This window comes from Sorangium sp. So ce394 (assembly GCF_051474665.1).
Lineage (GTDB): Bacteria > Myxococcota_A > Polyangia > Polyangiales > Polyangiaceae > Sorangium > Sorangium cellulosum_D.
In genome coordinates this window covers 230,686-461,371 of sequence record NZ_CP150339.1, presented here as the reverse complement: position 1 = coordinate 461,371, position 230,686 = coordinate 230,686, and the positions used below count along the sequence as shown (strand labels likewise).

General features: G+C 71.3%; 177 protein-coding genes and 2 pseudogenes (2 of these 179 running past the window's edge). 81 read left to right on the top strand and 98 right to left on the bottom strand.

Annotated elements, in window-relative coordinates:
- A protein-coding gene (locus WMF33_RS01740; protein ID WP_437335512.1) for a hypothetical protein crosses the window boundary here: on the bottom strand, positions 1–56 show its 5' end (the start). 1,510 nt of this gene lie to the left of the window's left edge; 56 of the gene's 1,566 nt are visible here — the first part of the coding sequence; it begins with the start codon at positions 54–56; its stop codon lies beyond the left edge, outside the window.
- A 645-nt stretch (positions 57–701) separates the two neighbouring features.
- Here WMF33_RS01740 and WMF33_RS01735 point away from each other — a divergent pair.
- Positions 702–1,613, top strand: coding sequence for a LysR family transcriptional regulator (locus WMF33_RS01735; RefSeq protein WP_437335511.1), 912 nt, complete (start codon positions 702–704; stop codon positions 1,611–1,613).
- A gap of 130 nt (positions 1,614–1,743) precedes the next feature.
- On the opposite strand, the gene ilvE is transcribed toward WMF33_RS01735, so the two are convergent.
- Both ilvE and WMF33_RS01725 read right to left on the bottom strand, forming a co-directional pair.
- A complete protein-coding gene (gene ilvE, locus WMF33_RS01730; RefSeq protein ID WP_437335510.1) occupies positions 1,744–2,634 on the bottom strand; it encodes a branched-chain-amino-acid transaminase in 891 nt (296 codons plus the stop codon).
- 5 nt (positions 2,635–2,639) lie between these two features.
- Entirely contained in the window at positions 2,640–3,353 is a 714-nt protein-coding gene (locus tag WMF33_RS01725; RefSeq protein ID WP_437335509.1) for an IclR family transcriptional regulator, read from the bottom strand.
- A 291-nt stretch (positions 3,354–3,644) separates the two neighbouring features.
- On the opposite strand from WMF33_RS01725, the gene WMF33_RS01720 reads away from it, so the two are divergent.
- From WMF33_RS01720 to WMF33_RS01710, 3 genes are all read left to right on the top strand, one after another.
- Complete coding sequence (locus WMF33_RS01720; protein WP_437335508.1) at positions 3,645–4,340, top strand: alpha/beta fold hydrolase; 696 nt, start codon at positions 3,645–3,647, stop codon at positions 4,338–4,340.
- A gap of 332 nt (positions 4,341–4,672) precedes the next feature.
- A complete protein-coding gene (locus WMF33_RS01715; RefSeq protein WP_437335507.1) occupies positions 4,673–5,482 on the top strand; it encodes a class I SAM-dependent methyltransferase in 810 nt (269 codons plus the stop codon).
- An 81-nt stretch (positions 5,483–5,563) separates the two neighbouring features.
- Positions 5,564–6,868 (top strand): hypothetical protein, encoded by a 1,305-nt coding sequence (locus WMF33_RS01710; RefSeq protein WP_437335506.1) that lies wholly within the window; start codon positions 5,564–5,566, stop codon positions 6,866–6,868.
- Positions 6,869–7,260: 392 nt separating this feature from the next.
- Here the strand turns inward: WMF33_RS01710 and WMF33_RS01705 are convergent, their stop codons facing one another.
- Positions 7,261–8,058 (bottom strand): AAC(3) family N-acetyltransferase, encoded by a 798-nt coding sequence (locus WMF33_RS01705; protein WP_437335505.1) that lies wholly within the window; start codon positions 8,056–8,058, stop codon positions 7,261–7,263.
- A gap of 614 nt (positions 8,059–8,672) precedes the next feature.
- Here WMF33_RS01705 and WMF33_RS01700 point away from each other — a divergent pair.
- Positions 8,673–9,995: a glycosyltransferase family 4 protein gene (locus WMF33_RS01700; protein ID WP_061626127.1), complete on the top strand. Its 1,323-nt coding sequence runs from the start codon at positions 8,673–8,675 to the stop codon at positions 9,993–9,995.
- A 56-nt stretch (positions 9,996–10,051) separates the two neighbouring features.
- Here WMF33_RS01700 and WMF33_RS01695 read toward each other — a convergent pair whose 3' ends face one another.
- Positions 10,052–11,188: a glycosyltransferase gene (locus WMF33_RS01695; RefSeq protein ID WP_437335504.1), complete on the bottom strand. Its 1,137-nt coding sequence runs from the start codon at positions 11,186–11,188 to the stop codon at positions 10,052–10,054.
- Between the two features lie 115 nt (positions 11,189–11,303).
- On the opposite strand from WMF33_RS01695, the gene WMF33_RS01690 reads away from it, so the two are divergent.
- Both WMF33_RS01690 and WMF33_RS01685 read left to right on the top strand, forming a co-directional pair.
- Positions 11,304–12,437: a glycosyltransferase gene (locus WMF33_RS01690; protein WP_061626125.1), complete on the top strand. Its 1,134-nt coding sequence runs from the start codon at positions 11,304–11,306 to the stop codon at positions 12,435–12,437.
- Positions 12,438–12,693: 256 nt separating this feature from the next.
- Positions 12,694–13,410 (top strand): DJ-1/PfpI family protein, encoded by a 717-nt coding sequence (locus tag WMF33_RS01685; protein ID WP_437335503.1) that lies wholly within the window; start codon positions 12,694–12,696, stop codon positions 13,408–13,410.
- A gap of 8 nt (positions 13,411–13,418) precedes the next feature.
- Here the strand turns inward: WMF33_RS01685 and WMF33_RS01680 are convergent, their stop codons facing one another.
- Positions 13,419–14,888: a glycosyl hydrolase family 8 gene (locus WMF33_RS01680; RefSeq protein WP_437335502.1), complete on the bottom strand. Its 1,470-nt coding sequence runs from the start codon at positions 14,886–14,888 to the stop codon at positions 13,419–13,421.
- Positions 14,889–15,360: 472 nt separating this feature from the next.
- Here WMF33_RS01680 and WMF33_RS01675 point away from each other — a divergent pair, with 472 nt between their 5' ends.
- Positions 15,361–16,245 (top strand): LysR family transcriptional regulator, encoded by an 885-nt coding sequence (locus WMF33_RS01675; protein WP_437335501.1) that lies wholly within the window; start codon positions 15,361–15,363, stop codon positions 16,243–16,245.
- Positions 16,246–16,589: 344 nt separating this feature from the next.
- Here the strand turns inward: WMF33_RS01675 and WMF33_RS01670 are convergent, their stop codons facing one another.
- The 4 genes from WMF33_RS01670 to WMF33_RS01655 form a co-directional block, all read right to left on the bottom strand.
- On the bottom strand, positions 16,590–17,894 hold the full coding sequence (locus tag WMF33_RS01670) for a hypothetical protein (RefSeq protein WP_437335500.1): 1,305 nt from the start codon (positions 17,892–17,894) through the stop codon (positions 16,590–16,592).
- Between the two features lie 32 nt (positions 17,895–17,926).
- Entirely contained in the window at positions 17,927–18,565 is a 639-nt protein-coding gene (locus WMF33_RS01665) for a peroxiredoxin (RefSeq protein WP_061626120.1), read from the bottom strand.
- Between the two features lie 194 nt (positions 18,566–18,759).
- Entirely contained in the window at positions 18,760–20,082 is a 1,323-nt protein-coding gene (locus WMF33_RS01660; RefSeq protein WP_437335499.1) for a S41 family peptidase, read from the bottom strand.
- A 162-nt stretch (positions 20,083–20,244) separates the two neighbouring features.
- Positions 20,245–20,919, bottom strand: a complete 675-nt coding sequence (locus WMF33_RS01655; protein ID WP_437335498.1) for a glutathione S-transferase family protein — start codon at positions 20,917–20,919, stop codon at positions 20,245–20,247.
- 65 nt (positions 20,920–20,984) lie between these two features.
- On the opposite strand from WMF33_RS01655, the gene WMF33_RS01650 reads away from it, so the two are divergent.
- Entirely contained in the window at positions 20,985–21,809 is an 825-nt protein-coding gene (locus WMF33_RS01650; protein WP_437335497.1) for an AraC family transcriptional regulator, read from the top strand.
- Positions 21,810–21,862: 53 nt separating this feature from the next.
- Here WMF33_RS01650 and WMF33_RS01645 read toward each other — a convergent pair whose 3' ends face one another.
- From WMF33_RS01645 to WMF33_RS01615, 7 genes are all read right to left on the bottom strand, one after another.
- Positions 21,863–23,386: a S28 family serine protease gene (locus WMF33_RS01645; RefSeq protein ID WP_437335496.1), complete on the bottom strand. Its 1,524-nt coding sequence runs from the start codon at positions 23,384–23,386 to the stop codon at positions 21,863–21,865.
- Between the two features lie 665 nt (positions 23,387–24,051).
- Positions 24,052–25,404, bottom strand: coding sequence for an LLM class flavin-dependent oxidoreductase (locus tag WMF33_RS01640; protein ID WP_437335495.1), 1,353 nt, complete (start codon positions 25,402–25,404; stop codon positions 24,052–24,054).
- Positions 25,401–26,189 carry an ABC transporter ATP-binding protein gene (locus tag WMF33_RS01635; RefSeq protein ID WP_437335494.1) on the bottom strand — a complete coding sequence of 263 codons (789 nt, stop codon included), beginning with the start codon at positions 26,187–26,189 and terminating at the stop codon, positions 25,401–25,403. Before WMF33_RS01635 ends, WMF33_RS01640 begins: the two co-directional genes overlap by 4 nt.
- Positions 26,165–27,082 carry an ABC transporter permease subunit gene (locus WMF33_RS01630; protein ID WP_437335493.1) on the bottom strand — a complete coding sequence of 306 codons (918 nt, stop codon included), beginning with the start codon at positions 27,080–27,082 and terminating at the stop codon, positions 26,165–26,167. Before WMF33_RS01630 ends, WMF33_RS01635 begins: the two co-directional genes overlap by 25 nt.
- Complete coding sequence (locus tag WMF33_RS01625; protein WP_437335492.1) at positions 27,079–28,125, bottom strand: ABC transporter substrate-binding protein; 1,047 nt, start codon at positions 28,123–28,125, stop codon at positions 27,079–27,081. The genes WMF33_RS01630 and WMF33_RS01625 overlap by 4 nt, the downstream gene beginning before the upstream one ends.
- A 435-nt stretch (positions 28,126–28,560) precedes the next feature.
- Complete coding sequence (locus WMF33_RS01620) at positions 28,561–29,520, bottom strand: LysR family transcriptional regulator (RefSeq protein ID WP_437335491.1); 960 nt, start codon at positions 29,518–29,520, stop codon at positions 28,561–28,563.
- 32 nt (positions 29,521–29,552) lie between these two features.
- Positions 29,553–29,711: a hypothetical protein gene (locus WMF33_RS01615; protein WP_437335490.1), complete on the bottom strand. Its 159-nt coding sequence runs from the start codon at positions 29,709–29,711 to the stop codon at positions 29,553–29,555.
- Here WMF33_RS01615 and WMF33_RS01610 point away from each other — a divergent pair.
- Positions 29,710–30,510, top strand: a complete 801-nt coding sequence (locus WMF33_RS01610) for a dioxygenase family protein (protein WP_437335489.1) — start codon at positions 29,710–29,712, stop codon at positions 30,508–30,510. The genes WMF33_RS01615 and WMF33_RS01610 overlap by 2 nt on opposite strands.
- Before the next feature lie 21 nt (positions 30,511–30,531).
- Positions 30,532–31,188: a YceI family protein gene (locus tag WMF33_RS01605; protein ID WP_061626113.1), complete on the top strand. Its 657-nt coding sequence runs from the start codon at positions 30,532–30,534 to the stop codon at positions 31,186–31,188.
- 52 nt (positions 31,189–31,240) lie between these two features.
- On the opposite strand, the gene WMF33_RS01600 is transcribed toward WMF33_RS01605, so the two are convergent.
- Complete coding sequence (locus WMF33_RS01600) at positions 31,241–32,647, bottom strand: serine hydrolase domain-containing protein (protein ID WP_437335488.1); 1,407 nt, start codon at positions 32,645–32,647, stop codon at positions 31,241–31,243.
- Between the two features lie 229 nt (positions 32,648–32,876).
- Positions 32,877–34,214 carry a serine hydrolase domain-containing protein gene (locus WMF33_RS01595; protein ID WP_437335487.1) on the bottom strand — a complete coding sequence of 446 codons (1,338 nt, stop codon included), beginning with the start codon at positions 34,212–34,214 and terminating at the stop codon, positions 32,877–32,879.
- A gap of 1,155 nt (positions 34,215–35,369) precedes the next feature.
- Between WMF33_RS01595 and WMF33_RS01590 the strand changes: the two genes are divergently transcribed.
- The 8 genes from WMF33_RS01590 (at position 35,370) to WMF33_RS01555 (ending at position 45,712) form a co-directional block, all read left to right on the top strand.
- Positions 35,370–36,428 carry a polyprenyl synthetase family protein gene (locus tag WMF33_RS01590; protein WP_437335486.1) on the top strand — a complete coding sequence of 353 codons (1,059 nt, stop codon included), beginning with the start codon at positions 35,370–35,372 and terminating at the stop codon, positions 36,426–36,428.
- 7 nt (positions 36,429–36,435) lie between these two features.
- Entirely contained in the window at positions 36,436–37,005 is a 570-nt protein-coding gene (locus tag WMF33_RS01585) for a hypothetical protein (RefSeq protein ID WP_437335485.1), read from the top strand.
- Between the two features lie 538 nt (positions 37,006–37,543).
- Positions 37,544–37,801: a hypothetical protein gene (locus WMF33_RS01580; RefSeq protein WP_437335484.1), complete on the top strand. Its 258-nt coding sequence runs from the start codon at positions 37,544–37,546 to the stop codon at positions 37,799–37,801.
- Positions 37,798–38,868: a hypothetical protein gene (locus tag WMF33_RS01575; RefSeq protein WP_437335483.1), complete on the top strand. Its 1,071-nt coding sequence runs from the start codon at positions 37,798–37,800 to the stop codon at positions 38,866–38,868. The genes WMF33_RS01580 and WMF33_RS01575 overlap by 4 nt, the downstream gene beginning before the upstream one ends.
- A gap of 10 nt (positions 38,869–38,878) precedes the next feature.
- A complete protein-coding gene (locus WMF33_RS01570; protein WP_437335482.1) occupies positions 38,879–39,280 on the top strand; it encodes an SCP-2 sterol transfer family protein in 402 nt (133 codons plus the stop codon).
- Positions 39,277–43,197 (top strand): nSTAND1 domain-containing NTPase, encoded by a 3,921-nt coding sequence (locus WMF33_RS01565; protein ID WP_437335481.1) that lies wholly within the window; start codon positions 39,277–39,279, stop codon positions 43,195–43,197. The genes WMF33_RS01570 and WMF33_RS01565 overlap by 4 nt, the downstream gene beginning before the upstream one ends.
- Positions 43,198–43,201: 4 nt before the next feature.
- A complete protein-coding gene (locus WMF33_RS01560; protein ID WP_437335480.1) occupies positions 43,202–44,923 on the top strand; it encodes a hypothetical protein in 1,722 nt (573 codons plus the stop codon).
- A 234-nt stretch (positions 44,924–45,157) separates the two neighbouring features.
- A complete protein-coding gene (locus tag WMF33_RS01555) occupies positions 45,158–45,712 on the top strand; it encodes a hypothetical protein (protein ID WP_437335479.1) in 555 nt (184 codons plus the stop codon).
- A gap of 851 nt (positions 45,713–46,563) precedes the next feature.
- Here the strand turns inward: WMF33_RS01555 and WMF33_RS01550 are convergent.
- The 3 genes from WMF33_RS01550 to WMF33_RS01540 form a co-directional block, all read right to left on the bottom strand.
- Positions 46,564–47,373: a transposase gene (locus tag WMF33_RS01550; RefSeq protein WP_437335478.1), complete on the bottom strand. Its 810-nt coding sequence runs from the start codon at positions 47,371–47,373 to the stop codon at positions 46,564–46,566.
- A gap of 564 nt (positions 47,374–47,937) precedes the next feature.
- On the bottom strand, positions 47,938–49,527 hold the full coding sequence (locus tag WMF33_RS01545; protein ID WP_437335477.1) for a hypothetical protein: 1,590 nt from the start codon (positions 49,525–49,527) through the stop codon (positions 47,938–47,940).
- Between the two features lie 300 nt (positions 49,528–49,827).
- On the bottom strand, positions 49,828–50,127 hold the full coding sequence (locus WMF33_RS01540) for a hypothetical protein (protein WP_437335476.1): 300 nt from the start codon (positions 50,125–50,127) through the stop codon (positions 49,828–49,830).
- Between the two features lie 237 nt (positions 50,128–50,364).
- On the opposite strand from WMF33_RS01540, the gene WMF33_RS01535 reads away from it, so the two are divergent.
- Positions 50,365–51,315 carry an AraC family transcriptional regulator ligand-binding domain-containing protein gene (locus WMF33_RS01535; RefSeq protein WP_437335475.1) on the top strand — a complete coding sequence of 317 codons (951 nt, stop codon included), beginning with the start codon at positions 50,365–50,367 and terminating at the stop codon, positions 51,313–51,315.
- A 152-nt stretch (positions 51,316–51,467) separates the two neighbouring features.
- On the opposite strand, the gene WMF33_RS01530 is transcribed toward WMF33_RS01535, so the two are convergent.
- Positions 51,468–53,168, bottom strand: a complete 1,701-nt coding sequence (locus WMF33_RS01530) for a VWA domain-containing protein (protein ID WP_437335474.1) — start codon at positions 53,166–53,168, stop codon at positions 51,468–51,470.
- Between the two features lie 194 nt (positions 53,169–53,362).
- Positions 53,363–58,843, bottom strand: coding sequence for a DNRLRE domain-containing protein (locus tag WMF33_RS01525; protein WP_437335473.1), 5,481 nt, complete (start codon positions 58,841–58,843; stop codon positions 53,363–53,365).
- A gap of 449 nt (positions 58,844–59,292) precedes the next feature.
- On the opposite strand from WMF33_RS01525, the gene WMF33_RS01520 reads away from it, so the two are divergent.
- Entirely contained in the window at positions 59,293–60,192 is a 900-nt protein-coding gene (locus WMF33_RS01520; RefSeq protein WP_437335472.1) for a hypothetical protein, read from the top strand.
- Between the two features lie 21 nt (positions 60,193–60,213).
- On the opposite strand, the gene WMF33_RS01515 is transcribed toward WMF33_RS01520, so the two are convergent.
- Positions 60,214–60,882, bottom strand: coding sequence for a TetR/AcrR family transcriptional regulator (locus WMF33_RS01515; RefSeq protein WP_437335471.1), 669 nt, complete (start codon positions 60,880–60,882; stop codon positions 60,214–60,216).
- Positions 60,883–61,083: 201 nt separating this feature from the next.
- On the opposite strand from WMF33_RS01515, the gene WMF33_RS01510 reads away from it, so the two are divergent.
- The 3 genes from WMF33_RS01510 to WMF33_RS01500 all read left to right on the top strand — a co-directional run bounded on the left by WMF33_RS01510 (position 61,084) and on the right by WMF33_RS01500 (position 64,954).
- Positions 61,084–62,670, top strand: coding sequence for an FAD-dependent monooxygenase (locus tag WMF33_RS01510; protein ID WP_437335470.1), 1,587 nt, complete (start codon positions 61,084–61,086; stop codon positions 62,668–62,670).
- Between the two features lie 526 nt (positions 62,671–63,196).
- Complete coding sequence (locus tag WMF33_RS01505) at positions 63,197–63,751, top strand: RICIN domain-containing protein (RefSeq protein ID WP_437335469.1); 555 nt, start codon at positions 63,197–63,199, stop codon at positions 63,749–63,751.
- A 222-nt stretch (positions 63,752–63,973) separates the two neighbouring features.
- Positions 63,974–64,954, top strand: coding sequence for a 2-dehydropantoate 2-reductase (locus WMF33_RS01500; protein WP_437335468.1), 981 nt, complete (start codon positions 63,974–63,976; stop codon positions 64,952–64,954).
- 29 nt (positions 64,955–64,983) lie between these two features.
- Here the strand turns inward: WMF33_RS01500 and WMF33_RS01495 are convergent, their stop codons facing one another.
- The 6 genes from WMF33_RS01495 to WMF33_RS01470 form a co-directional block, all read right to left on the bottom strand.
- On the bottom strand, positions 64,984–66,465 hold the full coding sequence (locus WMF33_RS01495; RefSeq protein WP_437335467.1) for a ferritin-like domain-containing protein: 1,482 nt from the start codon (positions 66,463–66,465) through the stop codon (positions 64,984–64,986).
- Between the two features lie 180 nt (positions 66,466–66,645).
- A complete protein-coding gene (locus tag WMF33_RS01490; protein ID WP_437335466.1) occupies positions 66,646–67,287 on the bottom strand; it encodes a peptidoglycan-binding protein in 642 nt (213 codons plus the stop codon).
- Positions 67,287–70,370, bottom strand: a complete 3,084-nt coding sequence (locus WMF33_RS01485) for a hypothetical protein (RefSeq protein ID WP_437335465.1) — start codon at positions 70,368–70,370, stop codon at positions 67,287–67,289. The genes WMF33_RS01490 and WMF33_RS01485 overlap by 1 nt, the downstream gene beginning before the upstream one ends.
- Before the next feature lie 155 nt (positions 70,371–70,525).
- Complete coding sequence (locus WMF33_RS01480; RefSeq protein WP_437335464.1) at positions 70,526–73,363, bottom strand: NAD(P)-binding protein; 2,838 nt, start codon at positions 73,361–73,363, stop codon at positions 70,526–70,528.
- Positions 73,363–74,682 carry a hypothetical protein gene (locus tag WMF33_RS01475; protein ID WP_437335463.1) on the bottom strand — a complete coding sequence of 440 codons (1,320 nt, stop codon included), beginning with the start codon at positions 74,680–74,682 and terminating at the stop codon, positions 73,363–73,365. The genes WMF33_RS01480 and WMF33_RS01475 overlap by 1 nt, the downstream gene beginning before the upstream one ends.
- Positions 74,651–78,637: a serine/threonine-protein kinase gene (locus WMF33_RS01470; protein ID WP_437335462.1), complete on the bottom strand. Its 3,987-nt coding sequence runs from the start codon at positions 78,635–78,637 to the stop codon at positions 74,651–74,653. Before WMF33_RS01470 ends, WMF33_RS01475 begins: the two co-directional genes overlap by 32 nt.
- Before the next feature lie 71 nt (positions 78,638–78,708).
- Here WMF33_RS01470 and WMF33_RS01465 point away from each other — a divergent pair, with 71 nt between their 5' ends.
- A complete protein-coding gene (locus WMF33_RS01465; RefSeq protein WP_437335461.1) occupies positions 78,709–79,548 on the top strand; it encodes a class I SAM-dependent methyltransferase in 840 nt (279 codons plus the stop codon).
- 125 nt (positions 79,549–79,673) lie between these two features.
- Here WMF33_RS01465 and WMF33_RS01460 read toward each other — a convergent pair whose 3' ends face one another.
- Both WMF33_RS01460 and WMF33_RS01455 read right to left on the bottom strand, forming a co-directional pair.
- On the bottom strand, positions 79,674–80,726 hold the full coding sequence (locus tag WMF33_RS01460) for a protein-glutamine glutaminase family protein (protein WP_437335460.1): 1,053 nt from the start codon (positions 80,724–80,726) through the stop codon (positions 79,674–79,676).
- Positions 80,727–81,005: 279 nt separating this feature from the next.
- On the bottom strand, positions 81,006–81,920 hold the full coding sequence (locus tag WMF33_RS01455) for a LysR substrate-binding domain-containing protein (RefSeq protein ID WP_437335459.1): 915 nt from the start codon (positions 81,918–81,920) through the stop codon (positions 81,006–81,008).
- 118 nt (positions 81,921–82,038) lie between these two features.
- Between WMF33_RS01455 and WMF33_RS01450 the strand changes: the two genes are divergently transcribed.
- Complete coding sequence (locus tag WMF33_RS01450; RefSeq protein WP_437335458.1) at positions 82,039–82,809, top strand: SDR family NAD(P)-dependent oxidoreductase; 771 nt, start codon at positions 82,039–82,041, stop codon at positions 82,807–82,809.
- A 37-nt stretch (positions 82,810–82,846) separates the two neighbouring features.
- On the opposite strand, the gene WMF33_RS01445 is transcribed toward WMF33_RS01450, so the two are convergent.
- Positions 82,847–83,446, bottom strand: coding sequence for a MarR family winged helix-turn-helix transcriptional regulator (locus tag WMF33_RS01445; protein ID WP_437335457.1), 600 nt, complete (start codon positions 83,444–83,446; stop codon positions 82,847–82,849).
- Between the two features lie 107 nt (positions 83,447–83,553).
- On the opposite strand from WMF33_RS01445, the gene WMF33_RS01440 reads away from it, so the two are divergent.
- Positions 83,554–84,054, top strand: coding sequence for an SgcJ/EcaC family oxidoreductase (locus WMF33_RS01440; protein ID WP_437335456.1), 501 nt, complete (start codon positions 83,554–83,556; stop codon positions 84,052–84,054).
- An 83-nt stretch (positions 84,055–84,137) separates the two neighbouring features.
- Here WMF33_RS01440 and WMF33_RS01435 read toward each other — a convergent pair whose 3' ends face one another.
- Both WMF33_RS01435 and WMF33_RS01430 read right to left on the bottom strand, forming a co-directional pair.
- Positions 84,138–85,202: an LLM class flavin-dependent oxidoreductase gene (locus WMF33_RS01435; RefSeq protein ID WP_437335455.1), complete on the bottom strand. Its 1,065-nt coding sequence runs from the start codon at positions 85,200–85,202 to the stop codon at positions 84,138–84,140.
- 63 nt (positions 85,203–85,265) lie between these two features.
- Positions 85,266–85,649 carry a hypothetical protein gene (locus tag WMF33_RS01430; RefSeq protein WP_437335454.1) on the bottom strand — a complete coding sequence of 128 codons (384 nt, stop codon included), beginning with the start codon at positions 85,647–85,649 and terminating at the stop codon, positions 85,266–85,268.
- Between the two features lie 547 nt (positions 85,650–86,196).
- Here WMF33_RS01430 and WMF33_RS01425 point away from each other — a divergent pair.
- Positions 86,197–88,722 carry a penicillin acylase family protein gene (locus tag WMF33_RS01425; protein WP_437335453.1) on the top strand — a complete coding sequence of 842 codons (2,526 nt, stop codon included), beginning with the start codon at positions 86,197–86,199 and terminating at the stop codon, positions 88,720–88,722.
- Between the two features lie 22 nt (positions 88,723–88,744).
- Here the strand turns inward: WMF33_RS01425 and WMF33_RS01420 are convergent, their stop codons facing one another.
- The 3 genes from WMF33_RS01420 to WMF33_RS01410 all read right to left on the bottom strand — a co-directional run bounded on the left by WMF33_RS01420 (position 88,745) and on the right by WMF33_RS01410 (position 91,406).
- Positions 88,745–89,587 (bottom strand): dienelactone hydrolase family protein, encoded by an 843-nt coding sequence (locus tag WMF33_RS01420; RefSeq protein ID WP_437335452.1) that lies wholly within the window; start codon positions 89,585–89,587, stop codon positions 88,745–88,747.
- A 163-nt stretch (positions 89,588–89,750) separates the two neighbouring features.
- Positions 89,751–90,428: a hypothetical protein gene (locus WMF33_RS01415; RefSeq protein ID WP_437335451.1), complete on the bottom strand. Its 678-nt coding sequence runs from the start codon at positions 90,426–90,428 to the stop codon at positions 89,751–89,753.
- Positions 90,429–90,443: 15 nt separating this feature from the next.
- Positions 90,444–91,406: an NAD(P)-dependent alcohol dehydrogenase gene (locus WMF33_RS01410; RefSeq protein WP_437335450.1), complete on the bottom strand. Its 963-nt coding sequence runs from the start codon at positions 91,404–91,406 to the stop codon at positions 90,444–90,446.
- 293 nt (positions 91,407–91,699) lie between these two features.
- On the opposite strand from WMF33_RS01410, the gene WMF33_RS01405 reads away from it, so the two are divergent.
- Positions 91,700–95,143 carry an AgmX/PglI C-terminal domain-containing protein gene (locus WMF33_RS01405; RefSeq protein ID WP_437335449.1) on the top strand — a complete coding sequence of 1,148 codons (3,444 nt, stop codon included), beginning with the start codon at positions 91,700–91,702 and terminating at the stop codon, positions 95,141–95,143.
- Positions 95,144–95,176: 33 nt separating this feature from the next.
- Here the strand turns inward: WMF33_RS01405 and WMF33_RS01400 are convergent, their stop codons facing one another.
- Positions 95,177–95,932, bottom strand: coding sequence for a class I SAM-dependent methyltransferase (locus WMF33_RS01400; protein ID WP_437335448.1), 756 nt, complete (start codon positions 95,930–95,932; stop codon positions 95,177–95,179).
- Positions 95,933–96,607: 675 nt separating this feature from the next.
- On the opposite strand from WMF33_RS01400, the gene WMF33_RS01395 reads away from it, so the two are divergent.
- Positions 96,608–97,669 carry a hypothetical protein gene (locus tag WMF33_RS01395; protein WP_437335447.1) on the top strand — a complete coding sequence of 354 codons (1,062 nt, stop codon included), beginning with the start codon at positions 96,608–96,610 and terminating at the stop codon, positions 97,667–97,669.
- Here the strand turns inward: WMF33_RS01395 and WMF33_RS01390 are convergent.
- Entirely contained in the window at positions 97,647–99,347 is a 1,701-nt protein-coding gene (locus WMF33_RS01390; RefSeq protein ID WP_437335446.1) for an eCIS core domain-containing protein, read from the bottom strand. The two genes, WMF33_RS01395 and WMF33_RS01390, sit on opposite strands and share 23 nt — an antisense overlap.
- Before the next feature lie 500 nt (positions 99,348–99,847).
- Here WMF33_RS01390 and WMF33_RS01385 point away from each other — a divergent pair, with 500 nt between their 5' ends.
- Complete coding sequence (locus WMF33_RS01385) at positions 99,848–101,371, top strand: arylsulfatase (RefSeq protein WP_437335445.1); 1,524 nt, start codon at positions 99,848–99,850, stop codon at positions 101,369–101,371.
- Between the two features lie 67 nt (positions 101,372–101,438).
- Here WMF33_RS01385 and WMF33_RS01380 read toward each other — a convergent pair whose 3' ends face one another.
- From WMF33_RS01380 to WMF33_RS01355, 6 genes are all read right to left on the bottom strand, one after another.
- Positions 101,439–101,825, bottom strand: coding sequence for a VOC family protein (locus WMF33_RS01380; RefSeq protein WP_437335444.1), 387 nt, complete (start codon positions 101,823–101,825; stop codon positions 101,439–101,441).
- Between the two features lie 110 nt (positions 101,826–101,935).
- Positions 101,936–102,544: a GyrI-like domain-containing protein gene (locus WMF33_RS01375; protein ID WP_437335443.1), complete on the bottom strand. Its 609-nt coding sequence runs from the start codon at positions 102,542–102,544 to the stop codon at positions 101,936–101,938.
- 31 nt (positions 102,545–102,575) lie between these two features.
- Positions 102,576–103,064 (bottom strand): Appr-1-p processing protein, encoded by a 489-nt coding sequence (locus WMF33_RS01370; RefSeq protein WP_437335442.1) that lies wholly within the window; start codon positions 103,062–103,064, stop codon positions 102,576–102,578.
- Positions 103,065–103,402: 338 nt separating this feature from the next.
- Positions 103,403–104,923 (bottom strand): L-fucose/L-arabinose isomerase family protein, encoded by a 1,521-nt coding sequence (locus tag WMF33_RS01365; protein WP_437335441.1) that lies wholly within the window; start codon positions 104,921–104,923, stop codon positions 103,403–103,405.
- Positions 104,924–105,218: 295 nt separating this feature from the next.
- Entirely contained in the window at positions 105,219–106,550 is a 1,332-nt protein-coding gene (gene xylA / locus WMF33_RS01360; RefSeq protein ID WP_437335440.1) for a xylose isomerase, read from the bottom strand.
- A gap of 350 nt (positions 106,551–106,900) precedes the next feature.
- Entirely contained in the window at positions 106,901–107,497 is a 597-nt protein-coding gene (locus WMF33_RS01355; protein ID WP_437335439.1) for a styrene monooxygenase/indole monooxygenase family protein, read from the bottom strand.
- 372 nt (positions 107,498–107,869) lie between these two features.
- On the opposite strand from WMF33_RS01355, the gene WMF33_RS01350 reads away from it, so the two are divergent.
- Entirely contained in the window at positions 107,870–108,529 is a 660-nt protein-coding gene (locus WMF33_RS01350; RefSeq protein ID WP_437335438.1) for a glutathione S-transferase family protein, read from the top strand.
- 58 nt (positions 108,530–108,587) lie between these two features.
- Here WMF33_RS01350 and WMF33_RS01345 read toward each other — a convergent pair whose 3' ends face one another.
- A complete protein-coding gene (locus WMF33_RS01345) occupies positions 108,588–108,983 on the bottom strand; it encodes a GFA family protein (RefSeq protein WP_437335437.1) in 396 nt (131 codons plus the stop codon).
- A gap of 95 nt (positions 108,984–109,078) precedes the next feature.
- Positions 109,079–109,447 (bottom strand): VOC family protein, encoded by a 369-nt coding sequence (locus tag WMF33_RS01340; protein ID WP_437335436.1) that lies wholly within the window; start codon positions 109,445–109,447, stop codon positions 109,079–109,081.
- 311 nt (positions 109,448–109,758) lie between these two features.
- Between WMF33_RS01340 and WMF33_RS01335 the strand changes: the two genes are divergently transcribed.
- From WMF33_RS01335 to pabB, 4 genes are all read left to right on the top strand, one after another.
- Entirely contained in the window at positions 109,759–110,115 is a 357-nt protein-coding gene (locus WMF33_RS01335) for a hypothetical protein (RefSeq protein WP_437335435.1), read from the top strand.
- Between the two features lie 634 nt (positions 110,116–110,749).
- On the top strand, positions 110,750–114,916 hold the full coding sequence (locus WMF33_RS01330) for an amino acid adenylation domain-containing protein (protein WP_437335434.1): 4,167 nt from the start codon (positions 110,750–110,752) through the stop codon (positions 114,914–114,916).
- 58 nt (positions 114,917–114,974) lie between these two features.
- Positions 114,975–115,565: an anthranilate synthase component II gene (locus WMF33_RS01325; protein WP_437335433.1), complete on the top strand. Its 591-nt coding sequence runs from the start codon at positions 114,975–114,977 to the stop codon at positions 115,563–115,565.
- Positions 115,562–117,823 (top strand): aminodeoxychorismate synthase component I, encoded by a 2,262-nt coding sequence (pabB, locus tag WMF33_RS01320; protein WP_437335432.1) that lies wholly within the window; start codon positions 115,562–115,564, stop codon positions 117,821–117,823. The genes WMF33_RS01325 and pabB overlap by 4 nt, the downstream gene beginning before the upstream one ends.
- A 68-nt stretch (positions 117,824–117,891) precedes the next feature.
- Here pabB and WMF33_RS01315 read toward each other — a convergent pair whose 3' ends face one another.
- On the bottom strand, positions 117,892–118,383 hold the full coding sequence (locus tag WMF33_RS01315; RefSeq protein ID WP_437335431.1) for a hypothetical protein: 492 nt from the start codon (positions 118,381–118,383) through the stop codon (positions 117,892–117,894).
- 266 nt (positions 118,384–118,649) lie between these two features.
- Here WMF33_RS01315 and WMF33_RS01310 point away from each other — a divergent pair, with 266 nt between their 5' ends.
- Positions 118,650–119,165: a hypothetical protein gene (locus WMF33_RS01310; RefSeq protein ID WP_437335430.1), complete on the top strand. Its 516-nt coding sequence runs from the start codon at positions 118,650–118,652 to the stop codon at positions 119,163–119,165.
- Positions 119,166–119,209: 44 nt separating this feature from the next.
- Here WMF33_RS01310 and WMF33_RS01305 read toward each other — a convergent pair whose 3' ends face one another.
- Positions 119,210–119,875, bottom strand: a complete 666-nt coding sequence (locus tag WMF33_RS01305) for a dihydrofolate reductase family protein (protein WP_437335429.1) — start codon at positions 119,873–119,875, stop codon at positions 119,210–119,212.
- A gap of 153 nt (positions 119,876–120,028) precedes the next feature.
- Complete coding sequence (locus tag WMF33_RS01300; RefSeq protein WP_437335428.1) at positions 120,029–120,988, bottom strand: protein phosphatase 2C domain-containing protein; 960 nt, start codon at positions 120,986–120,988, stop codon at positions 120,029–120,031.
- Between the two features lie 810 nt (positions 120,989–121,798).
- Here WMF33_RS01300 and WMF33_RS01295 point away from each other — a divergent pair.
- Positions 121,799–122,761, top strand: coding sequence for an ATPase (locus WMF33_RS01295; protein WP_437335427.1), 963 nt, complete (start codon positions 121,799–121,801; stop codon positions 122,759–122,761).
- Positions 122,762–122,935: 174 nt separating this feature from the next.
- Here WMF33_RS01295 and WMF33_RS01290 read toward each other — a convergent pair whose 3' ends face one another.
- From WMF33_RS01290 to WMF33_RS01280, 3 genes are all read right to left on the bottom strand, one after another.
- The gene (locus WMF33_RS01290; protein ID WP_437335426.1) at positions 122,936–123,358 is read right to left on the bottom strand and encodes a hypothetical protein; all 423 of its coding nucleotides are present in this window, start codon (positions 123,356–123,358) and stop codon (positions 122,936–122,938) included.
- A 364-nt stretch (positions 123,359–123,722) separates the two neighbouring features.
- Complete coding sequence (locus WMF33_RS01285) at positions 123,723–124,034, bottom strand: type II toxin-antitoxin system RelE/ParE family toxin (protein ID WP_437335425.1); 312 nt, start codon at positions 124,032–124,034, stop codon at positions 123,723–123,725.
- On the bottom strand, positions 124,012–124,263 hold the full coding sequence (locus tag WMF33_RS01280; protein ID WP_437335424.1) for an addiction module protein: 252 nt from the start codon (positions 124,261–124,263) through the stop codon (positions 124,012–124,014). Before WMF33_RS01280 ends, WMF33_RS01285 begins: the two co-directional genes overlap by 23 nt.
- 460 nt (positions 124,264–124,723) lie before the next feature.
- On the opposite strand from WMF33_RS01280, the gene WMF33_RS01275 reads away from it, so the two are divergent.
- Both WMF33_RS01275 and WMF33_RS01270 read left to right on the top strand, forming a co-directional pair.
- On the top strand, positions 124,724–125,137 hold the full coding sequence (locus WMF33_RS01275) for an LIC_13387 family protein (protein ID WP_437335423.1): 414 nt from the start codon (positions 124,724–124,726) through the stop codon (positions 125,135–125,137).
- 271 nt (positions 125,138–125,408) lie between these two features.
- Positions 125,409–126,437, top strand: a complete 1,029-nt coding sequence (locus WMF33_RS01270) for an NAD-dependent epimerase/dehydratase family protein (protein WP_437335422.1) — start codon at positions 125,409–125,411, stop codon at positions 126,435–126,437.
- A gap of 288 nt (positions 126,438–126,725) precedes the next feature.
- Here the strand turns inward: WMF33_RS01270 and WMF33_RS01265 are convergent, their stop codons facing one another.
- From WMF33_RS01265 to WMF33_RS01250, 4 genes and pseudogenes are all read right to left on the bottom strand, one after another.
- A complete protein-coding gene (locus WMF33_RS01265) occupies positions 126,726–128,072 on the bottom strand; it encodes a DUF1552 domain-containing protein (protein ID WP_437335421.1) in 1,347 nt (448 codons plus the stop codon).
- Positions 128,073–128,922: 850 nt separating this feature from the next.
- Positions 128,923–129,261: pseudogene (locus WMF33_RS01260) on the bottom strand (HNH endonuclease); the annotation flags it as partial.
- Between the two features lie 477 nt (positions 129,262–129,738).
- Positions 129,739–130,806, bottom strand: coding sequence for a hypothetical protein (locus WMF33_RS01255; protein WP_437335420.1), 1,068 nt, complete (start codon positions 130,804–130,806; stop codon positions 129,739–129,741).
- A 263-nt stretch (positions 130,807–131,069) separates the two neighbouring features.
- The gene (locus tag WMF33_RS01250) at positions 131,070–131,915 is read right to left on the bottom strand and encodes an AraC family transcriptional regulator (RefSeq protein ID WP_437335419.1); all 846 of its coding nucleotides are present in this window, start codon (positions 131,913–131,915) and stop codon (positions 131,070–131,072) included.
- Between the two features lie 34 nt (positions 131,916–131,949).
- Between WMF33_RS01250 and WMF33_RS01245 the strand changes: the two genes are divergently transcribed.
- Positions 131,950–132,372, top strand: coding sequence for a YkgJ family cysteine cluster protein (locus WMF33_RS01245; protein WP_437335418.1), 423 nt, complete (start codon positions 131,950–131,952; stop codon positions 132,370–132,372).
- Between the two features lie 115 nt (positions 132,373–132,487).
- Here the strand turns inward: WMF33_RS01245 and WMF33_RS01240 are convergent, their stop codons facing one another.
- From WMF33_RS01240 to WMF33_RS01230, 3 genes are all read right to left on the bottom strand, one after another.
- Positions 132,488–133,534, bottom strand: a complete 1,047-nt coding sequence (locus tag WMF33_RS01240; protein WP_437335417.1) for a TIR domain-containing protein — start codon at positions 133,532–133,534, stop codon at positions 132,488–132,490.
- A gap of 415 nt (positions 133,535–133,949) precedes the next feature.
- Positions 133,950–137,126, bottom strand: coding sequence for an SIR2 family protein (locus tag WMF33_RS01235; protein WP_437335416.1), 3,177 nt, complete (start codon positions 137,124–137,126; stop codon positions 133,950–133,952).
- Between the two features lie 111 nt (positions 137,127–137,237).
- On the bottom strand, positions 137,238–137,522 hold the full coding sequence (locus WMF33_RS01230; RefSeq protein WP_437335415.1) for a hypothetical protein: 285 nt from the start codon (positions 137,520–137,522) through the stop codon (positions 137,238–137,240).
- Positions 137,523–138,061: 539 nt separating this feature from the next.
- Between WMF33_RS01230 and WMF33_RS01225 the strand changes: the two genes are divergently transcribed.
- Positions 138,062–139,012, top strand: coding sequence for an integron integrase (locus tag WMF33_RS01225; RefSeq protein ID WP_437335414.1), 951 nt, complete (start codon positions 138,062–138,064; stop codon positions 139,010–139,012).
- A gap of 365 nt (positions 139,013–139,377) precedes the next feature.
- Here WMF33_RS01225 and WMF33_RS01220 read toward each other — a convergent pair whose 3' ends face one another.
- Positions 139,378–139,656: a helix-turn-helix domain-containing protein gene (locus WMF33_RS01220; RefSeq protein ID WP_437339598.1), complete on the bottom strand. Its 279-nt coding sequence runs from the start codon at positions 139,654–139,656 to the stop codon at positions 139,378–139,380.
- 161 nt (positions 139,657–139,817) lie between these two features.
- Here WMF33_RS01220 and WMF33_RS01215 point away from each other — a divergent pair, with 161 nt between their 5' ends.
- The 4 genes from WMF33_RS01215 to WMF33_RS01200 all read left to right on the top strand — a co-directional run bounded on the left by WMF33_RS01215 (position 139,818) and on the right by WMF33_RS01200 (position 141,907).
- Positions 139,818–140,480 carry an RNA polymerase sigma factor gene (locus WMF33_RS01215; RefSeq protein WP_437335413.1) on the top strand — a complete coding sequence of 221 codons (663 nt, stop codon included), beginning with the start codon at positions 139,818–139,820 and terminating at the stop codon, positions 140,478–140,480.
- A complete protein-coding gene (locus WMF33_RS01210) occupies positions 140,477–141,103 on the top strand; it encodes a JAB domain-containing protein (RefSeq protein ID WP_437339597.1) in 627 nt (208 codons plus the stop codon). Before WMF33_RS01215 ends, WMF33_RS01210 begins: the two co-directional genes overlap by 4 nt.
- Positions 141,104–141,389: 286 nt before the next feature.
- Entirely contained in the window at positions 141,390–141,614 is a 225-nt protein-coding gene (locus WMF33_RS01205; protein WP_437335412.1) for an addiction module protein, read from the top strand.
- Positions 141,611–141,907: a type II toxin-antitoxin system RelE/ParE family toxin gene (locus WMF33_RS01200; RefSeq protein ID WP_437335411.1), complete on the top strand. Its 297-nt coding sequence runs from the start codon at positions 141,611–141,613 to the stop codon at positions 141,905–141,907. The genes WMF33_RS01205 and WMF33_RS01200 overlap by 4 nt, the downstream gene beginning before the upstream one ends.
- A gap of 92 nt (positions 141,908–141,999) precedes the next feature.
- Here the strand turns inward: WMF33_RS01200 and WMF33_RS01195 are convergent, their stop codons facing one another.
- Both WMF33_RS01195 and WMF33_RS01190 read right to left on the bottom strand, forming a co-directional pair.
- A complete protein-coding gene (locus WMF33_RS01195; RefSeq protein WP_437335410.1) occupies positions 142,000–143,607 on the bottom strand; it encodes a hypothetical protein in 1,608 nt (535 codons plus the stop codon).
- Positions 143,608–143,609: 2 nt separating this feature from the next.
- Complete coding sequence (locus WMF33_RS01190; protein WP_437335409.1) at positions 143,610–147,488, bottom strand: RHS repeat-associated core domain-containing protein; 3,879 nt, start codon at positions 147,486–147,488, stop codon at positions 143,610–143,612.
- Between WMF33_RS01190 and WMF33_RS01185 the strand changes: the two genes are divergently transcribed.
- Both WMF33_RS01185 and WMF33_RS01180 read left to right on the top strand, forming a co-directional pair.
- Positions 147,439–147,963: a sigma factor-like helix-turn-helix DNA-binding protein gene (locus tag WMF33_RS01185; RefSeq protein WP_437335408.1), complete on the top strand. Its 525-nt coding sequence runs from the start codon at positions 147,439–147,441 to the stop codon at positions 147,961–147,963. The two genes, WMF33_RS01190 and WMF33_RS01185, sit on opposite strands and share 50 nt — an antisense overlap.
- Positions 147,960–148,586, top strand: a complete 627-nt coding sequence (locus WMF33_RS01180) for a JAB domain-containing protein (RefSeq protein ID WP_437335407.1) — start codon at positions 147,960–147,962, stop codon at positions 148,584–148,586. The genes WMF33_RS01185 and WMF33_RS01180 overlap by 4 nt, the downstream gene beginning before the upstream one ends.
- A 1,198-nt stretch (positions 148,587–149,784) precedes the next feature.
- Here WMF33_RS01180 and WMF33_RS01175 read toward each other — a convergent pair.
- Positions 149,785–150,027 carry an addiction module protein gene (locus WMF33_RS01175; protein ID WP_437335406.1) on the bottom strand — a complete coding sequence of 81 codons (243 nt, stop codon included), beginning with the start codon at positions 150,025–150,027 and terminating at the stop codon, positions 149,785–149,787.
- Positions 150,028–150,258: 231 nt separating this feature from the next.
- Between WMF33_RS01175 and WMF33_RS01170 the strand changes: the two genes are divergently transcribed.
- Positions 150,259–150,483: an addiction module protein gene (locus WMF33_RS01170; RefSeq protein ID WP_437335405.1), complete on the top strand. Its 225-nt coding sequence runs from the start codon at positions 150,259–150,261 to the stop codon at positions 150,481–150,483.
- Positions 150,484–150,783: 300 nt separating this feature from the next.
- Here the strand turns inward: WMF33_RS01170 and WMF33_RS01165 are convergent, their stop codons facing one another.
- Positions 150,784–152,241: a hypothetical protein gene (locus tag WMF33_RS01165; protein ID WP_437335404.1), complete on the bottom strand. Its 1,458-nt coding sequence runs from the start codon at positions 152,239–152,241 to the stop codon at positions 150,784–150,786.
- A gap of 111 nt (positions 152,242–152,352) precedes the next feature.
- Here WMF33_RS01165 and WMF33_RS01160 point away from each other — a divergent pair, with 111 nt between their 5' ends.
- The 4 genes from WMF33_RS01160 to WMF33_RS01145 all read left to right on the top strand — a co-directional run bounded on the left by WMF33_RS01160 (position 152,353) and on the right by WMF33_RS01145 (position 156,830).
- Positions 152,353–153,120: a hypothetical protein gene (locus WMF33_RS01160; RefSeq protein ID WP_437335403.1), complete on the top strand. Its 768-nt coding sequence runs from the start codon at positions 152,353–152,355 to the stop codon at positions 153,118–153,120.
- Positions 153,121–153,595: 475 nt separating this feature from the next.
- Entirely contained in the window at positions 153,596–154,603 is a 1,008-nt protein-coding gene (locus tag WMF33_RS01155; RefSeq protein WP_437335402.1) for a GlxA family transcriptional regulator, read from the top strand.
- Between the two features lie 82 nt (positions 154,604–154,685).
- Complete coding sequence (locus WMF33_RS01150) at positions 154,686–155,321, top strand: HD domain-containing protein (RefSeq protein ID WP_437335401.1); 636 nt, start codon at positions 154,686–154,688, stop codon at positions 155,319–155,321.
- A gap of 285 nt (positions 155,322–155,606) precedes the next feature.
- Positions 155,607–156,830: an MFS transporter gene (locus tag WMF33_RS01145; protein WP_437335400.1), complete on the top strand. Its 1,224-nt coding sequence runs from the start codon at positions 155,607–155,609 to the stop codon at positions 156,828–156,830.
- Positions 156,831–156,858: 28 nt separating this feature from the next.
- On the opposite strand, the gene WMF33_RS01140 is transcribed toward WMF33_RS01145, so the two are convergent.
- Positions 156,859–157,449 (bottom strand): TetR/AcrR family transcriptional regulator, encoded by a 591-nt coding sequence (locus tag WMF33_RS01140; protein ID WP_437335399.1) that lies wholly within the window; start codon positions 157,447–157,449, stop codon positions 156,859–156,861.
- A gap of 53 nt (positions 157,450–157,502) precedes the next feature.
- Between WMF33_RS01140 and WMF33_RS01135 the strand changes: the two genes are divergently transcribed.
- The gene (locus WMF33_RS01135) at positions 157,503–158,483 is read left to right on the top strand and encodes an aldo/keto reductase (RefSeq protein WP_437335398.1); all 981 of its coding nucleotides are present in this window, start codon (positions 157,503–157,505) and stop codon (positions 158,481–158,483) included.
- A gap of 102 nt (positions 158,484–158,585) precedes the next feature.
- On the opposite strand, the pseudogene WMF33_RS01130 reads toward WMF33_RS01135, so the two are convergent.
- A pseudogene (locus tag WMF33_RS01130) lies at positions 158,586–159,332 on the bottom strand (glutathione S-transferase).
- Positions 159,333–159,466: 134 nt separating this feature from the next.
- Between WMF33_RS01130 and WMF33_RS01125 the strand changes: the two are divergent.
- The gene (locus WMF33_RS01125) at positions 159,467–160,906 is read left to right on the top strand and encodes an AAA family ATPase (RefSeq protein WP_437335397.1); all 1,440 of its coding nucleotides are present in this window, start codon (positions 159,467–159,469) and stop codon (positions 160,904–160,906) included.
- Between the two features lie 111 nt (positions 160,907–161,017).
- Here WMF33_RS01125 and WMF33_RS01120 read toward each other — a convergent pair whose 3' ends face one another.
- Positions 161,018–161,254, bottom strand: coding sequence for an HNH endonuclease (locus WMF33_RS01120; protein WP_437335396.1), 237 nt, complete (start codon positions 161,252–161,254; stop codon positions 161,018–161,020).
- A 151-nt stretch (positions 161,255–161,405) separates the two neighbouring features.
- On the opposite strand from WMF33_RS01120, the gene WMF33_RS01115 reads away from it, so the two are divergent.
- Both WMF33_RS01115 and WMF33_RS01110 read left to right on the top strand, forming a co-directional pair.
- Positions 161,406–162,026 carry a glutathione S-transferase family protein gene (locus tag WMF33_RS01115; protein ID WP_061626300.1) on the top strand — a complete coding sequence of 207 codons (621 nt, stop codon included), beginning with the start codon at positions 161,406–161,408 and terminating at the stop codon, positions 162,024–162,026.
- A gap of 239 nt (positions 162,027–162,265) precedes the next feature.
- Positions 162,266–162,640, top strand: coding sequence for a molecular chaperone DnaJ (locus WMF33_RS01110; RefSeq protein ID WP_437335395.1), 375 nt, complete (start codon positions 162,266–162,268; stop codon positions 162,638–162,640).
- Between the two features lie 92 nt (positions 162,641–162,732).
- Here the strand turns inward: WMF33_RS01110 and WMF33_RS01105 are convergent, their stop codons facing one another.
- Positions 162,733–163,647 (bottom strand): NmrA/HSCARG family protein, encoded by a 915-nt coding sequence (locus tag WMF33_RS01105; protein ID WP_437335394.1) that lies wholly within the window; start codon positions 163,645–163,647, stop codon positions 162,733–162,735.
- A gap of 122 nt (positions 163,648–163,769) precedes the next feature.
- Here WMF33_RS01105 and WMF33_RS01100 point away from each other — a divergent pair, with 122 nt between their 5' ends.
- Positions 163,770–164,795, top strand: a complete 1,026-nt coding sequence (locus WMF33_RS01100) for an AraC family transcriptional regulator (RefSeq protein ID WP_437335393.1) — start codon at positions 163,770–163,772, stop codon at positions 164,793–164,795.
- 65 nt (positions 164,796–164,860) lie between these two features.
- Here WMF33_RS01100 and WMF33_RS01095 read toward each other — a convergent pair whose 3' ends face one another.
- The 6 genes from WMF33_RS01095 to WMF33_RS01070 form a co-directional block, all read right to left on the bottom strand.
- Positions 164,861–165,151, bottom strand: coding sequence for a hypothetical protein (locus WMF33_RS01095; RefSeq protein ID WP_437335392.1), 291 nt, complete (start codon positions 165,149–165,151; stop codon positions 164,861–164,863).
- 195 nt (positions 165,152–165,346) lie between these two features.
- On the bottom strand, positions 165,347–166,342 hold the full coding sequence (locus tag WMF33_RS01090; protein ID WP_437335391.1) for a metal-dependent hydrolase: 996 nt from the start codon (positions 166,340–166,342) through the stop codon (positions 165,347–165,349).
- Positions 166,343–166,754: 412 nt separating this feature from the next.
- Positions 166,755–167,549, bottom strand: a complete 795-nt coding sequence (locus tag WMF33_RS01085; protein WP_437335390.1) for an alpha/beta fold hydrolase — start codon at positions 167,547–167,549, stop codon at positions 166,755–166,757.
- Between the two features lie 341 nt (positions 167,550–167,890).
- Positions 167,891–168,457, bottom strand: coding sequence for a hypothetical protein (locus WMF33_RS01080; RefSeq protein WP_437339596.1), 567 nt, complete (start codon positions 168,455–168,457; stop codon positions 167,891–167,893).
- A 187-nt stretch (positions 168,458–168,644) separates the two neighbouring features.
- On the bottom strand, positions 168,645–169,730 hold the full coding sequence (locus tag WMF33_RS01075; RefSeq protein WP_437335389.1) for a Gfo/Idh/MocA family protein: 1,086 nt from the start codon (positions 169,728–169,730) through the stop codon (positions 168,645–168,647).
- 182 nt (positions 169,731–169,912) lie between these two features.
- Positions 169,913–170,320: a hypothetical protein gene (locus tag WMF33_RS01070; RefSeq protein ID WP_044986715.1), complete on the bottom strand. Its 408-nt coding sequence runs from the start codon at positions 170,318–170,320 to the stop codon at positions 169,913–169,915.
- 492 nt (positions 170,321–170,812) lie between these two features.
- Between WMF33_RS01070 and WMF33_RS01065 the strand changes: the two genes are divergently transcribed.
- The 4 genes from WMF33_RS01065 (at position 170,813) to WMF33_RS01050 (ending at position 175,791) form a co-directional block, all read left to right on the top strand.
- On the top strand, positions 170,813–171,826 hold the full coding sequence (locus WMF33_RS01065; RefSeq protein ID WP_437335388.1) for a galactose ABC transporter substrate-binding protein: 1,014 nt from the start codon (positions 170,813–170,815) through the stop codon (positions 171,824–171,826).
- Positions 171,827–171,905: 79 nt separating this feature from the next.
- Complete coding sequence (locus tag WMF33_RS01060; RefSeq protein ID WP_437335387.1) at positions 171,906–173,420, top strand: sugar ABC transporter ATP-binding protein; 1,515 nt, start codon at positions 171,906–171,908, stop codon at positions 173,418–173,420.
- Positions 173,421–173,455: 35 nt separating this feature from the next.
- Positions 173,456–174,499 carry a galactose/methyl galactoside ABC transporter permease MglC gene (gene mglC, locus WMF33_RS01055; RefSeq protein ID WP_437335386.1) on the top strand — a complete coding sequence of 348 codons (1,044 nt, stop codon included), beginning with the start codon at positions 173,456–173,458 and terminating at the stop codon, positions 174,497–174,499.
- A gap of 284 nt (positions 174,500–174,783) precedes the next feature.
- Positions 174,784–175,791, top strand: a complete 1,008-nt coding sequence (locus tag WMF33_RS01050; protein WP_437335385.1) for an aldo/keto reductase — start codon at positions 174,784–174,786, stop codon at positions 175,789–175,791.
- Between the two features lie 12 nt (positions 175,792–175,803).
- Here WMF33_RS01050 and WMF33_RS01045 read toward each other — a convergent pair whose 3' ends face one another.
- From WMF33_RS01045 to WMF33_RS01030, 4 genes are all read right to left on the bottom strand, one after another.
- Positions 175,804–179,127, bottom strand: a complete 3,324-nt coding sequence (locus tag WMF33_RS01045) for an ATP-binding protein (RefSeq protein WP_437335384.1) — start codon at positions 179,125–179,127, stop codon at positions 175,804–175,806.
- A 168-nt stretch (positions 179,128–179,295) separates the two neighbouring features.
- Positions 179,296–179,637, bottom strand: a complete 342-nt coding sequence (locus WMF33_RS01040; protein ID WP_437335383.1) for a hypothetical protein — start codon at positions 179,635–179,637, stop codon at positions 179,296–179,298.
- Positions 179,638–180,161: 524 nt separating this feature from the next.
- Positions 180,162–183,161, bottom strand: a complete 3,000-nt coding sequence (locus WMF33_RS01035; RefSeq protein ID WP_437335382.1) for a PEP/pyruvate-binding domain-containing protein — start codon at positions 183,159–183,161, stop codon at positions 180,162–180,164.
- 527 nt (positions 183,162–183,688) lie between these two features.
- Entirely contained in the window at positions 183,689–184,255 is a 567-nt protein-coding gene (locus tag WMF33_RS01030) for a sugar O-acetyltransferase (protein WP_437335381.1), read from the bottom strand.
- 264 nt (positions 184,256–184,519) lie between these two features.
- Here WMF33_RS01030 and WMF33_RS01025 point away from each other — a divergent pair, with 264 nt between their 5' ends.
- A complete protein-coding gene (locus WMF33_RS01025; RefSeq protein WP_437335380.1) occupies positions 184,520–185,458 on the top strand; it encodes a LysR family transcriptional regulator in 939 nt (312 codons plus the stop codon).
- A gap of 70 nt (positions 185,459–185,528) precedes the next feature.
- Here WMF33_RS01025 and WMF33_RS01020 read toward each other — a convergent pair whose 3' ends face one another.
- Complete coding sequence (locus WMF33_RS01020; protein ID WP_437335379.1) at positions 185,529–186,422, bottom strand: STAS domain-containing protein; 894 nt, start codon at positions 186,420–186,422, stop codon at positions 185,529–185,531.
- Positions 186,423–186,798: 376 nt separating this feature from the next.
- Here WMF33_RS01020 and WMF33_RS01015 point away from each other — a divergent pair, with 376 nt between their 5' ends.
- The 5 genes from WMF33_RS01015 (at position 186,799) to WMF33_RS00995 (ending at position 192,488) form a co-directional block, all read left to right on the top strand.
- Positions 186,799–187,410 carry an RNA polymerase sigma factor gene (locus WMF33_RS01015; protein ID WP_437335378.1) on the top strand — a complete coding sequence of 204 codons (612 nt, stop codon included), beginning with the start codon at positions 186,799–186,801 and terminating at the stop codon, positions 187,408–187,410.
- Positions 187,407–188,690: a hypothetical protein gene (locus WMF33_RS01010; RefSeq protein WP_437335377.1), complete on the top strand. Its 1,284-nt coding sequence runs from the start codon at positions 187,407–187,409 to the stop codon at positions 188,688–188,690. Before WMF33_RS01015 ends, WMF33_RS01010 begins: the two co-directional genes overlap by 4 nt.
- 168 nt (positions 188,691–188,858) lie before the next feature.
- On the top strand, positions 188,859–189,464 hold the full coding sequence (locus tag WMF33_RS01005; RefSeq protein ID WP_437335376.1) for a hypothetical protein: 606 nt from the start codon (positions 188,859–188,861) through the stop codon (positions 189,462–189,464).
- A gap of 182 nt (positions 189,465–189,646) precedes the next feature.
- On the top strand, positions 189,647–190,849 hold the full coding sequence (locus tag WMF33_RS01000; protein WP_437335375.1) for a lanthionine synthetase C family protein: 1,203 nt from the start codon (positions 189,647–189,649) through the stop codon (positions 190,847–190,849).
- A 214-nt stretch (positions 190,850–191,063) separates the two neighbouring features.
- Positions 191,064–192,488 (top strand): M20 family metallopeptidase, encoded by a 1,425-nt coding sequence (locus WMF33_RS00995; RefSeq protein WP_061627042.1) that lies wholly within the window; start codon positions 191,064–191,066, stop codon positions 192,486–192,488.
- Between the two features lie 33 nt (positions 192,489–192,521).
- Here the strand turns inward: WMF33_RS00995 and WMF33_RS00990 are convergent, their stop codons facing one another.
- Both WMF33_RS00990 and WMF33_RS00985 read right to left on the bottom strand, forming a co-directional pair.
- Positions 192,522–195,158 (bottom strand): ATP-binding protein, encoded by a 2,637-nt coding sequence (locus WMF33_RS00990; RefSeq protein WP_437335374.1) that lies wholly within the window; start codon positions 195,156–195,158, stop codon positions 192,522–192,524.
- A gap of 212 nt (positions 195,159–195,370) precedes the next feature.
- On the bottom strand, positions 195,371–197,212 hold the full coding sequence (locus WMF33_RS00985; protein ID WP_437335373.1) for a vanadium-dependent haloperoxidase: 1,842 nt from the start codon (positions 197,210–197,212) through the stop codon (positions 195,371–195,373).
- A 320-nt stretch (positions 197,213–197,532) separates the two neighbouring features.
- Here WMF33_RS00985 and WMF33_RS00980 point away from each other — a divergent pair, with 320 nt between their 5' ends.
- Positions 197,533–197,706, top strand: a complete 174-nt coding sequence (locus WMF33_RS00980) for a hypothetical protein (protein WP_437335372.1) — start codon at positions 197,533–197,535, stop codon at positions 197,704–197,706.
- A 94-nt stretch (positions 197,707–197,800) separates the two neighbouring features.
- Here the strand turns inward: WMF33_RS00980 and WMF33_RS00975 are convergent, their stop codons facing one another.
- Positions 197,801–199,051, bottom strand: coding sequence for a glycosyltransferase family 4 protein (locus WMF33_RS00975; protein ID WP_437335371.1), 1,251 nt, complete (start codon positions 199,049–199,051; stop codon positions 197,801–197,803).
- A gap of 405 nt (positions 199,052–199,456) precedes the next feature.
- Between WMF33_RS00975 and WMF33_RS00970 the strand changes: the two genes are divergently transcribed.
- The gene (locus WMF33_RS00970; RefSeq protein ID WP_437335370.1) at positions 199,457–201,565 is read left to right on the top strand and encodes a radical SAM protein; all 2,109 of its coding nucleotides are present in this window, start codon (positions 199,457–199,459) and stop codon (positions 201,563–201,565) included.
- A gap of 504 nt (positions 201,566–202,069) precedes the next feature.
- Entirely contained in the window at positions 202,070–205,447 is a 3,378-nt protein-coding gene (locus WMF33_RS00965; protein WP_437335369.1) for a carbamoyltransferase N-terminal domain-containing protein, read from the top strand.
- Positions 205,448–205,504: 57 nt separating this feature from the next.
- On the opposite strand, the gene WMF33_RS00960 is transcribed toward WMF33_RS00965, so the two are convergent.
- Positions 205,505–205,945 carry a hypothetical protein gene (locus WMF33_RS00960; RefSeq protein ID WP_437335368.1) on the bottom strand — a complete coding sequence of 147 codons (441 nt, stop codon included), beginning with the start codon at positions 205,943–205,945 and terminating at the stop codon, positions 205,505–205,507.
- Positions 205,946–206,011: 66 nt separating this feature from the next.
- Complete coding sequence (locus WMF33_RS00955) at positions 206,012–207,175, bottom strand: hypothetical protein (protein WP_437335367.1); 1,164 nt, start codon at positions 207,173–207,175, stop codon at positions 206,012–206,014.
- 293 nt (positions 207,176–207,468) lie between these two features.
- Between WMF33_RS00955 and WMF33_RS00950 the strand changes: the two genes are divergently transcribed.
- Positions 207,469–208,131 (top strand): lamin tail domain-containing protein, encoded by a 663-nt coding sequence (locus tag WMF33_RS00950; RefSeq protein WP_437335366.1) that lies wholly within the window; start codon positions 207,469–207,471, stop codon positions 208,129–208,131.
- Positions 208,132–208,318: 187 nt separating this feature from the next.
- On the opposite strand, the gene WMF33_RS00945 is transcribed toward WMF33_RS00950, so the two are convergent.
- On the bottom strand, positions 208,319–210,292 hold the full coding sequence (locus tag WMF33_RS00945; RefSeq protein WP_437335365.1) for an FG-GAP-like repeat-containing protein: 1,974 nt from the start codon (positions 210,290–210,292) through the stop codon (positions 208,319–208,321).
- A gap of 218 nt (positions 210,293–210,510) precedes the next feature.
- On the opposite strand from WMF33_RS00945, the gene WMF33_RS00940 reads away from it, so the two are divergent.
- Positions 210,511–211,521: a hypothetical protein gene (locus tag WMF33_RS00940; RefSeq protein ID WP_437335364.1), complete on the top strand. Its 1,011-nt coding sequence runs from the start codon at positions 210,511–210,513 to the stop codon at positions 211,519–211,521.
- Between the two features lie 60 nt (positions 211,522–211,581).
- On the opposite strand, the gene WMF33_RS00935 is transcribed toward WMF33_RS00940, so the two are convergent.
- Entirely contained in the window at positions 211,582–212,196 is a 615-nt protein-coding gene (locus WMF33_RS00935; RefSeq protein WP_437335363.1) for an NAD(P)H-dependent oxidoreductase, read from the bottom strand.
- A gap of 209 nt (positions 212,197–212,405) precedes the next feature.
- Positions 212,406–213,311 carry a helix-turn-helix domain-containing protein gene (locus WMF33_RS00930; RefSeq protein ID WP_437335362.1) on the bottom strand — a complete coding sequence of 302 codons (906 nt, stop codon included), beginning with the start codon at positions 213,309–213,311 and terminating at the stop codon, positions 212,406–212,408.
- Between the two features lie 665 nt (positions 213,312–213,976).
- Here WMF33_RS00930 and WMF33_RS00925 point away from each other — a divergent pair.
- The gene (locus WMF33_RS00925) at positions 213,977–214,564 is read left to right on the top strand and encodes an SGNH/GDSL hydrolase family protein (protein WP_437335361.1); all 588 of its coding nucleotides are present in this window, start codon (positions 213,977–213,979) and stop codon (positions 214,562–214,564) included.
- Between the two features lie 57 nt (positions 214,565–214,621).
- Here the strand turns inward: WMF33_RS00925 and WMF33_RS00920 are convergent, their stop codons facing one another.
- Complete coding sequence (locus WMF33_RS00920; RefSeq protein ID WP_437335360.1) at positions 214,622–214,765, bottom strand: hypothetical protein; 144 nt, start codon at positions 214,763–214,765, stop codon at positions 214,622–214,624.
- Between the two features lie 946 nt (positions 214,766–215,711).
- Between WMF33_RS00920 and WMF33_RS00915 the strand changes: the two genes are divergently transcribed.
- Positions 215,712–217,493 (top strand): discoidin domain-containing protein, encoded by a 1,782-nt coding sequence (locus WMF33_RS00915; protein ID WP_437335359.1) that lies wholly within the window; start codon positions 215,712–215,714, stop codon positions 217,491–217,493.
- Between the two features lie 156 nt (positions 217,494–217,649).
- Here WMF33_RS00915 and WMF33_RS00910 read toward each other — a convergent pair whose 3' ends face one another.
- Both WMF33_RS00910 and WMF33_RS00905 read right to left on the bottom strand, forming a co-directional pair.
- Positions 217,650–219,164, bottom strand: coding sequence for a glucose/sorbosone family PQQ-dependent dehydrogenase (locus WMF33_RS00910; protein ID WP_437335358.1), 1,515 nt, complete (start codon positions 219,162–219,164; stop codon positions 217,650–217,652).
- Positions 219,165–219,513: 349 nt separating this feature from the next.
- The gene (locus WMF33_RS00905) at positions 219,514–220,989 is read right to left on the bottom strand and encodes an FAD-dependent monooxygenase (RefSeq protein WP_437335357.1); all 1,476 of its coding nucleotides are present in this window, start codon (positions 220,987–220,989) and stop codon (positions 219,514–219,516) included.
- Between the two features lie 29 nt (positions 220,990–221,018).
- On the opposite strand from WMF33_RS00905, the gene WMF33_RS00900 reads away from it, so the two are divergent.
- Complete coding sequence (locus WMF33_RS00900) at positions 221,019–221,645, top strand: TetR/AcrR family transcriptional regulator (protein WP_437335356.1); 627 nt, start codon at positions 221,019–221,021, stop codon at positions 221,643–221,645.
- A gap of 168 nt (positions 221,646–221,813) precedes the next feature.
- Here the strand turns inward: WMF33_RS00900 and WMF33_RS00895 are convergent, their stop codons facing one another.
- The gene (locus WMF33_RS00895; RefSeq protein WP_437335355.1) at positions 221,814–223,805 is read right to left on the bottom strand and encodes a hypothetical protein; all 1,992 of its coding nucleotides are present in this window, start codon (positions 223,803–223,805) and stop codon (positions 221,814–221,816) included.
- A 284-nt stretch (positions 223,806–224,089) separates the two neighbouring features.
- Between WMF33_RS00895 and WMF33_RS00890 the strand changes: the two genes are divergently transcribed.
- Both WMF33_RS00890 and WMF33_RS00885 read left to right on the top strand, forming a co-directional pair.
- On the top strand, positions 224,090–224,623 hold the full coding sequence (locus WMF33_RS00890; RefSeq protein WP_437335354.1) for a hypothetical protein: 534 nt from the start codon (positions 224,090–224,092) through the stop codon (positions 224,621–224,623).
- 665 nt (positions 224,624–225,288) lie between these two features.
- Positions 225,289–225,837, top strand: coding sequence for a hypothetical protein (locus tag WMF33_RS00885; protein WP_437335353.1), 549 nt, complete (start codon positions 225,289–225,291; stop codon positions 225,835–225,837).
- Between the two features lie 71 nt (positions 225,838–225,908).
- Here WMF33_RS00885 and WMF33_RS00880 read toward each other — a convergent pair whose 3' ends face one another.
- The 4 genes from WMF33_RS00880 to WMF33_RS00865 are packed head-to-tail and all read right to left on the bottom strand — an operon-like array spanning position 225,909 to position 229,025.
- Positions 225,909–226,460 (bottom strand): hypothetical protein, encoded by a 552-nt coding sequence (locus WMF33_RS00880; RefSeq protein WP_437335352.1) that lies wholly within the window; start codon positions 226,458–226,460, stop codon positions 225,909–225,911.
- Positions 226,457–227,359: a DUF692 domain-containing protein gene (locus tag WMF33_RS00875; protein WP_437335351.1), complete on the bottom strand. Its 903-nt coding sequence runs from the start codon at positions 227,357–227,359 to the stop codon at positions 226,457–226,459. The genes WMF33_RS00880 and WMF33_RS00875 overlap by 4 nt, the downstream gene beginning before the upstream one ends.
- Positions 227,356–228,132, bottom strand: a complete 777-nt coding sequence (locus WMF33_RS00870; RefSeq protein WP_437335350.1) for a hypothetical protein — start codon at positions 228,130–228,132, stop codon at positions 227,356–227,358. The genes WMF33_RS00875 and WMF33_RS00870 overlap by 4 nt, the downstream gene beginning before the upstream one ends.
- Before the next feature lie 2 nt (positions 228,133–228,134).
- Complete coding sequence (locus WMF33_RS00865; RefSeq protein ID WP_437335349.1) at positions 228,135–229,025, bottom strand: hypothetical protein; 891 nt, start codon at positions 229,023–229,025, stop codon at positions 228,135–228,137.
- 387 nt (positions 229,026–229,412) lie between these two features.
- On the opposite strand from WMF33_RS00865, the gene WMF33_RS00860 reads away from it, so the two are divergent.
- The 3 genes from WMF33_RS00860 to WMF33_RS00850 all read left to right on the top strand — a co-directional run.
- On the top strand, positions 229,413–229,856 hold the full coding sequence (locus tag WMF33_RS00860) for a hypothetical protein (protein ID WP_437335348.1): 444 nt from the start codon (positions 229,413–229,415) through the stop codon (positions 229,854–229,856).
- Positions 229,857–230,098: 242 nt separating this feature from the next.
- Complete coding sequence (locus tag WMF33_RS00855) at positions 230,099–230,353, top strand: YdeI/OmpD-associated family protein (protein ID WP_437335347.1); 255 nt, start codon at positions 230,099–230,101, stop codon at positions 230,351–230,353.
- 1 nt (position 230,354) lies between these two features.
- A protein-coding gene (locus WMF33_RS00850; RefSeq protein WP_437335346.1) for a hypothetical protein crosses the window boundary here: on the top strand, positions 230,355–230,686 show its 5' portion. 256 nt of this gene lie beyond the right edge of the window; 332 of the gene's 588 nt are visible here — the first part of the coding sequence; the start codon lies at positions 230,355–230,357; its stop codon lies off the right edge, out of view.

The following is a 230,686-nucleotide window of genomic DNA, read 5'->3' as shown; positions in this document are numbered from 1 at the left end:
AGGGAGACGGCGACGAGCGGAGCGACGAACAAGGAACCCCAATTCGAACTTGGCATAGCGCTCTCTCTTCCTGTGACCGTTGTTCCGTACAGCTGCCGAAACGCGACGCTCATGGGTGCTGCGCGTCGCTCGGCGTGCAGCAGCGGGGAAACGCGGTGGAAACCGGCTCGGCGAGCGTCGGCCGTCGGCGCGACCCGGGCCGGCCATGCGGGCTCAGCCGTAGACGAGATGGCCTCTCTCGGTCACCCATGCCGCCCTCGCGGCGTACCGGAGACCCCTGATCCGCTCCCGGGCGGCAAGGGCGCTCTAGCCGCCCCGCGGTCAGGTGAGCCGCGCGGGACCGGCGCCAGGGCGATCTTGGGGGGCGACTACTTAGCGGACCGGGCCGGGCACATCAACCCTCACCGGCGCTCGCAGCACGATTCCGACTACATCATGACCTACCACAGAGGACCTCGAGACGGTACGCACCGGCGGCTCGATCTGCAACAGGGTTGCGATCACGGGCGGTTCGGGCGCGAGGAGGGGCCGGAAGCCAGGCTCCGCGGGCGTGCTCGGGGGATCGAAGCGAGACATGGGCGTGACGACCGGCGGCGTCCCTCCGACCGCTCCCTCGGCGGGGTCTGCGACCGTTCCGGTCCAACGGAGAACGTCTAGACCGGCCGGTGGCGCCCCTCCAACTCATTAGTAGCATGGGCCACATGCATCCCGTGCATCTTGCCTCGATCGATCTGAACCTGCTCGTCGTCTTCGACGCCCTCCTGGCGGAGGGGAGCGTCACGCGCGCGGCGGCGCGCGTCGGGCTGAGCCAGTCGGCCATGAGCCACGCCCTCGGGCGCCTTCGCACGTTGATCGACGACCCCATCCTGGTGCGCACGCCGCGGGGGATGATCCCGACGCCGCGCGCGCAGGAGCTCATCGGCCCCATTCGCGAGGCCCTCGCCCAGATCGAGGCGACCGTCGCGCGCCGCCCCCGCTTCGATCCCGCGACGGCGCGCCGCTCGTTCGCGGTCGCCACGGTCGATTACGTGGAGCTCATCCTGCTGCCCCGGCTCGTGCAAAAGCTCTTCACCGACGCGCCGTTCGTCGATCTCATCGCGCGCCCCTACGACAGCGACATGTGGAGCTCCATGGAGACCGGCAAGGTCGACCTGGCCATCGGCCTGCTGCCCACCGTGCCCGCGGGGTTCTACCGGCAACGGCTCATCGAGGAGCACTACATGTGCGTGGTGAGGAAGAATCACCCCGTGGTGGGCAGCAAGCTGAACCTCAAGACCTACACGAGCTTGCCGCACGCGCTCATCAGCCCGCGCGGCGACGGCGGCGGTCGGGTGGACGAGGTCCTGGCCGAGCGGGGGCTCTCGCGCCGCGTGGCGCTGCAGATCCCCCACTTCCTCGTGGCGGCCCACATCGTCGCGCAGACGGATCTCGTGCTGACCGTGCCGGCGCGCATCGCGCGCGTGTTCGCCGAGATGGAGGCGCTGCGCATCATGAAGCCGCCCGTGGAGCTCGGCGGGTTCTCGCTGGATCAGGTGTGGCACGAGCGGCAGGCGAAGGACCCGGCGCACATCTGGCTGCGCGGGATCTTCGCGGAGATCGCCCGCGACAGCTGACGCGCCCTCGTTCGACCTGCCGCGCGCGCCGCGCCCGCCGCGACCGTGTCGCCCGGAGGCGGGGCCGGCGAGGCGGGGAGCGGGCCTATGTACCGGTTAAGTCGCTTTCCTCTTCCATCTGCTCGTCCGTTCAGGTAGGGGCGCCGGGCGCGGCGATGAGCTCGACGCCCTCGCGCTCGGCGAGCTGCCGGTGCAGCGCGGTCAGCCGGGCGGTGACGGGGCCGCGCTCGCCGCGGCCGATCGTGCGCCCGTCGAGGCTGCGCATCGCGATCACGCCGGCGCCGGTGCCGGTCAGGAACGCCTCGTCGGCGGCGAAGAAGTCGAGCCGCCCGAGCGAGCGCTCCACCACGGTGAGGCCGACGCTGCGCGCGAGATCCATCACGGCCGCGCGGTTGATGCCCTCGAGGCACCCGTCGGTGGCGGGCGGTGTCGCGAGCACGTCGCCGCGGAGCGCGAACACGTTGGCCACCGAGGCCTCGGCCACGTGGCCGCGCGCGTTCAGGAGCAGCGCGTCGTCGGCGCCGCGCTGCCTGGCCTCGAGCTTGGCGAGGGCGGAGCCGAGGTAGTTCAGGCTCTTGATCCGCATGTCGAGCGCGTCCGCGTCCGGCCGGCGGTAGCTCGACGTGATGAGCTCGAGGCCGCGCCGCCGCTGCTCGTCGTCGAAGAGGCGGATCGACCCCACGATGCAGAACAGCCCCGGCCGCTCGCAGGTGGTCGGGTCGACGCCGAGCGGGCCCACGCCGCGCGTCACCACGAGGCGGACGTAGGCCTCGCGCTCGGCGTTGGCGCGCGCGGTCTCCTCGACGATCGCGCGGAGCCCCTCGATCGGGCGCGGCAGCGCGATGCCGAGCGCCTTCGCGCCGGCCTCGAGCCGCGCGAGGTGGCGGTCGATCCGGAAGAGCCGCCCCGCCGCGACGCGGATGCCCTCGAAGATGCCGTCGCCGTAGAGCAGCCCGTGATCGGTCACGTTCACGGTCGCGTCCTTCGCGTCGACGATTCGCCCATCGATCCATGTCTTCATGACGTTCACCTCCTGCTGTCCCCCTCGAGAGCGCGCGCGACGCGCTCGGCGGTGTCGCGCGTGTGTTGCACCGCGGCGTCGCGTCGATCGCCGCGCAGGCTCTGGGCGGCGGCGGCGCAGGCGATGCAGCCGTGCAGGCCGCCGCGCGCGAGCACCGGGGCGGCGATGACGGTCAGCCCGTCGATCCACTCGCCCTCGTTGACGTCGTAGCCGCGCTTCGCGGCGCGCTTCGCGGCGCGCTCGGCGGCGGGGCCCGCGCCCTGTGCGCCCACGAGCTCCGGCGCGTGCGCGAGGTAGAGTCGTCCGCTCGCGGTGACGTCGACCGGGACCTCGGCCCCGACGGTCGGCGCCGCGCGCAGGAGCCCCGTGCCCTCGGCCTTGTCGAGCACGACGAGCCGCCCCGCGCGGGCGGCGACGAGGAAGAACGTCTCGCCGAAGGCGCGCGCCGCCCGCTCGAGCTCGGGCTTGGCCACGCGCGCGACGGGGTCGAGCCCCTGCGCCCCGAGCCCGAGGCGGATGAGGCCGACGCCGAGCCGGTAGCGACCCTCCCCGTCCTGCTCGACCAGCGCGTGCGCGGCGAGCGACGCGAGCAGCCGGTGCAGCGTCGCCTTGGGCATGCCGAGGCGCGCCGCGAGCTCCGCCAGCGAGGCGCTGCCGCCGCCCTCGCGCAGCGCCTCGAGGGCGCGCACCGCCTTGTCGACCGTCCTAGATCGTTCCATTATTCGGAATCCAGTTCCGGTATTTGATCTACTCCGTTCCCGGGCCGCCGTCCAGGGCGCGCCTGTCGGGCGCCGTGGGTCGTGGTCGACGTCGCCCAGGGGAGAGTCCTCATGAAGGCGGGAAGGCGAGAAGATCATTCATGTTTTCTTCCCGCCCTCCCGCCTTCATGTTCCAATTCGGCCCCTGCCGGCGCGCGGGCGAAGCGCTCGCTGGTGTCGCTGGGGGGCCTCGGATAGCGTCCGTTCGATCACGGTCGAGACAACGTCGAGAGCCGAGGAGGCGAGGAGCTCATGAGCAAGGTCGATTCGGTCGTACTCGTTCACGGCGCCTGGCACAGCCCGGCGTGCTGGTCGCAGGTCGCGTGCCGGTTGCTCGGGGCCGGGCTCGACGTCCGCGCGCCCGCGCTGCCGAGCGCCGGGCTGGACGCGGCTCGGCTGGGCGGCCTCGCGGCGGACGTCGAGGCGGTGCGCGCGGCGCTGGCCGAGGTTCCGGGCAAGGCCGTCGTGGTCGCGCACTCGTACGGCGGGCTGCCGGTCACCGAGGTGGCGGCCCGCACGGGCAAGGTCGCCCACCTCGTCTACCTGTGCGCGTTCCAGCTCGGCCCGGGGGAGTCGCTGCTCTCGTCGATCGGCGGCAAGGAGCCGCCGTGGTGCATCACCTCCGCCGACGGCCTGACGCTGCAGACCGCGGACGCGCGGAACATCTTCTACAACGACTGCGCGGACGAGGTCGCGGCCGTCGCGGAAGCGGCCCTGCTGCCGCAGGCCAGGGCGTCGTTCGTGCAGCCGCTGAGCGCCGCCGCGTGGCAGGAGCTGCCGTCCACGTACGTGATCTGCGAGCGCGACAACGCCATCCCGGTGTTCGCGCAGGAGGCGATGTCGCAGCGCGCGCGGCAGGTGCGGCGCCTCGACGCGGGCCACTCTCCGTTCCTGTCGCGGCCGGACGACGTGGTCGCGCTCGTGCGCGACATCGTCGCCGCGAGCTGAGCCGGCGCTAAATCGGTTAAGTCATCGGGCGATCCGGGCGCCGCTGCCGAGCGCCTTCGGGGGCGGCCGCCGTGCGCCTCGGACAGCTGCGCTGCTGAGCGGCTGCTCCAGGAGCAGCAGCGTCGCGCCGCCGCGCCCGCCGCTCGCAGCTTTCCGCGCTGGTACGCCGCGTGCCCTATGCCGGCGTCCATGGAGCGCTCCGGCGCCGCCCTCGCTGACCGGCCTCGTGCTCGCAGCGGAGCAGCGCCGGCGGCGCGGCTCGCCGTGTCGGAGCTCCTCTCATCCATCCGGAGGCCATGACCCTGGCCTGAGGCCAGGAGAGGTCCATCACCATGTCAGAACGCAAGCTCTTCTACCCGGAACGCTTCAAGACCGCCTCGCAGTACTACACGACCGGCCGCCCCACCTATCCGAAGCTGCTCAGCCGCCGCGTCGCCGAGCTGGTCGGGCTCACGCGGGACGGCAGCGTGCTCGATCTCGGGACCGGTCCGGGGTTCCTCGCGATCGACTTCGCGCCGCGCGCCCGGACGGTGACCGCGGTGGATCCGTCGCCCGAGATGCTCGCGGCCGCCAAGGCGAACGCCGCTCGAGCCGACGTCTCGATCCAGCTCGTTCAGGGCAGCTCGTACGAGCTCGGGCCGCACCTCGGCCGTTTCCACCTCGTGACCATCGGTCGCGCGTTCCACTGGATGGATCGTGTCGAGACCATCAAGTCGCTGGACGCGCTGATCGAGCGAGGCGGCGCGGTGGCGCTGTTCGGGGAGACCTACCCCGAGGTCCCGGCGAACGCGTGGCACAAGGAGTTCCAGGCGCTCATCGACAAGTACTCGACCGAGGACCCGGCGCGGCCGCAGATCCGCGAGGGCGCGAAGAACGAGGCCGTGTTGCTCGACTCCGCCTTCAGCCATCTCGAGCGGATCTCGGTCCTGGAGCAGCGAGCGACCCCCGTGGAGCGCTTCGTCGACCGCGCCCTGTCGTTCGCGGCGACCTGGCACGGCCGGCCGGGATCGCGCGAGGAGGACCTGGCCGTCGAGGTCCGCAGGGCGATCGCGAAGCACGCCGACGCGGACGGCATCGTGCGCGAGGTCCTGGAGGGGCACGCGCTGGTCGCCCGCCGCCCGCGCGAGGTGGCGTCCGACTGACCCGGCGGAGATCGACGCCGCGGGCCGTCCGCGGCGCGAGCTGGCTTGTCGCAGCGAGCGCCGGGCCGTAGACAGGCTGCGATGCGTTTTGCCGGTCGGCTGGGCCGCCTCCTCCGCGCCTGCGCAGCCGCCGCGGTCTGTCTCGCGCCGGCGGGCTGCGTCTTCTACACGCGGCTGTCGACGTACGCGCCGAGCCCCACGGCCGCCGACATCGCCGGCGGGCTCTCGGACGGCGCGCTGCGGGTCCACGCGATCACGAGCTCCCGGGCGGTCACCTCGGTGATCCGCGACGCGTTCCGCGGCTCGCGCTTCGTTTACAGCGAGGAGGTCGTCGAGGACAACTCGGCGCAGCGCGATCCGGGGCGCGACCTGTGCGCGTTGCTCGAGCGCTCGGGCGCCGAGCTGCTGCTCGTCGCCTCGGACGAGCTGGCGTTCGCCGGCGGCGCCCCGGAGCGGGAGTGCCTCCGGCGCGAGACGGTGCCGAGCGGGAAGCCGTTTCCGGAGGCGGATCCGCTGGTCAGCGTGTGCGTCGAGCACGAGGATTCCTCGACGTACGAGGCGCGCCGGGCCAGGTACGGAGAGCTCACGTCGGTGGTCCAGCTGGTCACGCCGGCGCGCTGCGAGAGGCCGCCCGCGCCGGGGGCGAGCGCGTCCGCGCTGTCCGGCACGCCCGAGCGCATCCGGGAGCAGCTCGCGGACCTGCTCCCGCGCGCGGCGGTCGTCGAGGCGCGCGGCGAGCGCGCCTGGGCGCAGGCGATCCCCGGATCCGCGCCGGGCGTGGGCGCCGAGGCCCGGGTCCCCGCGCGGGAGGGCGACGCCGCCAAGACCGGCGTCGTCACGGAGGTGACCGGGGATCGCGCCGAGGTCCGCAGCCTCTGGCCCGATCGGCCGTTCGCGCCGCAGGACGGCGTCGTCTTCGGCGGCCCGCTCTGGGGCGTCGCGTTCGTCCCGGAAGCGCGCGTATCCGTGGGCAACGCCGTCTCTGCCGGCGTCGCCCTCGAGGCGTATCGCGCGCATCACGGGCCGCTCCTCGGCCTCGGCGTTCACGGGGTCGTCGGGACGTCCGGCCCGGCCGGCGTCGGCGGCTTCGGAGGGCACCTCTACGCGGGCTACGTGCTCTGGCCGGTCCCGACGAGGCTCGGCCTGTACATGCGCGGCCATGGCGGCGTGGGCTCCGTGCGCGCGGGAGGCGACGCGGAGACGTTCGGCTTCGTGGGCCTCGCCGCGGGCGTGAAATGGCGCGTGCCGTCCATCGTCGTTATCGACGCCTCGGGCGGGTACGATCTCGGTCCCTCCGCGACGGTGTCCACCGGGGAGCCGGCGCGGACGATCGCGTTCGCATGGAGAGGGCCTGCCATGCGCCTGACGCTGGCGCTCGATCTCTAGACGAAGTCCCCAGACGAAGTCGCCGCGGCGGACCGGCGCGTTCTTCCGATACGCAGGCCAGCGCCGCGCCCGGGGAGCGTGAGCCGCAGCTTGGCCCGGAGCGCGCGAGCCGCAGCGTGGCGGTCAACGAGCGTCACCGCAATAGTTAGAAAGGCTAACTAAAGCTATCCAGCGGTATCGCGGCGCTGGCGAGGCCCCCCCGGGCGCGCCGGAGCCGGCTAACTAGTTAGTAAGCCTAACTAAATCTCTCCAGCGGAATCACGGTGCTGGCGGGGGCCCCAGCGCCGCGCCGGAGCCGGTCGAATAGTTAGTAAGTCTAACTAAATCTCTCCAGCGGAATCGCAGTGCTGGCGAGGGTCCCAGCGCCGCGCCGCGCCGCGCCGCGCCGGCCATCATGCATGCTCTCTGCGGGCCGCGTCGGCCGGCACGCTGGCGCGCGCCGCGTCGCACTCGTCGCAGCCCTCGTCGGGCGGGCAGAGGAACACGAGCGGGCTTTTCGCGAGGTGCTCGACCGCCACGGCGACGAGATCGCGTGAAGCACACAGGCGCGCGTGGGCGCTGCCCACCCTCCCCTCCTGCTGGAGCCCCCGTCCGCGCAACCAGCCATCGACGAGCCCGAACCGCCGGCAGCAATGATCCGTCTCGTGAATCATCGCGGTCCGGGCCACGCCGTCGACCTCGATCACACACGGGTGCGCGACCGAGTAGGGGACCCGCGCGATGGCCTCCGCGACGTGGAGGGTCGTGTTCTCGGCGTGCGTGACGCCGAGCAGCAGCACCTGGCCTCCGAGCTCGTGGACGCGGCCCGGGGGGCTGTCCGGCCCGTGCGGTGGCGACAGCGGCTGCGGCGCGCAGATACGCTCGGCGAAGCGGCCGGCCGCAGCGAAGGAGCCGCCAGGGTGGCCGCTGCGCAGCACGCCCGGCTGTCTCCAGAACGTCTCGGCGGTGATCCCCATGCCGCTGGTCGGCGTGGACCGGGGATCGAACACGCTCTGTCCGTCGGTCATCGTCGGCATGACGAGCGTGCCGTCGTCCCCGAGCGCGGCGCGCAAGGCGCGGATCAACCCGAGCGGCCCGCCCTCGATCGGACGCACCGCCCTGAACGACGTGTGGACGAGGAGGACGCCGCCCTGCCTCACGCCGAGGGCGAGCAGCTCGGCGACCACCCGGCTCACGCTGGGCCCATGCATCGTCCAGGCATATCATTCTTGTGCGCTATCGCGGTCGCTCCTCCCTGGAAGGGCGGTTGCCTGCCGGCGCCGAAGGCAGGGTAGACTCCGGGGGATGCGCCGCGGACTGGAAATGGACGTCCGGGCGATTCCAGCCCTGGAGGAAAGGCGGGCTCGCCCAGCGATAGCCCGCATCGGCGCGACGAGCGCATCGCGCCGGAAGCGTTCACGAAATCGATAAATTCAGCGCGCTCCGCCCACGCGCGCGCCGCTCGCGCGCATCGCCCCGGAAGCGTTCACGAAATCGATAAAATCAGGTCGCTTCCGCGCGCGCGCCTCCCGTGGTGGGCCGTGACGCGAGGCGCCTGCCGCCTCCGTCCGCCGCAATCGACGCTGACGACGCTGACGACGCTCACGACGCTCACGCGCGCCGCTTCGCACTGATTTCTTTACATTGTGCCAAAGAGCCATGTTACCTTTCCAGGTCATGGTCGCCGCTCTTCGGGCGTCGACCATGCAATCCCATCACCGGGCCGGCGCCGGAGGCTCGGATCGCTCATCACCCTGAACGTGCCGCGCGACGCGTGAGGCCTCGGTGCAACCTGCCTGCACGTCCGCGCGAGCTGGAGGTGTCTATGTCCTCGATGCGACAGATGCGTATTCTCTATTTTGCGCCTCGCGCCTGCTGGCCGCTCGACACCGGGGCCAAGCTACGCAACTGGCATTTTGTCCGGCAGCTCTCGCGGTTCGCGCGGGTGACGTACCTGAGCTTCGCCGACGACGGCGCCGTCCGTAACGGGCGGGCGCGGATGGGCGCGGCCGGCCCCGCCCCGCAGCCGATGAACGATATCGCGCAGATCACCGATCAGGTGCTCACGCTCACGCAGGAGAAGCCGAACTCCCTGGGCAAGATCCTGCGCGGCGCCGTGGGGCCGCTGCCGCTCGTCGTCCTCAATTACACGACGAGCGCCATGCGCCAGGAGCTCGCGCGTGTCCTCGACGAAGGGCAGTTCGACGCCGTGCAGGTCGAGAGCGTCCACCTCGCCGGGTATCTGCCCTTGCTGCGGGCGGCGCGCAATCGGCCGCTGCTCCTCTGCGACTGGCACAACATCGAGTCGGAGGTGCTCTCCCGCTACAGCCAGAACGCGCCCGATCGCCTCCGCGGGCTCGCGGCGTTCGCGCTGGCGTCGCAGCTCGCCGGGTTCGAGCGCAAGGTGCTGGAGCAGTTCGACGCGCACCTCACGGTCAGCGAGCGGGATCGCCAGAAGCTCCTCGCGCTCCGCCCCGGCCTGCGCGCCTTCGCCGTCGACAACGGCGTCCACGTGGACGAATTCGCGGGCGCGGGCGGCGCTGCGTCCGGGCCACGCCGCCGCATCGTCTTCGTCGGCTCGATGGATTATCGCCCGAACGCGCAGGCGATCGTCGCCTTCGCGCGCGATCTCTGGCCCGCCATCCGCGCCGCGCGGCCCGCGTGGCGCCTCACCGTGGTCGGCAGGAACCCAGGGCCGGAGGTGCGCGCGCTCGGCGCGCTGCCCGGCGTGGAGGTGACCGGGACCGTGCCCGACGTGCGGCCCTACTATGCCGACGCGCTCGCGTCCGTGGTGCCGCTGCGCATCGGGGGTGGGTCGCGGCTGAAGATCCTGGAGGCGCTCGCGGCCGGCGTGCCCGTCGTCTCCACCGAGCTCGGCGCGGAGGGGCTCGCGCTGCGCGACCGCGAGCACGCGCTCATCACCCGAAGCCCCGAGGCGATCGGCGGCGCGCTCCTCGAGCTCGACGCCGATCCGGCGCTCAGGGCGCGCCTTTGCGCGGCCGGCCGGGCGCTCGTCCAGAGCAGGTACGACTGGACCGTGGTGGGCGACACGCTCGCCCGCATCTACCAGCAGCTCCACCAGCAGCGCCGCGGCGCCCCGGAAGCGCTCGCGCCCGCGGCCGCGAGCCTCGCCGCGCCTGCCTGCTGACCCGGGCCGCCCGGGAGGTCTGCCGCCCTCCGCGGGAGGCCCGCCGCCCGCGCCGATCAGGCCCCCGCGGCGGCGCCGGTCGCCGCGGCGCCGGTCGCCGCGGCGATGGCCTCGAGCCACGCGTCGGCCTGCCGCTCCGCCGTGAACCGCGACAGGAGCCGCGCCCGGGCGCGCGTCGCCCGCGCCCCCGCCTCCTCCGGCCGCCCCAGCGCGTCGAGCAGCGCCCGCGCCAGCGCGCCCGGCTGCCCGGGCGGGACGAGCCACCCCGTCTCGCCGTCCAGCACGAGCTCCGGCACGCCGCCGACCGCGCTCGCGACGACCGGCGTCCCGTAGGCGAACGCCTCCAGCACCACGTTCGGCAGCCCCTCGGTGCGCGACGGCAGCGCCAGCACGTCGAGCGCCCCGATGAGCTGCGCGCCGTCCCGGCGCAGGCCGAGCAGCCGCGCGCGGTCGCCGAGCCCCCGCGCCGCCACCTCCGCCCGCACCGCGGCCTCGTCCGGCCCGTCCCCGACCAGCACGAGCGCGGCACGCGGGTCCGCGCGCGCCACCGCCGCGAACGCCTCCACGAGCGAGCGCTGCCCCTTCTCGGGGCTGATCCGCCCCACCGCGCCGACGAGCCGGGCCGACGCGTCGAGCCCGAGCTCCGCGAGCAGCCGCGCGCGGGGGACCGGCGGCGGCATCCGATCCAGATCGATCGCGTTCGGCACGTGGAAGATCCGCGCCTCGCTCACCCCGCACGCCCGCACCGCCGCGCGCTGCGCCTCGGACACGACCACGACCCCGTCATGCCAGCGCAGGGTCCGGCGATCGGCCCACTCGAAGAGCCGCACCTTCAGGTCCTCGCCCGTCCACCCGCGCGCCACCGCCAGCACCCGCGGCGCGCCGCGCCCGCGCAGCCCGAGCGCCAGGAGGTCCGCCTTGTACCCCACCGTGCACACCACGTCGGGCCGGAGCCGCGCCGCGATCGCGCGGAGCCGCCGCGCCCCCTCGAGCAGGTCGTAGCCCCGCTCCAGCGCGAGCGGCTCGGCCTCGAACCCCTCCGCGCGCGCCCCCACCACGAGCGGGTTGTCCGCGACCTTCGCCTCCCGGTGCGGGATCACGGCGAACGAGACCTCGCACGCGCCGCGATCGCGCAGGATCCTCGCCGCTTGCACGGTCTGCCGCTCCGGGCCGCCCCAGAAGCGACAAGGCATCAGGTGAAGGAGCCGGAGCCGCCGCAGAGCCTCCGCTCTACACGATCGCCGCGCGCGCCGCACCTGGTTTACCCGTCGCCGGGGCGCCGTGGTACGAGCGCGGGAGGCGGGCCCTATGCGGAAGATCAGCGTGTGCACGGTGGTCATCAACCTCGACGTCGGGGGCCTCGAGAAGGTCGCCGTCAGCCTCCTGAACGGCCTCGATCGCGCCCGCTTCGACCCGTCGCTCATCTGCCTGGACGCCCCCGGCAAGCTCTTCGATCAGGTCGACCTCCCGCCCGAGCGGAGGCTCGTCCTGCGGCGGCGCCCGCGGCTCAACCTCGGCTTCGCCCGCGTCGATCCCGAGCTGCCCCTCGCGATCCGCGGCTTCCTGCGCGACGTGCGGGCGGACGTCCTGCACGTCCACAACTTCGCCCCGCTCATCTTCGGCGGCGTCTCGTCGCGCCTGCTCCTGCCGCGGCCGCGCGTCGTCTACTCGGAGCACAACGAGATCAACAGCGCGAGCCCCCGCTCGCTGCGCAAATTCAGAGTTTACGTGCGGCTCGCCGACGCGATCATCGCGGTCTCCGGCGATCTGGCCACCAAGCTCCGGCGCGATCTCGGCGTCCGGCGGCCCGTCCACGTGATCCGCAACGGCATCGACGGCGCGCGCGTCCGCGCCGGCCGCCGCGACCGCCTCCGCGCCGAGCTGCGGTTGCCCGAGGACGCGCGCGTGCTCGGCACGGTCGCGGTGCTGTCGCGCCAGAAGGGCATCGACGTCCTGCTCGACGCCGCGGGCGAGGTCCTCGGCCGCGACCCGCGCGCGCACGTGGTGATCGCCGGCGACGGGCCGGCCCGGGCCGACCTCGAGGCCCGGCGCGCCGGCATGGCGGCGCGGGAGCGCGTGCACTTCCTCGGGCTGCGCAGCGACGTACCCGACGTGATGGCCGGCCTCGACGCCTATGTCCTCTCGTCCCGCTGGGAGGGGCTCCCGCTCGCGGTCCTCGAGGCCATGGCCGCCGGAAAGCCGATCGTCGCGACCCGCGTCGGCGGCGTGCCGGAGGCGATCGAGGACGGCGCCGGCGGCTACCTCGTCGCCCCCGAGGACCCCCGGGCGCTCGCGGATCGGCTCCTCGCGCTGCTGTCCGATCCGGCGGCCGCAGCCGCGATGGGCGCGCGCAACGCGCAGGCGTTCGACGCGCGCTTCAGCCTCGGGGCGATGCTCGCGGCGCACGAGCGGCTGTTCACCGAGATCGCGCCGGCGCGATAGCGGCGCCGCGCGTCTCTGCCCGGGGCACGCGGCGACTCGGCGACTCGGCGCCTCAAGGCGTTTGGCAGGAAATGCAGGCACGTTGTCGTCATTGCCATGCGCGCGACGGATAGCGTTATCGCGTGCACCGCCCCCCACCGATCGAAGAGCGCTCCCGCGTCGCGCCGGAGGACGATCGGCCGCGCTTCGGTCGATCGTGATCGGACGCGCTCGGGACGGTCAACGGATGAACGAACGAAAGGAAGAGGGACGAGAGATGACCGAAACGCATGAGCTCAAGATGCCCGCTCCGCAGCCGCCGCTCCAGATCGGCATGGTGCTCTATCCGGGTCTCACGACGCTGGATCTGATCGGTCCGCAGAACGTGCTGGCCGTTCACGCGGAGACCCACCTGCTCTGGAAGACGCGCGCCCTGGTCACGTCCGACACCGGGGTCTCCATCCAGCCGACCGCGACCTTCAGCGACTGTCCGGACGACCTCGACATCCTGTTCGTGCCGGGCGGCATCGGCACGACCGAGGCGATGGCGGACCGGGAGATCCTTCAATTTCTGAGGGACCGAGGCCCTCGGTCCAGGTACGTGACCTCCGTGTGCACGGGATCGCTGATCCTGGCCGCAGCAGGGTTGATGCAAGGATACAAGGCCACGACGCATTGGGCCATGCGCCACATCCTCGAGGCGTTCGGCGTGGAGTGCGTCCATGCGCGCGTGGTGGTCGATCGCAACCGGATCTCGGGCGGCGGGGTGACCGCAGGCATCGATTTCGGGCTGACGCTCCTCGCGCTGCTGCGCGGGGAGGACACCGCGAAGATGACGCAGCTGATGCTGGAATACGACCCCGCCCCGCCGTTCCGCGCTGGAACGCCGGAAGCAGCCGGGCCCGAGCTGACCCAGCGTCTCGTGAGCTTTCTCGAGCCGCACGAGCAGGCGATGCGGAAGGTCGCTGCAGAGATGAGCAGCAGGGCGAGCTGACTGCCGAGCTAGCGCTTGCCAGCAGCCGCCGCAGCCGCCGCAGCCGCCGCGGGCTGCGCTTGCGGCATGATGACGCGGAATTTCCCGCTCAAGTGCAGCAGGGACATCGTGTACAGCATGCCGTCGTAGTACCGCCACTTGCCGGTCGGCGGCTCGCGCGAATACACGTCTTTGACGAAGCGCCAGCCCCGCGGCTGGCTCGCAGCCAGCGCCGCGACGCCGTTCATCGCCACGAGCCCGAGCGACCCGTGGTCGACGATGGGCTTGCCGTCGAGGGTGAAGTTGGCCTTGTACTCGGGGCCTTGCGAGTCGAAGAACGCGAGGATGCGATCGCTCAGCTCGGTCTGCCGCGGATCCTTCGCCCACCACGCCGCATCCACGGCCCAGTTCATCGCGGTGCGGAACGCGTCGTAACGGAAGTTGGCGGTCCCCGCGTCCCAGGAGGCAGCCTTGGGGGTGCCGTCGAAGTTGGCGTAATCCGGGGCGAGCCCGGTCTTCGGGTGCGTCGTCTTGACGAAGAAATCGCGGCTCACCTTGGCCGCGTCGGCCCAGAACGCGCGATCCGCCTCGGGGCCCCAGGCCGCCCAGAGCTCGTAGAACGCGGGCAGGTGATACGACGGATCGGTGTGATCGCCGTTCTTCGCGAAGTTGTCCGCATCGGGCGTGAACCGCACCATCTTGTGCTCGGGATTGAAGAGCGCGTGCAGCGTGGTCTTGCGCTTGTTCGCGTTGACCGCGCCCGCGATGGCCTTGCGGTTCTTCATCGCGTCGAGCAGGCCCAGGGCCTCCTTCCGGTAGTCATAAATCCCCTTGCCGTTCCCCCAGCGGTGGGACGCGAAGAAGAGCGCCGTCGCGAAATACTCTTCCGCGTCGGGAGCGGGATTCTCATCGATGGCCGTGCCGTCCGGGCGCATCTGCCACGAGAAATAGCCGAAGCCGGGGTGACGCTGATCCGCGTGGTACATGTGAGACTTGGCCCAGTTCCACAGGGCATCGAAGTCGTCTTTTCGATCGACCTGAACGGCGATCATCATGCCGTACGACATCCCTTCGGAGCGGACGTCGTTATTGCCGATGTCCATGATGTACGCCTTGGGGCCGTTCGCGTTCTTCCCCGCCGCGAACATGACGGCTTCTTCCTTGGGGTCGCCGTGGAACAGCTGGGTGTACGCCTTCGTGATCTTGGCGTCGATCTCGGCCGGCTTGTGGCCCAGCTCCGCGAACAGGTTGCGATACTCGCCCGTGAAGTACGCTCCCTTGGCCGCGGGCCGCAGCGCGGGCCCCTGGGGCGCAGGCTCCGCCGCCGGGGGCGCCTCCGCCGCGCCGGTCTGGCTCGAGGTGCTGGCAGGCGCGGCGCTGCTGGCCTGATCGACCGCGCTCGCCTGAGCGGGCGAGCCGACCTGGCTGCCCTGGTTGCTGGGCGCGCAGGCGAGCACCGTGAACGCAAACCACGACGATGCGACCGGAAACGTTAGCATTCGCAAGTTCATCACTGTCCTCATTGACGAGCTCGCGTCCTAGCGGAGACGTGCTCGGCGTGAACATCGTTGGCGAGTTCACGTGTGTTATGCTCGCGAGGTCGGGTCCCTAGATGGAGCGGCGCAGGACGCCGCGGTCTGGATGACGCCGCGGAGGAGGAAGGAATTCCAACCGCTTCCAGGCGTCAAGCCCCAACTGCGGAGCCCGCCTCGGGCTGGCAGAGCCTCCTTCAAGGCGGTCCGGCCCTTCTGGAAAATTGGCGCTATATCAAGAACTTAGCCGTGTGTCGAAGAGGCGGCCTCGACTCCACGGCCCGCGGGAGCTCGTCCGAACGGCCAGGGTTCACCTCGAACCATGCCGCCGTCGAGCTCTCGGGGGAGCGCTCGGTGGGCGGGGATGCGTTCGGTCGGACGCGTACAATGACCGCGGGTGGCCCGCCGTGGGCCGCGTTCCGGCCGACGAGGGGACCCGATGGATCTCGAGGAGCTGCAAGCCTTCCTGCACGTCGTCAAGCAAGGCTCGTTTCACGCCGCCGCCGAGGTGACCGGCACGCCGCGCACGACGCTCCGGCGCCGCGTGGAGTCCCTGCAAGCGCGCTCCGGCGTTCCCCTCCTGGAGAGCAGCCGGCAGGGCGTCGTGCTCACCGAGGCGGGGCGCGCGCTGGCGGACCGGGGGCAAGCGATGGTCGAGGAGGCGAGCGCGCTGATCTCGTCGATTCGCGAGATGGGGCGCGAGCCCTCGGGGCTCTTGCGCCTGGTCCTGCCCGTGGGCCTGCCGCCGCACCTCATGGCGCCGATCTTCGCCTCGATCCGGAGCACGTACCCGCGATTGCGCCTCTCTTACGAGTTCAGCAACGACCCGCTCTCCGAGTCGCTCGTCGACGTCGACGTCGCCGTGCATTTCGGCGAGGGCGCGCCGCGAGGGCCCTGGCTCTCGCTCGTGATCCTGCGCGTTCAAGAGCGGCTGTGCGCGAGCAAGGAATACCTCGCGCGGCGGGGGACGCCGGCCTCGATCGACGACCTCGCCCGCCACGAGCTCCTCTCCTGGCGAGCGCCGGGCGAGGACGCGTCCGCGTGGCCCACCCGCAACGGGGGGAAATTCCCGGTGGAGCCGGCCTTGCTCGCGACCGACATCCACCTCGTCCGGCACTGCTGCCTGGCCGGGCTGGGCATCGCGCTCATCCCGGACGCGATGATCGATGAGCCCACCGGCGACGAGCTCGTCACGGTCCTGCCGGCGCTCGTGGGCCGCGAGCTGGCCGTGCGGGTGACGGTGCCGGAGGCGCTGGCCGAGATACCGAAGGTGAAGATGGTGCTGACGCACGTGCGGAGGTTCCTCCGCGAGGTGACCGGCTGACCGGGGAGACAAGGCGGTACGCAAGCTGGGTGTGGCTGGCGAACCGAGGATCTTTCGCGTACGTCGCGACCGTCGGGTACGCCGGGCCCATGTTCCCGTGGAGCACGGTCGGATCTGCGTCGAGGCGAGTGAACGGCTTCAACCAGAATTCAGCGGTGGCTGATACGGGCCTGACGCGCAGCCTGCCGCACAAGAAAGCACCAGCGAGCGCTGATCTTCGAGAGGCCCGAGCTGGAGCTTCCTTCTCTCGGCGAGGCCAGAGAGAGAGCGCCGAAGTTTCGTCTGCACCGCGTCTTCTCCTCAGGTGTCGAGAATTCGGGTTCCCTGGCCGGGCGCACCGGCCACTACCCCTCGTCCGGCAGGTACAGCTTCACGTCGTCGAACTCGGCGGTGCCCTCGTAATAGTTGATGTGCGGGTCGCCGAAGAAGAAGTGATCCGGGTACGCCGACCCCGCCGGCCAGGTCTCGAACGGCTCGCCGAAGTCGACTGTCTCGTTATGGACCTGGCCCGCGAGCTCGTCGGGGCGCTGGTTGAAATGCCACGTCACCGGCGGCTCGCGAAACCCCCGCCGCGCCGCGTACGTCGTGAGGCCGCCGTGGTGGAACCTGCCCGCCGCGGACATCGCATACCCATCACCGTCGCGCTCGACGGTGAACACATAGGTCTCTTTGTCGAGGTACTTGTCCACGAAGACGGGGCCGTCCTTCCACCCGCCGGCCGTGTACGACGTGAACCCGTTGCCCGTCCAGGGGCTCCCGAACGCGTCGCCGCGGAGCCAGATCATGCTCACATACCGCGAGCCGTCCGGCTCGGCGCGGCCGGTCACCGGGTTCCAGATCTCCGACCAGGGGCCGTCGTCGCCGAAGTTGCTGTCGGTGTCCATCACGACCTTCCGGTGATGATGGATGAAGACGTTGTTGTGAGGCGCCGGCCGCGCGTAATCGGTGATGCAGAGAAAGTAAACGCCGTTTCCGAAGGTGGCGGACAGCGGCTTCGCGCTCCGATCGGTGAACCGCCACGGGTCGGCCACCTCGTCCCCGTCGTAGCCGTTGATCTTGCCGCCGTGCGTCCAGCTGCCCTCGCGCTGGCCGCCGAAGTCGATGTTGGAGACCGTCACCTCGACGCGGTACCGCGCCGGCAGGGGCGCGGTCGAGCGGAGGATCGCGCCGTCGTAATGGCGGGTCGAGACGAGCCTCGCCTTGCCGGAGGCCGCCTCGAAGCGGCCGCCCGTCTCGGGCACGCCGTCGCGGTCGCTGTCCCGGCCGTACAGCTCGACCGTGAGCCAGCCTCCCTCGCCGTACGTGAAGGACTTCCGGAACGAGCGGAACCTCCGCAGGCCCTCGCGGAACGCCTCGCCGCCGCGCGCGGCGAAGAACGCGCCGTCGTCGTCGAAGACGTCGACGTGGTAGGGGCTCGCGTCGCCGTACGGGTCCTCGGTCCACGCCGCCGGCTCCTGGAAGGGGGCATCGAAGGTCTCGTGGTGCACGAGCCGCCATCCGCGGCCGGCGGCCGACGCCGCCGGCTTCGGGGCGTCGCCGGTCGCGCCGAGCGTGTCGCGCGCCGGCGCGCGCGAGCACGCCGCGAGCGTCACGGCGAGCGCCGCGAGCGTCACGGCGAGCGCCGCGAGGGGCCGCGTCGCGGATCGCATGCAGTCCTCAGCGCTCGCCGCGCCGCGCCGCCTCAGCGGTTCGGCTGCGGGGTGAGGCGCAGGTACGGGCGAACGGCGTTGTAGCCCTTGGGGAACTTCTGCTTGAGGACCTCGGGATCCTGGAGCGAGGGGACGATCACCACGTCATCGCCGTCCTTCCAGTTCGCGGGCGTCGCCACGGAGTGGCTGTCCGTGAGCTGCAGCGAGTCGATGAGGCGCAGGATCTCGTCGAAGTTGCGCCCGGTGCTCGCGGGATAGGTGAACGTCGCGCGGATCTTCTTGTTCGGATCGATGACGAACACCGACCGGACCGTGAGCGTGTCGTTCGCCTGCGGGTGGATCATCCCGTACAGGGAGGACACCTTCCGGTCCACGTCGGCGAGGATCGGGTAGTTCAGCTTCGTGCGCTGCGTCTCCTCGATATCGACGGACCAGCGCTTGTGCGAGTCGACGTCGTCGACGCTCAGGGCGATGGGCTTGACGCCGCGCTTGTCGAACTCCGCCTTGAGGTTGGCGACCGCGCCGAGCTCAGTCGTGCAGACCGGGGTGAAGTCCTTCGGGTGCGAGAACAGGATCACCCACGAATTCCCGGCCCACTCGTGGAACCGGATGGTCCCGTGCGTGGACGCTTGCTCGAAGTCGGGCGCGATGCTTCCGAGTTGCAGGCTCATGACAGTCCCTCCTGGCCGCGGGCCAAATGTCCGCTATGGCGGAGGAATGTCCGCCAAGCCGCGCAGCGTGTCAAGCCGGTCGCTGCCGTCTTTTGCGTGGGCGGGCGGCGCCGGCGGGGGCAGCCGTACGGGCCCTGGGTCGGCGCGCGGGAATTCTGGTGAGGGCGCGGGAATCCGGTGAGGGCGAGATCGCCTCAGAGCGCGCCGACCTCGCGCCGGAGGCCGTCCCAGGGGATCTCCGGCGGCGGGGCGGCGCGCCGTTCGCTTGCCTCGGCCGGCTGCGCCGGGGTGGAGCAAGCGCCGTGCTGCAGCAGGTGGAGGGCCTCTGCGAGGCAAGCCTCGTCCTCGTCGCCGAGCTCCGCCTCGAGCGTGTCGGTGACGGGGCAGTCGGGGGCGAAGCCGTCGTAGAAGTCGCCCTCTTGCTTCGCGTTGAGCACCCGGAACGAGATCGGGTGCACGATCTTGTCGCAATAGTCCCACCCGTGCATACCGACGGGCTTGCCGTGCGTCGTCGAGCCGACGATCTTGACGTCGATGTAGGCGCGCAGGCTGTTGATCAGCGTCTCGCTCGCGGAGGCCGTGCCGCCGGTGGTGATGACGACCAGCCGGGACAGGGAGAGCGCCGGCTGGTCGAGGTCCTCGAACGAAGCCCGCTTGTCCCACGTGACGTGCCTGTCGTTGTGCGCGGTGATGTCGAGCAGCGCGCCTTTGTCCGCGGGCCGGTGGATCAGGCTCGCGAGATGCCGCTCGACGGCGAGGCGCCCGCCGCCGTTGTAGCGCAGATCGAGGACGAGCTCGTCGATGTGGTTGGCCCGGAACATCGCGAAGGCGTCGTCGAGCTCTTTCGCGGTGGGCTCGATGAACGTGGTGAGCATGAGGTAACCCACCGTCGCGGACCCCGCCTGCAGGATCCGCGGGCTCATCACCGTGGTGACGCCGTGCACCGCCTTCCGGACGGCGACGGTGAAGACCTCCTTGCCCGCGCGCTCGATCGTCAGCGAGATCTCGTGTCCTTCCTCGTCGGGGCCCGTCACCTCCGACCAGAGGTTGTCGTTCGCCACCTGCTCGACGTCGATCCCGTTGATCGCCAGCACCCTGTCGCCGCGCCGCAGGCCGGCCGCTCCGGCGGGCGAGGCGGGGTGGACCAGCGCGAGCCGGAGGCTGCCCTGCGGGTCGAAGCTCCACCGGTAGCCGAGCCCGAGGGTCTGCCCCTCCCGGAAATAAGCCTCGTAATCGCTCTTGCTCGAGATGTAGCTCCACCGGTCCCGCGACGGGTCGACGAGATCCCGGAGCAGCGCCTCGGGCGAGGGGTAGGACCGGGGATCGAGGTCCGGCACGCGGTCGTACCAGAGGTAGGCGTCCCGCATCAGGTCGAAGAGGAACTGGTTCTGTCCCGGCGTCGAACAGTCGTCCGCGTCGGGCTCCGCGGCGTCTGAAGCGGTGCAGCCTCCGGTCATGGAGGCCGCCAGCGCGAGGGTGCATGTGGAGAGGACCGCAACAAGCTTCGAAGCGACCATGCCGCCCAGCTCATCACGAAGGCAAGGGGCGGGCAATGCCGATGTGGGGACCGGATCGCGCCCAGCGCCGCATGGCTCGCGCTCGTCCCGACGCGGACGAGCTGGGCGGCGAGGCTCGCTCGCGCGCTGTGCGCCGGCGCGCCGGCGCCGACCGCCGGCGGGTCAGCTCGCTTGCGCCGCCGCCGCGACCGCCGCCTCGTGCGCCGCGGCGAGCTGCGCGTCGTCGGCCGTGACCCGCGCGAACGACGGCCGGCTGCAGATCCGGGCGACGTAGGCGGCGATCTCCGGCAGCTCGGGGATGAGCTTGAACTGCGTCATCCACCGGAGCGCCCCACCCCAGAGGATGTCGGCCGCGGAGAACCGCTCGCCGAGCAGGTAGGGGCCCTGTCGGAGCGCCTCCACGAGCGTGCCGAACATCGTGTCGTAGTCGCCATAAGGCGAGATGGCCGGCGGCGCGGGCTCGCGCTTCATCGCGCGATCGGTCATGGCCGGCTCGAAGCAAGACCCGTAGTAGACGAGCCAGCGGAGGTAGGGGCCTCGCTGCGGATCGCGGGGGGCCGGGGCAAGGCCCGCTTCCGGGAAGAGGTCGGCGAGGTAGATGAAGATCGCGACCTGCTCGGTGACGAGCGCGCCGTCGTGCACGATGGCGGGGACCTTCCCGAGCGGGTTCACCGCGAGGTAGGGCGCCTTGCGCTGTTCGCCGGCCTTCATGTTGAGGACGCGCAGCTCGTGCGGCGCGCCGAGCTCGTCGAGGAGGATGCGCGTGCCTGACGCGCGCGTGTGCGGTGAATGATAGAAGACGAGGTTCCCCCGCGTGGGCGTGGTCGAATCAGCCATGTCGTGCCTCCGGGCCGGACCCTACTGCCCGGGATGGGCCCCGTATTGTAAAAGAGCGCCACGCGATGAGCTCGAGCATCCCCCCCGGAGGCCGCACCCTCGGCATCCTGAACCCCGCGGCGGGGTTCAGGCGCTTCGAGCTGCGCCGCCACGCGCCCGCGCCCGATCTGGCCGCGCTCGTCGACTGGCACTGGGTCGTCCGGTGGTCGCTCCCCGCGCCGTTCGAGCAGGAGATCCTGCCGCACCCCTGCGTCAACCTGGCGATCCAGGTGAACGGGTCGATCGTGAACGGGCTCGGGACGCGGCGCGAGGTCTCCCGGCTCGAGGGGACGGGGCGCGTCGTGGCCACGAAGTTCAAGCCGGGGGGCTTCTTCCCGTTCGCGCGCTGTCCGATGCGCCGGCTGGTCGATCGGGCCGTCCCGCTCGCGGAGGTGTTCGGTGACGCGGCGAACGCGCTGGAGCGCGAGGTGCTCGATCAACCGGACGACCTCCTCGGGGTCCGGGCGATCGAGGCGCTCCTCCGGGCGCACAGGGGTCCTTCGGATCCGGGGCTCGACGAGGCCATGACGCTCGCCGCGCGCGCGCAAGGGGATCGCGACGTCCACCGCGCCGAGGATCTCGCGCGGATCGCGGGGGTCTCGGTCCGCACGCTGCACCGCGCGTTCGAGCGGTACATCGGGGTCGGGCCCAAATGGATCATCCGGCGATCCCGGGTCCAGGAGGCCGCGGAGCGCGTGGCGTCGGGGGCGTCGGTGGCGTGGGCGGCGCTCGCGACCGAGCTCGGGTATCACGATCAGGCGCACTTGATCCGCGATTTCAAGGCGCAGGTCGGGTTCACGCCCGCCGCCTACGCGGCGCGGTGCGCGGCGGCGTCGGCGGCGCGTGGATGACGCCGTGGGAGGAGCGATGGGAGAGGTCTTGTCGTTGGGCGACGCAGCGCTCTCTAGTCGCGCGTCATCCAGCGACGGCCTCGGAGCAGGGGCCGCAGCGCCGACGGGTCGCGGTGGGTCGGCGCGACGCCCGTCCAGGATTCGAGCGCGCCGAGGGCGAGCGCCTGGTCGGCCGGCGCGAGCGAGAGGATGACGGCGCCGTGGGTGCCGCCAGGCGCGATGAAACGGTGGGAGTCGCGGGCGGCGCCGATGTCGAAGGCGGCGGCGGTGTACGGATCGTTCTCGCCGTAGATGAACAGCAGCCGTTCGCCCTCGGTGGTGAGCCAGGCGGAGATGTCCTGCATCGCCCTGGGATCGAAGAGCGGGGTCTTGCCGGGCCCGGCCTCGACGAACGAGGTGGGCACGTTCGCGCCGGGGTAGAGGAGCAGATCGGCGATGTGCTCCTCCGCGAAGCTCGGATAGCCCAGCTCTGCTGCGGCTTGCCAGTAGTACGGCTCCATGGCGAAGAGGTAGGGGTCGGACCAGAGGCGGGGGGCGTTCGCCTCGTCGAGGAAGGCCCAGACGGCGGCGTCGTCCGAGGCGGAGGTGGGGACGCGGGCGCAGAAGCTCGAGTCCTTGTATTGCCAGAGGGAGAAGACGGACTCGATGACGGCGATGTCCAGGGCCCTGTCGATGCCGAGGAGGTCATAGGTGACGCCGAGCTCGGCGGCCTCGGCTTCCATGAGGTCGAGCATGGCGGGGCGGCGCAGCAGCACCTCGCGCTGGAAGTGCTGGAGGGCCTGCCGGCATGCGGGGTCGCCGCGCTCTGCCACGAAGTCGAGGTAGCGCGGGTCGGAGACGCCGGCGCTGTGCGGGGCCACGTACGCGACGGTGCCGTCGACGTCGGCGGGGTAGAAGCGGCGATGGTAGATCGCGGTCATGCCGCTTTTGCTGGCGCCGGTGGAGATCCAGCGGCCCTCGTAGAGCGGGCGGAGCGACGCGATGACGCGGTGGAGGTCGGCGGCGGCCTGCTCGATGGTGAGCAGCGACCAGTCCGCGGGCGCGGGGCGAGAGGGGGTGAAGAAGCGGTGCTCGACGCGGATCTGGTTGGCGGCGAGCAGCTCGGCGGGCTCGTCGAGCCACTGCGCGTCGGGGTAGAGGTTGTAACCCTCGGTGACGAGGACGACGGGGGCGGCGGGATCGCGGTGGTGCAGGAGGAGGCGCTGCTGGAACCGCGCGGCGTCGGGGTGGTCGTGGTCGGCGGGCTGGTCGAGCTCCAGGACGAAGTAGCGGTAGCCCGGGAGGGTCGAGTCGTGCTCGACGGCGGTGAGGCCGTCGAGGGCGTGGAGCTGATCGAGGAGGTCGCGCGAGGCGGTGGGGCCGGTGGGGCCGGTGGGGCCGCCGGTGCCGGTGGGGCCGGTGGGGCCGCCGGTGCCGCCGGTGCCGCCGGTGCCGCCGGTGCCGTCGCCGGTGCCGCCCTCCCCCTGAGAGCCCGCGCTGCCGGTGCCACCGCCCGCGCCAGCTGCACCGCCATCACCGCCACTGCCCTCGGACGGCCGGCCGCTGCCGTCGTCGTCTCCACACGCGGCAGCCGCCAAGGCGGACAGGGTGACAGCAAACCATGTAGCAAAAAGAATGCGCATGTCGGACGCAGGCTACATGAACCGGCGCTCGACTCCTCCGGATTTGACAATAAAATCGCGCAGTTGTGGCTGATCTAACGGGGCATACCCGACCGGGGTTGAGCTCCCGGGATGCCGCATTCTTCCGACCCTGCCGCATTCTTCCGACCCAGGTTGCGCTGACCCGCTCGGGATTGGGCATTTTGTATTTTAATTTACTTATGGCTCGCTTGAGCGGCTCGCCGGCAGCTGCTCACCCGACCGGGGTTGCGAGTCCGATCGCCGACCGGGGTTGAGGTTCCGGCCCGACCGGGGTTGAGGTTCCGCCGACCGACCGGGGTTGAGGTTCCGGCCCGACCGGGGTTGAGGTTCCGGCCCGACCGGGGTTGAGGTTCCCCGGCCTGACCGGGGTTGAGCTTCCGCCGACCGGGGTTGAGGTTCCCCGGCCCGACCGGGGTTGAGCTTCCGCCGCCCGACCGGGGTTGAGGTTCCGGGGTTGAGGTTCCGCCGACCGGGGTTGAGGTTCCGCCGCCCGACCGAGGTTGAGGTCCGGCGGAGGTCCGGCGGAGATTCCGCCCGCCCGCCCGACTGGGGTTGACGTTCCGCCCGCCAACCCAGGTTGCGGCCAACCGTAACTCAGCTCACTCCGCCGCCTCGACCAGCTCTTGACCGTGGTTGCGGTTCGCCGGCCGCGGCAGCCCGTAGTTCTCGCGCAGCGTCCTGCCCTCGTACTCCGTCCTGAACAGCCCGCGCCGCTGCAGGATCGGCACCACGTGCTCCACGAACGCCGCGAGCCCCGACGGCAGCACCGGCGGCATCACGTTAAACCCATCGGCCGCCCCCTGCTCCCACCAGTGCTGGATCGCGTCCGCCACCTGCTCCGGCGTCCCGGCAAACGTCCGATGCCCCCGGCCGCCGCCCAGCCGGCCGATGAGCTGGCGCACCGTCAGCCGCTCCCGCCGCGCCAGGCTCACGATCAGCGTGTAGCGGCTCTTGGCCCCCTCGATCTGATCCTCGCTCGGCAGATCCCTCGGCAGCTCGGCGTCCAGATCGAGCTCCTCCGGCTTCACGCGCAGCGTCTGCGCGAGCTGCCGCTTCGCATACTCCGGCTTGATGAGCCGCTCGAGCTCCGCGTCGAGCGCCTGCGCCTCCGCCTCGGTGGCCCCGATCACCGGCACGATCCCCGGCAAGATCTTGATCGACTCCGGATCGCGCCCCAACCCCCGCACGCGCGCCTTCAGATCGGTATAGAACTGCTGCGCGTCGTCCAGCGTCTGCTGCGCCGTGAACACCGCCTCGGCGTACCGCGCCGCCAGCTCCTTGCCGTCCTCCGACGATCCGGCCTGCACCAGCAACGGATATCCTTGCGGCGGCCGTGGCACGTTGAGCGCCCCCTCGACCTTGAAGTACTTGCCCACGTGCCGCGGCGGATGGATCTTCCGGTCGTCGCCCCAGACGCCGTTCTCCTTGTCGCCGAGCGGCGCGTCGTCGTCCCAGCTGTCCCACAGCTTCAACGACACATCGATGAACTCCGCCGCCCGGGCATAACGGTCGCTGTGCGCCGGCAGCTCGTCCAGATTGAAGTTGCGCGCCGCATCCACGCCCGCGGTCGTGACGATGTTCCACCCGGCGCGCCCCCCGCTGATGTGATCCAGCGACGCGAACCTCCGGGCCAGGTTGAACGGCTCGTTGTACGTGGTCGAGGCGGTGGCGATCAGCCCGATGTGCTCGGTCACGCCCGCGAGCGCCGCGAGCAGCACCGTCGGCTCGAGCGTCCCGGCCGGCCTGCGGCCGACGTTGTTCCAGAGGACCGGGCTGTCGGCGAGGAACAGCGAGTCGAGCTTCCCCCGCTCCGCGATGCGGGCCAGGTTCTTGAAATGCTCGATGTTCGTGTTCGCGAACGGATCGCTCTCCGGCAAGCGCCACGAGGCCTCGTGGTGGCCTACGCTCATGAGAAACGCGTTGAGATGCAGTCGTCCGGGCCGATGGGTCACGGGGCACTCCCTTCCAGTTCAGAGCTCGAATCGGTGTCTTCGGTCGAGGCCGCGGCCGGCGCCACACCGAGCGCGGCCAGCAGCGACTCGCGGTACGCGAGGAAGCGGGGATCGCGGAGCGGGCGCGGGGCCGGCAGATCGATGCGCTGCTCCTCGGCGATGCGGCCGCCTTCGAGCACCAGCACCCGGTCGGCGAGCGCGATCGCCTCGTCGACGTCGTGGGTGACCAGCAGCACGGCCGGCCGGTGCCGCGCGCACAGCTCGCGCAGCAGATCGTGCATGCGCATCCGGGTCAGGGCGTCGAGCGCGCCGAACGGCTCGTCGGCCAGCACGAGCTCCGGGTCGCGCACCAGCGACCGCGCCAGCGCCACCCGCTGCTGCTCGCCGCCGGACAGCTCGACAGGCCACGCGCGCTCCCGCCCCGCGAGCCCGACCTCCGCGAGCGCCGCCTCCCCGCGCGCCCGCGCCGACGGCACGTCGAGCCCCAGGATCACGTTGTCGAGCACCCGCGCCCACGGCAAGAGCCGCGTGTCCTGGAACACGACCGCTCGATTCTCCGGCACGTGCAGCTCGCCCGTGCCGGTCACTTCCAAATCGAGCTCGGCGATCGCCCGCAGCAGCGTGCTCTTGCCGGAGCCGCTCCGGCCGAGCAGCGCGACGAACTCGCCCCGCTGGATCTCGAGATCGATGCCGTCGAGGACCGTGCGGGCGCCGAAGCGGCGAACCAGGTTGCGGATCCGCACCGTAGGCGGCGGCGCGGTCAGCCGGCCAGGATGCGACGCCATGACAGGGTCCTTCTCTCGATGAGCCGCACGGCCGAGTCGGAGGCCAGGCCGAACAGCCCATACACGACGAGCCCGAGGAGGATGATCTCCGTCTGGCCGTAAGAGCGGGCCAGCGACATCATGTGACCGATGCCGCTCGTGGCGTTGATCTGCTCGACCACGACGAGCGCCAGCCACGCGCCGGTGACCGCCAGCCGGAGGCCCATGAGGAAGCCCGGCATCGCCCCCGGCAAGGCCACCTTCCGGATGAACTGCCACCGCGTCAGGCGGACCGTCTCGGCCAGCTCCACGTAGCGCGCGTCGATGGTGCGCAGCGCGGCGTGGGTGTGCACGTAGACCGGGATGACCACGCCGAGGGCGATGGTGAGCACCTTCATCTGCTCGCCGATGCCGAACCACAGGATCAGCAGCGGAATCAGCGCGAGCGTCGGTATCGCGCGCTTGATCTGCACCGGCCCGTCCACGAGCGCCTCGCCGACGCGGGTCAGCCCGGAGAGCAACGCCAGGACCGTACCGAGGCCGACCCCGAGGGCGAGCCCCAGGAACGCGCGCTGCGCCGACGTGAGCAGGTTCGACAGGAGCCGCCCGTCGGCGATCAGGTCGCGCGCCGTGCTCACCACGGTCCACGGCGCGGAGAGCACGCGCGCGTCGAGCGCGCCGGTCGCCGACGCGGCGGCCCAGACGGCGATCAGCAGCGCCGGGCCGAGCGCCAGGCCGTACGGGATGCGGCGGCCAGGGCCGAGCCGGCGCGGCGAGCGGCGGACGGCGGACGGGCCGCGGGCCGGCGGCGCGCTCGCGCCGAGCTGCGGCGAGGAGATCTCGGCCGTCGCGGTGAGATCCGGGATGCTGACGAGGCGCGGCGATGAGGCCCTCGTGGGGAGTGCGGTGGTCATGGCGTGCTCCTCCCGGCCGTCGCCGGCCGGTCCGTCGGTCCGGCGCCCTGGGCGGCGCCGGCCACCTCCGCCCCGATCGTCTGGAAGCGAAGGTCGAAGATCGTCCTGGCCTCGAAGCGCTTCTGGCCAGAGGCCTCGGCGAGCAGATCGACGGTCTCCTGGGTCAGCGCGATCGCCTCGGTCCAGTCGGCCGGATAGTGCGGTTTGCCGGCGGACTCGATGAGGAAGCGCCCTTCCCTGGCCGTCAGGCCCTGATCCTTGACGTAATAGGCCTCGATCCACGCCTCCGGGTGCTCGTACGCCCACAGCTGCGCCCGGGTCCGCCACTTGGCGTACTCGGCCAGCGCGGCCGCCTTGTCGGCGTTCTCCAGCACGGCCCTGCGCACGTAGAAGAAGCTGAGGTTGTCGCGGACCCCGTGCGGGATCGACGAGGCGCCCTCGGCGCGGTACTCGTTCAGGTAGCGCAGGAGGATGATGCCGGACAGCGGCGCGACGTCGACCTGGCGGCTGGTGAGCGCCTCCTTGAACTCGCTGCTGCTCAGCTGGACGAGCGTGACGTCCTGCGGCGACAGCCCGGCCTTGTTGAGGACGCGCTGGACGAGCGCGCCCTGCGCCTGCCCCGGCGAATACGCGATCTTCTTGCCGCGGAGATCCTGGATCGACGCGAGCCGCACGCCCGGCGCCGTGGCCAGCTCGTAGATGGGCTTTTCCCGGACCTGCACCGTGATGATCTTCACGTCGAGCCCGGTGAAGGTGGCGTGGATGGGCGGCGTGTCGCCGACCGCGCCCGCGTCGAGGGCGCCGGCGCGGAACGCCTCCACGGTCTGCGGTCCACCGCTGATGTTCTGCCAGTCGACGCGGAACGGAAGCCGGTCGATGTCGCCCGAGAGCTGGAGTTGCTTCTGCACGGTCGGATCACCGATGCTGAGCCGCGTCTCCCGCGGGAACTCGGCCGGGATCGCGGCGTCCAGGGCGAGCCGGGCGCCGGCGCTCGCCTCGCCCTCGCGCTTGCACCCGGGCAGGGCGAGCAGCGCCGCGAGCACCAGAAGAAAGCGTTTCCTGTCGATGAACGTGCGCAGATGGACCTCGGTGCGCGGCTGGAAGCGGGGCCGCTCCTCCGGCGTCCGGGCGCCGCCCCGCCGCCGAGCCGGCGCCGGAGGGGGTTCCGTGAGAGACGCTGAGAGGAGCTGCGGTGAAGGCGGTGGATGCGACCCCTCCGCGGGAGCGCCGCGCGGCGACAGAACAGCAACACCCATGCCGTCCTGCGACTCGCCCCCTGGCGGCGGCGGTCCCTGGGCCCGCGCCCACCGCCGCGCGGCGCCCGGCGGCGGGGCTGCGGGCGCGTTGCTTCCCCAGAAGCAGCCGGTGGTGATCCGCTGCTCGGGCGCGAGCACGGCCGGCGTCCGTCCGATCGGGAGACGCGGCCTGGGTCCGGTCCGACCGGGAAACGCGGCCGGGAGCGGCGACGGACGAGCCCGCTATCGCGCGGCGGAGGCCTCGCGCCGCCCCTGGACGCCGAACGCGTCGAGCAGGTAGTCGCGGAAGGCGCGGATCTTCGACGGCAGGAAGCGCGTCCCCGGGTGCACGAGGTAGAGGGGAGCAGCGCCGTCGATCGCGTGATCCTTGAGCACGGGCACGAGCCGCTTCGCGTCGAGATCGCTCCGCACGTTGACCGCGGGGACGAGCGCGATCCCGGCCCCGGCCAGCGCGACCTCGCGGCAGAAGGAGTAGTCGGACGCCGCGATCGCCGCGCGCACCCGGAGCTCGGCGCGATCGCCGCCGTCGCGCGGCTGCAGCGCGATCGTCGCGTGCCCGCGGGTGGTCTGGGCCAGGAGCAGCCGGTGCCCCGCGAGGTCCTCGGGCCTGCGCACGGGCCCGTGCTTGCGGAGGTAGGCCGGCGCCGCGAACAGCCCCATCTCGATGTGCTGCAGCCTGTAGGCGATGAGCGACGAGTCCGGGAGGCTCGCGGTCGCGCGCAGGGCCACGTCGATCTGGTGGGCGTCGAAGTCGAGGAGCGCCTCGGTGAGGAGCATCTCCACCGAGATCTCCGGGTAGCGCTCCGCGAAGCCCGCGGAGAGCGGCGCCAGCAGGCTCAGCCCGAGGTCGAACGGCGCGGTCACCCGGAGGTGCCCGCTCGGCTTGGCGCGCGCCTGCTGCAGCGCCGCGTTCGCGTCCTCCAGGAGCTCGAGCGCCCGGCCCACCCGCATCCGGTAGGCGAGGCCGTCCTCCGTGGCCTGCACGCGCCGCGGGCTGCGCCGGAGCAGCTCCACGCCGAGCGCGTGCTCCAGGCGGGTGATGCGGCGGCTGACGCTGCCCTTGGTCTCCCCCAGCGTCCTCGCGGCCGCCGTGATCGACCCGAGATCCACGACCAGGCAAAAGGCCCGCAGATCGAGCAAATCTGCGTCGATGGTTTCCTTTTTGACAACCTGGCGTTTCATTGTGGGGGCATTGTACCATTCTCGGAAACGTCCTAGGGTTCGCTCATGGATCGCCGGGCCGCGTTGAAGCTCCTCCTCGCCGCGGGCGGGGCCGCGCCCATGGCGGGCGCCTGCGGGCGCTCGACGCCGACGACCTCGAGTTCGGCTTCGACTACCGGCGCGACGTCGATCGCGACCGAGGGAGGTTCCATGTCCGAGACCCATGACAAGGCCCACGCGGGGCGCATGCCGGCCCTCTTCCTCGCGCACGGCTCTCCGTTCCTGCTCGACGATCGCGCGTGGGTGGCCGAGCTCCGCGCCTGGGCGCAGGCGATGCCGCGCCCCAAGGCGATCTTGATGCTCTCGGCCCACTGGGTCGACGCGCCGGTCACCGTCGGCGCCACCGAGACCGTGCCCCTCGTCTATGACTTCTACAACTTCCCCGAGAAGTATTACCGCGTGACGTACCCCGCGCCTGGCGCCCCCGCGCTCGCCCGGCGCGTCCGGGAGCTGCTCGGCCGCCTCGGGCCGGTCGCCGAGGATCCGCGCCGGGGCCTCGATCACGGGGCCTATGTGCCGCTCGTCTGCATGTACCCGGACGCGGAGATACCCGTGCTCCAGATCTCGTTACCGACGCTTTCTCCAGCCCCTCTCCTCGAGATGGGCCGAGCGCTCGCGCCGCTGCGCGATGAGGGGGTGCTGCTGATCGGCAGCGGTTTCTTGACGCATAACCTGCGCGCGGCAGACTGGCGCGGTGATGCGGTCGCGCAGCCCTGGGCCACGGAGTTCGATGCCTGGTGCGCCGAGGTCCTCGGGCGCCGGGACGTGGACGCGCTGCTCGATTACCGCAGGCGAGCGCCGGGCGTGAAGATGGCGCTCCCGACGCACGAGCATTTCGTACCGGTCGTCGCCGCCCTCGGGGCGTCGATCGACGTGAGCGAGGCGGCGGCGTTCCCCATCACGGGGCTCACCTACGGCTCGTTCACCAAGCGTTCTGTGCAGTTTGGATGACCGATAAGGAGAATGTCTCTCATGATCACGACCCGCATCGTTCGCCTCGCGCTCCCCGCCGCTCTCCTGCTCTCGCTCGCGGGCTGCGAGGATCCGACGAAGGACAAGCCCAAGGCGACCGTCTCGTCCGCCGCGCCGGCGCAGACGCAGGCGGCCGCGCCCACCGGCGCCGCCGAGACGTTCCCCATCGACGCGGCCGCGTCGACCATCGGCTTCGTCGGCTCGAAGGTCACCGGCAAGCACGAGGGCAAGTTCGAGAAGATCTCGGGCTCGATCACGCTCGCCGGCGGCAAGGCCGCGGGCGGCAAGCTCAGCATCGAGGCCGACACCGCGTCGGTGAAGACCGACGCGGAGAAGCTCGACGGCCACCTCAAGTCGGCGGATTTCTTCGACGTCGAGAAGTTCCCGAAGGCGAGCTTCACCTCGACCGAGATCAAGGCCGGCGGGGACAACGGCGCGACGCACACCGTCACCGGCGAGCTCGATCTGCACGGGGTGAAGAAGACCATCACCTTCCCCGCGACCATCACCGAGGGCGCCGACGCCGTGTCGGGGAACGCCGAGTTCGTGATCAACCGGAAGGATTTCGGGATCGTCTATCCGGGCAAGCAGGACGACCTGATCCGCGACGACGTGCTGCTCAAGCTCTCGCTCAAGGCGCCGCGCAAGCAGGGCTGAGCGCCGGCGGAGGACCGGGTGCGCCGCCCGCGCCGGCGGCGCGGGCGCGGGCTCACTCGCACAGGGCGGTGTCGACGAGGTCGAGGATCTCCAGGTAGGCCTCCTCGGCGCCCTCTTCGCCATACAGGAAGTACGGCAGCACCGTGACGGCGACGGTGACGGCGCGGCCGTCGTCGGTGACGCCGCCGCGGGTGTGGTAGCCGGGGATGTCGCCGCCGTGGCCCCAGACGACGCCGCCGCAGCTCAGCGGGGTGCTGACCACGCCGAGCCCGTACTGGGCGCCGGGCCACATGCCGGGGGCGTCGACGGTGGTGCGCAGCGCCTCGAGCTCTGCCGGCTCGAGCAGCTCGCCGCCGAAGAGGGCGGCGAAGAAGCGGTTGAGGTCGCTCGGGGTCCCGATCACCTGTCCGGCGGCCCATCCCCAGGACGTGTCCAGCTCGGTGACGTCCTGCAGCGGCTCACGAGGCACGTCCGTGTGATAGCCCTTCACATGGCATCCCCGGATGTCCTGCTCCCCGACGTCGGGAAGATAGGTGTCGCGCAGCCCGATGCGGTCGATGATCCGGCGCGTGATCTCCTCGTTGAGCGGGCGGCCGGTGACCTTCTCGACGATCAAGCCGGCGAGGACGTAGTTGGTGTTGCTGTACGCCCATTCGGAGCCGGGGGCCTTCCCCGGCTGCGACAGCCCCATGTCGAGCAGGGTGTAGGGGTCGAAGTAGGTGTGCTGGATCTTGAAGACGCCCTCGGCCAGGAGCACATCGTCGTAGTCGGGCAGCCCGCTCGTGTGCTGCAGCAGCTGCCGGACCGTGATCTCGCGGCCGTCGATGCCCTCGCCGCGCACCAGGTCTGGCAGGTACGTCTCGACCGGCGCGTCGAGGTCGACCTTGCCTTCGCCGACGAGCTGCAGGACGACCACGGCGGTGAAGGTCTTGCTGTTGCTTCCGAAGCGCACCAGCCCATCGACGGGCACCTTCGCCTGCGTCTCCAGGTCGGCGACACCGGCGGCGTAGTGATGGGTATTCCCGTCGGGGTCAACGACGGCGGCCAGGACGGCGGGGTACTTGCGGTCGCTCACCATGCTGTCCATGACCTGCTGCACGAGGTCGTCAGGATCGGTGTTGGCGCCGTTCGTGGAGCCGTCGGAGCACTCGCCCGGCGCGGTGTCATCACCGCCATTGCCGCCGTCGCCCCCGTTGCCGCCGTTGCCGCCCTCGCCCCCGTTGCCGCTCTCGCCCTCGTTGCCGCCCTCGCCCTCGTTGCCGCCCTCGCCGCCGCCGCTCACGCTGCTCGTCGCGTCGGTGTTCGCCGGGGCTTCGTCGTCGTCGCAGCCCGCGAGCAGGGCCGAGGAGCCGAGCAGCGCCGAGAGCAGGGCCGCCGAGAAGACATTGCGCAAGCGCCTCTCAGCGGCGCCGGCGACACGAGTCCTCGGAGAGGTCAAACGATGGTGCATGGAATTCATGTTCAGCTCCTGTTCGGTTGCTTGGCGCCCTCGGCTCACCGCTTGCGCGCCTGCGGCTCGCGCCGCCGGGCCTCGCTGCGTCTCATGGGAGAGCGCCGCTCGATTTCGTAACTCTGTTCCCGGACTCGCGAGGATCGTTCACGCCTCGATACGATTTTTACTTCGATGCCCGCTGCGGATCACGCCAGCACGGCTGTCGTGACCACCGGCGCGAGGGCGCGCTCGAGGCTCAATCGCACAGGGCGGTGTCCGTGAGGGCGAGGACGTTCTCGTAGACGGCATAAGCCTGCTCGCGGGTTTGCACGCCGGGCACGGCGGAGGGCAGCGCCGTGACGGCGACGGTGACGGCGCGGCCGTCCTCGGCCACGCCGCCGCTGGTCTCGTAGCCGAAGATGTCGCCGCCATGGCCCCAGACGACGCCGCCGCAGCGCAGCGGGAGGCTGCTCAGGCCGAGCCCGTATCGGTAGCCGGGCCACTGGCTGGATGCGTCGACGGTGGCGCGCATCTCCTCGAGCTCCGCCGGCTCGAGGAGCTCGCCGCCGAGCAGGGCGGTGAAGAAACGGTTCATGTCGCTCGGGGTGGAGATCATGTTTCCGGAGGCCCCGGCGATGGACGGGTCCAGCTCGGTGACGTCGCGCAGCGGCTCGCCGAGGTTCGCGTGATAGCCCCTGGGATGGCACCTCCGAATGCCCTGCTCGCCGACCTCGGGGACGTAGGTGTCGCGCAGCCCGATGCGATCGATGATCCGGCGCGTGACCTCCTCGGCCAGAGGGCGGCCGGTGACCTTCTCGACGAGCAGGCCAGCGATGATGTAGTTGGTGTTGCTGTACGCCCATTCGGCGCCGGGAGCCTTCCCGGGCTGCGTCAGCGCCAGGTCGAGCAGCGCGCGGGGCTGGACGTAGGTGCGAATGGCCTTGAAGAGGTCGTCACCCAGGAGCAGCCCGACGAAATCGGGCAGCCCGCTCTCGTGCCGCAGCAGCTGCCGCACCGTGATCTCGCGGCCGTCGATGCCCTCGCCGCGGATCAGGTCCGGCAGGTACGTCTCGATCGGCGCGTCGAGGTCGACCTTGCCCTCGCCGACGAGCTGCAGGACGACCACGGCGGTGAAGGGCTTGGTGTTGCTCCCGATGCGCACCTGCCCGTCGACAGGCACCTTCGCCTGCGTCTCCAGGTCGCCGACGCCGGCCGTGTAGTGACGGGTCTTCTCGTCGAGATCGCGGACGGCGACGAGCACGGCGGGGAACTTGTCGTCGCGCACCAGGCGGTCCATGGCTCGCTGGACCGGATCGTCCGGATCGGTGTTGGCCTCGATCGTGGAGTCACCGGCGCACTCGACCGGCGGTCTGCCGCCGCCGACGCCGGCGTCATCGCCGCCACCGCCGCCCGTGCCGCTCGCGACGTCCGTGCTCGCCGGGGTCCCGCCAGCGTCGGAGCAGCCCGCGAGCAGGGCCGAGGTGCCGAGCAGCGACGAGGCGAGGATCATCGAGAACACCCCTCGCAAACACCTCGTTGCCGCGCCGGCGCCCTGCGTTGTCGGAGAAGTGAAGTGATGGTCGATGGATTTCATGATCGGCTCCTGGTCGTGTGCGGGCGTCCCCGGATCACCGGCGCTCGTCCGCGGCTCGCGCCGGGCGTCGCCATGTGGATTGAAGGGCGCCGTTCGATTTCGGAGCTCTGTTCCCGGACTCGTGAGGATCGTTCAACTCCGGAGGCGAACTTCTCTTCAGAACACCACCGGCGATTCACCGAGCGCCGCTGTGCGCGCGCGGCAGCGGAGTCCCGCGCGTGAGCTCGCGCCTCGAGGCCGCTGTGCGCTTCGTCGAGCGGCGCCTCGAGCTCTCTCTGGTTCTGGAGGAGGGTAGACCGAGGGGCGCGTGTTCGTCGCGTGTCGCGGGGAGGGCCGATGTGTGAGACCTAGAGCCCTCACTCTCCGGCGCTGCCGGAGAGCGAGGGCTCTGGCGAGTTTGTCGTCGCCCCCGCGCCGCGCGACGAACACGCGCCCCTCGGGCCGGGCGGCTCGTCGAGGCCCCCGCCTCCAGAACGACGCGGAGCTAGTCAGTCAACCGCACACCACCCAGCCCTCTTCCGCGGCGCGGGCCCGCGCTTCGCCCGGAGCATCGCTGTAAGGCGAGCGGCCGCGGCCAGCGTGGTCCCGGCGATGAGCGATGCTGGGGCAACGCCGTGATGTCCAGGTTTCCTCAAGCCAAACTTCATGTGCATATGCAGGCCCTCGTCAGGAGGAGATGGTCGGTCGCTGGCTCGAGGGAAAGAAGCGCCGTCGGCAAGCAGCCAGGGAGACGCGCGTCGGCCCAGAGAGCACACGAGCGACAGCCCTCCGCCCGATTTCGGGCAGCTCACCGGACTGGATGCCGCCACGGCGGACGAGCCTTCACATTATTTTGCTGGGGTTTCCTGGGTCCCTCCGCTCGACCGCATGATGGTAATGTTGCTGCGGAGATAGTTTGGTTACAGTGATGCCCGATGATTACAGCCGGCAGCCGATCGCAGCCGCAGGGTCCTGGGGCCGGACGGCTCCCCTCGAGCGTCGGCCCAGCGGGGATCCCGGGGGACGGGGACGAGGCGCCGCAGCGCCCGCGCGCGCCGGCGCGCGTCGGCCGACGGCGGGGAGCGCAGGCGCGTTGACGCCCGTGCTCGACGCCATCCAGAATGGACGGATCCGGCGGCGTTGCGCGGGCGACGGCGGCGCCGAGCCCGGGACGCGATGACGCCGGCGGAGCTGCACCTTTACCTCGACGAATGCCGCGAGCTCGTGACGGCCGAGATCCGCAGGATCATCCCCGCCGATCCGCGCCGCGGGGCGGCGCTCTACGATCTCATGCTCGACTACCCGCTGCGGGAGGCCAAGGGCCTCCGCCCGGCGCTGTGCATCGCGGCCTGCCGCGCCCTAGGCGGGAAGCTCGAGGCGGTGCTGCGCTCGGCGGCGGTGCTCGAGCTCTACCACAACGCCTTCCTCATCCACGACGACATCGAGGACGAGTCGCTCCTGCGCCGCGGCGGGCCGACGCTGCACCGCGCGTACGGCGTGCCGGTCGCGGTGAACGTGGGCGACGCCATGCTCGCGCTCTCGCTCCAGCCGCTCCTCGACAACATCGAGACGCTCGGCCTCGGCCCAGCGCTGCGCATCCTGCAGGCCGTGGCGCGGATGACGCGCGAGTCCGTGGAGGGGCAGGCCCTGGAGCTCGACTGGGTCCGGCGGGCGGCGTGGGACCTGGCCGACGAGGACTACGTCACCATGGTCGAGCAGAAGACGTGCTGGTACAGCTTCATCACCCCGGTCGCGATCGGGGCGATCGCGGCGCGGCTCGATCCAGGCCGGATCGAGGCGCTCTCGAGCTTCGCGCGGCGGCTCGGCGTGGCGTTCCAGATCCAGGACGACATCCTGAACCTCGCCGGCGACGTGGGCGAGTACGGCAAGGAGATCGGCGGCGACCTCTGGGAAGGGAAGCGAACGCTGATCCTGCTGCACGCGCTGCGCCACGCGGCGGCCGAGGATCGCGCCGAGGCGATCCGGATCCTGGCGCTGCCCCGGCACGGGTCGGCGGCCGAAGCGGGGGCCCGCGTCAAGACGCCGGACGAGGTGCGCTTCTTGCGGGCGCTGATCGAGCGGACCGGCAGCATCGACCACGCCCGGGCCGTGGCGAGCGCCTGGGCGGGCGAGGCCCAGCGCGCCTTCGACGGCTGCGCGGCGTGGCTCCTGCCCGGGGTCCACCGCGATCTGCTCGAGAGCCTGATCCAGTACGTGCTCGAGCGCGTGAGGTGAACGAACGATGATCGACCTGCTCCGGATGCTCCCCGCGCTGTACCCCGCGCCGGCCGCCGAGGACGGCGAAGACCGCGAGCGGCCCGCCCTCTTCGATCTGATCCGGCTGCAGGCGATGATCTACGAGGAGTCGAGGCGCCTTCAGGACCTGCTCTTCGAGCGCCTGCTCGCGCCCGCCGCCCGGCCGGCCGAGGGGGGCGACGGGGCGGGGGCCGGCGCGGGGGCCGGCGCGGGGGCGATCCCCGCGATCCTGCGCCGGGCGCAGCTGCTCGTGCTGAAGCACCCGGTCGCCGCGCAGGCCGCGTTCGCGGCGCTGATCGCGGAGGGGCGGCGGTTCGCGACGACGCCCGAGGGGGCGGAGTGGGCCGCGGCGCTCGCCGGGTCGGACCTGGTCCGCCGGGGCCGGCAGGTCTGGGACGCGGTCGGGATGAACATGCTCGAGGACGATCCGGACGCGATCCTCCCGTCGGCGTACCTCGAGGCGCTGCTGCGGGCGGCGCGGTCGCCAGACCTCGAGGCCGCGCTCCGTGGGCTCTACGATGCGGCGAAAGGAGATCCGCTTGGCGCTGCTCGATAGCGTCCGGGACGCGTCCGCGGAGGGCAACGTGCCGCTCCACCTGCTCCTCGGGCTGGTCTCCTTCGCGCGCCGGCTCGACCGGTTGCTCGGCGCGCCGGGGGCGCCGGCGGCGTCGTCGGCGGCGACACAACCTGGGTTGGGGGCGCCGGCGACGCAACCTGGGTTGGGGGCGCAACCTGGGTTGGGGGCGCCGGCGACGCAACCTGGGTTGGGGGCGCAACCTGGGTTGGGGGCGCCGGCGGGGTTGGGGGCGCCGGGGTTGGGGGCGCCGGCGGGGTTGGGGGCGCCGGCGATGCAACCTGGGTTGGCGCCGGCGATGCAACCTGGGTTGGCGCCGGCGATGCAACCTGGGTTGGGGGCGCAACCTGGGTTGGGGGCGCCGGCGACGCACCCTGGGTTGGGGACGCCGCCGGGGTTGGGGGCGCCGGCGACGCAACCTGGGTTGGGAGCGCTGGGGGCGCTGGCGGGGTTGGGGGCGCCAGCGAAGCAACCTGGGTTGGGGGCGCCGGCGACACCGCCGGCGACGCAACCTGGGTCGGTGGAGCCGGGGTCGGTGGAGCCGCCGCCGACGGGCGCGGCGGCGGCCCCGGGCGGCGCGGCGACTGACGCCCGCAGCGACGCGCTGATCTACCTGCTGCTCGGCGCGATCTCGGTGCGGCGCACGCTCCTCGCGGAGCTCGATCCGCTGCGGCAGGCGCGCCAGGAGCAGGCGCGCCGGGAAGAGGCGCGGCGGGAGGACCGCGGTGCCCCCCATCCCGCGGCGGCCGCTCGCGGGCTCCGGAGCCTGCTCCGGTGACCGCCGCGCTCCCCTTCCCCTCCCCGGTGCCGCGCGTCTCGGCGACGCTCGCCGCCACCGACTACTTCCGACGCTCGCCCGCGCGGCTCCGGGGGCGGGCGGACCACAAGGAGTGGCAGCACTTCCTCGTCCACACCGAGGGCGCCCACCTGCTCGTCAACTTCAACCTGGTCGACGATCGCTGGGCGCCGGACCCGCGGCGCGCCGAGGTCGCGCGCCTCATCGCCCTGGCGCGCACGGACGCGTGGGACGGCGGCGTCGATCGCTTCGCGGACGGCGAGGTCGAGGTGGTCCCGGGCCGCGTCGACGCGCGCTTCGGGGAGAGCTGGCTGCGGTTCGATCGGGGACGCTACCTGCTCTCGATCGCCCTCCGCGACCGCCCCCTCGCCGCCGAGCTCGAGCTCGTGCCGACCACCACCCCGGCGCTCTCGGCGAACCAGCCGCTCTCCCCCGAGCGGAGCCTCTCGTGGCTGTTCGTGCCGCGCCTGGTCGCGCGCGGCACCATCACGGCCGGCGGCGTGACCCGCCGCGTGGAGGCCGCGCCCGCGTACCACGATCACAACTGGGGCCACTTCCTCTGGGGCGACGATTTCTCGTGGGAGTGGGGCTCGGCGCTGCCCTGGGATCCCGCGAACGCGTGGAGCGTCGTGCACGTGCGGATGACCGACCGCGGCCGGTCGGCGGCGCGCTACCAGGGCCTGTTCCTGTGGCGGGGGAGCGAGCCGCTGCGGGTCTTCCGGGACGAGGAGATCCGCGTCGCGTACGACGGCTGCTTCGACGTGGGGCGGCCGCTCCGGGTGCCGCGGGTGATGGCGCTGCTCGCCTCCGGCGCAGCAAGCGACGTGCCGCGCCGGATGGAGGTCGTCGCGCGCGGCGACGGTGACGAGCTCCGCCTGCGCTTCGCGCCCGAAGCCGTAGCCCAGGTTGTGATGCCGAGCGAGCGCGAGCTTGAGGCGGTGACGGTGCTCAACGAGGTGAGCGGGCTGGCGGCGCTCTCCGGGCGCGTCCGCGGGGTGGAGGTGGCCATGGAGGGCCCAGGTGTCTTCGAGTTCCTCCGCGACGGATGATCGGGGCCCGGTGGCGCGCCTGCTCGCCGAGTCGTTCGCGGCGCTCGCCGCCGAGCTGCCGGAGGCCCACGCCCGGGTGAGCGCGCGGCTCGCCGGCCGAGCGGTGGCGATCCGCGTCGACGGCGAGCGCTTCGTGGTCGAGGCGGACGGCGGCGCGCCGCAGGTGCGCGCGGCGGGCGCGGACGAGGAGGCGGCGGCGGTGCGCGTCGCGACGAGCCGGCGCGCGATCCTCGACGTGCTCGACGCGCGGCGCTCGCTCGCGGAGGCGGTGCTCGCGGACGAGGTCGAGGTGGTGGGCGCGCTCGAGCGGCTGGTGGAGGCGCGCGAGGCGCTGCTCGCGTACGTGCACGGCGCGGTGCGGTGCCCCTCGTTCCCGGCGCTGCTCGAGCGGTTCCGGAGGCTCGCGCCGTGAGCGCCGGCGGGGAGCGCGCCGGAAGCGCGGGCGACGCGCGCGCCGCGAGCGCCGCCGGGGATCCCTTGCGCGAACCGCTCGAGATCGAGGTCCACCTCGCGCGCACCGAGGACGCGGGCGATCCCTTCTCGTTCCCTTACGGCCCCGGCCGCCACGGCACCGTCGGGTACCTCCGCACCCGCGCCGACGGCACCTCGGCGGACGCGCATCTCGCGTGGGACGAGGGGGTCTTCGCCGACCTCCTCGACCTCCGCAGCCCGACGCCGGACCCGGGGCGTCTTCCTAACCTGGGAGCTCGCCTCCGCCGCTTCCTGGGGCGCCTCGGGTGGGACGCCGACGAGCGGCTGCTCGAGGACCCGCGCCATCCGGTGCAGGTGACCCTCGAGCTCGGCGCGGCGGAGCTGTTCGCCCTGCCGTGGGAGGCCGTGGAGCTCCCGTCCGGCGCGCGCCTCGGCAAGCTGCCGCATTGCCTGATCCGGTACGCGTGGCCGGGCAGCGCAACAGCGCCGCGGGCGCCGGATCCGCCGCCCGAACACGGGCGCATCCTCGTCGCCTGGTCCGCGGGCGGGATGGGCGTCCCCCACGAGGAGCAGCTCGCCTCCATCCGCGGCGCCTACCGGGACGGCGGCCACCCAGACGCAGGCGGCAGCGTGATCGAGCTCGGCGACGCGTCGCTGCGGGCGCTCGGCGAGGCGCTCGCGGCGCACGCCCCGGTGCACATACTGCACCTCGTATGCCACGGCGCGTCGTTGGCGTCGGAGCGCGCCGCCTACGGGCTGCGCCTCCGCACCACCGACGGCGCCGGCTACGAGGTGGTCGAGGCCGAGCGGCTCGCCGACAAGCTCCGGCCGCACGCGGGCGTGCTGCGGCTCGTCGTGCTCTGCGCCTGCCACGGCGGCGACGCCGGCGAGATCGACAGCCGCCTCGGCAGCGTCGCCCTCGCGCTCCACCGCGCCGGCATCCCCGCGGTGGTCGCGTCGCGCTACCCGCTGTCGTGGGACGGCGCCGGCGCGCTCACGGAGGCGCTCTACCGGGAGCTCCTCGTCGCGCACGGCTCGCTCGAGGGCGCGTTCGTCGCGGCGCGCGAGCGCCTCGCCGCGCTGGCGGCCGACGCGGGCGGCGTCGACTGGGCCTCCCTGCAGCTCTACGCCCGCGCCGCCGACGGGCCGGACCACCGGCCGGTGGTGCTCCGCCCCTACCGGGGCCTGCTCGCCTTCCAGCGCGAGCACGCGCGCTACTTCCACGGCCGGCAGGCGGAGATCGAGGAGGCGGTCTCGGACCTGATGCGGCTCGTCGAGGCGACGGACCGCGGGGCGCGGCGCTTCCTGATCGTCACCGGCGCCTCGGGCACCGGCAAATCCTCGCTGGTGCTGGCCGGCGTCGTCCCGGCGCTCAGGGCGCGCGACCCGCGGTGGGTCGCGCCGCCAGCCCTGCGGCCGACCCCCGACTTCCGCGAGCGCCTCGCGCAAACCCTCGCCGCGCGACAGGATCCGGCGGCGCCGCTCCTGCTCGTCGTCGATCAGTTCGAGGAGATTTTTACCATCTTGCCGGACAAGGCCACGCGCGAGGGTTTCCTCCGCGAGCTCTGGCGGCTCGCGGGGGACGCCGCCTCCGGCGTCAGCGTGATCGCCACGCTGCGCGTCGACTTCCTCGGCCGGTGCGGCGAGCTCCGGCTCGGCGACGGCGAGCCCGACCTGGAGCAGGTGGCCTACGATGAGGCGCACCGGATCTTCGTGCGGCGGATGCGTCGCGACGACCTCGCGGCGATCGTCGAGCGGCCCGCGGCGCAGGTGGGCCTCGCCCTCGACGAGGGGCTCGCGGCGCAGCTCGTCGATGACGCCGGGGACGAGCCGGGCGCGATGCCGCTGCTCGAGTACACGCTCGACGAGCTGTGGAAGCGCAGGAGGGGCCGGCGGCTCGCCCGCGAGGAGTACGAGCGGCTCGGCGGCGTCACGGGCGCGCTCGCCCGGAGGGCCGACGCGATCCTCGACGGGCTCGACGAGGTCCGCCGGCGCGCCGCGCGCCGCCTCCTGGTCCAGCTGGTCGACGCGCGCGACGACGCCGCCCTGAACACCCGGCGGCGGCGCCGGCTGGAGGAGCTGCGCCGCGGGCCCGACGCCGAGGCTGCGGTGTTCGACGAGGTGCTCGCCCTGCTCGCGGCCGAGCGGCTCGTGGTCGTCGGCGGCGACGAGGAGCGGAGCGCCGAGATCGCCCACGAGCAGCTCATCCGGAGCTGGGGCCGGCTGCGCGGCTGGGTGAGCGAGGACCGGAAGATGACCGCGGACCTCGAGCTGCTCGCGGCGTGGACGGCGGAGGCGAGCGCGTACGATCACCTGCTCGAGGGCAAGCGGCTCGCCGCCGCGCAGGAGCTCCTGAGCCGCCACGAGCACGAGATCGAGCCCGGCGCGCTGTCGCTCATCGCGCGGAGCAAGGAGGCCGAGGCGCGGCGGCGGTGGCGGGCGCGGGCGGCGGGGGTCGCGGCCGGCGTCCTCGCGGTGGTGATGGGCGTGCTGGCGTTCGTGGCGTGGTCGAAGAGCACGGCGGCGACCGAGGCCGCGATGGCGGCCGAGCGCGCCGCGGAGGAGGCCAGGCAAAGGACGATCGAGGCGCGGGACGCGGCGCTGATGGCCGGGGTGCGGGAGCTCGCCTCGCGCGATCAGCTGGCGCGGGTGAGCGAGCTGCTGCTCGAGGTCGCGGCGCCGGAGCGGGCGCGCGGCTTCGCCCAGCTCGCGCTCGACGCGCTCTCGGCCACGGCGCCCTGGAGGACGCCGCCGGGGCTCGTGATCCACGCCGCGGCGTTCCGCGCGGACGGCGCGTGCCTGGTCGTCACGGGCCGGCACGACAACGAGGTGCAGGTCCGGGAGCTCGGCGGCGCGGGCAAGATCCTCGCGACCAAGGCGTTCCCCGTGATGGCTCGCCTCGCGACGTTCAGCCCGGATCGCCGGCGCGTCGCGGTGTTGGTCGGGCTGGACGCGGTCCACGTGCTTGAGCTCGATGGCGCGGGCGCGGCGCTGCAGCTCGCGGGGCCCGCGCATGTCGCGGCGTTCAGCCCGGATGGCAGGCGCCTCGTCACCGACCCCCACCCCACGGGGATGATCGCGCGGGTCTGGGAGCTCGACGGCTCGGGGAAATTCTTCGACCTCGAGGGGCTCACGGGCAGCATCTACTCCGCGGCGTTCAGCCCCGACGGCAAGCGCCTCGTCACCACGTCGCGCGACGGGACCGCGCGGGTCTGGGAGCTCGACGGCTCGGGCCGGTCGCGCGAGCTCAAGGGGCACGCGGGCACGGTCACCTCCGCGGCGTTCAGCCCGGATGGCAAGCGCCTCGTCACCACGTCCGAGGATCGCACGGCGCGGGTCTGGGAGCTCGACGACCCGGCGAGGCCCCGCGAGCTCAGGGGGCACACCGCCCCGGTCTACGAAGCGGCGTTCAGCCCGGATGGGAAGCGCGTCGTCACCGTGGCGTCCGAGCCGACGGTGAGGGTCTGGACGCTCGACGGCGCGGGCGAGATCCTCGAGCTGAAGCGGCACACGGGCGTGGTCACCTCCGCGGCGTTTAGCCCGGATGGCGGGCGCCTCGTCACCGCCTCGAGCGACGCGCGGGCGCTGGTCTGGGAGCTCGAGCGCCCGGGCGAGGTCCTCGAGCTCCGAGGGCACGCGGCCCCGCTCCGCGGCGCGAGGTTCAGCCAGGACGGCGAGCGCGTGGTCACGGTCTCCGAGGACGGCAGCGCGCGCCTCTGGCCCGTTACCCTCCGCGGCGTGCGGCGGCGGCTCCAGGAGGCGACCCCTTCGTGCTTGCCGCCCGAGATGCGCGCGCTCTACGCCGGAGAGAGCGAGGCCGAGGCCCGCGCGCAGCACGAGGCCTGCGAGCGATCCCACGGCCGCCCCCCCGGAGCGTCCGCCGCCCCGCGCCCCTGACCCCATGCCCCTCCACCTCTTCCTCGCCCACGCCGACACCCAGGCGCCTGTGCTCTCCGGCGGTCTCCCGCAGGACGCCGTCGACGCGCCGCCGAGGCCGGCGGCGCGGTCGCGCAGGCCCACCCACCTGGCCGAGCGCAGCGGCCTGCCCGACGCGCTGCCCGCCCAGCGCTGGGGCCTGGTCGTCCCCCGCGGCGACGCCGGCAGGCGTCTCGTCGACCGAATCGCCCCGCTCCTGGACAAGCGGCGCGAGGATCAACATGCCCAGGTTAAGATCTACGAGGTCGAACCCGGCATGGATGCCGAGGCGGCGAACCGCTGGATCGGCCAGGATTACCGGGATGAGGTCGGCCGCCAGCTCGCCGACCTGCCCCGCTATCTCCTGATCCTTGGCGGCCCCGACCTGGTCTCGTGGGAGCTCCAGCAGATGCTCGGAGGTGAGGCGTTCGTCGGCCGGCTCGCGTTCACCGACGAGCAGGGCGATGTCGACGAGCAGGCCTACGAGGCGTACGTGGCCAAGCTGCTCCGCTGGGAGCGGCAGGGCGAGGAGGAGCTCGCCCGGGGCGCGCCCGCCATCCTCTACACGGCGCGGGACGGCACGGGCGCGATCGCCGAGGGGCACGAGCACCTGATGAAGCCGCTCCGCTCGGCCGCCGAGGCGCTCCGGAGGAAGGGCAGGTTCCCCGCGGCGGACCTCGTCGAGATCGGCGGCGGCGAGGGCCGCTTCTCGGACGACGATCTCCTGGATCACGCGCACGACCTGCTGGCGCGGGCCGAGCGCGCCGAGGCCGGGCTGCTGTTCTCGATGAGCCACGGCCTGGGCCTGCCCGCGAGCGGGCGCTGGGCCTCGCCCGAAGAGCAGCGCCGGCTGCAGGGGGCGATGAAGATCAGCCGGAGCAACGATCGGATCGCGGCGAAGGATCTCCGGGGCCGGAAGTTCCTGCCCGGCGGCCTGTGGCTGTTCTTCGCGTGCTTCGGCGGAGGCGCGCCCGCGCGGAGCGCCTACCTGCCGTGGCTGGAGCAGCTCGCGGCCCTGGGGCTCCACGACGGCCACGCGCGGACCGTGCTCTCGGCGCTGCCCCGGGAGGGGGAACGGCCGTTCGTGGCGGCGCTGCCCCAGCAGGCGCTCGCCAACCCCGACGGGCCGCTCGGGGTGATCGGCCACGTCGACCTGAGCTGGACGTGGAGCTTCCAGGACGGCATCGCGACGGCCGGCGGCGGGGCCCCGCGACCCCGGCACGAGCGCTTCCAGGAGGCGCTGCGGTCGGCGGTGAACGGCCACCGCTTCGGGGTGGTGCACCACGAGATCGCGAGCTTCTTCGGCGAGATCGACCGGAACCTCACGGCGATGTACGAGAAGGACGCGGCCTCGCCCGGCGGCGCCGACGACGGCGCGCGGAGGGCCAGGCGGGCGGATCTGTGGATGCAGCGGCAGGATCTGTCGGCGTACGTGCTGCTCGGCGATCCGGCGGCGCGGCTGCCCGTCGCGCGCGTCCCGCCGGGGGTCGCCGTCGCCGTCCGCGGGGCCGCGCCGGAGGGGAGCGCGGCCGCCGGAGGCGCGGCGGCGCGGGATCCGCGGGAGATGGAGGCTGCGGTGCTCGCTTACCTGGGCGGCAGCGAGGCGGAGCCGGTCGCCGCGCAGCACGGCGCGTCGCGCGAGGAGCTCTTGGGGTGGGTGGAGACGTACCGGGAATGGGGGCGGCGGGGGCTCGCGACGCGCGGGTAGCATCGCTCCGAGGTGGCGGACCTGGCGGTACGCCTGGCGGCCGCCAGGCCCCGGAGAGCGGGGTAGGCTTCGAAATGCGGCAAAAAGCCTAGGCACGCCGTTCGCAAAGAGCGCCTCCCGAAACGCCGCGAGGTCCGACCTCGCGCTGGCCTCGCCGTCGCGGGGCAGCGCGGAGGGCCCGGAAGCGGCGATAGCTCGAGCCGGCGCCGCGCGTCGCGCTCGATGGAGGCACGCATGTTGGTTCGTCACTCCCTGACCACGCTTCTCCCGGTTCTCGCGCTCGCCTGTTCTGCCGCGCACGGCGCCGTCCCGCAGCAACCGGAGGACACCGCGCCGCAGCCAGGCGGCACCGGGGCTCCGGCCGGCTCGACCGGCGCGCAGAGCTTCATCGACGCGGAGTCGTACTTCGCGAGCTCGGCTGAGATCGACGCATGGTACGCGCTGCGCCGCGATCTGGACGACGATTTCGACGCCGTGTGCGGCGACACCTTCTGCGAAGGCGAGTACAGCAATTACAAGCCGCTTCGATTCCGCTGCTCCGTCGAGGAGCACGCCGGGACGATAGGCCGCTGCGTGTGGGTCCTCGCGGCGAGCAACGAGGAGGTCCTGGCTTCCACGGGCGATGTGGAGGTGGACGCCAGGATCTTCCTCTGCGAGGTGCCCGTCGCCCCGGAGACCGCCGTGGTCGACCTCCTGACGGCGCTCTCGGCGCCGGGAGCTCGGGCGATCGACGCCGCGCTCCCCGGGACGGACAGGTCGATTTACGACGGCCTCGTCGATTGCCTCTGACGGCCCGCCGGCGTCGGCCAGCGTGCTCGTCGGCGCGCGTTAGCTAGGGCGCGCTGCAAATCCGCACGCCGAAATACGTGGAGGCCCCTGCAGCCGCGCCCGGGTCGAGCTCCGGCGGCGCCAGACCGGCGGCGCCAGATCCGAGAAGGCGACGTCTACGCACACGAGCCATATCGACGGCGACATCTCGTCCGTGATCTAGCGTGCGATCGCAGAGGTCTCGATCAGGTTGCGCATCGGGACCGCGCCGGCCGCGCCCGGGGCCTCCTCATTGAACGGCAGCTGCATCAGGTACACGTCCTTGCCCCCCGTGGCACCTCCGAGCGTGCCACCTCCGCGCTGGCCGCGATAATCCTGCCGCGCTCGTCGCTCGCGAGCCGCGCGAGCACGACGTTCTTTCGTGAAGCGCCATCCAGACGTAGCTCCGATCGTGGTGGAATCGGAGCGTCGTGAAGTCTGCCCCCGGTCGCGAGCCCCATCCCTCGACGAGATCGACCAGCGCGACACCCCGACCAGCGCGACACCCTGGTCCGTGGAGGAACGGCGTGAATCGAACCCAGGTTACTAATTCCCTGATAGCGTGAATCGAACCCGGCGTGAATCGAACCCAGGTTACTAATTCCCCGATCGCTTGCACGAGGCGTCCGGAGGCGCCGGAGGCCGCACGGGCGGTCGCGCCGCGCGGCGCTACCGAGCATCTTCACGGCTCGGCTGCGCCGACCTGGAACCGGCGGCGAGCCTTTGACCGCCGCGTCGCACGACATCGCGCCGTTCACTGCCCCGTAGACAGCGCGCCGCGCTCTGGCCGCGATTTGAGGCCGCTTCCTGAGTACTACTCCTGGTGGCCGTCTCTACGACGCGGGGTCGCAGCAGGCACCGTGGAACACACGCATCATGTACGTACCCTCTGGAAAGCGTGCTGTTCGATCGCCGCTCCTCCAGCGACTCAGAGCGATCCGGTACATGCTCCGAAAGGCGCGGAGCCTCGTTAGGGCTACCTTGCGATCGTGGGGATCGCTCACCGCGACAGCTGGCCGGCGACGGCGGAGCGGCTCCGGTGTGGCCGCCCGCTGCCAAGGTGACATCGTCCGCGCCCCGTCCGCGCCGAGGAACGTGCGTCTGCTAGCGCGGACCTTGGATCGTGCCTGCCGAACGTTGCGCGCAACGAGTACGCGAAGGCGTCGATCGATGGTCTCCGCGTCCAGCTCGCGGAGGACAGGCGGCACGGTGCAGTCGATGCGCGCCCGCTCGGGCAGCCTGGCGCCATGCCGGCGGAAGTAGACCTCAGGCATCGTCGCGACGTGGCGCTGGCCGAGCTTTGTGGTGATCGCTCCGGGCCACTCCTCGGGGGACCGCACGAGGCCGGCGGCGGTCGGGTTGGTGATGACGTACGCGATCTTGTCAAGCACGTCCTCGGCGCTCTCGAGCGCGATGATGCTCGCGTGCTCCGCCGACCAGAAGTTCTCGGTTCGGCCCAGGAAGGCATTCATGCAGCTCGCGACGAGCCGATGGAGGAGCTGCAGGAACTGGGGCAAGCGGGCCTCTGGATCGGTCAACACAGCGTGCCAGTGGTTGGACATGACGACGAAGGCGTGGAGTTCGATGCCGGCGCGCTCGGCGGCCACCGCGAGGCAGTACAGGAACACCTGGTTCGTCTCCACGGAGGGCCGCAGCATCATCTGCCGCTGGGTGCAGCGCCTCGTCACGAAGTAGGTGGCGCCGGCGATGAGTCTCCGAGGAGCGGACATGCGGCTCCTGCCAGCACAAACCGTACCGTGACATGCACGCGAAATCGTGCGGAAAGTACGATGATCCATCTGCGTAGGGGGGTGGCGGCGCCATGGCGGACGTAGCCCGCCATCCCCGAGGCCGACCCACCCCGCCATCCCCCGAGGTCGACCCAGGTTATTCATTGCGGACCCAGGTTAGTCCCGCGGGCGGCGGACCCAGGTTAGTCCCGCGGGCGAGTCCCGCGGGCGAGTCCCGCGGGCGGGCGCGGACCCAGGTTAGTCCCGCGGGCGGGCGCGGACCCAGGTTAGCCCCGCGGGCGAGGTTAGCCCCGCGGGCGGAGCTCGACGCGCAGCGGCTGCCCCGCGGGCGCGCGCCAGCTCAGGTTCCTGACGGCCCACCTGACGGCCCACGGCTCCGAGATGCTCTTCTCGTGACCGCCCCCGGCGCCGCTCAGCCGAACACCGTTCGCGCGGCGCTCGGCGAGGCCGCCGCGCTCAGTACATCAGGTTGCCCTGACCGAGCACGAACGTGATGTTCTGCCCGAACTGGGCCCGCGCGGTCGTCACGCGCGCGACGGCGTTCACGATGCGGTTGCGGCGCTCGACCGCCGAGCTAGCCGCGATACCCTGCGCGATCTCGACGCGCGCGAGGTCGAGCTGCTGCGACGCAGCGGGATACAGCGCCATCGGCGCCATCACCTCGATGGCGTCGTCGATCTCGACGCGGGCGAGCTCCATCAGCCTCTGCTGCACGTCGGCGCGCGTGTTCGCGAAGCTGTCGACGAGCACCCGCGCGGCGTCCAGCCGTTGCTTCGCGATGTCGACGTTGAAAGCGGCGTTCAGCGCGCGCAAGAAACGAGCGATGGCGTTCGCGTCGAGCGGCACCAGGTTGAGCGGCGTCCCGAAGCGCTGCTCGAGCTCCTGGGCGGCAGGCGACAAGTTGAAGGGCGTCGAGGCGTAGAACGTGACGGCATCGTTGATGCCCGGATCCGCCCTGTCGTTGATCTGCAGGTTGTTGTGGAAGAAGGGCGGCGTGTCCGCGGCCTCGATCAGCGGCGGCGGGTTGAAGGTGCCGTTGCCGAACGAATTCGGGAAACCGATACCCGTGCCATCGAAATTGGGCGCTGGCAGGTCTCGCCCCCCGAAGCCGCCGTCCGCGAGGAACTCGCCCCCGAAGCTGCCCCCATTGAGCGACGACCCCCTGTTGCGCGTGCCGGTGTCGAAGTTGCGGTTGTTGCCGGTGTCCTGGAAGTTCGCGCCGGCGTTGTGGTGGCACACGTTGCAGCGGCCGCGGTCCGGGTCCATGAACGCTTGCCGGCCGTCCTCCGCCTCCGCGTCGAACATGCGAACGCTCGCCAGATCGAGCTCGTTCAGCCGACCCAGGCTGAGCTGGAAGGCCAGCGTCACGTCCTCTTCTTCCGGCGTCGGCAAGCGGAAATCGACGCCCGGCTCGCGGGCGAGGCGCTTCGGAAAATGCTGGGTGACCGCGTCCTTGAGGAAGCCGCGCAGCGTGCCGTCGCTCGAGCCGTCCCCGCCCCAGCCCGTCCGCTCCGCGGGCGGATTGGTGGTGCCGTCCCCCGAATCCGCCCGGATGCTGGTGCTCAGCGACAGGACGTGGTTCACCCCGCGCGAGACGAACCGGTGCGTCGGATCGATGAACCCGTCCACGTTCTCGAGGATGGCCGCGTCGTCCAGGAGGTCCGAGGTCTCGAGCTCGGCGAGCTCCGGCACCTCCCTGAAGACGAAGAGCGGGTCATCGGGGTTGGTCTGGTCCAGGGCCCTGATGAACTGCACGTCGAGCGTCGTGTTGTTGGCCACGGGGTGGCAGGTACCGCAGGTGCGGCCGTTGCCCTCGAACGTCTCGTGGAAGAAGACCCCCGCGCCCGCGCAGATGTCCTGCGAAACGAGCCCGGCGACCACGCGCGGATCCTGCGCGCATTGATCGAGCCGATCCGCCAGGGTGAGCGATCGCGAAACTTCGTCGAGGCGCTCCGGCATCTCCTCCCCGGCATCCGAGCACCCCCCGGCGAACAGGGCCGCTCCGACCCCGCACGCCCATAGCAGCCCCATCTTCGAGCTTCCCATCCAGGTATTCTCCGTTACAAGCGCGGCCCCCGACCACCGCGAATGGTTGCGAGCAGTCGAGCGGCGCGTTCCATCCATCCTTCAGCAAGGTCGCCGCTCGGCCCGAGCCGCCCAGCGGCGCAGCCCGGGCCTCGTGCCCCACTCCCCCGCAGGAAACCGCCGGGGAGACAGCCTTCGCCGCCCAGCGCGCGATGCCGCGCCCAGGGGGCGACCAAGCATTGCTCGGAGCGACCTCAGGCGAGCGATGATGTAGCGGATGACACCCGACGTTCAATGTCCAGCGCCGTCGGGGCTTCATTTTTAAATATTCTTTACAAAGTCGCCGCGAGGTGACACGCCCGGATCGGGCGATGCGCCGTCATCGAGCGCCGGCAGGTCGCGCGCGATGCCAAGCTCCGTATCGCCCGGCCCGCAAACAGCCGCGCTGCTGCCGGGGGTCACGTCAGCGCAGCCGCCTTCCTCGTTCACGGCCTGGTCCACCTCGAAACACCCCCCACAGCTCCCCGCCTGAGGGATCGGGAGGTCGTCGAGGTCGAGGCTGTCGCCGTCCGAGCCGGGAACGCCGACGACCACGGCCGCCACCCCGACGAGCGTGAGCACGCGGGCTCCCCCCGCGCTCGCGGACGACGCCGCAGGCCGGCCATCAGGTGGCCACGGCGCCCCGACGACCAGCGGGCGTGGCGAGCGCATGGCGAGGGCGCGGCATCCACGGGAACGCACGCTCCCGACGCCCGCCCAGGTTGCAAGGCGGCCCACATCCCTCTATCGTCTAGGTCCTTAGATTTGTGAGGAAATGTGCGCAAAGAGCCGGCTCCGCCTGCATTTTCCGACTTCATCTTGCTCCTCATCTCCGCCGCACCGAAGCTCGGCCTGCCGCTCGACGCGGTCCTGCGGGGCGCGGCGCTTCCGCCGGGGGCCCTCAGCCAGCGCGGCGTGCCGATCCCCTTGAGCGCGGCGCGGTACGTCTGGTCGTCCGCCGAACGGGTGAGCGGCGACCCCTTGCTCGGGCTCCGCATCGCCGAGACGCTCGACGTCGGCACGCTCGACATCCTCGACTACCTGTCGCGGAACAGCGAAAGCTTCGGCGCGGCGCTCTCCCGCTTCATCCGCTTCGCCCCGCTGCTCGCCGACTCCGGCGAGCTGAGCTTGAGCGCGGACGGCGGCCGCGCGCGCTTCCGCCACGTCGCGCCCAACGGCCTCCCCGCCGTGTCGGAGCTCCTCGCCGGCATGACCGTGCTCCGGGCGCGGACGTTCTCCGGCGAGCACGTCCGCCCGCTGGCCGTGCGCTTCCGGCACCACCGCCGGGGCAGCGCAGGCGCCTACGAACAGATCTTCGACGCGCCGGTCGAGTTCGGCGCCCCCTGCGACGAGCTGGTCTTCCGGCGGGAGCACCTGGAGATTCCGTTCCGCTCCCCCGACCTCCGGCTGTGCGAGATCCTCGAGGAGCTCGCGCAGCTGCGGCTCCAGCAGCAACATCGGGTCGACGCGCCGCCGCCCGCCGCGCCGCCGTCCGGCTTCGTCGACGAGGTCCGCCACGCGCTCCGCGAGTGCATCGCCGAGGGCAACCCGAACATCGATCGGGTGGCCGAGCGCATGGGCGTGAGCGCACGCACGCTCCAGCGGCAGCTGCGGGAGCAGGGCACGTCGCACCGCACGCTCCTCGCGGAGACGCGCGCCGCGCTCGTGGATCGGTACCTGGCCATCGCCACCCCCTCGCGGCACGCGCTCGCCGCCGAGCTCGGCTACGCGAGCGCCCGCTCCGCGTCCCGCGCGCTGCGGCGCCGGTAGACCCGCCGCGACGCCGGCAAGGCCCGCCGCGACGCCGGCAAGGCCCGCCGCGGCGCCGGAAGGCCAAGGCCCACCGGCGCTGCGGCCGCGTGGTCACCCGCGACCGCCCGCGCTGGCGCCGCGGCAGGCCCGCGCCGGGGGCGCGGCGGCGATCACGGATGCCACGCCAGCTGGAGCTGCCGGCTCGACGTCGTGCTCACCTGGTAGACGACGGGGCTCGCCGCGCCCGGGAACGGCGTCGAGAGCTGCATCCCCCAGCTGTTCGCCGCGGGGCTCTGGGCCGCCCCGCCGTTGACGGACACGCTGACGCCGTTCAGCGGCAGGCCGTCCATCGCGGTCACCTGCAGCCACAGGTTCGCCGGCGTCCACCCCGTCGGGTAGTTCGCCGGGTCGATCTGGAAGCACGCCGTGCCGTTCACGGTCGCCGTGGTCGCCGGGCCCGCCTGGCCGAGGCTCTGGCAGGTCACGACCGTCGCGGGATCCTTGTAAACCCCGAACTTGTACTGGCGCGTGAACATCGGGACGGCGGAGTTGCCGGCGTGGTCCGCGAAGACCGTGATCTGGTGGCTCCCCCCCTCGGCGAACTGATTGAACTTCGTCGAGTAGACGCCATCGTTGGCCGTGGTGTCGCCGTGCGCGGCGAGCCCGTCATCATAGAACGTGAGCGACGTACCCGCGCCGCTCGGCGCCTCCATCTCGGCGATGACCGCGGCGCCCGTCACGGGGGCGCCCAGGTGGGTCACCGCGGCCTCGACGACCAGCGGCTGCGACCCGACGTTCAGGCCGTTCGTGGTGACCTGGAGCTGGATATCGTCGATCAGCGTCGACACGGCGGAATAGATATAGATGTCCGACGGCGTGTTGTTGGCGGCGCAGAAACTCCAGAAGCCCTCCTCGTACGACTGCGTGAGGTTCAGCGAAAAACGCTTGAAGTTGTCGGCCGAGAAGAAGGTCAGGTCGGAGCTCGACGACCCGTAGCTCGCCTCGGTGATGGGGATAGGGTGCTCCGGGTGCTGCGACGGCGGAATCAGGTACACGTCGGGGGCGGCGCTGCCCTGGAAGATCATCGTGAAATCCACGATCTGAGCGGCCGAGACGTACACATCAACGCACGGCGGAGGATCCTGCGGCGAGGTCCCCGGCGCGAGCCGGTTCAGCCCCTGATCGATCATGCCGCCCTCGCGGCAGTCGTTCGCCATGCGGTTGAACGCGCCGAGCAGCTCGAGCTGGTCGATGTCGGAGCTGACGTCGGCGCGCATGAAGAGCCCGGGCGAGGTTCCGTAGTTCGTCGCGATGTCGGCCATCAGCGGCTCGTCCGCCCCCGCCCCGAGCGCGATCGAGTGGACCTCGTCCACGCGAGTGAAGTAATCCGTGAAGAAGTCGCTCGGCGCCGGCGGCGTGTTGTGCTGCCCGTCGGACAGGAGGACGACGCACTCGCGCGGCCCCTTGGTCGGGTTCTCCGCGGTGAGCATGTCGAGCGCCTGCTCGAGGCCCGCCCCGATCGACGTCGACCCGTCGGCGACGAGCGCGTCCACGGCCGCGTCGTAGCCGGACGCCGGGAGCGGCGTGATCGGGAAGGACTCCGAGGCCGTGTCCGCGTAGCTCGCCAGGCCGATCTGCTCGGTGAACGACTGCGAGGCGGGCACGTTGCTCGAGGCGAGCGTGTTCTTGTAGATCTTCGCCGCCTGCTGCGCGAGGGCGAGGTTGGTCCCATACATGCTGCCGGAGCGGTCGATGATGACCACGTGGTTTGTGTCGAGCGGCGTGACCTGAGCCAGCGCCGTGGACAGCCCCAAGACGCCCGCAAGGACGCCGCCGGTGATGCCTGCGAAAGTTCGAAGTGCGGTTCTCATCGTCTCTATTTCCTCTGCATTCCTCTGCATTCTCGGACACGAACGGAAGCTGAAGCGTGAACGGGAGCGGCGTCACCGGGCCGACGCGTCAACGCCGTAGAGGGCGTCCGCATGGGCGGGGTAGCGGGCGCCGCCTCGCGGACGGCGGCCCGCTACCCTGCGTGCCTATCGGACCGGACCGGTGACGCCGGCTCTCACGGGTTGCGGTACAGGACCTCGAGCTTCGGACGCCGGTGGGCGGTCGCGTAGTCGCTCGACGTGAACGAGACCTCTCGGTAGCTGTTCGCCTCGCTGTCGAGCCGGATCATGAATCCGTTGTTGCTCGACGACGGGCTGAGCATGTCTCGCACGAGCGCGGTCACGTCGATGTTCTCGTAGTCCTGGCTGCTCGACGTGCTCTGCGGCAGGAGCACCTGGTGGACCGTCGACACGGCCGGCTGGTTGTTCCACGTCACCGTGTTCTCCTGCCAGGCCGCGGTGATGCGCTGGACCAGGAAGGCGTTGGAGCCGCCGACCGTCAGGTGCCCCGGGGAATACGGGTTGTAGTTCCCCTGGCCGTAGAGGCGCGCGTCGGGGTCCGCGTACAGGCTCAGGCGCGCCCGCTCGATCGTCGCGCCCGCCGGGATGGGCGAGAGATCGAAGCGGAGCAGGCTCCGGTTCCGGTACCAGACGCTGTTCGCCGTCCAGGACCCCGCGGTCAGGTTGACGGTGTTGCCGTAGTTGTTCCCGCTGGCCCCGGTCATGTTGGTGATGTGCGCGTCGATGCCGGCGCTGCCGGGCTGCAGCGTCAGCGTCTGGACCGGGTTCTCGCAGGCCCCGTTGACGGTGAACACCGCCCCCGGCACCGCCGCGCACTGCGACTGGGTCGTCGGGTCGTGGCAGGTCCCGTCGGCCTCGTGGCAAGCGCCGACAGGCTCGCTGCCGCACGCGTCGACCTCGGCGCAGCTATAGCCGCTGACGAAGTAGCCGCCGGCGCTCGCGCAGCTCTGGCCGGAGCTGATGCCGCCCTGGCCGAGGTCGGTGCAGCCGCCCGACCGGCAGCACGCGCCCTTCGACTCCGGCTTGCAGAGCGCCGAGCAGCCGTCGCCGCTCACGGTGTTGCCGTCGTCGCACTGCTCCGAGGCCTGCTGCACGCCGTCGCCGCAGCACCGCTCGACGGTGACGCCCGTGTTCTCCACGACGGAGCACTCGGCGACCGTGTTCTCCGGCGTCTGGCACGTCCCGCTCACGCAGGTCTGCCCGGGGCCGGTGGTGCAGTCCGCGTCCGTCTGGCACGCGCAGGGGATCGTGTCCTCGTAGTGGTCGTCGAAGCAGGTCTCCACCTCGGCGAGCCACGCCTCGGACGCGGCGGTCCGCTTCACCAGGTTCTCGGCCTCGAGGCCGGCGTCCGGGTCGACGAGGACCTTGGTCAGGTCGAAGTGGGCCGTGCCGGGGTTGACCACCGCGCCGCTGAAGTCGCCGATGGCCAGCTGGAGGGACTGAGCCGTGCGCTGCGTGTCCAGGCACCCCCAGTGCTTGAGCAGGTGGCGATGCGACTCCTGGCACGGGAAGGTGAGGCTCCCGCGCGAGCCGGTCTGCGGGCCGACGTACGAGCAGGTCCCGGTCACGAACGTCTGGGTGAGCGCGTCCTGGTCCTGCAGCCAGTCGGTCATGGGCTGGCCGTTGATGCAGAGGTTCTCGGCCGACGAGACCGTCTCGCCCACGTCGAAGCCGAAGTTCACGACGTCCTCCACGCCGCCGACCACGTCATCGGTGGTGGGGGGCAGCGGGTCCGCCGCGTGCAGCGGCATCTCGTCCTTGCACCACGCGAGGAAGTCGGCCGTCGCCGCGTTCACCTGCGCGTACCGCGTGACCTCGCCGGGCTGGTAGTTGGTGATGTCGCCGAGCGGCGAGGTGTCCCACTGGTAGGTGGCCTCGAGCCCGGGCTGGAACTTGTACTTCGAGACCGAGCCGATATCGAAGGTGCGCCGCCACTTCCACAGCGTGAACTTCTTCCACTTCTTGAACAGCTTCGCCTCGAGGCCCACGTGGATGCCCGCGTTGAGCGCGGCGATGAGCTCGATCTCGGTCAGGCCGTACGTCGCGATCGCGTGGGTCGGGTCATCCCCGTTCTTCATGCCCCAGATCACCTCCTCGGCATAAGGCACGTTCGGGCCGGCCTTCGGCTCGCACGTGCCGCCGGGCGTGCAGACCTCGTTCTGGCCGCAGGCCGTGTTCGCCGTCGAGGGGCTGTAGGTGCAGTGCCGGGCGCACGCCCCGTTCACGCAGGCGCGGCCGGGCTGGTTCGGGCAGGTGCTCTGCGCGGTGCAGACGCAGTCGACGGGCGTCCCGCCGACGGTGCACACCTTCGCCTGGACATCGCACGTCTCGCCGCTCGCGCAATCGGCGTTCGAGGTGCAGCCGCACGCCGACGGGAAGCCCGTCTGGAGCGGGTGGCACCCGGGCCCCTGCCACTCCGTGGCGTCGGCCTTGGTCTCCGACAGGCAGCTGTACGCGTCGAAGTTGCCGGGGCACTCGGCCTCCGTGACGTCGAACACGACGGCGCCGGGGATGCCCGAGTCGCAGTCGCCGCTGATCTTGCGGACCGTCGCAGGGGTCGTGTCGCTCACGTAGATGTCGCCGGTCGGGAGCACGGCCACGCCGGAGGGCAGCTCGAAGATCGCGTCGTCGGCCAGGCCGTCCGTCGCCACGGTGCCGGGAGCACCGGAGACGGTCGTCACGGCGGAGGTCTCCGGGTCGAAGCGCCGCACGCGACCGGGCTTGTTGCCGTCGACGACGAGCACGTGACCCACGCTGTCGACGGTGAGCCCCTTCGGCGCGGTGAACCGCGCGGCCGAGCCGATGCCGTCCGCGGAGCCCGCCGAGCCGCTGGTCCCGGCCACGGTGGTGACCGCCGCCGAAGCGACGTCGAACCGCCGCAGCGTGTTGTTGATCGTGTCGCTGATGTACAGCCTGCCGCGCCCGTCGGCGACGAGGTTGGTCGGCTCCGAGAACCGGGCCGCCGAGCCGATGCCGTCGGTGCCCCCGGTCTGGCCCGACGTGCCGGCCACGGTGGTGGCCGCGCCCGACGGGAGCGGGATGTGGATCAGCGTGCGGGCGCCGCTGTCGGTGACGTAGAGGGCGCCGTTATGCACGGCGACGTCCCGCGGCGTCAGGAACACCGTCCGATCCGCGATCGTGGTCACCTGGTTCGTGCTCAGGTTGAGCTTGCGGACCGAGCGAGCGCCGCGATCGGCGATGTAGAGCGAGCCCGCGTCGTACGTGATCCCCGAGATCGTGTTGAACCGCGCGGCGGTCCCGACCCCGTCGACGTTGCCCGCCGCGGCCGAGCCGGCGATCGTCGTCACCTGGCCGGTCTGCAGGTTGATGCGGCGGATGGCGGTCCGATCCGCGACGAAGAGGCGGTTACCGCTGCGATCGTAGGCGAGGTCGGCGGGCTGGAGGAAGCGGGAGCCGCCGAACGTGCCGTCCGTGATCGACAGCGAGTAGGCCAGACCGTAGGGCGAAGAGACCGCGGGCAGGCAGCACACGCCGTGCTTGGCGCACGCCGAGATCTCGGGCAGCGCGGGGGCGCGCAGGCTGTTCGGGCAGGTGCCGTCGTTCGCGCACTCCTCGCACGACTTGTTCGCGCTCCACTGGGTCGTGAAGCCTTGCTGGAAGATGCTCTTGTACGTCTTCGCGTCCTTGTCCTTCAGGAACGTCGAGAACAGCGCGTACGAGAGCTTCGACGGGCTGCACTGATCCTGCGTGATCCCCGTCCAGTCGTCGAGGCAGGCGCGGCTGCCGTTGATGAAGGTGATGCAGCAGGAGTTCTTCGTGTCGAGCGGGGAGCAGGCGAGATCCAGCGACGACTCGGGGATGTACTTGTTCGAGCAGGACGCCTCATCCTTGTAGGAGAAGACGGGCTTGCACTCGAGGTCCTCGTTCGGGTTGCTGTTCACGAGCGCCTGCTCGAGCGAGGCGTTGAGGTCGACCACGCCGCCGGAGCCCTTCGGCTTGAGATCGACCGAGAAGCCGATGCTGGCCTCCACGCCCACCTTCAGGAGCTTGCCGATCGGCACGCCGAGGAAGAGCTTCGCGCCCACCTCCGGCCTCACCGACACCTGCGTCCCGGCCTCCGCGGTCACGTCCGGCGCCTGGAAGCCGTGCATGTCGCGGTTGAAGTCGAGATCGGAGATCTTGTGCGACGTGTTCTTGTTGAGCGCCTCCTGCAGGCGCTTGCGCATGAAATACGCCTCGTCGTACCACTTCACCCCTGCGCCGAGCTTGAAGTACGGGATGAGGTACGCGCCGGGGACCGGCGGGAGGGGGATCGGCGTCAGCTCCTTCTCGATCGGCTTCAGCCGCAGGTCGAGGTTGAGCGCCGCGGCGAGGAGCGCGGCCGACTTCCCCTCCCAGTCCTCGATCGCGTCCGCGCCCTCGCGGGGCCAGGTGAGCTGGGCCGGGACGCCGTCGGTCGGCGTGTAGTCGAACGGCATGTACGTGCCGATCAGGAACTCCTGCGGGGAGACGCGGCCGTCGCCGTCGCTGTCGAGCGACGTCATCTGGTCCTCGTCCGCGAGGTAGAAGACGCCGAGCTTCTTCGCGGCGTCGAGGCTGACCCCGCCGCCGGCGAGGTGGCCGAGCTCCTCGATGCCGAGGGGAGCTTCACGGTTGAACCACTTGTAACCGTCAAGCTGCATGTTGAACTCCATCCCTGGCAGGATGCTCAGCGTCTCGCCGAACGCGGTCACGGCGAAGCCGCCGGTGCGCATCTGGGCGCGGCGCTCCTTGCTCAGGGTGTGCGACGTATAGCGGCCGCCGATGCCCCACCGGTCGCTGTCCGACAGGTTGGCGTAGGCGCCGTGTCCGGCCCACGGGATGCACATGTGCAGGTCGGGCCGCTGGTCCGAGTAGCTGCCGAGGTGGTATCCCTCGGTGTACTGGTCGATGTAGCACTGGATCTTCGACATCACCTCGCTGATGTTGTCGAGCTCGCCGCCGAACTGGCTCAGGAAATTGGCGAACTGGCCGCCGCCGATCTGGTCGGCGATCTTGTCGAGCCACTTCACCGTGCTGAGCGCCCACTTGGCCTTGCCCGCCTGGGTCTGCTGGATGTCGTTGGAGAGCCACACGAGGACGCCGGTGCTGCACGGGTCCGCGGAGGGCGAGCTCGGGTCGCAGAAGTCGAGGCACTCCTCGTACGTGGTCTTGTCCTGCTGGATGACGTTCAGGCACTGGGAGGACACCTGCTGGCTGCAGACGCACGTGCCCTTGTCCGCGTCCGCGGCCGGCTCCGTCTTGAGGCCGTTGATCGCCTCGGCCGTCTTGTTGACGATCGACGCGAGGAGCTGGATCGACTGGAGGACGTGGAAGTTCGTGGTGATGTTCTGGAGGTCGGCGCCCTTCGGGTTCGGGTTCTCCGGCAGCTTGCCGAGCTGGCTCGGATCGCACGCCTGCACCTGGAACGTGCCTGTGCCGGCGTCCGGGGCCTCTCCCTCGATGACGGGGTCCGGCCGGTCGGGCTGCTGGGACCACGTCGGCCAGTCGTGGATGGTCGTGTCGTTGCAGGCCACGTCGTCCGGCGCGCAGAGCGCCTGTTCCGCCTGACCGACGGGCCCGTCCAGCTCGACCGGATCGTCGGCGCCGGCCGTGCAGGCGGTCGTGAGCGCGCCCAGGCACGCGAGGAGCGGCAAGCGCGCCGCGCGCCATGGGGCGGCGCGCGATTGAGCGACCTGACGTAGCAGTATGGATCTTAGACTCGTCATGAATAAGCCCTCGACGCCGTTGTTGATGGGAGGAGACGAAGCGAATCCGCTCTCGCCCGGCCTGCACGCGCAGACACAGGCGTTCTCCCATTGCGAATGTTTGTGTACTCGGCTGTAAACCGAGCGCGAAGGCGACAAATCGCGCCACGCGGCGACAAACCGCGCCACCAGCGACAAACCGCGCCACCAGCGACAAACCGCGCCAGGCCAGGGGCGGTCGGCACAACCTCCCACGATCTCCGCCTCCCTGAGGCGCTCGCGCATCATCTCGACATCTGGTCCTCCCCCGCTTCGGCGAGGAGGATGATGCCTGTCATGGAGCTCACGCTGGCTTGGCCCCGGCGAATCCATCTAAGATCGGACCGAGGAGGTTCTTCATGCGCACGCATCGACCCGTCTTGCTCGCGACGCTCCTCTCGGCCGTCGCCGTCTTGATGTCCGCCGTGCCCGGATGCGGGGACGACGAGACGCGGGCGAGCAGCGGAGGGCCGGGGCCGACAAGCGGCGACTTCTTCTCCAGGTATGCGAAGGCCCTCTGCGACCGCACCTTCGCGTGCTGCGACGCGGCGACCCGGGCCGCGCATGACCTGGACGCGAGCTCCGCCGACGCGTGCGCGTCGACGCTCGAAGCGATCCTCGTTGCCGTCACCGGCGGAGGCGAGGTGAACGGCACGTTCGTCCCGGAAAAGGCGGAGGCGTGCCTCGCCGAGGTGGACGCGGCCCCCTGCGCCGAGCTTCAGATCCTGGGCGTGCTCTTGGGGGTGAACGACGGGTTCACGCCGTCCTGCCTCGACGCGTGGGACGGCTCCGTGCCCGAGGGCGGGACGTGCGCCACGGACTGGGACTGCGCCCGGGACCGCTGCGTGCGCAGCACCGACGCGAGCGGGCAGACGACGTCGGCGTGCAGGGCGAGGGCGGCGGCCGGAGAGCCATGCTCCTCGGCGTTTTACTGCGACGAGGCGCTCCGATGCGACCAGCCCTCGCCGTCCGACGAGGGGGCGTGCGCGCCACGGCTCGCCGTGGGCGCGTCGTGCAAGGGAACCCTCGACTGCCAGGAGGAGCTTCGCTGCGGCGAGGACGGGACGTGCCAGGCGCGCGAGCCGGCGGGCGGTCCATGCGCGTCGGACGGAGACTGCGCGGCCGGTACGGCGTGCGATGGGGCCACGTGCGCGCCGCTCGGCGCCGCCGGCGCGCCCTGCTCCGCCGATTCGGACTGCGCGTCCTTCGCGTGTGCCGCTGCGACGGGCACCTGCGCCGACGTCTGCAAGGGCAGCTGATCGCGGGGCAAGAGGCCGCGGCTACCGCCGCTCGCGAGCGCCTGCGCCCGCCTTCGTTCCGCGCGAGAGCCGCGCCTCGATGCCGTCGAGCACGCAATCGAGGCCCCCGTCGAACACGACGTCGGCCGGCGGGTGCGAGGCGTCCCGGACCACCTTGGCGAGCGTCGGGAAGCGGCCGGTGGCGATCATCCGGTGGATGTACGCGTCCGACGCTCGCTGCCATTCGGCCTGGCTCATGCCGCTCGCGAGCTCGGCGCGCAGCTCGTTGGCCTCGCCGCGGATGGCGCCGATCACATAGGCGTTGACGGTCCCGACGGCCAGCATGACGGCATCGATGTCCTCGAAGCCCGGAGCCCCGCTCAGCGCGGCGAACGAGGCCTCGAGGTGCGCGAGCGCGTTCGGACCGAGATGCGGGCGGCCGCCCAGCAGATCGATGAACCATGCATGCTCCCTGGCGGCCCGCCGGGTGCGGTGGGCGATCGCCCGGAGCGCCTCGCGAAAGCCGCCGGGGATCGGCCCTGCCGACGCCATCTCCCCGTACACCGCGTCGACCATGAGCTCGAGCAGCTCCTCCTTCGTGTCCAGGTAGCCGTAGAGGCGCATCGGACCGGCGTCGAGCGAGGCCCCGACCTTGCGCAGCGACACTGCGGCGAGGCCTTCCGCGTCGGCGAGCGCGATGGCGGCGCGCACGATCCGGTCTCTGCTCAGCGGTCCGGGCGCGGGACGGGGGACGGGCTCCGGACGCTCCCAGAGGAGGGGGGCGCCGGTCGCGCGCGCTTTCTTCTGCCGTGCGGTCATGCCCCGGTCTTGTTCGCATCGGAGCGCGGTTGACAACAAATCGGGCGCGATACACTGTATCGACGTGATACACTGTATCAAAGGACGGTCATCATGCACGTAGAATCGACGTCGGCGCTCGTGGTCGGGGGCAGCTTGGTCGGCCTTTCGGCCGCGGTATTCCTGGCCTGGCGAGGTGTGCGGGCGGTCGTGGTCGAGCGGCACGCGGGCAGCTCGCCGCATCCGCGCGCGATCGGCTACACGCCGAGGACGCTGGAGCTCTATCGCGCGGTCGGGCTGGGCTCGCGCATCCCGCAGGTGCCGCCCACCTTCCGGCTGCGCCGAGCCCGGGTCGAGAGCCTCGCCGGCGAGTGGTTCGAAGAGCTCCCGTGGACGCCCGGGGAGCAGGGGGCGCCCTCGATCGAGCGCTCGCCGTGCGCGGGCGCCGCGCTCGCTCAGGATCGCCTCGAGCCCATGCTCCGGGACAGGGCGGCCGAGCTCGGCGCCGACATCAGGCTCGAGACCGAGCTGGTCCGCTTCGAGCAGGACGCCGACGGGGTGACCGCGTGGCTGCGCGAGCGCGGCGGGCGAGCGTACGCGATGCGCGCGGACTACCTGGTGGCGGCGGACGGCCACCGCAGCCCGATCCGCGAGGCGCTCGGGATCGGCCGCTCCGGGCGGGGCCACATCCAGACGGTGCGCAGCGTCCTGTTCCGGGCTCCGCTCGAGGAGTACCGCCGGACGGGGGTCACGCAGTTCGCGATCGAGCAGCCGGGGTTCAAGGCATTCCTCACCACCTACGGCGATGGCCGCTGGGTCCTGATGTTCTGGGACGACGAGGAGCGCGACGCGGGCGCGCTGAGGGCGTTGATATCGAGGGCCATCGGCAGGTCGGACCTGGACGTCGAGATCGTCACCACCGGACGATGGGAGATGAGCGGCCTGATCGCGGATCGCTTCGCGTCCGGCAGGGTATTCCTCGCCGGGGACGCCGCGCACACCCTGCCGCCGAGCCGCGGCGGTTACGGCGCGAACACCGGCATCGAGGACGCCCACAACCTCGCGTGGAAGCTGTCTGCGGTCCTGTCGGGCGCGTCGACGCGAGAGCTGCTCGACACCTACGACGCCGAGCGACGCCCGATCGCGTGGCTCCGGCACGACCAGATCTTCGCCCGGGCCGACTACAAGGCATACGCGGGCGGGGCCGCCGCGGGCGTGCCGATCATCGACGACGATGCGATGGAGCTCGGTCAGCTGTACCGATCGACCGCGGTGCTCGGCGCGGGCGACGGGCTCCCGCCGGCGATGCGGCCCGAGCAATGGGCGGGTCAGCCGGGCACGCGCGCGCCGCACGCGTGGGTGGCGAGGGGCGACGAGCGGCTGTCCACGCTCGATCTGTTCCAGCGAACCTGGGTGCTGCTCGCCGAGGACGCGCGGTGGGGCCCCGCCGCGACGCATGCCGTCGAGCGGCTCGGCGTCGCGCTCGAATGCGTTCGGATCGGCGCGGAGGTGCTCCCTGTCGAGGAGGGAGCGTTCCGGAAGACGTTCGGGATCGGGGCCGGGGGCGCGTCGCTGGTGCGCCCGGACGGTTACGTGGCGTGGCGCTCGGTCGACCTGCCGGCGGATCCGCGCGGCGCGCTCGCCGATGCGCTCGCGCAGGTGTCGTCCGCCGCGCGCCGGCCCGATCGCATTGCCCTGTAGGGCCGGCGATCCTTCATGGCCTGACCAAGAGAATCTGGAGTCGCTCCGAGGCGAAGCAGCGGGGCCGCTAACGGCGGAGTTCTACGCGCTGGCTGCTTGGCTCGATCGGCGGTCGACGCAGCAAAAAAAGACGCCGTCCCGCACGGTTTGCGCGAAGGACGACCGAGGGTGCCGGCATTCACCAGGGCAACCGAGCAGCGACGCAGGGCAAAGCCGGACCTCGGGGGTCGAGTCCGCCTGCGGCCGTTCCTGTCGAGGCGCTCCGTGCCTCGCACGCAGGGGGGAATGACTCCGTGAAGCAGTGGTATCCGGCCCTGGCGAAGCTGTCCTGTGTCGCGGCAATGGTCCGTGTCTCCGCCGTCTGCGGCAGCGACGAGGGCTTATAGCCATCCGGAGCTCGACACCGACAGCTCCGCTGTAGAAGCGTCGCGAGAGCCCATGCGCATCGACGCAACGCAGGGGAGAGGGACAGGGATTTTCCCATAGAAGTCGATAAACGCCTACCAAACTTAACAAGGTGAATACCATGAAAATTTCCATCATTATGCTTGCCGCGTGCTCCGTTCTTGCCGGCTGTCTCGGTAACGCGACCGACGCCGATGTTCAGGAGACCGGCAGCGACCAGGCCGCGCTCGTCGATACGGCAGGTCAGCTCAAGTCCGCTGCCGGGGCCTGCCTCGGCGTCGATCCGACGGACTCGAGCGGGGCCGTCAAGGTCGTCAGCTGCACCCCCAGCGCGACGTCCGCGCCCGACTGGATCTTCCACCGGGACGGGGCCGCCGTCATCATCGAGAACGCCGTGACCCACAAGTGCATCGACGCCCTGGATTCGGGCGTGGCCTCTGGCACGCCGCTGGTTCAGGAGGATTGCCGGCTCGACGGCGGCTTCTTCGACAGCCAGAGGTTCCACACGCAGAACCGAGGCGGCGGCAACTACAGGCTGGCGCCCATGCACGCGCGCGACCCCTTCCCCGGCATGTGCATGACCATCCCGGGCGGCATCACCACCGCGGGGGTGGAGGCCGAGCTGCAAGCGTGCGGCAACGTCAGCGCAGCCCAGTATTTCAAGGTCCCGCAGTGACGTCGGCGGCCGCTTGAGAGAGCCGGCGCGCCGCGCCCCGCGAGCGGCAGCATCCCGCGGCGGGCGCGGCGCGCGCGGCTCTCTCTGCCGGTCGCGCCCGGCTGCCGCGGAGAAAGACGAAGGGCGAGCGAGCTCAGCGGCCTGGCAGCGCGAGGATCACCGCCGTCCTCCCGGAGCTCGGAACGAAGGGGCCGAGCGAGGGGTATGCTGCAGGGACACATCATGAAGATCGCCGTTTACGGTCTCGGAGCCATCGGCGGGCTGCTCGGCGCCCGGCTGGCCAAAGCAGGCTGCGACGTCAGCGCCGTCGCGCGTGGAGAGAACCTCGCCGCCTTGCAGCGACGCGGCTTGCTGCTGCAAATCCAGGAAGAGATCACCAGCGTGCCGATCCGCGCTGCGCAGGATCCAGCCGCGCTCGGCGCGCAGGACGTCGTGATCATCGCGGTCAAGGCCACCGCGCTCACCGACGTCGCCGCGCGCATCGCGCCGCTGCTCCGCCCGGACACGCTCGTCGTCCCCGCGATGAACGGCGTGCCGTGGTGGTTCTTCGCGCCCGAGAACGTGCCGTATGCCGGCGCCCGGCTCCGGTCGCTCGACCCGGGCGGCGTCCTGCCGCGCGCCATCCCGCTCCGCCAGGTGATCGGGTGCGTCGTGCATCTGTCGGGCTCCAGCCCGGAACCAGGGCTCGTGCGCGTCGGCCTCGGCAATCGCCTGCTGCTCGGCGAGCCGGCCGGCGGACACTCGGACCGGGTGACCGCGCTGGTCGCGCTGCTGCAGCGCGCCGGCTTCGACGCCGAGGCGAGCGCCGATATCCGGACGGACATCTGGTACAAGCTGTGGGGCAACATGACGATGAACCCGGTGTCGGTGCTCACCGGCGCGACGTGCGACCGGATCCTCGATGATCCGCTGGTGCGCGGCTTCTGCCTCAAGGCGATGGAGGAAGCGGCGGCGATCGGCGCGAGGATCGGTTGCCCGATCGCGCAGAGCGGAGAAGACCGGATGGAGGTCACGCGCAAGCTCGGCGCGTTCAAGACATCGATGCTGCAGGACGCGGAGGCCGGCAAGCCGCTGGAGATCGACGCGCTGGTGACCGTGGTGCATGAAATCGGCAAGCTGACCGGCGTGCCCACGCCGACCATCGACGGCTTGCTCGGGCTGGCGCGGCTGTGCGGCCGCACGCGCGGCCTGGTCGCCGGATGATCCTCGAGCGAAGCCCGCTCGCCCCCGGGCTAGCCAAGCAGCGCGCGGCGGCACGGCTCGACCACCTCGGCGAGCGCCTGCCGCCGCAGCGCGCCCATCATCTCACGCGACAGCAGGCCGTGCTCGGGGGCGACGGCGCCGGGCGCGACGTCCGGATCGGCGCTCATCCGCGCGACGGCGCCCTCGAAGGCGCTCGCCGCCACCGCCCGCAGATCGTCGCCCGCGCCGCGCAGCAGCCAGGCGAGCGCGCGCCACCCCAGCTCCGCGTGCCGCCCCTCGTCCTCCGCGATGCGGTCGTACGTCCCGGCGAGCGCCGGATCGCGCACGAGCCCGGCGAGCGCGCGCGCCTCGGCGGCGCCGACCGTCTCGCCGACGCACGCCTCCTCGACCAGCGCCGCCACGATCGCCGCAGGCGAGGTGGCCGGGGCGACGCCCGTCACGTCGAGCGGCCCCGGGCCGAGCGCGGCGCCGGCGTACGCGCTCGCGAGCGTGTACGCGGCGCGCGCGTGGGCGACCTCGTCCATCGCCGCCTGCTGCGCGCCGGCGAGCAGGGCCGGCGGCGCGCCGAGCGCGAGCAGCTCCAGCGAGAACCGCGCGAAGCTCGCGATCGACGCGTGCTCGAGCGCGGCGACGTCGCGCCAGTGCGCGGCGAGCGCGGCGCGCACGTCGCCGCAGAGCCCCGTGGTCTCCGGGGTGAGCGAGGCAGAGGTCCAGTCGGAGCGCGCCGCGCCGCCGGCGGTGCGCGCCCGGCCGTCGACGGCCAGCGGCCGGCCGATGGCGCAGCTCGACGGCCGGCACGCCCACTCGCCCTCGCCGTCAGGCGCAGCGCACTGCTCGACTCCGGCCCTGCAGTCGGCCTCGGTGCGGCACACATCGCCGGGGGCGCGGCAGGCGAGATCCACTTCAACGCCGCACCCGTCGTTGTACAAGGAGACGCCGCACTCGCCGCTCGCGCAATCGTCGTTGGTGCGGCAGCCCGCGGACACGCACGTCGGAAACGCAAAATTGGTCGGTAAGACGCCGGTGCACACGCAGGCCTCGCCGGGGTTGCAGTCCTGGTCCGTGACGCAGGGGTACACGCAGCCGCAGAACCACACCGTGCCGTCAACGTTGTCGACACGATGCGAGCCGCACATCCCGCCGGGCTTCTCCGTGCAGTCGGCGTCGGTCTTGCACAAGAAATCGTCCTCGAGGCCCTGGCACGCCGGCAACCAGCCCTCACAGGCCACGGCCTCGACGCGGTGAATCGTGCCGTCAGGACACCTGGCGTAGCCGCTGTGCGCCCCGTCCGGCCGGAGCAGCGGCACGGCGCCCTCGCACACGAAGGCGGGGTCCGTCGTGCCAGTCGAGCCGGTCGCGCTCCCGCCTTCGCCGCCGCTGCTCGCGGGATCCATCGTGACGTGACCGCCGCACGCGGACGCCGTGAGGCCCAGGGCGGCCCAGATCGAGGCGCGCAGCGGCGCGAACGCGGGGACGAGAAAGCCGCGATGAATCGAGCTTGCTTTGAGCATGATTGACCTTCGTGTGCGGGTTTGCTGGGGGCCGCGGACGACTCAGGATCGCGCACTTCCCGGCGCTGGTCGGCGCAAATCACGCCCGAAAAGTGCTCCGGGAAGCGCTTTGGGAAGTCCGGCCCCCGATGTGTCGTCATGCGCTGCGGCAGGAGACGACGATCCGCGGGGTCCCCCGGGCTACGAGCCGTGCGCGGAGGCGAGCTTTGCGAGGGTCGCTCCGTCGACCTCCCCCGTCACCGGCAGGCCGTGGTCGCTCTGGAAGTCTTCCAGGGCGATCCGAAGGAGGCCCTCCTCCCGGCCCTGCTCTTCGCTCTCCAGGTAACCGAGGCTCACGAGCCGCACCAGCGGCCCTTCCGCCGCATCGAGGGGCGGAAGATGGCCGAGCGAGAGCGCCAGCTCTTCCTGGTCCTCGCCGGTGCCCAGGAGGAGCCGTCCCCTCGCCGCGGCGGGTGAGATGGGCACGACGATGAAGCCGTCGCCGTCCGTCTCGCCCTCGAACGTCGCGCCGTCGATCTCGAGCACATAGGGGACGCCGGCGCGCGGCTCGGACTTCGCGTCCAGGAACCGGAGTCGCAGTTCTTCAGGCACGCCGCGGCGGCGGAAGGTGTGACGAGCGCCCGTGGGCCGCTCTTCGATCTTCAAACGCTTGTCGGGGATGAAGACGACATCTTCGGTCGGCGAGAGGGCGCTGGGGTTCGAGCGCCTCTCGCGGAGGGCCGCGTTCTCGGGCAGGTTCCAGAGCGTGTCGGGATAGAACCCATAACGAAAAGCGATGCTCGAAAGGCACTCTCCTCGCCTCACGACGTGCTTGAAACCCATCACGAATTCTCCTTGTCGTCCGAGCCCGTCTCCTCCTCGCCTCCCGAGACCACCTTCGACTTGTCGCGCAGTCCGAGGAGCTGCGCCTGGAACTCACCGACCTCGATGTATGGAATCGGCTCGAAGCGGCTCTCCTCGTCCCTCGGCGTGATCGAGCCGTACGTCTCGTCCTCGTCCTCCAGATCGAGATCGCCGAGGACGTAGTTGAGGAGGTGCAGGTAGCGATTGGCCTTATGGACGCGGTTGCAAAGGGCCATGCCGTCGCCGACGAGCTTCTCGAAGCCTTCAGGCTGCCCCGCCACCCAGCAGTCGAGGAGGTACCCGCGGGCTCTTCGATCCCACGAGTCTTTGGACGCCGGACCCCTGTCGATCCACCCCTGGCCCACCTTGCGGAGATCGTCGTCCGACAGCCTCTCTTCTTCGAGCTCCATGCTCGTCGGGCCGACGTTCTTCGCCTTCTTCTTGTTCTTCTTCTCCGCTTTCACGGGAGCGGGGCCGAGCTCGAGCACGGCCCTCAGCCCCGCGTCGATGGGATCGGATTTCAATCGAGCGATCATGAAGTCCCTGAGCCGCTCGTCGGTCGGACGTCGGACGTCGTGACAGTACGAGAGCCACCGCAGCAGGGACTCGCTGGTCAACCCCTGGGACTCCTTGGCGAACGCTTCATAGTCCGCTTCCGGCACCTTGGGCGCGAGATCCGACAGATCGGGATCGTTGAGCACGCACGAGAGGAGGACACAGAAGCTCTTGAGGCATGCGGTCCAGTCGTCGCTCATCGCTTGGCGCTGTTTCGCGAGCTCGCAGAGGTCGGCCAGCGACTCGCTGATCCCTCGAACGGCGTCCCGCCGCATGCACGCCACGTTGTCGCAGGCTTCCTCGATCTTCGACCTGAAGCCCCTCGGCAATTTTTGGATCTCGAACCGGCGCCAGGCTTGGGGTCGCTCCCCTGTGCAGAGGAGGGCGCCAACCGGGCAATGATCGCTGATGTCCGACCACCAGTTCAACGCGCGATGGTCGAAGTCGAGCGGCAAGAGGCCGCCGCCCGGGGCGACGATCCCCGCCTGCCGGAAGACGAACGTCTTCGAGTGCGCGAAGAAGTCCGCGCGCTTGTTGAGGACGACGACCGTCCGCTCTCCCGATTTCCCGTCCTCCTGCTTCGCGACGATCATCCGGGTCGTGCGGTCCTGGATGTTCTGGGCGTTCCCCTTCAAACGCGTTTGATTCGTCGCGGAGACCGAGATCGCGAGGTCGAGGTTCGCGTTGGTCAGATGGGACTCGAAGAGCTGGCTCTTGCAATGATTCAGCTTTGTCGACTTGACCACCGTCGATTCGGGGTCGAGGTAGTAGTCGCCGGCGAGCACCCAGTGCCCGCCTGCCTTGCCGACGTAGGCGAACATCCCTTCGAGCTGCTCGTACTCTCCCTGTCGCTTGAGCCCGTGTCCGGCGGGTGTCGTGTGGACGACGCCGACGGAGACCTTTTCGCCCCGCGGATCGAGGAGCTCCAGGTCGTGGACGACGACGGGCCGGCAGTAGGCCGGCCAGAAGCGCGTTTGCAGATAGGCGACGAGCTGCCCTTCGGGGTGGGCGTCGAGCTGCCGGCACGCCTTCTCATAGTTCTTGAACTGGCGAACGAGCTTCTTGTCCGGCTTGGCCGTGTTGCTCGTCTTCTCATAATCGGCGATCACCTGCTTCAGGTCGTCCGCGGGCTTCATCTGCACGAGCAGCAATTGGACCTCGGGGTGCTGGTCGAGCGTGAAGACCCATTTGCGGACCCAGGGCGCTCCTCTGGAGCGAGCGGTGCTCTTGATGGAGCGGACGTAGGTGCCGGCGTTGGTCCGTACGGGCGATCCTCCGTTCTTGTTGAGCTGCTCGTTCAGCTCCTCCAGCAGCGCCACGGGCAGGTAGACGGAGCCGTCCTTCGACGGTTTTTTCAGCGGGAGCCTCTCCACGATGGGCGGGGCCTTCTCGGCTGGGAGCTCGCACAGCTTGAGGGCGCAGGGTTTCTTTGCCCAGTAGTGGACCCCGGGCGCGAGGCGATTGCCGTCGTAGGACGCCCAGGCGTCGCCCTCGCGAGCCTTCCTGAACATGCGGGATCGCACGACGACGGGGTAGTACTCCGGCTGGCCGAGCCGCACGCTCTTCCAGGTCTTGAACCACCCCATGTCCACTTCCACTTCGCGGAGCTTCACGCCCTCGCCCTCGCCCGTCACTCGGACCTTGAGCGCCGTCCCCCAGATCGACCATGTCTCCTCTCTCACGGAGCCGGGATCGTAGGCCTCGGGGGCGTCCTCTTCGGGGGAGCCGTCGTCGTCTTCGCCCTCGTTGTCCGTCTCGTCGTCCTCGCCCTTCGTGCGTCCCTCGTCCTCCTCCTCGTCGACCTCGATCTCAGGGCCGACCGCGGAGAACGATCGCATGAGCGGGCCGAAGCGGCACTCGAGGCCGCTCTCCTCGAGCGTGGCCACGAACGTGTCTTTCTCGAGCACGTCTCTTCCGGCGAGGTTCACCTCCTGGAGGGCCAGGACGTCGATCCAGAGATGGCGCATGAAGATCCAGGCGATGGTGCTGGTCTTCTCCTCCGCCTGATTGATGTGGTTGAGGTTCCACGTCGCCACGCCGAGGCTGAGGGGAGGGAGCTTTCGCGTGTTGTCGGACAGCTTCTTCGGGTGCCCTTTACCCGCCTTGGCGACCTTGAGCAGTTTGGGATCCGGTTTGAATCTCTTGTTCGGATCGAAGGTCGCCCCCTCTCCCTCCTTGACGCGCGCCCTCTTGGTCTTGCTGGAGGGCGGGTCCCTCTCGGTCGGGATCTCCGTGGTCGTCGAATCGAACTTGACCGACCAGGAGCTCCAATCGAGCCACTGCTCCTGCACGTTCGGCACCTGCGGGTACAGCCACGGAGATCCGAAGTCGAAACCGACGAGGCGTTCACTCTCGTGCATGTGCCGCTCGTGCGCGTTCCGCGCGCAGCCCGGGTTGGTGCAGGCGAAGCAACGACCGCATTGGGTCCGCCCCTGGCAAGAGAAGCATCCGTAGAACGTGGTGAGGGTCTTGCACTTGGGGCACAGCGGCTCGTCGATGACGTTCATGGCAATCCTATCGCTCCGATGTTGCTCACGATGGGTTCACGGGATCACAGAACGCGGACGCGATCGCAGGACCGCGCTTCTCTCGACCGAGGCTGGCCGTTGCGAATCCTCCTGACAGATACTGGCGTTTTGGACGTTGCCCCCTGCTGGCGCGCTCAGGCCTGCTTGCTCCCCTCCTCCACCGCCTTTCGGATCCCCCGCAGCATCTCCAGCACGGCGTCCGCGCCGCCCCACGGGTACGCCATCCGCAGGGTCCCCTCGAGCAGCGCGTCGAGCGACGCGCCGTCGGCCCCGGCCGGTCCGGCGCCCGCCTGCGCCCCGGCCGAATGGGCGAGCTTGGAGACGAGCGACGGGATCCGCTCGATGCCGAGGAGATCCCACGGGTGCGGGAGGCCGCGCTCCAGGCACCAGGCGTCGTACTGCTTGGCCAGCGCGAACTCGGGCAGCTCCCAGTGCTCCATGTCCCAGATCGCGCAGTAATCGCCGGCCGGGGTGGAGCGGTAGAAGACCTCCGATCGCATGTGGCGCGCCGCCTTGGGCGCGGCGCCGGCGTAGCCCCCGCCCGGCGCCGGAGCGGGCGCGCCGGCGGGGACGCCCGAGGCCGCCGGCGCCCCGGCGGGCGCGCCCGGCGTGGCCGGCGCCCCCGTCGCGGGCGCCTTCACGAGCCGCAGGTGGTCGAGGATCGCGTTGACCGCGTGGCGCCCGGACTCGTTCGCCGCCTCCATGGTCGACATGCGGGTGAAGGTCTTCAGGTACACACCGGCGAAGACCAGCTTGCCCCAGTGCACGAGATAGCCGCCGTGAGGAGCCTGCCACAGCGCCGCATCCGGCGCCTTCGCCGGCGGCGGGCTCACCACCCGCGGGGTCGGATCCCACGGCGGCGGGCCGGGGCGGCTCTGGAAATCGGCCTTGATCGGCACGAGGTACGGGACCCGGGCGCGCGTGAACACGCCGCGATCGTCGAACTCGAGGTACTCGTCGAGGTAAAACCAGGTCGGCGCCGGAGGATCGTAGATCGGCGCCTCGGCCGCGCCCGCCGGGCGCATCTCGGCCACGATCTGCGCGAAGACCTGCTCGGCGATCTCCACCGGGCCGCACTCGGCCGCGGTCCTCCCGGCCGCCGCGCCCTCCCGCGCCCGGGTGTTCCAGTCGCAGAGGTCGATGCTGAGCAGCGAGACGAACCCGTCGCGCTCGAGCGTGGGGCGCCGCCGCCAGAACTGCGCGCTGTTGATCGAGGTCAATCCCCAGGGCGCCTGGCTGTAATAGACATATCCATTGTTGATCTTCAGCTCCTGGGTGAAGAAGAACTGGAGACCCGACATCGTCTGGAAGCGATCCCAGGCCGTCACGCCGAACGCATGCCCCGCGCCGGCCGCCGGCCGCGGCGCCCCCTCGCCCTCCTCGGGCGGCGCCGGCCGGACCTTCGTGGTGAAGCCGCCGAGATCCCTCGGGACGCCCGCGGCGACCCCGGCCCGGCGCAGCGGCTCGGTGACCGCCTCCGCCGAGCACGCGTCGGTGGCGACCACGTGGTAATCGGCGCTCCGGAGGGCCTCGGCGAGCTCCCGCTCCCGCGGCGTGAGGTCGTCCCCCGCGGGCCGCTCCCCGGTGGCGAGGCGGATCAGAAAGCCGTGGGGCACGATCTCGCCGCCCTCGAGCTCGAGGCGCTCCAGCCCGCCGAGGATGAACTGCACCCCGAGGCGGCGCTCCAGGTACGCCCTCCAGGGCTCGAGCCACGCCTCGGTGGTCGGGCCGCTCAGCGTGCCGTCGACCTTGGGCAGCGTGCGGACCCAGTTGTAAAAGAGCTGCACATACGTGTTCCCGCACGTCCGCGCGTCGCCCCACACCGCGTCGAACGAGGCGAGGACGCGCGATTGCGTCTTGGCGTCCCGCTCGAACCGCTCGCTGTAATGGTAGAGCCGGGCGCCGGTCGCGGGATCGTACCCCTCGAGGTACTCCCACCACGAGATGCGCTCCATCTCCAGCGCGCGGCGCCCGGCGGAGGTGCACATGTACCGCAGGACGCGCAGCATGAGCTGCGTGAGATCCGCCGCCGTGTAGCCCATGGTGCGGAGCGCCGCGAGGCGCTCGGCGCGCTCGTGATCCGAGCCGGGCGGCGAGCGCGGCATGATGAGCGGGCTGAGCCCGCCGCTGACGATGCCCTGGTTCGGGGTGGGCACCACGTTGTCGTAAACGGTCCTGCCGCTCTCGTTGCCGTCCTCGTCGAGGAGCGGGATCCGGCGCATCGTGTCGAAGACGTGGTTGTAATACGAGGGGAAGAAGCGAAAGCCGTGCTCGCCAGGGAGCACCGTGAAGCAGACCTCGACGACGGCCCAGCGGTTGTGGTCCGGCGCCTCGCCGTCCGAGCGCCGCGGCGCCCGCTCGCCCTGCCTGCCGGCCGCGATCGTGCACGCGGAGTCGCCCGCGGCGGCGGCGATCAGCGCGCGCGCCGCCTCGGCCCGCTCGACGCAGAGCTCGCGGTGCTCCTCGGGGTTGGTCAGCGGCCGCGAGCCGGGGCCGGGCGGCGGCGCGTCGTCGTGGGCGTCGGCGTAGCCGGTGATCTCCAGCCGGAAATCGACGTCCTTGCCGCGGAGGTAGGCGAGCAGCGCGCGCACGCGCGCCTCGACGTCGGCGCGCGTCTCGCCGCCGGGCGCGTCGTGGCTCCCGCGCGCGAACGGGACGTGGATCGGGACGAGGCGCAGATCGCGCGCCTCGGCGACGGCGCTCATCCCGTCGACGTCGCTGCGGCAGAACCGCGCCGACCAGGGCCCCTCGGCCCCGCCCGGCCGCGCCTGCCGGCCGATCGCGTACTGCGTCCGCGCCACGCCGCCCATGGCGATCCGGCGCCGGCCGTGCCGGTCGAGGCAGGTGTCCTGCTCGACGACGCGCACCACGAAGCCGCGCTCCGCGAGCTCGTGCGCGACCGTCAGCCCGGCGATCCCGGCGCCGAAGACGTTCACGGTGGGCCGCCGGCCCGCGTCGCTCCCGCCGCCCATCAGAACGCCGCCTTTCCGCCGCCGTGGAGGTACGCGCCGGGCTCGTCCGCGAGCGCGCCGGCGCCGCGACCCGGCCCGACGCGGAGCTCGACGCGGCCCCGCTTGGTGGACGCGCACTCGAGCAGGAACTGGCTGTCGGGGACGTCGGGCGTGGGCGTCAGGCACAGGGAGTGGACGCGCCAGACGGCCTCGATCTCGGCGGCGGCCGGGCCGCCGCGCAGCGAGCCGAGGAGCCGGGCGATCGAGAGCCCCTCGGCCTCCATCGAGAGCCACGCCGAGCGGTAGAGGAGCTCCCCGTCCGACCTGCGCCGGAGGAGCAGCCGAGCGCGCCCGCGCGGGCGTAGATCGGCGCGCACGCCGCCGAGGTCGGGGAGGAGCCCGACGCCGCAGAAGCGGAGCGACTCGGTCTCGGTCTCGAGCGGGTCGGGGAAGCGCGTCCACAGCGCCCCCTCGACGAGCGCCTCGGGCTCGGCGGGATCGTCCTGCCGCACCTCGTCGAGGCCGGGGGTGCCCCAGAGCTGCAGCGCGCGCTGCTCGCCGTCCTCGTGCTTGCGGAGGACCAGCGCGACGCGCCCCGCGCCGGCCGCCGAGCCCGCCCAGAAGAGGCAGGCGCCCGGCGCGACGCGATCCCAGAGGGCGCGGCCCCACTCCCGGAAGGGACGGAGCAGCTCCGGCGCGTCGGCCGGCGCGATGGCCTCGCCGAGCTCCCGGCAGCGCTCGAGGCCCACGAGGCCACGCCCGATGTCGCCGTGCCTGCCGCCGTCCCAGCCGCCCACGCACAGGGCCGCCGTCACCGCGTCCTCGGACAGCGCCGCGAGCGGCACCCGGCCCTCGATGAACAGCGCCCGGGCGATCGCCGGCCGCCCCTCGGCGTAGACGCGCGCAGGGTCCGCGATCGGGACGCCCGTCAGGTGCTCGGCGACGGCGCGCGCCCACGCCTCGCCCGCGGACGCGTCGAAGCGGCGGTAGGCGCCGTGCTCGAAGGCGCGGGCGAGGCGGCCGCCGTCCCGCGCCCGGTCGAGGAGGAGGCCGGCGATCGCCTGGGGGTCGTCCGGCGCGCCGCCCTCGTCCGGGAAGAGATCCGGGTCGTTGAGCGCGCGGCGGAGCCTGGGCGGCTCGAGGTCGGCCGCGAAGCTGGCCGCCCTCGCCTTCACGCCGTCGCTCCGGAAGGCGCCGAGCGCCCGCTCCAGCGCGGGAGGAGCGGGGGCCTCCGGGCGCGGCGCGGGCGCGGCCTCCGGCGCGCGCCCTTCGCCGCCGTCGAAGAGGTGCACGGGCGCCTGCACGGGCCTACGGCGCGGATCGGTGTGTCGCTGCTGCATGGGTCCTTCCTTCCGGTGAGAGATCGAGCCCCGGCGCCACGGCCGCCGCGAGCGCCCGCGGCCGCGCCACCCCCTGCGCCGCCATCCACGCCTCGACGCGCCGGATCTGCGCGGCCCCCGCGCTGCCCCCCGCGAGCTGCCCCAGCGCGAGCCGCGCCGCCTCGCGGTGCAGCGCCATCTCCAGCCGATCGAACCCCGCGATCGCGGCCTCGAGCGCGCGCGCCGCCTCGCCGGCGCGCCCCTCGACGCGCGCGATGCCGGCGCGGAGCAGCTGCCCGATCGGCGCGCCGGCCGCGAGCGGATCCCGCTCGATGCGGCGGATCTGCGCGCGCGCGTCGTCGAGCAGCGCCCGCTCGGTCCACCCCGCGCGCCGCGCGCGCGGGCGCGTGGCCGCCGCCGCGAGCGCGGCGCGCGCCCGCGTCCAGCGCAGCTCGAGGCCCGTCCCGCGCAGCGGCAGCAGGAACGACGCTTCCAGGCGAGGCCAGTGATCGAGCACCGCCGCCCACGCCGCCCAGGGGTCGCCCCGGTAGAGCGCCGCGTAGCCCGACGCGATCATGGCGGCGTACTCCTGGCGCCGGTAGCCGTGCTCGGGCCAGCGGCGCGACCGCGACGCCTGGCGGCCGAGCGCCGCCGCCGCGCTCGCCTGCGCCTCGTCGCCGCGGTCGGCGGCGAGCCACGCGAGCATCGGCTCGCCCACGTGCGCCTCGCAGAGCGCGTGCACGTCGCCGCGGCGGCGCGCGTCGCCCGCGAGCTCCGACAGGCGCGGGAGCAGCTCGCGCAGCTCGCCGAGCCACGCCAGGGCGAAGTGGTGGAAGATCGCCACGGTGACGCGCTCCCAGGCCGTGCCGGGGCAGCGCTCGCGGAAGAGCGTGTCCGCGCGCCGGCACGCCTCCGCCGTCCTCCGCCACTCCCCGCGGGTGAACGCCACGTTGACGAGGGCCAGCTCGCGCCACGCCGCGTCGTACGGGTCCCCCGTGCGGACCGCGAGCGCGCTCACCTGCTCGAGCAGCGCCTCGACGCTGCGGTCGAGCAGGGCGCCGCCGAGGTGGGTCTCCATCGAGGCCTCGTAGGCGAGCGCGCGGCAGACGGTGGAGGCGTCGCCGACCTTCAGCACCCGCCGGAGGTGCAGCATCCGGAAGGCGTCGGCGAGGTGGGGGCTCAGCATCGACATGCTGGTGGAGGCGGTCCACAGCGCGTCGAGCCGCGGGCGCTCCGCGGCCGGCAGCGCCGCGGGGAAGGCCCGCCGCCGCGCGTCGGAGCGCCCGAGCAAGAAGGCGAGGCGCCGCCACGACGCGGCGGCGAGCGCGCCGGCGAACGATCCGGGGATCGGCACGCGGAGCGCCTCGAGCGTGCTCCTCATCTCGCGCCACCCCGCGTCGATGAACCCCGCCTTGAGGTGCTGCTCGGCCGCGCGCCGCCGCAGCGCCAGCGCCCGCTCCGCGGCGGGCGGGCCGCCGACGTGCGCGGCGGCCTCGAGGTAGCGCTCCGCCGCCTCGGGCGCGCGGCCCAGGTTCACGAGCGCGTCGCCGAGCTTCTCGAGGATGCCCGCGCGCCCGGCCGCGTCGCCCGAGAGCGCGAGCCCCTTCTCGTAGAGGACGGCGGCGTGCTCGAAGGCGAGCGCGGCGGCCGCGCGGTCGGCGGCGCGGAGCGCGTGCTCCCCTGCCCTCCGGGGCTCGCCCGCGCCCTCCCAGTGGTACGCGAGCGCCTCGTGGTCGCGCGCCCCCTGCGCCTCGAGCGCCTCCGCGATGGCGCGGTGCCTGCCGGCGCGCTGCTCGGCCGGCAGGGCCGCGAGCAGGGCCTCGCGGATCCGGTCGTGGTAGATCGCCACGCCGCTCGCGCCGTCGCCCGCGATCTCGCGCAGGAGGTTCGCGTCGCGGAGCCGGGCGACGAGGGGCCGCTGCCGCTCGTCGAGCCCCGCGGCCGCGAGCGCGACGCCGCGCTCGAGCGGCTTGCCCGCGACGGCGGCGATCTCGAGGAGGCGCTGCGGCCCGGGGTCGAGCGCGCGGACGCGCGCCATCACGAGCGCCGCCACGTCGAGGGGCGCGCGCTCGTCCCCGGCGCCGCCCTCGGCGGCGCGCGCGCCGAGGTAGCGCGCCATCTCGGCCGCGATGAACGGGTTGCCCTCGGCCTGCGCGACGACGGCGTCGATCTGCCCCGCGCGCCGGGCGCCGTCCGCGCCGAGCATCGCCCGCGCGAGCGCCGCGACGTCGTCCACGCCGAGCGCGCCGAGCTCGATCGTGCGCGCCGCCCCGCCGCCGCCGTCCGCGCCCTCGAGCAGGTGCCGCAGGAGCGGGCTCCGCTGCCGCTCGTCGCTGCGGTACGTGAGCAGGAGCAGGAGCGGCGGCGCCGGCGCGCGGGTGAGCTCGTCGAGCAGCGGCGCCGAGTCGACGTCGCCCCACTGCACGTCGTCGAGCCACAGCACGACGAGGCGCGTCGCCGCGAGGCGGCCCATGAGGTCGCGCAGGGCCGCGGCGCCCTGCTGCTGGAGGGCGATCGGGTCGGGCTGGGCGGCGGGCTCGGGGCCGGAGAGGAGCGCGGGGAACTGCGCGAGCACGGGGAAGAGCTGGGTCAGCGCGCGGGCCCCTGCGGGCACGAGGGCCGAGAGCGCCTCGGCGGACAGCGTCTCGAGGTGGGCGGCGAGGCCGTCGATCGCCGCGTCGAGCGCCTTGTACGGCAGGCTCTCCGCCGGGTGGCAGCGCCCCTGCAGCACGAGGAGGTCGCCCGCGCGCCGCTGGGCCTCGAGGAGCTCGCGCACCAGCGTCGATTTGCCGATCCCCGAGGGGCCGTGGACGTGCACCGTGATCTGCCGCCGCGCTCCGGCGACCTCGTCGAGCGCCCGCGCGATCGCCGCCATCTCGGCGGCCCGCCCGACGAACGGCGGCCCCGGCGCGGCCTCCGCGGCGCCAGCGGCCGCGGCGCCGCCCTGCCCCGGCGCGAGCACGGCGAGGCACGCCTCCGCGCCCGGGCGCCGATCGGGATCCAGGGCGAGGAGGGCCATCGCGAGCTCGAGGAGGTCCTCGGGCGCGTCGGGCGCGAGGGCGAGCGCGGGCTTCGGCGCGTACTGGACCTTCTGGTAGAGGATCATGTCCATCGTCCCGCGGAACGGGAGCACGCCGGTGAGCGCCTCGTAGAGGATGACCCCGACCGCGTAGAGGTCCGCCGCCCGCGTGATCGCGCCGCGGCGGACCTGCTCGGGCGCCATGTACGCCGGGGTGCCGGCGATCTCGTCCGGCGGACGCTCGCTCGCGCCGCGGAACGCCGTGACCAGCCCGAAGTCGAGCAGCGTGATCCGATCGCCCGCGGAGACGAGGACGTTCGCGGGCTTGACGTCGCGGTGGACGCGGCCGGACGCGTGCAGGGCGTGCAGCCCCCGGACGAGCCCTGCGAGCCCCTGGCGCAGGCGCGCCCAGGCCTGCTCGGGGACGGGCCCCTGCGCGCCGCGCGCTTCGTCCAGCGCGCCGGACGCGGGCGGCGCGCCCGCCGCGCCCGGCGCGCTGGACGAAGCGCGCGGCGCGAGCGGCGGCGTCTTCCCCGCCGCGCTGGCGGTCGTGTCGCCGCCGGGCGCGGGGGTGGCCGGGGTCAGGGTCATGGTGGCCGTCGCGCGCTCGGCGGTCGGCGCCTGGACGGAGGCCCCGGGGATGCCGAGGTCGTCGCGGATCCAGCGGAGCAGGTCCTTCCCCTCGACGAGCTCCATCGTGAAGAAGCAGCGCTCGTCGTCGACGAAGAGCTCGTGCAGCTGGAGGAGGTTCGGGTGCGTCACGCCGGCGAGCGCGCGGAACTCGCTCTTCAGGCGGAGCACCTGCTCCGGCCCCGGCTGGCGCATCATCTTGAGCGCCACGTCCTGGCCGAGCTCGCGATCGTGGACGCGGTAGACGGTCCCCATCCCGCCGTGGCCGAGGTGGGCTCGGAGCTCGAAACGCCCGGTGCCCAGGAACGAGGCGCTCTTGCTCGTCATCCGCGGGTCGGAGAGTATAGAGGAGAAGCGGACGTCCACGCAGTCGCGCGGGCAGGGTGGCAGGAAAATCGATGGTCGCGCCGAGCCCAGAGCGGCACCTCTTGAACCACAGCCTGGCGATGGCGCTCCTCTCGTGGAACCTGCACGTGTTCCAGCCGGCGCTGGCGCTCCGCCGGCTGGGCCTCTACCGGCCGGCGACGCTCGGCGAGCGGCCGGAGGCGGGCGCGCCGCGGGGCGGCGGGCCCGATCTCTCGCTGCGTCACGCGCAGCCGGTGCTGCTGCCCGGCGAGCCGGAGGGCTACGAGAGCGTGCGGGCGTTCGACGACGTGGCCCACCTGTACGAGGCCGTGGTGCGGCCGTTCTCGGATCCCATCGTGGACGAGACGGTGGCGCTGATGCGGCCCTACCTCGCGCCGAGCGCCCGGATCCTCGATCCCTCCGCCGGGACGGGGCAGGCGGCGATCCGGCTGTCGCGGCTCGTGCCGGAGGGGGAGGTCGTCGCGGCCGATCTGTCGCGGGGGATGCTCGAGCAGGCCCACGAGGGCGCGCGGCGCGCGGGCTGCGGCAACATGGCGTTCTTTCAGGCCGACGTGGCGCGGCCGCCGGCGGCGTTCGCGGGGTACTTCGACGCGATCTTCTGCTGCCTGTCGTTCCACCACTACCCGGACGGCGCGGCCGCCGCCCGGGCGTTCCGCGGCGCGCTCGCGCCCGGCGGAAGGGTATTCGTCGCCGACGCCGGCCCGGCGTGGTTCGTCGAGCTGGCGCGCCCGATCTCGATGCTCGCCGATCCCGGCTTCGTCCGGCACCGGACGGGCGAGGAGTTCCAGCGCCTCTTCCTCGAGGCGGGCTTCTCGTCGGTGTTCTGGATCGAGGCGCTGCCGGGGATCGGCGTCACCATCGCGTCCGCGTAGCCGCGACAGCGCCTCGCCCCGGAGCCCGCGTCAGCGCGCCGCCGCGGCGCCTGCGCCCGGCCGGGCGTCGCGCTCGGACGGCGGCACGCGCGCCGGGATCCGGCGCGCGTGCCTGGTCCTCCGGATCACCACGCGATCGTCAGCGACACGGGCTGGCTTGTGTGCGCTCCGTTCGACGCCGTCACCTCATAGACGCCGAACGGATACTCCTCCTCGATCAGGATCCTGCGCTTGTTGATCTGGGAGATGGGGGCCAGCACGTCGATGCCGTTCCCGGTGATGCGCACGGTCGTCAAGCCCGGGACGAAGTTGTCGCCGATCACATAGATGGGATACCAGACGGGCATGTCGGTGCGGTCCGACGCGAACCGCAGGATGCTCGGCGGCAGGTTCGGGTTGGGCGCGGGCTCGGGGGGGCAGGAGGTGACCCACGGCGGGCAGTCGCCGAGGGAGCGGTACGGATCGCGCCCGAGCAGCTCCTGAACGCGCCATTCGGAGACCAGCCGCAGGCGGATCCCGTCGTAATCGGACGCCATGCCGGGGAGCGACGGCGCCGCGGGCACCGCGTCGACGCAGCCGCTGTCTCTGGCGTGGTCCCGGCACACCGCCGTTTGGAATGTGCCGGGGGCGAACCGAGCGATCCACTGCGCGATCGGGAGAGGCCCATCCGGCTCGATGGCGGGGTCGAGGATCATGAGCTGTCCGCCGACCCGGACCACGGGCGCGACGTGGTGGCTCCACGACACCTCTCCGTCCGGCTCGTTCTCGGTCTGCAAGGTCAGATTCCCGGTCACCCTGGCATACCAGGGCGTCGGGTAATTCGCCTCGTGGAGGAAGTAGGTCGCCGCCGGGGCCCGCTCCTCGCAACCGTTCTCGGGGTCGAGCCAGGGGATCCGCCGCGGAAAGCCGGGCTGGGACGGCACGGTGAGCTCCTCGAACCGCGTGTCGCGGATCAGGGCGAACCCGGAGCTCAGCTGCGCCTCGGTCCAGCTGGGCACGCAGTCGACCGGCACGTTCTCGAGCGGACCCTTCAGCTCGTTGTACGAGTGTGGACCGTCCAGCAGCGGGCAGCTCCCGCTGCCCTCGAGCGGCGCCGTCCCGTCGGATCGCTCGATGTCGAGATCCGGCGCGGCATCGTCGCCCTCGTCGCCGCCGCAGGCCACGGGGCCAAGGGCCATTGCCGCGACACAGAACAATTTCGCCAAGGCAAGATATGACGGTCTCATCGATTCACTCTCCCTGCATGCGCGACACGAACCGCCACGAGAGCCTGGCTCCCCTGGGGGACAGGACGGTTATCCGGGTGAATGCGGGCAACCTCGGTCGTCCTTCGCGCGAATCGCCCCGACCGCGTCGTTTTCCTGCTGCGCGCGCCCCTCGGCCGTGACGGTCGACGTCGATCGGGTGAGCTCGCCCGAACACGCAGGGTCGAGCTCGCTCCAGCGCGGCTCCCCGGGTCAGCGGTCGAGCGCGTCGACGTGCGGAGAGAGCACCTCGGCGATCCAGCTCATCACCGCGCGCACGCGGCGCGGCACGCTCCTGCCGTGCGTGTGGAGGAGCGAGACCGGCATGGGTGCGCAGGTGAGGGCGGGCAGGACCTCGACGAGCGCGCCTGCGGCGAGGCTGCTTCCGATCCTCCCTGCCCGCGGCGCCTGGATGATGCCGAGCCCCGCCACGCACGCCGCGAGGTAGGCGTCGGCGCTGTTGACCGTCACCACGCTGCGCATCGGCCGCTCGCGATACGCGCCCTCGTGAGGGTACTCGAACGACGGCGCGTCGGCGCCGAGCGTCGACGCGTAATGGACGACGAGGTGCCGATCGAGATCCTCGAGCCGGCGGGGCGTACCGTGCTCGCGCAAATACGACGGGCTCGCGCAGTTCGCCATCCCCAGGGCGCCGAGCCTGCGGCCGACGAGCCCCGGGTCTCCCGGGGCGCCGATGCGCAGGACGCAGTCGAAGCCCTCGCGGAGCGGCTCGACGCGCCGATCGGTCGTGCTGAGGAGCACCTCGAGCCCCGGGTGGCGCGCGAGCAGCTCGGGCAGGCGCGGGATGATGACGTCGCACGCGAAGCGCACCGGCAGATCGATCCGCACGCGCCCGCGCAGGGCCCTCGCCGCCTGGAACATCGCGCCGACCTCGTCGGCCTCGAGCGCGAGGCGCCGCGCCCGCGGGAGGAGCTCCTCGCCGTCGGGCGTGAGGCGCACGACGCGGGTCGAGCGCTGGAGGAGCCGGGTGCCGAGCTCGGCCTCGAGGGCCGAGATCCGCAGCGACACGCGCGCCTTGGGCATGCCGAGGTGCTCGCCCGCGCGCGTGAAGCTCCCGAGCTCGGCCACCTTCACGAAGATCTTCAGCGATTCGAGGTCGATGCTCATTGTTTCGGCTAGCGAAACAGTGTGTCGGAACCCCGGGCCTTTCTCAACCGGGATCGGCTCGCTATCTATGCCCGCAGACAGCGGCGAGCGGCCGCGTCTCCACCGAAAGGACCCGACCATGAGCACATCGAAGCAGAGCCCCGTCGCCCTCGTCACCGGCGGGAGCCGCGGGCTGGGAAAGAGCATGGCGCTCCACCTCGCCGATCGCGGCGTGGGCGTCATCCTCACCTACCGCGGCGGCGCGGCCGAGGCGGCGGACGTGGTGAAGCAGATCGAGGCCAAGGGGGGCAAGGCGGCGGCCCTCGCGCTCGACGTCGCCGACACGCGCGGCTTCGGCGCGTTCGCCGAGACGGTGAAGGCGGAGCTCGCCGGCCGCTTCGGGCGCGATCGCCTCGATTACCTGGTGAACAACGCCGGCATCGGCGTCCACGCGAGCTTCGCCGAGACGACGGAGGAGCAGTTCGACGCGCTCGTGAACGTCCACCTGAAGGGGACGTTCTTCCTCACGCAGAAGCTCCTGCCGCTCATCGCGGACGGGGGGCGGATCCTCAACGTCTCGTCGGGGCTGGCGCGGTTCACGTTCCCCGGGTACGCCGCTTATGCCGCGATGAAGGGCGGCGTGGAGGTGCTCACCCGCTACATGGCGAAGGAGCTCGGGCCGCGGAAGATCTCGGTCAACGTGCTCGCGCCGGGCGCGATCGAGACCGACTTCGGCGGCGGCGCCGTGCGCGACAACGCCGAGCTGAACAAGATGATCGCCGCCCAGACCGCCCTCGGCCGGGTCGGCCTCCCGGACGACATCGGCGGCGTGGTCGCCGTGCTCCTCTCGCCCGAGAGCCACTGGATCACCGGCCAGCGCATCGAGGCGTCCGGCGGCATGATGCTCTAAGGCGCGCCCTGAAGGGGCGGCGGGAGACGCCGCCGCTTCAGGAAGTCCGGCGCGGGCGCGCCTTCGCGCCCCTCTCGGCGCGGGCGCCCGTCTCGGCGCGCGCGCCGGCGCGAGGCGCGGCGCTCGCCGGGGCGGCCTCGGGCGCGGCCGGGCGCTGCATGCGGGCGATCTCCTCCGCCATCAGCGCGGTCGCCTGCTCGAAGAAATCGCAGATGAGCCGCAGCTCGGCGAGCGAGTAGCGCGAGCAGAGCACCGCCCAGCGCTCGCGGAACGGCGCGAAGAGCGCGCCGATCTCGGCGTAACGATCGACCACCGGCTCGACCACCAGCTGCCGCCTGTCGCTCGGGTGCTTCACGCGGCGCACGAACCCCGCCGCCTCCAGCCGATCGAGCACCCCCGTCACCCCGCCCGAGGTCAGCCCGGTGAGCTGCACGAGGTCGCCCGGCGTGACCGGCCCCGCCTCCGCCGCCCGCCGGAGGACGTCGAGGTACTTGTGGTCGGTGCCCTTCAGCCCGAGGCGCTCGGCGATCGCCTGGTGAAGGAGCACCGACTGCGTGCTCAGCTCGCGGCCCAGCCGGTCGCCCAGGCTGTCGATCAGCTCGCTCACCTCCTTCGCGCTCGCCCGTTTCCCGGCCATCGCCTCTCGCCTCGATCCACCCGCACTCTACCCGAGCCGCCGCGGGCTTGACAATCCGCGCTAACTATCTTACTTACTAAGAGAGTTACATCGCAAGGAGAGTTCCCATGGATCGTTCGACCGACGAGGCGGCAATTCGGCGCCTGTTCGAGGCCCTGTGCGAGGCGTGGGCGCGCGAGGGCGCGAGCGCCGTCGACGCGTTTTACACGCCCGACTCCGACTACGTGACGTTCGACGGCTCGTGGCTGCGCGGCCGCGAGGCGAACCGCAGGACGCACGAGGAGCTCTTCGCCGGCGTGCTCGCCGGCACGCGCCTGGTCGGCGAGATCGAGAGCGTGCGCTTCCTCGGCCCGGACGCGGCCGTGGTCGTCAGCACCGGCGCGGTGCTGTGGCCCTGGCAGAAGACGGCGCCCCCGAGCCGGCGGTCGCGGCAGACGCTGGTGGTGGTGCGGGGCGACGACGGGCGCTTTCGGGTGGCGTCGTTCCAGAACACCCGGGTGCGGCCCCTGCCCCCGTCCGACAGCCTGTCCATGCGCCTCTTCGCGGCCGTGATGCGCTGGCGCCTCGCCCTCTGGCGACGTCGCCACCCCGAGGCCCTCGCGGCCTGAGCGCCCCGCGACGAGCGCCGCGACGCCGCGTGGCGCGCGCGCCGTGGTACGGGCGCGCGCCGTGGTACGGGCGCGCGATCCGTCTACGCGTCCTGCAAGGCCGGCATGACGCGCGCCGCGAACAGCGCCATCGCGCGCGTGACCGCGGCGTGCGGCAGCATCTCGCCGAAGTTGAACCAGGCGATGATGCGCCCCATGCCGAAGCGCGCGGCCAGCGCGCGCAGGCGCTCCACGCACCCCTCCGGCGTGTCGAAGACGCCCATCGACGCGTCGAGGCTCGCGAGCGTGGTGGCGCGCATCCCGGCGAGGAGCGCCAGCAAGCGCTCGCGGTCCGCCGGCACGGAGGCCGACTCCACCTGCGGCGCGAGCGCCGATGACACCATCGCGACGTAGCTCGCGACGCCCGGGGCGAGCTGGCGCTCGATCCCGGCGCGGTCCTCGGCCACGAAGAGCGGCATCACCACGGAGATGTCGTCGGGCGCCGCCGGCGCGTGGCCCGCTTCGCGGCGCGCCTCGCGGTACGCACCCAGGAGCCCGTCCAGCTTGGGGAACGGCGTCACGTGCGAGGCCGTCAAGACGGGCAGCCCCATCCTCCCGGCGAACACCGCCGTTTCCATCGAGTTGGCCGCCACGCGCACCGTCGGGCCCCGCGCCTGCACCGGGCGCGGGACGATCTGCACGCCGGCGACGTCGAAGTGCCGCCCCCGGAACGAGACGCGCTCCTCGCGAAAGGCCTGCAGCAGCAACGCCACGCCCTCCTCGAAGCGCGCGCGGCTCTCGGCGATGGGCACGCCGAAGCCGGCGAAGTGCGCCGGGTGCACGCCGCGGCCCACGCCCGCTTCCACGCGCCCTTCGCTGAGCACGTCCAGCGTCGCCAGCTCCTCGGCCGCGCGCAGCGGATGGGTCAAGGGCAGCTGCACGATGCCCGTGCCCAGCCGCAGGCGGCTCGTGCGCGACGCGACCGCCGCGAGGAACAGCGCCGGGCACGAGAGCACCGACACGCGCGGATCGAAGTGGTGCTCGACCGGCCAGATCGACTCGTATCCCAGCTCGTCGGCGGCGAGCGACGAGGCAAACGTGTCCCGATAGCGCTGGTGCACGTCCTGGCCCTCGGCGCAGGAGACCAGCTGATAGATGCCAAACCTCATGCCCGGCCCTCGTGCAAGGACAGGGCCGCTCCTCGTCGCGTGGATCCCCGCCTTGGTGCTGCCTCATGCGTAGGCGCGTGCACATCGGGCGGAAGAGACGTTTGGCGCGCGACGAGGAGGTCCTCGCCTCCGCTCAGCGGCGCCGCCCGGCGGGCCGCGCTTTCGCTCCGGCGCGATCGTGATCGTGGCCGACCGCGCTGCCGCGAACGGCCGGTAGATGTCTGCGACCTCCTCCGCCACGAGCGCCGCCTCGTCCGCGCCGATGGTCCGCGCGGTGTCGTCCGGCACGCCGTGCGCGCCGCCCACCGGGGCAGAGAGCGCTCGCGCGGCCGGATCTTCGCTGACCCCGGCGAGGAGCGCTTCAGCGTCCTTCGAAGGATCCGCCGGCGCGCAGCTCGAAGCGGCCAGGCCGACGACAAGCATGCTCAAGCTCGTGCTCTTCTTCATCTGACGCTCCGATCCATGGCCCCAACCAACGCGCACCGATGGCGCCAAATCGTGAGCAGCGCTCCCCTTCTGCCGTGGCGTTCGGGGGCTCAGCACGCTGGATCAGCCGACAGCTCGCCTCCAATGCATAGCGTTCATGCGCTCGGCGCAGCGGGCGCATCGTGCCAGACAAAGCTTCCTTGGTGGGTGACCTAACTGGCCGGTGACGCTGCATCGACCCGAGGGGCGCCTTGGGGTTGACCTTGCGGCGACGACCTCCTTGCACCGCGCGCCCGAGCCCCGGACGTACCGTGTGCGAGCTCCGCGAACGGTGTGGTCGGCGTCCTGAAGAGCTCGGTTCGCCATGGGTTCCGCGCATGGCGCGTACACCGTGGAAGTGCTAGTTTGCCAGTTTTGGCAGCCGTCCAGTTCTTCCGAGACGGCATGCTGCAATGTCGACCGCTCTCCGCACGCGCGCGCTGAAGGGGGCTTGGTGGCGCAGGTGAGCGCGGCGCACATCGTCTGTGGAGCGCGGCCTTCGTGAAACGTCCAGGAGGAGATGCGCACGATGAGACGAATGACCGGCGTGGTGTTCCTGTTATCCGCTGCTGCGTGCAGCGTCACCCAGGAGGGTGGGGGTTTGGCGGAGCGAGCGGGGGAAGGGCAGCTCGCCGTCGAGATCAGCGGGCGCGGGGTCGCGTCCATCCGCGTGGATGCTCGGGGGATGTCCCACGTGACCGCAGACGACGAAGCGACGGGCTACGGCGGCCTCTGCTATGCGATGGCGCGCGACCGGCTCTTCCAGATGGACGTGCTGCGCCGGAGCGCCAAGGGGCGCCTCGCGGAGATCTACGGGCCCGGCGACGGCGACAGCATCCTCGATCAGGATCTCCTCGCCCGCGCGCAGAACCTCTCGGCGTTCGCCGCGGCGCGCTACGCGGCGGCGGCCTCGCGGACGAAGCGCGCGCTGCAGGGCTGCGCGGCGGGCGTGAACCAGTACATCTCCGATGCGAGAGCGTCGAAGACCGGCCTGCCGCTCGAGTTCCAAGCCCTCGGCGTTCAGCCGGATCCCTGGACGCCCGAGGACAGCGTCCTCGCCTACATCTACGTGGGGGTCACCTTCGACACGCTGACGTGGTTCACCAAGCTCGAACGCGCCGCGGTGGCATCCGTCGCCGGGACGGAGGTCGCGACGACGCTGATCAAGGAGGCGGGGAACGAAGTATCGATGTTTGATGCGCAGGGCAACCTGAGCCCGATCTCGCAGTTCCTCGTGCCGCCCGGCCCGAGCGGGCCGGCCGCGACCATCATCAATCCGCCCCCGCCGGCGTGCCTCGCGGGCTCGCGCTGGCTCGCGGGGCGGTCCCTGGGCATGACGCCCGCGAGCGGGCGCGCGAGCAACGCCTGGGCGGTCGACGGGCACCTCACCTCGACCGGCAAGCCGCTCCTGGCGACAGACCCGCACTTCCCCCATGCGACCCCGTCCTCCGTCTACGTGGCTCAGCTCAAGGTGAGCGGGCAGTACGACGTTGCAGGCTGGATGGTGCCCGGCTTCCCCGGGTTCATCAGCGGCCACACGGAGAGCATCGCCTGGGTGCCTACTTATGCGCTCTTCGACAGCGTCGACCTGTACGTGGAGACGCTCCGCCCCGCGAACGGAGGCGGCGAGGAGGTGCTCGTCAACGGCCAGTGGAGGCGCGTCACCACGCGCACGGAGACCCTCCGCGTGAAGGGGCAGCCGGACGTGCAGCGGACGTTCCGCACGACGCCCCACGGGCCGATCCTCAACGATGGCCTGGAGGGTCTGGAGGCGTTCGGCACCCTCGCGCTCAAGTCGACCGCGGGTCAACCGGCGTGGAGGGTCGACGGATACTTCGAGATGCCGGCGGCGCAGACCTTTGCGCAGTTCCGGGCGGCGGCGCTGAAGCAGAGCATCGGGTGGAACTTCATCTTCGCGGATTACGCGGGCACCCACGGCCACATCGGCTACCAGCTCTCGGGGCTCGCGCCGCAGCGCGAGAGCCCGCTGAACTCGCTCTATCCGGTGCCGGGGACGGGCGGGCACGAGTGGACCGGATACGCGACCGACGCCGAGCTGCCCTCGGTCTACGATCCGCCGTCGCATCTCCTCGTGACGGCGAACCACCGGATCGTTCCGCGCGGTTACGCGCCGCAGGGCCGGCCGGTCCACCTGGCCAACTACTGGGACATGCCGTGGCGCGCGCAGCGGATCATCACCCGCCTCACCACGGCGACGGCGCCGCTCACGCCGCAGGACATGGCCTCGATCCAGCTCGACACGCAGACCACGATCGGGCTGCCGCTGCGCGACAGCTACCTGGCGGCGCTCGGGCGCGCCGGGCTGCCGGCGGACGATCCGAGCGCGGCGGCGGCCGCGGCGGCGCTGGCGCAGTGGGACGGGAACGCGGCGGCCGGCAGCCAGGGGGCAGCGGTGTACGAGATGCTCACGCTGATCCTGCTGCGCAACACGGTGAGGGACGTGATCGGTCCCGACGAGTACGCGTTCTTCGCGCCGAGCGTGTTCCTCACGAACCAGCTCGGCGGCTTGATGGATGTGCTCGAGGATCCGCGCGCGCCTTATTTCGGCATCAGCGCGGGCGTCGACCCGGGCGCCGCGCGGGACCAGGCCGTCCGCGCAGCCCTCGCCGAGGCGGACGCGATGCTCCGCGCGTCCCTCGGCTCGGACGTGAGCGCGTGGACCTGGGGCGGGATCCACGAGCTGACCTACAACCACCCGCTCGCGGGCGCGGACGCGCGGTTCGACATCGGCACCTTCCCCGCGACCGGCGACGTGGAGACGGTGAATATCGGCGGGTGGTTCGGGAAGGTCGGTATCCTGGCGCTCCCGCCTGGCGAGCTCGAGGAGGCAGGCGGGGTGCGCGCCGCGCTCGATCAGGACTCGCTGAGCGCGACGCGGATCATCTGGAACCTCGCGCCGCTCGACGGGTCGCTCGGGGTGATGAGCACGGGGATGAGCGGTGATCCGCGGACGTGCCGCTACGCGGATCACGCGGAGGCGTGGAGGGCGGGGCAGATCTTTCCGATACCGTTCACGTCCGCGGCGATTCCTTGAATCGAGGGGCGCCGCCGGCGCGCTATGCGGCCAGGAGCTTGTCGCGGAAGAGCTGGAGGACGCGGTCGAGCGCGGCGCGCGTCGGCTCGCCCGGCGCGTCGATCAACGCGCCGGTGAGCACCGAGTGATGCTTCTTGAGAGGGCCCTCGGGGTGACCGTCGGCTTGCTCCAGCTCCTCGGCGACGAAGCCGTCGCCGAGGCGCTCGCGCAGGAACTGGAACCGCTCCTCGGGCACCAGCGGATCGCCCTTGAAGCGGAGCCCGATGACCCGGAGGCCCTCCCGGTCGCAGCGCTGCGCCACCGCGTCGAGGGTCGCAGGCTCGCAATCGACGGATCGCCGCCGGCTCTCGGTGAGCCCGAGCGGGAGCGACGGCTGCGACATGACGGGTGCCAGCACCCGAGCGTCCGCCGCCATGGCGAGCGCGAACCCGCCGGTGAAGCACATCCCCACGACGCCGACGCCCGGCCCGCCGCAGCGCTCGTGCTCCGACGCGGCGAGGGCGCGGAGCCAGTCGACGACCGGCGAGGAGCGCCCCGTCGCGAGGACGGTGAACTCCTTGCTGACGCAGGCCTTGGCCATGGTCGAGAGCGCGTAGAGCGTGCCCGACAGCCTGGACGGCTGCAGAGGGTCGCGGCCGGCGGTCCCGAAGAGGTTCGGCAGCACGGCCGTGCAGCCGAGCGCCACGACCCGGTCGGCGAACCCGAGCACCTGGGGAGAGATGCCCGGCATTTCGGTCAGCACGAGGACCGCGGGGCCCTTCCCCTTCCGATAGACGTCGCGCGTCTCCCCGTGGTGCGTGACGCGCTCGCGTTGGAAGGTGGCGAGATCGCCCTCGGGCGCCTTGGGTTTGCTCGGTGTGGTCACGGCGTGACTGCATCACGGCGCGCGCGCGCGGTAAAGCCCGTCATGGCGGCGTAGCCGCGCGGGCGACACGGCGAAGATCGATTCGCCTCCTCGCCGGCGTCAGGCGCGGCGATGTCCCCTCGAGGCGCCCCGCGACGCCTCGCGACGTGCCCGAGCTCCCCGCCTATCCTCTCGCGCGCGGTGCTCCACCGGCAGGAGTGGAGCGATACCTCGACACGGCAGCCTCCACGCCCGATCTCGGGCTGCTCAGGACAGGGATCCCGAGATGTCGAACGAGCTCGGCAGCGGGAGCCATCGACGCCTGCGCCAACAGCACGAGATCGCTCGGGTGCGCGGTGGTCTCGATGGTCGTGGCGATCTCACCGATATAACCGGGGTGGTCACCCGCCTCGAAGAGCCGCCACGCGCGCTCGCAGAGCATCTGGACAACGTCGATCGAGCGCTCCGCGTCGGACGCTATCTGATGCAGCAACGCCACGGTCGGCTGCAATGTGCTCTGGAGCGCAGCCAGGACGACGATCCGGCGGCCGCTCGCGACGGCTTGCTCCGCCATCGGGCGATCGATCCGCATCACGACGCAGCCGTCGACGGGCACCGCCTCCGCGACGCCGCCGAGGGTCGAGCAGGTGCACACGATCACCCGCGCGCCGCCGCCGGCGAGGGCCTGGACGACCGCGGCCGTGGCCGACCTGACGCCGTCCGTGATCCCGCCGGCCGCCACCGCGTCCGCGAGGAGGCGCTCCTGGACCTCATGCCGAACCGGGATCGCGTCGTCCACCGCCCGGACGAGGCGGCTGAAGGTCTCGACGTGGACGCGGGCCGTGTGGATGAACGCGAGCATGCCTCTCCCTCGGGGTCACAGGGTGATGACGATCTTCCCGCACGCTCTTCCCTCCCCGAAATAGCGAAACGCGTCGGCGACCTCAGCGAGCGGGTAACAGCGATCGATGACGGGCCTCACCTTCCCCGCTTGAAACAGCTCCGCCAGGACAGCCAGCTCGTGATTTGCCTTCGCCGCCAGGATGCGCATCTTCTTTCGCTCGCTCCTCGAGATCCACGGACCGAGCAACAAGAGCTCGAGGATCCGACCGACGGAGCCCCCGAGCATCACGTAGGTTCCCCCCGGGCTCAGCGCGCGCGAATAGTCGAACATCGATCGATGCGCCGCGGCGTCGAGGATCAGATCGTACGTTCTCCCGTTCTCCGCGAAGTCTTCTCTCGCGTAGTCGACGACGTGATCCGCGCCGACCGAGCGCATCGTCTCGAGCTTCTCCGCCCGGTCCACGCCGGTGACCTCGGCGCCGAACGACTTCGCGATCTGGATCGCGAACGTGCCGACCCCTCCCCCCGCGCCGTTGATCAAGATCGTCTGCGCGGGCCGGATCGCCCCCTCATCGCGGAGCCCCTGCAGGGCCATGGCGCCCGCCTGGGGGATGGCCGCGGCCTGCTCGAACGTCATCCCGGCCGGCTTGAGCGCCAGCGCGCCCTCGCGGGCGCGCGCGAACTCCGCGAAGCCGCCCCAGCCACACTGGCAGAGATCTCCGAACACCTCGTCGCCCGGGCGGAACCGGGTCACGTTCTTGCCCACTGCCTCGACCTGCCCCGCGACGTCCGCGCCGGGGACCCTGTGCTTGGGCTTGAACAGGCCCCAGAAGCGGAAGACCACCGGCGTTCCGGTCACGAGATCCCAGTCCCAGGAGTTCACGGACGCCGCGCGAACGCGCACCAGCACCTCGTCGTCCCCGATCTCCGGCACGGCGATGTCCGCGAGCCTCAGCACGTCGGGCGCGCCGTACCGGTCGTAGACGATGGCCCTCATGTCGCCCCGGCCTGCGCGGCGAGGCGCGCCCCTCCGCGCAGCGGCGTCGGACCAGCCTCGATGACGGCCGGCGCGCATCGCGAGCGCGGCGTGGTGGGATGGCTCATGCCGACGATTCTAGTCATCTCCTCGCCACGACCGCCACCCGGCGCGGCGGGCCGGCACCGGCGGCGACCCGGGCTCGAGCGACGCGGCCGGGAACCTCCGGCCCACCCCGATGTCGATCGCCCCATCCCACGCCGGCGGTCCTGCGCGTTCAGGCGCGGCCCGCCGCGCCACGACCGGAGGCCCTCGTGCGAAGCTCCCTCCCCCGCGGCCGCGCTGCGCTCGCCGCGCTCGCCGCCCTCGTCCTCGCGCTCTCGAGCTGCGCCGACAGCGCCTCGCCGCCCGCCGCCCCGGGCGCGCACCGGCGCGGGCCCGACCCCGCCGCGTCGCGCGCCCAGCCCGCCGAGCCGGCCCCCGCCACCGCGGCGCGCCGCCCCGCGGCCGCGCCGATCCGGCTCACCGCCGCCGACGGCACGGGGCTGCGCCTCGTCGCCCTCACCGGCCGCGCCGTGATCGAGGCGCCGCTCGCGTTCACCGAGCTGCACCTCACCTTCGAGAACCCCGAAGATCGCGCGCTCGAAGGCACCTTCCGCGTCACCCTGCCGCCCGGCGCGAGCCTCGGCCGCCTCGCCATGCGGCTCGGCAAGCGCTGGCAAGAGGGCGAGGTCATCGAGCGACAGCGCGCGCGCGAGGCGTACGAGGACTTCCTCCACCGCAAGCAGGATCCGGCGCTGCTCGAGCAGGCGGCGGGCAACGAGGTGACCGCGCGGGTCTTCCCCATCCCGCCGCGCGGCGTGAAGGAGATCGTCCTCGCGTACTCCCAGGAGCTCCGCCCCGACGCCCCCTTCACCGTCCCGCTGCGCGGCCTGCCCGTCGTGAGCTACCTCGATCTCGAGGCCACCGTCGCGGGCGCCGCCGCGCCGATCCACGCGCTCCACCGGACGGACGAGGCGCCCGACGCCGACTTCGTGGTGGCGCCCGCGCGCCTCGCGCCGATGGAGGCGCGGGGCGGCCTGCGCAGCGGCGAGCTCGCGCTCGCCCGCGTGCGCCCCACGGTGGAGTCGCGGCCCGATCCGCTCGCCTCCGCCGTCGTCCTCGTCGACACCAGCGCCTCGCGGGCGCTCGATCTCGAGGAGCAGCTCGGCCTGCTCGCGGCCGTCGCGCAGGCGGTCGCGCGCGCGGGCGGCCCGGACGCGCCGCTCACCGTCGCCTGCTACGACCAGACCGTCGCCCCCGTCTTCGACGGCGCGGCCTCGGCGTTCGGCGCGGCGGAGCTCCGGCGCATCCGCGAGCGGAGGGCGCTCGGCGCCTCGGATCTCGGCCGCGCGCTCCGCTGGGCCGGCGAGCGCGCGCGCGCCCGCGGGCCGCTTCGCGTGGTGCTCCTCTCCGACGGCGTCGCCACCGCGGGCGAGGTCGCGCCGGGCGCCCTGCGCGGCGCCGCGGCGGCGCTGCGCGACGCGGGCGTCGAGCGGCTCGACGCGGTCGCGCTCGGCGGCCTCCGCGACGAGGCCGTCCTCCGGCAGCTCGTCACGGCGGGCCTGCCCCGCGACGGCGCCGTGATCGACGGCGCCCGCGGCGTCGCCGAGCTCGATCGGCGCCTCTCCTCGGCCACCCGCTCGGGGATCGCGGTGAGCGTCGAGGGCGCGCGCTGGGTCTGGCCCCGCACGCTGGACGGCGTGCAGCCCGGCGACGAGGCGCTCGTCTACGCCGAGGTGCCGGCCGAGCTGCCGGTCCGGATCACGGTGGACGGCCGCACCTCCGCGCCCGACCTCCGCGGCGTGGAGCGCCCCCTGCTCGAGCGCGCCTGGGCCCGCGCGAAGATCGACGGCCTCCTCGCCGGCGACGTCGCGCCCGGCGGCCAGGACGCCCTCCGCAAGCAGGTCGTCGACCTCTCGATCGCGCACCGGGTGCTGAGCCCGTACACCGCGCTGCTCGTGCTGGAGACCGAGGGCGACTACGAGCGCTTCGACATCCCCCGGCGCGGCCTCGCCGACATCCTGACCGTGGACGGCGGCCGCATCGCCGTGCAGAAGCGCTCGTGGCCGCCGGCCGAGAAGCCGCAGGCAGCCGCGCCGCCCGCCGGCCCGCGCGCCGACGACGCCGCCGGCGAGGCCGCGGCCCTGCGCCCGCCCCCCGCGCCGCCGGCGCCGCCTCCCGGCGCGCGCGAGGCGTCCTTCGGCGCGGGCGGGCTCGGGCTGTCGGGCATCGGCGAGGGCGGCGGCGGCCGCGGCGAGGGCATCGGCCTCGGCTCGATCGGCACCGTGGGCCACGGTGCCGCCGCGCCCGCGCCGTCCGCGGGCGCCGGCCAGGGCTTCGGCAGCGGGCACGGCCGCCTCGGCGGCCACCACCGCGCCGCGGCGCCCTCGGTCCGCATGGGCGTCACGCAGGTGAGCGGCCGCCTCCCGCCGGAGGTGATCCAGCGCATCGTCCGCCAGAGCTTCGGCCGCTTCCGCCTCTGCTACGAGCGCGGGCTCGAGCGGAGCCCCCGCCTGCAGGGCCGCGTCGCCGTGCGCTTCACCATCGACCCGAGCGGCGCGGTCGTGAACGCGCGCGACGGCGGCTCCGATCTGCCCGACGGGGCCGTGGTCTCCTGCGTGATCCGCGCCTTCTACGGGCTGACGTTCCCTCGGCCCGAGGTCGGCAGCGTCGACGTGGTGTACCCGCTCCAGCTGGCGCCTCCGGACGCCGCCGCCGCGCCGCACGCCGCCGCCGCGCCGCGCGCCGCCGCCGCGCCGCGCGCCGCCGCGCCGCCGCCGGAGCTGCCGGTCCAGCCGTACACCGGCCGCTTCGCGCGGGTCCACGACCTCCTCGCCCACGGCGACGCGCAGGCCGCGGCGCGCGACGCCTCGGCCTGGCACGCCGACGCGCCCGGCGACGTGCTCGCGCTTGTCGCGCTCGGCGAGGCGCTCGAGGCCGCGGGCGACGCGCCGGGCGCCGCCCGCGCGTACGGCTCGCTCATCGACCTGTTCCCGGCGCGCGCGGACCTCCGCCGCTTCGCCGGCGCGCGCCTCGAGCGCCTCCCGGCCGAGGTGGGCCTCGATCTGGCGGTGGACACCTACGAGAAGGCGCGCGAGCAGCGCCCCGATCACCCCTCCAGCCACCGCCTGCTCGCGTTCGCGCGCCTCAAGCGGGGCGAGCACGCCGCCGCCTTCGACGCGCTCGCGGCGGGCCTCGCGCGCCGCTACCCGTCGGGGCGCTTCGCCGGCGTCGAGGGCATCCTGCGCGAGGACCTCGGCCTCGTCGCCGCCGCGTGGCTCAAGGCGGAGCCGGCGCGCCGGCCTACCGTCCTGGCCCGGCTCGCGAAGGCGGGCGCCGCCCTCGACCGGGCGCCGTCGCTCCGATTCGTGCTGACCTGGGAGACCGACGCCAACGACGTCGATTTCCACATCCGGGACGACCGCGGCGGCCACGCCTACTACGAGCGCCCGACGCTGCCGAGCGGCGGCCGTCTCCACGCCGACGTCACCACCGGTTACGGGCCCGAGTGCTTCACCATCCGCGCGCCCCGGGACCGGCGGGCCAGCCGGTACACCCTGCAGGCGCATTACTATGCGCGCGGCCCGATGGGCTACGGCATGGGCAAGCTGCAGATCGTCGATCACGACGGCAAGGGCGGCCTGAGCTTCGACGAGCGGCCCTTCGTGATCATGACCGACCAGGCGTTCGTGGATCTCGGCGCGGTCGCGCGCTGACGCGGAGGACGCCGTCGACGCGCGGCGGGACGGTCACGCCCGGCGGAGGATGATCATGTCGTCGTCCTGGCTCAGCCGGTACGCGCCGTCCTCGGTCCTACACCGCGCGGCGTGCTCGCGGATCTTCTCGTCGAGCGCGCGCGCCTCGCCCTCCGTCATCGCGGCGAGCTGCTCGGCGGAGATGCAGTCCGCGAGCACGAAGAAGCGACAGAGCGTGACCATCTCCTCGAGCGTCTCCGCCGTGTAGGCGTTGTGGCTCCCCACCACGTCGAACGCGAGCTGCTTGTCCCGCAGCGTCTTGATGAGCACGGAGCTGTCGATGACCATCGACGTGAAATCGCGGTGCATCTCGTAGTTCTGCCCCCGATCGGCGCCGAGGACGATGGCGCAGTACCCCGCCGGCTTGGCGAACGAGAGCAGCCTGTCGATGAAGCCGCCCCAGTCCGCGAGGGGCACGTGGTAGAGCATGTGGGAGCAGAGGACGAGATCGTACCGGCGCGGCGACTCGAACCGTTCGAAGGTGTCGCGGAAGATCTCGGCGCCGGCCGGCGCGGACGCGCCGAGCTGCGCCTCGTTCGGCTCGATCAGGGTCATGGCGCCGAACCAGGGCGCGAGCCGCGCCGCGATGGCGCCGGGACCGGCGCCGACGTCGAGCAAGGACGGCCCTTCGGGCAGGTGGGGGACGATGCGTTGCCGGATTCCCTCCGCGATGTTCTCCGGGTGCCTGGAGGTCGCGGAGAGGAGGCGGAATGCGGTGGCGTAGTCCTGGGGCGACAGGGTGATCTGCATGGGGCATCTCCTTGGGCGAGGGGGGTTCGGTCTGGCTCGGGCGCGCTGTGAGGTGAGCGCGCGCGCCTCGGCAACGCGGAGGCTCGCGTGCAGCAGGCCGCGTCGCGGCCGCGGGCCTCGCGGAGAAAGGGTACTTGCGCGAGCCGCGATCGTCCCAGGGATCTGAGCGCAAACGAACAGCGAGCCCTGCCACGGGCCACGGAAGCCGGTCTTGTCCCACTTGCCAGTGTGGGTCGCGATCTCGAGCGTCCAGAGGTGGACCGTGTCACGGCGCAGCTTGACGCGCGCGCGCCGCCGCAGGCGCCCGCGCACCGGGGCGAAGCGCCTGGACACGAACGAGCCCGGCGCCACCGTCCCCAGGCGACGGCGGAGATGCGCCCGCGTCGCCGGAGGGACCGGTGCCGTCGGCACGTGCGGGGATCGGCGGGGACGGGGCAGCGGACGCCACGTTCCGAACATGGCTATTCCGCCCCCGGCAGGGAGACCCGAGAGGCCTTGGCCGGCGCTGCGCTGCCATGACGCGCTCCTCCTCGTCGAGCCCGGTCCGCTGGTCTCTCCGCGCAGCTCCCGTACGTCCGCTCTCGCGCGCCTGTCGACGCAACGATCTTGCCAGCTGCTCGACGGCACAGGGCGTGTTATCGTCGGCGCGCGATCGCTCTCGCTCCCCGTCGGTCCATGAGTCGAATCGACTGCCTCCCGCTCCTCGCCGCGCTCGCCGCGTCGATCCTCGGCGCGGCGGGCTGCCGCGGCCCTGCCCGCGATAGCGCGTCCCTGACACCCGGCCTGAGCGCGCCTCGGTCGAGATCGCCGGCCGTGGTCAAGGCCTTCTCGGGCAAGCTCCCCGCCGATCGAGCGTCCTCTGCGGGCCGGGGCCACCTCGACGGGGGCGGTAACGACGATTGCTGGGAGGGCCGCGAGAGCGGCGGCAGCGGCGCAGGCGGCGTGATCCTGACGATCCAGGCCCCCTGCGGCAGCCAGGCCATCACCATCGATACTACCTCGTCGTTCGGCGACTTCCTCGCGATGACGGCGCTGCCTCCGGCGCTCGCCGCGCGCCCTCGCCTCATCGATGGCGTCGTCGATCTGCTCTACGGTCGAGCGCACCTCAGGCGGCTCGATACGATCGATGGATCGTTCCGCTGGCTGATCGAGCACCACCTCGCGAAGCCAGGCCCGGAGAGTCCGCCCTTCGTGGATACGGCCCGGTACACGCCCGTCTGGTCGCCCGGCCCCCCGGCGCTACCCGAGAGCCAGGTCGTCGTCCTCGCCGAGCCCGGGCTGCGCGCCCTCGCCTCGTCGCTCGCGCCGGCGGAGGAGCTGGCTCCGCCGTCCCCGGCGGGCGCGCCGTTCGCGCTGCTCGCCTACTTCGCCCACAACCATCATCGATTGAAGCAAGCGGCGCGCTGCGGCCCGCTCGAGGTGTTCACGACCGATCACGGCGTCGTCGTGCACGACACAGACAAAGACGCTTCGAGCTGGGTCTACATCTCCACCGGGGTGACGAAGCTCCGCCACCCCAGCCTGGGCCGCGCGGCCTGCACCGACGGTCTTGTGCTCGTCGAGCGCGCGTTCGACGATGTGCGCGAGCTCCTCGTCGCCGCGCCCAGGGTCGGCGCGATCGGGCGGATCCCGCTCGAGGGGCGCTGGTCGCTCGACGAGCGCGCGCTCACCGTCGAGGACGAGGCGATCCCCCTCGGCGATCTCGCGGCGGCGCTCAGAATATCTTCATCGCCGTGATCATGCGATAGCTCTCGAGCACCTTGATGGCGTTCGAATACTCACGGTTGTTGATCCAGTCCGAGAGCTTGCGCTTGCCCTTGTATTTCTTGAGCTGCCCGTTGAACTCACCGACGTTGTAGTAGACGTACGTCCAGTACACGAGCTCGTCCTTGGTGGGGGCCGTATAGCCGTACGTCTTCACGTCCGCGAGGAAGAGCGCCCGGCGCCGCTTCATGTACGCCGAGAGGGCCTGCAGGCCCATCTTGAGGTCGGGGAATTGGGCGGATTCGACGGTGCGACCTTTCTCGTTCACCCGTGGATCGCGCGTGACCTTGGTCAGGTCGTAACCCTTGGGCAGATAGCCGGAGAGCGGCTCCTTCTTGGCGGTATAATCGGCCCAGAAATCGTCGGTGCCAACGTAGTCGAAGCCGGAGATGGTCTTGGTGGTGCTGACGCCCTTGAGCTGGGCCATCGTCGGATCGGCAGTCTTGGAGAGGCCTATCTCGTCCCGCACGTAGTCGACAAGCCCCTCCTTGAACGCGTAGCACCAGAGCTGGTCCGCCGGCATGTCCTGGTCCGCCACGGCGTAGATCACGTCCATCACCTGGGGAGGAGTGTTCTTGAGCCAGTACTTCGTCTGGGCACTGCCATGCTTGGCGCTCAGCGTGCTGAGCGGCGTCGTCAGCTGTGCGAAGAACGCCTTCTCATTGGCCTTGTACTTCGCCGTGCCGGCCGAGGCGCGTTCGTTGACCAGCCAGTCCCACTCCGCCTCGACGGCGGCGGATTTGGATGTGCCGAGCGTCGTGAGCGCGGAGGCGATCTTCTTCTTGGCGGCGTCGCGGTTGTACTCGACGCTCTTGCCTCTCTTGATCTCCCTGAGCGCGACCTTGATCACGTCGACGTCGGCCTTCACGTTCGCGTCGGGATCGAGCCAATCGGTGTGCGCCTTATCGACGGCCACCTCGCCCTTGGTCTTGCGCGCGATGGCCTGCGATCTGCCCGCGCCGAGGACGACATGGCTGAGCTCATGGGCAAGCAGCCGCATCCCTGCCGCGGTACCGGGAGCATACTCGCCGGCTCCAAACACGATATGGCGCCCGACGGTGTATGCTCGCGCCTGCACCGCGCGGGCCGCGTCTGACGCCTCGCCGTCCGTGTGCACCCGCACCTGGCTGAAGTCCTGCCCGAAGCGTGGCTCGAAAAAATCCCGCGCCGCCCGCGGCAGCGGCTCGCCCCCGCGCTCGGCGGCGCGCAGAGCAGCCCCCGTGTCCAGCGCCGCGCCCGTATGCGCCGCCGATACGTGCTCACGCTGAATCGTCTCCCTCTCCTCGCACGCCGAGCAGGTGCGCATGATCGCGCCCGGCGGAGGCCCGGCAGGCCCCGGCTCCGCCATCCGCATCACCTGGTCGGCCACCTCGTCCGCCTCGCGCTCGTACGGATCCCCGGGGACACTGACGGTCGCCTTGCGCTGGATCGGCGGCAGGACCGAGATGCGGGAGAAATCGAACTGAGGACCCGGGGCGACACGAGGAGATGCTTCGGTCTCCCCGTCTGCCTTCGAAGCTGCGCGCTCAATGCGTGACCAGGGGGCGCTCGCGGGCGCGGGCGAGCGCGGCTCAAAGGAGCGCTGCCTCGCAGGCTTCGGGGCAGGAGAAGGTGCCGAAGATGGATGCGGCTTCCGAGCGAACGTGAACATGGAGGAACGCTCCCCGTGGTCACGCCGAGCCTACCAGCTCGTGACGGGCGTGTCTACCGCGATGCTCCTGTCGCGAGCGCTGCCTGCCGCCTGTGCAGCGCTCAGCTCAGCAGGGTGCAGCTATACGTTAGGAAGGCTTCCGCCTGGTGCTACGTCGCGGTAATCGCAGGCGTTTGAGGTGTGGAAGGCCTGCCTGAACGCATCATGAGGAGGCGATTGCGCGACCGCGCGCGGGACGCCGCGGGGACGTGGGACGCGCGTGCGCGGCTGCGGAATCGTCCACTTGGACGGAGCCGCGCTGCGGCAGCTGCGGGGCGGGCTCAGTGGGCTCTAGGACACCGAACGGGTTGAAACCCCGAGAAAATGAACCACAGAGGCACAGAGGGCACAGAGTGAAGAGAATTAAGAATTCCTATTTCTTCTCTCTCCTCTGTGCTCTCAGTAGATGAATCACGCGCCGCCCTGCTCCCGGTCTGGACGCCCGCGCGCATGATCCGGACATGGGACAGCAGGCACGGCGTCCGCGCGGCGGAGCTCGCACCAGGAAGGGAAGCAGGGAGCAGCCGAATATCCTGATCATCATGGGAGACGACATCGGCTGGTTCAACCTGAGCGCGTACAACCGGGGGATGATGGGCTATGAGACGCCCCACATCGACCGCATCGCGCGCGAGGGGATCCTCTTCACCGACTACTACGGACAGCAGAGCTGCACCGCCGGGCGCGCCGCCCTCATGACGGGCCAGACGCCGCTCCGGACCGGCCTCACCAAGGTCGGCATCCCGGGCGCGAAGCGGGGGCTCAGCGACGAGGATCCCACGATCGCCGAGATCCTCCGGCCGCTCGGCTACGCCACCGGGCAGTTCGGCAAAAATCACTTCGGCGACCGCGACGAGCATCTGCCCACGATGCACGGCTTCGACGAGTTCTTCGGCAACCTCTACCACCTGAACGCCGAGGAGGAGCCCGAGCACCCGGACTACCCCAGGGACCCGAAGTTCCGGGAGAAGTTCGGCCCGCGCGGCGTGGTCCACAGCTGGGCCGATGGCCGCGGCGGGCAGCGGATCGAGGACACGGGGCCGCTCACCCGCAAGCGGATGGAGACCATCGACGAGGAGGTCCTCGCCGCCACGCTGGGCTTCATCGAGCGCGCGCACGAGGCGGAGCGGCCCTTCTTCGTCTGGTTCAACAGCACGCGCATGCACGTATGGACACACCTCAAGCCCGAGGCCGCGGGCAAGACCGGGCTCGGCGTCTACGCCGACGGCATGGTCGAGCACGACGGGCACGTCGGGAGGCTGCTCTCGGCGCTCGACGATCTCGGCATCTCCGGGGACACCCTCGTCATCTACACGACCGACAACGGCGCCGAGTCGTTCAGCTGGCCTGACGGCGGGACCACGCCGTTCAGGGGCGAGAAGAACACGCAGTACGAGGGTGCTTATCGCGTGCCTTGTCTCGCGCGCTGGCCCGGCGTCATCGCGCCCGGCCGGATCGACACCTCGATCGTCGCGTCCGAGGACTGGCTCCCCACGCTGGCCGCGGCGGCGGGCGTGCGCGACGTGAAGAAGCGGCTCCTCACGGGCTACCGCGCCGGCGGCAAGACGTTCCGGGTCCATCTCGACGGCTACGATCAGACGGCGCTGCTCTCCGGCGCCGGCCCGAGCGCGCGGCGCGAGTTCTTCTACGTGAATGACGAGGGGCAGGTCGTCGCCCTCCGCTACGATCGCTGGAAGGTCGTCTTCGCCGAGCAGCGCGCCCAGGGGCTCCTCGTCTGGCAGGAGCCTTTCGTGCCGCTCCGCCTGCCCAAGCTCTTCGACCTCCGGACCGATCCCTTCGAGAAGGCCGATCAGGGCAGCATCCTCTACGACAAGTGGCGCATCGACCACGCGTTCGCGATCATCCCGGCCCTCGCCTTCGCCAGGAAGTTCGTGGCCTCGTTCCAGAAGTTCCCGCCCCGGCAGAAGCCGGAGACGTGGAACCTGGACACCATCCTCCAGAGCATGCAGCGCACCTCTGATTGAACGACCGCCAGACATGACGGGGAGCATCTGTCAGGCCGCAGAATCGTGCTGAGGCCGATCGCCCTGGTCATTGGCCGGCAGGCGGCTGCCAAAGCTCTACCTTGTTTCCTTCTGGATCGATGACCCAGGCAAATTTGCCGTACTCGGAGTCGTCGATCTTCTCGAGGACGTTGCAGCCTTCTTCGCGCAAGACTTGAACGAGGGCGTGGAGGTCCTCGACCCGGTAATTGACCATGAACGTCGCAGCGCTGGGCGCAAATTGGTCGCCTTCTGCCGGGGCGATGGACCAGACGGTCGTGCCGGCGACCGGCTTCCCTTCGCCGTCGGTCCAGGTAAAGGCCGTGCCGCCCCACGCTTGGACATCGATCCCGAGGTGCCGCTTGTACCAAGCCTGCAGCGCCGGAGCGTCTTTGGCTTTGAAGAAGATGCCGCCGATGCCAGTAACTCGCTTCATAGAACCTCCGAGGACGGGTCGTGGTGGTGAGGGAGCGCGTGTCTTCTGCGGGCGAAGCCTGAGTCGAGCCGCACCGCGAAGCGGCGTCGGCGCGAACGGTCTGTCAGCCATCACTCCATGGGTTGGCGGATGATGGTCTTCCACTTGGCTGGGTCGGCGCGCCGTATGTCGCTCAGATACACCTCGTGGTGCTTTCCTGCGAGCGCCGAGCGCGCATCGATGAAATCGTGGACTCGCTGGATGGTCGGCCCTTCTTCCGTGAAGGGGCCGATGTGAAGTACCTGAGCGCAGGATCCTTCGGTGAAGCTCTCCAGCCTGAGGGCGTCTACCGCGCGGAGCGCCTTCTTTCGCCTCACCTCTGCCATGGCCGCGTGGATCACCGCATCCTCCACGAAATGAGGCTGCATGATCATCATCGTCCATTTCCACCTCGACCTATCGTTGGCGGTGAAGACGGACATGTCATCCGACCACCATAGGCCTTCGAGAGGCATGACCGCATAGTCGATCCCCTGCGACCCCTTCTTCACCATGAACTTCGCCGTGTAGGAGACGGAGAACAGCGCCTCCACTGCCTCGACGTACGCCTGTGATGTGTTGGGGTCCCCCTCGCCGTCGATCATGAGGAACTTGAATGTCGGCACCTCGACCTGAACCACCTCCTTCGCGGACGCCTGGTACAGATGCTTGAGCTCTCTCTTGAGATCAACCTTCGACACGAATGCACCTGAGGCTAGGCGGGGCGGCGGCTCACCGCTGACCCGGGAGGTCATAGACATTGACGCTAAGCCCCGCCGAGCACAGGTTCCGCTCGATGAGGGGCTCTATCTCGCTCCAGCTGCCTCCGGCCAAGCCTGCCCCGATGCGAGGCATGTGCACGGACGCGTCGCGCTGACGCGCGAAAGCGGCGACCGCCGCGAGCGCAGCGTCGATGGCCTCGTAGCGCACCGGTGGGACCCCGCCGCGCGCTCTCACGTCGTGCTGGCCGATCATGTTCGCGACCCACAACCTGGGCTCGACCTCCACGAGCTGCGCCTGGCCAAGCCCGAACGGCGGATCGGCGAGCTCACCTCGGTGCCAGCGGCGGTATTCTACCTCTGGCGCAGCCCAGCGCGCCGACAGCGCGGTCACGAAGCCCCGCCCCCAGCCGCCGACGTCATTGCACACGTGGGCGACGATCCGCGAGCCCTCGCCGACCGGCCTGGTAGCGTCGCCGACCACGTAGTTGATCGTTGTCATCAGTCCTCTGCTTCACCAGCGGGTTCGACGTCGCTCATGATGGGGGAAGCGTACCGCAAATTCGGCCGGGTCACGAGCGGGACCCACCTCGGCCCGGGTCATGGGCGACGGTCCGTGGCTCGCGAGGGCGGGAGGAGGAGGCCGCGGGGGCGGGCTCGGCGTGCGCGGCGCGGCGTCCACGGGGGGCGCCGGGGGAGGCTCGGGCAGGGCCGGCCGCTGCGGTGGCCGGCCGAGGCGGGGCCCGGACTGCGGCCCTGCCCTCGGCACGAGGCGCTCAGCCTCCGATCGCTCGACGCGGCGCTCGTGCTGCCTCGTCGACGCGCGCCGCCTTCGAGCCGCTAGAGCTCTTCCACCGTGCTGTGCTCGTAGTACTCGATCAACTCGCGGCCTGCCTGGCTCAGGCCCGCCTGGGCGTTGATGTACGGCAGGGCGTCTCGCACGGCCTTCATGGTGGTGGCGATCGCCTGGCCCTCACCCACGACGAGGGCCGTATGGTGCTCCACCGCCCGCTTGGGGTCGGTGACGTGGCGGAAGAGCTTCTGGATACGCGGAATGTGGACGCGACCGCGCGTGCCAAAGGTCTTGATGCGCTCCTCCGTCACGCGCCCCACGCCGCCATACATGAAAATGTTGCCCTCCCGCGCGTTGGTGCACGGACGCAAAAAAGCGCACGTGCCGGGCTTGAGATCGCCGTCGACCGCGCCCCAGCTGTTCTCCTTGCCCACCTCCTTGGCCAGGATCTGATGCTCCGTGATCCTGGCCCCGGGGTGCATGACGCTCTTGGCCCAGACGCCGCAATGAAAGAGGTCAACCTCCTCTCGGTCGTCGTCGAACATGTTGTTCCAGTCCCCCAGGACCGGAACCAGGCCGGACGCGCATTGCAGCATGTACATCCCCATCCAGCCCGCGATGTCCGTTTCACACGCGGCGGGCAAGAGCTTGTCCGAGAGCATGCTCATGCACGTGCACGGCATGACCCCGACCGTCCCGCCGATCTGGTACTTCTGCATCTCCGTCCAGCAGCGCACGGCGATGCCGTCCAGGTCGTTGTCGCGAATGAAGCGGTCGAAGACCACGCCCATCCGCGCGATGGCGTCCAGCGAAGACGGCGGGACATCGACCGCGCCGAAGTGGGCGCGGATCTCGTCGCGCTTGTCCGAGAGCTGCGCTGCATCGACCTGGCGCATCTGCCGATCCAGGGCGATCAGCTCCAGCCCCACCGTGCTCAACCCCATGTGCCCCAGGAGCTCCGTGGAGACGTGGGTGACCGTCTGGAAGGCGTCCGGCCCCGACCCCACCAGCCCCAGGCGAACGCCGCGGCCGCGACGCCGGAACTTGGAGGCCAGCACACACGTGGCATAGAACGCGTGCAGATCCCGCGCGAACTGGGCGGAGCGCACCGACTCGCAGTGCTTCGTCGTCAAGGTGTAGGGGTAGCCGATGTGGCGCAGGGCGTTGGCCGCGGAGAAACGGCCACAAGCGCCGTCGCGACGGCCCCGCTCCCCCATCCTCCCCTGGCCACGGACGTCCGGCTCCGTGTGGATCAAGACCGGGATGTTCAGATCCGCGAGGCGCAGGAAGTCCCGGATGCCGTTCTCATCCGAGAAATTGTACATCGAGCAGATCACGCCGATAGCGCCAGCGCCATCGACTCCCTGCCGATACTCCTGAGCCGCCCCCGCAGCGCGCTTGGCGTCCGCGTAGGACTCCACATTGCCTAGATCGACGTATTTGACGTGCTCTCCGAGCAGCGCCTCTACGACCCCGGCCGTCGCCCGCGCGCCCTCCACCGCGAACTCTGTGGGAAAGAACCCCCGGTTGCCCATGAAACCCAGAATGACCGGCTTGCGCGTCTCCATCGCCAACCTCTTTCCACGTCCGACGCGGTCCGCGGACCGCCCTCGATTTGTCCAACTCCCCTGTACCTGCCGCCACCCGCGACGATGGACGAGCGCGCCCGTCCAGCCCAGGGGCTTGGCGCGCGTCCGCGGCGGACGGGACAAGCAACCGTGTTCCGCAGGGTCAGGGCTCTCGGAGCCGACCTGTAACGGCAGGATGAAGCTCGTCGCCGTGATCTTCTCGAAGAACGGCGGCGAGGGTGGGGGCGAGCTGAAGCGGCGCCTAAGACGCCGTTCGCTCGCGCGCCCTATCGAATTACCGAATCCACCGATTGACGATGTTTTCGTACAGCTCCTGTTGACCGCTCGTGAGCTTGACCTCACCACCAGCGTTGCCGATCTCGGCCAGCTGCTCCAGCGTCAACTTGCCCTGCTCGAACTCTGCGCCCTTGCCGCCGTCGAACGACGCGTAACGAGCCTTGCGCATCGACTCGAGCGGCGACTTGCGGATCAGGTCGTCGGCGATGATGAGCGCGCGGGCGAACACGTCCATGCCGCCGATGTGGCCGTGGAAGGTGTCGATCAGATCCGTCGAGTTGCGGCGGCGCTTCGCGTCGAAGTTGACGCCGCCGCCCTGGAACCCGCCGCTGCGGAGCAGGATGAGCATCATCTCCACCGTCTCGTTGACGTTGTAGGGGAACTGATCGGTGTCCCACGCGTTCTGATAGTCGCCGCGGTTCGCGTCGATGCTGCCGAGCATGCCGGCGTCCGCGGCCACCTGCATCTCGTGCTCCATGGTGTGACCAGCGAGCGTCGCGTGGTTCGTCTCCAGGTTGAGCTTGAAGTCCTTGTCCAGGCCGTGCTGGCGCAGGAACCCGATCACCGTCTCGGCGTCGAAGTCGTACTGGTGCTTCGACGGCTCCATGGGCTTGGGCTCGATGAAGAAGGTCCCCTTGAAGCCCCGGGCGCGCGCGTAGTCGCGCGCCATGGTCAAGAAGCGCGCGAAGTGCTCCTTCTCGCGCTTCATGTCCGTGTTCAGGAGGCTCATGTACCCCTCGCGGCCGCCCCAGAACACGTAGTTCTCACCGTTCAGCGCGATGGTGGCGTCGAGGGCGTCCTTCAGCTGAGCGCCGGCGTAGGCCACCACGGAGAAATCCGGGTTCGTGGAGGCGCCGTTCATGTAGCGCGGGTTCGAGAACAGGTTCGCCGTGCCCCACAGCAGCTTGACGCCCGACTGCGCTTGCTTCTGCTTGGCGTACTCGACGATGCCCTGAAGGCGGCGCGACGTCTCGGCGCGGCTGTCGCCCTCCTCCACCAGGTCGATGTCGTGGAAACAGTAGTGCGTCGCGCCCAGCTTGGTGATGAACTCGAAGTTCGCGTCCATCTTCATGCGAGCGCGGGTCAGCGGGTCCTTCCCCTCGTCCCACGGGAAGTTGATCGTCCCCGGACCGAACGGGTCGTGCCCGCGACCACAGAAGGTGTGCCAGTAACACACGGCGAACTTGAAGTGGTCCTTCATGGGCTTGCCAGCGACGACGCGGCTCTCATCGTACCACTTGAAGGCGAGGGGGTTGTCGGACTCAGGCCCCTCGTAGGGGATCTTGCCGACACCGGGGAAGTACTCTTTGTTTCCAATCACGACGGTCATGGCGGCTCTCCTGCTCGTGGCTTGCGTGCACCTTCGTCAGACCCTGACCAGGCGCACCACGGGGTTGACGGATCATCACGGCGGCCTTCCACGGCCTGCATCACGTGGTCCGAGAGTAAGTTAGCACTATTTACTAAGTCAGTCCAGCCCTTTGATCGGCGCTTCGTCGCGCGCTTCGTTGCGCGCCGCGCAAGCCGCCGCGTCGGCGCGCCATAGCTCGCCCCGACCGGCCAGCGACTGCCATGTCCGGGGGCGCCGGCGCTGCGCGGGCCGCTCCCCGAGCCGCTCCACCAGGCCCCGGTGCACGATGGCGTGCGCCGCGACGGGGTGGAGCGCCGGGGTCCCCCGCGTCAGGCGTGGCTCGCGATGAAGCGGGCGGCCGCGTCGGGCGACGAGAGGATCGCCCACTGGCGATCGACGCGCTCGGCCGTGAGCGGCGCGTGCGCGAGCACCGCGTCGAGCAGCGCCGCGTCGAACCTCGCCGGATCGTCCTCGTAGCGCATCCGCGTGATCGGCTCGAGCGCGCCGCCGGGGCTCGCCTCGATGAGCAGCGCTGGCTCGACCCCGCCGAGCGTGAGGTACTGGTTCTCGAAGATCTCGCCGTGCCCCGGGGAGAGCTGGAACATGAACTCGAGCCGCTCGGGCATGCGGAGCCCGCGGACGAGGCCCGCGAAGAGCCGCCGCTGGGGCCCGGCGTGCGGGCTGCGCTCGGGGACCCTCGGGAAGAGGTCCGAGAGGCCCGCGCGGCCGGTGGCGACGACCACGAGGTCGTGCCCCGCGGCGAGGTCGCGGACGCCGGCCGCGTCGAGCGAGGCCTTCACCACGCGGCCGCCGCGCGCGGCGAAGTCCTCTAGCAGCCGGGGCAGATAGACGCGCATGTCGATGAAGAGCATGTGATCCGGCGGGTTGCTGACGAAGCCGAGCGGCGGATCGGCCGCCACGCGCATCCGGACGACGCGCGTGGCGTGCTCGGCCGCCTCCCAGTGCGCGACGCCGAGCGCCCGCTGGCGCGCCCGGGTCGGCGGGGAGAGCGCGAGTGACGCCCTGAATTCCTCCTCGGCGGCCTCGATCAGGCCGCGTATTGTGGAGGAGCGCAGGTGAGCGGCCCACCGTCGTCGGGAGGAGGATGTGTGGAATCGACGCCGAGGAGCAGCAATCGCTCATGCGTCAATCTGGATCGCTCATGCCTCGACCCGGGTCGGCTCGCTGGGCCGCGTCGGGTTGGGTCAACCGGCCTGGCGCCGGAGCTCGCGCCGCCGTCCGCGGCATGGCACGCTCCGGCGCCGGCCGGGGGATCCGGCCACCGATCGGAGAACGACATGATCACGCTCTATGGCTTCGGTAGAATCTTCCCCGAGGGGATCGGCGAGACGAAAGACCTCCGGGCGCAGTGGGCGCTCGAGGAGACCGGGCTGCCGTATCGCGTCCACGCGCTCGACCACACCGCCGGCGAGCTCGACAGCGACGCCTACCGCCGCATCAGCCCCTTCCGCCAGGCGCCGGTCATCGACGACGACGGCTTCGTGGTGGCCGAATCTGCCGCGGTGGTGCTCTACCTGGCGGAGAAGGCCGGCAAGCTGATCCCGGGCGACGTCCAGGGCCGCACCCGCGTCGTCCAGTGGTGCTTCGCCGCGGTCGGCACCGTCGAGCCGACCCTCGTGTGCCTCGACATGATCGGGATCTTCGACAGCGGCAAGGCCGCGCGCACGCTGCACGCGGAGGTGCCCAAGCTCGCCCGCCGCTGGCTCGGCGACGTCGAGCGCCGCCTCGAGGACCGCGAGTGGATCGCCTGCGACGATTTCACGGCGGCCGACATCATGATGGCCGGCGTCCTGCGCAGCATCCGCAAGACCGACCTGATGGAGCCCTTCCCGAGGCTCAAGGCCTACTTCGAGCGCTGTCAGGCCCGCCCGGCGTGGCAGCGCACCCTCGGCCTCTACGCCGAGCGACTCGGCGTGAGCGTCGACGACATCCGCTAGAGCGCGAGCCCTCGTCACGGCGGGGCAGCGCGGACGGGGCGAGGATGACTTCAGTCGCCTAGCGCATGTGCTCGATGTCTCGCGGCATGACCACCCAGCCGTGCATTCGCTCTTCATAGACCGAAGACGTTGGACCGGGGAAGGCCGGGTCCGCAAAGGCTCCCACCGGTATGGCGATCACGTCCTCGTGCCCGGCCATCGCGTAATAGACGGTGGCGCCGCACTCAGGACAAAACGTGAAGGTGCTCTTCGTCCCTTCGTCTCCGATTCGAACGAAGTCCTTCCCCTGCCCCTTTATCTTCACGTTCGCGCGATCGAACCTGGCCTGAGCGCCAAACACGCTTCCGGTCCGTCGTTGGCAGGCCAGGCAGTGACAGACGGACACGCGAATCGGCTCGCCATCGACCTCGGCCGACAACTTGCCGCAACTGCAGCTCGCGAGGCGATTTCTCATCATGGTGCTCCGGTGGATGGCGTCGCCCGACGATCGACACGGGGGCGGCCGCGGGTGGGTGAAGCCCGCTCGTGGACGTCCCCTCGATGGGAAGGTCAGGCCTCGGGGTCGTGGCAAACCACCTCGATGTTGTGCCCGTCCGGGCCAATGACGAACGCTGCATAGTAGTTCGCGTGGTATTGCGGGCGCAGACCAGGCGCGCCATTGTCTTTGCCGCCCGCCTCCAGCGCCGCGCGATAGAAAGCCTCGACTTGCTGGCGATTCTCGGCCGTGAAGGCCAGGTGAAGACGCGCCGGCTTCTCCTCGGTCTGGCAGATGCACAACGACGACTTACCGTCTGCGCTGAGCTCGAGGCCGAGCGGCCCCTCCACGACGACAGCTACGCCGAGCGGTTCGAGCGCCTTGAGGAAGAACGCTTTGCTCGCTGCGTAGTCGCTGACTCCGAAGACGACGTGGTCAAACATGAGCTCTCCTGCAGTGTGCGAGCCTGCGCCCGCCTCGCGGCATCGTCGACCGCGGCCACTCGGCGTGATCAGCCCTCTCGACCGCTGACCGCCGCTTCCGCGTGGAGCGCCTTGAGCTCCGAACCGACCCCCTCGTGCCGCCGCCGCGCATCGTCGGAAGGTAGCGTATCCGACGGCTGCCCCACCTTGTCAAGGAGACCGGCCCGGGACCGTGCGGCGCTACACCGGACGAAGGCGAGAGCGCGCCCTCGATGCCCTACCGCTCCGCACGCGAAGTGCCCCCGCGGCGGCCCGACCGATCTGCGGCGGGGGTGTTCAGGTCGTCGCACCTCGCCGAGCTCTCCACCGCGCAGGGCGGGCCTGCAGCGGTGAACGCGTGCGAGGGCGGGCTCCCGAGCGTCGTGGGGTGGGAAGCGAACCGGGCCGGCGACGGCGACTGGGGCGCGCCGGGCCGGGCCAGGGCGGCGGCGGAGGCGGCCGCCGCAGGGGCGGGCTCGGCGTGTGCGGCGCCGCGTCCAAGGGGGGCGTCGGGGGCGTCCAAGGGGCGCCGCCGGGGGAGGCTCGGGCGGGGCCGGCGGCCGCGGCGGCCGAGGCGGCAAGGGGGCGAGAACGGCCACCCGACCATCGCCCTCGTCGCGCTGTACGCCAAGGTGACCGTGCGCGACTGAAGGCAAGGCCTGTTCTACTGACCGGGTGACTAGGATCAGATTGCCAATTCCATGTCCATCAGAAACTTCCATGAAACAAACCGCTTGTTTGGACGTTGACAGCGTTTCCGAGCCCAGAGCCACCGTCTGCACCGATGCCTTCCGCACCTCAGCGCGCCGCGCCGTTTTCTCGAGACGGTAAGCTGCTTCCCTCTGGAATCCACGCTCCCGCTGTTTCAAATCCGTTGACACGCTCTGCAGTCATCACTACGTCCACGCGACCAACATGAGCGTGGTCTCGTGTGCGCGAACCTACCAAACCCTCCGACCAAAGCCAGATCGTGGTAAGGTCCTCGTGCTCCCTTGCGGGAATGAACGACGCGGCGCACGCCCGAACGCGCATGATCGACCGTTCTTGGTATACTTGAGAAGGACCTGCGGCGGTTGACCGGCCTCGGCGGCCTGCCGAGCTGTGAGTGCCCCTCTGACCGACCGCGCGCTGAAAGAGGCGGCTCAATTGGGTATCACTGGGATACTGGCGATCGCGCAAGAAGCTTGAGCCAGGGTTTAGCTTTGCACAAATATAGCCCAGTTATCGCCAGGGGTCTGCGAATCGCCGATGCGTTTGGACGTTCCACTCCCTGGAGGAGCAGGTATGGCTGTCGATGAGGGTTCGTATGTTCACGTCACGGGCCGTTCGGGGCTCGTGCACGACGAGGGAGGCATCGTTCGCGAGGAGGCAGCGAGCTTGCAGCCCGTCGTGATGGCGCCCTCGGCCACGGCAGCGTCACCAGCGGCGGCGGCGGATGAACTGCAGGCGCCGCCGGCGACCGGCGACGAGGGCAGCCCGCTGTCCTTGTTCCAAGAGCGGCTGTGGATCCACCACCAGCGCAGTCCAGAGAACACGAGCTACAATCTGCCCCTCCTGCTGCTCGTCCGAGGCAACCTCGATGTCGCGGCGCTGGAGCAGAGCTTGAGCGAGATCGTCGCCCGTCACGAGAGCTTGCGCACCTGCTACGGGCAGACGGACAAGGGAGAGCCCGTGCAGTTCGTCGCGCCGCCGGAGCGCGTGCGCCTGCCGGTCATCGCCGTCGACCGCGCTCGGATGCTGGAGCACCTCGAGCGACACCTCGAGCATCGCTTCGATCTCCTCCGGGGTCCGATCTTCATCGTGAGCTTGCTGCGCCTGGCGGCGGACCGGCACCTGCTCCTGTTCAACGTGCACCACATCGCGGCGGATGCCTGGTCGCTGAAGGCCGTCTTTCTGGGGGAGCTCCAGAGCGCTTACGCGGCGTTCTGCCGCGCGGAGCGGCCAGCTTTGCCGCCGCTGACCGTACAATACAAGGATTACGCACGCTCGCAGCGGGCCTCGGAGTCGTCCGCGCGCCTCGACTACTGGCGTCGAACGCTCGAGGGCTACGAGGACAGCCTCGAGCTCCCCACGACGCATACGCGGCAGGCGAAATCCGGCACGAAGAGCCAGAGCTTCGTGCATCGCTATTCGAGCGAGTTTGCGCGAAACCTCGAACGCCTGTCTCGCCAGCACGGCTGCACGCTCTTCATGTCGTTGCTCGCGGCGCTCGGCGTCACGATCGGCCGGTACACGAACAGGGACGACCTCTGCATCGGCACCACGACGTCCAACCGAACGGACGTCGAGTTCGAGCCCTTGATCGGGTTCTTCATCAATATATTGCCGCTCCGGCTGCAGATCGACGAACAGACCAGCGTCGGCGCGCTGCTCAAGGCGGTGCGCGCGCAGGTGCTGACCGCGTTCGAGCACGCCGTGCCCTTCGAACGGATCCTGCAGGCGACCGACGTCGCGCGTCGCGGCGGCGCGAACCCGCTGGTGCCCATCGTCATGAGGCATCAAAATTTCCCTGAGACCTCGCTGGGCGCTCCGCTGCCGGGTGACGTGAATTTCTACGCTTACCCCGATCCCGACGAGGACGACGACGCGGTCCGGAGGCTGCTCGCGAGAGAGCACGTCCCTGCGCGATGCGAGATCGAGCTGTCGTACTCGGGGGGGGCGGACGAGCTCGAGGTGGAGGTGGTGTACGCCTCCGATCTGTACGACCGCGAGGCCATCGAGCGCTTGCTCGCTCACCATCAGCGGGTACTGGAAGGCATGTTCAGCGACGCGAATCGGCGCGTGCTCGAGCTGCCTCTGCTGCGCGACGCCGACGTTCAGAAGCTGCTCGAGCGGTACAACCGAGCGCCGGCGACCCCAGCGCCCGCCTGGTCCTTCGTCCAGCGCTTCGACGCGCAGGTCGAGCGCTCGCCGGGCGCGGTGGCGTGCTGGGACGCGCGGGGCGCCTGGAGCTACCGCGAGCTCGCGCGGCACGCGAACCAGGTGGCGCACGCGCTCGCGGCGCGGGGCGTCGCGCGAGGGGACCTGGTCGCCGTGTGTCTGGATCGCAGCGGCGAGCTGCTCGCGACCCTGCTCGGTATCTGGAAGGCGGGGGCGGCGTACGTGCCGATCGACCCGGCCTACCCGAAGTCCTACGTGGGGCAAATCCTCGAGGACGCGCGCCCGAGCGCCGTCGTTTGCGGCGCCCGGCACCAGGCCCTGCTCGAGCTCGACGACGCCCGGTGCCTCAGGCTCGAGCAGGTCTGGAACGCCGCGTCGAAGTACCCGGATACGCCGCCGGAGCTGCGCGCGCAGCCCGAGGCGCTCGCCTATGTCATGTATACGTCGGGGTCGACGGGCAAGCCCAAGGGCGTCCGGGTGCCCCATCGCCAGCTCAACAACTGGCTGAGCGCCCTCGAGACCTGGCTGCCGTTCGAGGCGGGTGAGGTCGTCGCCCAGAAGACGACGTTCGTCTTTGCGGTCGCGGTCAAGGAGCTGTTCGCGGGCCTGCTCAACGGGTGCCCGCAGGTGTTCATCGGCAACGACACCGTCCGAGATGCGGCGGCCTTCGTCGCCGCGCTGGCCGAGCACCACGTCAGCCGCCTCAACATCGGGCCCTCGCACCTCGCGAGCGTCATCGAGCACCTGCAGTCGAGCGGGCGGCGCTTGCCGGCGCTGAAGATATGTATCACCGCCGGTGAGCCGCTGCCGAAGGCCCTGGTGCTCGCCTTCCGCGAGGTGTTCCCGAGCGCGCGCCTGCTCAACAACTATGGCTGCACCGAGCTCAACGACATCAGCTACTACGATACGGCGAGCTTCGACGGTGAGCGCGATTTCGTCCCGATCGGCACGCCGATCGCCAACACAAAGGTCTACGTGCTCGATCGCCAGGGCAGGCTGGTGCCCGAAGGCGTCCCCGGGGAGCTGCACGTCGCCTCCGTGAGCTTGCCCGAGGGGTACCACGGCCTCGATGCCCTGACCGCCGAGCGCTTCGTGGCCAACCCGTTCGGCGCTGAGCCGAGCGATCGCCTCTACAACACGGGCGACGTCGTCAGACACCTCCCGGACGGCACGCTCGACTACATCGGTCGCTGGGACTTTCAGGTCAAGGTGCGGGGCTTTCGCGTCGACGTGCGCCAGGTGGAGAAGGTGCTCGGCGACTTCGAAGGCATCCGGGCCCGGGCGGTCGTGGGCCAGGGCGATCGGCTGATCGCGTTCTACACCAGCGCACCCGGCAGCGCCGTGCGCCTCCTGGAGCTGCGCGCGTTCCTGCAAAACAGGCTGCCGGCGTACATGGTGCCGGACGCGTTCGTCCTGCTCGACGCGATGCCGCAGCTGCCGAACGGCAAGATGAATCGCCGCGCGCTCCTCGAGGCGCAGGGCGAGCTGCAACAGAGCGACCCGTACGAGCCCCCGGCGAGCCCGACCGAGCGCACGCTCGCCGACATCTGGTCCCTCGTCGTGAACGTGCCCGCCGCGCGCATCGGCCGCCGAACGCACTTCTTCGGCATCGGTGGGCACTCGCTCTCTGCCATGCGCGTCTTGGCGAGGATCAAGGACGTATTCCAGGTCGAGCTCGTCGTGTCGGAGCTCTTCGATTCGCCCAAGCTCGACGCGATGGCCGCCGCGATCGACCGCGAGATCGCGCGCCGGCCTCCCAGCGAGCGAAAGGCGCAGCCCTCCTCCACGGCTCGACGAGCGCCGAAGACGCGGGCGGGCTCGGGGCTGCTCCACGACAAGGTGGCGCTGGTCACCGGCGGCAGCCGTGGTATCGGGCTCGCCACCGCGCTGCTGCTCGCGGAGCACGGCGCGAGGGTCGCCATCAACTACCGGGACAGCGAGGCGCAGGCTCGGCGCGTCAAGGAGCAGATCGAGGCGGAGGGCGGGATCGCCGAGGTCTTCGGGGCGGACGTGACCGACGCCGCCGACGTGGCCAACCTCGTGAAGGCCGTCCACCAGCGCTTCGAGCGCATCGACGTCCTGGTGGCGAACGCTCATATCAACTTTCGTCATCGCCCCTTCGTCGAGTACGACTGGGCCGATCTCGAGCGGAAGGTCAGCGATGAGCTCAAGGCGGTGTTCCTCCCGTGCCAGGCGGTCGTCCCGGAGATGCTCCGGCGCAAGAGCGGCAGCATCGTGGCGGTCTCGAGCAGCCTCTCCAGGCGCAGCAACGAGGGGTTCCTCGCGCAGAGCACGGCGAAGGCCGCGGTCGACGCCTTCGTGCGCGCGCTCGCCGCCGAGCTGGGTCCTTCTGGCGTTCGCGTCAACACGGTCGCGCCCGGGCTCACGTTGACGGACGCGGCGATGCCGATGGCGCCCGCGGTCAAGGAGGCGATCGCCTCCAAGTCCCCGTTGCGCCGCAACGGCTTGCCCGAGGACATGGCGGGCGCCGTGCTCTTCTTGGCGAGCGACCTGTCGCGGTTCATGACCGGCTCGTACCTGCCGGTCGACGGTGGGCTCACGATGTTGTAGCGGCCGCGCCGGGGAGGAAGGCGGCGCCCTCTCTCACACGAAACCACGAGGCTAGAGCATGCCTGCCAAGCTTCTCGTCATCGACAACTACGACTCCTTCACCTTCAACCTCGTGCAGATGTTCCGCAGCTACGACCTGGACATCTCGGTGTTCCGCGCCGACGCGCTCTCGGTCGAAGACGTCGCGCGCCAGCGGCCCGACTACGTCCTCGTGAGCCCTGGCCCCAAGAGCCCGAGCGCCGCCGGGATCTCGACCGAGCTCATCCGTCGCTGCCAGGGCGAGGTCCCCATCTTGGGCGTGTGCCTCGGCATGCAGTGCATGAACGAAGCGTTCGGCGGCAGCACGGTGCACGCGCCCGTGCCGATGCACGGCAAGACGAGCGCCGTACATCACGACGGGACCGGCCTCTTCGAAGGCGTCCCCCAGCCGTTCACGGTAGCGCGCTATCATTCGCTCGCCATCACGGGCATCAGCGAGGAGCTGAGGGTCAACGCCCGGGCCACGGACGGCGTGCCGATGGCGATCCAACATGTCCGCCATCCGCTCTTCGGCGTCCAGTTCCACCCCGAGAGCTTCCTCACCCAGCACGGGTTCACGCTGGTCGAGAACTTCCTGCGCTCGGGTCCGCTGAAAGGAGCGCTGTCATGAGCACAGCTGCGGTCGACGTCAGCCTGCCCTGGCTCCGGAGGGTGACGGGGGTGCATTCCGAGCCCCTCGACCTGAAGGAGCCGTTCCTGGACGTGGTGCGCCGCTTCGCGCATCTGCCCGGCACCGTGGCGCTGATGAGCGGCGGGGAGCTCGACTCCGCCCGTCACCACATCCTCGGCGTGTATCCCTGGCTGTCGCTGAGCGGTCACCGCGCGCGGACCACGCTCGCCGACGGCGACCATCGCGTCGAGCTCGACGAGGACCCGTTCACCGCGCTGCGCCGCCTGCTGCAGCGCTGCAGCGTGCCGGAGCTGGGAGCGCCGCTGCCGCTGTCCAGCGGGCTCCTCGGCTACTTCGCGTACGATCTGAAGGACTGCCTGGAGCAGCTGCCGAGGACGAGCATCGACGACCTCGAGCTGCCGCTGATGCACCTCGTGGCGCCGGCCATCCTCGTGATCCACGACCGGGTCTCGGGAGCGACGACGCTCCTGGCGATGCGCCTGCAAGGGGACGACGATGCGTTTCGCCGAGACGTGGCGCGCTTCAAGGAGGCGCTCGGCGCGCCGGCGGCGGCGCTCCGCGAGCCGGCGCCGCGGGCGAGCGGCCAATGTGCTTCGATCGTCTCGCGGGAGGAGTACCTCTCGGCGGTCGAGGCGATCCGCAGGTACATCGTCGACGGCGACGTGTACCAGGTGAACATGTCCCAGCGCTTTCAGGCGCCGTTCGCCGGGGACCCCTTCGACTGCTTTGCCAGGATGTATGCGGCCAATCCGGCGCCCTTCTTCGCGTACATCAACGCCGGAGACCACCAGATCGTCTCGACCTCTCCCGAGCGGTTCATCGAGCTCAGGCACGGCAGCGTGGAGACGCGACCCATCAAAGGCACGCGGCCTCGGGGGAGGACTCCGGACGAGGATGACGCCCTGCGGACGGAGCTCCTGGAGAGCGCGAAGGAAGACGCCGAGCTGTCGATGATCGTCGACCTGCTCCGCAACGACATCGGCAAGGTCTGCCGCCCGGGGTCGGTGCGCGTGCTCGAGCACAAGCGCCTCGAGGCCTATCAGAACGTCTATCACCTCGTCTCGATCGTGAAGGGCGAGCTCGATCCCGGCATGGATGCCGTCGATCTGCTCCGCGCGACCTTCCCGGGCGGCTCGATCACGGGGTGCCCGAAGATCCGGGCGATGGAGATCATCGACGAGCTCGAGCCGGTCCGCAGGCACATCTACACGGGCAGCATCGGCTACGTCGGGTTCGACGGTACGATGGATCTATCCATCGCGATCCGGACCGCGACGTTCACGGGCGGCAAGGTCGTGTTCTCCGTCGGCGGCGGCGTCGTCTTCGACTCGGATCCAGCGAGTGAGTTCGAAGAGACGCTCCACAAGGGGCGCACGCTGATGAACGCCCTGGCCGCGACGGGCGGCGACGAGCGGACCGCCAGCACGGTCTGGCAGGACGGGGCCTTCAAACCCAGCGCAGCCGCCTCGGTGCCGCTCGACGCCGAAGGGCTGGCGTATGGCTTCGGCTTCTTCGAGACCTTGCGCGTCCAGGCGGGCCGTCCGATCCTGCTCCAGGCCCATTTGCAGCGCTTCGAGCTCGCCTGGCGGGAGTTCTTCCAGTCCGCGCCGCCGGATGTCACCTGGGCCGACGTCATCGCCCAGCTCATCCGGAGGAACGGGCTGTCGAGCGCGGTCGCCGCGGTGAAGCTCGTGGCGGCCGCGGGCAAGCCGAGCGGCGCGCGGCCGTCCCCCGTGCTCTTCGCGAGCGCCAGGCCCTATTCGCCGCGCCCCGCCCTGAGCTCGAAGCCTGGGCTGGCCCTCCGGGTGTATCCGCACTGCCGGCACACGCACCTCGCCAGCCACAAGACCCTCAATTACATGTACTATAAACTGGCCGGGGACTGGGCCAAGCGCCACGGCGCGGACGAGGCGTTGATCCTCAACGCGGATCGCTCCGTGTCGGAGACGAACACCGCGAGCGTGTGCTGCGTGTTCGGCGATACCGCGTGCTTCCCCGCGTCAGCGCACGCGTTGCCGGGCACCATGGCGGCCGAGGTCCGGCGGCTCCTGCCGCAGTGGGGCTTCGCCGTCGAGGACCGGCGCCTCACGGTGGAGGATCTGATGGCCGCGGACCAGGTGTTCTTGACGAACTCGTTGATGGGCGCGGTCCCCGCGGTGAGCCTCCACGACGCGAAGCTCGGCTACGACGCGGCGCTCTGCGACAAGATCAACGGAGCCGTGTTCGACGGAGCCTGACGGCTGGCGACGCGGGGCCGCCCGGGCACACCGGGCCGGCCCGAGGGCGAGCGGGCGGCGGCGCGCGCTCAGCCCTCGCGCGCCACGCGGAGCGCCTCCGCGAGCTCCTCGGGCGTGATCTCCCGGTCCTGCAGCACCATCGCCGCCCAGGCCGCGACCTCGGCCGGCGTCCGGAAGATGTTCGGCGCGGGCGCCTGCGACCCGCGGGGCTGCAGCCGCATCATGATGGCGCGGACCGACGCGGCGATGAACCCCTCGGCCTCGACGAGCGTGGCCACGCCCTTCATGTACTCCCCTGGAGCGCTCGCCGCCCGCTGCATCGCCGCCCGGCTCTCCTCGTTGGGGGGCCCGGTGTGCTGACGGGGGACCACGATCAGGAACGCTGCCCCTCCCGGCTGACGCTCCGCCCAGGCCCGGAAGTGCGCCCGGGAACGCTCGATGCCGGCGACGCTCTCCTGCCCGCGCCAGATGAGCAGCATGAGCCGCCGCCAGGTCGCCACCACGTACACGTCCGTCCGTTCCAGCAGCTCGACCTGCACCGACGAGGAGGTGGTCACCATCTCACCCGATTGTCCTCCCTGTAGGCTGGCCACCGCAAGAACTCCGGTGTGTCAGGTCAGCAGCCCGGCGTCGCAGCCGCGGCGATGCAGCTCCTCGGTATCCGTGCAGCGACCTGCATCCTGAGGCGGAGCAGGCTGCGGGCATAGGCTTGCCCGGGCGGGCTTGGGACGGTGCGCAAGAAGACCCACACTGGCACAGGCACATCCTCAATCACGCAGAAAACTCGCGATTGAGGCTGGCACGTCACGTGCTTCAGGGGCACGGCATGAAGACCTCGATGCGGTGGTTCCTCCCCGTTGCGCTGCTCCAGGTGCTCGCCTGCTCCGATGCCGTCGAGCAGCCGACTGGAACCGGTTCGGGGGGCGACTCGTCCGGAGGCACCACGTCGTCGAGCGCGTCGAACGGCGCCGGCGGCGCCCCCGAGACGTCGTCGAGCGCGTCGGGCGACACCGGCGGCGGCCCCGTGGCGTGCGACCAGCTGGGAGGCGGCGCCGAGCCGGGCGCGGCCTGCGCGAACGAGGACGAGATATGCGACAGCGCCTGCTCGGGCTGCTGGAGCAGGTGCATCGACGGCGTGTGGGTCGAGGAGTGCGATCCGTGCCCCGATGCGCTGCCCGAGAGCGGGACGAGCTGCGAGGGCCATGACGGCGTGGGGCCGTGCAGCTACAACAACGAATGCGGCACGGCGGTCGCCGAATGCGACGGAGCGACCGGGTTGTGGGTCGTCGAGGGGGACGACTGCGGCGGCGGCGGCGGGGAGGACGAGGGCGGCTGCGGCTGAGCGGCGCGGGGTCGCCGCCCGCGCAGCGCCGTGGGGCTCAGAGGCTACTTCGTCAAGACGACGTGAGTGGCGTCGTCCGAGGAGGCGCGCTCCGTGCACGTGTAGCCGAGGCTCACCGTATCGATGCCGGCGAGGAGGTGCTCGCCCCTGCCCAGGAGCACGGGGGAGATCACGAGGTGGATCTCGTCGATCAGCCCGGCGGTGAGGTACTGGCGAACGGTGGCGACGCCGCCGCCGAGTCGGACGTCCTTGCCCTGAGCCGCTTCCGTCGCGCGCTTCAGCGCGGCATGGATGCCATCGGTCACGAAGTGGAACGTCGTTCCGCCCTCCATCGTGATGGGCGCGCGACCATGGTGCGTGAGCACGAAGACGGGTACGTGGTAGGGCGGGTTGTTGCCCCACCATCCCTTCCAACCGTCGTCGGACCAAGGGCCCCGCATCGGCCCGAACATGTTGCGGCCGAGGATCCAGGCGCCGACGTTCTCGAAGCCGCGAGCGGCGAAGTCGTCGTCGACGCCTTCTCTGCCGCCCTGGTCGCCGATCAGGGATCCGGCGAAGTCGGCGCTCATCCTCTGGAACGTCTTCGTGCCCAAGACCCACTTGTGCAGCGCCATACCTCCGATGCCCATCGGATTGTCCAGATCCTGGTCGGGACCGGCGCCGTAACCATCAATGGAGATTGAAAATGCGTTGACCCGAAGCCTCGACATGAGCGTAACTCCTTGCGGCGCAGGCATCGCCTGCGGCCGTCGTGACCGCCGTCTTCTGAAGTGGCGACGAACGAGCCAGGGGCGGATCGACACGCCGACGAGATTTTCTTTCGCTGGGCGATCGTCACAGGAAAGCACCGTCTATTCAAGGACTTAGGCGACGTGCTCGCCGAGGACCACCGCGACGTCGTCCTGCAGGTTGCCGGACGGGAGGGTCACCGCCTGGATCAGCGCTCCCACCGCCGTCTGCACGCCGCCGGTGCGCGCGAGCGCGCTGATCGTCGCATGCGACGCGTACTTCAGGAGGCCGTCGGTGGCGACCAGGAGGCGCCCCGAGAGCGGACGGCGTCGGATGCCGGCGGGCCTGCACGCGCCGCTGCCGACCAACGGCTTCCGGCTCTGCGCCGCCGTCAGATCGATCACCCTGTCGGGCTCGACGAGGAGCGCTCCCGAGTCCCCCACGCTGGCGCCCCACAGCTCGCCTCGGCGCATCTGGACGACGACGAGCGTCGTCTCGCCGCACGTGGGCGTTGCTTCCAGCTCGCCGTCGAGCCGACGGAGGCGCTCGCACCAGCCGTCGGCATCGAGCTCCATCTCTGCGCCGAGCGCCACCATCGCGCTCACCGCCGCGCGGGCCGCGGCCGCGCCGCCAGCGAGCCCCCCCGCGCCGTCGGCGACGGCCATGGTCCACCGGTCGCCGCGGCACGAGAGCTCGAGACGGTCCTCGTTCGCGCTACCTGCCACGCGGCGTGACCAGAAGCGCATCCAGCCCGAGGGAGGTTCGATCTGCTCGCACGCGTCGCCGCCTTCCGAGCGCGTGATCTCGACGCTGGAGACGATGTTGTCCCGGAAGAGGAGGACCGCGCCGTCGCCCTGGCCGCATCCCGGACAGCCGGCTTCGACGAGCCCGGGGACGGCGACGAGCCCGCCCACGTTCTCTCCGTGATCGTCGAGCGGCGCCGGGCGCCCAGGCGGATCGAACCAGCAGATCGGGTCGCCGATCCTGTACTCGTGCTGCCGGCAATAGCCGTACCGATACTGGATGCGCCATTCCGGGGAATGCCCACAGCCGGGGCAGCGGGCGTGGGCGATGACGACGTCGAACAGTCCCATGGCCAGCCGGTCCTCCTGTGCAGTCCGTCGGCGCTCCCGGACAATACAAGCCTGGGCGCTCCTGTGCAGCGCCGTCGGCCGTCCTGCGCAGCCCCGCCGGCCCTCCTGGGCAAGCCCGGCGCCCTCCTGCGCAGGGCCGCCGGCCCTCCTGCGCAGGGCCGCCGGCCCTCCTGCGCAGCCCCGCCGGCCGTCCTGCGCAGCCCCGCCGGCCGTCCTGCGCAGCCCATTGGCCCTCCTGCGCAGCCCCGCCGGCCCTCTTGCGCAGCGCCGTCGGCCGTCCTGCGCGGCCCATTGGCCCTCCTGGATAAACCCCGGCGCCCTCCTGTGCGGCCCCGGTGCGTCTCCTGCGCAGCCCCGCAGGCTCTCCTGCGCGGCCTGGGCGCCCTCCTGCGCACCCCCAGTTGGTGTCCTGCGCTACACGAACCGCCGTCCTGCGCGGCCCTCGCGACCCTCCTGCGCGCCCCCGTCGGGGTCCTTCGTCATCATCGTCTGGCTCCTGCGCAGGCCCGATGGGTCTCCTGTGCAGCCGCGGCGTCGTCTCGCGCGCCTTTCGTGGTTGCAGCGCAACTCTTTTTCCCTCCTCCCTCGTGCACCGCCTCCGCGGCCCGCTGCCCGCGGCGCCAGGCACGCCGCCCCCCTCGATTCGATGCGCGGCACACCGCCTCTCCCAGCCTCGGCCCGAGCGCTTCTTCGCGGCGCGACCGACTCGTGCTCTCCTCTGGCCAATGCCTTGTTCGCCGATACCCTCGCCGATCTTCCGGCCCCTCATTCCGAGGGGCGCTGGCCCCGACAAGGAGGCGTATTTTTACCATGGCAAAGGCATCCACCACCACGTCGTCCAGGACCGACAAGGCCGCAACGAAGCGCGCGTCGCGCGAGACACGGGGCGCGCCTCGCTCCTCGACGGGCGCAGCAGCGTACACGCTGAGCGCCGCCCGCGAGGCCGAGCTCCTGCGAGAGGCCGAGTCGCTGGGCGACAACACCGTGATTTTCCCCGGCAAGCTCGCCCGGCGCGTCATCTGGTCGAGCCGCATCCAGCTCGCCGCCGAGCGCGACGCGGCCGATCTCGTCCGCACCCCCTTCCCCGACGACGAGCCCGCGCTGACACGCGAGGAGATCCGCGCGCTCCGCGACAGGATCGAGCTCCTGCGCGTCACGCAATCGCGCTGGCAAGCCGTGCAGCAGCGCCAGGAGCAGGCCGTCGCGATGTTCAAGGGGCCGGCCGCCGAGGCCGCCCAGCACCGGCAAACGCTCCTCCGCTTCTTCGATCTCCGCTTCAAGAACAGCCCCGAGGGGCAAAAGCGGCTCATGGCGATCCGCGCGGGCAGCGGCGACGCGGATCTGGTCCAGGACGTCTCCGACCTGCTCTTGCTCTGCTCCGAGCACGCGGAGGCCCTTCGCAAGGCGCCTCGCGGCGAGGGCGACGCGGCGGCCCGCCTCCGCGCGCTCTCGCCCGAGCTCGCGCGCATGCTCGCCGACAAGACGTTCTCTCCCGAGGCGCAGCGCGCGCGCAAGCTCCGCGACGCCGCGTACACGCTCGTCATGCACGCCGAGCGGCGGCTGCGCGCCGCCGCGGAATACTGGTATGCCGGCACCGACAGGATGAGGGATTATGCGCCCTTCCCCGTCTCGCGCGGCGCCGCGTCCACCGGAGATGAAGCGGAAGAGGAGGAAGGCGAGGACACCGCGGAGAACGGCGCGACGGAGGGCGACGCGTCGGAGGAGGGCGCGACGGAGGACGGCGCGCCGGGCGAGGACGAAGACGAGGGGTGATCGCCCCAGGCCGCGGCGGGCGCGTCAAGGAGGGGGGCGCCTGGCTCATGGCGAGGGGTCGAGGCTCCCCGGCCAGCGCGCCGGCCCGGCCGGGCGCCACGCGGGGGAGGCTCGGGCGGGGCCGGCGGCTGCGGGGCGTCGTGACCGTCCGCGCGGCGCCGGTCACCTATCCCATCAGGGGCCTGGCTGCGGCGCGGCCTGGCACGTGCCGGCCACGCACGCGAGCTGCGGCGGTGGCGGGCACGGGGCGCACTGCAGGTTCCTGCACGCGGGGGCACTACGGGCGTTGAGCTCACGGAAGAAGTCTCCGCTGCCGTCGTAGATCACCAGGTTGGACGCACTCGCGACCGCCCTCGACGAGATCGTGCCGCAAAAGCAGCAGCGGTCGGCCGCGGCCACGAACACGCAGTCCGACGCGGCAGCGCAGGTCGCCGGGCCGGGCGGCAGGGGCGCCCCCGTCGGCCCGCCGGCGACGGTCGCCGTCGATGCCGCAGTCGGCGTCACCGCGGCTTCGGGCGGCTGCTCCGCGCCCCGCGGGGGCCCACCCGGACGGTGTGCGTCGCCGCACGCGGCCAGCAGCGCGGCGATCGCGATCACGAGACGACCAGCTTTTCGGCTCAAGCTCGTATGCATTCCGGGCGAACGGTCGAACCTCCTGCCCCCTTACAGTGCTTCACTGCGGCTACGGCGGCCCGGGGCGCGGGGGCGATTCGATCGGCACCGCCTACCTCGGCGAGGACCGGCTCACGGCCCTGGGCGTCACCTTCACGCTGGGGCCGTCGGGCAAGGGCGGCATCGGCTGGGACGAGCAGGGCGAGACGATCACGGGGGAGGATGGCGTCGCCCTGGAGACGCGCCGGTTTGCTGAATCGCTGGAGTGGAGCTCGCCCGCACCCGCACAACGCTGTCAATCACCCGCAGCGCGAAGCGGCGTCGGGCATTGCCGTAGTGGGCGGGCTATTCACAAGGCACGAGTGAGCCAGTACAGCGGAAGTCGCTTTGCGTGCGCGATGGCGAGCACGAGCGTGTGCTCGGGGTGCACCTCGAACGCAATGACATACGGAAAACGGTCGACGATCGCTCTGCGAATGCTCCGTGGTGCAGGAGAAGTCCCTGGCCAAATCTGAAAAGATGTCGGGGCCTCTCCAATCTTATCGAGCATCGACGAGACCTCGGCGATGAACTCGTCGCCCAGCCCGGGCCGCCTCTCGTCGTACCAGATGGCCGCCGCACGAAGCTCAGCGCGCGCTTCAGGATGAAGCTCGACCCGCACGCCGGTCCTCGAGCTCCTTCAGGATCTCCGCTCGCGCCGTGCCCCAGTCGACCGTCTGGACCTTACCCTCCTCGACCTCGCGCGCTCGGCGCGTCAGCTCACCCGTCCACGCTGCAGCGACCTCCTCGGCGTCGGGCTCCTCAAGGCTGGAGAGCACTTCTTCTGCCAGCCGGGCCCGCTCGTGGCGGGGCAACAGCAGCACCTGCGCGAGAAGTTCCTCGGTGGACATAGGGGAACTGTAGCATGGCTCGGGTCCGCCACGCACGGCGATGCGGCCTCCAGCTCGATGGGCCGCCGCACCCGCGCCAGGCTGGTCTGCTCGCGGACCAGAACAGGCGATGGTACCGGCATGCCGGTGCTTCTCCGGGCCGCGCAAACACCGGTCGAGATCCTCCGAGGCAGGTGTTTCGCCCCACCTACGGGTGGGGGCCATGACGGCAAGGATTTGCCCGGGCCGAGCGACGTGGCCGACGGCGCCGATGGGAGGGTTGGCGGCGACGCGTGCTCGGCGGAGACCGTAACCGGCGGGGCTGCCGTGGTGAACCCGTGCGAGGGCGAGCTCCCGAGCGTCGGCAAGGGCGGTGACGGGTCGCCCGGCGGCGCGGAGGACGGGCGCGACGGCGAGCCGACCGCGACGCCGAACCCGAGCGCACCCGCCAGGGACCGGCGGCAAAGAGACGAGGGCTGTCATGAGGTGCCGTGCACAGGTGCTGTTTCAGGTGGGCGCGTGGGCGTGGGTCGTCACCGGGATCGGGCACCTCGCGATCACCGCGCTGCTGCTCGGTCGCCCCGCGAAGCCAGCCGCGGAGACCGCGGTCCTCGGCGCGATGCGGGCGCACCGGATGACCATGATCGGGCTGTCGCGCGACCTGCTCGGCCTCTTCAGGGGGTTCAGCGTGGCCATGGGCCTGGTGCTCGCGCTGCACGGCGCCGTCTGCGTGCTCGCCGCGCCCGCCCTCGCCGCGCCCCCTGCTGTCGTGGCGCTGAACGCGGCGGTGTCGCTGGCGCTGCTGGCCATCGCCGTCCGCGCGTTTCCGCCGCCGCCGATCGTGACCATGCTGGTCGCGACGGCGTGCTTCGGTTCGGCGCTCGTGGTGGGCTGAGCGTGCGGGCGAAGATAGCTCATAGCCCATCGCAGTCGCCATGAGCAGCCCGTCGGACGAACCGTTGCGGCATCGCTCGTTCAGGTTCCGGCGCACCGCGCTGCAATCGTGAGGCGGCGGCCCGAATGCGCGCTGGCTCGTCTCGGTACACGACGAGATATGGAAAGCGACGCACCCGCTGCTGCGCGCCGAACGCATGCGCGTCGAGCCCGCGTGGCGCCGCCGGCCCGAAGCGAAACATCAGCTCGATCTCGGGGCGCGGGATCGAGACGTGCGGCGCGTCGCCGGTGCGCTCGGTCGCGAACAGCGCCTCGACGGCCGGCGCAATCGACGCGCTGGGCGCGAGGCGATGGCGGCGGGGGCTCGCGTGCAGGACCGGAGGACGAACGTGCGCGCCGATCGCGCATGCCCGCGCGTGTCATTGTCCGCTTCTTCCAATTCCCAACCCGCGCGCGTCGCTAGCATCGCGGTCATGAAGATCCTCGTCACCGGAGCGACCGGAAAGGTCGGAAGCCGTCTCGCAAAGCGCCTCGCCCGCCGGGGCGATCATGTCCGCGCCCTCGTGCGCGATCCGAACCGCGCCGCCGAGCTGCGCGAGCACCGGATCGAGACCGTGAAGGGCGATCTCCTCGACGAAGCCTCGCTCGCGCCCGCGGTGCGCGGCATCGACGCGGTCGTCCATTGCGCCGCCTTCTTCCGCGGCGCCACCCCGGAACAAGCGCACACCGTCAACGACCTCGGCACGCAACGACTCGCGGCCGCCGCCCGCGCCGCGAACGTGAACCGCTTCGTCTTCACCAGCACCGGGTTGGTCTACGGACCGAGCGGCGGCCGCCTCGCCCACGAGGGCGACGACTGCGCGCCGCCACCGGGCTACCCCGCGAGCAAGCTCGCCGCCGAACGCGCGCTCCTCGCCCTCGAGGGCCTCGATGTGCGCGTCCTCCGCCTCCCCTTCGTCTACGGCGACGGTGATCCGCACATCGAGGAAGCGATCCCGATGATGCGCGGCTGGCCGCCGTCGCAGCGCATGGCCTTGATTCATCACGCCGACGTCGCGCAGGCTGTCGCGCGCGTGCTCGACACCGCATCGCCTTCGCACCGCACCTACAACGTGGTCGACGACGAAGCCCCCGACCTCGCCACCGTCTTCGCGTCGGTCGGCGCCCCACCGCCCGACGGCTCGGCCGGCGAAGCGGCCCGAGCCTTCGACGTCCTCCTCGACGGCCGCCGCATCCGCGAAGATCTCGGCTTCAAGCCCGAGTTCCCGCGCCTCCAGGATGCGATCGCGGCGGGCGCGTGATGTTCTCCAGTCGTCCAGGTAGGCGGACGCGCATGCCGCAACACGCGCGCCATCGACCACAGTCGGTCAACGAGCGCCCCGAGACGCGGGGCACCGCTGGATACGGCGCTCCACATCGCCGGTGAAGTCGGGTAAGTCCGCGCCACAGTCGCGAGGCGGCGGCCCGCAGGCTGGGGCGTGATGGCGAATGGGAGGTCTCGGCGATGACCTCAGCGGTCGAGGATGGCTCGCGCCCGCCGCTCGCGCCGGCGGCGAAGCTCGCCTTCAGCCAGGCATCGCGGGAAATGCCTACGTGAGGTTCGTGAGCGGCCCGGTGCAGTACGCCGGCGCGCCGAACGTGGTCCGGGTGTCGCCGAACAGGTTCAGGATAGAGACGAGCAGGTTGTTGTGCGGGAGGTTCGGGTACCGGACCCAGCGCCCGGTGCGCAGGCCCCCGCCGCCGCCGGCCAGCAGGAACGGCATGTTCGTCTTCATGTGGGTCGGCGGATCCGAGATCTCGGAGCCGAAGAAGACGACGCTCTCGTCGAGCAGCGAGTGCCCGCCCATGTCGACCTTCTCCATCTCCTGCAAGAGATAGAGGTGCTGCTCCGAGTACCAGGTGTAGATGAGCTCGCACTCGGCCGGCCTGAAGCCGCCCATTTCCTGGTAGAAATGGTGGTGCTCGGTCAGGTTCAGCCACGGCAACGTGTACTTCGCCTCGGTGTCGCTCCACTGCAGGGTGCCGACCGCGGTGATGTCGCAGGCGAGCGCCATCACCAGCATGTCCGTCATCAGCTTGCCCACCTTGGGGATCGCCGCGTCGGTCGAGCTGTCCACGATCGTGCCGGGGTCGTCCGCGTTGAGCCCCGCGCTCGGGTTGTAGTCGGACGTGTCGACCCTCGTCGGGACCCGACAAGCGCTCGTCGCAGTCGGCGTGCTGCTGAGGCTCTGCTCGATCTCGCGGATCTTCGTCAGGTGCTGGTCGATCTTCTGCTTGTCGGCCGCGCCGAGGCGCGCGGAGAGGGCGGCGTAGCGCCGGTCGAGGAAGTCGAGGATCGATTGCTTCCGCGCGAGGCGACGGGCGGCGTCGTCGCTGGCGCCGGGGTTTAGCGTGCCGAAGAGAGCGGTGAAGATCTCCACCGGATCGAGGCGCGGCTGGATGGGGCTGTACGGCGCGGCCTCCTCGAAGTTGGCGATGTTCATCGGCGTCATCAGGCCGTGGGACTTGCCCGTCGCCCAGCGCACCGCGAGCTGGATGCTCGCCTCCGCCGTCCGACCGGCGGAGATCCGGGAGGCGATCACCTGATCGATGGACGGCCCCCTCCCGTAGCCGCCGTTGTTCGCGCCCTCCTGCGACGTGCCCGTGAGCCAGGCGATGATCCCGCTCTGGTGCTGCTCACCGCGCGCGCTCTTCATGTCGAGGCCGTCGACGACGAGCAGCCGGTCCTGCACTGGCGCGAGCGGCGCCAGGATGGGGCCCAGGGTGAAGCTCGTCTCGGTGCCGGTCGGACGCCAGCGATCGATCAGGGTCCCGCCGGGCGTGTAGACGGCGAGGAAGCGCCGGGCGGGGGCGGGTTGCGCGCGCGCCAGGCGCTCGGTTCCCATGATCTCCAGCCACGGGAGAGCGACGGCGATGGCGCCGGCGCCTCGCAGCATGGCACGTCGGCTCAAGCGGAATTTCGACATACCCCTCTCTCCTGTCGTCGGGATGGCCGACCGAGGCCCCCGAGAGGACGCGCCTGCTTTGCTGTCACGCCTCGTCCGCTCCGGACGCACGGAGGCTCCCTCATCGAACCACAGGCATTCTTGATGAGGAGTTCGAGGTTAGCGAAGGCCACGAACGGAGCTTCCGGCAGCGCAGAGAACTCCAGCATCGTTCTGGCGAATCAACGGTTTCACCAATGGCAGTAGCAGATGGCCATCGGACCGGCTCACCCCGAGAGCAGATATTGCCGGAGCGAAGTTTTTCCGTCGCAGCGTGAACCTGCTGCTCACCGCGACGTGGCATGCCACAACATCTCGGTCGCGGCCCGCGCGTTCGGCCGCCGCCGTGCTCTTCCCCGGCGGACACCCCTCGCCCCCACGAGCGGGGCGTCGGACGAACCGGTGCGGCATCGCTCGTTCAGGTTCCGGCGGAGCGCGCCGCCATCGCGAGGCGGCGGCCCGCAGGGGCGGGTTCGGCGAGTGCGGCGCGGCGTCGCAAGGGGGGCGCCGGGGGAGGCTCGGGCGGGGCCGGCGGCTTCGGTGGACGAGGCGGCAAGGGGGGCGAGATGGACGGGAGCCCGCCAGCGAGCCGCGTCGGTGAAGCCGGCGCGTCCACAGGCGCGGGGACGGCGGCGGCCGTGGGGTGATCGACGCCTTGGCAATCACCTGCGGCGTGGAGCGCCGTCGGGCGCATTGCCTCGTTGGGCGAGGTCGACGCGCCCGGTCAATGATAGGTGGGGGCCGCTCTTCGCTCGCGCAGGAGGATGGCCCGCTCCGCGCCGTGTCGAGCCTCGCCGCGACCTCACGGATGCCGGCCTCGGCGCAGCAGGAACGCGCGCAAGCGAGCTCGATCCTCATCGTTCATGTCCAGGAGCTGGACAGTCGCGCGCCCCTCCGCTGTAAGCCCGTTGATGACTCCAGTCGATTCCGTGACGAAGTGCTCTCGCCACGCGTGCCGCCTGGGATGATAGAGCTGTACGACAAGCTTGCTCTCGGGGTCGATCGACGCGACATTCGGCCCCTTCTTCAAGTTGCAGCGAATGCAGCATAGACGCAGGTTGTCGACATCATCCGAACCACGATGTTGCCTTCCGATGATGTGGTCTACCTGGTGGGGCAAGATCGATGCGTCCTGCGGAAGATGGCAGTACTCTCATGCCCCCTGGGCGCGCCGCTGGACCAGCTCTCGCGTGTCGCTCGGCAGCTTCACGAGGCCGCGCGCAGGGTCCATACCTCCTCTGCCTGAAGCTTGAGGAGGCTGAGCATGTCGTTCAGACGGACGACCTCGGCATACTCTCTGTGCGGGAATTCGGGGGAGGTCACCGACGAAATCCGCGTTCGATGCCGGTGAAGACCCGCTGAACGCCGGCGATCACGTGGCCGCGGTCTTCGCCGATCCTGCGCGGGACGGGATGATCACCGACATCTCCACATGTGCGTCCTCAGTCGCGTCCTCGTTCCGTTGTCGTCCGTGTGCCTAACGGTTTGCCAATCTGCTGCGGGGCAGGCTGCCGAGCGAAGCGCGGTTGCCCGAACCGTCAGCCGCATTGGCATGTTCGGCACCCGGTCAGGAAGAACGAATCACGCGACCGCCACCGCAGCTTGCGTTCTCCCGTCGTCATTTTGAAGGGCCGCGCGTCTTTCGTCGGCGCGCGGGCTGCCGCCCCGATGCCGCCCCGAGGCGCTTCTGAATCGCAGCCTGCGTTCGGCGGGGCAGCGTCGCGAGGTACTCCTCCGACAGCGCACGAAGCATCGCGTCCGGCAACGCGAGCACCGCCTGCGCCTCGGTGAGCCCTGCGAGGCGCTGCTCGGGCGCGAGCCCCGCGAGGCGCTGCTCGGGCGCGTACGCCTGCAGCACCTGCTCGGGCGCGTACGCCTGCAGCACCTGCTCGGGCGCGAGCCCCGCGAGGCGCTGCTCAGGCGGCAGCCGCGCAACGAGGCGTGCCAGCGCCTGCTCGAAGCTCTCGACGACCCGCTTTTCGTCCTTCATGTGCCGCTTCCTCTGCCCCGGGAGGGGGTGTCGAACCTGCTCGACATGCTCCAGGAGCGCCCAGAACACCGCGATCTCCGCCGGGGAGAGCGCCGGGATGCCGCCGGGGTCGGCGACCATCCCAGGGGTCACAGTGTACAGCAGATGCTCGCCCTCGCGAGCGTTGGCGGGCACCGTCTCCACCACCCGCAGCGGGAAGACCCCGAGCCGCCCCTCATGCGTGCCCGGCCCGGTCGGTGTGAGCGTGCAGCCCAGCGACCTCAGCGCCTCGGTGAAGCGCGGGGTCAGGCGGGGCGCGAGCACGCGGAGGGCGACCGCGCCGGGATCGTCGATCTCGGCAACCACGAGGTACTGGAGCGCGTACGCGAGGAGCATGCGCGCGTCGTCGCGCTCGAGCTCGTCGGTCGGCCCCTTGAAGTGCACCAGCGTGTGCTCGGCCAGCTCGCCCACCACGCTCGTGAGCAGGCGCGGCCGGGGTGGGGCTCCGCGACGGCTGCGACGGAGGATGACGATGTCGACGCGGAGCGGCTCGCGGACGAGCTGGAACTCCGAGATGCACTGGTACCAGCCCTCGGGGAGCACGTGCTCCAGGAGCGCGACGAGCACCGGGTGCCAGGCGGTGTAGACGCGAACACGCCGCTGTCGCTGCGAGGAGCGAACCTCGCGCGTCGTCGCCATGCGGTTGCCCTTCGCCATCAGGAGCAGCGCTACCACGACCGTCGCCGGCCGGCGACCTCGTGGCGCGGCGCGGTGACATCGGCCACGACGTACTTTGCCCCGCGGCGTTCCCGCCCGTATCGGGCGTCGGGCGACAGCAACCGTCGGCTACGCTCTCCGGCGCCGAACGACTTGCGGGTGTGCTGCGGGGCGGCGTGCCGAGCCCCGCGAGGCTCGGCGCGCCGTCAGCACCAGCCCCCTGTTCGGCGGCGCTCAGCATGCTTCCCTCCGGCTGGGCCGCGCTACGACGAGGCCGCGAAAGACCCCGGTGTTCGTCCGACGACGCGCTTGAAGTCGCGCGCGAAATGGGCCTGGTCGGCGTAGCCGAGCGAGGCGGCGAGGTCGGCGAGAGGGGGAGGGGTTGCCGCCTTGAGCTGTTCGGCCGCCTCGTGCAGCCGATAGCGGCGGATGACCCATTTCGGTCCCACGCCAACGTAGTGACGGAACCGGCGCTGGAGCGAACGAATGTCGACGTCGAGCACCGTCGCAACGTCGCTCGTGCGCAAGAGCGATGGATCTCGCATCATCCTTTCGGTGATGTCGCGCGTGCTCTCGGCATCGCGGCTGAGTGGCTGAAGACGCGTCGCGAGGAACGCCTCGGCGATCGAAAGTGACTCCTCGAACTCCGGCGCGCGGCTGAGTGCGCGTGCCCAGAGCTCACCGTCCTTCCCTAGCACCCTCGCAACCCGAACCGTCCGATCGGTGAGGCTCGACATCGGCGCACGGAGAAGATGCTGAAATGCGGCCGGGCGAAAGGTGATGCCGAAGACGCGACCGGCGCCCTGGCGAATCATTTCCGTTCGGCCCGTGCGCACGCCGGCGACTTCCTGCTGACCCCCGAGCTCCACGGTGAGGCACGCCGTGGGATGCAAGAGGCCCTCGGCGGTGAACGGCGTTCGCAGGTCCCACGCTACCGCCCAGAAGTGATGCACGAACGGGGCGAGCGCCTCCGACGGCGCGACGCGACGGCTGACGAGCAAGCCGTCAGGGCGCGTTCGTTGCAAGACACCTCGCGGCGGGGGCAGCGGACGACGTTCTCGTGCCAGATCCATCGCGTCGAGGATCGCGCATGTGTCGCGTTTCTTCAAGACGGAACCCTCACCCGCCTGCTTCTCTCGGCCCATGCGCAGCGGAATGGAAGCCGAGCTCGGGACCCTCTGTCGGTCATGTGGACTCTGTTGCGACGGGTCGCTGTTCGGGGGCGTCACCCTCGAGCCCGAGGAGCTCCCCGGCGCGCGCAAGAATCGCCTCCAGGTGCTCCAGCGAGGGAACGCGTTCGAGCAGCCGTGTTCGTCGCTGTCGACGCTGGGGGCCCAACGCGCATGCTCGATTTACTCCGACCGTCCTCGCGCTTGCCGTGCCTTCACGTGTCGCCTCTACGACCGCCAGCGACACGACGGCGGCCCGCTCGAGGCGCGGCTCGAATCGGTACGGCGTGTCCGCGCGCTTCTCGGGCTTCTCGAGACGACGACCGACGAGGAGGCCCTGCGAGGCGCTATTGCGGAGCTGACCCGACGAATACAAGCGGACTTTGCGAGAGCCTAGCCTTCATGCGACCGGTCGTGGCACCACGCTCGCCCGCCGAACGCTAGCTTCTGCAGCGGCGCGCAGCGCCGTCGGCAGCAAGCAGGGTTGGGCAGCACAACCACGATCAAGTCGCTCACTTCCAGAGGCGGCGAGCGAGATCCACCAAGCTTACTTGCGCCTCCGCGTCCGTCATCTGCACCAGTGGACGATTGACGTCGTTCGCGGGCTGATAGCCCGCCAGTTCCGTAAGATCCCACATGCACGATGAGACAAGTACCCAGAAAAGCCGGAGCTTGCCCGACCGTGCTCTTGCGAGCAATTGAGGGAGTTCCGTCTCGTTCAGGTAGTCGGACGCGAGGAAGTGCGCGCTGACCAGCAGCACAGCGGCATCGCAGCTTTGGACCTTTCGTGAGATCTCCGCCCCCGATTCCGCGCCGGCTTCTATGTCTAAATCCGCCCATGTCTTTATGTAGCCCTGACGCTCGAGCGGTCGCAAAACAGTCCGGAAGCGGTTCAGCCAACCGATATCTTCACGGCTGTGGCTCAAGAACACCTGCGTCGGCTCCCGAGCTTCACTGGTGCTGATCGGCGAGACCAACCTCCTAATGAGCCCAACGAGTTGCTGTGCAACGCGCCGTGCATCGTCACGCGTGGAAATCCGGGCAGAGAGCGAGTCGAACTCAGCTCTCGACATTCCAGGGTTTGGGATCACATCCCAGAGGTCCATCATCTGTTTGAACGCTCCGGCGGCGTCTCCGCCCGTTCCGGCGATTGGGAAACGAGGGAGCCCCTTGTGAAGGGCCCCGAGGAAGCTCCCATAGGCGCCCCCGAGCCCACCAATCAGGATGACTGAGTCAGCGTAGCTTTGAGGATCCATCCACTCGGACGGCCCTACCCGAGTGCGCACAACCTTCCCGACGTTGATTTCTATGGGTCGGTCTTCGCGAATCACTTGAACCAGACGGTGCTCGGTGCTGATCCCTCGTGCCGCGAGCCCTTCGCTGAAGGTGCGCGCGACGATGTGATCTACTCCAGGCCATCCACCAGTGATTACGCCCAGATCTGCTCTAGCAAGCGCAGCGCCAACCTCTTCGGCAGCGAGGACGGCGGGCTCCGCGATGCCCTGGCGTAGCCCCGTGCCCGCAACGAGCGCCCAGGATTGAACACGATCTTCACGCATTGCCTATTTCCTCATGCGAAACTTGGATCTTCGCGATGGCACAACCAACACGGCAGTTCTAGCTCTCGAAGCCGCGAGCGAGAATCACTCAGCGCGGCAAGGCTGTCACCTGACAACTCGCGCCAGTTATGGCGAAGACCTCGCCCGGCGATCGCGAGCTTCCCAGCCTCGACGCTCGGCTGCCCAACGACCGACGATAAGCTGCCGGCGAAGCCGGCCAGCTTCATCGGCTTGTTCGGCGCCTCAGGGGGCAGAGCCGCGCGCCGCCATGCTCTCGGGCTGAGTTTCCACGCGAACTCCCGTCGAATCGCGTCGGCACGCCGTCTGCGAAGCGGGCACGTGCCCCGCATCGCCTCCGCGTACGCGTTCGCTTTCTTATGCGCCGCTCGAGAGCGCGGCGTCCGACGTGGTGGTCTCACGCGCGGGCGAGCGCCTCGAGGAAGGGTACGACCTCCGCGTGGCTGTCGTACGGGATCACGACGACGCGGTAGTCCTTCCGGAGTCTCTCCTTGCGATCGACCTCGGCCTGCGGATCGGGGAGGCGCTGCAGGAGGACGAAATGGAGCCCGGTCGCGCCCCGGAGCTGCTCGGCGTTGTCGGCGAGGATGAGATCGAGATCGTGCGGGTCCGACATCCCGTAGCCGACGAACAGGAACGTACGGTCGATCAGCAGGTAGCCCAGCACGCTTTGGTAAGCCGCGTCGGCGTGCGCTTCGCGGTACTCGTCGAACGTCAGCACGACCGAGTCGGCGTCCTCGGCCGTGCCATGAACCTTGAACAGCACGGGACGCTTCGTGCGAATGTCGGCAAGCGCCGCGGCGGCCCTCTTGCCCGTGTACATGTCTCGGGCCGGCGGTGGCTCGGCGGCTTCGAGCAGTTTGTCGTAATTCGTCGTGATCACCGTCGGCGCTTGGAGCGCCATGATCGCGCGTTGCGCGGCGCCGGGTGCGGCGTCGATCGGGCGGAAGATCGAGGTGAGCGCCGCTGCGTAGTCGGCGCCGAGCTTGTCCTTCACCTGATCGAGCTGCCGCAACATCTCCTGCAGCGGCATGGCGCGAGCGCGCTCGCGGGTCGGATCGGTCGGGTCGGGTTCGAGGAAGCGCGCGCGCAGCGTCTCGCGATCGCGATCGTCCTGCCACACCCAGTAGCGATCGCATTCGGCGAGGAGCCGGCCGGGCAGGTCACGCCAGCTCGGAAAGCCTCCCGTTACATCCGGTCCGAGGGAGAGGCCGGCGCCGACGAAGGGGACGAGCAGAGCCGCGCGCTTCGCGGCGACGAGCGGCTGGGGTAAGCTGGGATGGGTGGCAGAGGGCATTGGGACTCCGGGGGTGGTCGGGGTCGGGAGCATCGGGGCAGCGGGGGCGGTGCCCGCGGTCTTCAAGACATCGGGCAGAACCGGCGGGCCGTATTGAGGCCGGAGGACGTTCGTCGGAAGGCCGGTGACGGCTGGGGGCAGGATCGGGAAGTTCAGCGCGGGATTTTGTTCGCCGACCGTCGCTACCCGATGATCCCACTCGCGCAGCAGCGTCGCCCGGAGCACGGCACGATCGCGCGCCACCGGCTGGCCCAGGTAGATCGAGGCATAACGGACCCCGTCGTCGAGCCGGCCGACTTGCAAGGCCACGAGCGAGAAGAGCCACGCAAGCGACTCCCGCTGGGCGAGCCTCCACGCGTGGGGATACGAGTCGAGCGCTGCCTGGGCCAGCGCAGGTTGCCGCGCGCCGAGCGCGCTCAGCGCTTCGTGAAGCGCGAGGTGGAGGTACCGCGGAGCGTCTCGGCGCCCGGCGGCTGCGGCCCGCGCGGCGGCCTCCCACTGGCCGCGCCGCTCGAGCTGGAGCACTTCGCCAAGTCTCGCTTGGGGTCGCAAATCCGCGGAAGTTCGCACCCGCCCGACGCATTCGGTCAGCAAGGCATCGCTCGCGTCCGCCGCAGCGATATACTGCGCCTCCTCGATCAATCGGACCCTGCTTCGGCTGCGCTCGACCTCGTAGCCCTCCCACAGGCGCCGGATGGCAGCTTCGGGTCGTCCTGCGTCGCCCAGGGCGCCTCCCAGAATCTGATATACGGAGAAGATGCTCTTGCCCGGATCGACGCGTTTTACCGCCTCCTCCGCGGCCGCGATCGCCGCGTCGATGCCATCGACCTTCCGGACGAGCTGGACCCACAGCGTCCATACGTTCCCAGAGTCGAAGCCCTCGGCCGCGCGTCGGACGTGCGGCACCGCCCGCGGGAGGTCCTCGTCCCTTCCTCGATCGCGGAGGAGCTTCGCCAGGTGGTACTCGGCGGCGGGCGGGCCTGGCTTGGCCAGCCACAGCGAGAGCAGATGGATCCGGGCGTCCCGCTCCGCGGTCGTGGCTGGGTCGGCCGTCGCGAGGTGGTACTGCGACTTCAACGACGCGCTCGCAGCCGACATCAGCTGCTCCAGCAGCTTCGGATCGCCCGCAGCGCTCAGGTGGTAGAGCGCTTCCTCGAAGCGAGCGGCATGGCCGACGGTGAGTTGGCCACCGAGCAGCGGCCTCGCGTACCAGGCGCCTGCCCGCCGATGCGCCTCGGCCCAGGCCGCGCCGTCGCTCCGAAGGCGCGGGAGCTCCAGCTCTCGCACGAGCGGGTAGAGGACATCGCGGGTGTGCCGGATCAGAAGGAGATAGCGATCGCGCAGCGATTGACGCGCGCTCCGCCAGTCGAGCCCGGGGTCGGCCATCGCCTCGACCAACTCGACGGTGGCCGGCTGGCGCACCACGGCCAGCGTCGTGAGCCACCGCCGCGTCTCGGGGGAGAGCCCGTGCACCGCCTTGGCCACGATGCGCCTCTCCAAGGCCTCGACCAGCGTCGGATCTCGCATAGCGAGCGGGTCCGCGTCGACGCGCGGACCCAGCAGATCCTCCACCGTGTAGCGATCGAGCAGCTTCCCGAGCAGGGTGAGCGCGCGCGGGTTGCTCCCGAGCCGGACGATGACCTCCTGTCGGCGCCCGACGAGCGGGTCGCCGGAGCCCGTCAAGTTGGCGGCGTCGAGGATCGCCCCTGCCGCGGTGACGTCGTCGACTGGCGCGCGGAGCACGGCATCGAAGCAGCGTTCCCGCCAGGCGCGATCATCCATCGCCCGGTTCGCCAGCAGCACGAGCCAGCCGCGCGCTCCGCGCAGCTTCACGACGCCCTCCATGGCCTTGTCCAGCCACTCCGGCGGGCTGCCGGTGCCGGCCTGGAACTGGAGCTGCACGTCGTCGAGGATCACGAGGACCCCGCCGGAGAGCGCGGCCGTGAGCGCCACCTTGGCGGATGGCGCCTCAGCCACGCGTTGCGAGAGCTCGGCCTGTCCAGCGCCAGCCAGGGCCTCGGCCAGCGCCGCGATCAGCGAAGCCTGGGCGTCCGAGGTGTCCGCCGGAGGCGTGTCGACCAGCACCGACGGAACGCCGATCGCTTCCGCTGCCGCTCTGAGTGCCTCGGCTAGATGCGCCGTCTTGCCGACGCCGGGAAACCCCATCACCAACGCCGCCGCGCGGCGCTCGCCTCGCCACGCGCGCCAGATGGCGGCGGCGGTCTCGCGCCGCTCTGCACCGTCGAGAAGGCTCCAGTCGGGACGGGGTTCGACCATCGCGGCGCAGTATAGCCGGAGCACATGTCCGCGCGTAGGCACTCCTCGGGCGCCGTGCTGGCTCGACACGGAACGATCCAACATTCGTACGGCGCAGCGGCCCTCGACCCGCTACCTCTCGGGCCGACGCTGCCCCTCTGGGCGGCGCTCGAGGAGTTCGACGAGCTCGACGAGTTCGGAGGAGCCGCCGCCGGTCCCGCTCGACGAGTTGCTCGCGGCGCCGCCCGTCCCGCTCGAGGAACTGCTTGCGGAGCCCTCGCCGCCGCCGCCCGAGCCCGCGCTCGTCGACGTGCTCGTGGTGGTCGACGTTCCGCCGCCGGTCCCGCCGTCACCCACGGTGCACGCGGCGGTGAGCGTGAGGGCGGCGGCGAGGGACGTCTGGCGAGCGCGTTGCATGGGCGTCTCCGTGGTTCGTGGCACCGGCGCCGAGGGCGCCGATGGCTCACTCTTACTACGCCAATCCACTCCGCTGCGACGTGCGGTGGAATCCGCGGCTGGCACGCGCCGCAGCACGGGCAGTCGGCAACACTGGGACCGCTCGCGCGCCGAACATCGCAATCATCTGTGCTGCGCGACATATCTTCGCATTTTTGCATGTAGGCTGCGAACCGCGGTGCCCGATCACCGTGTTCTCGCGGATGAGTCGCGGCACCCCGCAGCATATCTAGATACCCCCGCGGATAGGTCGCGATCTTCCGCAGGCTATCTGCGCATCTCCGGAGATAGGCCGCCGCTACACAACTACGTATCGCCGTTGATGGGCTTCGGACGGCGATGGTGTGCCGAGAAGCAAGACGCGTGCCTGTGATTGATTGCCTCGGGCGACTGATGTGCGGCCCAAATATCCGCTGGCCGCCGCAACTCGCGCCCGCCCTGCGCCGATAAGGGTCACTGCGGGTCCGACGAACCGGCCCCAACCAATCGGAACCACCTCCATGACCCTCATCGAAGCCGTGCGCGCCACCATCCGGCGCCTGCATTACTCGCCGCGTACCGAAGAGGCGTATGTCCACTGGATCCGGGCATTTATTCGCTTTCATCACGGCAAGCACCCACGGCAGATGGGCGCGGAAGAGGTCACGGCCTTCCTCAACGATGTTGCGGTCGCGCGCCGCAGCGCGGCGTCCACGCAGAACCAAGCACTGTGCGCGCTCCTCTTCCTTTACAAGCGGGTCCTCGACCTGCAGATACCCCGGCTCGAAGCGCTCGAGCGTGCCCGCCGGCCGGAGCACCTCCCCACGGTCCTCTCGCGAAAGGACGCGCTCACCTTGCTTGAGCACCTGATCCCACCTTTTCGACTCATCGGCGAGCTCCTCTACGGAAGCGGCCTCCGCCTCCTCGAAGCGCTTTCGATTCGTGTCAAAGACGTCGACCTTGATCGACGGCAAATCATGGTGCGCCGCGGGAAAGGACAGCACGACCGGCCGGCCTTGCTCCCCGCTCGGGCGCGCGACGAGCTGCAGGCCCAGCTCGACGCCGTGGCGCAACGGCACAAGAAGGAACTCGCGGCTGGCCGCGGCGAGGTCGACCTGCCCCACGCTCTGCGAGCGAAGATGCCAGGAGCAGCCACGAGCCTCCCCTGGCAGTACCTCTTCCCCGCCTCTCGCCCTTGCACCGATCCAGCGACGGGTCGACAGGTCCTCTACCACCTGCACGAATCGGCGGTGCAAAGGGCCGTGAACAATGCCGGACGGGCGTCGGGGCTCACCAAGCGCGCGACATGCCATACCCTCCGCCACAGCTTCGCGACCCACCTGCTCGAGGCGGGCACCGACATCCGGACGATCCAGACATTGCTCGGCCACAAGGATGTGCGGACCACGATGATCTACACCCACATCGTCGACCGCGGCCCTCTCGGCGTGATCAGTCCTCTCGACCGCTGACCGCCGCTTCCGCGTGGAGCGCCTTGAACTCCGCCCCCACCCCCTCGTGCCGCCCCCATGCATCGTGGAAAGGTAGCCTAGCCGACGGCTGGCCCACCTTGTCAAGGAGGCCAGCGCAGGACCGAGCGGGCTCTCCAACGGACGAAGGCGCGAGCGGTTCCTCGATGCCCTACCCCTCCGAAGCGAAGAAATGGCCCTGCAATGGCCCGGCCAGTCATCGGCTGGGGCCCTCAAGCTGCTACGGCCTGTAGAGTTCGCCGCGGCGCGGTGCAGCGTCTGCGCAAAGCATGCGCCAGTTCTGCGTCACGGTGAGGAGCACCGGCGATAGCCGTAGGCGGTCGACTGCGGGCAGCGAGGGATGGCCGTCAAGGGCCGGCGGGACGCTTGCGCGGCCTCCCACGCGTCGTGTCCGGCATCTCGGCTGGCCGGAACAGTGCTGCTGGTGTCACGCCGAGTGCGTTGGCGATCGCTACAAGAGCCGCGACGCTGACGTTGGTCTTGGCGCGTTCGAGGCGATGGAGCAGGCCAGGGCTCACGTCCGCCGCTGCTGCCAGCTCGTCCTGGGTCAGCCCTCGCCTGACCCGAAGCCGCTGCACGTTCGCCGCGATGTACCGAACAACCGTATCAGTCTCGATGGGTTCCATCGCCACGGGCTGAATTTGGGCAGGCAAAAAGTAGTCGTCGATGGCGACTTTTCATGATTCGGATCGCGCCTCGCACGTACCCTGAACAAAACACAAAGTGCCCCCGCGACGGCTGGCACCGTCCGGAGGCGTGGCCGAACCCCGCTCTCACGAGGTCCGACATGGAAGCCGTACGTCTACGCCCTGACCAGGGCCAAGTGATCGATCCGCCCTCCCATCGCCGTCCCCGTCCCGCTGCTCTCAACCGGCTCGCCCGCCCGTCCAAACCCCTTCATCCCCAGCCCTCGCACCCCGCCGTCTACCTCGACCCCACCCCGCTCCTCCAACAGCGCCCGCTGATCCGCAGCACCCTCCGCGCCCGCGGCGTCCTCCCCGCCGATCTCGACGACCTCACCCAGGACACCCTCCTCGGCGCCTGGCGCAGCCTGCGCGCCGGCCGCTTCCGCCCCTCCCCCGCTCTTCCTCCCGCCGACGCCCTCCGCCGCTGGCTCGCCGGCATCGCCGCGCGGCAGGCCTCGCACGACCGCGACAAGGCCCACCGCCGCCACGAGCTCCCCGCGGTCGACCCGGACCGCCTCTCCGCCTTCGCCGCCCCCTCTCCCGAGGCCCGCCTCGTCGCCCGCGGCCTCCTCCGCGCCTTCCACCGTCTCCGCCCCGAGCTGGGCGAGATCCTGTCGCTCGCCGCCACCGGCCTTTCCTCGCTCGAGATCGCCGCCGCCCTCTCGCTCCCGCGCCCCACGGTCGCCACCCGACTCCGCCTCGCGCGCCGCCTCTTCGCCCGCGCCCTCACCCGCTCTCGCAGGTGGCCCCGATGCGCCCGATGAGCCGCGCCCACGTCGACGCCCCCGCCGAGACGGCGGCCGAGCTGCCGACCGCGACCGAGGCCGCCCTCCTCGAGATGGTGCTCGGCCTGCCCGGCGTCGGACCGCGCCTCCTCAGCACGGCCGCTCTCCCCTCCCTCGGTCGCCTCTCGCCCGCGGCGCTCGCCGAGCGCACCCAGATCGCCCTCTTCGACGCGACCCGGCTCGCCGCCGCCTTCGAGCTCGGCCGCCGCTACCACGCCGCCCGCGCCCGCCGGGGCGCGCTCCTCACCGACGCCGCCCGCGTGGCGCGCTACTTCGGCCCGACGCTCGCCTCCCTGGTCCACGAGGAGCTCTGGATCGCGGCGCTCGACGCCCACGGCCGCGTCCGCGAGACGCGCCTGCTCGCCCGCGGTTCCGACGACGCCCTCTACGTCGGCCGCTCCACCGTCCTGCGCACCGCGCTGGACATGGCCGCCCACAGCTTCGTCCTGGCCCATAACCACCCGAGCGGCGACCCCATGCCGACCCGCGAGGACGAAGCGATGACCCTGGAGCTGCGCCACCTCGCCGCGGAGCTGCACGTCCCGCTCACCGCCCACGTCATCGTCACGCCCAGCGGCCGCTACGCCGCCGTCCACGAGTAGGCCCTCGCGGCGCGCTGCGCCCCGCCGCCGACGCGCTACGCACCTGCGCATCCGGCCGCCACCTCTCGCGCACCGCCCCGGGCGGGAGCTCCGCAAGCCCCGGCAGCGGCAGAGGCGCTGGACCGCGTGAAGCAACCCGACCGTGCTCGGCTCGCCCGAGCTCGGTTAGGCCGCTCCATGCCTGCGCCACGCCAGTCGACGTCGGCCCTCGCCGTCGTCGCGGCATCTCCTCACCGATGGGGCAGCGCGCCTGGGCAGCCTCCGAGCCTCGCGGTACAATCCCCCCGTGAACCTTCCCGAGCTGGAAGCCGAAGCCCTGAAGCTGCCCGTCGCGGAGCGCGCACGTCTCGCAGAGACGCTTCTGGAAAGCCTGGATGAGCTCTCCGAGGACGAGCACAGGCGCCTCTGGACCGAGGAAGCGACGCGCCGGGACGCAGAGCTTGACGCAGATCCGTCCCGGGGGCGACCGGCCGAGGACGTCTTTCGCGACGCCCGCGCGCGGCTCCGGTGACGCTTCCGGTCATCTTTCACGATCTGGCTGAGGTCGAGCTGAACAAGGCCGCCGCCTACGACGCTCGGGCACGTCCTGGCCTTGGTGACGCCTTCCTCGCCGAGGTCCAAGGCGCAGTCGATGCCCTGGCCGCATCACCGCTCGCGGGGAGGGCTGTGGAGAACGATGTTCGCTGGTGGCTCGTGCGGCGATTCCCCTACAGCGTGCTGTACCGGGTACGCGGCGATCACATTCGTATTCTCGCGATTGCACATCTGAATCGGCGGCCCTTCTACTGGCGCGGGCGCCAATAGTCCGGCTCGGCGCCAGCCGCACAGCGAGCTGGAGCACGCGGAGCCAAAGGCCGTGGCTTCGTTCCCCCGACCTCGGTCGGGTACCTGCGGTTTCAGTGATCGGAGATGACCACCCCTGCGTGGGCGCATGCGGCGAGCTCCTCGTCGGTCGGGAAGGACTCGGTGTCCTGCAGGACGCGCACAGGGCGGCCCGCGGCGGCAAGCGGGCGCAGGAGCTCGCAGAAGCGCTTGGTCGAGGTGGCGATGAGCTGGAAGTAGGGGTCGAGTCCCAGGACCGCCTTGCGGTGCCGCAGCATGAAGCCGGGGCCGGCATGATAGGTGTGCCCGAAGGTGTCGAGCTTTCGCTCGGCCGCGCCGTGCAGTTCCTTGAGCACGCGCTCGGCGCCTTCGCGCTGGAGGAACCCGCCCATGCTGGCCTCGGTGCGCCAGCGCTGGAGCTTCCAGTCGAGCGCGAGGCGTAGCAAGGCCGACTCGATGTCGTCGCCGCCGGGCTCGAGGTCGTCGCCGAGGCTCCCTGTCACGTAACAGCGCCCCTCCTCGTCGATGCAAAGCCAGCGCATCTTGTCGACCTTGCCTACCTGCCGCACCGGCTTGCCCTGGATCTCCCTGATCCGCTGGTCGCCCGCAACGGTCTCCGCGACGTACCCAGGCGCGATGAGGGGCGCCACGCCGAGCAGACTCCACGGCGCGAAGTCATCTTCCGCGATGACGCCGCCGTGGTCCCGCTCCACCGCGGAGAGGACGGGCCAGAGGTCGTCGCCGAAGAGCCTGCGCAGGTCCTCCTCGGAACGCCGGAAGCGATCCAGGCGGTGGATACGCCGGGCGAACAGGTATTCCTGCAGCTCGGGGATCGGAGCAAACAGCTCGGTCGCCGGGCGCGTGCGCTGGACGAGGAGCTCGCCGTCCTCCCACTCCGCTCGCTCGGTGGCGACGTCCCCGTAATGGAGGGCCTGCACGATCCGCCGCCCTTCGGCGATTTGAATGGAGATCTCCGCGATGTAGGCCGCCTGGTGGAGCTGGGCGCCCCTGGGCACGCGCTGGAGATCCTCGACGAGCATCGCCTCGGCGCGGCCGTCGTGCAGGCCAAGCTCCGCGCCGGCAGCGCGGGCGGCCGCGAGCAGCGCGGGCAGGTCCTCGAAGCGGCGAGCGGCGGCGCGATCCCGGACGATGAACCAGCGGTCGTCCGACCAGCACGTGTCGTGCGGCGCCGATGCGGCGCCATTCTCCGCGGCGCGGAGCTTGTTCGCGAGCTTCCTGGCCTCGTCCCCAGCCCGCCAGTGGATCGAGAAGTGAGCCAGGGCGGGCGTGGGAGAGAGCTCGGCGGCGAGGCGTTCCAGGAACACGCGCAGATCGCTGCAGAGGCGCTTCTCGTACCGGCCGAGGTACACAGCGCCCTCTCGCTGCGTCAGAAGCACGCGCCGGCCCGAAGCGTGCCTTGCGATCACCAGGTCGGGCGGGCCCGAGCGATGGCGGCGGAAGCTGCAGTCGAACTCGGCGAGGGCGCCGAAGTCGTAGTCGCCGAGGACGGGCAGGCCTCGGTCCTGAGTCAGCGCGAGGAGCAGGTCCGCCGCCTCGGTCCAGCGGGGCGGGCAGCCGGGCGGCGCGAGCTTCGCGAGCGTGCGGCGGTCACAGGCGCGGCGGATGGGCGCGCGTTCGGCCAGCGCGCACAGGGCCTCGGAGAATCCCTGGACAGCGTTCATGGTTATGTGACCCTCTGGAACCGATCGCCCACCACCCTCCAGGTGCCCACGTTCTGGATGCCTCCCGGGCGGTTCGGTCGTGTGAGGCGGTTGCTTGGGTTATCGTGATACGTGGGGTTCTGCGGGTTCATGGCCCCGCCAACCTCGCTCGGGCGCGGCGGCTTGCGGCCCGCCATGGTCCACAGCCGAGGGATGAGCTGGGAGCAGTTGGGGCAAGCCGGGATGTTGCTGGTCCCGGTCTCGGACTCCATGCCCTGCACCTCGCCGAGCGCTGCGCGAAGGTTGCGCCGCCACCCGGGCTGACCCGGCGTGCATGACCTGCCGGTCCGCTGCTCCCACTCCCGGAGGTGGTCGCTCAGCACGTGGGGCTCGGCGCACTGCTCCGCAGGCTGCGGCTCTATCGGGTGCCGGGCCGGCTGCCGCGGCAATGCCCTCTCGACGGCCGGATGGAGCCGGCTCGGGCTGCCGCCGCTGCTCCTCGTAATCGGATCCCCGACCGTGCGCGTGAGTGTGCAGCGAACGAGCGCGTCGATGTCGACGTGCTCGACCGGCATGTTGTCGACATAGGCGTAGGGCTTGAGGCTGCCCTCGATGCGCAGCGGCTCCGGGCTCAGGTAGCAGCCCGTCTCGGGATCGTAATAGCGATTCCGGTTGTAATGGAGCCCGGTCTCCTCGTCTGCGTACTGGCCCGGGAACCGGAGCGGGGTCCTGGGCTCGCCGTCGACCCGCCCGTACAGGGTAGGGGCGAGGGTCTCTAGCAGGGCCCCATCGTTCGCAACGAGCGCCTCGGGCGCGCCGTTCGGGCCTTCGACGTAGTACAGCAGCTCCGGCGGTTGCCCGGCCCTGGTCTCGCGCTGTGCCAGTGGCAGCACCGTCCCTGGCAGCACGACATAGGTCCGCTCCTGGACGATGGGATCGCCCGCCGCGCGCGCAGTCTCATGGATCTCGCGCACGAGGGCGTCGCCGTACCAGGCGTAGCGGGTCACGCTCTCGACGCGTCCGGCGCGCTCGACGCGCTTCTCGGTCCGCCGCGCGAACGGATCGTACGCGAAGCGGACCGTCCGCCCGTCGGGTAGGCGCACGGCCATGAGCTGGTCGTCGTCGGCCCAGATGAACGACCACGCTTTCCCGTCGGGCGCACGCTTGTGCGACACGCGCCCCAGCGCATCGTAGGCGTACTCGACCTCGCCCCGCCGGACGAGGCGGCCTCCGGAGGCGTACTCGCGTGGGACGGTTGGCTCGTAGAGATCGCCGCTCGCGCCGTAGCCGTACGACTCGGCGACCGCGTGCCGCGCTCCCTGAACATGACGCTTCTCGGCGACACGCCCATTCGCGTCGCGCCGGAGCTCGACGCGGACGCCGCTCGCGTCGTCGACGGCCGCGAGCAGGCTGGCCGGCGAGTAGTGGTAGCTACGCGCAAAGGTCTCGCCGAGGGGGATCTGGCCGACCCACGCCGGCTCGCCCGGCCCGACGCGCGGCGTTGCCCTGGGGCTCAGGACCTGCACGCGGGCGAGCATGCCGTCGGGCGTGAAGCCCTGAGCGATGCGTCCGCCGCCGGGCAATACCTGTTCGACGACGCGGCCAGTGGGGTCATAGTGGAGCTGCATCGGCGCGATGTCGCCGTGGTGGATCCGTACCGGACGGCCGGCGACGTCGCGCTCAATCGCGATCGCGCCGAACGGGCCCTCCGCGCGCACGGCCTTGCCCATGACGTCGTACGCGGTTTCGACCGTGGTGGTGACGCCATGGTCGACGAGGCGCTCGCGCAAGATCCGGCCGCGGGCATCGTAGGTGTACTCGCAGGCGCTATCGCCGCTCTCAACGCGTACGACGCGGCCGAGCGCATCGTACTCGATCCGCTCGACGCGCCCATCGGAGAAGCTGCGCCCGACGAGGCGGCCGCAGGGGTCATAATTGAGCTCCGTCAGACGCGCGTCCTCGCGGATAGCCAGGATTTGTCCCATGGCGTCGAGCCGGTAGGAGATGGCGCGGCCGTCGAAGGTGCGCTCGCCAACGATGCGGCCCTCGGTGTCGCGCTCATAGACGTGTTCTTCACCTACTTCATTGATGATTCGTGCGAGAGCCTGCTCGCGGTCATAGCGATAACGGACGATCTGACCATCGGTGCGCACGACCTCCGTAACCACGCCGATGCCTCCCCAGCGGAGCAGGGTGGCACGGCCATCGGCGTCCAGGATGCGCGAGACGTTGCCGTCTGCGTCGTACTCGTAGACGACCTCAGCGCCCCCGGGGGTGCGCATACTGCGGGTGCGGCCGCTGGCGTCGTAGGTGAAGAACGTCTGAAGCCCGCGCTCGTCGGTGAAGCCCACCACGCGGCCCAGGTAGTCGTACCTGATGTGGCGTGTGGCGCCGTGCGGCTCGACGACGGAGGTCCGGTTGGCGAGGGTGTCGTACTCCATGCGGGTAACGCCGCCGTTCGGCAAGGTGGCGGTGACGAGGAGGCCGCGGAGGTCGTAAGCGAAGGCGACGACTAGCCCGAGCTCGTCATGCACGGAGAGCACGTCTCCCCAGGCGTCGCGCTCATACCGGGCGGCGCCACCCAGCGCGTCGCGCATCTCCACGACGTCTCCGCGCTCGTCGTGCACGTAATCCGTCACCGCTGCGGTGGGATCGACGGATCGCAGCAGGCGGCCTTCGCTGTCCCGCTCGGCGCGTGTGACGTGGCCAAGCGCGTCGATGTACTGGGTGGGCTCGCCCGCGTCGTCGTACGTGTAGCTGTGTACGCCCCGTGACCAGGTGACCAGCGTGGGCTGGTCGAGCGCGTTGCCGTGTACGCGCCGGATGCCGCGCGAGGTGACGACTTCCGTGCTGTCGGGGCCGTACTCGAGGCGCACGTGGAGGAAGCCCTTGGCCCGCGTGGTGTGATCGGCGAGAAACTCGGGGATGGAGGCGTCGAGTCCGTCATTGCCTTCGCGGTGACACCAGCTCTCGTAGCATCGGCCTTCCTGGTCGTAGCGGAACTCGGCGACCAGCCCGCCGGGCTCGGCACGCCGGAGGAGGCGGTGGTCGACGTCGTACTCGTAGCGCGTCGGCTGGCCCTCGCCGTCGACGGCCGCGACCAGGTCGCCTCGGTCGTTGTACAGGTACGTGCGGAAGGAGACGCGGCGGCCCTGGGCCTTCGCGTTCTTGACCTCGAAAGCGGCGATGTGTCCGTCCGGGTGCCTGCGCACGGTGACCACCCTTCCCACGCTGTCGAGGACGGTCGCGAGCTTGCCGCGTTCGTAATGGAGGCTGATCGCGTTGCCGCGCCGGTCGACGATGCGCGACAGCTTCCACCGCGAGCCCTCGACCTCGCCGAAGAGGTACGCGAGCCCATTGCGATCGATCAAGTAGCCCCAAGGGTGTCGGGTGAGCTTGCCGCAGGGCAGGCGCACCGATGCCCCCTCGGCTGGGCGCGGCGTCTCTGTCGGGTTCGCTCCCGGCTCGATCACGAGGATCGAGCGGCGGCGCTCGTCGATCGTCCAGGCGAGCGCGTGGGTCCAGCCGAAGCCGAGGCCGAGATCCTCGTGGGCCAGGGAGCTGCTGTAGCTGCGGGTGATGATGAGCGGGATGGTGCCGGGCAGCGCAAGGTCGACCGCTGTCGTGGTGTAGACGCGCCCGGTGATCGGGTCGACGGGGTCCCCCGCCTGGGTGCCGCGGCCGCCGTGGCTCGGGTTCGGGCATCCGCCGCCGCTGCCCTGCCCACAGGAGCCCGCGTCCTTGCCGCCGCCGCTCGCGCCGCTGCCGCCATTCCCGCCGCCGGCACCCTGTTTGCCGCCGCGTCCGCGACCGCCTCGCCCGTTGCCGCCGCCGCCGCCACCACCTCCTCCCATGATCCAGGTGCCGGGGTTCATGCCTGGAATGGCGGGGATGTTGGGCACGGGAGCGGTGCGAGCCACGGCTCCATCTGTCGCCGAGCGGGTGCAGGTGTCAACCCGGTCTGGTCCGGCCGGATCCTCTCCGCAGCTGGATCGTCGCCGGGCTTATGCGTTGCGGGACCGTGGGGGGTTCGGGCGTTCGGATCGTGTCACGGCGTCGCGTGAGCGCAGCCCGTGTCGCTGGACGCGGCGAACGCGGCGGCTAGCCCGACCCGAGTCGCCCCAACCTGGGTCGGGCTTCCGCCGCCCCCTCTCCGAGGCCCGCCTCGTCGCCCGCGGCCTCCTCCGCGCCTTCCACCGTCTCCGCCCCGAGCTGCGCGAGATCCTGTCGCTCGCCGCCACCGGCCTTTCCTCGCTCGAGATCGCCGCCTCCCTCTCGCTCCCGCGCCCCACGGTCGCCACCCGCCTCCGCCTCGCGCGCCGCCTCTTCGCCCGCGCCCTCACCCGCTCTCGCAGGTGGCCCCGATGCGCCCGATGAGCCCCGCCCCCGTCGACGCCCCCGCCGAGACGGCGGCCGAGCTGCCGACCGCGACCGAGGCCGCCCTCCTCGAGATGGTGCTCGGCCTGCCCGGCGTCGGACCGCGCCTCCTCGGCACGGCCGCTCTCCCCTCCCTCGGTCGCCTCTCGCCCGCGGCGCTCGCCGAGCGCACCCAGATCGCCCTCTTCGACGCGACCCGGCTCGCCGCCGCCTTCGAGCTCGGCCGCCGCTACCACGCCGCCCGCGCCCGCCGGGGCGCGCTCCTCACCGACGCCGCCCGCGTGGCGCGCTACTTCGGCCCGACGCTCGCCTCCCTGGTCCACGAGGAGCTCTGGATCGCGGCGCTCGACGCCCACGGCCGCGTCCGCGAGACGCGCCTGCTCGCCCGCGGTTCCGACGACGCCCTCTACGTCGGCCGCTCCACCGTCCTGCGCACGGCGCTGGACATGGCCGCCCACAGCTTCGTCCTGGCCCATAACCACCCGAGCGGCGACCCCACGCCGACCCGCGAGGACGAAGCGATGACCCTGGAGCTGCGCCACCTCGGCTCGGAGCTGGAAGTCCCGCTCACGGCCCACGTCATCGTCACGCCCAGCGGCCGCTACGCCGCCGTCCACGAGTAGGGAGTAGGCCCTCGCGGCGCGCTGCGCCCCGCCGCCGGCGCGCTGCGCCCCTGCGCATCCAGCCGAAGACCTCCCGCGCACCGCTTCCGCCAGCAGCTCCGCGAGCCTCAGGCAGCGACGCGATCGGCAGCGGCACGACGCGCTGAAGCACGTGGAACCTCCGCGGGCTCCGACCCCCGAAGAAGATCGCCGCCGTGGCGCCGCTTCCGACCGCAACGTCCAAGGCAGGACGACTGCGACGGGCGTACGCGTTCAGGGTGACGGTAGCCGGCCAGCATCGGCAACCATTCCCGCTCGCTCTCGTCAGGGACCGCCGCCGTGGTACAGCGGGTCAGGAGCCCGAAGCCGATGCGTGACCGCCAGGCCGAACGAGCAGAGGCTGAACCTTCCGATGCCGAGAAGAGCTGGGATCAACGGGACCTCGGAAGAGTCCCCTCCCGGCGTTGATGCATCGCTCATCGCCGAGAACCTGCGCATGACTCCAACCGAGAGAGTCGAACGGACACGGAAGGCACTGGAGTTCAGCGAGGAAGCGAAGGCAGCCCATGGTCACCGACTTTCGGCGCGTCGTTGAAGCGCTCGTCGGTGACCATGTCGATTTCGTGATCAATGACGAGCTCGCGGGTAACTGAAGGCCGACTTCGATATCCATCTGGTCGTCGCGATGATGCCCCGCCATGTGCGCGCGTTCGCGGAGCTGCTCGGCCCGGACTTCGAGGTGGATCAAGACATGCTTCGCGACTCCCTGACCCGCCGAAGCTGCGCGAACATCTTCTACCTGCCGATGGTGACGAAGATCGATATCTTCGCTCTCGGGCCGAGTCTCTACGATGAGGTAGAGTTCAGTCGCCGGCGTCCGCCGGCACCAGGGCCGGGTCAGCCCATTCCACCTTCGTCTCGATCGCGCTTCTTCCAAACAGACGGGCTACGCCGCTGATGGAGTACGGCGAGGATGACCGTTGCCCGCTCGTTTCCTTCGCCACAGAGCAGAAAGTAGACCGCATAGGGGAATCGCTTGAGCAGCGCGCGCCGGACACCCCGCCCGACGTCGGGGAACTGCGACGGGAGATCGCTGATCCGGCGGACGATGTGCCATAGCTCATCGACAAACTGTCCGCCCAGCCGTCCTCCTCGCCCTCGTACCAGTCCGCCGCCTCCCGGATGTCCAGCTCGGCAGACGGGCGAACAAGGAGCCGGCTCATCGACGCGTCACGAGGCGTGCACGGAGGTCGGCCTCGACCTGTTCCCAGGACCGGCCAGCCTCCGGTGCGGCCTCGTACTCGGCGAGCCGGCGATCGAGCTCGGCCTTGTGCCACTCGGGTACCGGCACCTCGGCCTCCCTCGCCGCGATCCGCTCCCAGAGCGCCTGGACGTACTCGATCTGCTCGTGCACGGTGAGATCGTCGAAGCCGGGCGGCGGGGCCTGGATGGCTCGTTCCATGAGCCGCAAGATACCACGAGGTACCGCGACGGCGCAGCACACGGCCCTCGCGGTCGAGAACGAGCGGCGCCGACGGCGAACCACGCACTGCCGCGCCGTCCGGCCGAGCCGGGGCCGCGATGACCGCAAGCGCCCGCCAGTCAACGTCGTCCGTCGCCGTCGCCGCGGCATCTCCTCGCCGATGGGTAAGCGCGCCCGAGCAGCCTCCGACCCGCGCGGTACAATCCCCCCGTGAACCTTCCCGAGCTGGAAGCCGAAGCCCTGAAGCTGCCCGTCGCGGAGCGCGCACGTCTCGCAGAGACGCTTCTGGAAAGCCTGGATGAGCTCTCCGAGGAGGAGCACAGGCGCCTCTGGACCGAGGAAGCGACGCGCCGGGACGCAGAGCTCGACGCAGATCCGTCCCGGGGGCGACCGGCCAAGGACGTCTTCCGTGACGCCCGCGCGCGGCTCCGGTGACGCTCCCGGTCATCGTTCACGACCTGGCTGAGGCCGAGCTGAACGAGGCGCCACCTACGACGCTCGGGCACGTCCTGGCCTTGGCGACGCCTTTCTCGCCGAGGTTCAAGGCGCAGTCGATGCCCTGGCTGCGTCTCCGCTCGCGGGGAGGGCTGTGGAGAACGATGTTCGCTGGTCGTCACGAGTAGGCCCTCGCCACGCGCAGCATCCCGCCGCCGGCGCGCTGCGCCCCCGCGCATCGAAGGATGCCGCCTTCGCTGCACGATCAGTCTCGGGGAGCCCGTCCAAAGGGCGCCTTTTTTAATCGGTCTTCCTCCGCGATTTCCACAGGAGCGCCTCGGGGAGGACGCTGGCGACGGCCGCGAGCGCGTCATCTCCGCCGACGCGCGCGATGAGGGGCGCGAGCTGCTCCACGCCGCCCCAGCGGCTCAGCGTCGAGACGAGCGTGACGTTCTCCGCGGCGTCCCCGAGGCTCACGAAGAACAGCCTTGCCGCTGTCGTGAGCGACATCCAGGGAGCGCAGCGCACCACGCTCTCCAGACCCTCAGTACCCCGGTCGTCGTGGTAAGCAGCGACGGCGCGCGCGGCCAGCGCGGGGCGCGACCGCTCGGGGGCGGCGAGACAGAGCGCCGCGAGGGCCATGATGCGCGCGGCCTCCGAGCCACCTCCGCCGCCTCCCTCGGCGATCTCCACCGCCGTCTCGAGCCCGAGCACCTGGATCGCCTCGGCGGCGTGATCACACACGAGCCCCGCGGCGGCCCACGGAGCATCCAGCGAGGCCACCGCGTCGCGCGCCGCTTGCGCGAGGGAGCGGCCTCCCTCGGTCGCTGCGGCGCAGAGCAAGGGACGAGCGGCGAAGATCCCGCTGCCACAGCGCTCTCGGACGATGCCGAGCGCGCGCTCCGGAGCGCCGAGCTCGGCGAACCGCACGGCCAGCGCGGAAGGGGGCGGGAGGGCCTCGTCCAGCAGCCTCGAGAGCTCGGCCAGCCCCAGGAAGGGAAGCAGCGCCGCGGTGCATGCGTCGGCGTCGTGCCTCTCGGCGCCCTCGTCCTGGTCCGCAAAGAACGCATCGAAGGACATCGAGACAGCGCGGGCCCGCTCCTCATCGGGCAGCACGGGCAAGAGGGGCGCCAGGGCGTTCGCTCGGGACGTCGGTGGAAGCGACACCGCCGCGCGGAGGATGGCGAGCGCCTGGTTCTGCCCGATCCCATCCGCCGTGGCGAGCCGCGCGAGCGCCTGCCCCGGCTTCGCGCTCGACAGCGCGCGCTCGACGGCTTGCTGGACGAGCGCTTCTGCCTCGGAGCGCGGCAGGAAGTCGGCGGCCGTGAGCCACGCGCTCAAGGTGCCGTCGGGCCCTCCGTCCGCGCGCCACGTGGACGAGACCGCCCACCGCGCGAACGTCGAGGCCTCGTCGCCCGATGCTGCGCGCGCCGCGGTGAGCAGTGCGAGCGCATCCTCCCAGCCATCACCGCGCCATGCCGCGCCTGTCCGCCTCACGACGTCGAGCGCGGGCGCCTCGATGCTGGCGCGCAGCGAGGGAGAGGCGCGCGCCGCGAGAGCGAAGATCGAGACGGCGAGCGCCCGCTCCGTGTCGTTCCACGCCTCCTCGTCGGCCCGATCGGCTTCAGGAGGCCACGCGCGGTGGAGCGTCGCGAGCGCGCCCTGCGCGAGCGCGACCCGCACCAAGCTCGACAGCGCGTCGGACGGGATTGCCACGGCGTCGGAGGCGAAGAGCGGCGCCGCCATCGAGCGTCGCACGCGTCCCAGCTCCGCCCGACGCGCAGCGAGATCCTCGCGCGAGCGCGGCCATGCCCACCGGGGTGCGCAGAGCGCAAGGAGATCGGCGCGCGGTGCGCCGGAGGAGACGAGATGGTCGCCGGCGTACCGGCGGAGGTAGGCGACCGCGCCCCTCTCGGCTGTGTCGCCGCTCTCCCAGGTGCGAATGAGCGATCGGGCAGCCTCGGCGAGCCGCTGCTCAGCGAGCGCGACGTGCTCCGGGCGCGCGGCCGCCCAGGCGGCGCGCAGGGTTTCATGACGAAAGCGAATCCGGTGCCCCTCTTCACGCCATTGGAGGACCGGCGCGACGGCCTCGCGATGCGTGTCGAGAGAACCGGTCACCTCGGCGACCTGCGCGCCGAGGAGCGGCGCCAGCTCGGTCGCGTCGAGCGGCGCGAAGGCGCACGCGAGGGTCGTCATGAGCGCCTCCATCGGCGCCGCGCCGCGATCGCGGAGCGATCTCGCGATCGCGTCCACATAAGCGCGTGGACCTGGACCGTCGACCGCCGCCCAGGCGAGGCGGTCGCGGAGAGATGGATCGAGCTCCTCCAAGCGGAATCCGCCGACCGAAACATACGTCACGTGCGCGGCGCGGAGACCCAGCCGCTCTGCCCATCGCTCGGCAACGTCGCGCGTGCCGGAGACCGCCACCAGCACACGCGCGGCGGAGCCTGGCTCGTCCAGCACCGAGCGGCGAGGGTCGTCCGGCCAGTCCACACAGGCGTCAGGCGCGATCAAGCCAATCAGGAGCTGCGGCTGACCGTCCTCGCCGTCCCAGTTCATGATGCGGTTGACGAGGCTGGTGCGGACACCGAAGTGAACATCGTCAAACCCCGTACCTTCGGGCCATGGGCCGGCTGAGAGCCGCGCGAGCACCTCTTCTTCGAAGGCCGCGCCAAACGCACGTCCGGCGTGAACGAGAAGTTTCAGGGTGCCAGGACCCGCGATCGAACGGAAGAAGCGTTCGATGACCGTGCTCTTCCCTGCGCCGGAGGGACCATGGACGACGCACGCCGGCGGGCGCCCCGCTTCGTGCCAGGATTGCAGCGCTTCGAACGCCCTGGACTGGCCTTCACCGATGAACCGTCCCTCCATCGAACTCTCCTCAGCACGGGGGTGACTCGTCATCTTCGCCGACACTGATGGCGTTCTTCATGCGCTGTAGCGCTTGGGTCTCGGCGCAAGAGTTCTTGTGGTAGTCGTGTGAGATCTGCCAGCCTGCTTCTGGCTTCTTGTTTCTTGCTTCGTCAATATTGTATCCTTCGTACAGCGCCGTCGCCGCTCTGCCGCGCCCCCGCGTGGCCCGCCTCGATCTATCTACTCTATCTCTCCCCTCATGCCACCGAGCTTCACCCAGCCCCGCCTCGTCGTCCTGCTCGCCTTCGAGGGCGTCGCGCTGCTCGATCTCGCCGGCCCTCTCGAGGCCTTCACCGTGGCGAACACCCTGCGCGCGCCGGGCGCTCCTCCGCCGTATCGCGCGATCGTCGCCGCGACGGCCGGCGGGCCGGTGCGCACCACGACCGGGCTCGCTGCCTGTGCCGAGCCGCTCGCGGCGCTCGACGACGAGGCCATCGACACCCTGATCGTGCCGGGCAGCGGGCCGCCGGAGGCCCCGGCCGTGCCGCCGGATCTCGTCGCCTGGCTCGCCCGCCGCGCGCCGCGCGTGCGCCGCACCTGCGCCGTGTGCACGGGCGCCTTCCTCCTCGCCGCCGCGGGCCTGCTCGACGGTCGCCGCGCGGCGACCCACTGGCGCTCCGCGCCGCTCCTCGCGGAGCGCCACCCGCGCGTCCGCGTCGACGCGGACTCCGTCTACCTGCGCGACGGCTCGATCTGGACCTCGGCCGGCATCTCCGCGGGCATCGACCTCGCCCTCGCGCTCGTCGAGGAGGACCTCGGGCACCGCGCGGCGATGGCGGTCGCCCGGCTGCTCGTCGTGTTCCTCAAGCGGCCTGGCGGGCAGTCGCAGTTCAGCGCGCCGCTCGCGGCGCAGGCCGCCGAGGGCGGCACCTTCGCCGACCTGCACGCCTGGATGGCCGACCGCCTCGCCGGCGATCTCCGCGTCGAGCGCCTGGCCGCGCAGGCGGGGATGAGCCCGCGCACCTTCGCGCGCGCGTACACGGCCGCGCTCGGGCAAACGCCGGCGAAGACGGTCGCGGCCATGCGCCTCGAGGCCGCCTGCCAGGCCGTCGCCGGCACGGACCTCCCGCTCAAGCGGATCGCCCACCAGTGCGGCTTCGGCGACGAGCAGAACCTGCGCCGCACCTTCCTGCGCCGGCTCGGCGTGGGACCGCTCGAGTACCGGGAGCGCTTCTCCGGGAACGCCCGCGCGCGTGGCAGGAAATGACCGCACTTCGGCGGGGCGCCCGGACAGCGAGCGCGCACCCTCCTCTCGCTCGGCCTTCGCCGGCAGACAGGAGCCCCCCGCCATGACCACAGCGATCGCAGGAATCCACGCCCCCGACACGCGCCTCGCCCAGGACGCGACCGCGCTCGCGCGCGAGGTCTCGGCCCCTTACCTCTTTCACCATGTGATGCGCTCGTACTACTTCGGCGAGCTCGCGGCCCGGCAAAGCGGCCTCGCCTGCGACCGCGAGCTGCTCTACCTCTCCGTGGTGCTGCACGATCTCGGCCTGACCGAGCGCTTCGCCGGCCCCGAGCGCTTCGAGGTCGACGGCGCCAACGCCGCCCGGACCTTTCTCGCCGAACGCGGCCTGCCCCGGGAAAAGGCGTCCCTCGTGTGGGACGCCATCGCGCTGCACACAAGCCTGGGCATCGCCCCGCACAAGGAGCCGGAGGTCGCCATCGCCCACCTCGGGATCGGGATCGATTACGGCGGCGTCGGGCTGGAGGCGCTGCCGCGCGGAGCGGTCGAGGAGATCCTGAGGGCGTATCCGCGGCTCGAGATGAAGCAGGATTTCCGGCGCGCCCTCTGCGGCGTCGTGGAGCGGAAGCCGCACACCACGGCCGGCAATTTCCTCTCGGACTTCGGCCGCCGCTACGTGCCGGGTTTTCAGCCCTTCGACGCGAGCGCCCTCCTGGAGGGCGCCCCCTTCGACAGCTGAGCTGGACGGAGCGCGCATGAAGATGGACGGAGCGCTCCTGAAGATGGATGTCCCCCTCTGCTGCGCCAGCAGCGGACGCGTGCTGCGCGGGTGCTGCTGGAGCAGCAGGCGGCGGGCGGCGCGCTGACGCCGGCCTCCTGCCGCGGCGCCAGGGGCGACGAGGCGGTCGCCATGGGCCTGCGCCGGCCCGGGAGCGTGATTTGCAGGGCGCCCGCGCGGCAGCCCCCCCGATTCGGCACGGCGGACGAACGCGCCGTCCGCGGGCCGCTCGCCTCGGTTCGCGTGATGACCTCTTCGCCGCCTCTCCCCCAGCGTTATCTCCTCGGCTTCATGGTGCTCGGCCTGCTCGCGGGCACGAGCAACGGCGTGGCCAAGGTGGTCCTGCCGCTGTATGCCGCCTCTCTCCACGCCTCCCCCTGGCAGATCGGCCTGGTCGGCGGCCTGCAGTTCACCGGCATGCTGCTGCTCTCGATGCCGGTCGGAGGCTTGCTCGACCGCCACGGCAGCCGGCCGCTGTACCGCTTCGGCGGCCTCGCGGGCGCGGCGCTGTACCTGCTCGGCTTCACCCAGATGGATCGGCCCTGGCAGCTCATCGCGGGCGTCGTCGTCTTCGGGCTGCTCAACCCGTTTCGCATGGTCGCGACCCAGACCGAGTTTCTCCACCTGCTCCCTCGCCTCGGCCCGCGCAAGGCAGGCTGGCAGCGCGCGTCCCACTCGCTCGGCATGTTCTTCGTGGGCCCGATGCTCGGCGCGCAGCTCCTCGGCCTGCTCGGCTACACCGGCGTGTTCGTGGTGACGGGGCTCGGGCTGCTGGCGACGGTCTTCGTCGGCGATCGCGTGCTCTCCGGGGCTCCCCCCGGCCGCGGGCGCTCGGCCACGCCGCTCGTCGAGCGCCTGCGCGGGCAGGTCGGGATCATCCTGTCTCGCCGCGAGCTGCGCCAGAGCATGCTCATCGAGCTGTGTGGTCAGATGGCGATGTCCTACTTCGCCGTGTTCGTGGTGTTGATCGGGATTCGCGAGTTTCACCTCTCGGTGCCGCAAGCCGCGAGCCTGGTGACCCTCCAGGGCGCCGTGTTCGTCTTGACCTTGCTCCTCGCCGGGGGCGTCCTGTCGCCGCTGCGCGACGCTGCCCGCTACGCGATCGCCTTCTCGCTGCTGCTCGCGACCGAGCTCCTGCTCGCTTTCCCCCTCGGCGTCGCGTCGCTGTGGATCGGGGCGGTCTTGCTCGGGCTCGGGCTGGGCGTGCAGCACCTCACAAGCGTCAATCGCTTCGCGGCGCTCACCGCCGAGCTCGGCCGCGGCCGGGTCGGCGGCCTGTTCTCGCTCTCGGGACCTGCCGGGAGCCTGATCGGCGCGGTGGCGGGCGGCTCGCTCGGGCAGCGCTTCGGCCTGCTCAGCGGTTTTCGCGTGCTCGCGGCGCTCTATGCGGTGCTGATGGTGTGGCACGGGCGCGGCGTGCTCACCGAGAGCGACCAGCCCGTCGCGCTCGCCGAGGGCGAGTCGGAGTAACCGCAGCAGCTGAGTCAGCAATTCGTGATCATCGGAGGGGTCGATCACCGGACGTGCTGAGGACGCGCGACACGAGCGCGAGCAGCATCTCGCGCGCGCGGTCGCGGTCGACGGCTGGATCGCGTAGCCGGATCGCCTTGCTGCCGTCCAGCACGGCGAGCACCATGGTCGCGAGGTCCGCCGCCGGCAGCGTGTCGTCGACGAGGCCGGCGGCCTGTCCGCGCGCGATCGCGCCCGCGAGGAGCTGCTTCATCTCGGCGCTGTGGCGCCGGAGCCGATCCGCGATCGCGGCGTTGCGCTGCGACTCGGCGAGCAGGTCGAAGAGGAGGGACGGCCCCTTGCCGCCATAGAGATCGGCCACGAGCGCGGGGAGGTCGCGCGCGTCCTTCACGTCGCCCGACAGGTGCGCGGTCGCTTCGTCGAGCACGAGCTGGAAGAGGCCCTCGAGGATGGCCTCCTTGCTCGGGAAGTAGTGGTAGAGGTGCCCAGGGCTGACGCCCGCCTCGGCGCAGATGCTCGCGATGGAGGCCTGCACGCCCTCGGCGGCGAAGCGACGCAGGGCGGCGCGGAGGAGCTCGCGACGCTTCTTCTCGTGCTGGTCGGGGTTGACAGTGCGCATGCGGCGAACCATTGTTAGAGCGTTCGCTCTAACATTGAGAGGGGGATCGAGCGATGCCCATGATACCGCGCACGCATCTCGGCAAGAACGGTCCGCTCGTCGGCGCGCTGGGCCTCGGCTGCGGCGGGATGTCGCCCAGCCGCGGCGCCGGCAGCGACGCCGAGAGCATCGCCACGATCCAGGCGGCGCTCGACGCCGGGATGAGCCTGCTCAACACCGCCGACTTCTACGGCATGGGGCACAACGAGGCGCTCATCGGACGCGCCATCGAAGGCCGGCGCGACCGGGCCTTCGTGAGCGTGAAGTTCGGCATGCTGCGTACCCCGGGCGGGAAGTTCCTCGGGATGGACGGCCGTCCGACCACGGTGAAGACGTTCGCGGCCTACTCGCTCCAGCGCCTCGGCGTCGACGAGATCGACCTCTACCAGCCCGGGCGACCCGACCCCGACGTGCCCTTCGAGGAGACGATCGGCGCCATCGCCGACCTCGTGCGCGAGGGCAAAGTCCGTCACGTCGGCGTGTCCGAGGTCGGCGTAGAGCTCCTCCGCCGCGCGCACGCGGTGCACCCCATCACCGCGCTCGAGATCGAGTACTCGCTCGCGTGCCGCTTCATCGAAGCAGAGATCTTGCCGACCGCGCGCGAGCTCGGGATCGGCATCGTCGCCTACCGCGTCCTCGCCGACGGGCTGCTCAGCGGCGCGACGGCGCCGAGCCCTGGCGCGCACTTCGTGGCGCCGCGAATGGAGGGACACGCGCTGGAGCAGAATGTCCGCGCCGCTCGCCCGCTCGTCGACATGGCCGCCCTGAAGCGCTGCACGCCAGCCCAGCTGGCCATCGCGTGGCTGCGCGCGCGCGGCGACGACATCGTGCCGCTCGTCGGCATCAGCCGGCGCGCGCGGCTCGACGAGAACCTCTCGGCGCTCGACGTGCGCGTCTCCCCGGACGAGCTCGCGCAGCTCGACGCTGCGTTCGCGCCGGGCGCGATCGTCGGCGATCGGTACCCCCCGTTCGTCATGAAGTACGCGGCGCGGTAAGCGACTCGGGTCGCGACCCCACGCCGGCCCCCCCTGACGGAGCTCCCGGCCGCGCCGGGAAACCCTCATTGACCAGGCTTCAAGGGCGGATCATCAAGGCCATCATCTTTTCGACGGCGCCGGATCGAGCTCCGGATAGTGCCGGAAGATGCCGTCTTCATTAAAGGGTATCCGCCGATCCGAGGCCAGCTAGGCCGCGATCCGCGGGCGCTCGGCCACGCGGTCGCGCAGCGCGACGAGCCCAGGGATCCTGGGCGCGAAGGCGGCCATGGCGTGCGGGAACGCGTAGCGGAGGCCCTCGATCACCTGGAACAACGAGAGATCCACGTAGGACATCGCGCCTCCCAGGAGGTGACGGCCGCCGTGGCGCTCGAGGACGCGCTCGAAATAGCCGAGGAACTTGGGCATGCGCTCGGCGAGGAAGGCCTGGCTGCGGCGGAGGGCCTCGGGCTTCTGGTCCTCGTAATAGAGCGCGACGGAGATGGGGTGATGCGTGTCGTGCACCTCGGCGACCAGATCGGTGATGGTGAGCTGGAGCTGATGGGCGCCGAGCCTGCTCGCCTCGTCGTCCGGCGCGAGGCCGAGGCGCGGGCCGAGGTAGAAGAGGATGTTGGCCACCTGCGCGATCACGAGGTCGCCGGAGCGGAGGAACGGCGGCGCGAAGGGTTCGAGCGCGAGCGCGTGGCTCTTCATGAGCTTCTGCATGGCGGCAACACCGCCGTGCTTCGCCGCGGGCAGGCGGGCGACATCGACATAAGGAGCGCCGGCGTCCTCGAGCGCGAGGCGCACGAATTCGCCGCGGCCCTGAATGCCCGGCCAGTAATACAGCTCGTACGTGGGCGCGTTCATGACGGATAACTCGCGCCGCCGAGCGCCGCGGTCAATGGGCGCGCGGCCGAGGGGCGCGCGGCCGAGCGGTCCGCCGGGTCCGGCGCGGACACGCGCGCCGGTGCCCCTGCGCCGCGCCGCCGAAGGAGAGATCCATGGCCGCTGCGGCTCGTGTAGCCTCGGCGGTGGTGGTGACGAAGATGACCGATCCCAAGCTCGACCCGTCGACGTTCGGCGCTTCTTTTCAGGCGTTCCTCGAGCAGATGGCAGCGCAGGCGCCCGCACAGGAGCCGGAGATACGGCGGCGCATTCGCGAGCACCTGGGCGGAGATCCGGCGCAGATGCCCGTCGTGTCCGAGCAGTTTGCGAAGTACGAGCACCCCAACCTGCACCTCGCTCTCCAGGCCTACCTCGGTCAGCCGGAGCGCGAGGCCGAGCTCTTCGGGATCACCTCGACGCACGAGATGTTCACGGCGAGGCTTTCGCAGATCGCGGCGCCCCGGAGCGCGATGCCCGGGGCAGGGATCGACGTCGGGCCCGTGGAGTACGTCAACCTGCCGCTCGATCAGGGCCGGGTCATCGCCTGCGTCCGCAGCGGCGTGCACCTCGTCCGGCGTGGCGAGCAGCGCCTGGTGGTGTACGTGAGCGCGTCAGCGGGGTGGCGCGAGAGCCTCACGCTGGAGGTGATGGCCGCGGAGCGCGCCGAAGCGGAGGCGGTGCTCGCCGAGGTGCGGAACACGATGCGCGCGCGGAGCATCTACCGGGGCCACGTCATCTCCCTCGAGCAGCCGCAGCAAGGCACCATCGACGTGCGGTTTCATCGGCTGCCGACCATCGGCAAGGATGAGATCATCCTGCCGCAAGGTCTCCTCGAGCGAATCGAGCGCCACGCCGTCCGCTTCGCCGAGCTCCGCGGCGAGCTCAGGGCGATGGGCCGCCACCTCAAGCGCGGCATGCTGCTGCATGGACCTCCTGGTACGGGCAAGACGCTCACGGCGATGTACCTCGCGGGGCAGATGCCGGATCGGACGGTGATCCTGCTGACCGGGCGGGGCATGGGGCTCATCGAGCAATCGTGCGCGCTCGCGCGCCTGCTCGAGCCGGCGACGGTGATCCTCGAGGACGTCGATCTCGTCGCGGAGGAGCGCACCCGGCAGTGCGCGGGGAGCAACGCGGTGCTCTTCGAGCTGCTGAACCAGATGGACGGGCTCTCCGACGACGCCGACATCCTCTTCATCCTGACGACCAACCGGCCCGACATCCTCGAGCCCGCGCTGGCGGCGCGGCCGGGGCGCATCGATCAGGCGCTCGAGGTGCCGCTGCCCGACGAGGGCTGCCGTCGCCGCCTCTTCGAGCTCTACGGCCGAGGGCTCGAGCTGCGCCTCTCGCAGCTCGACGCCTTGGTGGCGAGGACGAAGGGCGTGAGCGCGGCCTTCCTCCGCGAGCTCCTGCGCAAGGCCGCGCTCTTCGCCGCCGACGAGGGGGCCGGGCGCGTCGTCGAGGACCGGCACATCGACACCGCGTTACGCGAGCTCGCGGTCGAAGGCGGAAAGCTCACCCAGAGCCTGCTCGGGGCCAGCGCCATATCGGAGTGAGCCCCCCGACGCCTACCCGCGAGGATGGCGCGCTGGCCTGGAGCTGCGCCACGTGTCCACGGAGCTGCACGTCCCGCTCACGGCCTACGTCATCGTCGCGCCCGGCGGCCGCTACGCCGCCGTCCACGAGCAGGCCATCGCGGCGCGCCGCGCCCCCGCGCATCCAGCCGGCGCCGATTCGGGGCCACCTCGATGCCTGGGGATCAGATGATCGCCATGGAGCTTTGGCGGCGGCGTGGTGCCGCAATAGACGCAACGATCGCTCGGCATGTCGCGAACATCGGCGAAGAGCGAGCCGACCTTCATGGTGCCCGCGCGAAGCCCCTTGAACAGCCTTGCGCGGATCATCCAGCAGCGAGTGTCGTAGCGCGCGATCCCTGCCGCCTCACGGCGCCGCGGGCATGACGGCCTCAGGTTGAGCGCCGCCGACCGAGATCGAGCTCATGCGCGACGAACGAAGCCCCTTGCGGAGCGCGCGCGGCGGGGTTCTGCTCGCCGCATGTCCGACCTCAAATTCTATTACGCCCCCATGACGAGCGCAGACCGGGTGCACTGGGCGCTCGAGGAGCTCGGCGTCCCCTACGAGAAGGTCAAGCTCGACCTCGCGGCGGGAGATCAGCGCAAGCCCGAGTACCTCGCGCTCAACCCGAACGGCAAGGTCCCGCTGCTGGTCGTCGATGGGAAGCCCATCTTCGAGGGGCTCGCGATCCTGCTCTACCTCGGCGAGCGCTACGGCGTGGACAAGGGCCTCTTCCCGCCGCTCGGCGCCGATCGCGCCGAGGCGTTCAAGTGGATGGCCTGGGCCAACGTCACGCTGTACGAGGCGACGACGCGCCTCCTGCGCAACACGCTGGAGCGCTTCCCCGCCGACGAGCGCAACCCCAAGGTCGCCGAGGGCGCGAAGCAGGACCTCGCGGACGGGGTCGGGATCCTCGACCGCGCGCTCGAGGGCAAGGAGTACCTCGTGGGCAACCAGTTCTCGCTCGCCGACGTGGCGCTCGTGACGGCCCTGCCGTTCCTGGCCCGCTTCGGCGTGGATCTCTCGCCGTTCGCGAACGTGAACGCGTGGATCGCCCGCTGCACGAGCCGTCCTGCGGTCAAGCGGGTCCGGCCGGGCTGACGTCTCCGCCCCAGCCGTGGCGCTTGCGGAGCATCACCAGGAGAGCCGGGCCGCCGATCGGCGCAGTCACCCGCCGACGGGCGGCTCGATGCCGAGGGGGCGGGCGCGCCGCTGCGCTTGCAGCGAACCACGCGCAAAACGGAGGATCGCCCCAGGCGAGGCTACCACGAGCCACGATCGCCTGTATGCTCTCGGCATGAAGGACCCGAAGCACCTACCCCGACCCGAGGGCCTGGCTCATGACCAGTGAATCCTGCGGCGTCTGCGGCGGCGACGGCCGCATCGCCAACTCGTTCTCCGGCAGCACCGCCACCTGCCCGGGCTGCCACGGCACCGGCCGGCGCTCGGACGACCCCCGCTTCCGCGACGTCACCAAGACGAAGCCTTCCCACTACCGGCAGCCGAACAAGACGGCGGCCGTCGAGAAGCCGCAGGGACCCGCGTCGCTGGAGGGCATCCAGCTCGCCAGGGAGGTGAACGCGGCTGCGCATCTCTCCAGCGGGACGAAGGCCAAGCTCACGCTCGAGATCATCGAGCATGAGGCCACCCACGGAAAGTGCACGCAGACCTTCATCAAGAAGGTCCGCAAGCAGCTCCGCCCGCCCGGAACGTGATCGGCTTGCCGCGAGCCATTCGGGAGCGCGGACGCTACAGCGTCACCTGAATCGTTCGACACGACGGCTGCCGAGGGCCTCCGGGGTGAGATTCACACACGGTGGTGTCGAAGCCAGGTCTCGAAGTCGGTGAGCGGAATGCCGAGCGCGCGCGCCGCCTCGGGGGTGGCCGGGCTGCCGTAGTGGTTCAGCCGCGCGTGCGGGCGCGCGATCATGGGCATCAGACCCCGGGCGATGGCCTCGTCGGCCGTGAGCGACGGAGCTTCGATGGGGAGGTCGAGCGCGCGGGACAGGGCACGGGCGATCTCGCGCATCGTCAACCGTTGGCTGGCGAGCTCGAGCTCCACGCCGTGGAACCGTGACGGCTCCTGGACGGCGGCCGCGGCCGCTGCCCCGATGTCCTGCACGGCGACAACGGCCAGCTCCGTGTCAGGCGCGATCGTGGTGAGCAGGCGGTCGCCCGTGCCCCCCTCGAACATGATGGAAGGGCGGACGAAGTTCTCCATGAAGAAGGACGGCTTGATGAGGGTCCAGAAGCGGAATCCGGCATTCTTCACCAGCTCTTCGGTGTACGCCTTGCTCTCCCAGTAGTTGCGGCTGGCGCCCCGCTCGAGCTCCCAGCCCGGCGCTCGCCGGTGGTGCGCGCCGGCTCCGGACACCGACGTATGGATGAACTGCGGAACGCCGGTCGCCCGGGCTGCCTCGACGAGGTTCTTCCCCTGCGCTCGCTCGGAGTCCGACTCGAGATCGGCCATGTTCGGGTGCTGCACGGAGAACACCGCTCGCGCTCCCTCGCAGGCGGCGCGCAGCGAGCCGGGGTCGTCGAAGTCGCCCCGCACGAGGACCGCACCGCGGGCGCGCAGCGCGATCGCAGGCGCCGCGCCGGGGTCACGAACGAGCGCACGCACGGGGACGCCTCGCTCGAGCAGCGCAGCGGCGACGGCTCCGCCTTGCCTGCCAGTGGCGCCGGTGACCAGCACCGGCTCGGTGGTCGCTTCGGTGGACATGAGTTATCCTTTCGGGGGCGAATGAAGGCCTCGAATTACCCCCCAACCATGCGGCGCTCGCGCGGAGGCGACCAGTCGAGCGCGTCCACGTTGCTTGCGAAATCGTCCAGCCGGGGCCGCTCGTGGACCCGCTGAGCGAGCTCCTGTCCTCGGTTCGCGCGAGGGCGGCGTCGTGGGCCTGCCTCGACGCGAGGGCGCCGTGGGGCGTCGCGCTTCGAAGCAGGCCTTCGACCTTTTGCATCCACCACGTGGTGAGCGGCGCGGCCTGGCTCTCGACCGAGGACGACGGCCACGCGCTCGACCTGACGGCCGGCGACGTCGCCGTGGTGCCGCACGGCCGGGCGCATTCGCTCCGGGATCGCGAAGGCACGCCGGTCGTCGCGCTCGAAGAGCTGCCCGGGGTCCGCGAGAGCGGCGACAGTCGCGTGTGGCACCTGACCCTGGGCGGCGCGGGGACCGAGACGCGGATCACGTCGGCGCTCGTCGAGCTCGAGGATCCGTTCTCCGTCCCGATCGTGTCGTCGTTGCCGCCCGCGTTCCGGCTCGCGGGTGCGGGCGCGGGTCAGACGTCGCTCGTGGAGCACCTCCGCTTCCTCACGCGCGAGATCGAGTCGAGGCCGTTCGGCGCCGATCTCGTGCTCGCTCGCATGGCAGACGTGCTGTTCGTCCACGTGATGCGGGCGTATGTCGAGACGCTCGGCGACGGGCCCTCGCACTCGTGTCGATCGCTCGAGCTGGTCAGCGCGCTGCGCGACCCGGGCGTGGCCACGGCCATGGGCCTGATGAGCCGTCGGCCGGAGCATCCGTGGACGGTCGCCTCGCTCGCCGAGGAGGTCGGGCTGTCGCGGTCTGCCTTCGCGGCGCGCTTCACGAGCCTCGTGGGCGAGCCGCCGCTCGGCTTCCTCACGCGGATGCGCATGCAGAAGGCCACGATGTTGCTGCGCGAAGGCGCGACGCTCGCGCTCACCTCTCAGCTCACCGGCTACGCGTCGGAGGCCTCGTTCGGCCACGCGTTCCGGCAGTGGTCGGGCATGGCGCCGGGGGCCTACCGTCGCCAGCAGCACGCGCGCCAGCGCGATCTTGGCGTTGAGCCAGGCGCTCGGCCTCGAGTCCAGGCTCCGCCCGTTCGACGCGCCCCGAGGGCGTGAGGCGCCGATGCGCGCCCATGGCGTCGGCGCGCCGCTGGCGAGCGGCTGCTCGGGTCAGCTCATCATCACTGTTCGTCGATGGTCAGCGCGGTGATGTACGACTTGCCGATCGGGATCGAACAAGACACACTCGTGAAGTAGGCACCGCCGTGCGAGATGTCGTTGGTGCTCTGGATAGGATAGTTCGGTCCAACGGCCTTTGCAGCGGAGGGACGCTGGCGACGGGTCTCGCGCGCGACTTCGAGGTTCAGACCTCGTTCGGCCCAAATCGCCTTGGCACGGCCGGCCAGGAGCTCGTTCGGCGTGACGTACCCGAGGGCGCTGTGCGGCCGCACGCCGTTGTAGAAAGGAAACAAGATTCAAACCACGGAGGCACAGAGGGCACAGAGGAGAGCAAGAAGTAACTCTCTTTTCCTCTTCTCCTCTGTGCCCTCTGTGCCTCCGTGGTTTGTCTCCTTTGGTTCTCGGGCCCTCTGCGTCGACGATGAAAGCCTCTGGCAAATGCAAGAGGCAACGCGGGTGAGTTTCGTGCTCGTGGCAGGCGCGGAGCGCTACTGTCGCCAGCGGTCGAGGAGCTCGCGGGCGGAGCCGCCGCGCTCGAGGCGGGCGCGCGTCACCGCGCCGTCGGGGGCGATGTCGACGATGAACTCGAGCGTCGGGTCGCCGCGCAGGTGGTAGCGGAGGTCGGCGACGCGCACGGTGGTCCCGCCGTCGCCGGCGGGCGCGTGGCGGACCACGGGGAAGCGAGCCCAGGCGAGCGCCTCACGCACGGTCGGGACGGCGGCGACACGGGCAGGGACAGGGCCGCTGGGCGCGCGCGCGACCCGGCGCTCCTCGGTCGGCGCGCCGCCGAGCAGGTCGACCGTGCCGGCCGCGTAAACGTCCTCGTGCGTCGCGATGAAGCGCCATGTCGTCACGCCGAGCATCGCGGGGAACACGGCGACGCGCTGCGCTCCGGGGTGGGCGGCGGCGACGCGGGCGACGAGCACCTGCTGCATGGCGATCCGGCCGCCGACGTACACGGCGGCGACGGCGGCGCCGACGAGGATCGCGCGCCGCCAGCGCGCCCGCCGGCGCCACGCGACGAGCGCGCCGAGGGCGAGCGGCAGCGTGACCAGCGGGTCGAGCACGCCGGTCCAGTCGAGCGTCAGGCGCGCGTCCGAGAACGGGAGGAGCAGGCGCGTTCCCCACCCGGTCCAGAGATCCGGCAAGAGGTGCGCGAGGGCGACCGAGAGGACGCTGAACGCGTAGACCGGGCCGAACCGAGCCCGCCGCCGCAGGACGAGCCAGGCGACCCCGGCGGCCACCGCCGCCACCACCGGCGCGAACAGGAGCGCGTGCGACGGCCCGCGGTGCGCGCGCAGGGTGCGCAGCACCGCGTCCCCGGCCGGCCAGAAATAGTCGAGATCCGGCAGCTCGGCGGCGATCACGCACGAGAGCAGGACGGCGCGGTCGGTCGGCGACGCGCGCCCCTCGCCGGGCCTCATGTCGGGGCGACGCGTCGCGCCGACCGCCAGCCCGAGGAGCCCATGCGTCAGCGTGTCCATGAGGGCCGTCAGCTACCTCATGGCCCCGAGCGAGCGCAAGGCCGTGACCCGCTCGGCGAGGCGAGCTCTGCGGCCTTGCGCGCAGCGCGCTTGTCGTCGTGGCTCTGGCGGCGTGCAGGGGAGCCGGGGGATACGCTCCGGCCGCCACCGACGTACCGACTTACGGAGCGACCGACGTCTTGTCGAGGTGACCGTTGGTGTCGTCGCGCGGATATCGTCCCGTGCCGCGCGTAGCGTGGTTTCCGTGCAGGAACACGAGCGGCGGATACTGCCGGCCGGCCTCGAGGCTCGCCAGGCGGTAGAAGAACGGCGCCGGACCGCCCGTGCCGGCGACGGCGAGGAGGCGCCGCCGCCGAGCACGGGCTGACCGCGGCAGCGGGACGGCGGCGGCTCGTCAGCGCCGCGCACCTCGTCAGATCCGGGCGAGGAACTCCCGGATGGCCTCGGCAAAGCCGGCAGGGTCGCCGTCGTGGATCCAGTGGCCGCACCCAGGGAACGTCCTCCAATGGGTCCGCGGCCTGCGCTCGGCCATCGTCCGCGCCATCGACGCCGAGAGCATCGGGCTCTCCTGCCCGTGCAGCAGCAGGGCCGGGCAGGAGGACGCCAGCCAGTCATCCCAGAAGTCCCCGAGCAGGGCCTCTTGCGAGGCCATCATGTCGGCGTAATCGAAGAGCAGACGCCAGCCGTCGGCGTCCTCGGTCGCGCTGTCCATGAAGTAGCTCGCGTCCGGGATGCCCTGGGCCTCGATGGCGGCCGCGAGCGCCTCCCGGGTCGGGGCGTGCACGGGCCACCGGCTCACGTCGAGGACCGGGTGCTGGACCTCCGGCTCGCGCACCACGGCGCCGATGTCCTCGATGACCAGCGCGCGTACGAGCTCGGGGTATCGGGCGGCGAGCTGGTAGGCGTTCACGCCGCCCATGGAGTGGCCCAGCACCACGGCCGCACCGAGGCCGAGCGTGCGCAGGAGCTCGGCGGCGTCCTCGACGTAGTCCTCACGGGTGAACGGGCCGCCGTGGTCGCTGAGCCCGTGGCCACGCTGGTCGAGCGCCACCAGCCGGTGTCCGGGGCCGAGCGCGGCGGCGAGCGGCGCGAACATGCGGGCGCGCCCGAAATGACCGTGCAGCGCGAGGATGATGTTCCCGGCCCCGCCGAAGTCGAGGAACGAGAACCGGCGCCCTCGCAGGGTCAGGTGAGCTTCCGCGATCATGGCATCGACCTGAGCGGGGTAGCGCTCCTCGGGAGCGCGGATCCACGAGCCAGGTGGGAGAATGCAGCAGGGAACGTGGCGTCCGCAAGGTCAATCCTCCTGGTTCCCGCGCCTGGGTGGTGGCCGGATTTGAACATGAGGGCGGGGAGGCGGGAAGAAAAGATCAATGATCTTCCTGCCTTCCCGCCTTCATGTGAATCACTCGGGGGCAAATTGGGCCACCACCCACGCCCGCCGACCGTGGCCGCGCAACCGGACACGACAGCGAGCGGCTCGGGACGCATCGTGGAGACCCACGGACAAGCTCTCGCAGGGGTCGATAGCGCACCTCGCGGGTCAGGCTACGGCGCTGCGCCCGCGTGCGCTTGCTCCCGCGCCGCCCTCCGAAACAGCCGGGCCGATGTGAGCCACAGCGCGACGAAGACGCCTGTCAGGATCAAGGTGTAGCCCCATCCGGCGATCAGCGCGATCACGGCGACCAACGCCTGAGCGATCGCCGTCGCGACCAGCGCGCGCTCCATTCCCTGTGGCTGGAAGCGCGCGACGATGGCCCCGAGGATCCCGACGGCGAGCACCCCGCCAACCATCAAATTGGCGGGGTTCTCCTCATTCCCGATGATGCCGACGGCGAGGTTCATCCAGACGAGGACGAACGCCGCCGCGAGCGCAACGCCGACGGCGGCTCGGTACGCGTTGTTGCTCGTCGCCCTCGCAGCCAGCTCGTAGGCGCCGCAAGCGCCGACCAGCATGGATCCGAAGATGACGAAATCCGCCAGATCCCAGGCGACCTCTTCGGTGAACTGCATCGCGATCAAGGGCAGCAGCAGGACGAGCGCTGCAATGCCCCAGACCGCTATCCTCCAGCGGCTTCCGCGCCGTCCGCCACCGTTGTGCGCCGTTCCTGCCATCGCCTCACCGCCGTGCTCGAGTGATGGCTTCACCCTAGCTCACAGGACGGGTGGGCGGCATGAGCAGCTCGTGGAGCTTGGTGGAGCGATGCGTGCAGGTTTCGTGAAGAACGGCGCCTGGCCGTGGGGGGCGGCGGCGCGCCGGGAACGGGCGGGGCAGCCCGCGATCCGGGCGAGCTCGCCGCGCTCAACGCACGCTTCTGAGCGGTCTCCCTCCCGCGCCTGTCGCGGGCGAGATCTTCTCCCAGCGCCCGCTCTCGGCGGAGCGGAAGAGGGCGTCGATGACGCGCATGTTGCCGACCGCGACCTCGATCGAATTCTCGACGGGCCCCCCGGCGCGGACGGCGCGCGAGAACGCCTCGCTCTGCAGGTGGTACTGGTCGACGGCGGGAAACGAGATGACCTTGGCCGAGCTGCAGTTCAGCGTCGAGCCGTCATCGAGCCATACCTTGCACGGCTGGTCGCCGGGGGCGTTGAACGGGATCTCGAGCTCGATGCGGCCCTTGGTGCCGAACGCGTTCACGCGCTGGTAGGGCACCGCCTGCGTGCTGCACGTGAACGTCAGGTGCGCGCCGCCGTAGTCGAGCAGGCCCGAGGTCAAGCGGTCGGTGCCGAACTCTGGATCGTGGTCGACGAGCGCCATCGCCCGCACGGGCTCGCGTCCGAACAGGAAGCGCGACGTGTTCACCGCGTAGCAGCCGATGTCGTAGAGCGCGCCGCCCCCGACCGCCTTCTTGTTGCGGATATTGGCGGCGTCGCGGTTGTAGTACGAGAACGCCGCCTGGACGCTGACCAGCTCGCCAATCTTGCCGCGGCGCACCCAGTCCTTCGCCTGCTGCCACTGCGGATGGTTGCGGATCATGAACGCTTCGGCGATCAGCTTGCCCGTCTCGCGCTGCACGTCGACAAGCGCCTCGGCGTCCTCGGCGCTGAGCGCGATCGGCTTCTCGCAGAGGACGTGCTTGCCGGCGCGGGCCGCGCGCGCCGTCCACTTCACGTGCAGGTGGTTGGGCAGCGGATTGTAGATGGCGTCGATCTCCGGATCGTCGAGCAGCTCGTCGTAGCTGCCGTACGCCCTCGGGATGCCGAGCGATCGCGCGGCGGCGGTCGCCTTACCGATGTCGCGCGACGCCAGCGCGGCGAGCTGGGTGAGGGGCCCCCGCTTCATGGCGGGGAGGCTGACCGTCAGCGCGAAGTTGCTCGCCCCGAGGACGCCCCAGCGCACCGGGGTGAGTTGTTCGTCGGACTCTGGACCTTGGGCTGATGTGGACATGGGCACCTCACTGCTCGCCAGGCTAGTGGCGAGCGGCGCGTCTGTAAACGCAACGTCGTCGGGATCGGCCGGAGCGCTCCCGGGCCAGCGTTGGCCTGAGCCCCGGCGGGTACGGCCAGGGCTGCCAGGAGGGGGTGCGCCCGGCGCGAGCTGCGGAGAGGGGGAGCGCCGTGAGAGGCGCCTCAGAACGCGGCGTCGCGGAGCTTCGCCTTGTACTCCGCCTTGTACAGATCATGGCACGCCTTGCAGCTCGCCTTGGCGCCGTCGATGTCGCCCTTCTTGGCCTTCTCCGCGCCTTCCTTCGAGATCGCGACCCACTTGGGCATCCCGGGCGGCGGCTTCGACGCGACGTAATCCAGCGCCGACGCGATCTTCGCGCCGTCTCCGCTCGTGGTCGCCGACTGCATCACCGTCTTCATCCAGCCCTGCATCGGACAGGCCTTCTGTCCTTTTGCACCACAACCAAAATCCTTCCCCTCGGCCACCGAAGCGGGGACGTCCGCCGCCCCGCCCGCGGCCCACGCGGCCCCCGCAAAGCCAATGCCGACGCTCATCAACACGGCACCCATCAGCTTCATGCTCATCGACATGCGACGTCTCCTGTCAGGTAAGGGCAAGCTCAGCCGCGAGATCGCGGCTCAGGACGCATATGTTAACGTTAACATGACGGGCGTCAATCCAAATCGACCGATGTACGCCGCCATCCTCGACGGGCGCGCAGCGGCGGCCGGCCGCCGCGACCGCGGGCGGGCGCCCTCCCCGCTTGACGCGGCGCTTCGGAGGAGCCCCGCTCGCCTCGTCCTCCCCGGGCCTCCCCGGGATCGAGGCGGCCCGCGGGCCGTTCGATTCGCGTTGACACCCCATATGTTATCGTTAACATGATGACGAAGTGCGTGCTTTTGCTTCGCCACGGGCGGGCCGTCATGCGCGCCGAGACCTCCGGGTCTAGGCACCGACTCCGTCGCTCGGTCGTCGTGGAAGCGATCGCCGCTCGACGGCGCTCGTCGTTTCACCAGCGGGAATCCAGAGAGACCACGACGAGCCTCGCTCATTCGACGGCTGATGCGTAAGGAGATCTCCATATGAGGGCGCTTTGTTTCGCGGCGGCCGCCGTCGCCGTCATGATGTCCGGCTGTCAGGAAGGCGGATCGACCAGCGGCGCGCCCGCCTCCGGCACGCCCAGGCTGGCGGTCGCCGTCTACCAATTCGACAACACCTTCATGTCGTACATCCGGCGGACCATCGAGGAGAGCGCCAAGGGCAAGGCGGAGCTGAACATCGTCGACAGCCAGAACCAGCAGCCCATCCAGAACGATCAGGTCGACCAGTTCCTCGTGCAGGGCTTCAAGGTGATGGCCATCAACCTGGTCGACCGGACCGCGGTGCCGATCATCATCGACAAGGCCAAGGCCAAGGACGTGCCGGTGGTCTTCTGGAACCGCGAGCCCCTCAAAGAAGACATGGCCAGGTGGGACAAGGCCTATTACGTCGGCGCCGAGGCCGAGCAGTCCGGCACGATGCAGGGCGAGATCGTCGTCGACTACTGGAAGGCCCACCCCGAGGCCGACCGGAACAAGGACGGAAAGATCCAGTACGTCATGCTGACCGGCGAGCCCGGTCACCAGGACGCCCCGATCCGCACGGAGTACTCCATCAAGGCCATCACCGGCGCCGGGCTCCAGGTGGAGAAGCTCGCGGAGGACACGGCCATGTGGGAGCGCGTGAAGGGGCAGGAGAAGATGGCCGCCTTCCTCGCCGCGCACAACGACAAGATCGAGGTCGTCCTCGCCAACAACGACGACATGGCCCTCGGCGCGATCGAGGCGCTCAAGGCGGCCGGGTACTTCACCGGCGGCAAGTACATGCCGGTCGTCGGCGTCGACGCGACGCCGCCCGCCCTCGACGCGATCGCGAGCGGCACGCTCCTCGGCACCGTCCTCAACGACGCCAAGGCCCAGGGCAAGGCGATCTTCGACATCTCCCTCGCGCTCGCCACCGGCGCCGAGGTCAAGACCAGCGTCGCGCCGCTCGACGGCAGGTACGTCTGGGTCCCCTACCGGAAGGTCACGAAGGAGAACCACCAGCAGTACAAGTGAGGCCAGCGCGCTGGCGACGCGCGTCGGTCGGGGAGCGGCCGGCGCCGCCTCCCCCGGCCGAGAGCAACAGGAGATCGTCATGGCCGGCGCCGATTACGCCCTCGAGATGAGCGGCATCTCCAAGGTGTTCCCGGGGGTGAAGGCCCTGGACTCGGTGACCCTGCGGGTCCGTCCGGGCACCGTCCACGCCCTCATGGGGGAGAACGGCGCGGGCAAGTCCACGCTGATGAAGTGCCTGTTCGGCATGTACACGCCGGACGCCGGCACGATCGCGCTGGCCGGCAAGACCGTATCGCTGTCGTCGTCGCGCGCCGCGCTCGATCATGGCATCGCCATGATCCACCAGGAGCTGCAGCCGATCGCCTACCGGAGCGTCATGGAGAACCTCTGGCTGGGGCGCTACCCGATCCGCCGGTTCGGGCCGCTCAAGCTGGTCGATCACAAGAAGATGCTGCGGGACACGCAGGCGCTCTTCCAGGAGCTCCGGATGGACATCGACCCGACCGCCTGGGCCGTGGACCTCCCGGTCTCGAAGCTCCAGTCGATGGAGATCGCCAAGGCGGTCTCCCGGCGCGCCAGGATCATCATCATGGATGAGCCGACCTCGTCGCTCACCGAGCACGAGGTGGAGCACCTCTTCGAGATCATCGGCAGGCTCCGGGGCGAGGGGGTGGCCATCATCTACATCTCGCACAAGATGGAGGAGATCCTTCGTATCTCCGATGAGGTCACCATCATGCGCGACGGGCGCCTCGTCGGGACCTATCCGTCGTCCGAGCTCACGACCGATCTCATCATCCAGCGCATGGTCGGCCGCGACATGACGCACCGGTTCCCGCCGCGCGAGAACGACCCCGGCGAGGTGGTGATGCGGGTCGAGGGGCTGACCTCGGCGGAGCCGGGGTCCTTCGAGGACGTGAGCTTCGAGCTCCGGCGGGGCGAGATCCTCGGGGTGAGCGGCCTCGTGGGCGCCCAGCGCACCGAGGTGATGGAAGCGCTGTTCGGGCTGCGCTCCGTCGCGAAGGGTCGTGTCGTCGTCGACGGGAGAGAGGCGCAGCTCGGGAGCCCTATCAGGGCCATCGCGCGCGGGATGGCGCTCCTCACCGAGGAGCGCCGCTCGACGGGGATCTTCCCGATGCTCCACGTGGCCGACAACACGCTGTCGGCGAGCTGGAAGAGCTACAAGCGCAGGGCCGGCCTGCTCGATCTCGGCCGCGCCGAGGCGGACGTGCGGCGGCTCGTGGAGGCGCTGCGGGTCAAGACGCCGAGCACGCGCGCCTTCATCCAGGACCTGTCCGGCGGCAACCAGCAGAAGGTCATCCTGGCGCGCTGGCTCCTCACGAGCCCCGACATCCTCATCCTCGACGAGCCGACCCGCGGCGTCGACGTCGGCGCCAAATACGAGATCTACACGATCATCGCGGACCTCGCGAGGCGGGGGAAGAGCATCATCCTGATCTCCTCGGAGCTGCCCGAGGTGCTCGGCATGTCCGATCGCATCATGGTCATGTGCGAGGGGCGGGTCACGGGCATCCTGGAGGGCAAGAGCGCCACCCAGGAGGAGATCATGTCGCTGTCCACGCAGTTCCGCTGAGCCACCGGATCGATCGAAAGCAGAGGGACCACTCCATGGCAACCAGCAGCGCCGGCGGCGCCGCCCGCGATCGCATGAGGGCAGTTCGAGAGTTCGCCAGCCGGCAGGCGATCTCTCTGGTCCTCCTCCTGCTGGTCCTCGTGATCGGCGTCCTGCGGCCCAGCTTCCTGAGCGTGGCCAACCTCATCAACGTCCTCATCATCTCCTCCGTCCGGGTGATCATCGCCCTCGGCGAGGGAGGGGTCCTGATCACGCGCGGGACCGACCTGTCCGCCGGCCGCACGGTGGGGCTCGCCGCCTGCGTCGCCGCCTCGCTGCTGCAGCGGCCCGATTACGCGAGCCGGATGTACCCGCACCTCGCCAGCCAGCCGGTGCTCCTGTGCGTCGCCGCGGCCGTCAGCGTCGGCGCCACGGTCGGGCTCGTCAACGGGTCGATCGTGGCCTTCCTCAACGTGCCGCCCTTCATCGCCACGCTCGGCACGATGATCATGGCCTATGGCGCCGCGTCGCTCTACGTCGACCGCCCGCCGCTCGGCGCCCAGCCGATCGGCGGCCTGCGGGACGACTTCACCGCCATCGGCACCGGCGCGATCCGCTTCGGCGGCGACTGGGCGCTGCCGTATCTCGTCATCATCGCGGCGGTGATCACGTTCTTCATCTGGGTGCTCCTCAACCAGACCCGCCTCGGCAAGAACATCTATGCCATCGGCTCGAGCCGCGAAGCGGCGGTCGTCTCGGGGGTCGACGTCCCGAAGACGCTCCTGCTCGTGTACCTCCTGGCCGGCGCCCTCTACGGCCTGGCCGGGGCGCTCCTCGCGGCGAGGACCGGCGGCGCCACCAACAACTATGGCCTGATGTACGAGCTCGACGCCATCGCGGCCTGCGTCATCGGCGGCGTCTCGACGTCAGGCGGCGTCGGGACCGTCGGCGGCATCCTCACCGGAGTGCTCATCTTCGAGGTGCTCAACAACGGCCTCGTCATCCTCGGGGTGTCCCCTTACTGGCAGCAGATCATCAAGGGCATCATCATCGTGGCGGCCGTCTCCGTCGACATTCGCAAGTACCTGCGCAAGCGCTGAGCCTCCGTCGCCGGGAGCGCCGGGACGAGCCTGGGCGACGCGGCGCTGGCCCGAGAGGCCTCGGCCCCGTCGGGGAACGGCGGGCTCGCCGGGGAACGGCGGGCTCGCCGGGGAACGGCGGGCCCTCCGGCGCGGCCGGCGCCGCGAGATCGCCCGGGTTACGTCCGTTCCTCGCGAGGTTACGCCCCTCGGGTGGCGCCCGCGCGGCTCGAGGCGGGCGGCCCGGGAGACGGCATGCGCCGGGCGCGGTCCCGATGCGGCACCTCGAGCCAGGAGAGCGCACGATGAAGGTCGTCGAGCTGGGAAACACGGGCCAGAAAATCAGCCAGCTGAGCCTGGGCTGCATGCTGATGGGCACGCTGACGAGCGAGGAGGAGTCGCGGCAGATGCTCGATCGCTACGTCGAGCGGGGCGGCAACTTCCTGGACACCGCCAATTGCTACGGCTGGTTCTTGCGACAGGGCAGCCACGGCGGCGAGAGCGAGGCGGTGCTGGGGCGCTGGCTCGCGCAGCGCGGCAACCGCGGGCAGGTGTTCCTCGCGACCAAGGGCGCGGCGATGGTGCGGACCCCCGACGCGCACTGGCGCGGCGGCGAGGTCGACTGGACGAGCGCGCGCCGCGACTTCGAGGGCGCCGGCCGCGAGACGCTCGAGCGCGCCCTGGAGGCGAGCCTGCGCCGGCTGCAGACGGACCACGTGGACCTGTACTACGTGCACGTCGACGATCGGGTGACCCCGCTCGACGAGACGCTCGAGGCGCTCGCCCGGCTGGTGAAGGCGGGCAAGGCGCGGTTCATCGGCTGGTCGAACGTGCGCACCTGGCGCCTCGAGCGCATCCGCCAGCGCTGCGCGGCCGAGGGCTGGCCCGCGCCGGTGGCGCTGCAGCAGCAGCACAGCTACCTCCGCCGGCGCCAGGGCCTCGAGCACACGTCGATCGTGGACGACGAGCAGCTCGACTACCTGCGCGAGCACCCGGACCTGACGCTGGTCGCGTACTCGCCCATCCTGAAGGGGATCTACGACAGCGCCGAGAAGCGGCAGGGCCACTGGGCCATGCAGCCCTACGTCGGCAGCGACAGCGACGCGCGCCTCGCGGCCGTCGCCGCGATCGCGCGGCGGCTCGAGGTGCTGCCGCACCAGCTGGTGCTCGCCTGGCTGATGCACCAGCGCGCCCCCCGCGTCGTCCCGCTCGTGGGGCCGCGGACGCTCGAGCAGCTCGAGCAGAACCTGCGCGCCGTGAACCTGGAGCTCTCCCCCGAGCTCTGCGCGGAGCTCGACCGTGCGAGCGGCTGAGCGGCGCGGCGCTCAGGTCGGGGGGGTGTAGACGCAGTGCACGCCGGTGCGCAGCGCCGCCTCGAGCTCGTCGGCGATGGCGGGGCTCGCGGCGCGGATGCGGCGCAGCGCGAGCGTCAGGCGGCGGCGGACGTTGACGCGCGCGCGCTCGACCGCCGAGGCGCCGCGCCGCGCGCGGCCGCCGAGGCCGAGGCCGCGCGAGAGCTCCCGGGTCACCGCCTCGAGCTCCGCGGAGAGCCGCTCGCGGCGGCCGAGGTCGTTGAAGGCCGCGGCCTCCTCGATCTCGGCGCGCAGCTCGCGCACCCGCGCCTGGTACTCGGCGAGGGCCCGCGCGTCGTGGATCTCGCCCGCGTCGCCGGGATCGACGCCCGCGGGGCTGCCCGAGAGCTCGAGCACGTGGAGCTCTCGGCCGGGCTCGTCCACGAGCTGCGCCAGCATGCGCATGCCGCGGCTGTCCTGCACGCGGCACAGGGCGCCCGCGGCGCTGACGGTCCAGTACTCGCCCTCCCGGACGAGCCGCAGCGGCTCGGCGCGCCCGGGTCGAGGGCGGGCCGGCGCCGGCGCAGGGTCGGCCGGCGCGAGCGGCGCGAGCGGCGCGAGCGGCGCGCCCTCGAGCCCGGCGAGCGCCCGGCGGCAGCGCTCCTCGAGCGCGCTCAGGCCGACCTCGCCCGCGAGGGCTGCGGCCCGCTCGAGCCGCTCCCGGGCGCTCGCCGCGAGCGCGTCGCGCTCGCTGGCCCCCGCCGTGCGCCGGCGCGCGAGCGCGACGCGGGCGTGATCGTGGTGGACGCGCGCCGCGAGGGGCCGCGCGCCCAGCCGCTCGGCGGCGGCGAGGGCCGCGCGGGCGTGCCGCTCGGCGTCGTCCCAGCGCGACAGCGCGGCGCTCAGGTTGAGCAGGGCGAGATCGACCAGCCCGTGCAGGGAGAACGCGGTCGTGGTCAGCACGAACGCCGTGCCGGCGGACGGGGCGAGCTCGTCGTAAAGCGCCTGCGCCCAGGGCGCGTCCCCCAGCGCGCACGCGATCTCGACGGCCAGCTCCGGCATGTGGATGTACCCGGCGACGGTCGGATCGTCCGGCCCGGGGCCGCCGCGCGGGGGCTCGGGACGCCGCAGGAAGCCCGCGTAGCCGCGCGCGCACAGCGCGTCGAGCGCCGCGCGCGCGGGCCCTTCCTGGCCGCGCCAGCTCGCGAGCAGCGCCGTGAACAGGGGCACGGCGGCGCTGTCGGGCGCCCGGCTCGAGAGCTCGCCCAGGAAGCGCTCGAGGCCCTCGGGGTCGTAGCGCCCGAGCGCCCGCGAGAGCGGCCGGGAGGGGACGAGCCTCGCTCCTTCAGCGGCGCCCTGATCGCGGATCCGGCGCGCCTCGTCCTCCCAGCGCAGGGCGCGCTCGAGGTCGCCCTGCCACTCGGCGCGCATCGACCGGAACATGGCGGGCACCCAGCCGTAGCGCGGCTGGCCGAGCTCGCTCGCGAGCGCCTCGCAGCGGCCGAGCGCGCCCTCGAAGCCGCCCGCGTCGAGCAGCTCGGCGCGATCGAAGGCGAGGCGCTGCGCCGCGAGCAGCGCGCGCGGGCCGTCGCCGAACGAGACCGCGAGCTCGAGCGCCTCGGCGTTCAGGCCGGCGCGCTCCCCGGGCGGCGCGAAGTCCATCAGGGCGCCGAGCGCGGCGTGGATGACCGAGAGCGAGAGCCCCGGATCGTCGAAGCGCCGCGCCATGGCGATGGCGCTCCGGGCGAGGTCCATCGGCCCTCGCGGATCGAGCTCGGGCTGGCGCGCGCTGGCGAGCCGCGCGCTGACCCGGGCCGCGAGCGGGCTGTCGCCCGGCGGCAAGAGCGAGCGCGCCTCGGCGAGCAGGCGCGCGACCTCGCGATCGGCGGCGCCGGCGCGGCTCTCCGCGCCGAGCGCGAGCGCGGCCCGCGCGAGCAGCGCGCCGTCCCCGCGGGCCCGCGCGAGCGCGACGGCCCTTTCGCACGCGGCCTCGGCGCTCGCTCGCTGCTCGGCCCGCGCCAGCGCCTCGACGTGCGCGACGAGCAGCTCCCCCTGCCGCGCCGGATCGACGGGCGAGGCGAGAGCCTCGGCCGCGAGCGCTCGCTCGTAGAGCGCGGCGGCGTCCGCGAACGCGAGGCGCGCCATGGCGAGGCGCGCGGCGCGCTCGGCGGCGCGCGCGGCCCGCGGCGCCGACGCGACGCCCGCCTCGAGCCAGTGGCGCGCGATCTCGTGGAGGGGCGCGGCCGGGTCGCCCTCGTGGCGGGCCTCCAGGGCCTCGGCGGCGCGCTGGTGCAGGAGCGCTCGCCGCGCCGGGGGTAGCTCCTGCACCAGCGTCTCGGCCACGAGGGCGTGCGAGAAGCGGTAGCGGCCCGGGCTCACCGGCGCGAGCACGCCGAGGGCGCACGCCTCGTGCGCCGCGGCCTCGAGCTCCGCGGCGGGCCGCTCGAGCAGGGCCGCCACGAGGGGCAGCCCGAACTCGCGCCCGACCAGCGCCGCGGCGCGCAGCGCCTCGCGGTGGCCCGCCTCGAGGGCGGCGAGGCGCTCGCCGACGAGCGCGCGCAGCGTGCCCGGCAGGTCCGCGGAGGAGCGCCGCGCGGCGGGCGCGGGCAGCCGCAGGAGCTCGCTCACGAAGAGCGGGTTGCCGTCGCTGGCCGCGTGGATCCGGCGCGCCGCGCCCGGGTCGTCGTCGCCCGTGGTCTGCTGGATCCAGACCCTCACGTCGCCCTCGGACAGGCGCTCGAGCCCGAGGTGCTCGCAGAGCCGCGCGAGCCGCGAGAGGCGCCGCTCGACCTCCGGCCGGCGGCCGTCGACCTCCGGCCGGCGACCGTCGACGTCGCGCCGGCTGCCGAAGAGCGCGACGCGCTCGGCGCGCAGGCCCCGCGCGACGAACTCCATGAGCTCGAGCGACGAGGGGTCGACGGCGTGGAGATCGTCGAAGAAGAGCGCGATCGGCTCCTCGCGCGCGTGCGCCGCGAGGTGGCAGGCGACCGCGTCGTAGAGCTGGAACACGTCCGCGCCGCGCGCGGGCTCCCCGGGCGCGAGCTCGAGCAAGAGCCCGCGCAGCCGGCCGGCGAACGCCGCGGGCGCCCGCGGCCGCCCGAGCAGCGCGCGCAGGATCTCGAGCCAGGGCCAGAAGCTCGGCGCCTGACCGAGCTCCCACCCCCGCCCCCACGCGACCGCGAAGCCGCGCGCCCGCGCGCGCTCGGCGAGCTCCTCGAGCAGGCGCGTCTTGCCGATGCCGGCCTCGCCGGCCACGAGGGCGCTCGATCCGCGGCCGGCGAGCGCCGCGCCGAGCAGGTCGTCGAGCAGGTTCAGCTCTCGGTCGCGACCCACCCAGGCTGCCGGACGCAGGACCACGCGCCCACCTTACCACCGGGCGGGCGCGCGCCGGCCCGGCATCGGGCGCGGGCGACCCAGGGGAACGCCTGCCAGCGCCGGGCGCGCGCCGGCCTTCGCCGGCGTAGCCGGCGCGCGCACCTGCGCTGGAAGCGGTCTCAAGACGCGCCGCGGGACTCCCCGCTACGTTCAGATGCAGATGTCTTCGTACAGGCTAATGCATGCATCGATGAACTGCTCCCAGCTACAGCCGCCGTTATCGTGGCAGGTCCCCGTCCCGGTACGCGGATCGACGCAGTAGTCGAGCCACACCCAACAGTATGCGGCGGAATCTGAGGTCTCGCCGACCGACTGCGCTTCTGCGGCAGGACCAGAGGAGGGCCCGCTCCAGCTGCCGAGCGGGTTCTCTGCGGCCTCGCTCGGGTCCAGGCGGACGATCTCCGGCTCCGCAGGCTCTTCGGAGCCCACGCACCCGGTGATGCCCACAGCAGCAATGATGCCAAAGGCCGCGAACGCTCGTCGCATCTTCATGACATAGCTCCTGGTTCGCAGGCCGTCGTTCACGGCGCGGAATGCGCGCGTCGCGCCTGCGATGCGGCGAACATAGAAGAGCCTCGTTCAACGTGCAAGACGAAGCATTGATAAGATTTGGTTAAGACAGAGCGCGACATGAAGCCACGAGCGGTCACACGGCAGACTCAGCCTGAGGCGTCGCAGGCCGCATAGCGGCAACAGGCTCATCAATACATCGATGGACCGTCGATAGATATCATTGACTTCTCGCGAGGATAGCAGAACGCATAAGAACGTTCGTCGCCGGAGAGGGGGCGTGGCGGTCTGCCCTGGACACGACATCGTCGCGATCGACGGCTCGCGATCCGTTTGCATTTCTTCACATGGCGGGTGAATTGCGTCCGGTCACGTCCGGCGGCCATGCGCTCTCCGGGAGGAGGGATGTCCGCTGGCCCAGGCGTCTCGCACGAGCCGCGCGCGGGCGCGGGGCGGCTCGACGAGACCTCCCGCCCCCACGCGGGGCGAGCTCGGGCGGCGCGGCCTCAGTACTCGCGGCAGTCGCCCGGCGCCTCGAGCGCGCCGAAGCTGTAGGGCCGCGCCTGCTTGACCAGCAGCCGCCGCTCCGGGCCGATCAGCTTCCACTCGATCTGCATCGCGTACAGCCGGTTCTCCCCCTCCGGGTCCACCAGCGGCCGATAATGGTCGTGGATCGACCCGAGCACGCAGCCGAGCCGCTGGACCTCCGGGAACGACAGCACGTCGCGCCCGCGCGTCAGGCTCGAGCGAGCGTGGTACTCCGCCTTGATCGTGCGCGGCGGCGGCGTATACACGATCTCGTCGCTGGTCACGCCGGGCGCGGGGTTGGTGACCGACGCCTCCCCGATCTGCGCGTTGATGTAATACTGGCTGTCGCGGGTCGCGTCGAGCGCGTTGCGGCTGATGGCCACGCCCTGCGCGCGCTCCGATTGCCAGGCCTGGTGCACGAGCACGGCCATCGCCGCGCGCGCCTGCTCGACGTGCCCGAACTCGCGCTCGTCGTAGGCGCGCGTGTTCCAGAGGCTCGACCACACCGTCCGCAGCGCGTCCTCGATGGAGCTCGACTCCGCGTCGAGGTCGGTGCTCGTCGACGTGTGCAGCCCCGCGCCGTTGAAGGTCGCCAGATCCTCGGTGTTGCTGCTGCTGCGCAGCCGCACGCGGTCGCCGCCGAAGCGCCGCTTGATTGCGGCCTCGACCTCGCTCAAGAGCGCGGGATCCACCGGGTGCTCCAGCATCCGCGCGCGCACCTCGGCCAGCCCTTCGGCGTGCGCGCGCGGGTCCGCGCGGAACTCGGGGTCCTGCTCGAGCTCGGCCAGGAGCTCCGCCGCGCCGCTCGCCTCGAAATGATCCATGTAATGCGAGAACGGGATCGCGAACGCCGCGGGCGGCACGTACAGCGGAATCAGGTCGGGCGGGCAATACGCCCCCACGCCGCTCACGCGGTACAGCTCGGCCATGCCCGCCGCCTTGGACCCGATGCTGTCGCTCATCGCGTAATTCGCGGCGTCGAGCGACACGACGCCGCGCACGGAGACGTCGAGCGCCGGCGAGAGCCGCTCGCCCTTCGGCTTGCGCGCCTCCCAGTAGGCGTCGGCCTCCTGCGCGGTCGCCTCGCGGAGGTCGAAGTCCGTCGCGCGCACCTCGAGCCGCACCAGCTTGCCGAACAGGCCCTTCAGGCGCTCGTCCTCCCGCGCGCGGCGCAGGGCCATGTTCGGCGTCCCCCGGCCGCGCGCCAGCACGTTCACGTGCGAGAGCGGCGTCTGGAACGCCTCGGTGATGAGGCCGCCCATGAACGCCGTCTCGTTCGGCACGTCGTCCGTCACCACGATCACGTTCGGGCCGAGCTCCGCCGTCTCCAGCTCGCGCCCCGGGACGAACGTCAGCGTGCCGAACCCCTCGGCCGGGTTGAGCGGCTGATACGTCAGCCCCCGGTACGGCGCGTTCGGCCCCACCAGCGGCGCGGTCCCCTCGATCGCGCGCGCCTCGGCGATCTGCCGCGCCTCGGTGGGCCGGATCGACCACGCCTCCGGGTCGGGCACCGCCTTCATCGCCGCGAAGAACGCGCGCCGCATCTGCGCACCGACGAGCTTGTCGCCGGGGGCGAACTCGACGGTCTTGGCGCCGTTGGTGTGCTGCACCAGCGTGCCGAGGAGGAAGCGACGCCCCTCGACGCGGAAGTACTCGGATTGGCTGAACAGCCCCCAGCCGGTGTTGAACTCCGCGGCTTGCTCGGGATCGCAGCGATCGAGGTGCGGCTCCCGCTGGATCTGCTCGCGGATGAAGGTGTAGTGGAGCGCCCACTTCTCCGTGCTCAGGAGGTGCACGGTGTCGTTCGCGGCCATGTCGACGACGAACTTGACGCCGGCCTCGGCGACCTCGGTGCCGCCTCTGGCCAGCGCGGCGAAATCGCCGGCGGTCTCCAGCCGGCGCGCGCGCCCGCTCGCGAGCGGGCGGCCGGACAGCTCCACGCAGCCCTCGTTCGCCGCGCCGGGGCTCGCCGCCTCGCAGAAGCGCGGCGCCCCGGTGGCGTCGGGCACGCGGGCCAGCGACGCCCCCTCGGGCCACGCGATGAAGTCGACCCGATCGCTCGGCTCCGGCCGGCCGGCCTGCCACAGCGTCACCACGCCCTCGAAGTCCGGCGAGGCCTCGATCTCGGCGGTGTCCGCCGCGCTCACCGGGACGCTCACGCGCTCCCCGGGTGCGAGCGCGGCGGACGGCGTCGGCCACGCGAGCGGCACGCCCGCGCCGTCGCCGGGCAGCGCCTGCCCCGGCGCGAGCGCCGACAGGCGCAGCGCGAAGCCGTCGAGCGCCACGGCCTCGTCGCTCGCGTTCAGCACCTCGACGAACCCCGCGGGCCGCAGCGAGAGCTCCGAGATGACGAGCGGCCCGGCGATGGCCGGGAACGGCTCGGGCCACGGGTAAGGCGCGAAGTTGACGTTGTCGCCGAGGCTCGGCGGCTCCGGCGGGTCGCAGCTCTCGCCGTTCTCGCGCTCGGGCGTGGCGTAGCGGCAGATCGACGGCTCGCCCGTCCCGTCGGGCAAGCGCGCGTAGCTCTCGGAGCGCGGCAGCTCCGGCACGTCCATCGCGTCGCCCAGCGCGCACGACGGCGCCCAGAGCAGCACGCGCGCGCCCGAGCTCGAGAGCTTGAACGGCAGGTGCCGCGGGCCCTGCTCGGGCGCGTCGTCGGCCCAGAAGAGCGCCGTCTCGCCCGGCCCCAGCGTCAGCGGCGGCAGCCGCGTCGCCTCGCCGAGCTTCTCCCCCAGGGCGTACTCCCCGAGATCGAGCGCGCGATCGCCGATGTTCACGAGCTCGATGAAATCGTCGGTCTCGCCGATCTCATCGACCCACGCGCCGTCGTTGCCGGTCATCACCTCGTTGATGCGCAGATCGCCGCTCGGCGCGGGCGCGCCGCCCGCCGGAAGCACGAAGTCGCACCTCGTCGAGGTCTGCTCCGGCGGCGGAGCGGGCGTCTCGCCCGAACAACCGACGAAGGTGGCCAACGACAACAGGCCCGCCCCCGCGCGCGCACGAAGCGCGCGACGCGGGCGGCGATCGTGGGATGAGCTCGCCGTCATACCCGCCCCGCCAGCATGCCGTATGCCACGCCGGCCGGCGCCTGATATGGCGAAGTAGGCCATGGATATCAGACACTTCTACGCCTGGCACAGCGTGCCGTGCGCCGCGTTGTGCCAGGCCCCGCGCCGCCGTGGCCAGGGCCCGCGCGCACGGCGAGCGACCCCGGAGGTCTGCGCGGGAAAACGCGGGGCGGACGCGCTCCGCGCCGAGTGGACGCCGCCCGAGGGCGGCGGGCTCGACAGCGCCACAGAGCGACGCCGAGATGGGCGGCATCGGGGAGCCGGGCACCCCGCCGATCGCGCCCGCCGTGGCCAACGCGGTGTTCGCGCTGACCAGGCGGCGGCTGCGCTCTCTCCCGCTCCGGCTCGGCTAGAGCGCCGATCCGCTTGAAGCGCCCGAGAGTGAAGAGATTGGAACCATAGAGGCACAGAGGGCACGAGAGTTATCTCGTTGTTCCTCACGGCAGCTCGCGGATCACGCGGGCCGGGACACCTGCCACGACGCAGCGCGCGGGAACGTCGTGCGTCACCACGGCGCCCGCCGCCACGACGGAGTCCTCGCCGATGGTCACACCAGCCAAGATCGTGGCGGCCGCCGAAATCCAGACGTTCTTCTTGAGGACGATGGGCTTCGCCAGGGCGCGAGCCCGCCGTTCTGCGCGCTCGACGGGGTGATACGACGTAATGAGGTTCACCTTCGGCCCCAGCATCACGTCATCTCCGATCTCGATCCCTCCGATGTCCATCAGATGGCAGCACTGGTTGATGAAGACGTTCTTGCCAACGCGGATGTTGACGCCTTGGTCCGTGTAGAAGGGAGGGATGAGCGAGAAGCTCGGGTCGACCAGCCGGCCCGTCAACTCGCTGAATTTTCTCCGGATCTCGTCGGCATCTTCGAAGGAGAGCTCGTTGATCTCCCCGGCGAGCCTCATGGCGCGTCGGATGTTCGTGAACATCCTCTCGGACTCGCTCGAGCCAATCTCGATCACCCGGGCGGCAAACGCGGCGTCATTTCCGGTCGTCATCTCTTGGGTCCCTTCTCGGTTCGAGCCCGCAGGCGCTCGGGGGGAGCGCCCATCGGACACGGAGCACGATGCCGGGGCGGGGTCGGCCGATCAAACAACTGCTTTTCGTGGATGAACAACCGCCGGTTGTGCCGCGCCGGGAGGCCGACACATCGTCAGCGCCGCCCGCCTGCGGTCCGCCCGCCCCAACGCGCCCCGAGGGTTGCAGCTCGCCCGAGCGAGCTGTTACCTTACGCGCCCGCCAAGGCGCGAAGGTGACCCCACGTGGATCTCGAGAGCATACGCACGTTCGTCGCCGTCGCCGACACGGGCCAGTTTCGGGAGGCGGCGATCCGTCTGACGATCACGCAGCAGGCGGCCTCGAAGCGCGTGGCTGCGCTCGAGGCGACGCTGGGCGTCCGGCTCTTCGCGCGTACTCCGCGAGGAGCTCAGCTCACCCTGGAGGGGCGAGTATTCCTGCCGCATGCACGGGAGCTCCTCGCAGCGGAAGAGCGAGCCGTGAGCTCGGTGCGTCCTGAACGCCGCCCGTTGCGCGTCGACGTGATTCACCCGCAGCTCGGTCCCGCGCGGCTAGTCCGCGAGTTTCACGCCGTACATCCCGAGGTCGAGATCCATGTCGTCACGCACATCTTCGACATCCAGAGCGCATTGGCTGCTCTGAGGTCGGGCGCCATCGACGCCACGTTTCGCGCGGTAACCCAGGCGGAGCAGCTTGGTAGAGATATCAAAGCTGCCCGCGTCCTCGACGATCCGGTGGAGTTGCTCACGAATCACGCTCACGCCTTGGCGGCGGCGACGGCGGTGAGCCCTGCCGACCTCAACGGCCACAGGATCTGGATGCCTGGCAACGTGCCAGGAACGGAGTGGTCGCGCTACTACGACGAGCTTTCTGCGAGCTTCGGAGTCGCGATCGACACGGTCGGGCCGAACTTCGGCATCGACGCGATCCTGGAGGAGGTCGCGGCGTCGTCGGCGGTCGCGACGTTGGTGGGGGAGCATATACGATTGGTGTGGCCCTCCGAATACCGGCTCCGACGTATCCCGGTTCGCGATCCCATGCTGGTCTATCCCCATTCCATGCTCTGGCGAAGCGACGACGCGCACCCAGCGCTCCCGAAGCTCCGCCAGCACCTCCGGGCTCGAAGGGACACGTATCGACGCCCGCAAGCGTGGGCTCCTGGCTGGGCGCTTCAAATGGCGTAAGGTTCCTACGTCGACCAGCGCGCGCAGCGTGGCCGTACGCCGGAGCAGCAGCCCCCCCTCGGCAGGGGCGTCAACCCGCCGGCGGCGCCGCCGCCGAGCCCGCCGCGGCCGCGAACGCGATCCCGCTCTGGAGATCGCGTCGGACCACGATGCCGCCGAGCTCGATGTCGAGGCCGACGATGGCCCGGGACACCTCGGGTCGGATGCCCGTCAGGACGACCTGCGCCCCGAGCAGCCGGACCGCCCGCGCCACCTGCAGGAGGCCGGCGGCCGATGCCGTGTCGATGTGCGGCACACCCGTGACATCGATGATCGCCACCCGCGCCTGCCGCTCGACCACCTTGCCCAGCAGGTTCTCCATGATCTGCTGCGCCCGCGCCGCGTCCAGCACGCCCACGAGCGGCAGCACGAGGACGCCCTGGCTGATGGGCACGATGGGCGTCGACAGCTCCTGGAGCGTCTTCGCCTGCATCCGGAGCGTATCCTCGAGCCGCTTTCGCTCGGTGACCACCTCCGTGAACAGCATGATCCCGCCGATCTCGCCGCTCGTCGTGTGCCACGGGAAGATCTTCCAGCGCACCCAATCGACGTGCCCGTCGCTCCGCGGGAAGGCCTCCCCATCATTGCCTTCCGAGGCCCCCGCGAGGCACCGCCGGTGGACCGCCCTCCAGTGCTCGGGGATGTCGGGGAAGAGCTCATAATGGCTCCGGCCGATGATCTCTCGCTCTTTCAAGCCGTAATCCGCCAACCATCGGCTACTGGCCAGGATGTAGCGCATGTCCCGATCGAACATGGCCACCGCGGCCGGGGTGTAGGTGACGAAGAGGCGCACATGCTCCTCGCTCCGGCGCAGCGCCTCCCGGAGGTGATCCCGCTCCTCCTCGGCCTGCTCCAGCTCCCGGATGCGCTGCCTCAGCTGCTGGTTCTCCGCGACGATACCGCTGCAATCCGCCTCCAATGTCATCCGTTCCCCCGATTCTATTCCGCCCTGTATATCAAAGAAGCGCGTCGCAGGGCGATCGGAGCGGCGCTGCGCGTGCGCTGCCGAGGAGGGCGGCGGCGGTCGCCGCTCGACGCGCGTCGGACCGCCGCGACCCGGGCGCGCGCTCCGCGGGGGGGCGCGCGCTGGCGGCGACGCTCGCGCGCCCGGGTCCGGCCGCGCGATCGTCGCCTCCGGCGCGCGGAGAGGAAACCGATGGCGAGCTCGGTTGTGGTGAGGGCGAGATGGCGGAGCTCGTGGTCGGCTCATGGTGCGTCGCGGCGGACGGGTCCCTCGCGCGGAGGCTCCCGTGAACCTCGCCGCGCGATCTCGGCTCGGCCCACAGGCCCGGGCCGGAGAGATGCTCTCCCCTCCGGGCGACGACGAGCGGGACGACCCGACCGAGCGCGTCGGTCCGGCGCCGCCGCCGGGTACCCCGGCCACGGCGCGGACCTCGGGCGCGGCGGCGCTGGAGCTCGAGGCGCTGTACCGCCGCCACCATCGCCTGGTGTACCGCCTCGCCCTCCGTTACGGCCATGGCAACGTGGCCTGGGCAGAGGACGTGACGCAGGACGTGTTCCTCGACCTGATGAAGGCGCTCGCGACGCTGAGCGATCGAGACAACCTTGAAGGATGGCTGTACCGGGCGACCTCGAATCGATGTCTGAACCGACTGCGGCGGGACCGGTTCCTCGCCCTCCCGCCCATCCGCTGGCTGCTCGGGCAGGACCAGGCCGATCCGCGCCCGGCGCTGGAAGACGTGACCATCGCGCGCGACGATCTTCGCCGGGCGTTCGAGGCGCTGGGCAAGCTGCCTCCCAAGGAGCAAGTCGCGTTCTCGATGTTCTATCTCGACGGTAAGGAGCAGGAGGAGATCGGGAGCGTCCTCGGCCACTCCAAAGGGTACGTGTGCAAGCTGATTCAGAGGGCGGTCGCGCGGCTCCGCGACGCCGGATGGGAGGTGACGCCATGACGCGAGACCGTGACCTGCTCGCGTTGCTGCGCGAGGTGGACGAGCGGCTCGCGGCGGCGACGCCGCCGCCCCTACGAAAGGCGCGCGCCCTCGCGCGGCTGCGCGGGGCGCGCCCTTCCCTCGTCGGGCGCGGGGGACGCCCGCTCGTGCTCGCGGTCGCCGCCGGCGCGGCCGCGGTGGTCTTCGGCGCCACCGTCCAGCGCCCTGCGCCCCCCGAGGTCTCCACGCGCAGCCCCGCCGATCCGGCGGTCGGCATCACCGGCGATCGCCCTGACGGAGACGGCGGGCTCCCCGAGCGCACGCCCGCCGACAACCACGAGGCGGCGCCGCCCCGGATCCACGCCCCGCTCCTCCGAGGCCCGTCCCGCCCGATCGCCCCGTCGCCGAGGACCTCGCCCCCTCCGCCGCACAGCTCCGCGGCGCCGCCGGACCTGCGCGAGGCGCCTTCGGGGCGGCGCCGCAGCGAGCTCCCCGTCGACCGCGTCCCGCCCCCGCCGCCACGCGCGCGTACCCAGCCGCCGGCCGTCGCGCTCCCGTCGAGCCGGGGATGGGTCGACGCGCCGGAGAGAGGTCTGCCCCCGCACGCGTCGCGCGGACAGCCCCCCTCGTGGCACCGCAGCTCCGGCGGCGCAGCCGCCCCTGCGGAGGCGGCCGGACAAGACGGGGAGCACGGCGACGAGAGCAGCGCCGCGGGCCCGGACGAATCTGCAGCAACGGAGCCGAAGCCCCCGCACGAGGAAACGAGCTGCCGGACGGCGGAGGCCCTGTGGCGCGAGGCCGAGGCGAGCTGCGGCGCGCAGGGCCTCGCCCTCGGCGAGGTCAGGCTGCTCGATCCGTGCGGAGCCGGCGGCTATGGCCGTATCGAGCACACGTGCGCCCACGGCGAGCCGACCGCGTGCTGGCGCGGCGAGCTGGGGGACGGGCTCGCGTGCGTTCACGGCGTCGAGCTGAAGGATCAGGCCTACATCACGTGCAGGAACCAGGGCGCGGACCTCGCCATGTTCGACTACGAGAGGGACAGCCCTGGCTGCACCGGCGTCACGACGGCCAGGGCCTTCTACGAGTGCTGCCCGGCCGCGGAGCCCCTGCCCTCGCCCGCGTGCTGGACGAGCAAGATCGATCACGGCGATGCGTGCCAGCCCCTGCTGACGCTCGATGAAGAGGCCAGCGCCCTGTGCGCGGAGACCGGCCAGCAGCTCTTCCACATCGGCTACGGCACAGGCGTGCCGCTCTGCCCCGAGACCTGGGTCACCAGCGCGCTCTTCACCTGCTGCCCCTGAGCCGCGGTCGCAAGATGGCCTGACGGAGGAAACCGGCAGCCCGGCCGCGGTTGATAGAGCGCGGAACGACGAAGAGAGCGCGGCGACCGGAGCTCCGGCGGCGCGCGCGTCGACGCTGCCCGGCCAGCGCCGGGCTTGACGGAGGATACCATGCGTTCTTTCTGCACGATGGGTCTCTTGTTCACCCTATCGATTCCCAGCCTCCTCGCCGGCACAGGCTGCATCAGCCCCGAGCTTCCGGCCCCTGACAGCGATACGGTCTCGGCGGGCGTGGAGAGCGCCGACGCCGATCACGGATCGAGCTGCGATGACGACAAGCTGCCGCCTCCCCCCCCATCCGGCTGCTGCGCGCCGGCGCCGCTTCCGCCTCCCCCTCCTCCGCCGGAGACGTGCTGGGGCGGCGAGCTGGGGGACGGGCTCACGTGCGTTTACGGCGTCGAGCTGAAGGATCAGGCCTACATCACGTGCAGGAACCAGGGCGCGGACCTCGCCATGTTCGATTACGAGAGGGACAGCCCTGGCTGCACCGGCGTCACGACGGCCAGGGCCTTCTACGAGTGCTGCCCGGCGGCGGAGCCCCTGCCCTCGCCCGCGTGCTGGACGAGCAAGATCGACCACGGCGACGTGTGCCAGCCCGCGCAGACGCTCGATGAAGAGGCCACCACCCTGTGCGCGGAGACCGGCCAGCAGCTCTTCCACATCGGCTACGGCACAGGCGTGCTGCTCTGCCCCGAGGCCTGGGTCACCAGCGCGCTCTTCACCTGCTGTCCCTGAGCCGCGGTCGCGTCCCTCCCCCTCGGCGCTCCGCGCGATGAACCCTCACCGATGACGGGGGTCGCGCAGGCGAGGGAGCACGGCGGCCGCGCTCGCGATCCCGGCCGCCGTCCCGCGTGTCGCGCTCCGCTTCGCTGCTATCCTCGGCCGGGCCGCCGCGCCGTCGCGGCGCCCAAGGCCGCATGACCCTCTACGATCCGACACGGCACGTCACGCCGCCGCCCGAGCCCTGGGACCCCGGGCGGGCGCAGGCGTGGCTCGAGCGATGGGCCGCGGACGCGCTTTCGGCCCGGAGCCGGCACGGCTGGCCGGTGCATCCCCGCGACGCCGAGGGCGCCCCGGGACCGGGGGCGCCCCGCCCGTACCAAGGCCTGTACTTCGGCGCGTGCGGCGTCTGGCTCGCCCTCGCCCGCGCGGCGGCGGCGGGCTTCTGCAGCTTGCCGATGAGCCTGCCGGAGATCTTCGACGAGGTGCTCGAGGCGTACCTCCGCTCGCCCGACGACGGCCAGCGTGTGCCGTCGTGGTTCCTCGGCGAGAGCGCCCTGCTGACGGTGTGCTGTCTGGCCCGGCCGGACGCGCGCAAGGCCGATCGCCTGGCCGAGATCATCCGCGACAACCGCGACAACCCCGCGCGCGAGGCGCTGTGGGGCGCGCCCGGGACGATGCTCGCGGCGCTGTTCCTGCACGAGGCGACCGGGGACGAGCGCTGGGCAGCGCTGATCCGCGACAGCGCGGCGGCGCTGTGGGAGAGCTGGACGCACGACGAGGCCCTCGGCGTCTGGCTGTGGGAGCAGGACCTGTACGGCCGCCGGGTCCGCTATCTCGGGGCCGCGCACGGGTGGGCCGGCAACCTCTACGCGCTCTGGCGCGCCCATGCCCTGCTGAGCCCGGAGCAGCGATCGCAGCTGCGCGCGCGGACGCTCGAGGGGCTCGGCCGCCTGGCGACGATCGACGGCGAGCTCGCCAACTGGCCCGCGCACGCGGGGCCGCCGTCGAAGCCGCTCTTGCAGTGGTGCCACGGCGCGCCCGGGATCATCACGTCGCTGCGCCACGCGGCGCTGCCCGAGGCGCTGCCGCTGCTCCTGAAGGGCGCGCGGTCGATCGTGGCCGCCGGGCCGCTGGCGAAGGGCGTGGCCCTGTGCCACGGCACCGACGGCAACGGCGCCGCCCTGCTCGAGATCTACCGGCGCACGCAGGACGCCTCCTGGCTCGATCGCGCCCGCGCGTTCGCCACGTGGGCCATCGCGCAGTCGGAGGCCGAGCACCACCGGGTCGGCCAGTGGCGCTACAGCCTGTTGACCGGCGACGCCGGGCTCGCCTGCTATTTGCTCGACTGCCTCGACGGGCGCAGCCGCGGCATGCCGGGGGTCGACAGCCTGTGGTGAGCGCGGCGCGCCCGGCGCGACCACGCTCGCCCGGCGCGCCCGGACGGCGGCCCTCCAAGCGCGGCGCGGAGCCCGCCCGCCTGTCCGTGCACCACGCCGCCGCGCCGCCGCACGCAGGATCTGCCAGACCTCCCCTCTCGGCGGTACACCCGCCCCACCGGCGCTGTAGAGTCGGCCCCGGAGATCACCGCCGTCCTCAACCCTGGAGAGGTCCATGCTGACGAAGCTCGACGAGAGTGAAGCCGTCGCGTCCTGCGAGCGCTGCTGGGAGCAGGAGATCGTCCCCGCGCTGCACGACTACATCCGCATCCCCAACAAGTCACCGGCCTTCGACCCCGCCTGGCGCGAGAACGGCCACATGGACAAGGCGGCGTCGCTCCTCGCCGCCTGGTGCAAGGCGCAGCCGATCCCCGGGCTCACGGTGGAGGTCGTGCGCCTCGAGAACCGCACGCCGGTCATCCTGATGGAGGTGCCGGGCAGGGGCGACGACACGGTGCTCCTCTACGGCCACCTCGACAAGCAGCCCGAGATGACGGGCTGGCGGCAGGGGCTCGGCCCCTGGGAGCCGGTGCGCGAGGGCGACCGGCTCTACGGCCGCGGCGGCGCCGACGACGGCTACTCGGGCTTCGCGTCGCTCGCCGCGCTGCGCCTGCTGCACGAGCAGCGGCTCCCGCACGCGCGCTGCGTGGTCCTCATCGAGGGCTGCGAGGAGAGCGGCAGCCCGGACCTGCCGGCCTACATCGACGCGCTCGCGGACCGCATCGGCAAGCCGAGCCTCGTCGTGTGCCTCGACTCCGGCTGCGGCAACTACGACCAGCTCTGGACCACGACGTCGCTCCGCGGGCTCCTCCAGGGCACGCTCGAGGTGAGCATCCTGCGCGACGGCATCCACTCGGGCGTGGGCAGCGGCGTCGTGCCCTCGAGCTTCCGGATCCTGCGGCAGCTCCTGTCGCGCATCGAGGACGAGCGGACCGGGCGCGTCCTCGTGGACGCGCTGCACGTCGAGATCCCGAGGGAGCGCGTCGAGCAGGCGCGGGCCGCGGCCGAGGTCCTGGGCGCGACGGTCGTGAGCGAGCTGCCGTGGGTGCAGGGCGCGCGCCCGGTGACCGGCGAGGTGGCCGAGCTCCTCCTGAACCGCACCTGGCGCCCCGCGCTCTCCGTGACCGGCGCCGACGGCCTCCCGCCCATCGCCAGCGCGGGCAACGTGCTGCGCCCGTTCACGCGGGCGAAGCTCTCGATGCGCATCCCGCCGCGCGTCGACCCGAAGAAGGCGGCGGCGGCCCTGCAGCAGACGCTGGAGCAGGACCCGCCGTACGGCGCCGAGGTCCGGTTCCGCGTGAGCGAGCCGTCGCCCGGCTGGGACGCGCCGGCGACGGCGCCCTGGCTGGAGGCGGCGGTGCGCAAGGCGTCGCAGGCGTTCTTCGGCCGGCCGGCGATGGGGATCGGCGAGGGCGGGACGATCCCCTTCATGGCGATGCTGGGGGAGAAGTTCCCCGAGGCGCAGTTCCTCATCACCGGCGTGCTCGGGCCGCAATCGAACGCGCACGGACCGAACGAGTTCCTGCACCTCGGCATGGGGAAGAAGCTGACCTGCTGCGTGGCGAGCGTGATCGCCGACCACGCCGCGCGGCCGCGCTGAGCGGCCCGCGGCGGGCTCGGCGCCGCGGCGCGCTCAGCGGCCGCGCGCGCCCGCGCCGGGGGCGGCCGCGAACGTGAGCACGACCCGGGCCCCGCCCTCGCGGCCCTCCTCGATCCGGATGGACCCGCCGAAGCTCTTCATCCGGTTCGCCGAGAAATGCAGCCCGATGCCGTTCGCGCCCTCCCGGGTCGTGAACCCGTATTGAAACACCTGCATCCGCGCGGCCTCGGGGATGCCCGGCCCGTTGTCCTCCACGGCGCAGCACACCTCGGCCCCGTCCTGCCACGTCGAGATCTCGATCCAGGGCTCGCGCGCCTCCGCGTCGTCGAGCGCCGCCCGCGCGTTGTCGAGCAGGTTGTAGAGGATGGTCAGGAGATCGTGGCGGTTCGCCACGACGTCGTCGACCGGCCGCAGCTCGAGCTGCAGCGCGACGCGCGCGTTCACGAGCGCCACCCCGTGCGCGTGCAGCGCCTCGTGGATCACCTCGCTCACGGAGAGCCGCTCCGTGCGGTACGCGTTCCTGTACGCGTACCTCTCCTGCGCGCGGATGGCGTCGCGGATGACGTCGAGCTGCTCGCGCAGGCGCTCGACGTCCGCCACCGTCTCCGCCTGCTCCTGCTCCAGGGCGGCGAGCGCCAGCTCCACGTAGCGGCGCAGGCTCTCGCTGCGCGGCTCGCCCGCCGGCTCCGCGAGGTCCGCGCCGCCGCCCGCGAGCAGCTCGCCGAGCGCCCTCGAGAGCCGCGGCAGCCGCGACCTCGCCAGGCGATCCCGCACCAGATCGGCCGTGACCCCGGCGCTGCTCAGCGTGTTGCCCGCGCTGTGGAGGACGTCCATCGCGACCTGCGCCATGCCCGAGTGCCGCGCGATCTCGGCCTGCTCCGCGCCGAGCTGCTGGTACGACCGGTAGAGCCGCACCATCGACCGCACGCGCGCGAGGAGCTCCCGCGGAGAGAACGGCTTCACCAGGTACTCGTCGGCGCCCCCGTCGAGCCCCGACGCGATCGCCTCGTCGTCCGCGCGCGCCGTGACCAGGATGACCGGCACGTGGCGCAGCACGGGGTGCGCCTTCAGCCAGGCGGTGAGCTCGATCCCCGACATCCGCGGCATCATCACGTCGGAGACGATGACCTGCGGGGGCGAGCGCTCGATGAGCTCCTGCGCCTCGATGCCGTTCTGCGCCTCCAGGAGGCGGTAGCTCGGCGACAGCAGCGCGCGCATGAACTGCCGCATGTCCGGGTTGTCGTCGACGAGCAAGAGCAGCGGCCTCTCCGCCTCCGCGGCCGGCCGCGCCGCGCGCGGGGCCCCCGGCGGGCGGCTCGACGTGCGCGCGGCGCGCGGCGCGCCGGCGTCCGCCTCCAGCCCCTGGCCGTCGGGCGCGGCGCCCACGGGCGGCAGCGAGCTCAGCCAGCGCCGCGTCTGCGCGGTGCTGTTCTCGCTGCGCGACCTCGGCTCGTCGCTCTCGGGCCCGCCGTCCTCGGCCGACCGGGGCAGGCGCACGCGGACCGTCGTCCCCCGGCCGAGCTCGCTCTCGATGGCGACGGCGCCGCGCATGAGCTCCGCGAACTGCTTGACCAGCGAGAGCCCGAGCCCCGTGCCCTCGTACCTCCGCTTCACCGAGCCGTCGACCTGGGTGAACTTCGAGAACAGCTTGCCGAGCTCGTCCCGCGGGATGCCGATCCCCTCGTCGCGCACGCTGAGCTCGAACGAGGCGTCGTCGAGCGCGCGCAGGGAGACCTCGACGTGCCCCCCCGGGTGAGAGAACTTCAGCGCGTTGCTGATGAGGTTGAGCAGGATGCGCTCGTACTTGTAGCGGTCCAGGAGGACCACGCCGAGCGCGTCGCCGCTCATCGACAGGGTGCGGCCGCGGGCCACCGCGCTCGGCCGGATGTCGTTCAGCATCAGCGCGGTGAACCGGTGAACATCCACCGGCTCCCAGTCGACCTCCATGCGCGCCGCCTCCGCCTTGGAGAAGTCGAGCAGGTCGCTCACCACGTTGAGGAGCCGCGCCGTGTTGCGGCGGATGAGCTCCAGCTCGTCGCGCACGTCGCCCGGCAGGGCCGCGTGCTGGGCCTCGAGGAGCCGCTCCAGGGGGGACAGGATCAGGGTGAGGGGCGTGCGCAGCTCGTGGCTCACCGTGGCGAGGAAGTCGCTCTTGGCGTTGTTGGCGCGCTCCGCCTCGTCCTTGGCGCGCTCCGCCTCGTCCTTGGCGCGCTCCGCCTCGTCCTTGGCGCGGGCGAGCGCCATCTCGGTGAGCTTGCGGTCGGTGATGTCGGTCCAGGAGCCGAGGATGCCGAACACCTCGCCGCGCTCGTCCTTGAGCGGCACCTTGCACGTGAGCAGGTAGCGGGTGCTGCCGTCGGCCTGGCGCTGGGTCTCCTCGATGTTCAGCATCGGCTCGCCGGACTCCATGACGGCCTTGTCGATGCGGATGTAGTGCTCGGCCTCCTCGCGGGTCCAGGGCAGGTCGTAGTCGGTGAGGCCGATGATGTCCTCGGCGCGGCTCAGCCCCGCTCCCCGGGCGCTCATCTCGTTGGTGCCGAGGTAGACGCAGTCGCGGTCCTTCCACCAGATGCTGTAAGGGAACGTCGATATGATGTGCCGTAAGAGCTGCTCTTGCTGCGGCCCCGGCAGGAACGGCGGCGTGCGCTTTCTATCTTTCGGATCCGGCATAGGAAGGCGTGACGACGGGCGGAGCTTTCCGTGGCTGCCCGCGCGGCGCCCCCGACCGGCGACCGCCGCGCGACCTCCCCTGCAGTATGCCCGCTCCGCGTGCCGCCGGGGATGGACCTGAGACCCGGCGAGCATCCTATCTCACGCCGCGGGCGCGGCGCAAACCATCGGCCTGGGAGGCCGCGGGCCGCGCCCAGGGCGGTGAGGCCGGCTCAGATCGTGATTCGCGTGCCGTCGAACCGGGTGAACGTGAACCCGTCGAACGGCTCGCGGAAGGTCCGGCGCTCGTCGCGGAGCAGGCTGATCGCCACCGCCTCGCCGAGCGCCAGCGACGCCGCGGCGTCCGTGCGCCAGTGGATGCCCGCCCAGTTGCGCCCGAAGGAGGCGTTGGTCGCCAGCTTGTTCAGCTCACCGCCCACGGTCAGGGGCGGCCCGCTGTAGGGGACGAGCCGTGTCGGGTCGGCCGGATCGGGGACGAACGGATCCTCGATGACGTGGTCCTCGTCGAAGAACGCCTTCAGGAGCGTCACGTTGACCCCGGCGATGGCGGCGGCGCCGCCCGGGTACGACCCGTGGAGCGGGGCGCCCTCCGGGAAGGCTTGCGGCAAGAGGTAGCTCCCGAACGTGTCGAACGTCAGCTCGACCGCCAGCGAGCCGAGGATGTCGTCGTGCAGCGGGTACTCGCGCCCGTTCGCGAGGCGCTGGTGGACCAGCCCGCCGTACCCCTCGGGGCGGATGCTGCGGTGCACGAACCACTTCTGCCAGTAGGCGGCGCGGATCGCGCGCGACGTCCCGAAGGGGAGCAGGCCCTGCAGGTAGGCGAGCGAGAAGGTCGCGGCGGCCGACGCCTGCGTCTCCGAGGTGAGGTAGGGGTTCGTGGGGCTCAGGGGCGCCGCGATGCCCCCCGGCACGCTCGGGTTCGCGCTGCGCGCCGCGCCGAGGAGCAGCGCCGCGCCCCAGAAGCTGGCCGCGCCGCCGTGCACGTACTCCGCGAGATCGCGCCCGGTCGAGAGGTAGCGGCGCACCGGGTCGTACGCGATCGACCGGGTGGGGCTGAACCCGTTCTGCACCGCGAGCCACTCGTTGTAATCGGTCTGGAAGTCGTTGCCCGGCAGCGCCGTGCGGAACGCGCCCTGGAGCACCTGCGGGCCATAGGGGATGTCGCGCAGGAGGAACTGCGAGATGTAGGGGCCGTCGAGCACGCCGGGAGGAACCACGTGCTTGGCCGTCCTGCCCGAGCGATCCCGGGGATCGGCGTAGGTGACGCTGCCGCGGAACAGCGTCTCCAGCGTGACGCGGCCGCCGGCCCGGGGGCCGGTGTAGCCCGAGAGGCGATCGATCTCCTCGATCGCGTCGGCCACGTCGCTGCTGTCGGCGTAGCTCTCGAACGGCACGTCCCGCAGCAGCGCCTTCCAGTAGACCTCGACCGCCTCGGCGGCCTTCTCCGCGCTCGCCAGCGCGGGGGCCGGGGGCACGCCGATCTGGGCCGGGGTCGTGCCGATCAGGCTGACGGCGAGCGTGCCGATCGGACTGACCAGCTTGCGGGTCCCGGCGAGCGGGATGGCCTCGAAATCGTCCCATTCGCGCGACGCGTGGGCGCGCGCGGCGACGCGGTACGCGGCCCGATCCACCTCGCCTCGCGCGTCGTGGGGCAGGCCGCGCGTGTCCGTCCCGATCTTGTTGGGATAGCGCTCCTCGTCGCCGTTGTCCGGGTGAGGCGCGATGGGCTCCTCGAACTGGTCGACCGCGGCCTCCACGCGCACGCGCAGCGCGCGCAGGCGGAGCTCGTGATCGAGCGGCGAGACGCGCGGATCGCGGCGCAGCGACCCGATCCCGTCGAGCAGGTCGTCGATACCCCTGCCCCGCGCCGCTTGCGCGACGCCTGGGCTCCCGGCGAGGACGCCGCCCACCGCGAGCGAGCCGGCGACGCCCATGAAGGCGCGCCGGCCAGCCGCCTTGTCGGCCCTCGGTCCCTTCGCGGCGCCCTCGGGGCTCGCGGCGTCGGGCGTCGAAGCATCGCTCCGGGGATCGCGATCGTGAGAATCGATGGTCATGGCGTTCAGCTCCGTTCGTTGCATGGAGGTCGGCGTCCGCTCGCCGCGGCGTCCGCGGCCGAGCACCCGTGAGATCCGGCCCGTGAGCTCGGGTGGAGGCGTCTCGTCCAGGAAGCGGAGAGGGTGAATGCAGAAGACGAGCTTCCGGCGGCGCGCGCTCCGAGCGCTGACGAGGCCAGGAGGGGACAGGCAGCGGTCTCCTTCCGCCATCCGTTTTACAGGATGAACGTCTACTATAACGGATAGCGTCGAGCAAGGACTTTGTTTTGCGGCGCACCTGCGGGCTTCTGTCGTCCGGGGCGCGGTGGTATCGGGCGCGCATGCGACAGCGCGGCGAGGAGGGGGCGGGCTCCGCGATGCTGGACGGCGTCGTGCGTACGGCCGAGGCGCGGGATCTCGCTGGGGTCCTGGAGCTCTATCGCGATCTCCACCCGGAGGACGCGCCGTTCCCTCCCGAGCCGGAAGACCGGCTTTCTGGCGCGCCCGGGCGCTAGGCGCTGAACCCGCGCCGTCGAGGGACGATTGCGGTGACGTGAGCTCGCGCGGCTGCTGTCGGCGCGAGGCGCCCGGCGCGCGCGCTGGCGCGCGCTACAGCACGGCTCCTGAGATGTGCGAGCGGGAGGCAGAGTCCTGGTCGTCTTTGCGCGCAGGGGCGCTCTGCTCGCAGCGCGGACGCGCGGCGCTCTCGAGCACCTCACACAGCCTCCGCGCGCTATGGTCCCAGTCGCGCCAGCCAGAGATGGCGGCGACCCGCGCCGCGTCATAAGGCTCGTAGGCGGCGCGCGCGAGCGCCGCGGCCAGCGCCGCCTGGTCCTTCGGCGGGACGAGCTCTCCGAGCGCCTCGCTGTGGAGGAGGCCGGGGATCCCGCCGACGCTCGTCGCCACCACGCGCCTCCCGCTCGCGAGCGCCTCGATCACGACGTTCGGGGTGCCTTCATGGCGGCTCGGCAGCGCCAGCACGTCACAGGCCGCCATCCAGTCGGCGATCTCGTGGTGCGGGCGAGCGCCGATCACCGTGAGCCGACCGCCGAGCCGTTCGGCTGCCGCTCTGCACGCCTTCATCTCGGCGCCGTCGCCCACGAGCACGAGATCCAGATCCGCGTGCGCGGAGGCGAGACCCTGGAAGACCTCGATCAACTCGAAGATGCCCTTGTCTCGGACGAGCTGTCCGACGAAGAGGATCGTCCGGCGCTCCGGGGCGCGACCGAGGCGGCGCCGCGCATCAACGCGGTCCTGCGGACGGAAAACGTGCGAGTGAACACCGTTCATGACGACATCGATACGCTCGCGCGGGACGCCGAGCGCCTCGACCCCAGCGGCGAGCTCGTGGCTGACGGCCACGATCCTCGCCGCACGCTGGAGCCCCCAGCGCAGCGATCGCGCCACCGCGCGCCGGCTCGGCAAGACGTCGATGTCCGTGCCATGCACCTTGATGACCGTCGGGATCCGCAAGAGCCGGCCGAGGCACACGGCCGCGCAGCCGTCCGGGTACGCGAACGCCCCGACGATGACGTCTGGCGTAGTGCATCGCAGGGCGACCTCCGGGACGAGGGAGCCGGCGTACAGGGCACCGTTCAACCCCTGCGCGATTCGAGGGACGTAGAGGAAGCGCGGGTGCCTGACCGGCAGCCCGTCGATCACCTCCTCTCTTGGCGCTCCCGTGGCGATCGGCCACTTCGAGAACCGCGCGGCGCCGGGGAACCAGGGGATCGTCGCCAGGACCTCCACGTCGCAATACCGCGACAGAGCGGCGAACTGGTGCCGGTTGAACGGCGCCTCTTCCGGTTGCATCGCATTGGGAAAGACCTTGGTGATGAGCAAGACGCGCAGCCGCCTCATGCGCCCCTCCGTTCCGGCCGTCCGAGGCGACAGGCACCTCGACGGGAGTTCTCGTACCTTTCGTGAAGAGCCGCGTGCTCCGGCCGCGCCTGCCGAGGCGACCACGTACGTTGCGTACGGGGTGGCTCGCCTGTCACCCAGAACAGACGAGCTCGAACGCCGAGCGACATGGTTTGTTCGAACGCACGAGGGCGAACGAGGCACGCAAAGAGCCCAGCGTCCGCGAGTGTCGCTAATTCTTGAACGGTACCCGCTCCACGGTCAATAGGAAAGGATGGAGTCGGCGCGCCGTCGCGAGCGCGCCTGATCACGACTGGAACGAATGCGGCTCATCGAGGCCGGCGCGCTGACGAGGCGTGCGCCCCGGTCGTACACAAATCTGCAAAACGGAGTATCCTTCGCGCCATGGAAGACGCGGTCCCCCTGCCGTCACGCGATGAGCTCCGGCCCCACGCGCTCGACGGGGCGCTCCTCTGGTTCCACCCGCGGACGGGGACGAACGTGCGCTGGGACGGCGCCGAGACGCGCCGGTTGACGCGGCGGGCCCCGCGCGTCGCGCTGTTCGGCATCACCAACCGGTGCAACCTCGCGTGCTCGTTCTGCTCGCGGGACCTGGAAGCGGGGAGCGAGTGGACGGTGGACGGGGCGTTCGACGTGCTCTCGGGCCTCGCGCGCCGCGGCCTCCTCGAGGTGGCGTTCGGCGGAGGAGAGCCCCTCGCATTCGCCGGCTTCGACGAGCTCTTGGCGCGCCTCGCCGAACGGACCGCGCTCGCTCTCCATTTCACCACGAACGGCACGCTGCTCACGGAGCGGAGGCTCCGCGCGCTCGCGCCGCACGTCGGGGAGATCCGCGTCTCGGTGTACCGAGACACGCCCTGGGAGGACCGGCTGGAGCTGCTCGCGGCCGCGGGCGTGACGTTCGGCGTGAACGGGCTCGCGACGCCCGCGCTGCTCCCTTCGCTGCCTGCGCTCCTCGAGCGGCTCGCCCAGCTCGGGTGCCGCGACGTGGCGCTGCTGCGGTATGTAGGGCTCGACCCGGACAACCACCTCGGCCCGGAGGGCGAGCGCCGCCTCGCCGAGATCATCGCGGACAGCCCTGTTCGCGCGCGGCTGTCGGTCTGCTTCGGGGACCGGCTGGAGCCCGTGCCGCGCCTCTTCGAGGGGGTGGACGGCGATTGTGGGGCCGGGCTCGACTTCGTGACGATCACCTCGGATCGCACGCTCAAGGCCTGTTCGTTCCAGAAGCGGGGGGCGCCGGTCCGGTCGGCGGACGACGTGCTCGCCGCCTGGTCTGCCGAGCGCGCGCGGCTCCTCGGGCCCGCGCCGCTCCCGGGCTGCGCCCGGCCCGCGCGGCGCAAGCCACCGCTCTCCGACGGTATCCGCATCTGGCAGGGGTTCTCCGGCAACAACAGCGGCGACTGCGTGCTCGTCGGGCGCTTCGAGGAGCTCGACGACGCGCGCCGCTACATCGACGATCTCTTGCCGGGATGGACGCCGGGCGAACCGTTCGGGAAAGAGTGGCGATCGCTCCTGGAGCGCGAGGGGATCCGCCTGGAGGGCGGAGAGGTGGCGCCGGACTCGATCGCGCGCGTCGGGGGGAGCGTGATGGTGCACACCGGCATGGCCGCGGACGACGACTTCCCTTCGCTGCGCGCGCTCCTGTGGAAGCGGGGCGGACGAGCGGTGTATTCCGGCGTCCACGAGCACGATCCGGTGGAGATCGTGGCGGGCCTGCGGTTCGAGGACGCGGCCTCGCTGGAGGCGGCGGAGATCGCGCTGGCGGTGGACGACGTCGCCGTCCTCGAGAGGCGCGGCCTCGACCTGTACGGCCCCGTCCCGGTGCGCCACGTGTCGCTCTCCTCCGCGGCGCCGGATCTGGGAGCGCTCCACGGCACCATCGCGCAGCTCGCGGCGATCGCCGAGCGGCACGGCGCCCATCTGGCCGCCGAGCTGGCCCCGCGCCCGGGTGACGCCCGCTGGCCTCAATGGCTCGCCGCCCGCCCCCCGAGCGCCGACCGCGCGCGACTCTGGGCCTCGTTCCCGGACGCCGCAAAGGCCGCCTCCGTGGCCGACTCGCTCGACGGCAGGGCGGTGATCGCGGACCGCTACCTCATCGCCACGTCGGCGCGGATCCCGACGCGCTACGGCTTCCAGATCCAGCGCGCCGGCGGAACCGCGGAGTGGATGGATGGCGGCCCGGTCCGACTCTCCGCCACGTTCCAGCGGCGTTCCCAGGAGACTACGGCGTGCATGACGCCCGCGGCGCTCAAGGTGGCGTTGCGGCCTTATCTGACCGCGGAGGACGCGCTCGCGACCGACAAGGGGTGGAGCCACCCCTTCGCCACGGTGAGCACCGCAGAGCCGGGCCGCGTATTGCCCGCGCTCGTCGACTTCGCGCGCAGCCACGGGCTGGAGATGTGGCTCGACGCCGCGCCGCGTGACCGCATCGTCGCCGTGATCGCGCGCCTGGAGGACGACCTTGCGCGGGCGCAGAAGGCCGCGCGGACGAAATAGCACGCTGTCGCTCGCGCGCTCACCTCTGAATCGCGGGTTCGTGTCGCCGCTGCCGGGCGCGAGCGATCCGGCGTATCTGGACCATTACCCGGTGATCTCGCCGGGGGACGCTGACGTCGCAGGTTCCGGAGGAGAACAACCACACGCCGGCCTGGGACGTGCTCCAGATCGAACCGGCGCGATGATCAGGGGCCGCCTGCACATTCCGCTATAACGAACAAACTTCCACTATAGGGGACACGCGCGAGCCATGACCCGGCAGCCGACCGGGCGCAGGAGCGGACGCCCCGAGCTCCGCTCGGCCCGCCGGTCACCCGCTGCCGCGGTCCGTGAATGTCGCGACCCGCCCGCGCATCGGAGGCGTCTGGCGCGGGGAGCGCCTACGTCCACCACGCCGCCCGCGGCGGGCGGATCAGCACGATTCCTTCGCCTCCAGCAGGGCCGCAGCACGAGCCGGGCAACGCCAGCGCCAGCACAGGTACCAGCACCCCGAAGGGCAAGGCCATGTTTCTTCTCGCTCAACAGACCCACCGGATGCTCGTCTCGTATCACCCTCGGATCGGCCACCTGTACGTCCCCAACCAGAAGGCGCGCATCCCGCATGAACGCGGCGGCTATCTGGTCCGCACCAACGCGCAGGGCTTCCGCTCCGATGTCGACTACGCGCCGCAGCGGCAGGGCAAGCCGCGGATACTCGTGTTCGGGGACTCGATGACCGCCGGCGACGGCTGCGAAAACCACGAGCGGTACACCGAGCACCTCGGCCGCCTCCTCTCCGCGGAGGTCTACAACTACGGGCTCTCCGGGTCGGGCACGGACCAACAGACCCTCATCCTCGAGGAGCTCGCCGCCGGGGTCGAGGCCGACCTGATCGTCCTCGCCGTGTACATCGACAACGTCGAGCGCGTGCTCTCGACGCACCGCGTTTCGATCGACAGCGCCACCGGACGCAAGCTCCTGGTGCCAAAGCCCTATTTCGAGCTCGTCGATGGCGCGCTCGCGGTTCGCCAGCAGCCGGTGCCGCGAGACAGGCCGGACGCGGGGCTTTCGTGGGAGCACCACTTCCCCAGCATGCCCGGGCTGGCCATGCTGTACAGCCAGCTGCGCGGCGTCCCCGTCGAGCCGGCCAACATGACCCCCATCACGCGGGCGGCCTCGGACGTGATGGAGCGGCTGCAGGGACAGCCCCTGTTCGATCAGCTCGTTCGATTCGCCGCGCCGCGATCGTGGGACGACATCAGGCCATTCCGGCCGTGGATACAGCGGATGCTCGGCTTTCGCCCCTGCTCGGCGCACTACGATCAGCCGACGTCGGACGGGTCCAGGCTCCTGCGAGCCATCATCGCCAGGTTCGTCGAGGCCGCTCGACCTCGTCCGGTCCTCCTGATGCCGATCCCGGTCCGCTACTATTGCCAGATCCCGAGCGCGGCGAGCTATCAGGCCTTCTTCGCCGACGCGGCGCGCGAGCTCGGCTGCGAGCACCTCGACCTGCTCGGGGAGCTGGCGCGGCTCCCGTTCGACGAGCGCAAGCGCATCTCGTTCCCCATCGACCCGCACTTCAGCCCGGAAGGTCACGAGCAGGTCGCGAGGGTCCTCGCGCGGCATATCCAGGATCGTGGCCTGCTCCCGGCGCGGAGCGCGCCAGCCCCGGCGCGGAGCGCGCCGGCGGCCGGAGGCGTCGTCGCGCAGCCGCGGCACGCCCGCCCGCGCGAGAAGTACATCCTCGGCATCTCCTGCTTCTACCATGATTCCGCGGCGTGCATCGTGCGCGACGGCGAGGTGGTGGCGGCCGCCGAGGAAGAGCGGTTTTCACGGGTCAAGAACGACCGAGGTTTCCCGCGCCAGGCCATCAACTTCTGTCTGGAGGAGGCGAGCGTCGACCTCACGGATCTGGCCGCGATCGCCTACTACGATGACAGCGCGCTCGCCTTCGAGCGCGTCCTCTCGAGCGCCGCGGCGGCCGGCCGATCCGCGCGGGACCCGTGGGCGGCCATGCTCCCGTCATGGCTGTCGACCAAGCTCCGGATCGCCGAGGTGCTGGAGCACGAGCTCGCCTACAGAGGCCTCGTGCTGGAGAACCTGCACCACCGCTCGCACGCCGCGAGCGCGTTCTTCCCGTCCCCGTTCGAGGAGGCGGCGATCCTGACCATCGACGGGGTCGGCGAGTGGAGCACCGCGAGCATCGGCCTCGGCAGAGGCTCCGAGCTGCGCCTCCTTCAGGAGATGCGGTTCCCCCACTCGCTCGGGCTGCTCTACTCCGCCTTCACGCAGTTCACCGGCTTCAAGGTGAACAGCGGCGAATACAAGATGATGGGCCTGGCCCCCTACGGCGAGCCGCGCTACGTCGACAGGATCCTTCAAAATCTGGTCGAGATCCGTGACGACGGCTCGATCCGCCTGAACCTTCAGTACTTCACCTTCTTCGGGGAGGACACCATCACGAACGCGAGGTTCGCGGCGCTCTTCGACGGGCCGGCGAGGGATCCCGCCGCGCGCATCACGCGCCGAGAGATGGATCTGGCTCGCTCCGTGCAGGTCGCGATCGAGGAGGCGGTCCTCAAGATGGCGGCGCACGCGCATCGTCTGACCTCGGCCTCCAAGCTGTGCATGGCCGGCGGGGTGGCGCTCAACTGCGTGGCCAACGGGCGCATCTTGCGGGAAGGGCCGTTCGACGAGATCTGGATCCAGCCCGCCGCCGGGGACGCGGGGGGCGCGCTCGGGGCAGCGCTCGACGCCTACCACAGCTACTTCGGACAGCCTCGGCGCCCGGCGAGCTCGCCCGGCTCCGCGCAGCGCGGCTCCTATCTCGGGCCGGCGTTCTCGCCCAGCGAGGTCGAGGCCTTCGCGCAGACCCACGGGCTTCCGTGCGAGCGCCTCGAGCCGTCCAGCCGGGCTGCCCGCGTCGCCGAGCTCCTGGCCTCGGGTCGGGTCGTCGGGCATTTCAGCGGGCGCGCAGAGTTCGGCCCGCGCGCGCTCGGCGCGCGCTCGATCCTGGGCGACGCGCGCAGCAGCGAGATGCAGGTCACGCTCAACCGGAAGATCAAGTACCGCGAGTCGTTTCGACCGTTCGCGCCGTCGGTTCTGGCCGAGCGAGCCAGCGAGTACTTCGACTGCGTGGGCGAGAGCCCGTTCATGTTGCTCGTCGCGCCGCTCGTGGAGGACAAGCGCAAGCCGTTCTCCCGCGGCAGCTCCGAGGATCTGCTCGAGGTCGTCCGGGCGCCCCGCAGCGATGTGCCGGCGGTGACCCACGTCGACTATTCCGCCAGGGTGCAGACCGTGACCCGCGAGGCGCACCCCACCTACCGGGCCGTGATCGACGCGTTCGCCGACAAGACGGGTTGCCCGGTGATCGTCAACACGTCATTCAACGTGCGCGGCGAGCCGATCGTCAATACGCCCTACGACGCCTACCGCTGCTTCATGCGGACCGACATGGACGCCCTCTTCATCGAGGATCATCTGTTCCTCAAGGAGCAGCAGCCGCCGTGGCCGGAGGAGGGCGGCGCGTACGACGAGTGGGCGTCCGTCGGGGCTCCGGCGCCCGAGCAGCTGACACGGCCGCTCGAGCGCCTCTTCGACCGCGACTTCCTGCCTGCGCTCGTGGACATCACGGGAGGGCTCGCCGAGGCAGGGGCGGCCACGCTCTCCCCGACGGATGGCCGGTGGGAGCGGATCGACCCGGAGGCCACCTATCCGCGCGTCCTGGAGAGACGCCCGGCGCAGCCGGACGCCTTCGGGCGCGCGATCACGAGCGGCTGGAGCTCACCCGAGCTCGCGCGCGCCCTGGCCCCCGTCATCGCAAAGGGCGTTCGCATCGTCGGCCGCGTGCCTCACCGCGCGCAGCGGGAGGTCGTGTCCGACACCATGTACGTGATGTTCTGAGCGCGCGGGCGTCGAACCGGCCTCGCTCGGCCAGGCGCCCGGTCGGCGGGCGGCGCGTCAGGCGCGCTGTTTCGCGGCGCCCTCGGTCGCGTCCGGGCCGTCCGGAGGCGGCAGCGCGACCGTCAGCGCCTCGATCCGGGGGAGCTCGCGCCGCAGGCGAGCCCGCTGGAAGTCGGGGTCGAACGGGCCATTGAACCACAGCACCAGCACGTAGATGCCTCCGAACGACTCCGCCATGTACGAATCGTCAGGAGAACCCGCGGGATGAGCGACGCGGAGCCGCCCGCCTCGGCGGAGGGGTGGCCCCGGACGTCCGACGAGCTCCCGCTCGGCGAAGCGCGCGGCGAGCGGAGGGACCGTCGACGCGACCGGCCAGGCACACCAGATGTTGTTCGATTCGTCGATCACGGCCGCCGCGGCGGCCCCAGCGCGGGCGACCAGATCGCGCAGGGTGTCTCGCAGCGCCTTCCACTCGGGGACGTCGTCGCTGAGGGGCATGCCTTCAGCATAGTGCGTCAAGGCACCGGACGCCGCCGGAGAAGCGGCCCGCGCGCGGCCGCGGGCTCACTGGATGACCGAGTCCGTCACCGCGATCGGCGTGTCGTCGTGGTTCGAGATCTGCGGGTAGGTCGGGTACCACGATCCGCCGATGTTCTCGGTGATCACCGATCGATCGATGACGATGTTCCCCGTGTGGTCGTTGCTCACGAAGAAGATCGCGCTCCCGTGGGCGTTCACCTCGTTCCGCTCGATCCGGGTCCCGCAGAGCGTGAGCGTCATCGTGTCGCCGTCGTTGTAGATGGCCCCGCCGCTGCCGCCGCCCGGCGTCCCCGCCATGGCGGGGTTGCCGCCGTTCCCGATCGCGCGGTTGTGGGAGAACAGGCTGTTCACGACCGTCCACGAGACGCCGATGCTGCTGATGCCGCCGCCGTTCGCGCACACGTTGCCGTAACCCTCGGCGCCGCCGAAGGTGCTGTTCACCACGTGGACCGGCAGCCCGTTGTATTGCATGAAGGCGCGGATCCCGGCGCCGCCGACGTCGGGGCCGGCCTTATCGCACGCGTTGTTGAAGAAGCGCGCGTTGACGACCTTGAGGCGCCCGCCCTGCGCGAAGATGGCGCCGCCGCCCTCGTCGTCATCGTCGGTCGAGTCGCCCTCGATGAGGGTGAGGTTCTGGACGGTCAGCCGCGGGTGATCCTGGTTGTCGCAGTTCGGCGTCGTCCACACCTGCGCCTCGTCGCAGGTGTTCATGTAGAGGATGCGCCGCTTTCCGCCGCCGCTCAGCGTCACGAGCCCCCCGCCGTCGATCACGATCTCGGGGCCGGTATCGTTGAAGATCTTCGCGGTCTCCTCGAGCGTGATGGTGATCGGGTCGGGGCCGCAGTCGAAGGTGATGATGCCGCCGGCCGCGACGCCGCTGACGACGGCCTCCGAGGTGCAGCTCTCCGGCGTGCCGTCGCCGATCACCGTGGTCGGGGACGAGGTGTCGGCGGCCAGCGCCTCGGCCGGCACGGCGCAGCTCCCGTCGGGGTTGCCCGCCGCCGGGCCGCCGCCCTCGTGCGCGGGCGATCCCGCGCCGGCGCCTCCCGCGCCGCTGCCCGACGCGCTCGCCGCTCCGGCGCCTCCCGTGTCGGTCGTCCCCTCCCCTCCGCTCGAGTCGTCCGCGCAGGCCTCGAGCGCGGTCACCATCGACAGGCACAAGATCAGCTCCAGCGATCGTCGCATCATGTCCTCCTCACACCGAGAGCGCATGCTGGCAGCGGCGTGGACCGCTCTCGCCGCAACACGGCGCCGGGCATGGTACCCCACCTCCGCGGCGCTGCCCCCTGAGCCGATGGCGCGCCGGGCGCGTCCACCGGCGCTGCGCCGCGACGGCGCAGCGCGGCCGCGCTGGTGATCCCGCCGACTCGAGCGCGGTGCTGGAACGCGCAGGAGGACCCGCGGCCGGGAGCCGCGCGCGCGCCGCCCCATTGACGCACCGCCGGGGCCGCCGTGTGCTGTGGGCCGAGGAGAACATCGCGATGGCACAAGGTCGATTCATCATGCTTTGTCTTGCCGCGCTCTGCGCGGGAGGCTGCGGTTCGAGCGACGAGCCCGGGGACGCCAGCACGACGGCCACGTCGTCCCAGGCCTCGAGCGGCACCACCGGGGCCACGAGCGGCTCCGGCGGCGGCGGGTCAGGGGGAACGGGGACGGGGGCCGGCGGCGGGCCCACGTCGACGACCGTCGTGGTGAACGAGATCTCGGCCAAGGGCGGCGACTGGATCGAGCTCGGCAACCCGGGCCCGGGGTCGGCCGATCTCAGCGGGCTCGGCCTCTGCGACTCCGACGACAGCGGGGCGTGCAACACGGCCGACGCGCTCAGGTTCCCCGAGGGCACGCAGCTCGCCCCGGGGGCGTACCTGCTCGTCCTCGGCGATCAGGCCCCCGAGGCCGGCCCCGGGCCCCACACCACGTGTCTGCCGGACGGCGGCCCGAGCAGCTGCTTCTATGCGACCTGGAAGGTCAGCGCCTCCAGGGGCGAGACCGTCCACCTCATCTCGGCGAACGACCAGGTGCTCGCCCAGCTCGAGTATCCGATCGAGGCGGCAGCGGACGGCGAGACGTGGGGCAGGCTGCCCGATCTGACCGGCGAGGGCGCCGTCACCGCGCCGACCCCGGGGGAGGCGAACGCGGCGCCCTAGCGCCGCCCGCCGGATGACCGGCCAGCGATGGCCGGACTTCTGCGCCGCTCCTCGGCGGCCTCGCGCGGGCGGACCTCCGCGTCCGGTCCGCGGCCAGCGATGCTCGGCGGCTCATCCGCCGGCGGCGCGCCTGCGTCGCCGCATCGGGCTACCAGACCTGCCGCAGGAGGGGGCGGCGAGAGCGGCGTCAGCTGCCGCGGATCCGCCGCAGCCCGAGGGCCGCGGCGGCCGCGAGCGCGAGCCAGAGCGCCTGGGGCGGGGCGCTGGACGGGGACGCAACGAGGCGGCAGCCGCAGCCGCTCGAGCCATCGCCGTCCGGCGGCGTGCGCGGAATCCCGCCGAGGAAGCCTTCCGGTATGACGCGACCGAACCTGTTGTTGCTCTCGTCCGGGTCCTTTGCGTCGCTGGTGACGGTCGCCCACGTCTCGACCCGCTGACCTCGATAATCGAGCTTGCCACGCACGGTGATGGACCAGCCATCGAACTTCGGCATCTCCGCGACCTCGCAAGACAGCTTGCCCGCTTGCACGGCGCAGTCCACCCCCTCGTCCGACGTCCAGGTGACACCGACCATGCCCTCGGGCAGATCCTGCTCCAGGCGCACGCGGCTCGCCGTCGAGGGACCGTCGTTCCTCACGTGCTCGATGAGCATGATGTCCGAGTCCTCGATCACGATGCTCACGTCGCCGTGCAGGTCGGCGCGCACCTCGTTGTCGATGGGGATCCGCAGCGTCGCGCGGTTGTTGCTCGCGTCGACGTCGACCAGACGGCTGCACACCGAGACGCTCAGGTCCACGTGCTCGCCCTCCCCGACGTTGAGGGTCGCCACGAATTGCCTGCTCTCCCCGGCGCCGAGCCCGGGTACGGAACATTCGCCAGGGACGCCGCAGCTCAGCTTGACCTGACCGCTCTCTCCACCGTCTGCGGAGAGGGTCATGCCCTGCGACGGTGTTGAGCTCCGGTTCGTCACCGACAGCGTCAGCCGGGGGTCGTCGCCTGACCTGACGAGGGCGGGCGCGTCCACGATCTCGATCGCGAGATCGGTCCGCACGCCGGGGGCCATGGAGGGGTCGTAGTAGGTGGAGTTGACGAGATCGAGCAACCCGTCGCCCGTCAGGTCGAGCAGCGCTTCCGGCGCGTACTCTGACCGATTGCGCTCGGTGAACGTCCATTGCCGCTCGACGAGCTGCCCGATGAACGAGCCGACGACCAGCTCGTCTGCGCCGTCCCCCGAGAGATCGGCCGTGAGCATCCGGCCGCTGCCGCGAGCCCTCTCCTCGGGCTCCAGCGGGGTGAAGGTCCCCGCGGGAGCCTGGAGCCATGTATGGAGAAGCATTTTGTAGTCCGCCGGTGCAACCTCATCCCTCGCGATCACGGCCACATCCTGGAGACCGTTGCCGTCGAAGTCGCCGAACGCCCCGAGCTGGTAGCCTCCGTCCATCGCCAGCCGATGTACCGGCTGGAAGCTCCCCGAGGCGGTCCGCTGGGCGATGGCGACGCCGCCCGCGGCCGGATACAGCAAGTCCTGTAGACCATCGTCATCGACGTCCCGCGCGACCATCTCGGTCGTGCGCGTGACGAACTCATCGAGCGCGGCGACGTCGGTCAGCGTATGGACCGCGCGGAACACTCCCTCCGACGCGTGGAACAGCTGCATCTCGCTCGGGGCCGTCTCGACGACGATGTCCGCCTGGCTCGGGCTAAGGAAATTCCCGGCGGCGAGCAGCAGCTGCGATCCGGGGTCGCTCGGCGTGACATCGAGGTATCCGAGGTGCGTCAGGTTGCCCGACGTCTGCTGGAGGACGAACACGCGCTGGGTGTCCCTGACAACGACATCGAGCTGGCCATCGCCGGTGACATCGGCGACCGCGAACTGCCGCATGGACCGCTCGCGGTCCACGTCGTGCGTGTACGTCGTGCTGGTGAGCAGCGAGCCGTCGCGGTTGCGAAGCTGGAGCGTGAGCTCGAAGGGACGGCTCACGAGCCAGTCGTAGGCGCCGTTACCGTCCATGTCCGCAAAGAGCACCCTCTCCCCCCCGGGAGGAAGGTCGAGCTCGGTGGCGCTCGACGCGAAGAAGACCGAGTCGCACGCGGCGGCAAACGACACGCTCGGCGAGCTCAGGGGAAGCAAGCCGGCGATGATGAAAGCATGACATTTCATGAAATACAGCTTACCATGAGGACTTCGGGCCTTGCGGGACGCAGGGCCGACGAGCTCGTGCTCCCCGCCGGGCTCGTGCTGTGCGCTGCCTCGTCGCGTCGGCTCGCGCGGGCGCGGGCCGACCGTCTCGCCCCCGGCGGCTCCTCCCGGTCAGGCGCCGATCGCGCCGCGTCGCGCGGCAGCGAAGTATGCGAGAATATCACCCGACAGGGAACCTCATGTCACCGATGCCCGCGACCGACATCCTCCGCGCCCCGTTGCTGCCGCCGCGCCCCCTCCAGGCGCCCCGCCCGCGCGGCGGTCCTGCGAGAGGGTCGCTGGCGCGGCGCGCGGCGGCGCCAGCGCTCGCGCTCTCGCTGCTCCTTTCGGGCTGCGGAGCCTCGGATCCGCCGCCTCCGGAGGTGCGGGTCACGGGCTGCCCTCGTTGCGCCGGGGTGGCGCGGGTCGGCGCGCTCCCGGAGGGCGACATCGACGAGTGCTCCGGCGTGGTCGCCAGCGCGCTGCACCCGGACGCGCTCTACGTGCACAACGACCACGGCGACGACCCCCGGTTCTTCGCGATCGGGCTCGGCGGCGCGCTGCGGGCCCAGGTGGACGTGGCCGGCGCGGCCGCGATCGACTGGGAGGACATCGCGCGCGGCCCCTGCCGCACGGGCGGGGGCAGCTGCCTGTTCCTCGCGGACATCGGCGACAACGACAGCGAGCGCGACAGCTACGCGGTCTACAGCGTGCAGGAGCCGGACGCGCTCGGAGGCGCGCCGCGCGCCTCGACCGCCGAGGTGTTCGTGATCTCGTACCCCGACGGCAGCCACGACGCGGAGACGCTGCTCGTTCACCCCACCACCGGGGCGCTCACCGTGGTGACGAAGGTCAACAAGGGCATCTCGGAGGTCTACGAGCTGCCGGCGCTCCCCGCCGCGGGCGCGCCGGCGACGCTCGTCCACGCGGGCTCGATCCAGCCGCCCGCCGGGAGCGCGCGCTTCACGGGCGGCGACGTGCACCCGGACGGCGCGGGGGTGCTGCTGCGGACCTCGTCGCACGTGCTCTACTACCCGATGACGCCGGATCAGACGGTGGCGCAGGCGCTGGCCGGCTCGCCCTGCATGCTGCCGTCGGCCGACGAGGAGCAGGCCGAGGCGATCGCGTGGATGCCCGGCGGCTGGGACTACGTGATGATCGGCGAGGGGAAAAAGGAGCCGATCCACCGCGTGTCCTGCCAGGCGCCCTGAACGGCGCCCGAGGCCCCGGCGCCCGCCGTAGGTAGGCCGCCGGCCCAGCGCCCTCCGCGTTCACGCCGTCCCGGTGGCCTCGATTCGCCTGGAAGCCTGGAAGAGATCGCGGCCGATGGCGCGCGCGGCGGCCAGATGAGCGGCCGGATCCCGCGTCTCCGAGTCGAACAGGAGCTCGGAGGTCGCGACGCGTGCGCCGCAGTAATCGAAGATCCCGTGATCGATCTGCGTCTTCATGGCGCCGAGATAGCCGTGCCGCGCGTAGACCCGCGCGTCGCTGCCGGCCATGGCGACGAGGTGCACCCGGAGGCGGTCGAGCTTCTTCACCAGCCCGGTATCCAGGCCGAAGTCGAAGGCCCAGCCGTTGGAGAACACGCGATCGATCCACCCCTTGAGGAGCCCCGGCATCGACCACCAGTAGACGGGATAGACCAGCACGAGGGCGTCCGCGCGGTCGATCCTCGCCTGCTCGGCGGCGACATCGGCGGGCGGCGGCGCCTTCCTGCGATGGACGGCGAGATCCGCCGCGGTGAACCTCGGATCGAACGCTTCCGCCGCGAGGTCCGCGATCTCGAACGAATTGCCGGACAGGGACACCTCCTCGGCGATCTGCGCGGCGACGCCATGGGTGAGCGACCCGGGCTCGGGGTGCGAGACGACGATGAGCGCGTGCATGCAGAATCTCCTGCTCGCCGATCACGGGCGAAGGCTGGTTACCCTTAGTAGGTTACCTTTGGTAGATTGCCTTGTCAAGGCAGGGGCGGACCTCGCTGGAGCGCCAGTGAGCTGCCCGCGATCCGCTCATCGGCGCGATCACGCGGGCGACGCGGCCGAGCTGCTGCGTGTCGTCCGAGATCCCGTGCCCAGAGGCGCCGAGCGGCCCGTCACCTCTTTCGATACGCGCCGGGCGTCATCCCCGTACGGCGCTTGAACGCCGTCGTGAGGTGCCCCTGGTTGGAGAAGCCACACGCCAGAGCGATCTCGGCGATGGACAGCCGCTCGTCCCGGAGCATGGTCATCGCCCTCTCGATGCGGCGCGAGAGCACGTACTGATAGGGAGTCTGGCGAAAGGCGTGCTTGAACAGGCGCGAGAAATGGTCGGGCGAGTAGCCCGCCATCCCCGCCAGGTCGACGAGCCCGAAGTTCGAGGAGAGCTCGCTGTCCACGAACTTCTCGATCTTGGTGCGCTGGCTGATCGAGAGGCTCGTGCTGCGCAGCGAGCTCTCCGCCTTCGCCCCCGCGCCGTACCGCGCCGAGAGATAGGAGGCCAGCGCCAGGGAGAGCGACTGGACGTACACGGCTCCCAGGTACTCCTGCCCCTCGGCCTGCGCCTGGAGCCGGAGGACCAGGTCGACCACGTGGGCGTCGACCAGGCCGAACTGCGGGCCCCGCTCCGGAACCAGGCCGGGGGACGGAGACGAGCAGAGGGCCAACATCGATGCTTCGGGGAAGTTCACGGCCGTGCACACGGACGGCCGCCCCCGCCACTCGACGCTGTGGAGCCTGGTCCTCCGCGGCAAGAGGTCCATCATGCCCGAGAGCCGCTCGAAGGAGTGCTCCCGCACCTCTCCCGAGGTCGGGTCCGCGAAGCGGATGTGGACCTGCGAGGGGCCTCCCGTCCAGACCAGGACCGCATCCGATTCGTTGGAGAGCGCCTCGAACCGGCCGCTTTCGGGAACGTGCCCGATCCGCAGAGGCAGCCCCACCCAGTCCGATCCGGTGAGCGCCACTCCGTACTTTGCTGGAAGCGTCGCGGTCATGCTCGGGGTCGCCCGGAGCATCGTCGGCATCGAGGAACACAGCGGTCAAGCCCTTCGTGCGCCGGCCGCGTCGCCAGCGCGCAGCTCTGCTCGCTTCCGCCGAGCGGATCGGACCCAGCACGTCGAGATCCTGAAAACCTTCGCCGGGAATTTGAACGACATCGCTGCGAGCGCCTCGTACCCTTCCGCCACTTCTCGCAGAGGCTGCGCGGGCGGTGTGGCAATGCGCCGAGCCCGCCGAATTTAGGCCATAAACATAATTTTTCACCACTTGGTCGCCTACGACCGGGAGCGCTGCTCATATGTCGCCTTCGACGTCTCCGCTTCTCGTCCGCCGTGGTGCATTCGGCGCCCTCGCCCGCGCGATTCCCCTCGCGGGCCTCCTCTTCGTCGGCTCACTGGCCTGCTCCAGCGATTCTGACGGGTCGTCCGCGGGCTCGGGCGGGTCTGGAACGGCCACTTCCGGCGGCGCTCCGGCGAGCGGAAGCGGCGCGTCGACCACGAGCGGGGCGGGCAGCGCGACCGGAACCGGTGGATCCGGCGGGGGGGCGACCACGGGGAGCGGCGCGACGACCAGCGCCGGCGAGGGCGGTGCGAGCTCTTCCACGAGCGCGACCTCCGGCGGCTCGGGCGGCGGCGGGGGCGCTCCCGATCCGGGGTTCCAGCCTTGCCCCGCGACGGGCCCCTGCAAGGTCGTGCCCCTCGGGGACTCGATCACCTTCGGTCTCGGCTTCGACGGCGGGTACCGGGTCGAGCTCTTCCGCCTGGCCTTGCAGGACGACCACGAGATCACCTTCACCGGCACGCAGCAGAAGAACGGCCCCGCGATGGTCGACGGCGTGACGTTCCCCCGCAACCACGAGGGGATCAGCGGGCAAACCATCCAGCAGATCGCCGGTCGCGTGCCGAGCCCGGCGCTCAACGAGATGCCGCACATCGTGCTGCTCCACGCGGGCACGAATGACATGGTGCAAGGCGCGAACGGCGCCAACACCCGCCTTGCCGCTCTCCTGGACGAGCTCATCGCCGAGGCGCCCGACGCGCTGATCGTCGTGAGCAACATCATCCCTCTGCCGGCCGCCGCGAACGCGGTCAATACGTTCAACGCCACCATCCCCCCGATGGTCGAGGAGCGGGCCGCCGCGGGCGCGCACATCGTCTTCGCCGATCAGTTCACGGGTTTCCCCACGTCCGAGCTCGGCGACACCGTCCACCCCAATCAGGCGGGTTACGCCCGGATGGCGCGCGTCTGGTACGAGGCGATCGAAGGCTACCTGAGGTGAGCCGGCCTGGGGTCGAGGGGTGGGCGGCGCGCTCCCAGGGTCGAGGGGCGCGGTCGATCAACCGGCCTCGGCGGGGCGCAGCGGCGCGCCGGTGCGCGTGAGGTAGTCGCGCACGCGCGCAAAGCCCTGGAGCAGGTGCTCGTGCACCTGCTCCTCGGTGTTGGCCGAGGTGATGCCACGAGGCGATCGTCCTCCCGGCACAGCCCGGCGCCGCCGTGGGCGCCGGCTGAGAGCAGCCGCGCCACCTTGGCGGCGAGCGCCTCGAGCGCGCCATACGTCACGTCGGCGCCCTGCTCGCGGATCGCCGCGCGCGTCGCGTGGTCCCGGAAGGCGCCCGCGAGCGCCTCGTGCAGCAGGTAGGTCATCGTCCCCTCGTGCTTGTGGCGGCCAGCGCTCGCCGCGAACGTCCGTGGGCGCGCGAAAGTCGCGCGGGTGAACCATGTATCCCGCGGCGATGGGCCCGCGCGGAGGCCGGGCGCGCAGACCGGGAGCGCTCTCGGGATCGAGGTAGACGGCGGGGGGCAGGCCGCGCGCCGCGTAGAAGGCCTCGACGGCCGCGAGGACGTCGGGGCCCGAGCGCGACACGGCCTGGGCGCAGTTGTAGTAGCCCGCGTCGGCGTCGGCCATGTACGTGAGCTGGTAGTCGTCCGTGTCCACCAGCTCGTCGTAGTACATCGCGGCCCAGACCGCGTTGTTGGCGCGGACGAGGCGGTGGATCGAGGCGCTCCGGGGGCGAGGTGCCGGCGGCGCTCATGTCACGCCGGCGCGCCGTTCGGGGACGCCAATTGAGATCCGGTGACCTGCTGCATTCATAGGAGATCCCTAGTCCAGGCGGTTACGAGCTGCGCATGTCTCGATCGCAATCCAGGAATCGACAACGGCCCATCTCACGGCCAACACACGACTGACATGCATCCTTTATCCTGAAGAAAGGTGGACGCGCAAACAAAGCATGAGGCTGTCATCCGGAGCCGATCGCGCGGCAGGGCTTGACATTCCCAGTAGAAATTGCACCTTATCTCTTTGAGACTTTCACTCTTACTTGGTAGCATCACTACGCACACTTGTGTCTTGAGGCGGGCAAATAATCCGCCCGAAGGAGAATACCTTGAGCTTACGCACTACCGCTCCCACAATGTGTGTCGCCTTGGCGGCTGTTCTCGCGGGCTGCGCTGGAGATGCCGACACGGGCGCTGGCGAGGGCTCGCTGACGGACGGCGATCCGGTCCTCGACCAGAAGCCATCATCGCTCGCGGCGCCGGGCTGCACGGTTCGCCTCACGCCGGCGAGCCTCGTCGCCAGCGTCGCGCAAGCCGAGAACCCGGCAGCGAACGTCGCGGATGGCAACCTGGCCACCCGCTGGTCGGGCCGCGGTAAGGGCGCCTACGTGACGGCAGACCTGGGCGCGACGCAGAGCATCTGCGGCATCTCTCTGGGTTGGTACAACGGCGGAGTCGATGGACGCATCTATGACTACGCGCTCTCGACGTCCACGGACGGTCGCGATTTCTCGCCGCTCGTCTCGGGGAAGAGCTTGCCGAGCACGTCGCTCCAGCCGATTGAATTCCAGCCCGTCAACGCGCGGTACGTCCGTCTCACGGTGAACGGGAACACCGTGAACGACTACGCCAGCGTGACGGAGCTTCAGATCGCCGGCAGCGCGGCCCCCGCCAGCCCCTTCGTACATCCTGGCATCCTGGTCAGCAAGGAACAGCTGGATTTCGTCAAAACAAAGATCCGCAACGGCGAGCAGCCCTGGAGCAAAGAGTACCAGCTCGCCAGGGGCTCGAGGCCCGCGGACCGGAGCTACGTCGCCGACCCGGTGCCGGTCGTCAAGTGCTCCACGCCTGGATCGAAGCAAAAGGCCATCGATCTGGGCTACGAGCAGGCAGGCTGCGACGGCATCGTCAACGACGCGAACGCCGCCTATACGCAGGCGCTGCTCTGGTACTACAGCGGCGACGCGCAGTATGCCGAGAACGCGAGGGGCATCCTCAACGCCTGGGCGCGCACGCTGACCGCCATCTTGTTCGATCAGCCCCGCTTCCCGGACAACAATTCTCAGGTCTACGCCAACGGTCACTTCAACGCTGGCTGGGCAGGCACCAACTTCCTGCGCGCCGCGGAGATCTTGCGTTACACGTACAGCGGCTGGACGGCCGCGGACACCGCGCTGCAAGAGAACCACTTCAGGACCGTCTACTGGGACCTGGTGAAGGACGGCTGGACGGGCGGCCAGAACCGCACGGCCGTGATGAACGAGGTGGCGCTCGACATCGCGATCTTCACGAACGATCTCGAAAAGTACGAGTACGTCGTGAGCCAGGTAGAACACTCGAGCAGGGCGATGATCTACATGCCGAGCGACGGCGGCCAGCCGCTCTCTCCGATCTACCAGGGGAGGCCGCGCTACACCAGCGGGACCGAGCTCGCGTCGATCTGGAGCAGCCCGACGCGCTACATCGCTGGCCTCGAGCAGGAGACCTGCCGCGACCTCGGGCATACCCAGATGGGCATGAGCTCGCTCGCGAACATGGCAGAGACCCTCCGCATCCAGGGCGACCCTCGCAGCGCCTATAGCGACGACCCGGAACATGACGAGAACCGCCTGCGGGAGTCGCTCGAATTGAACGCCGACTACGTGCTGCAGTACCTCGACAACACGCGCAATCGGGTCGGCGTGGAGGTCTCCCCCGCGGGCTGGATGCCGGCGCGGAGCTGGCCTTGCAGCAGCTTCTCCAAGAACGCCGGCGGCCACTCGGCGGTGATGGGCTGGGAGATCGGGTACAACGAGTTCCACAACCGGCGCGGCATCAGCATGCCGAAGACCGAGGCGCTCATCGCACGGGTGAGGGCGATGAGCAGCGCTTCCACGCGGTTCGGCAACCACATCGGCTGGGAGACGCTGACGCACGCGGGCGCGCCCTAGCACCTGGCCTGGTTCCACCTACCAGGCGTGCGGCCAGGGATCCGGAGAGAGAATTCAACGCAAAGGCGCAAAGGCGCAGAGGAACGAATAGAACAGGCCCCGGCAGGGACAGGGCCTGCGCCGGTACGACGCAGGCCCGGCCCCTCCGGTGCTGGCTCAGTGCGATCCCGTGTACTTGAACTCGAGGATCGCTCCCGGGTTGTCCAGGACCGTCGTGCCGAGACCGGTCGGTCCGCCCGTGCCCCCCGAAGGGTCCGTGATCACGTACAATGTCCGGCGGTCCGGGCCGATCGCGAGGTCGCGGTAGCGGTTGCTGGTGACGAGCTCGCGGACAGGCTCGCCGACCACGGATTTCCCGTTCCCGCTCAGCTTCACCCGGAACACCGCGCCCCTCTTGAGGCTGGTGATCAGGAGAGAGTTCCCCCACCCCGGGACGCCGCGCCCGGCGGGGTAGTAGTGGAGCGAGGAGGGCGCGATCGTGGGCCAGCAGATCCAGAAGAAGTCTTCTCCGCACACCGAATGGCGGAAGTCGTGGTCGTCCTCGACGGTGTAGAAGGTGAGGAGCGGCTCCCGGAAGTCGGGGTGGCTCCAGGCGCTCTCCTCCTGCCGCGGGACGGAGGGAGGCGTCTCGAAGTCGTTCCACTCGAGCGCCTCGCAGGGCGTGGGGCTCGAGGCCGACCAGTTGTCGTACGTGTACGCCTGGTCGTCCTGATAGCCGGCGACGTGCGGCCAGCCGTAGTTCTTGCCGGGCAGGATGAGGTTCAGCTCGTCGTCGCTCTTCGGCCCATGCTCGTTCGCGTACAGCTTGCCACCCCGGCCGAACGCGAGGCCCTGCGGGTTGCGGTGGCCGTACGAATAGACATGGCTGCGGGTGCCGTCGATCCGCGGGTTGTCGTGCGGGATCGAGCCGTCGGCGTTCAAGCGCAGGACCTTGCCAGTGTACTTCGACCAGTCCTGCGCCGCGACCTCCGCCGCCGTGGGCAGCGCCTGCGCGCGGATGGGGAGGCACTTCCTGCCAAACTGATTGTTCCCCTGATCGCCGAGCGTGTAGTAGAGCTTCCCATCCGGGCCGAAGAGGAGCCGCGCGGAGTTGTGATCGTCGCTCCCGGGCAGGCCGGTGATGATGTCGAGCGGGCTCCCCAGGGTCCCGGTCCCCGGATCATACGTGTAGCGGCGGATCTTCGTCCTGCGGTCCACGGCTGCGCCGGGATCGACGTCGTAGGTGAAGGAGACGTACACGTAGTCTCTGCCCTTGCCCTGGAGCAGATCCGGGTGCAGGGCCAGGCCCAGCACCCCGTCCTGTCCCCCCGACTGGAACGCTTCCTCGATGGTGACCGCGGTCGTCTGCTGCCCGTCCTCCGGCCGCACGCGCAGGACCCGCTTCGACACGCGCTCCGTCAACCACAGGAAGCCGTCCGGGCCCAGGACGATCCGCATCGGAGACTGGAGGCCTCGTGTGATCTCGCGCGAAGCGAAGGAGGCTTCCTCGCCGGCGCTGGCCTCATCGGCCTCGTCGCCGGGCTCGCCGTCGACGACGGCATCCCCATGAGCGCCGATCGGACCGTCCAGGCGATCCGCCGGGCCGCACCCGGCGAAGCCCAAGGAAGCCGTGGCGAGCAAACCAACCTGAGCCAGGAAAGCAGCTGGGCTGCGTAAGATGAAGAGCGACATAGAACTACCTCACTGATTCTTCCAATGGAGAACGCGGATCGGGGCCCGCCGCGCCAGGACGCGGCAGATGTGCTGAGAGAGCCTCCAGCGTCGCGGAGCATACGGCGTCCGACAAGCTGTGTCCCGAGCAAAGTGATCTGTCTTTACTATGTAAACAAACCACGGAGGTCCTACCCGCTGTCACGTTGGCACCGGCAGCGCCGGTGCTGATGGGGGCACCGGCAGCTCCTGCCACAGACGCACACGTCAGCGCGTCCCACCTACGACCCCGCGATCTCATCCCGGCGCGGGAGATCGCCCCTTCGGGACCTCGAGCCTGGCGGCGCGGCGACGGGCGCGTCGCTCTGATTCAGAACCAGCGCGCGAGCGCGTCGTCGAGCGACGTCGACGACGCGTCTGTCCACGCGATGCAGCCGTCGGGGCGAACGAGCATCGACGGGCCGCCTTGGGTGCGTGCAACTTGCACGCCTTGTGGGAGTGACCGCTCCAAAGGCGAGATGAAGAGGCCGCCTCCGTTCTCCATCAGCGTGTAGAGCCGCTCTTCGCTGCCGCCTTTGAGCGTGAGGAGCTGGTCCTTCGCGAGCGTGCCGACGAGCGGGTCGTCGTCACCGAGGTCGTAACGAATGCCGACGCCCGTGAGCATCTCGCCGAAGTAGCGATTGCCTGCGGGCAGCTTCATCAGGTCGCTCACGATGGCGCGGAGCGCGCTCGTCAGCGGGTCAGGACGCATGAGCGCGACTTGCGCGCGGGTATTTTCGAGGACGCGCGCGGCGACGGGATGGCGCTCGGCGGTGTACGAATCGAGGAGATGCTCGCGCCCCTTCACCGCCGCGGCGAGCTTCCAACCGAGGTTCGCGGCGTCGACGAGGCCGAGGTTCAGGCCCTGGCCGCCGAAGGGCGAGTGGACGTGCGCGGCGTCACCGGCGAGAAAGACGCGGCCCATCCGGTAGGTCGTCGCTTGCCGCGCGTTGTCGGTCCAGCGCGTCGCCATCGTCATCGACAGGATCTTGACGTCGGTGCCGCTCACGCGCTGGATCGCCGCCTCGACCTCGGCTCGCGTGATCGGCGCATCGCGATGGGGCGGCGGCCCGTTGAACTCCGCCGTGAAGACGCGCCCCGGCGTCGGTCCGGACGCGACGAGGCCGCGCGGCGTCCGGTGCCAACCCGTCGGCAGCTTCTCGGGCGCATCGAGCTGGACGACAGCCTGATAGCCGGTGATGGTCGGATCCGTGCCGGGGAACTCGAAGCCGGCGAGCTTGCGGACGCGGCTCCGGCCGCCGTCGCAGCCGACGAGGTACTTCGCGCGCAGCGGGCCCGCGCTCGTCTGCACGGTCACGCCGTCGTCGTCCCGCTCGAGGTCTTCCACCGTGATGCCGCGACGGATCTCGATCCCGAGCTCCGTCGCGCGCGCGATCAGGATCTTCTCGAGCGCCTCTTGCGGCACGGGACGCATGCGGCGCTCCGGGTCGCGCTGGAGGCCCTGGTCGATCAAGAACAGTCCAGAAAAATGGCCTCCCGGCTTCTTCACCGGTCCAGGTCCGAAGCGGGCCCTCAGCGCCGGCATCATCAGCGCCATGGCGGCGCGCTGCTCGTCGTCGAGCGCGCCCGCGAGCCCGCGTCGTTCCAGCGCCTCGGCCGCCACCGCGCCGACCGCAGCGGCCTTGATCGTGCGGTCGGGCTCCACGAGCCGCTCCAGGACGAGCGGCTTCACGCCCGCGATCGCGAGCTCGATCGAGAGGAAGAGCCCGACCGGACCAGCGCCCACGATGACCACGTCCTGAGCCATGACGTAAAACTTAGACTCGGTAAATATTTGTGCAAGCATAATTTTTGTCTTAGTCTAAGATTCGATTCATGGGCGAGCTCCGCGAAAGGAAGAAGCGCGAGACCAGGCAGCGGATCTCCGACGTCGCGACGGAGCTGTTCTTCGCGCGCGGCTTCGACGCGGTGACGGTCGAAGAGATCGCCGCCGCCGCCGATGTCTCCAAGATGACGGTGTTCAACTACTTCGCGCGCAAGGAAGACCTCCTCTTCGATCGCGAGGGCGAGGTGAAGCTGCTCCTGCGCGAGGCCATCGGCGAGAGGCCGCCAGGGCAGTCGCCGATCGACGCGCTCCGCGGCCTCGTCGACAGGCTGTGCGAGCAGAAGCACCCGTTCGCGCGCGTCGACAGCCAGACGGTCGGCTGGTGGCGCGTCGTCGCGGCGAGCCCGTCGCTCAAGGCGCGCCTCCGCGAGATCGGGGACGAGGTGGTCGAGGGGCTCGCGATCGATCTGGCTGGTCCGAAGCCCGATGGCCTCGCGCGGCTCGTCGCCGGCATGGTCGTGCTGACGTGGCGCACGGCGTACGGCGAGGCGATCCGCGTGTTCGAGCGCGGAGGCTCGGCGAAGAGGGCGAACGCCGCGTTCATCGCGTTGATCGATCGCGGCTTCGCGGCCGCTCACGGCATGGCGGCGAGCTCGAGCTGGCAGACGACCGGATGACCCATCCCCCTCCAGGGGTTCGCGCGTCATGCATCGTTGACCGGCGCGACCTGTCCCCGCTGCCATCGCGCCGGCGCTTTGCCCTCGCCGGAGGCGAGGCGCGCGGCCGGAGGCTCGGTGCCCAGGTGGGCTGCCTCCTCGGCCCCGGCGCGGCGGGCGCCGGGCGGCTCACGGCACCGCGTGGCCGTCGACCCGGAGCTGGAACAGGAAGTACGGCGGGATGCAGGCGCCCTCGCCCGAGCTCGTCCTGGCGCACACGTAGTCCTCGCGGCAGGGCGCCTCGCTCGAGCAGCGGCGCAGGCCCGCGGGCGCGACGTGGCGGCTCAAGCACTCGGTGAACGGTGTCCCGCGGGCGAGGCAGCGGTTGAACGGATCGAGCACGGCGATGGCGCCGCAGACGCCCTCCGCCGGGAGCGCGCCGCAGCTGCCGGTGCACATGCCGCCCGGGAACCCGACAGGGCTCGTGTTGCACACCGCGGCGGGCGGGCACGCCCCGGGCTGCGCCGCCGCGGCGCGGTCGCGGTGCGGGTCGGCGTGGGGGACGACGGCGCCGACCTGGCAGGGGTCGCCGACCTCCGGCGCCGCCGGCAGGCAGACGCCGACGGTCGTCCGGTCCTCGCGCGGCGCATCGTACGCGGAGCACACGAGCCCCTCCGCGCACGTCCAGTCCGCGAAGCTCGGATCGCCCAGCCCGCAGCGGGCGCCGTACCCGGCGCGGACGCCGTCGGCCCGCTCGGGGTACGGCACGCCGTGGTCCGGCGCCGCGCCCCGGGCGACGGCCTCGACCACCGCCTGCCGGCGCGGGAGATCGCCCGCGAGGTGCGCGGACTCGGCGGCGGCGAGCGCGTCGAGGGCGCGGCCGGGAGGCTCCTGCCCGAGCAGGTGGAAGCCGGCGATCGATCCGCTCTGGTGGCACCCGGGGCAGGTCATCTGGTCGAGCCGCCGGAGCAGCCCCTCCGGCGAGCGGACGCGCGTGAGGCCGCCGAAATCGACGCCGCCGAAATCGCGGGGCTCGAACAGGACGCGGAACGGCCGGTTGGCGCGGCGCGCGAGCCCGTGGGGCGTGGCCGACAGCGCCTTCGTGGCGAGGAACTCGACGGGCAGGAGCGCGGTCCCCTCGTCGATGCGCGCGAGGTTCTCGGGGGCCGACAGCCAGGCGCGCAGCCGGTCGCGCTGCTTCGGGTCGCGGGCGATCCGGGCGACGTCGGGGGTGTTCTCGAGGGCGAGGGGCGCGTAGCGACCGGCGCGCGCGTCCCAACGGAAGGCGCGGAGCACGTACTCCGCGTGCCCGCCGAGGTCCGGGCGCACGGTGGACGGCCAGCGGACGCTCTGCAGGTTCACCACGAGCCGCGCGAGGTTCGCGCGATCGACGGCCGGGGGAGCGAGCGGGCCGTCGGCCGAGGTGAGCCAGCGGGCGAGCGCCGGGCCGGAGAGCTCCGCCGCGCGCGACCAGGCCTGCGCGAGGCGGCGGCACGAGGGCGCGTCGCCGCCGGTGGCGAGGAGCTCGAACGCCGCGGTCATCGGGAGGCGCGAGGCGGCGGCCGCGGCGCCGGCCGCGCCATCCGGGGGCTTCGCGGCGTAGGCGAGCCGGTACACGAGGCGGGTCTCGCCGCAGGCCGAGGCGTGGAACGGGCGGCGATCCATCCGGTTCACCACGCCGATGAGCTCGAAGCGAGCGCCCTCCGCGGAGAGCCACCGCTCGTCGAAGAGGCGGTGCGCGTGGCGCGCGACGCTCGTCCCGCTCCTCGGATCGGCGCGCTGGACCTGCCGCAGATCCTCCGCGAGCACGCCGGCGACCGACGCGAGCTCGGGGGTGCGGGACAGCGCGGAGAGGGCGGCCGGCGCGCGCGGCGCTCCGGTGAGCACCGCGCCGAAGTCGAGGCCCGCGGCCTCCAGCTCGGCGAGCGCCGCGCGATCCGTGACGAGCAGGAGGGGCCGCCCCGCCGGCGCGCTCTCCTGCCGCGCAACGCCGGGCGCCGGCTCGCCCGCGGCCGAGGTGGCGGAGGGAGGCGGCGGGGCGGACGGCTGCACCGCCGGGCCCGCGGCGTCCTGGTGCGGCGCGGAGGGGCGCTCGGACGCCCGCCACGAGCACCCGGCGATGCCGGCGCCGGCCGCCAGCGCGGCGAAGGCGAGGGCGTGGCGGAGGCGGCGGGCGCGCATGCGGTCAGGCTACACCGGCGCGCGCGACGGCGCGCAGCGCGGTTCGAGCATCGGCGCACGGAAGCGTGGAGCGGCGGGTCGTCGACGCGTTCCACCGGCTCGCGGTGCGACGGCACGATCTGGCCGACCGGGCGCCGATGTCATACGACCCAGCGGTCGAACGGGCTCTTCATCGATACAGCACGCCCGGTCCGGATCTTGCCGCGGCCGCAGCCGGAGGCTTTGAAATGCGGAATTATTGGGGATTGATGCTTGTGGCGAGCGGGCTTCTGGGGGGATGGGCCATGGGGTGCTTGCCCGGGGATGGCGGGTCGAGCTCCAGCGGGAGCAACGGGTCGAGCTCCGACGGGAGCGGCGGCTCGGACGGCTGCGGTTGCGTGGAGGACACGATCCGCTGGGGATACTTCGGTGGGTTCACCCCGAACGCGGAGACCAGCGCGCTCTCGCCGTGCCGTGACTTCTCGTTCGAGCGGCGCGCGATCCGGGGCGACACGCTGCTGATGACGTGCTCGCAGGAGCTCGAAGCCTGCGAGGAGGGGGTGAGCGCCGGCGACGTCGCGAATGCGCTCGGCCATCCTGATGTCGTCGCGGCGCTCGCGGCGGCGCCTGTGCTGTACGGGAGAGACGCGCGACCCGTGGACGGGAGCTTGTTCCGGATCCAGGTCGACGACGCGGTCGTCGATGTCGGGTACGAATGCGGGGAAGCGCGGGACTGCGTCCCGATCCCGGACGGGGTGGCCGCGCTGGCCGACACGCTCCGGACGCTCACGCAAGAGCAGCTCGCGCGCCAGACGTGCGGGGCCGTCACGACGCCGTGAGCGCGGGGGGGCGCGCGCGACGTCGCTGCCCGCGCGTTCGCTGCGCTTCTCGACAGAGGATCCACCGCTCGTGCGGTCGCTCCTCGAGATCACGAATCTGGTGCATGGATCCTCACGGTAGGCGTGCGCCAGGTCGATGCCGCGACGCGGCCAGCGGATAGGAAACCGTAGGGTCTGTGTTCGTCGAAAGCGCGCGCATCTTCCGTTCGCATCTCGGGCATCGCAAAGCATCGAAAGGTGCTTTCATGAGCACGGCCCACTCGACGTAGCGAACAAGCCCCTGCCCCACCTGCGCATCGCGCCGGTTATGCAATGAGGCGGCGACGCTCGTCGATCGGATCTTGCCCGACGCGCCTGTCAGGCAGTGGGTCGTGGCGCTTCCGTTCGAACTGCGTGCGCTTGCGGCAAACAACAAAAATCCGACGTCCTCGCGGAGTATGGAGCGCATCTTCGCGGAGAAATCGCCCGCGTGACCACGCGGCTCGCGAGCATCGCCGGCGCAAGGACGGGCTCGTTCGGGTCCCCTCAGAGATTCGGATGCGCGAAAGACGGCTCGCCCGGCGCCATTTCCGCGGAGCTTGACACAGGCAAAATTTCTATGGTTTCCTGCCCGCGCCACGGTTGAACAAATCAAAATGGAAGGGCTCACGAGCATGTCGATCGTTATGAACACGAAGAACGGCGTTCGGGTGGGGCTTGGAGCATTGGCACTCGTCGGCAGCTTGCTCGGCAGCGCGCACGACGCGAAGGCGGCCACCGTCACCATCAGTGACGATCTGGAATCAGGCGGCTGGGGATTTTGGGCCAGCAATTCTGCCCAAGGCGGAGGATTCTTAACCAGCTGGAGCTCGGCCCGTTCGCCTTCGACGATAGCCTATTTGTACTATTCGCCCTCGGCCGGCGCGTCCGATTGGCTGCAATTTTACAAGGCGTTTACGACGACAGTGACCCCGACGTCGTGCTCGGCCAGCGTCTGGCTGCGGGGCAACGGCTTTGCCAATCATGGTTCGGTCGAGATGATCGACACTGCAAGCTGGACCTATATCGGTTCGACGCCGTACTCGGGCGTGGGCACTGCGGCTTGGGTCAAGTACACGGTCAACAATACGTACGCGTGCACCAAGAACATCACGGTGCGCGTCACGATGGGGACGAGCCCGGGAGCGTGGGAGCAGGTCTACGTGGACGATGCTTCGATTAGCTGGAACTTCTGAGCGCCGCTCGAGGCACGCCCGGAAGCGTGCCTCGTCCGATCGCGCAATTCCGGCTATTTAGATAGATCGGCTCACCGAGCTCGCCATCGGGGGTCGCTCGCAGGGCCTGCGTCGGCTGGCTCCGCCGCGCCAGCGGGCGCCGCTGCGCCCGCGAGCGTCTGGACGACGGCATTCGAGGCGGGCTGCATCTGCCCGTGCCCGGGGTCGGCCTGCTCGCCGGGTTGCGCCTCGATCCAGCGGCGGAACAGGCCGGCCTCGCCCGGAGGGAAGAAGGCCGTGGGGGGCACCTCGGCGTGGTAGCGCCGGAACGCGGCGCTGAACTCCGCAGGATCGCGGTCGAACCACGCCTCGGCCTCGGGCGATCCACGCAGGAGCCGCTCGAAGCGGAGCCGCGCCACGAGCAGCGCCGACATCCGCACGCCGTCCTCGTCCGCGGCGATCAGCGCCCGCCGGAGCGCGGGCGGGAGCGCCGGATCTCCGGCCGCGGCGCGGAGCGCGGCCACGGGGTCCTCGGCGGTCATCGCGCGGGCCACGAGCGCTTCGTAACGCGCGTGCGCCTGCGCCCCGGTCAGCCGCGCCGCCACGCGCACCCCTGCCCTCCCGCCGGCCGCGCGCCCCGTCACCTGCGCCTCCCGCGCCGGCCGAGCACGCGCCGCGCGCGGCGCAGCTCCTCCCGCACGGCGGCCGCGTCGGCCGCGCCCTGCACGGTGCCCTCCATGCGCTCCAGCGTCACCCCGCGCAGGTTCGGGCACCGCGGCGCGACCTCTTCCAGGAGGCGCCACACCGGCTCCGGCACGGCGTCGTCGTGGCCGTCGAGCCGCATCACCCGGCCGGAAGGCAGCCAGCCCGGATCGCTCGGGCCGCCGCCGGACAGGTGGATCTCGATCACCCGCGCAAGATCGAGCCGGGCCACGTACTCCTCCGGATCGAAGCCGAAGTTCTGCGCCATGGTGAAGACGTTGTGCAGATCGAGCAGCAGGTGCGTCCGCGGCGCCCTCAGGATGCGCCCGAGGAAGCGCGGCTCCTCCAGCGGATCGCCGAGCACGAAGTAGCTGACGCTGTTCTCGACGCCGACGTCCTCCACGACGGCCTGCATCTCCCGGAGCGCGCGGCGGGCGACGGCCGCGCTGTGCGCGCTCATCGGCAGCGGGAGCGGCAGCCCGGCCGAGAGCCCGGCCGGCGCGCTGACCCCGAGATGATCGGTGTACCAGCGGAAGCGGAAGATCGCGTGATCGCGCCGGAGGGCCGCGCGCCAGCGGGCGCGCCGGCCCGCGTCCGCGGCCGAGGCGCCGCCGATCGAGAAGCCCACGCCGTGCGCGACGAACGGCCGATCCGACCGGCGCGCGAGCTCGGCGAAGCGGCGGTGAAAGCCGTTCTCCTGGAGATCGGCCCCGGCCTCGTCCGGCGCGCGCCAGAGCGTCTCGGGCGCCACCTCGTAGTAGTCGGCGTCGCGAAGGATCGCCTCGCCGAGCAGATCGAGGAACGCCGCGTCGGGCTGGAGCGTGAGGCCGACCGGGATCAACGCGGGGGTGCCCCTCGCCCCTCGACCGCGAAGAAGTAGAGGAAGCGCCTGGACTTGGAGGGCACATGCCCCATGCCGCACGCCATCAGCCCGGTCTCGTCGACCCCCTCGACCTCGGTCCCGCATCCGCTGGCGATCGCCCAGCGCGCGCCCGCCGGCGGCGCCTTCACGAGCCGCGCCCGCACGCTCGCGGCCCGGGCCTCGAGGTCGTCCGCGCCGGCGCCGAGGCCCTTGCGGAGCAGCGCGCCGAGCGCGCCGATCCGCTTCGCCGCGATCGCGTCGTCGCGCTTCATCCGCTCCTCCCAGCTCCCGCCCCCGAGGCCGTGCATCCCGTCGTAGATCGGGAGCGCGACGTCGAGCTGCGTCGCGGCGACGGGCACCTTGTCGGTCCTGACCACCACGAGGAGCGGCTCCCCGTCGCCTGCGCTCGGCACGAGCTTCTTCAGATCGGCCATGGTCGCGCAGACGACCTCGACGCCGGCGAGCGGGGCGATATCCCTGTCCGCGCCGAAGTTGAGCAGCTCGCCGAACGCGTGGCCGCGCTCCCACTTGGCGCCGTCGTCGGCGGGGATGACGAAGACGAGCAGCGCTCGTTTCGCCTGCCGGGCGCGGCGGAACGCGGCCGAGACCTGGACCAGCGACCCCGCGGCGGCCGCCGGCTTGCCCGTCTCGTCGCACGCGGCGCCGTCGCCGAACGCCTCGCGGAGGAACGCGGGCCACGCGGTGGCCGCGAGCCCAGCTGCAGTCGCTCCCAGCAAATGCCTGCGCTTCATGGTCACTCCTCGCCGGCGACCGCGCCGGCATCGTCGATCAACTCGCTCTCGGGCTCGGCGCGCCGCGGGGGCTCGGGCGCGAGCGGCGCGAACTCCGCCCAGTCCGGGTGGAGCAGCCTCTCCCGATCCCGGCCCAGCACGATCGGCGCCGCCCCGCGGGATCGCAGCGTCACGCGATCGCCCGCGGCCGAGTACTCGCCGGTCGCGATCACCGCGCCGGTGCAGCCGTCCTCGATCGTGAAGCCGCCGGAGGCGTCCAAGAGGAGCGTCCGCAGACCCGCGGCGTAGAGGCCGACCAGCTCCGCCTCCGCGCTGCCAGGCTCCTGCGCGCCGGCCGCGCTGCCGGCGGCCGCGGCCGGCGCGGCGAGCGCGTCGAGGGCATCCTGCGAGGCCGAGGGCGTGAACGAGGCGCGATCGCGCGGCGTGTCGGGTAGGGCCTCGATCACGCCCGCGGGCGGCTCGAGGAAGGAGCCGCGCTCGAGCAGGTCCGGCGCGGCGAGCGTCCACAGGCCGTCGCGCCGCGCGGTGATCTCCCCGTCGACGAGGGCCGCGAGCGCCGCCGCGGCCGCTTCGCTGGCGCGCACGGTCAGGCGGTCGTCGCGCGCCTCGTCGCCCACCGCGAGCCAGCGCACCTCGCCGCCTCCGCCGCGCACGTGCGCGAGCATGCCCCCGCGCAGCTCGAGCACCTCCGCGCCCCCCGGGCCGCGCAGCAGGGCCGGCTCCGCGGCGTCGAGGGCGACCGGCAGGACCGGCGCGCCGCGCCAGCCGTCGCTCTCCACGGTCCAGCGAGCGCGCGCCGCGGGATCGAGCAGCACGTACGCGGTGCCGTCCGGGGCGTCGATGGGCCGGGCACACCCGGCGGAGAGCGGCGCCGGGCCAAGAAGGGGCAGCACAAGGAAGAGACCACGACGTCCGGGCATCGGGCGGAACCTCCGGCGAGCTGAGACGCGCCACGGCATCGAAAGTTCCATCGCCCCACCAGGGCCGCGTCCCCCGGGGCGACGACCTCGCCGGGGTCGCCTCGGCCGCGGAAGGGGGAACGGCCGACCGACGGGGCCAACGTCGCTCCGGCCGCCGGAGGGCGGCTCCGCCCCTGGGTCGTTCGGGCATCGGCCCCGCGGCGGCGCTCTGCGGTGCTCTTCGATGGATGTCAGCCGCGGCTCGTGCCTCGCATAAACCCCCATCGACGAACGGTGAGGCGCCCGGGCGGCACGAGCTGGCCGAGAGGCTGACCGAGCCGCGCGTCGCACGAAAGCGATACGGAGCAAGGAACAGACATCATGAAGACCATTCACAGCATCGCACTTCTGGGGACCATCTTCAGCGTTTCCGCCGTCGCCGACGCGGCGGTCCAGAACCATCACGGCGGGGTTTGCCGCGCCCAGGCCCCGGAGCACGCCAATCGGGTGTACTATCCGGCCATGGGCATCGAGGCGCTGCAAAGCGTCAACGTGGCTTGCCCGCTCGTCACCACCGGCGAGCAGATCAATGAGGTCGAAGTCAACGTCAGGGACACCACCCGGCCTGCCACCCTCTGCTCCGTGACGGCCACCAACTGGAATGGGACCGAGGTCGGCAACCTCAACTTCAGCATCGCGCCCGGAGCGCAATGGAAGTCGGTGACGGTGCCCGACTCGATGAAGGGGCCGTTCGTATCGTACCTGGTCACCTGCTCGCTCCCGAAGAATCAGATCCTCACAAGCATCAACGTCAGCCTCCCGTGAGCGTCGGGGGTGCGGTCCCCGCGCACGCGCCCCGGAGGGGCCGGCCGCGCCCCGGTCGGCGGGCCCCTGGCGCGACCGCGAGCCGATGGCGCAGCCACCGGCCGACGCGCGCGTCTCCGTTCGCGCCGTGCGGCGGCGCACCGCCCCCACGCAAGCGCCGCGGGCGCCGGGTCGCCGGCGGCGCCGCTGGACCGGACGGGGCCCTTCACGTCCACGCCCGGCATCGGTATAACGATGAGGCCATGAGCGCCGATTCGTCAGGCCTGAAGCGGCCCAGGTACCCGATGCCGGATTTCGTCAAGAATGCGCTGGACGAGCGTGGCTTGATGGATGCTTACCGGCAGCGCCCCGCCTACCAGCAGAACGACTACATCGCGTGGATCGACAAGGCGAAGCGCCAGGAGACCAAGGAAAAGCGGCTTCTCCAGATGCTGGATGAGCTCGAGGCGGGCGGCGTTTACATGAACATGAAACACCCAGCCTCGGAAAAGGGGTGAGATGCTCGCCTACGTGTTCTGGCACTGGAGACAGCCACAGGCCGCCGCGAAGGACTACGAGGGCCGGCAGCGCGCCTTTCATGCGGCGCTCGCCGCAGCGCCGTCGCCAGGCTTTGTCCGGTCGTTCAGCGTCGGGCTCTCCGGGGCTCCCTGGGCGGCCGGCGGCGGCGACGTCTACGAGGACTGGTACCTCGTGCAAGATTTCGGTGCGCTCGGCGCATTGAACGAAGCCGCGGTCTCGGCCAGCCGCTCGGCGCCGCACGACGCCGCCGCCGCCGTGGCCAGCGGCGGGGCCGGGGGACTGTACCGCCTGCGGGGCGGAGCAGCGCTGCG

Bases quoted from the DNA above. Each gene is read 5' to 3' on its own strand.
- WMF33_RS00965 (WP_437335369.1), top strand. From the start codon at position 202,070: ATGTTTCTTCTCGCTCAACAGACCCACCGGATGCTCGTCTCGTATCAC.
- WMF33_RS00950 (WP_437335366.1), top strand. From the start codon at position 207,469: ATGGCACAAGGTCGATTCATCATGCTTTGTCTTGCCGCGCTCTGCGCG.
- WMF33_RS01700 (WP_061626127.1), top strand. From the start codon at position 8,673: ATGTCCTCGATGCGACAGATGCGTATTCTCTATTTTGCGCCTCGCGCC.
- WMF33_RS01080 (WP_437339596.1), bottom strand. From the start codon at position 168,457: ATGGCAGGAACGGCGCACAACGGTGGCGGACGGCGCGGAAGCCGCTGG.
- WMF33_RS01175 (WP_437335406.1), bottom strand. From the start codon at position 150,027: ATGGAACGAGCCATCCAGGCCCCGCCGCCCGGCTTCGACGATCTCACC.
- WMF33_RS01365 (WP_437335441.1), bottom strand. From the start codon at position 104,923: ATGGAGACGCGCAAGCCGGTCATTCTGGGTTTCATGGGCAACCGGGGG.
- WMF33_RS01585 (WP_437335485.1), top strand. From the start codon at position 36,436: ATGATCGACCTGCTCCGGATGCTCCCCGCGCTGTACCCCGCGCCGGCC.
- WMF33_RS00945 (WP_437335365.1), bottom strand. From the start codon at position 210,292: ATGAAATGTCATGCTTTCATCATCGCCGGCTTGCTTCCCCTGAGCTCG.
- pabB (WP_437335432.1), top strand. From the start codon at position 115,562: ATGAGCACAGCTGCGGTCGACGTCAGCCTGCCCTGGCTCCGGAGGGTG.
- WMF33_RS00970 (WP_437335370.1), top strand. From the start codon at position 199,457: ATGGAAGACGCGGTCCCCCTGCCGTCACGCGATGAGCTCCGGCCCCAC.
- WMF33_RS01235 (WP_437335416.1), bottom strand. From the start codon at position 137,126: ATGGTCGAACCCCGTCCCGACTGGAGCCTTCTCGACGGTGCAGAGCGG.
- WMF33_RS01435 (WP_437335455.1), bottom strand. From the start codon at position 85,202: ATGAGGTTTGGCATCTATCAGCTGGTCTCCTGCGCCGAGGGCCAGGAC.
- WMF33_RS01715 (WP_437335507.1), top strand. From the start codon at position 4,673: ATGTCAGAACGCAAGCTCTTCTACCCGGAACGCTTCAAGACCGCCTCG.
- WMF33_RS01705 (WP_437335505.1), bottom strand. From the start codon at position 8,058: ATGCATGGGCCCAGCGTGAGCCGGGTGGTCGCCGAGCTGCTCGCCCTC.
- WMF33_RS00960 (WP_437335368.1), bottom strand. From the start codon at position 205,945: ATGCCCCTCAGCGACGACGTCCCCGAGTGGAAGGCGCTGCGAGACACC.
- WMF33_RS00990 (WP_437335374.1), bottom strand. From the start codon at position 195,158: ATGCCGGATCCGAAAGATAGAAAGCGCACGCCGCCGTTCCTGCCGGGG.
- WMF33_RS01595 (WP_437335487.1), bottom strand. From the start codon at position 34,214: ATGAAATCCATCGACCATCACTTCACTTCTCCGACAACGCAGGGCGCC.
- WMF33_RS01495 (WP_437335467.1), bottom strand. From the start codon at position 66,465: ATGCTCAAAGCAAGCTCGATTCATCGCGGCTTTCTCGTCCCCGCGTTC.
- WMF33_RS01155 (WP_437335402.1), top strand. From the start codon at position 153,596: ATGCCACCGAGCTTCACCCAGCCCCGCCTCGTCGTCCTGCTCGCCTTC.
- WMF33_RS01695 (WP_437335504.1), bottom strand. From the start codon at position 11,188: ATGCCTTGTCGCTTCTGGGGCGGCCCGGAGCGGCAGACCGTGCAAGCG.
- WMF33_RS01370 (WP_437335442.1), bottom strand. From the start codon at position 103,064: ATGACAACGATCAACTACGTGGTCGGCGACGCTACCAGGCCGGTCGGC.
- WMF33_RS01030 (WP_437335381.1), bottom strand. From the start codon at position 184,255: ATGACGACCGGAAATGACGCCGCGTTTGCCGCCCGGGTGATCGAGATT.
- WMF33_RS01610 (WP_437335489.1), top strand. From the start codon at position 29,710: ATGTCCGAGACCCATGACAAGGCCCACGCGGGGCGCATGCCGGCCCTC.
- WMF33_RS01105 (WP_437335394.1), bottom strand. From the start codon at position 163,647: ATGTCCACCGAAGCGACCACCGAGCCGGTGCTGGTCACCGGCGCCACT.
- WMF33_RS01660 (WP_437335499.1), bottom strand. From the start codon at position 20,082: ATGGTCGCTTCGAAGCTTGTTGCGGTCCTCTCCACATGCACCCTCGCG.
- WMF33_RS01635 (WP_437335494.1), bottom strand. From the start codon at position 26,189: ATGGCGTCGCATCCTGGCCGGCTGACCGCGCCGCCGCCTACGGTGCGG.
- WMF33_RS01680 (WP_437335502.1), bottom strand. From the start codon at position 14,888: ATGCTAACGTTTCCGGTCGCATCGTCGTGGTTTGCGTTCACGGTGCTC.
- WMF33_RS00940 (WP_437335364.1), top strand. From the start codon at position 210,511: ATGTCACCGATGCCCGCGACCGACATCCTCCGCGCCCCGTTGCTGCCG.
- WMF33_RS01150 (WP_437335401.1), top strand. From the start codon at position 154,686: ATGACCACAGCGATCGCAGGAATCCACGCCCCCGACACGCGCCTCGCC.
- WMF33_RS01710 (WP_437335506.1), top strand. From the start codon at position 5,564: ATGCGTTTTGCCGGTCGGCTGGGCCGCCTCCTCCGCGCCTGCGCAGCC.
- WMF33_RS01020 (WP_437335379.1), bottom strand. From the start codon at position 186,422: ATGACATTGGAGGCGGATTGCAGCGGTATCGTCGCGGAGAACCAGCAG.
- WMF33_RS01605 (WP_061626113.1), top strand. From the start codon at position 30,532: ATGATCACGACCCGCATCGTTCGCCTCGCGCTCCCCGCCGCTCTCCTG.
- WMF33_RS00890 (WP_437335354.1), top strand. From the start codon at position 224,090: ATGGGGTGCTTGCCCGGGGATGGCGGGTCGAGCTCCAGCGGGAGCAAC.
- WMF33_RS01090 (WP_437335391.1), bottom strand. From the start codon at position 166,342: ATGGACACGCTGACGCATGGGCTCCTCGGGCTGGCGGTCGGCGCGACG.
- WMF33_RS00910 (WP_437335358.1), bottom strand. From the start codon at position 219,164: ATGTCGCTCTTCATCTTACGCAGCCCAGCTGCTTTCCTGGCTCAGGTT.
- mglC (WP_437335386.1), top strand. From the start codon at position 173,456: ATGGCAACCAGCAGCGCCGGCGGCGCCGCCCGCGATCGCATGAGGGCA.
- WMF33_RS01455 (WP_437335459.1), bottom strand. From the start codon at position 81,920: ATGAGCATCGACCTCGAATCGCTGAAGATCTTCGTGAAGGTGGCCGAG.
- WMF33_RS01280 (WP_437335424.1), bottom strand. From the start codon at position 124,263: ATGTCCACCGAGGAACTTCTCGCGCAGGTGCTGCTGTTGCCCCGCCAC.
- WMF33_RS01300 (WP_437335428.1), bottom strand. From the start codon at position 120,988: ATGGGACTGTTCGACGTCGTCATCGCCCACGCCCGCTGCCCCGGCTGT.
- WMF33_RS01085 (WP_437335390.1), bottom strand. From the start codon at position 167,549: ATGATCGCGGAAGCTCACCTGACCCTGCGAGGGCGCCGGTTCTCGTTC.
- WMF33_RS00870 (WP_437335350.1), bottom strand. From the start codon at position 228,132: ATGAAGCGCAGGCATTTGCTGGGAGCGACTGCAGCTGGGCTCGCGGCC.
- WMF33_RS00980 (WP_437335372.1), top strand. From the start codon at position 197,533: ATGCGACAGCGCGGCGAGGAGGGGGCGGGCTCCGCGATGCTGGACGGC.
- WMF33_RS01500 (WP_437335468.1), top strand. From the start codon at position 63,974: ATGAAGATCGCCGTTTACGGTCTCGGAGCCATCGGCGGGCTGCTCGGC.
- WMF33_RS01075 (WP_437335389.1), bottom strand. From the start codon at position 169,730: ATGTCCACATCAGCCCAAGGTCCAGAGTCCGACGAACAACTCACCCCG.
- WMF33_RS01720 (WP_437335508.1), top strand. From the start codon at position 3,645: ATGAGCAAGGTCGATTCGGTCGTACTCGTTCACGGCGCCTGGCACAGC.
- WMF33_RS01070 (WP_044986715.1), bottom strand. From the start codon at position 170,320: ATGTCGATGAGCATGAAGCTGATGGGTGCCGTGTTGATGAGCGTCGGC.
- WMF33_RS01460 (WP_437335460.1), bottom strand. From the start codon at position 80,726: ATGGCCCTTGGCCCCGTGGCCTGCGGCGGCGACGAGGGCGACGATGCC.
- WMF33_RS01725 (WP_437335509.1), bottom strand. From the start codon at position 3,353: ATGGAACGATCTAGGACGGTCGACAAGGCGGTGCGCGCCCTCGAGGCG.
- WMF33_RS01065 (WP_437335388.1), top strand. From the start codon at position 170,813: ATGAGGGCGCTTTGTTTCGCGGCGGCCGCCGTCGCCGTCATGATGTCC.
- WMF33_RS01230 (WP_437335415.1), bottom strand. From the start codon at position 137,522: ATGCAACGCGCTCGCCAGACGTCCCTCGCCGCCGCCCTCACGCTCACC.
- WMF33_RS01145 (WP_437335400.1), top strand. From the start codon at position 155,607: ATGACCTCTTCGCCGCCTCTCCCCCAGCGTTATCTCCTCGGCTTCATG.
- WMF33_RS01690 (WP_061626125.1), top strand. From the start codon at position 11,304: ATGCGGAAGATCAGCGTGTGCACGGTGGTCATCAACCTCGACGTCGGG.
- ilvE (WP_437335510.1), bottom strand. From the start codon at position 2,634: ATGAAGACATGGATCGATGGGCGAATCGTCGACGCGAAGGACGCGACC.
- WMF33_RS00900 (WP_437335356.1), top strand. From the start codon at position 221,019: ATGGGCGAGCTCCGCGAAAGGAAGAAGCGCGAGACCAGGCAGCGGATC.
- WMF33_RS01355 (WP_437335439.1), bottom strand. From the start codon at position 107,497: ATGCGCGTGGCGGCCGATCCGCCGCTCGGCTTCGTCAGCAACCCGCCG.
- WMF33_RS01340 (WP_437335436.1), bottom strand. From the start codon at position 109,447: ATGTTTGACCACGTCGTCTTCGGAGTCAGCGACTACGCAGCGAGCAAA.
- WMF33_RS01010 (WP_437335377.1), top strand. From the start codon at position 187,407: ATGACGCGAGACCGTGACCTGCTCGCGTTGCTGCGCGAGGTGGACGAG.
- WMF33_RS00860 (WP_437335348.1), top strand. From the start codon at position 229,413: ATGAAGACCATTCACAGCATCGCACTTCTGGGGACCATCTTCAGCGTT.
- WMF33_RS00930 (WP_437335362.1), bottom strand. From the start codon at position 213,311: ATGCCGACGATGCTCCGGGCGACCCCGAGCATGACCGCGACGCTTCCA.
- WMF33_RS01685 (WP_437335503.1), top strand. From the start codon at position 12,694: ATGACCGAAACGCATGAGCTCAAGATGCCCGCTCCGCAGCCGCCGCTC.
- WMF33_RS01530 (WP_437335474.1), bottom strand. From the start codon at position 53,168: ATGAGAACCGCACTTCGAACTTTCGCAGGCATCACCGGCGGCGTCCTT.
- WMF33_RS01600 (WP_437335488.1), bottom strand. From the start codon at position 32,647: ATGAATTCCATGCACCATCGTTTGACCTCTCCGAGGACTCGTGTCGCC.
- WMF33_RS01005 (WP_437335376.1), top strand. From the start codon at position 188,859: ATGGGTCTCTTGTTCACCCTATCGATTCCCAGCCTCCTCGCCGGCACA.
- WMF33_RS01060 (WP_437335387.1), top strand. From the start codon at position 171,906: ATGGCCGGCGCCGATTACGCCCTCGAGATGAGCGGCATCTCCAAGGTG.
- WMF33_RS01135 (WP_437335398.1), top strand. From the start codon at position 157,503: ATGCCCATGATACCGCGCACGCATCTCGGCAAGAACGGTCCGCTCGTC.
- WMF33_RS01330 (WP_437335434.1), top strand. From the start codon at position 110,750: ATGGCTGTCGATGAGGGTTCGTATGTTCACGTCACGGGCCGTTCGGGG.
- WMF33_RS01120 (WP_437335396.1), bottom strand. From the start codon at position 161,254: ATGATCCGCGCAAGGCTGTTCAAGGGGCTTCGCGCGGGCACCATGAAG.
- WMF33_RS01410 (WP_437335450.1), bottom strand. From the start codon at position 91,406: ATGAGGGCCATCGTCTACGACCGGTACGGCGCGCCCGACGTGCTGAGG.
- WMF33_RS01220 (WP_437339598.1), bottom strand. From the start codon at position 139,656: ATGGAACCCATCGAGACTGATACGGTTGTTCGGTACATCGCGGCGAAC.
- WMF33_RS01445 (WP_437335457.1), bottom strand. From the start codon at position 83,446: ATGGCCGGGAAACGGGCGAGCGCGAAGGAGGTGAGCGAGCTGATCGAC.
- WMF33_RS01040 (WP_437335383.1), bottom strand. From the start codon at position 179,637: ATGAAGATGCGACGAGCGTTCGCGGCCTTTGGCATCATTGCTGCTGTG.
- WMF33_RS01350 (WP_437335438.1), top strand. From the start codon at position 107,870: ATGATCACGCTCTATGGCTTCGGTAGAATCTTCCCCGAGGGGATCGGC.
- WMF33_RS00935 (WP_437335363.1), bottom strand. From the start codon at position 212,196: ATGCACGCGCTCATCGTCGTCTCGCACCCCGAGCCCGGGTCGCTCACC.
- WMF33_RS01630 (WP_437335493.1), bottom strand. From the start codon at position 27,082: ATGACCACCGCACTCCCCACGAGGGCCTCATCGCCGCGCCTCGTCAGC.
- WMF33_RS01180 (WP_437335407.1), top strand. From the start codon at position 147,960: ATGAGCCCCGCCCCCGTCGACGCCCCCGCCGAGACGGCGGCCGAGCTG.
- WMF33_RS01160 (WP_437335403.1), top strand. From the start codon at position 152,353: ATGGTCGCCGGCGTACCGGCGGAGGTAGGCGACCGCGCCCCTCTCGGC.
- WMF33_RS00885 (WP_437335353.1), top strand. From the start codon at position 225,289: ATGAACACGAAGAACGGCGTTCGGGTGGGGCTTGGAGCATTGGCACTC.
- WMF33_RS01140 (WP_437335399.1), bottom strand. From the start codon at position 157,449: ATGCGCACTGTCAACCCCGACCAGCACGAGAAGAAGCGTCGCGAGCTC.
- WMF33_RS00895 (WP_437335355.1), bottom strand. From the start codon at position 223,805: ATGCGCGCCCGCCGCCTCCGCCACGCCCTCGCCTTCGCCGCGCTGGCG.
- WMF33_RS01470 (WP_437335462.1), bottom strand. From the start codon at position 78,637: ATGACGAGCAAGAGCGCCTCGTTCCTGGGCACCGGGCGTTTCGAGCTC.
- WMF33_RS01185 (WP_437335408.1), top strand. From the start codon at position 147,439: ATGATCCAGGTGCCGGGGTTCATGCCTGGAATGGCGGGGATGTTGGGC.
- WMF33_RS01400 (WP_437335448.1), bottom strand. From the start codon at position 95,932: ATGCAGATCACCCTGTCGCCCCAGGACTACGCCACCGCATTCCGCCTC.
- WMF33_RS00985 (WP_437335373.1), bottom strand. From the start codon at position 197,212: ATGACCATCGATTCTCACGATCGCGATCCCCGGAGCGATGCTTCGACG.
- WMF33_RS01675 (WP_437335501.1), top strand. From the start codon at position 15,361: ATGGATCTCGAGGAGCTGCAAGCCTTCCTGCACGTCGTCAAGCAAGGC.
- WMF33_RS01050 (WP_437335385.1), top strand. From the start codon at position 174,784: ATGAAGGTCGTCGAGCTGGGAAACACGGGCCAGAAAATCAGCCAGCTG.
- WMF33_RS01115 (WP_061626300.1), top strand. From the start codon at position 161,406: ATGTCCGACCTCAAATTCTATTACGCCCCCATGACGAGCGCAGACCGG.
- WMF33_RS01275 (WP_437335423.1), top strand. From the start codon at position 124,724: ATGAGGTGCCGTGCACAGGTGCTGTTTCAGGTGGGCGCGTGGGCGTGG.
- WMF33_RS01015 (WP_437335378.1), top strand. From the start codon at position 186,799: ATGCTCTCCCCTCCGGGCGACGACGAGCGGGACGACCCGACCGAGCGC.
- WMF33_RS01735 (WP_437335511.1), top strand. From the start codon at position 702: ATGCATCCCGTGCATCTTGCCTCGATCGATCTGAACCTGCTCGTCGTC.
- WMF33_RS01210 (WP_437339597.1), top strand. From the start codon at position 140,477: ATGAGCCGCGCCCACGTCGACGCCCCCGCCGAGACGGCGGCCGAGCTG.
- WMF33_RS01325 (WP_437335433.1), top strand. From the start codon at position 114,975: ATGCCTGCCAAGCTTCTCGTCATCGACAACTACGACTCCTTCACCTTC.
- WMF33_RS01110 (WP_437335395.1), top strand. From the start codon at position 162,266: ATGACCAGTGAATCCTGCGGCGTCTGCGGCGGCGACGGCCGCATCGCC.
- WMF33_RS01225 (WP_437335414.1), top strand. From the start codon at position 138,062: ATGACCCTCATCGAAGCCGTGCGCGCCACCATCCGGCGCCTGCATTAC.
- WMF33_RS01125 (WP_437335397.1), top strand. From the start codon at position 159,467: ATGGCCGCTGCGGCTCGTGTAGCCTCGGCGGTGGTGGTGACGAAGATG.
- WMF33_RS01465 (WP_437335461.1), top strand. From the start codon at position 78,709: ATGGTCGCGCCGAGCCCAGAGCGGCACCTCTTGAACCACAGCCTGGCG.
- WMF33_RS01215 (WP_437335413.1), top strand. From the start codon at position 139,818: ATGGAAGCCGTACGTCTACGCCCTGACCAGGGCCAAGTGATCGATCCG.
- WMF33_RS01655 (WP_437335498.1), bottom strand. From the start codon at position 20,919: ATGGCTGATTCGACCACGCCCACGCGGGGGAACCTCGTCTTCTATCAT.
- WMF33_RS01240 (WP_437335417.1), bottom strand. From the start codon at position 133,534: ATGCGTGAAGATCGTGTTCAATCCTGGGCGCTCGTTGCGGGCACGGGG.
- WMF33_RS01520 (WP_437335472.1), top strand. From the start codon at position 59,293: ATGCGCACGCATCGACCCGTCTTGCTCGCGACGCTCCTCTCGGCCGTC.
- WMF33_RS01620 (WP_437335491.1), bottom strand. From the start codon at position 29,520: ATGAAACGCCAGGTTGTCAAAAAGGAAACCATCGACGCAGATTTGCTC.
- WMF33_RS01615 (WP_437335490.1), bottom strand. From the start codon at position 29,711: ATGGAACCTCCCTCGGTCGCGATCGACGTCGCGCCGGTAGTCGAAGCC.
- WMF33_RS01505 (WP_437335469.1), top strand. From the start codon at position 63,197: ATGAAAATTTCCATCATTATGCTTGCCGCGTGCTCCGTTCTTGCCGGC.
- WMF33_RS01425 (WP_437335453.1), top strand. From the start codon at position 86,197: ATGAGACGAATGACCGGCGTGGTGTTCCTGTTATCCGCTGCTGCGTGC.
- WMF33_RS01480 (WP_437335464.1), bottom strand. From the start codon at position 73,363: ATGGGCGGCGGGAGCGACGCGGGCCGGCGGCCCACCGTGAACGTCTTC.
- WMF33_RS01380 (WP_437335444.1), bottom strand. From the start codon at position 101,825: ATGAAGCGAGTTACTGGCATCGGCGGCATCTTCTTCAAAGCCAAAGAC.
- WMF33_RS00995 (WP_061627042.1), top strand. From the start codon at position 191,064: ATGCTGACGAAGCTCGACGAGAGTGAAGCCGTCGCGTCCTGCGAGCGC.
- xylA (WP_437335440.1), bottom strand. From the start codon at position 106,550: ATGACCGTCGTGATTGGAAACAAAGAGTACTTCCCCGGTGTCGGCAAG.
- WMF33_RS01560 (WP_437335480.1), top strand. From the start codon at position 43,202: ATGCCCCTCCACCTCTTCCTCGCCCACGCCGACACCCAGGCGCCTGTG.
- WMF33_RS01430 (WP_437335454.1), bottom strand. From the start codon at position 85,649: ATGAAGAAGAGCACGAGCTTGAGCATGCTTGTCGTCGGCCTGGCCGCT.
- WMF33_RS01245 (WP_437335418.1), top strand. From the start codon at position 131,950: ATGCGCAGCGGAATGGAAGCCGAGCTCGGGACCCTCTGTCGGTCATGT.
- WMF33_RS01295 (WP_437335427.1), top strand. From the start codon at position 121,799: ATGGCAAAGGCATCCACCACCACGTCGTCCAGGACCGACAAGGCCGCA.
- WMF33_RS01670 (WP_437335500.1), bottom strand. From the start codon at position 17,894: ATGCGATCCGCGACGCGGCCCCTCGCGGCGCTCGCCGTGACGCTCGCG.
- WMF33_RS01475 (WP_437335463.1), bottom strand. From the start codon at position 74,682: ATGCAGCAGCGACACACCGATCCGCGCCGTAGGCCCGTGCAGGCGCCC.
- WMF33_RS01265 (WP_437335421.1), bottom strand. From the start codon at position 128,072: ATGCTGCGAGGCGCCGGCGCCATCGCCGTCGCTCTCCCGTGGCTGGAG.
- WMF33_RS01315 (WP_437335431.1), bottom strand. From the start codon at position 118,383: ATGGTGACCACCTCCTCGTCGGTGCAGGTCGAGCTGCTGGAACGGACG.
- WMF33_RS01510 (WP_437335470.1), top strand. From the start codon at position 61,084: ATGCACGTAGAATCGACGTCGGCGCTCGTGGTCGGGGGCAGCTTGGTC.
- WMF33_RS01310 (WP_437335430.1), top strand. From the start codon at position 118,650: ATGAAGACCTCGATGCGGTGGTTCCTCCCCGTTGCGCTGCTCCAGGTG.
- WMF33_RS00905 (WP_437335357.1), bottom strand. From the start codon at position 220,989: ATGCTTGCACAAATATTTACCGAGTCTAAGTTTTACGTCATGGCTCAG.
- WMF33_RS01485 (WP_437335465.1), bottom strand. From the start codon at position 70,370: ATGAACGTCATCGACGAGCCGCTGTGCCCCAAGTGCAAGACCCTCACC.
- WMF33_RS01650 (WP_437335497.1), top strand. From the start codon at position 20,985: ATGAGCTCGAGCATCCCCCCCGGAGGCCGCACCCTCGGCATCCTGAAC.
- WMF33_RS01255 (WP_437335420.1), bottom strand. From the start codon at position 130,806: ATGGCGAAGGGCAACCGCATGGCGACGACGCGCGAGGTTCGCTCCTCG.
- WMF33_RS01385 (WP_437335445.1), top strand. From the start codon at position 99,848: ATGGGACAGCAGGCACGGCGTCCGCGCGGCGGAGCTCGCACCAGGAAG.
- WMF33_RS00955 (WP_437335367.1), bottom strand. From the start codon at position 207,175: ATGATGCGACGATCGCTGGAGCTGATCTTGTGCCTGTCGATGGTGACC.
- WMF33_RS01390 (WP_437335446.1), bottom strand. From the start codon at position 99,347: ATGTTCACGTTCGCTCGGAAGCCGCATCCATCTTCGGCACCTTCTCCT.
- WMF33_RS01195 (WP_437335410.1), bottom strand. From the start codon at position 143,607: ATGAACGCTGTCCAGGGATTCTCCGAGGCCCTGTGCGCGCTGGCCGAA.
- WMF33_RS01590 (WP_437335486.1), top strand. From the start codon at position 35,370: ATGACGCCGGCGGAGCTGCACCTTTACCTCGACGAATGCCGCGAGCTC.
- WMF33_RS01000 (WP_437335375.1), top strand. From the start codon at position 189,647: ATGACCCTCTACGATCCGACACGGCACGTCACGCCGCCGCCCGAGCCC.
- WMF33_RS01415 (WP_437335451.1), bottom strand. From the start codon at position 90,428: ATGCTCGCGTTCATCCACACGGCCCGCGTCCACGTCGAGACCTTCAGC.
- WMF33_RS01440 (WP_437335456.1), top strand. From the start codon at position 83,554: ATGGATCGTTCGACCGACGAGGCGGCAATTCGGCGCCTGTTCGAGGCC.
- WMF33_RS01395 (WP_437335447.1), top strand. From the start codon at position 96,608: ATGAGTCGAATCGACTGCCTCCCGCTCCTCGCCGCGCTCGCCGCGTCG.
- WMF33_RS01450 (WP_437335458.1), top strand. From the start codon at position 82,039: ATGAGCACATCGAAGCAGAGCCCCGTCGCCCTCGTCACCGGCGGGAGC.
- WMF33_RS01345 (WP_437335437.1), bottom strand. From the start codon at position 108,983: ATGAGAAATCGCCTCGCGAGCTGCAGTTGCGGCAAGTTGTCGGCCGAG.
- WMF33_RS01545 (WP_437335477.1), bottom strand. From the start codon at position 49,527: ATGGGAAGCTCGAAGATGGGGCTGCTATGGGCGTGCGGGGTCGGAGCG.
- WMF33_RS01555 (WP_437335479.1), top strand. From the start codon at position 45,158: ATGTTGGTTCGTCACTCCCTGACCACGCTTCTCCCGGTTCTCGCGCTC.
- WMF33_RS01665 (WP_061626120.1), bottom strand. From the start codon at position 18,565: ATGAGCCTGCAACTCGGAAGCATCGCGCCCGACTTCGAGCAAGCGTCC.
- WMF33_RS00855 (WP_437335347.1), top strand. From the start codon at position 230,099: ATGAGCGCCGATTCGTCAGGCCTGAAGCGGCCCAGGTACCCGATGCCG.
- WMF33_RS00975 (WP_437335371.1), bottom strand. From the start codon at position 199,051: ATGAGGCGGCTGCGCGTCTTGCTCATCACCAAGGTCTTTCCCAATGCG.
- WMF33_RS01490 (WP_437335466.1), bottom strand. From the start codon at position 67,287: ATGGGTTTCAAGCACGTCGTGAGGCGAGGAGAGTGCCTTTCGAGCATC.
- WMF33_RS01305 (WP_437335429.1), bottom strand. From the start codon at position 119,875: ATGTCGAGGCTTCGGGTCAACGCATTTTCAATCTCCATTGATGGTTAC.